The following is a 230686-nucleotide window of genomic DNA, read 5'->3' as shown; positions in this document are numbered from 1 at the left end:
GTGAATAGCGCTGCCAGCCAATGTCATCCAGCACGGCGCCCGTGTTGGCATCGACATAAATCGTGCGCTGACCTTCGGCTTTGTCCGGTACATAGCTGATTTTAAAAGGCGCTTTGGCATCGGCTGGATAAAACACCCGCACTCCGGGGCCAAAACTATCGAGCGGTAATAACGCCAGTGCCGGCGCTAAGCGCTGAATATCGGCCAATCCCTGCACCGCAGTTGATCCCTGAGGTACATGCTGGTGCTGCGCACTCCAGGGCTCGGCAGCGCCTGTTACCGGAACCTCACTACCCGCTGCAGCACGGTGTTCCGCATGCGGATCAACCGCAGTAACAGTATCAGGCAGATGAAAATTCGGTGACGGCGCTATCCAGTGCCAGGCCGGTCCTGCTTGGTGACTGAGATCATGGCTAATGCTGGCAAATTGCTGGCCCCAGAAAATTGACCAGGGCAACCCGGTCAGCACCAGAAAAGCCAACATCAAGGATGCCAGCAGAGCCGGGATCGCATGCCAGTCGCGCCAGTGCACTGAGCCATCGGCGCGCCGGCGCGGCCAGAACACTCCGGCCAGCCGCCACTGTTTGGGCCACCAAATCCAGGCGCCGGTCAGCAGTAAAAACAGCGTCCAGCACGACATCCATTCAATCAGATAACCGCCAACCGGGCCGGCCAGCAGTTCGCCATGTAAGCGCCGCACCAGCGCCATCGGCGCACTGGCCGGATCTTCAATGGCATTGACCTTCAGCTGATAAGGATCGAGGTAAACCAGCCGGCTGCCCTCTGCCGTCTCAAGCTGCCAGCGCACCGCCTGAGACGCCTGACGCGGCAACAGCACTTTGTTGAGCCGGGCCTCTGGATACTGCTGACGCAGAAAATCCTGCTGCTGTTGCAGCGTTGCCGCCGGTTGAGCGGACTGCTCTACCGCATAAGCTTTGGCCTGCCAGGCCTCGTCAAACTCACGGTCAAACAAATAGAGACTGCCGGTCAGCAACAACACCAACAGCACAGGCGCCACCATCAGCGCTGACCAGGCGTGCCAGAAAAACAAGGCCCGGCGCTGGCCGGCGCGCTGTGGGTTTTGGCTGGCGCCCGGCTGTGCTGGCGCCGGTGATGTGGTCGCGGAAGGTGCAGTCGTCATTTTTACCACTGCCAGTTCAGTTGCAGGCTGGCCTGACGCGGCTCACCCGGATAGACCACAAAACCGTTGCCAGAGGCGGTGTAATAGCCCTGATCCAGCAGATTATTCAGTGCCAGTTGTGCCGACCATTGACTGGCCTGATAAAACAAACCGGTGCCAATCAGGTTGTAGCCATCCAGCGTCCAGCTCGAGCCGGTTAATAACGGCCGGCTGCTGCTGTAGTTGCCGCGCAGATACGCAGACCACTGTGGGTTCAGTTGCCAACTGGTGCTGAGGCTCAGCTGGTGCTGCGCCAGATCGCCAAGCGCAGCGCCCTGATCGCCGTCGTTGCTGACCGTCACTTCGCCATCCATATAGGCATAACCGGCCTGCACCGCAACGGCGGCATTGAGCTGCCATTTGCCTTCCAGTTCCACGCCATGTACCCGCTGTTCGCCGCTGTTCACGCTAAAATCCGGATCAACTAAATCGGCAGTGAGAGCATTGAGCCGCTGTAACCGAAACAACGCCACACTGCCGTGAAAATCGCCGCTTGCCAGCCGCAAGCCAATTTCCTGCTGCGCTGATTCTTCCGGTTTTAACGCAGCACCACTGCGGCTGCGTGCAGCGGCACTGCTTTCCAAATCAAAGCCAGTGTTATGACCGGCAAACAGGGTGAACTGCTCATTGAGCTGATAGGTCAGCCCCAGTTGCCAGATGGTGGCCGACACCGGCACATAATCCGTCACGGCCTGCCAATTGCCATTGCCGGCTTTGCTGTCGGTATAACGCACCGCGCCAATCAACTGCAGCTGTTCGGTGAGTCGCAGCTGATCCTGCAAATACCAGGCGTCTGCATCGAGGTTGTAGGCATTATCAAAAGCAAAATCTAACACCGGTGCGACGCGGTCGTATTGATAAACCGGTTGCTGCACATTGATGGGTGCCAGTGAACCGGCGCGGATATTCGACTGGGTAAAACGCCCGCGCTCCCAGCTGCCTTCATAACCCAGCAACAGCTGATGTTCGAAGCCGCCGGTGTTCAGTTTGCCGTTAAGATCCAACTGCGCGATGCTGTAATCGTCGTCCTCGCGGCCCTGCCGGCCATTGCGATTAATCAGCTGCGGCGAACCGGCAACTGGTGCACGCAGGTTCACCTGACCAAACACCGTATTAAACTGCTGATATTGCAAGCGTGGCGTCAGGGTCCAGTCGTCGTTGAGGCGGATATCGGCCCAGTATTGCCACAAAGGCGCAAAAGAGCGCAGGTTGGTAAAACCGGGTTCACCCAGTTGCAGGCCGCTATCGAGTACGTCGGCATCCTGATCCGGTAACACCAGCGACACTGGTAAGCCCGGATATCGGGTGGTTTCGCGGCTGACATATTCCGCCACCAAGTGGCCGGTCACACGCTCGCCGAGTGTATGCACCAGCGCCAGACCAAAGTTATTGCGGTCCATCGGCTGGCGGTCGACAAAAGTATCAGAACGTTCCAGTTCACCGGTCAGCCGCAGCGCCACGTTTTGCGCGCCGGCCTCGCTCAGTTGCAGGCTGTGGTCAAAATTCAGCGCTTTCTGGCTGAAACTGCCAAGGCGCAACGACGCAGCGCCGCTTTGATCAGCGCCCGGCATTTTGCTGACCAGATTGATCACGCCGCCGACGGCGGACTGACCGTACAACACACCAGACGGCCCCTTCAGCACTTCCAGCCGTTCGATGCTGTTTAACGCCGAGGCATCGACGTCTTCAAAATAGCGCTGCCGCATGCCGTTACGCATCTGATCAGCCATAAAACCACGGATCTTCAGACTAAAAGACTGATAAGGCCCAACCCGCGAATATCCTGGGTTGGCGCCCGGCACATCACGTAATAAGTCGCCAACCGACACCAGCCCCTGCGCCCGCAGGCTATCGACATCCAAAAGCTGCACGCTTTGTGGCAGTTCTTTGAGCAAAATGCCCGACTTGCTACCAAAAGTATCGGTTTGTTTTTCGCCATACACGGTCAGACGTTCGACCTGCGCTTCAAGCGCGCTGTCGGCATCGGCCAAGTCAGTGGTCAACAGTTCGGCGGCCTGCAGGCTGGTCACGGGCAATAGAGCGGCGATTAAAAAAGCTAAGCGGGAGCGCGAAAAAGGCGTGGCAGCGTATCGGGATTGCATCAAATTTCACCATTAAATCAACAGACTAGAATGGTGCTATTTTTTCATAAGCAACAGCCAGCGCCACTGTGACAAATTGTCGCAGCAGTGCCGGCCTGAGGCGTTGGCCGGCCTAATGCGGATCAGTGCGGATCAGTGCGGATCAGTGTGTAAAGCTGCCGGCTGATAATCCGTCATCCGCAGCACCTGATGAATACCGTCGATTTTGTCTTCTGCATGATGATTGACATACAACAGTGTCGACTCACCGCTGCGAGCCAATACACTCAGAAGCGCCAGCACTTTGAGCCGGTTCAGCTCGTCCAGACCGTTGCAGGGCTCGTCTAAGATCAACAGCGTCGGGTGTTTCACCATGGCGCGGACAATCAGCACCAGCCGCTGGTCGCCAAAAGACAACGACTGGAACGAGTCTTTCGCTTTCGCCTCCAGCCCAATCAGCGCCAGCCACTGCTGCGCCAGTTTGATTTGTAAGGCCGACGGCTGGTCATACAGGCCAATGCTGTCATAAAAACCCGACAACACCACATGCAGCACCGGGCAGCCGACGCGATATTGCAGCTGCAGACTGTTCGACACTAGCCCCAGATGTTGCTTGATATCCCAGATACTTTCACCGCTGCCACGCTGATAACCAAACACCTGTAGATCGTTGGTGTAACAATGCGGATTGTCGCCGCTCAGCATCTGCAGCAAACAGGTTTTGCCCGAGCCGTTCGGCCCGGTAATTTGCCAGTGCTCACCCCGATTGATTTGCCAGTCGAGCCCGTAAAAAATCACCCGCTCGCCATACTGCACTTTGCCCTGACGCAGCTTCACTAACGTCTGCTCTGCCAGTGCTGGCGTGAAGCGGTCCCGATCTTTCGCTGGCAACGGGCCAGGTTCTTGTTGCAGTTGATTCAACTGTGCCAGTTCCGCCAGCTCCAGCGCGCTAATACCGCTGTCGGCCGATTGCCACTGGATCTCGCCGTGCGCCAGATAGAGAATTTTTTGCATAAACGCCGGCAATTCACTGAGCCGGTTTAGCACCAGCACCAACGTCATGCGCTGCTGCAATTCCGCCAGCAGCAAGTGCAGCGCCGCGCAGGCGTCCACATCGAGGCCATTAAAGGGCTCGTCCAGTACCAGCAGTTCGGGGTTTTGTAAGATAGCTTTGATTAACAATAACTTGCGTGTCTCACCAGTCGACAGCGCCAGAAAGGTCGTGTCGAGCCGCTGCTGCAACCGCAAAACGCCGGCCAGCTGCTGTAACTGCTGTTCCTGTGCGGCTGACCACTCGACGTGGTCGCGGCAGATAATGTCGCGGGCGCTACTGGGGTCAACCTCTACATCGAGAATATCGGCGTCGCCTTTGCGCCTCTCGGCTTCAATCAAGGCCTGCTGCTGAGCCGTGCTGACCCAGCCGATGCGGGCCGGTAGCACTGCCGTGCCTTCCAGTAGCTTGGCCTGATCGGCAATCACAGCAGCAAGTGCCGACTTCCCGCTGCCATTGGCGCCAAAAATCGCACAGTGCTGACCGGCAGCGATCTGCAACTGTGTGATCCGCACCTGATGTGTTTGGCCCAATAAAAACCGGCATTGTTGAAAGGTCACCATCGAAACTGCTTACCTGCGCCATCACAATAAGAAAGCACCAGCTTACTGTGAAATGGCGCCAGACAACACTGCGAATTCATCCTGTCCTGCAGCAAAACCGCCCATAGAGATAGGTTAAGTACCCACCGGTTGCCCATCAGTCCGGCTAATCACAATAACTGCAGGTCGCGGCGGCAGTTTCGCATCAAAATCTGGCCAGCGGGTTGACGGCTGTTCAAAGCTGCTGCCGTCCGCCGGATGCTGTACCGAGCAAAACAAATGCTGATCATCGGGCGTGAAAAATGGCCCGCAAATCTCAGAACCCAACGGCGCACGTAAAAAGCGTTTCATCAGCGCACGGGCGGCGCCACTGACATCGGCAGCCCAAATGCCTTCGGCGATGCCAAAATCTTCTGCGCCGTCCGACGTGATCCAAATGCAGCCTTTGCGATCAAAGGCACAGTTATCCGGACAGGCCAGCCAGCTATTTTTGCCGGTTGCCGGGTGGTAGCTGGTACTCGGATCATCGCGCCGTCCAGCCAGCAAAAACATATCCCAGGCAAACACCGGCGCGCTGTGGTCGCCTTTGGGCGCGGTCATCTCGACAATCTGCCCGGCTTTATTCTGCGCACGCGGATTGGCAGGCGAACGCTGCGCCGCAGTCCGATCCGCGTTTTTCGTCAACATCACATAGACAGCGCCATTGACCGGATTCACTTCCACATCTTCCGGCCTGTCCATCGGGGTTGCCCCCAGTAAATCCGCCGCTTTACGCACATCAATGACCACATCGGCCTGACTGCGAAAGCCGTTGGCCACTGTTAAAGGCCCGCTGCCGAACACCAGCGGCAACCAGGCCACAGTGCCATCCGCAGCAAAACGCGCGCAATACAAAGTGCCTTCGTCCAGCAATTGCAAATTGGCTGCGCGGTTATCCGCTTGATAGGTTTTGGCGGAGACAAATTTGTATAAGTATTCAAACTTCTGGTCGTCGCCCATGTAGGCCACAACCCGGCCATCGCTATTGATATACACATTGGCGCCTTCGTGTTTGAAGCGGCCTAAAGCGGTGCGCTTTTTTGGCACTGAGCGCGGATCGTACGGGTCAATCTCGACAATCCAGCCCATGTGGAAACTTTCATTTGGCTGGGCGCTCATATCCCAGCGCGGATAATGCGCCGACCAGCTTTTTTGCGGGGTTGCCGACATGCCAAACCGTTTCAGGCTGGCAGCCTCAGGGCTTTGACTAAAATCGCCGCCGAACATCATGTCGATGTTTTCTTCACCGGTCAGCACTGTGCCCCAGGGCGTCACCCCACCGGCACAGTTGCCATAGGTGCCGAGCGTATGCACGCCATCCTGTGAGATGGCGGTTTTCAGCCGGGAACTGCCGGCGGCAGGCCCACTGATCTGCATTGGCGTCAGTGGCGTGATCCGACGGGTATAAGCGGAATCTTTGCGCTGATGCCATTGGCCATCGCGCCATTCAATCTCCACCACAGACAAACCATGGGCCACGATATCGGTATCAGTTTGCGCTTTGTTCAGACTGACATCGTCAGGCGAGCCCGGCCACATCAGTTGCGGCACTGTGTATTCATGGTTCACCACCAGCAAGCCATGCTTGGCGTTAGAAGAGCCTAAAGGCAGCGGTAAAAACCCAATAAAGTCATTGTTATAACCAAATTGCTGTTGTTGCTTTTCGGCGGATTGCTGAAGCGGGTCAAACGCCGGCCCAGCCGCAGATAGCGGCTCGCCCCACTTCAATAAGACCTGCGCTTTGTAACCGGCCGGAACTTCCAGCTCCGGCGTCATTTCATGGCCGGTTTCGCGAAATGTCAGACTGGATTGCACGCTGCCGGGTTTGGCATCAACGGCAAACACCGGTAAACCTGCAGTGACGGCGAGCAGACTGCTGCTTTGCAGAAATCGTCTTCTGGATAAACGTTGATCTAATACTTGCCGGAAGTTTTCACTCATGCTGTTGTCCTGTTCTGACCTGCTGGAAAGCCTTGTTGCTAATCTGGAGAGACCTTCGCTGCTTGCGTTTTGAATTCGCATGGCGCACCAGAAAAATGGCAAGCAGAGATAATGTGACAGTATCACAACTTCATGACAATTCTACGGCTGTTTGCTCCGAGACATCCCTGGCAGATTTCGCTCAGTGTCTACCTAAAGAGCGCCCTCTTTCGATAATGAGCTTATAAATTGCATGTAATTAACCATCTAAATGCACTTTTAGCTGACCAGTCGTTGTCGTTGCAGCGAACTTTTCACTTCGTGAATACAAGCTTTTTGACCAAACGGACAAACTCTACCGACATGCTCGAATCGCTACATTATGTTGAAAATGGGCTTTGTCTTGCTCTTGAAAAACAGGTCTGTCCTCATCAAAAAGATCCATCATGGTAGGTTGATTAGGGCTGGAAGCTCAGACTGTTCACTAACGACGGAACCAATACACATAATCCCGCCGTTGTGCGGCAAATTGTCGCATTGTTGTTCACTTGCTTTCTGCTTACATTACGTCTCTTTCAATGTGAACTAGATTTTCTTTTCGTGAAGTGAGTGTGGATGTTAACTGAAACGTTGGTTTACCTACTGCAACTTTTGTTGTTTTGTTGTGGCTTAACGCTGCTGATTGCTGCATTTGTTCCTGATTATCTTGCCGGCAAGCAGCTCGATGCTGAAAAACGGATGGAGTGCAGGCTGGAGTACAGTATCCTTTGCACTGCCTCGCTGGTCGGATTTGCGATTTTGCAAATGGCGTAAAACGGGAACTAAAACGGCGGATCATCTGGCGTTTTGTGCAGCTTTGGTGCTGCGTTGTCGTTTTGTGCAGTTCGAGCAGTGATTCCTCAAGCTTGACACCCTATGAGCACTTGCCATAAAAACCGTAACTCGGCACAAGTTACGGTTTTTTTGCGACTTAATCTATCCAAACAACCGCCAAATAGCTCGTGTTATCTGGCGGTACTTAGTGCAACAGCAAGCTGAGTTCTGAGTAGATTTAGAAAGCAGTGCGCAATCGTAATGTCACACTGCGCGGCTGTACCGGGATGACATATTGACCACCAAAATATTGATAAGGCTCAAAACTGTCACGATCGGTCAGGTTCTGTACCGACAAGCCCAGAGACCAATCCGCCAGACGCCAGTTGGCCTGCAAATCAAACAGCGCATTGCCTGCGACCAGTGTGGTATTAGGTAAGGTCAGTTCACGCGATGAGGTGACAGTCACGCCTGCACCGAGTTCATCAGGCAACAGTGCAGCAACACCGGTTGCCAACGTCAGTGCCAGCCGGCCTTTGTGTTTTGGAATAGCCCGTAACGCATCACCCACAGGTAAGGTATTGTCTTTGCTGACTTCGGCATCGGTCCGGCCATAGTTAAATAGCACAGTCACTGCGCTACCTTCCGGCCGGTACATCAAATCAGCTTCATAGCCTTTAGAACGCTGTTCACCTGTCTGGATGGATTGAAACGGATTAGCCGGATCTGCCGTGATGACATTTTGCCGGACAATATCAAACACAGAAAAAGTCCCGTTCAAACCAGGCACAACGTCGGTGAGTTTCAAGCCGGCCTCGTAAGACTGTGAAGTTTCAGGTTTGGGTTCCGGCACACCAAAGGCGGCGACCAGGCCTTTAAAACCCTCCGCATAACCGACAAAAGCAGAGACACCATCGGCAAGCCGGTAAGTCGCGCCAAGCCGTGGGCTCAGTTTGCTGTAATCCTCGTCAGTATCCACAAAAGGCATGCCACCACTGACATAACTACTTTCGACTGCCAACTGACTGAAGCGCAAACTAGCCGTGACATCCAGCCGGTCGGTTAGGGTAATTTGATCCTGCACAAACGCCGCTTTGGTGATCATGTCATCATTTTGTTCGTCGCTAATCGCCGGCACAGTGCCAAAAGCGGGGTTCGTTGATCTGTTGGCATAATCAATCATCGCCCAGGCGAAATTCAGCCCCATAGCCCCGTAATAATCGGTTTTATCGTAATCAAAACCAGCAAGCAGCTGATGTTTGAAGCCGGAGAGGCTGAAAGTTTTCAGCAAGCTGGCGGTCATAAACTGCTGCTCGATATCCGAAGGTACAATACCGCTGCCAAACGCATACACACTGCCGGCCATTTGCGTGAGCGGGAAAGTCGCATACTCAGCAAATTCACCGTGATAGTGACGCAGACTCAAATCTCCCTGCAGCGAAGCATCGAAGTGGTGAGTCAGTGTCGCCGTCAGCATCGCGTTATCCACTTCGGTATCGGCCGCATCTTCAGCACCGGCGAAAGTCGTCGCTTTGACCTTTCCTACCAACGCCACAGGTAAACCGGAATATTCCTGCTGCTCCAGATGATTGTATTGCCCGCGCACCGTTAGCCGGGTCTTGTCACTGATTTGCCAGGCTAGCGTCGGATATAGCGCGTAACGGGACGAGTCCACTGCGTCGATGTAACTGTCCCCTTGCTCCAACATACCAGCCAGACTGACTGCCAAATCTGAGGTCAGTGGCGTGCTGATCCGGCCCTGAGCTCCATACGTCTGGTAACTACCTGCGCGTAGCTCCAGTTCAGTCGAAGGTTCTGTGCCGGGGTCGCGCGAGACCACATTAATGAGGCCTGACAAAGGCGCACCAGAACCACCGCCATACAGCGTATTGGCCGGGCCTTTGACCACTTCGATGCGTTCGACGTTAATCAGCGTGGCCGGATCTGAGGCACCTGAGGGCAACTGGTAGGCTGGCATACCGTCAAAGAAATAACTGGTCCCAAAACCCCTCAATGCCGGGCCAAATAACACCGTTTGCATGGTACTGGACGGTGTGACACCTGAGACGTTTTGCATCGCATCAGACAAGGTCTGTAAATCCTGCGCAGTCAAAATATCCCTCGGCAAAATCTGTACCGATTGCGGGATTTTTTCCAGCGGTGTTGGCGTGCGGGTGGCAGAAAAAGCTTTACCTAAATCAAGCGGGTCACGCTGGCCTGTCACGGTAATTTTCTCTATCTCCGCTTCTGCCGGATCAGCTGCTTTTTCTTGTTGTGCAGCAAAGGCAGCGCCGCTCAACAGTGCCGCGCTCAGCGTACTGGCAAACAAGGCTTGGGTTAACAGGTTCATTTTTAGTTGTGGCTGTTTCATGGTCTATCCATTGATTACAAAAATTGGGCTGAGGAAAAAGTCACGGCGTGCCGACGCTAAAGCTGAATTGGCCCTGTAACAGGGTCGTGTCGGCCGGCGTAAAAGTGGCGCGCCACTTCACCTGATAACGTCCGGGTAATAACGTCTGCGGGATAATGATCATCAGATCGTTTTCTCCCATCGTATGTTGGCCGCGCAGTTGTTGCGGCTGGCCCTGCTCATTGAATAGAGTGATTTCACTGGCAGCTACATCCGGCGCTTTGTTAAACAGCAGCTGTAAATAACGCGGAGATTTAGGCAGAGCTGCATCTGCCAATGGATCTTGCCGGACGAGGGCTACGGCGCCTGTCGCCTGCTGACTAACTCTTTTAATGAAGGGCGCGAAGGGGTCACGGCTGGAATCACTTTGCCACTCATATTCCAGCGAACTGGCCAGCTCTTTGGCAAACTCCAGCCCGCTAACTTTGGCGATTAACCCCAACGCCATATCAGTGCCGGCACTCACGCCACTGGAGGTGAAATATTTGCCACTTTCGACCCAGCGCGCTTGTGGCACCCACTCCACGTCCTGGCTCTGCTGCTCAGACAAAAAGAAAAAACGTTTATTGCTGGTGGCGCGCTGGCCTTTAAGTACCCCGGCTTTGGCCAGAATGGCGGAACCGGTACAAACCGAAGTCGTATAAAGTGTGGTTTTGTTTGCCTTGCGGATAAAGTCGAGTAGATGCTGGTTTTCCAGCTGCTGGAAGGTGCCCATGCCACCTGGCACCATCAGTACATCAAGCACAGGTGCATCAGCAAATGAGTGGGTCGCTACCGAGGCAAAGTTTTGAGCCGAATTCACGGGGCCAGCTTTTTCTGCCACCAAATGCACTTCAAAATCAGGTACATAAGCCCACATCTGTAACGGGCCATACACGTCCAGCATTTCAAAGCCAGGATAGAGTAACACCCCGACCTGGAGCTTTTTCTTCGCTGCGACTACCGGTGCTGTGTCGCCTGCGTTTCGCACTACGGGGTCCAGCGCAGCGTGCAGATAAACCGAGCGGCTGGCATTGAATACTTCTGCCGACGCGGCATCTTTGCCTTTGGCGGCCGAAGCATAGGCGGCAGCATATTCAGCAGCATTGGACACACCATCGCCGTCAGCATCGCCTGAGGCACTTAAAAATTTATCCAGAGCCAGTGCTTCGCTGTAGCTGTGCTCCAAACTGGCGCCAAAACCGGCGGTCATGGTTTTGATCCGCTGGTGCGATACGGTACCGAGCATGCTGTAACCAACAACTACCTCCGGCGCTGTACTCCAGAGTTTTTTCAACAGCCAGACATCCTCACCGGCACTTTGCAGCGCCTGTTCGTAAGCCACACGGACCTTTGCATGCGACACACCGCCGCTGGCAGTTAAATCCAGCGAGGGTTTCGCCAGAATGGCGGCCACCAATGCCATTTCAGTTGAATCCGGGATGCCGTTGCCTTTGGGGTCACCGTTATCATCACCGGCCAATTCAAAATTTACGCCATGCATGGCCAGATCAAAATCAACCTGCAGTGGCGCCTGCTGCGCCTGTAGCTGAAATGACCAGACACAGGCAGCCAACAGCACGGGTTGGATAATCCGGGATAACCATGAAAGACCAGAGCGATCAACAACAGAGGAAACAAGGCAGGACATAAGCATTGGTGCCAGAGAAAATTAGGGGGCATGATTGTGGCAGTGCTGGTGAAAGCGGTGAATGCGGCAAATTGTCGCAGGATGTATTTCCTGACAGACATTCAAATTAGCAAGACAATACAAGGAGTCACCATCTCCCAACCCCACCCACAAGCCTGATAAAAATTTGCTCTATTTGCTGTGATCCAACGTAAGGCCTATTACAGAAATGAATCACGAGATGACCAATGAAAGTGCTGCTGTTGCTGGCTGGGTGTGTCGCTCTGACGGGGTGTTCAGTGTTTGGCCAAAATAATGTCGAAAGTGCCCCTTATACGCTGTTAAAAGCGGACCAAGCCTTAAAGATTGAGGTGCGCAACTATGCATCCATGGTGCTGGTCTCGGCCGAGATGCCGGAAGGAAGCCGCAATACTGCGTTCAGAAAATTGTTTCGGTATATCAGTGGCGAAAACTATGGCGCAACGGAGATCTCGATGACGGCCCCGGTGCTGATGGCAGGCAATGCCGAAGTAAAGCCTGGTACCGAAATTTCGATGACGGCTCCGGTGTTCATGGGTATGCAGGCGGGTAAATCGCAGATGTCATTTGTGATGCCAAAAGAATTCACGCTGCAAAACACGCCGAAACCGAAAGATCCGACGCTGCAAATCAGCGAACTGCGCAATTATCAGGTGGCCGCGATCCAATTCAGCGGGACGCTGAGCGCAGGCAACGTCACAGAGCACACGCAAATTTTGCAGGATTGGTTAAAGACACAAGGTTATGTTGCGATCGGGGCGCCGCTGGAAGCCGGTTATAACGGCCCGATGACACTCCCGATGTTACGCCGCAATGAGATCCTGATTGAAATTCAATAACATCAGATGCAGTCAGGCCCGTCGCAGCGCCTTCAGCCGCGCGGGCAACGCCGCTTGACTAATTTTCTGTAGCCACGAACTGCATAACCTCGGGTCGGATGGGTAACCAAATCCGAAACGTACAGCCCTCACCTGCTACTGAGTCGACTTCAATCCGGGCGCCAAACTGCAACAGTTGCTGCCTCACTGCTGACAGACCAATACCACGCCCGGATAACGCACTGACATCGTCTTTGGTCGATAAGGCGTCGGCAAAGATAAACTGTGCAAGCTCGGCCGGTGATAACTGCTGACTTTCAGTCTGACCGACCAGTTGCAGCGCAACAGCTTTTTGCCGTACTTTTTCCAGCTGCAAACCGCGGCCATTATCGCGAATTGATAGCTGCAACCCTTGGTCGACTTGCTGTAACTGACATTGAAGGTCAGCAACCGCGGGTTTGCCTTGAGCGATCCGCAGTGCCGGTGGCTCGATGCCGTGATCAACCGCGTTACGAAACAAATGCACCAGCACCTGGAACAACGGCTGGTAAAACTCCGTATCGACTCTGGGGTCCTCGCCAGTCAACCTGATCGCCGACAATAACTTGCCCTGTGACTGCGCCAGTATTTGCGCCATCTCAAAATGAGGCCGCAGCAAACTACTAAAAGACTGAAATTGAACGGCTTTGAGCTGCTGGGCCAGCCCGGAATGATGATGCTCGAGAAATTGCACCACATCCTGGTGTAATTGGCGCGGCAGCGGTAAATGCGGGTCTGTGTCGAATAAGTGTGCCGGGAGTTGGCGTTCTAACAGCTGTAAAGCTGCCTGTAACTGACTGTCGAGCAATTCGAACGGCACTGACTCCTGTCCAGAATATTGCTGAGATGTACTTTCCAATAGGTTCTGTAATCCATCTTCAATCTGATGTAACGCCGCCGGCAATGCAGGGCAGCGGATCTGCGCCAGCAAGCTTTTAAAGGTATGAATATGGCGATATAACCCGGTCAGGTCATCAGGCGTCATCAGTGACTGTGAACGACTGCCCGCTGTTTGCAAAAAATGCTGGAAACTCAGCAGCACCTGCCGAACCTCATCCGGATGATTTAACGCATACACGATAAAAGCGGCTTGTTCTTGTTGTTGCTGCAAGGCCGCGGCTAATCTGGTTTTTTCGGTGATATCACTGAGGATCACCATCAGACTATCGGCGGTCAGCCGTTTGTATTCGAGCTGATACAACCTGTCGTGCAAGGATAATTGTGCCGGTAACAAACTTAAAAAGGTGGTCACCATGGCCGGTGATTGGTCCGGTTGCAAGACTTCAGTCAGTACCTCGGTCAATAACGCATGCAAAGACGGCTGATCTTTGGCAAGCAGATCAACCACTGAACCTGTCAGCGTGGTGCTTTGAAAAATATTCAGACATTCTTTGCTAAAACTGGGCTGGATCTCCAGCCGCTGGTTGCACGTTAAGAAACCCTGCCCCGTGTTATCCAGCAGCGTCTGCACCTGATGCAAATGGGTTTGATTTTCCTGATGGATCAGGCTCAGTTGTTGATGCATCTGTTTGAGCGAGGCCAAACTGTCACTTAGCGCCTGAGTGCGCTCCTGCACCTGCAACTCCAGCAGACTGCGATACTGCTTTCTTTGCACCGCGCTGGAAATATGTTGCGAGACAAAGTCCAGCAGCTTACGTTCTTGCAGGGTATAACCTGGCTGGTCGTGGTAAATCTGCACGACCAGTACTCCCATCACGCCTTGCTCGTCGCGCAGTGGGATACCCAGCCAGCATTTGGCAATACTGCCAAAAGTAGCCGCAAGCCCGGTTTTTTGTTCGATCTGCTGACAGTCGCCAAACAAACTTTCGCCGTGCTCTATCACCCACATGGTCCAACTGCCGGCCAACCGCTGCGCCGGGATCTGTTCGTCAGGATGTGGCAGATCTTTATCCATCTCGTCAGCAAAATAGGCGAACTGCACACTCTGTTGCGAAGGATGATACAGCGCGACGTAAAAATTGCGGGCAAACATCAAGTTGCCGACAATTTGATGCACATGAAACAAAAAGGTATGCATGTCGTCATTGCCGGCGGCGAGCTCGTTAATACTGAATAACGCCTTTTGAATGGCCTCGCTTTGAGTTTTTTCGTGCACCTCTTTTGCTAAAACCTGATTGAGATTGGTCAGTTCCTGCAATGAGGTCTGCTGGATGTTTAACAGCTCGGCCCGGGTCTGCGCTTGTTCCTGCTCCAGCGTTCTGGTTCTGAGTGCCAGGCCGCCAGACAATACGATCGCTTCTAAGATGACGCCTAAAAACAAAATATATTCTGTTAAGCCGGTTGCCGGGATTAACGCCACAGTTTTGGCAAACTGAATAAAACCACCGGCTAGTAAAAATACTTTGCCAAGGAAAAACAATGGAGCGCCGGTAACTTTGTGCGCAAAGGCCACACCAGCCAGCACAAACAGCAGCAATACCATCAATAGTGCATTCAGCATGGCCAGCATCATGGCCAGCTGATAATCCAGCCATACCGTCAGCAACAGCGCCGCCGACAACCAGCTGCCGATCTGCAAAATCCGCTGAAAAGCAGCCGGCAATAACGAGTGCTGAAAATACTGTTTGGCGAACAGGTAGCTGCTGATACTCACCAGATGCAAAGTACAGGGTAATAGCCACAACAGCTCGCCGCCGAGTTTTGCACTGATATAAGTGCTGGCGATGCCGCTGACGGAGACAAAAACAAACAATAGCGCCGTCAGAAATAGCAAATAGATGGCATTTGCCGCTTCTCGTATCGAGCAGGCGACAAACAAATTATAAAAAATCAGTAACGTCAACGTACCGATAATGAAACCATACCAGAGATGGCTATTACGCTGTTCGGCGATAAATTCGCTTTCACTGACCAGACTGATTGGGACGGACAGGCTGGTTTGACTTTCTATCCTGATAAGGTACCCACTGAGTTTTGCGCTGTCAGGCGGCAACGCGAAGTAGTGACTGGTACTTTGTACCGAGCGGCTGGATGCTGGCAGTTTACTACCGGTTTGCCCGAGCAATTGGACCCGGGACGCGGCGGTGACATCAGCAAATGTGACGCCGTAAAACAGTGCGCTTTGCAGCAACGGATAATCCAGATTCAGATAAAACTGGCCAGCGCCGGCCGGTGGCGCAGTCTTTGGCTGCCACCACAACCAAAACACCGACTGGCTATAGCCGGCACTGAAATGCTGGCCGGGCAAGCGTTGAAATTGCCCCGCTTGAAAGGCCTGCACCACATCGTCCGGCGCCATTTTTTTGCTTGGGTCTTCAAACACCAGAACGCGAAAATCTGTCGCAGGCCCGGCGTGCAGCGGCAACGGGGTAAACGACAACAGTAGCCAGCATAGCCCCCACACTAAGGCATAGGCCGGCATCAGGGCTTTCATGAGGCAACCAGACTGCCGAGCACAGCAGGTGAGATACAGTAAAAATCAAACACCCCTGCTTCGACCTGCAGGCTGGCTCTTTGGATCAGCACGTCGGAAATACCTGGCTTTAACTTCACCGCACGCATAATCAGTGGCAGAGACAGATGAATTTCTTTATCGGCGATCGCCAGCGCCGCAGTCGCATTGCCACCGACCACATTGGCCATCTCGCCAAGCACGGCTTCCATCACATCGTCTGTCTCTGCCATCCCCAACCCGGCGATTTCCCGCTGCATGAAATGCCACGCCAACTTGTGGTCAAAGACAAATAACAACATCACGCTGACTGGGCCAGTCAGACTGATCATGGCACACACATCACGGGTTGGCTCAATGTTCGCCACACGGCCAAATGGCGTGAATGGCGGATCTGCAACCAGTGCGCTTTGTAGTGCTGTACGTAACAGCGGAAGAAAAATCGCGTTGGGGTCAAAGGACAACTCAGCTGACGTCTGCATATCACCCCCTTGCCGTTAAAGCCCGAACCAAATGTTCATTCAGGGTTTCAGACTGCACGGGCTTCATCACATAGCCTTTCGCTCCGGCTTTCAGTGCCTTCACCACCATTTGCTCCTGGCCGTGCGAAGTCACCACGATAATTCTGGCTTCAGGATGCTGATTTAAAATTTGTCGGGTGGTTTCAATGCCGTCCATACCGACCATAGTGATATCCATCGTCATCACATCTGGCTTGACCTCATCGTATCTTCGGATCGCATCATTGCCGGAAAGCACAGTGGCACAAACGTCATAACCGAGAGACTCAATCACGTGCTGGAGTTTTGCCAGCATGATCGGCGAATCATCAACACACATCACACGTTTCGCGGGCATAGGCACCTCACAGGCTATCAGGCAAATTTGTCTCATTTGTCCTTTAAGACTAGTGGGATTCTTTAAATCTACAAGGCTGAACTGAAGTTTTTTCGTTGGTGTCGCGCGACAGATCAGGGAGCGGACAAGACTGAAGCAAAGCATTCGGGTCACAGCTTTCGCAAGCTGAGGCGGGTAGCTTGCAGGCTCAAAGGCAGATCAATTGAATAAAGTCAGACACTTGGCAGTGCGTGCGCAGGTGTCTGCTCAAGAGGAAAACGGCTCGTCAGGCGTATGATGGCGACAGACGAGCTTGGTAAATGGCGCTGATCATCAGCTTCGCTGACATTAACGATGCAAACTACTGCGGATATTTCTCTGCGCGCAGGCACTGCGCCCGTGGCGCCCGCTCAGCATCGTGGCTCACTTGCCAGCCTTGCAGATTGTCGTCAATCAACTGGCAAAGCGCCTCGATATGCCGCGGCTCCGCGTTCAACGCGGTAATGTATTCATAACGCTCGCCGCCGGCATGCAAGAAATACTCTTTGTTTTCTTCGCCGATCTCTTCGATGGTCTCCAAACAATCAGCGGCAAAACCCGGGCAAAAGACCTGCACACTCTTCACGCCTTGCGCCGGCAGCTCTTTTAATGTCTCGTCGGTATAAGGTTTTAACCATTCTTCGCGGCCAAAACGCGACTGGAAAGTGGTCAGATACTGATCTTTGCTCAGGCCCAATGCTTCCGCGATCAGCCGAGATGTTTTATAGCATTCGCAGTGGTAAGGATCGCCATTCATCAGATAGCGTTTGGGTACGCCGTGATAGGACAAAATCAATTTGTCGGCCTGACCATGTTGCTGCCAGTGTTGGCGGATTTTTTCCGCAGCGGCCTGAATAAATGGCGGATAATCCGGGTAATGCGAAATAAAACGTAAATCGGGTAACCAGCGCCGGCGGGTAAAATGAGCGGCCAGTTCATCAAACGTAGAGGCTGAGGTGGAGCCGGAATACTGCGGGTACAGCGGCAGCACTAACAACTTACGCACGCCTTGAGCAAACATCTTTTCCAGCACCGACTCAAAACTCGGGTTGCCGTAGCGCATGGCAAAATCCACCACGACATTCTGCATGCCACGCTGCTGCAACTCTTTGGCGATAGCATCGGTTTGCGCCTGCGTATTAAACAGCAGAGGCGAGCCCTGGTCAGTAAACACTGTGGCATAGGCTTTGGCCGAGCGACGTGGCCGGATACGTAAAATCACCCCGTTTAAAATCAACCACCACAACAAACGCGGCACTTCGACCACACGCGGATCAGACAGAAACTGTTTCAGATAACGGTGTAAGGCCTTGGGCGTCGGCGCGTCCGGCGTACCCAGATTGGTTAACAAAATGCCGATTTTATCTGTTTGCTGGTGGTCGTACTGAGGAGTGTTGATGTAACGCATAACCGATGCTTGCTCTTCCGGATAATAGACGTGGCTGTACGCTAATTTCGCACGAATGGTTCAGACACACAAAGACTTCGCTGATTTTTCTCGTTTTCTGCGCCCGTTGCAATGGGCATGCAGCAAGCGGAATGGCAAGGTACAAGCTTTGTTGGCAAGTAGCTGCAGCCCGTGCGGATGAAACTCATCGCCACGGGCTGCCAACTGCCGCTGATCAGAACGGCAACTGCTCCAGCAACGCGTCGTCGACGCGGTTGGCGAGTGTCACTTGCAGCTTCGGTGTGCGCGCCATTTCGCGTTTGATGGCAAAATCGGCTTCGCTGTTACGTGCCCAGCTGCGCCGCGCGATGCCGTTGTTAACGTCAAAGAACAACATCGATTTGAGCCGGCGGTCGGCTTCGGCCGAGCCGTCCAGCAACATACCAAAACCGCCGTTCATCACTTCGCCCCAACCGACGCCACCACCGTTGTGGATTGACACCCAGGTCGCGCCACGGAAGCTGTCGCCAATCACGTTGTGGATGGCCATGTCGGCGGTAAAACGGCTGCCATCATAAATGTTGGAGGTTTCACGGAATGGCGAGTCGGTGCCGCTGACGTCGTGATGATCACGGCCCAGGACCACAGGGCCAATCTCACCACGCGCAATGGCAGCGTTAAAGGCGGCGGCGATTTCGGCGCGGCCTTCTGCGTCGGCATATAAAATCCGTGCTTGCGAGCCAACCACCAGCTTGTTTTGCTTGGCGTCCAAAATCCAGCTGATGTTGTCCTGCATCTGTTGCTGAATTTCTTCCGGCGCCTCGAGCATCAGGCGCTGTAGCACCTCTGCCGCAATCGCATCGGTTTTATCCAAATCTTCCGCTTTGCCCGAAGCACAGACCCAGCGAAACGGGCCAAAACCATAGTCAAAACACATCGGGCCCAAGATATCCTGCACATAAGACGGATATTTAAAATCGATGCCGTTTTGCGCCATCACGTCGCCACCAGCGCGCGACGCTTCCAGCAAAAACGCATTGCCGTAGTCAAAGAAATAAGTGCCTTTGGCGGTGTGTTTATTCACGATGGCAGCGTGGCGTTTCAGCGTGTCCTGCACCTTGGCGCGGAATAATTCCGGCTCTTCGCGGATTAAACGATTGGCTTCATCATAAGCAATGCCAACCGGGTAATAACCGCCCGACCACGGGTTATGCAAGGACGTCTGGTCTGAACCTAAATGCACGAAAATATCTTCTGCATCAAGGGCTTCCCACACATCGACCACATTACCGATATAGGCAATCGACACCACTTCAGCATTCGCCTGCGCGACTTTCACCCGCGCAATCAAGGCATCAATATTGTCGATCAGTTCATCGACCCAGCCTTGCTGATGGCGTTTGATTGCGGCTTTTGGATTCACTTCAGCGCACACCGTGATGCAATTAGCGATATTGCCGGCTTTGGGCTGCGCGCCGCTCATGCCACCTAAACCGGCGGTTAAGAAAATTTTGCCGTGTGGCGTGTCGCCTTTTTGCAGCACTTTACGAAACGCATTCATCACGGTGATGGTGGTGCCGTGCACTATGCCCTGTGGGCCAATGTACATAAAAGAGCCGGCCGTCATCTGACCATATTGCGTGACGCCTAATGCATTAAAACGTTCCCAGTCATCCGGTTTGGAATAATTTGGGATCATCATGCCGTTGGTCACCACCACACGCGGCGCTTCGACCGACGACGGGAACAACCCCATCGGGTGGCCTGAGTACATATGCAGCGTCTGATCTTCAGCCATTTCACTTAAGTATTTCATCGTTAAGCGATATTGCGCCCAGTTCTGAAACACCGCGCCATTGCCGCCGTAGGTGATCAGCTCTTCCGGATGCTGCGCCACCGCAGGGTCTAAGTTGTTGTCGATCATCAGCATAATGGCGGCGGCTTGTTGGCAGTTCGACGGGTAATCGCTGATCGGCCGCGCTTTGATGGCATAGTCCGGCTTAAAGCGGTACATATAAATCCGGCCAAAGTCATTGAGTTCGCGGGCAAATTCCAGCGCCAGCTCGGCATGCCAGGCTTTTGGGAAATAACGCAGCGCATTACGCACCGCCAGCTGTTTTTCCGCTTTGGTTAAGATGTCTTTGCGCTTCGGCGCCCGGTTGGCATCCGCCGGGTACGGCTTCACTGCCGGCAGCGTTGCCGGAATACCTTGTTTAATCTGATCCTGAAAATTCATTCTGCTGTCCTTTAAGAAAATCAGCTTAATTCAGCGCAAAGTTGACGGTTAAGGCCTGGGTTTTCACCAGCTTGATCATCGCGTCGATATCCGGTTTTAACAGCCGGTCTTCTTCCAGCTTGGCGACTTTGGCGCGGATAATCGCATGATTTTCTTCGATTAAATCTGAGCAAGTGTTGGGCCGGCGGAAATCAATGGCTTGGGCGGCATACATCAGTTCAATGGCCAGGATCTTCTCCAGATTGCCGAGGATTTGATTCAGCTTGCGACCCGAGATACTGCCCATCGACACGTGATCTTCCTGCCCCATCGAGGTCGGCACGCTGTCGGCCGACGGCGGGAAACACAGAGATTTGTTTTCGGTGACCAGCGCCGCAGTGGTGTATTGCGGGATCATCATGCCGGAATTAAGGCCACCGGCTTTAGTCAGCAAACGCGGCAAACCATGCAGGCCTTCCAGCAGCAAATAACAGCGGCGGTCGGAGATATTGCCAAGCTCAGCCGCCGCAATTGAGGTGTAATCCAGCACCATCGCCAGCGGCTGACCGTGGAAACCACCACCAGACAGCGCTTCTTCCGCGCTGATGATGATCGGGTTATCGGTGACTGAGTTCATCTCAATCTCCACCAGGTCTTTTAAGTGGTTAAACGCGTTGCGCGACGCGCCATGCACCTGCGGGATACAACGCAGCGAATACGGGTCTTGCACGCGGGCGCAGCCGGTATGGGAGCCCATATTCTGCGAATCTTTGAATAAACGCCGCATCCGCGCAGCTACTTCGATATTGCCGGCAAAAGGGCGAATTTCGTGCAATTCGGGCCGAAACGGTGAGCCACTGCCCTGCATGCCTTCGATGCTCATCGCACCGGCCACGTCGGCCAGGTCGAGCAAATACTGCATTTTGGTCAGCGCGGTAATACCGTGCGACAGAATAAACTGGGTACCGTTAATCAGCGCCAGTCCTTCTTTCGCCTGCAGTTCCAGCGGTGCTAAACCATGCTGACGCAGCGCTTCAATGGCCGGTATCGCCTCTTTGTTTGATGCAGAACCAGCGGGCCAGAATTCGCCTTCACCAATCAGCGGCAGGAACAGATGCGACAACGGCGCTAAGTCACCAGATGCGCCGACCGAGCCTTGCTCCGGCACCACCGGGATCAAATCCAGTTCAACAAATTTCAGCATGCGTTCGATCACTTCGAGCCGGATGCCAGAGAAGCCCTGACACAGTGCATGCACTTTGGTGATCAGCATTAATTTTGAAATTGGCTTGGCAATCGGTTCGCCGACGCCCACTGCATGGGTGATCAGCAGGTTTTTTTGCAGCAGCGCCGTTTCTGCCGGAGAGATTTGCGTGTCGCACAGCGGGCCAAACCCGGTATTGATGCCATAGATAGCTTTATCGGAGGCCGCCATCACTTCGACATTGCTGCGGCTTTGCCGGACGCGGGCGATCGCTTCAGCACACAGCTCCGCTTTAATAGTGCCATCGGCAATGCCATTAACCGTCGCTAAATCCAACCGGTCTATCCCGTATTTAAACGCCATCTGTGACTCCTTATTCATGTCTGTCTGCTGTGTCAGGCGCTACTTAATCTAAAGGCCTGCCATAGGATTGATGAACACATGCTAGCTTGCCACTGATGTTTTATAAATACATAATAATCGTAACTCATTCCGGTTTTATCGAACTAAAGCCAAACGAAAAAGGCCACTGTCTGATGCAGGTACAGGACGTCGATTTACGCTTGCTGCGCATTTTTGTCACTATCGTTGAATCGGGCGGTTTATCGGCGGCAGAGTCGCGGTTAAATATCGGCCGCTCGACTATCAGTACGCATTTGTCCGACTTAGAGATCCGCCTGGGCTTAAAGCTGTGTAAACGCGGCCGCAGCGGATTTGAACTGACCGACGCCGGCCGTATTACCTATCAGGCGTCGCTGGAACTGCTACAGCAATGCGAGACTTTTGCCAGCACTGTCGCCGGCTCCAAACATCAGCTGGCTGGCCGCGTCACCATCGCCATTATTGATACCTTGGTCAGCGACCCGCGCTGTGGTGTGGCGCAGGCGATCGCCCTGCTCAAAGCCAAAAGCGATAATCTGCAGTTTGATATTTATGTTTGTGAAGCGCGTGAAGTGGAAACGTCAGTGGCAAACGGCCGCTCGCTGGTCGGCATCGGCGTCAGCCGCCATCACATTCGCGGCCTCGATTATGTGCCGCTACACAATGAAACCAACTTCCTGTATTGCGGCAAAGGCCATCCACTATTTGACTGCGACACGAAAGAAATCAGCAAGTTACTAGCGCAGGCCGAAGTGGTCACCAGCAACTACCTGCGTGACAAAGAAAGCCGTAACGACGGCCTGAACTACCAGAACAGCGCCAGCGCCTACCACGACGAAGGCATCGCCCATCTGATTTTATCCGGCCAGTTTATCGGTTATTTACCCGAGCACTACGCCAGCCATTGGGTCGACAAAGGCCTGTTCCGCGCCATTCTGCCAGAGCGCTACTTTTACCAAATCCCGGTGATGCTGATCACGTCAAAAAGCAACAGCGCATCACCACTGGCACAGGCGACTATTGAGGTGATCAAGGGATGTCATTTGGGCGCCCTACCGGGATGTGCAGCCAAGTAAGTTCACGAGATTCGGTCGGTTTAAAGCCTTGTAGATAACGGAGCGCAGCATGTTGCCGCCTGATAAGGCGTGATATGCTTGGATTCAAATCACAGCAAAAAGTATCGTTATGACGGACTACTTACTCCATTTAGTCTCTAAAAAAGACATTGCCATCCTCAATGCAGACCGGTCCTATACGCCAGAAAGTTACCAATCTGAGGGGTTTATTCACCTTTGCACCCATGATCAGGTTCATCGTGTCGTTGAGTTGTTTTATCCAGATAGCGCCGATTTGTTTGTTGCAGTGATAGCACCCGGGTTACTGCATCACCAGATAGTTTATGAACAAAGCAACGAATCACTCCCTTCATTTGATGCTGACGAGTTGTTCCCGCATTACTACAAACCGCTCAATACCGACGCCATCATTGATTTCGTTGAATTCTCAGCCTACAAAACGATGCCAATCAGTGCAGAAGTCATCCAATTGATGATCAGCCATCGCTTCAACAGATTACCTGTTGAAGGAACGCTTTATCGTCAGACCTGGCAATCCATCCAACACACAGAACAAGGGACACCGATAGGAACAGCCATGGTCGGCCTGTTCTGTGCCCAGCCAGAGAGCGCCTCACGGTTCCATAAGTTGACCTACGATGAAGTTTGGCATTTTTACAAAGGCAGTGCGTTAGAGTTGTATCTGCTGCATCCGGATGGGACAGAACAAAAAGTCACATTGGGTCACGCAACCGAGCGTGGTGAACATTCACAGTTTTTAGTTCCCGCAGGCGTATGGCAAGCTGGACGGGTGGTTCAGGAAGGCGAGTATGCGCTGTACGGCTGCACCATGGCCCCAGGCTTTCACGTAGAATGCTTCGAAGCCGCAACGGTTAAGGAACTAAGTACGATGTTTCCCAACTCAAGACAAATCATTGAGCAATTGGCGATACCGGCGGGAGACAAAAAGATGCACAAGTTACCGCCAGCGAAACAATAAATTCCTGTTCAAGTAGCCGCTCCATCACGGCTACTGCTTTTTTTGGTGTGCCTGATGATTGTTTGACAAAAACCGCAAATAGAATAATCGCTAGCTGTCTGAAAATTAAAACTTAATGGAGTTTATTGGATTTTTGTGTAACTCAAGAGAGTCATATGGTGCCTAGGGTCGGACTCGAACCGACACGGGTTTCCCCGGCGGATTTTGAATCCGCTGCGTCTACCGATTTCGCCACCCAGGCATTTGAGAGGAATTTGGAGCAGTAAACACCCGCATTATACAAAGCCTTCCCGCCCCTGCAAGCAAAATCTCAATCCTGACAATCAATTGCGCAATTTTGCAGCAATCTTTCATACAGTAGACGCAGCGGATTCAAAATCCGCTGCGTCTTTGTTAAGTCATAGTGCTCCACCATTGACGCGTAACCAATGCTCTTCAATCTGAATGCCGTCTTCCAGGCCCTGGTGTCGCCATTTGTCGCCGCTGACTACACACTGGAAATGGTAGGTTTTGCCCTGCAGCCTTGGCAATGAAGTGGCGTCGACCTGTTCGTGGTAACCACTGGCATCGGCCTTGAAGCTGCCGGAAGCGGCGACGTTAAATGTGCCGTCGGGCGCCCAGGTGATAAAGCTGAAATGACTGCCGGCGATTAGCTTACGGCTTTTGGTCTGCTGGTCTTTGATTTCGCCGACGACTTTGCCAGTTCCGTCCCGGTAAATTGCATAGTGCAGCTCCCAGGTCCCTTGCAACATCGCGTTGCTGCAGGGCTTATCCACAGTGGTATTGGCGCCGTCTTGCTGTGCAACGGCACTTGCTGTCGCACTACTCAGTAACAGTGCGGTCAGGGCTGCTGCTCCTGCCCGACGCATCAGTGCTGTACGGCTAATCTTGCTGCGTGACATTGGCGTTCCTTGCGAGTTGAGAAGTGATTTGGGAGAAGTTTGACAACGTTGTCAATCTGCCTGAAATATCCGCAACGGGCAAGCATTCCTGCTGCAGTCCTGCGGTCGTAACAAAGCCGCCAGCTGACGCCTCCCAACCGTCATGTTAGACTGCCGCCAGTTCTGAACTGGAGTTTGTATGTACACTGAAGCCCCCCGCGCCAGCCTGCTGCGCCGTTTGTCTGCCATCATGTACGACCTGCTGGTCATTTGTGCGATCTGGATGTTTGCCATGGCGCTGGCTCTTGCTGCCGTGGCATTGCTGGCCAAAGCCGGCGTGATCTCATTGCAGGGATATCAGGATGAAGCTGAGTATATTCAAAAACATGCGATCTGGTTTCAGCTATACAGTACGGCGTGTATCTTGTGGTTTTATCTGTATTTCTGGGTCAAGGCCGGCCAGACGCTGGGTATGCGCGCCTGGCGGATGTTGTTAATCAGTAACGACGGTCAACCGGTGACGATGCGTCAGGCCTTCATCCGCTTACTGACGTCTTTGGCTGGTATTGGTAATTTTTGGTTGTGGATCCGTTGGGGTAAAGGCCTGGCACTGCAAGACCAGTTAGCGGGCACCATCGTGGTGGTGCTGACAAAAGAACAAAGCAGTGCCCTGAATCTACACCGGAATGCGCGGTAGGCTTTGGGCCTACCCGCGTTTTTGCATCAGATAGACGGCGATGCCGATAAACAATACGCTCGGCGTAATGGCGCCCAACAATGGCGGCAGTTGATACACCAGCGCGACCGGGCCAAATACTTCATTGGCCATATAAAAACCAAAACCGGTCAGGATGCCCATCAGTACGCGCGCAGCCATCGTCACGCTACGCAGCGGGCCGAAAATGAACGACAGCGCCAGTAACAACATCGCGACAATCGTCAGCGGCTGCGTGGCTTTACGCCAGTACGCCAGCTGATAGCGGCTACTTTCCTGCTGATTGACCTGACGGTATTCGATATATTCGGCCAGACCTTTTAAGCTGAGCAATTCCGGTTTAATCGACATTACGCCGAGTTTGTCCGGCGTTAACGTGGAGCGCCAACGCTGCTCAGGCCAATGATGTTTCTCAATTTTTTCATCGCGAAACGCCAACCGGCTGACATCCTGCAATTGCCAGACGCCATTAAAAAAACTGGCGGCGCGGGCGTGCACAATCGCCTGCAGCGCTAAGTCGGGCGTGAATTCAAAAATCGTGATGTCTTTGAGCGCACCGTCGTCTGACACCTGGCGGATGTTAACAAAATCATCGCCGTCTTTGGCCCAGACACCTTGTTGCGCGGCCAGTAAGTCACCGCCGGAAATGGCTTTGGCTTTGAGTTCACGGGCGAATTTCTCCGCCGTCGGCGCGCCCCACTCGGCCACCGCCATCACCAGCACCATCATCAGCAAAGCGGTTTTCATCACCGAACTGATGATATTGAGCCGCGACAACCCCGCCGCCTGCATCACCACCAGCTCACTATTACTGGCCAACATGCCAAGGCCAATCAAGCCGCCAATAAGCGCCGCCATCGGGAAAAACGTCACCAGATCACCTGGGATAGTGAACAGGCTGAACATCGCTGCCACCAACACCGTGTAGTCACCGCGATCGGTCAGGCGTAACTGGTCGATAAAACGGAACATGCCGGATAACACCAGCAACACGGTCAGGCTCAGCAACGTGGTGGATAAAATGATCCGGCCAATATACAAGTCGATAATTTTAAGCATGTTGCCTCCGGCCCCGGCCATGCAAACGGGCGGCAAAACGCTGATAACCAGCGCGGCTTTGCAGCAATAAAAATACGCCGAGCAACAATGCCATGGCGTGGATCCACCACATGCCGAGCCAGGCCGGAATTTTTTCATTTTCAATCAGGTTGCGACAGACAATCAGCAAAATGTAATAACCAAGGAATAACGCCAGCGCCGGCAATAACTTCCCAAACTTACCCTGGCGCGGATTGACCCGGCTGAGCGGCACAGCCAGCAACATCAGAATAGGAATGGACAACGGGATCGCCAGCCGCCAGTGCCATTCGGCTTTGGCTTCAGCACTGTCGATAGCGAGTAGCTGGTCAGTGGGCAACGAACTCAGCTTGCGCCGGCGTTGCTCGACCTGTTGTTCGCGGATCTGAATGTCGTAGCGGCCAAATTCCAGCACGTCGAATTGCGGCGCATCAACGGAACCGGCATAACGCCGGCCGTTGCTGAGCACCAGCCGCTGCGCACCGTTATTATCTTCGGCGATGGCGCCGGTTTCGGCGTATACCACGGAACCGGTTAAGTTATCTTCGCTGGCCGATTGCGCCAGAAATACGCGGGATAGCTGGGTGCCGTCGCGATTCATGTCCTGCACAAACACCACGGCTTTTTCGTTGGAGGTTTGCTGGAAACGCCCGGGTAATAAAGTAGACAGTCCGGAATCAGCATCGGCTTTCGCCATAATTTCGTATTCACGTTCAGCCGCCCATGGGCTTAAGTACATCATCAGACCACCGGCAGCCAAAGCCATCCCCAGGCTCAAAACCAAGGTCAGCCGGGCGACATACCATTCGCTGATGCCGGTGGCATGTAAGACGGTCATTTCGCTCTCGGCATAGATGCGGCTATAGGCAACCAAAACGCCTAAAAAAGCGGCTAAAGGCAGGATCAACACCGCCAACTGCGGTAATTTCAAAGAAATCAGTGTCAGCACTAACTGACCCGGTAATTCACCCTCTGAGGCGTCCGCCAGTATTTTCACGAAGCGCTGGCTTAAGATGATGGTGATCAGGATCAGAAATACAGCGAGCTGAGATTTAAAGACTTCACCAATCAAGTAGCGAAAAACAATCAAAAAAGCCCCCTAAAAACCTGTCTTTTTGCTGGCACGCTGGTAATTTTTAAGTAAACTGGATATTTATAGCAATTATTATCAACGAAACTGCAGCGGATTCCGAGCTTTTTATTAGCGCAGAACAGCTCTTCACCAAGCATAGCGCCCAGTCCGGCCCCCTGCTGCAATTTGTCTCTTTGAATCAGGAGTCCCCATGGAGTTCAGCGTTAAAAGCGGAAGTCCGGAAAAACAACGCAGTGCCTGCATTGTCGTTGGTGTTTATGAGCCGCGCCGGCTGTCCGCCGTGGCCGAACAGCTGGATAAAATCAGCGAAGGTTATATCAGTAACCTGTTGCGCCGGGGCGATCTCGAAGGCAAACCGGGTCAGATGTTATTGCTGCATCATGTGCCGAACGTGCTCAGCGAGCGCGTACTGCTGGTCGGGTGTGGCAAAGAACGTGAATTAGACGAGCGCCAGTATCGCCAGATCATCGCCAAAACCATCAGCACGCTGAACGAAACCGGCTCGATGGAAGCGGTGTGTTTCCTGTCAGAACTCCATGTCAAAGGCCGCGACACCTACTGGAAAGTGCGTCATGCCGTCGAAACGACGCAAGACTGTCTCTATGTATTCGACAAACTGAAAAGCAAAAAAGACGAAACGCGCCGCCCACTGCGCAAAATCGTCTTTAACGTGCCAACCCGGCGCGACCTGACCATCGGCGAAAAAGCTGTCGAACATGGTCTGGCCGTGGCTGCTGGTATCAAAAAATGTAAAGACGTCGGCAATATGCCGCCAAATATCTGTACGCCGCTGTGGCTGGCAGATCAGGCGAAGAAGCTGACTGAGCTGTCAGACAAAGTCAAAGTTGAAATCCTCGGCGCTGCTGAAATGGCAGCGCTCGGTATGAATTCATACCTCGCGGTGGCACGTGGCTCGGAAAATCCGGCTGCGATGGCCGTGATCCACTATCAGGGTGCCGCCGACAACAGCGCGCCTGTGGTGCTGGTTGGCAAAGGCCTGACCTTTGACACCGGCGGCATCAGCATAAAGCCTTCGGATGCGATGGATGAAATGAAGTACGACATGTGCGGCGCCGCTTCTGTGCTTGGTACTATGCAGGCTGCAGCGTCGCTGGGCTTGCCGCTGAATATCATCGGTGTATTAGCCGCGGCGGAAAACATGCCGGATGGCAATGCCTATCGTCCGGGTGACATTCTGACCACGATGTCAGGTCAGACAGTCGAAGTGCTCAATACCGACGCCGAAGGCCGCTTAGTGCTGTGTGACGCGCTGACCTATGTCGAACGCTTTGATCCGGATGTGGTGATCGACGTCGCGACATTAACCGGTGCCTGTGTCATTGCGCTGGGTAAACACGCGTCTGGCTTACTGAGTAACCATAATCCGCTGGCGCATGAAATTCTCAATGCATCCGAGCAAAGTGGCGACCGCGCCTGGCGTTTACCGCTGTGGGACGATTATCAGGACCAGCTCGAAAGCCCGTTTGCCGATTTCAGCAATCTGGGTGGCCGCGCCGCCGGCACTATCACCGCCGCTTGTTTCCTGTCGCGCTTTACCCGCAAATACAACTGGGCGCATCTGGATATCGCCGGCACAGCCTGGCGCAGTGGTGGCAAAGACAAAGGCTCAACCGGCCGTCCGGTGGCGATGCTGACGCAGTTTTTAATTAACCGCGCTGGCCATCATCCACAGGATTAACCTAAGCAGCCGCCCGGTAAGGCTCGCCAGACCGGGCAGCTGTGTATGAGTGCGTGTTAATGAGAGCCAACTAATGCAAGTGCAATTTTATTTGCTGCAACAAGATGAGCTGGCAGGCATGCCGGCTCATTTTGCTTTGACCTGCCAGCTGTGTGCCGATTTGTTTCGCGCCAACCAGCGGGTCTTCGTCTACTGCCCAAATCAGCAAGACGCCGAGGCGGTCGATGAGGTATTATGGCAGTTTGACGCTGAACGCTTTGTGCCACACAACCTGGCAGGCGAAGGCCCGGCCCGTGGGGCTCCGGTCGAGATCAGCTGGCAAGGTCCAAGGACCAGCCGCCAGGTGCTGATTAACCTCACCGACACTGTGCCCGCTTTTGCCAACCGCTTCAGTCAGATCATCGAATTTGTGCCGGCGGCCGAACAAGGCAAAGCCGCTGCGCGACAGAAATTTAAACATTACCGTCAGCTTGGGGTGGAACCGCAAACGCGTACCCCCGAATAAACCCGAATCTTCAAAGAAGAGGGTTTGAATGCTGAGCAGATCAGGCAGATACCATGGAAAAAACATTTAATCCAAGTCAAATCGAACAGGCAATGTACAACGCCTGGGAAAGCAAAGGCTATTTCAAGCCTTCAGGTGACAACAGCAACGGCGCGTACTGCATCATGATCCCGCCGCCAAACGTCACCGGCAGCCTGCACATGGGCCATGCTTTCCAGCAAACCATCATGGACGCACTGACCCGCTACAAACGCATGCAGGGCAAAAACACGCTGTGGCAGGTCGGTACCGACCACGCCGGTATTGCCACCCAAATGGTGGTGGAGCGTAAACTGGCTGCCGCTGGCTTACCAGATCGTCACGCCATGGGCCGTGATGCCTTCATCGAAAAAGTCTGGGAATGGAAAGCCGAATCCGGTGGCACTATCACTTCGCAAATGCGCCGTCTCGGCAACTCAGTCGACTGGGACAAAGAACGCTTCACGATGGATGATGGCCTGTCGAACGCCGTGCAGGAAGTGTTCGTCCGCTTGTATGAAGACGACCTGATTTACCGTGGCAAGCGCCTGGTGAACTGGGACCCGAAACTTCATACGGCAATTTCCGACTTAGAAGTTGAAAACAAAGAACAACGCGGCCATTTCTGGCACCTGCGTTATCCGCTGGCCGATGGCGTCAAAACACTGGATGGCAAAGATTATATTGTCGTAGCGACCACCCGGCCGGAAACCATGCTCGGTGACACCGCCGTGGCGGTGAACCCAGACGACGAGCGTTACCAGTCATTGATTGGCAAAGACATTCTGCTGCCACTGGTCAATCGTCGCATCACGATTATCGCCGATGAACATGCCGACAAAGACAAAGGCTCGGGCTGCGTGAAAATCACGCCAGCGCACGATTTTAACGACTATGAAGTCGGTAAACGTCATGGCCTGACAATGATCAACGTGATGACGCCGGATGCAACGATCCGCACCACCGGCGAATGTTTCTTCACTAACGGCGAAGAAAATACCGCACTGGAAGCATCAATTCCGGCGGAATATGCCGGCTTAGAACGCTTCGCCGCCCGTAAAGCCATTGTTGCGGCTTTAGATGCATTAGGCTTGCTGGATAAAGTTGAAGAGCTGACCAATACGCTGCCATATGGCGACCGCTCAGGCGTGGTGATCGAGCCAATGCTGACCGACCAATGGTATGTACGCGTGGCGCCGATGGCGAAAACGGCGATTGAAGCTGTGGAAAACGGCGACATCCAGTTCGTGCCAAAACAATACGAGAACATGTACTACAGCTGGATGCGTGACATTCAGGACTGGTGTATTTCCCGTCAGCTGTGGTGGGGCCACCGTATTCCAGCCTGGTATGCCGCAGATGGTAAAGTCTACGTCGGTCGTAATGAAGCCGAAGTACGTGCCAAACATGGCTTAGACGACAGCGTCACGCTGCGTCAGGACAACGACGTGTTAGACACCTGGTTCTCGTCCGCACTGTGGACTTTCTCCACGCTGGGCTGGCCGGACAATACCGAAGATTTAAAAACCTTCCACCCGACTGACGTGCTGGTGACTGGTTTTGACATCATTTTCTTCTGGGTTGCCCGGATGATTATGATGACGATGCACTTCATCAAAGACGAAAACGGCAAGCCGCAGGTGCCGTTTAAGACCGTGTATGTGACCGGTCTTATCCGCGACGAAAACGGCGACAAAATGTCGAAATCTAAGGGTAACGTCATAGATCCGTTGGATATGATTGACGGCATTAGCCTTGAAGATCTGCTGGAAAAACGCACCAGCAACATGATGCAGCCGCAGCTCGCAGAAAAAATCGGCAATCAGACCAAAAAACAATTCCCGGAAGGTATTGAAGCCACCGGCACTGACGCCCTGCGCTTCACTTTAGCGGCACTGGCGTCAACTGGCCGTGATATCAACTGGGATATGAAACGCCTCGAAGGCTACCGCAACTTCGTCAACAAGCTTTGGAACGCCAGCCGTTACGTGACGATGATGACGGAAGAAAAAGACACAGGCTTAAGCGGCGGCGACATCGAGCTGTCGCTGGCTGATCATTGGATCCTGAGTCAGTACCAGGAAACGGTGACGCAGTTCCGTCAGTACCTCGACAGCTACCGCTTTGATATGGCGGCCAATACGCTGTACGAATTCACCTGGAACCAGTTCTGTGACTGGTACCTGGAGCTGACCAAACCGGTGCTGTTTAAAGGCACTGAAGCGCAACAACGCGGCACCCGCCAAACACTGGTCACAGTGCTGGAATCGCTGCTGCGGCTGATGCACCCGATCATGCCATTTATCACTGAAGAGATTTGGCAGCGCGTTGCGCCACTGGCCAGCAAAGATTTCAGCGCCGGCATCAGCATTATGAATCAGGCCTATCCGCAAGCGGACAGCGCGCTGGTCAATACTGCTGCGCAAGCTGATATCGAGTGGGTTAAAGGTTTTATTCTGGCGATCCGCAATATTCGCGGTGAAATGGATATTGCGCCAACCAAGCCATTGCCGGTGTTGCTGCGTAATTTATCCGCCGAAGACAGTCGTCGCTTAGAGCAAAACCGCGCCCTGCTGCTGAACTTAGCCAAACTGGACAGCATCACGGTATTAACTGATGCCGATACAGCGCCAGCGAGCGCTACACAGCTGTTAGGCGCGATGGACCTGCTGATCCCGATGGCAGGCCTTATCGACAAAGACGCGGAGCTGTCACGCATTGCCAAGCAACTGGAGAAGATGCAGCAGGAAGTCAGCCGTGTCGCCGGCAAGCTTGCCAACGAAGGTTTTGTCGCCAAAGCGCCAGAAGCGGTGCTGGCGAAAGAACGCGAGAAACTGGCTGATGCCGAAGCCGCAGTGGCCAAACTGTTGACACAGCAAGCGCAAATAGCTGCGCTGTAACGCGGTTTGAACGAAAAAATCAAGGCGACCTGATGGTCGCCTTTTTTATCCGGCCACTGTCATAAATCTGCCATCGACTACCACTAGGCTGAGGAACTCAAACTAGTGGAGTTGACCATGTTACCCTATAAGAAACTGTTATTACGTCGAAACGCATTTTTCCGGCAACAGCTCTCTATGCAACAGTTAAGCGCGATACCGGTCACTGAAAACCTAGATCCACAGCTTCAGACCGATATTGAAGACCATGCAACAACTCTGCACTCACACACTGACGACGCCCAGTCCTTTAGCGCTGCAAGCGTGTTGCAGCAATTGTCACGCTAAGTCGGTCACAGGTTGAATTCCAATATAGTACAACCCGACATTGCATAAAATTTGTTCCATGCCATTTCATATCTTCCCGCGTCATTTTCATTCTCTCATGTTGAATTACAACACTTAACAAATGTCCATATTTTATACACGCCGTATATCAATAATTCTGAATTATTCATATTTATCAATTGGATAAATTTTGGCTCGTATTTTGCCAATGTTAGCGCGGACATGTAGTTTCGTCTCAAGGTCAAAATACAATTCACATGGAGAGTCTTATGCGTAATTTAATCGCTGCCTCAGCACTGGCAGTCGCTGTAGTACCAATGACAGCATCTGCAAGCCTGGTCACCCAATGGCAATATCTGGCAACTTCTAACTGGTCACAACCTGTTGTGTTCTCTGCTTCTGGCAACGGCACAACTTCAGTTACAAACGACGTGATCAGTTGGGGAGCTACCGGTGGCTCTTATAAAGGTGCTGGCCCGAAAAACCGCAGTGCGCTCGAGATCGCTGGTATGGCAGCCCCGTCTACCGCAAATACCAACTCAGTCAATGCGTCATTAACCAACTCTATTACTCACTACAATAACGTTCTGAACGGCTACTCAACTTTAACCAGTGCGGTGTTAACCACCTCACTACAGTTACAGCCTTGGGCGCCGGTCATCGGGCCTGTGTTCCCGCCTAAAGTACTGAACTTTGATATCCGTTTTAAAGAAACGACCAATACAAGCTCTGCCGCGAGCTGTGGTTTTGCCAGCATTGGTGCATGCGATGATATTTTTGTTATCGACAACCCGGCCAGCCTGGTCACTAAGTTCGTTTACGACGGTTACAAATATACAGTGAAACTGGTTGAAACCACTCAAACACTGGGCGGTTTATCTGCAGCAGCTTGTGCTGTAGCTAATTCTGCACCTGGTTGTGTTGGCTTCCAGACTGTTGAAGGTCAAAACACCACGGCTCAGTTTGGCTTCACTATTGAAAGCGAGAAAATCACAGTGCCAGCACCGGCTACACTGGGTTTACTGGCGTTTTCAGTATTGGGCTTAAGCTTATCTGCACGTCTGCGTAAAAAAGCCTGATTTGTATCTGGCGAAACAAAGGCTCTGCGGAGCCTTTTTTTTGGGCTGTGATTTGATCAAGTACTAATTCACCAGGTACATCGCAAACAAAATCGATTACCAGCCGATGCAAGGTTCCAAAAAACAAAAAAGCCTGCGGCTGCAGGCTTTTATCCGACGTATTAAGTTATTTCGCTGAGCGACGACGACCGTACATGAACAGAGATAACAAGCCCAGGCCCAATGCGCCGGTACCCGCTGGTGCTGACACTTCAACGCCGTTGATCAGCAGACCAAACATCGCAGCAGTTGCAGCTTGTTCAATGGTTTTGAAACCAAGGCAACCAGCAGCAGCACCTGCTTTTGCGCAAGCCGCCGGGCTCAAACCTGTCAGGCTTGAAGTCGTTTCAACCACCGCCGTGGTGTATTTAGCGCCATTGTAGTTAAAGCTAGTAACCAAATCACCGATTTCAATGACAAAGATATCATCACAGTTTGACGCACTGTCAAAACCGCAATTGCCATTATTTGGTGTTTCAATAAACCGGATGGTGAAATTTAACACTCTCGCCGCTAACGCTGCTTCAGGCGTTGGCAGGAAAGGTTTCAGCGTCAATGTAGTTTTTAACAACGCTTTTTCGAGGCTTTTGGTACCACCGGCAAGGACGTTATTGAAGTGCGTAATGACGTTAGTCAGCACCGGCATCATACTATTAGTGACTAAGTCACTGCCTTCTTTCGGGCTGTTACTAATGACCAGCGCACTGCGGTTTTTAGGGCTAGATGTATAGCTACCGCCATCAGCACCCCAGCTCAGTACTGAGCTGCTCGTTGCTGTGGTCCCTTCTCCAGATTCCTGGAAGGTCGCACCAGTCCATTCAGATGAAACTTCATATTCCCACTGAGTGACCAATGCCGCTTGAGCGAGCTGCGGTAATAAAAAGGCACAAGCCAGTGCTGTAGTTTTGATTAATCTTTTCATGATCTTCTCCTTGAGAACGAATTCGATACTGTAGACATCTGGGTACGGCTTCGGTGTCCTGATGAAGATGTAAGCATTAACCGGACCAACATTAAAGTTCTTTCTAATTCAGTAATTTATAATGTACCTAAATTGACTTCCGTAAATTTTTCTGACAGTTGCACCGCTTTACTTGGCAAAAATAGCAGTAATAAAAAAGGAGCTGGTAAAAGCTCCTTTTTGCAGTCAATTCAGAACGAAGTAGTTATTCTTCGTCATCCTCGTCAAATTCTTCATCACCTTCGAAGTAGGTACCCCAGCCGTCATATTCGATACCGAATTTTTGTGCCAGTTGTTCCAGCTTAATTGCATCCGCCGTGATGTCTGTAGCATTCAGCGATTGCTCGCGGATCGCATCAAATACCCAGGCGCTGCCGCCGTCTTCAAACTCCACTTCTTCTGCGTCTGTAACTTCGAACCCGAGTTTAAATACTTCCACCGCCAGCTTTTCCAGCTGAGCAAAATCTGCATGATAAAAATGGTGTTCGACTGTGTACTCGGCATCCGGATCACTGCCGTCTTCTAAAAGGGCATTGACGGTTTCTTCGGTAAATTCTTGCCAGTTCTCAGACATCTGGATCATCCTGTGACAGTTGTAGTCTGCGCAGTGTAATCGCTGCTTAACTCGCTATCAAGCTGAGCAATTTTCGCGGCCATGATGTCGCGCACCTGACTGGCGATTTCCCTTACCGGTGCATGCAGTTCAGCCGGGCTTAATGGCGGCAGCAACTCAATAATGATGCGGCCATTATTCCAGCGATTTAACCGGATCTTGTTGCTGGTGCTGCTCATACAAATCGGAACTATGCCGACTTGTGCCTGCTGAGCGATGTGAAAAGCGCCGGTTTTAAAAGGTAACAAGCCGCGACCCCGACTGCGTGTGCCTTCCGGGAATACCCAAACTGACAGTTGATCGCGGGTGATGCGCTCGACTGCGCCTTGCATAGTGCCAACGGCTTTACTTTTGTTATTGCGGTCAATCAGGATATTGCCAAGGAACCAATATAGCTGGCCAAAAAACGGGATCCATTTCAGGCTTTTTTTGCCAATGGTGACAGTGCCGGGAACCAAAGCACCGCTGATGGTAAACAAATCATAGTTGTTCTGGTGATTGGCCAGAAATACACAAGGCATTGCCGCCGTGACAGCCGGGTGGCGGCGGATCTCTACCTTCACGCCTAAAATCTTACTGGCTTTGCCATACCAGGCCGACACCACACCAACATTCTCGCGATGAAAAGGCCGGACCAGACACAACACTAAACCCGCCACAGTCGTGACGACAATAAATACAGCCAGTAAAATAATTCGGATGACAGCTAACACGGCATAACCTCATTTTTATCAGGTCGGCAGTATAAACGGTTTACAGCTGTACGCTGGTTTGATCTGTACAAAGTTAGCGGCGTCACGCCAGATTTGTTGCAAGTTGGCTTCACTTTCAGCAAATCCGGAGCACAGTTGTGTACTGAATGTTCACTGCAGCACCAACAGCTCTTCCGTGCATCTCGCCAGCACTTCGCGATGCCATAGAAAGCAGAAACCACCCGCAGGTGGTTTCTGATATTCCTTACAACGCGGAGTCCCCGACTTCGCCGACCAGCAGCTCATCGATGCGCTGTAGCCCACGCGGTAACTTATTTCCACGCCGGCCACGTTCACCGACATAATGTGCCAGATCAGAGGCTTTGATCGTCATCTTACGTTTGCCGGCAACTAAAGTGACGCCGCTGTCGGCCGGCACGACGGCCAGAATTTTCAGATACTCTTCACGGCTGGCGGCGCGTGCCGAGGCGATACTCAAGATCTTATTCCCCTTGCCTTTGGCCAGTTTCGGCAGCTCAGACACCGGGAACACCAACATCCGGCCTTCATTGGAGATCGCGACTACCTGATCAGTGGCCGGATCTTTAATCGGCTGTGGCGTCATCACTTTGGCGCCGGTTGGCAGACTCAGCAGCGCTTTGCCAGCTTTATTGCGGCTGATTAAATCTTCGAAGCTCGCGACAAAACCGTAACCCGCATCGCTGGCGATCAGCAGCTGAAGCTGGTTGTCTGCCATCAGTACATGCTCGAAATTCTCACCTGCAACTAATGCAAACCGTGTGGTCAGCGGCTCGCCCTGTCCACGGGCCGATGGCAGATCATGCGCTTCAGCGGCAAAGCTGCGACCGCTGGAATCGATAAATGCCGCATATTGATTGCTGCGGCCGCTTGCAGCCGACTTAAAGCCGTCGCCCGCTTTGTATTGCAGGCTATTGCCGTCGACGTCTGTGCCTTTGGCACAGCGCACCCAGCCTTTTTCCGACAAGATCACGGTGACCGCTTCACTTGGCAGCAACTCTTTTTCACTGAGCGCTTTAGCTTCTTCGCGTTGAACGATCGGACTACGGCGGTCATCACCATATTTTTTCGCGTCAGCGAGTAATTCGGTCCGGATCAGTTTAGTCAGTTTGCTTTCACTGCCCAGAATGCCCTGCAGATATTCACGCTCTTTGTTCAGTTCATCCTGCTCGGCACGAATTTTAAATTCTTCGAGTTTCGCCAGGTGACGTAATTTCAGTTCCAGAATGGCTTCGGCCTGACGATCGGTCAGTAAAAACCGCTCGATCAGCACCGGTTTAGGCTCATCGTTTTCGCGAATAATCCGGATCACTTCGTCAATATTCAGAAACGCGATTAACAGGGCTTCCAGCACATGCAACCGGTCCAGCACTTTATCGAGGCGATATTGCAGACGGCGGCGCACAGTATCACGGCGAAATACCAGCCATTCGCTGAGAATTTCCAACAGGTTTTTCACCCGTGGCCGTTGATCAAGGCCAAGGATATTCAAATTCACCCGATAGGATTTTTCTAAATCCGTCGTGGCAAACAAATGCTGCATCAGCTGTTCAACATCGATGCGGTTGGAGCGTGGTACCACAACGATTCGGGTCGGGCTTTCGTGGTCTGATTCATCGCGCAAGTCTGACACCATCGGCAGCTTTTTCGCATTCATCTGCGCAGCGATCTGTTCCAGCACTTTGGCGCCAGAAGTCTGATGCGGCAACGCAGTAATGACGATATCGCCATCTTCCACGGTATAAATCGCCCGCATCCGCACGCTGCCACGACCGGTTTCATAAATAGTCTGTAGTTCATGCTGCGGCGTGATGATTTCGGCATCGGTCGGATAATCCGGCCCTTTAACATATTGCAGCAAGTCCGGCACTGACGCACTCGGGTTGTCCAATAAATGGCAAGCCGCTTCGGTGATTTCACGCACATTGTGGGGGGGAATGTCAGTTGCCATACCCACCGCGATACCGGTAACGCCGTTCAGCAGAATATGCGGCAGCCGGGCTGGCAATACTTTGGGTTCATCCAGTGTGCCGTCGAAATTCGGGATCCAATCGACCGTGCCCTGCCCCAGCTCACTTAACAGCAGCTCGCTGAACCGCGACAGTTTGGCTTCGGTGTAACGCATCGCGGCGAAAGATTTCGGATCATCCGGCGCGCCCCAGTTGCCCTGACCATCAACCAGCGGATAGCGGTACGAAAACGGCTGCGCCATCAGCACCATGGCTTCATAACAGGCACTATCACCATGCGGGTGGAATTTACCCAACACGTCACCGACGGTACGCGCGGATTTTTTATATTTCGCGACGTGCGACAAGCCGAGCTCAGACATGGCATAGACGATGCGGCGCTGCACCGGCTTCAGTCCGTCACCGATATGCGGTAACGCCCGGTCCATAATCACGTACATCGAATAATTGAGGTAGGCTTCTTCAGTAAAATGCCGCATCGGGCGTTGTTCAATCCCGTCGGCGCTGATGATGATATCAGTCATGCATTACCCTTTTCGGCAAAATTAGCCTTATTCTGTGGCTGAAAGACTCTGACGACGACGTCGCCATTGCCACAGCAATAATGTCAGCAGGATCAGACTGGTGCAGGCAAACAGCCCAATCCACAGCCATTGGATCTGACGCTTCCGTTCCACTTCCTGTAGTCGCAGAGCCTGCAACTCATTGTCCTTTTGCAGCAACTCGTTTTTCGCCTGTTGCCGCTCAGCATCAAAGCTCAAACGTAGTTTCTGCACCTGTAAATCGCGTTTATCGTCTTGCAGGCTGACATAGTTTTTGAAGAACTGATCAAGCAGGCTGTAGGCTTTTTCAAAGTCGCCGTTGTCGGCATACAAATGCGACTTTAACCGGTCAAAATGCAGTGCAAAAAATTTGTCAGACACATTGCGTTGGTTACCAAGCGTCTCTGCCGCCAAATCAACTTCCTGGAACGCCAGACTGGTCTGACCCAATGCGCGATAAATCAGCGCTTTTTCAAAATGATGCTCGCTGAGCTGATAGGTCGATTGCAGATAAGGCAGGTACGTATCGGCCTGCTCCATATAAGACACTGCGGCATCGTACTTTTTCATACCACGATGTGTCGTCGCGAGGCCAAGATAGGCATAATACGACTGCACCGGATCTTCGGCGTGCAGGCTGGCTTTGAGCATCTTATCGAATATTTCCAGCGCCAGTTCCGGTTTACTCTGATAGCGATAGGTCATGGCCAGATTGTACCAGACCGAAATTTTGCTTTTCTCCCAGCCCAGCTCATCGAATAAACGATAAGATTCTTCCAGCAGCTTACGCGCTTCTTCATCGCTCATCAGCATGGTGTACATCAGGCCCAGTTCGGCATTCACGCTGGCTAGCGTCTCTTTATCGCCCAGCTTCACGGCGCGGTCGTAGGCTTGTTTTAATGTTTCCAGCGCTTCCTGATCCTGGCTTTCTTCCGCCAGCATCGCTGCCAGATTCAGTTGCCCCTGAACCATCAGCTTTTCATCTTTCAGCTCAGTCGCTAACGCCATGCCTTTTTTATAATATTCATTGGCCTGTGCATATTCCCGATGCATTTCCAGCGCATATCCCATGCTAAACAGCAATTCGACATGGGTTTTACTGAGTAAATCCGGCACCAGTGCCAAGCCGCGTTCTGCGGCCGCCAATTGATCGCGATGGCGACCCAGCGCCTCGTAAATCAGCGACAATTCGTTCAGCCAGCTGGCCTGTTGCGTTACATTCCAGTTGCCAAACTCGGCTTCATGGCTCAGCGCCTGCTGCAACATGGCTTCAGGTTGAATATTTTTTTGTTGCTGAATTTGCAGTAACCAATCCGGTAACGCTGCAGTATTGGCATCGTTGGCCAGCGTTGACGCCGACCAACACCAAAGACAACTCAGTAATATTGCTGCACAGACTTTCATAGTAATAATAATTCATCCAAAGTGCATAAATTTTCGGCTCAGAGTACCGTGACCGTCCGCCTCTGACAATCCCTAGGGCGTGTTAACGTTAGGCCAGAATGGCGCGATCGCCTTTATGCTCCAGCCAGTCCTTGCGGTCGTTGGCACGCTTTTTCGCCAGCAACATATCCATCATTTCCAGCGTCTGGCGTTCATCATCGATAGTCAGCTGTACCAGCCGGCGCGTGTTTGGATCCATCGTGGTTTCCCGCAGCTGCAACGGGTTCATTTCGCCGAGACCTTTAAAACGTTGAACATTGATTTTGCCGCGTTTTTTCTCCGCTTCCAGCCGATCGAGAATGCCATTTTTTTCATCCTCATCCAGCGCGTAATAAACGTCTTTGCCGATGTCGATGCGGTACAGGGGCGGCATCGCGACAAAGACATGGCCAGCATCCACCAGCGTACGGAAATGTTGCATAAACAACGCACAAAGTAAGGTGGCAATGTGCAGACCATCAGAGTCAGCATCAGCCAGGATACAAACCTTGCCATAACGCAGTTGCGATAAGTCTGTTGAATTGGGATCCAGCCCAATCGCGACTGAAATATCATGCACTTCCTGCGACGCCAGAATTTGTTCGGAATCAACTTCCCAGGTATTCAGAATTTTGCCGCGTAGCGGCATCACTGCTTGATATTCACGGTCACGGGCTTGTTTGGCTGAACCGCCTGCTGAATCCCCTTCCACCAGAAAAAGCTCCGAGCGACTGACGTCAGAACCACTACAATCAGCAAGTTTGCCCGGTAATGCCGGACCTGCAGTGACCTTTTTCCGTACAATTTTCTTTTCAGCCCGTAAGCGTTTTTGCGCGTTATTGATGCAAAACTCGGCCAGCGTCTGTGCGACTTCGGTATGCTCGTTCAGCCACAGGCTGAAACTGTCTTTGACCACGCCGGTGACAAAGCTGGACGCCTGGCGGCTTGATAAACGTTCTTTGGTCTGGCCGGCAAACTGCGGCTCCTGCATTTTCAGCGACAGGATATAGGCACAGCGATCCCAGACATCTTCCGGTGTCAGTTTGATACCACGCGGCAGCAAATTGCGGAATTCACAGAATTCGCGCAGCGCTTCCAGCAAGCCCTGGCGCAGGCCATTGGCGTGGGTACCGCCCTGCGCAGTCGGGATCAGGTTGACATAACTTTCGGTCAGCAGTTCGCCGCCTTCCGGCAGCCATAATACCGCCCAGTCGACGGCTTCAGTACTGGCAGAAAAAGCACCGACAAACGGCAGCTCGGGCAATGTCACCGACTCTTTCACCGCGTCAATCAGGTAATCGCGGATCCCGGCGATGTAACACCAGCTGTAACTTTGGTCGTTGATTTTGTCTTCAAATTTGACTGTCAGCCCCGGACATAACACCGCTTTGGCTTTTAATACATGCAGCAGCCGGCTGACCGAAAATTTCGGAGAATCAAAATACTTCGGATCTGCCCAGAAGCGCACGCGGGTGCCGGTATTGCGTTTACCGACGGTACCGGTGATCGCCAGTTCACTGACTTTATTGCCATGTTCCAGCGCCATTTCATAGACGTTGCCGTCGCGGCGCACCGACACTTCAACCCGGCTGGATAATGCGTTGACGACCGAGATCCCGACGCCATGCAGGCCGCCGGAGAACTGGTAGTTTTTATTGGAGAATTTACCGCCGGCATGCAGCCGGCACAGGATCAGTTCGACGCCGCTGACGCCTTCTTCCGGGTGAATATCCACCGGCATGCCACGGCCATTATCAATGACTTCAATCGACTGATCCGGATGCAGAATGACTTGTACTGTGTCGGCATGACCGGCCAGCGCTTCGTCGACACTGTTATCGATGACTTCCTGCGCCAGATGGTTAGGTCGCGAGGTGTCGGTGTACATACCCGGGCGACGCTGCACCGGCTCAAGGCCCGTCAGGACCTCAATGGAATCGGCATTATATTGTTGTTCTGTCATGCATAGGTTCCGGAGTCTGAATTGCGTTGAAGGCGCGGGTCCATCAGGACTGTCCCTGAGGCTGTATCAATCCACAGTGTTTTACGCTAATTGGCCGAAATTGACAATATCCGCCAGCCGGCTTTGCAGGTTCTGATAGCTGTGATCGCCGCCTTCTTGTACATCTGTCTGACATTGTTGATAAAAATCCAGCGCCTGACGATAGTCCAGCACCTCGTCACCGCTTTGTAATAACACCAGATATTGTGATGGCCGACGCAATTTCTGTACCTGTAACTCTTCCAGTAGCGGCAGATGATCGGCCCGTACTTCATAGTGCTGCTGCCGCACCGGATGATAATACCGACCCAAATGCTGTTGTAATAACAGATGCGGCCGCACCGCCGGATTGATCAGGACCGCGCGGCAGCCATACTGCTCGGCCAGTGCCGTGGCCAGAAAACCGCCCAAAGAGCTGCCGATGACCAGCTGGGGAGGATTTTGTACACACAGCAGCTGTAATTCTTGCCAGGCTTCGGCCGGCGTGTACGGCAAATCCGGCACCGACAACTGATGCTGTGGCAAATGTTGCTGGAAATAATCCCGCACCAACAACGCTTTCTCTGACTGTGACGAACTGGCGAAACCATGTAAATACACAATATGTTGTGACGTCAAAACTGTAAAAACTCCCATTGCAGACGGCCATCTGGCGTAAATACCCAGCGGCAGGCACGTGGACCTTGATCCTGCGTCTGCCAGTCCGGCGTCTGTAAAAACTGTACTGAGCTGGCCGGGCAGCCTACCTGAACAAACTCCGGCAAATCATATTGATAGGCATGATGACAATGACCGTGCGCCAGACCGCGCAGGCGCGGCTCACGCCTGAGCATTTCCAGCAAACCCGCTTTGTCTTGCTGATCAAACCGGTCGATAAAACTGCCGATCGGCAGCAAATGATGATGACAAAACCAGAAAATCTGCGCATCGGCGCTGTCGGTCAGCCAATGTTCCAGCGTCGCCAGCCGCGCAGGCGGAAAACTGCCGGCCGGCGTGTCGCCTTTGCTGTCGAGTAACCACAATTGCCAGCCCGGCAATGCCAGCCGACGCTCAGGCCGGAACGGTGGCTGCTGACTTAGCTGCTCCAGTGCAACCCGCTCGTCATGATTACCCGGCAGTAAAAATACCGGTGCCGGCCAGTCAGCCAGCAACTGCTGCAATAACGCGTAAGAGTCAGCGCTGTGATCTTCGGTCAAATCGCCAGTCAGGATCAATAGCGGCGCTTGTGGCCGCAATTCGTCTAATATCCGGCGTAAATGCTGATAAGGCCTGATGCCCTGATACAGCGCATCCGGCGTCGCCAATAAATGACAGTCAGTGATCTGGACCAATGCAGCAACCGGCCAGGGAAAAACTGCATCGGTCACAGCAATACCACGGCGCTGCAAAGTCCCTGCGCCCGACACAAATTGAGCCAGTCGCGCAATAGCAGATTAATCTGGCGTTTTTCGTCGGGCAGTAACATATCGGTATTCGGGTAGTCATAGACGGCTTTAAACTGCCTGACCTGCTGACAGGCAACCACTTCCGCCAGCCGCGCGTCATGATATAAACGCACTTCAAATTGTGGCCGTAACCAGCTGACAACCTGCTCAGAAAACAACGGTTCACTGATGTGTTCAATCCGGATGGTGCTGGTGAATTTACACAGTTCCTGCAGCTTCAGCAGATACTTGTCTGCAGCACTGACCTGAATTTGCACGGCATCACCAACCTGACCGGAACGCGGCAACAAATGGCGCAGCTGCGCGTAATTGCGTTCACACAGACTCAGGAAGTCCGGCACATAAGGCTGATATCGCCGTTGTTTGCTCAAACTCATCGCTGACGAGGATCCCATTCTGGTCAATTCAGGCCGGTACAGCCCATTGCTTGCGTACCGACTCCAGCTGTAAAGACAGCCATTGTAACGCAATGACAGTCGCCGCATTGTCGATTTTGCCGGCATTCAGTAAATCGACCGCCTGTTGCCGTTGCATGACATGGACTTTGATATCTTCATGTTCTTCCGCAAGACCAAACACGCCGGTCTCTACCGGGCCCGTTAACTCGCCCAGATACAAATGGATACGCTCTGTGGTGCCGCCCGGGCTACTCAGGTAACTCAGCAGCGGGATCATCCGCCCCAGCGACAGTCCAGCTTCTTCTGCGGCTTCGCGCCGTGCGACCTGCTCGGGCTGTTCATCCGGGCCAAACATACCGGCGACCGCTTCGAGCAGCCATGGCGTGGCGGAACTGCGCATGGCACCAAAGCGAAATTGCTCAATCAGCACCACTTCGTCGGTGTGAGGATTAAACGGCAACACCACCACCGCATCACCCCGTTCGAAGATCTCCCTTGTAACAAGGTCACTCCAGCCGCCCTGAAACAAGCGGTGGCGGAACTGATACGATTTCATCGTAAAAAAACCTTGAAAAACGGTGTGTTCACCGTGAATTTCCACATCTTTAGCAGCGAATGCCGGATAATTAATTGCTTTGTTTTCAGCCATCTCGGGGCTCACATTCTGTTACACTTGGGGCGTCAACTTTTACGCGAACGGTTCGACTTAGTGTACGCGAACACGTTAATATCCGTTCAATTTTGTTTTCCATGGAACCTGGTTATGAAAAAAACTGCTTTATGTTCATTGGTGTGCGCGGCCCTCGGCTTGTTCAGCCTGCAAGCCAGCGCGGAGAACCTGCAAAACGTTTATCAGCTGGCACTGAAAAAAGACCCACAAGTACTGAAATCCGCCGCGCAGCGTGATGCTGCCAAAGTTGGCATCGATATCAGTAAAGCGAATTTCCTGCCGGATATCAGTTTAACCTCGTCACTCGGTAAATCGCGGGAAGATAAGGGTGGCGGCATGACCGCTACTGGTACCGGTTATACCAACAGACTCAGTCTGACCCAGACCGTCTTCAACTGGGGTGACTGGGAACGCCTGTCTAACGCGGAAAAAACCGCATTACAAGGCCAGACCTATTATAACGCCGCGTTGCAGGGCCTGATTGTCCGTGTGTCTCAAGCTTATTTCAGTGTATTAAGCGCCAACGATGATTTAACTTTCGTGGTCGCGGAAAAACGCGCCGTGGAACGTCAGCTGGAACAAACCAAACAACGTTTCGCCGTCGGTCTGACCGCTATCACCGACGTACATGAAGCGCAGGCACAATATGACAGCGTGGTCGCCCGCGAAATCGCCGCAACTAACGCACTGGAAAACGCCCGCGAATCGCTGCAAGAAATCACCGGCGAATACCATTCCCAGCTAAGCCCACTGAATACCAGTCAATTCAAGCCAACAGCACCGAAACCTGCCAACGTTGTTGAATGGGTCTCAATTGCTGAAACCAATAGCCTGGATTTACAAGCCCGTAAGCTCGCGGTAGAAATTGCCCAGAACAATATCGATTTGGCAGAATCAGGCCATTATCCGACCGTTGGCCTGAGTGCAACGAAAACACTGCAGGATAGCCGTAACGTTCCGCAACAAGATTCAGAAAGTGTGAACCTGAACCTGAATGTGCCGATCTACTCAGGCGGTGCCACTTCAGCTTCGACCGAACAGCAACGCGCAAACTATGTAGCTACCAGCGAAGATCTGGAACTGGGCCACCGTTCTGTGGTGCGTCAGGTTCGGGTGAACTACAACAACGTCGGTGCCGCCATTGCCGGTATTAAGGCACTGGAACAGGCGGTCGTTTCGGCGGAAAGTGCGTTAAAAGCCACTGAAGCCGGTTTTGAAGTCGGTACACGGACTATTGTCGACGTGCTGATCAGCACGCGTAATCTGTTTGATGCACGCCGTAACCTGACCAAACAACGTTATGACTACATCCTGGCAGTACTGTCGCTGAAACAAGCCGCCGGTACCCTGACTGAAGCCGATCTGGCAACAGTCAACGCTGCACTGGGCGCGTAATTCACGGCAAAGTTAAGCGCTGAAACAAGGCCACACCGGACCTGACAAAGCTCAGACCAGTGTGGCCTTGTTGTTTCTGCGCTTTGCAGATTCACACTTTTCGCTACAATAGCCGGTTTTCAGCTGCAAGGATTTCTTGTGTATCAGGCGCCGCCATTTTCTCTGACCTTACTTCACCCTCGTTATTGGCTGCTGTGGCTGGCTCTCGGCATCGCTTATCTGATCAGTTGGCTGCCTTACCGGGTGCTGATGTTACTGGGACGTGGTCTCGGCCGGCTCAGCTTTAAATTGCTCAAATCCCGTGGCCGCATCGCCCGGCGCAATCTCGAACTGTGTTTTCCCGATATGCCCGACAATGAACGGGAGCAGCTGGTACAACATAATGCTGAAGAAACCGGCTGTGCCGCGATGGAAACGCTGATTGGCTGGTGGTGGCCGACATGGCGCATCCGGCGCATCGCTCATTTTAAAGGCTACGAACATATTCAGGCAGAACTGGCGAAAGGCAAAGGTGTGTTGCTACTGGCACCGCATATGTTGCATCTGGAAGCCGCCGGCCGGGTCTTTGGCCTGACCCATCCAAGTATTGGTTTTTACCGCCCACACAACAATGCGTTGATGGAATTCTTCATGTATCGCGGTCGCAGTCGTGGCAACAAATATATGATTGGCAAACGCGATGTCAAAGCGCTGCTTCGCGCTTTGAACGACGGCGAAGTGTGTTTTTATCTGCCTGATCAGGACTATGGCCGCAACCGCGCTATCTTTGCGCCGTTTTTTGCCGTGCAAGAAACCGCCTGTACCAATGGCACTTTGTTATTTGCCAACGCCGCCAATTGCGCCGTGATCCCGATTTACACCAGTAAACTCCCGAATAATCAGGGCTATCAGATCGAAGCACTGCCAGCGCTGACCGATTTCCCGGGCAAAGATGAATACGCCGCGATTTGCCGTGTGAATCAATGGGTGGAACAGGCCATTCTGAAACATCCGGAGCAATATATGTGGGTGCACCGCCGCTTTAAAACACGGCCGGATCCGGACGCGCCTTCACTGTATTGATGGCTGCGGTGTGTTGCACCGCATGGCAGAAAAGCTGCTGGCATCTGTATGCCGCAGGGTTTAGTATGAACTCTCGACTAGCAACAGAGCAGTTAAGATGGGATTTTGGCTTAAGCACATCACAGCATTGGTTATTTTGTTCGCCCTCGCCGGGGTTTTGTTGTTTTATCCTGATCTGCTGCTGCCCAAAACTGAGCCAGTCAAAATTGAAGCCAAAAAAGTCGCCGCGATGGAGTTCACCAATTTTTATGAACAACTGCGCTACTCATTGGATACCAGCGTAGACAAATCAAAAGAATTTATCATCAAGCTGACTGACACCAGTGACAAACTGACCCGCACGCTAGAGAGCCGCACCAATACGGTGCCGGAAATGCCGGCAAACTGGAGTGGAGCTATTGCCAACCGCAAGTTTGAACCTGGCAGCAAAGTGCGTGAACATATGATCGACTTTGCCAAGCAGGAAGACTTGGAACTGATTTGGACTTTACCGCGGGATTACGTGGTAAAGCATTACTTCCAAAGCGAAGGCAATTATCTAAAAACGCTGAAAGATATCTCAAAAGCTATAGCACCGGATTTTGAGTCTCCGGTGCGCGCGTATTTTTGTCCGAAACAGCGGGCTGCGGTACTGACGGACAAACCCAATATGTTTGTCGAACAAAACTGTCAGCACCTAAACGCCGAAGAAACTAAACGCTAAGCATAAACTGCTGCCAGGCATCCCTTACCTGCTGCTCTGCGCCGGACAAATCCTCAACCGCAACTTCCGCTGGTGCTAAAGTCTGACGATGGCTGCTGCTGCGCAATTGCTGATAGGCTTGTTGCAGTTGCTGTGCCTGCGCTGGTGACATCAGGCCACAAGCCGCTGCCGCGTCGAGTATGCGGATGTTATCGCTGTACTGATACAACGCCGGATACAGGGCGCCATACCCCAAAACCAGGAACTGGCTGATAAACTCCAGATCAACAATACCGCCAGCTTTGTGTTTCACTTCGGTTGATGCCACGCCATGATGCTCGCGCAGCTTTTGTCGCATGTCGCGCACTTCGCCACGTAACGCTTCGAGATCCCGTGGCTTTGCCAAAATTTCTGCCCGAATTTGCTCAAAGCGGCTGGCGATCGCCGCGTCACCGTAAATTAGCCGGGTGCGCGCTAATGCCTGATGTTCCCAGGTCCAGGCGTCCTGACGCAGGTATTCACCATAAGTATCCACATGCACAGTCAGCAGCCCGGCGTTGCCGGATGGCCGCAACCGCGTGTCAACTTCATACAATAAGCCGCTGGTTGTGCGGGTGGTGCACAGGTGCAAAATGCGCTGCACCAGCTTGAGATAAAACTGGCGGGAATCAATGCCACGCGCACCGCTGGTCGGCGCCAGCGAATCACACTGATGCAGGAAAACTAAATCCAGATCAGAGCCATAACCCAGTTCAAGCCCGCCGAGTTTGCCGTAAGCAATCACGGCAAAACCTTTGCTGCTGTGCGCATCGAGCCCGGCCGGATAACCATATTTATCCGCCATCTGTTGCCAAGCCAGCTCGACCACAGTATCCATCAGCGCTTCGGCCAGCCAGGTCAGATGATCGGACACTTTCATCAGCGGCAAAATGCCGGTGATATCGGCCGCTGCAATCCGCAGCGTCTGCGCCTGTTTGTACTGGCGCAGTGCTTCCATCACCAATTCCAGATCGTCTTGCGGCACCCGCAGCATTTGCTGGCGCAGCCGGTCGCGGTAATCCGCAACAGTTGCCACCTGATACAACAATTCCGGATCTATCAGTTCATCCAGCAACATCGGATAACGCGCCAGATGCTCCGCCAGCCAGCCACTGCGGCCACAGAGCTTAATCAACTGCTGCAGCGCCGGCGGGTTTTCAAATAACAATTCCAGATAGGCAGTGCGCGAGACGATTTGCCGCAGCACGCCGAGCACCCGCTCCAGCACAATCGGCCCTGCTTGTTCCTGCTCCACCCCGTGCAACAATGACGGTAATAGTTTTGCCAGTAATTCACGCCCGCGCGGGCCAACCTGCCGTTTCTGACTGTCCGCTTTAAACTGCTGCAGATGCTGCATCAGCAGTTCAGCATCAGCCGGCGTCAGCCAATCCAGATGTTCAGCGAGCTCAGTCGCGGACTGATCGCTATCCCAAAGCATGCGGCCAAGCAGCAGCTCTTGCGGTTCCATCTGATCTTCTTGTGCGATCACTAAACGGAATTGCTGGTGGATCCGTTGCATTGCCGTGTCAATCTGCTGCTGTAACGTTGGCCAGTCGGACGCTTGCAGCGCCAGGACAAGACGCTGCTGGCTCAGCGCATCGGCCGGTAACGTCTGGGTTTGCTGATCATCCATGCCCTGCAGATGATGTTCGACGCGGCGTAACCACAAGTAATCGTGATACAGGATCTGTTCCGCTTCCGGATCTAACAAGCCTTCCTGCAGCAGCGCCTGCATCGCGGCAAAAATCGATTGTTGCTGAATGGCGGGAATACGGCCACCACGGATCAGCTGCAACGTCTGAATGATAAATTCAACTTCGCGGATGCCACCGGCACCGAGTTTGATATTGTCGACCCGGTTGCGCCGGCGGTTTTCCTGCTCAATCAGCTGTTTCATCCGCCGTAACGATTCAATCGCCGAATAATCAATATAACGCCGATAGACAAAGGGTTTCAGCATCGCCTGCAGTTCAACGGCATAAGGCGCCACCGGATTCAGAATGCGCGCCTTTAGCATGGCGTAACGCTCCCAGTCGCGACCCTGCGCCTGATAATAATCTTCAAAGGCGGCAAAACTCAGCACCAGCGGACCACTGTCACCAAAGGGCCGCAAACGCATATCGACGCGGTAAACAAAACCATCGGCAGTGACCTGGTTCAGCAGCAGAATGATTTTCTGGCCAAGTTTGGTATAGAACTGCTGATTCTCCGTGCTACGCCTGCCACCACTGGTATCGCCATTGTGCGGATAGACAAATATCAGGTCGATATCCGAGGAGAAATTCAGCTCGCCACCACCGAGCTTGCCCATGCCGAGGATCAGTAACGGCATGACCTGACCGCTACTATCAAGTGGCTGGCCCCACTGCGGCGCAAGTTCTTGCCAGGCCCACTGATATGCCAGATTAATCAGCTCGTCCGCCAACGCAGACACACGCGTCAACGCTGTGCTGATCTGTTGTGCCCGCAACATGTCATCGGCCAGGATCTGGCACAAACTGGCATTGCGGTAGCGTCGCAGCGCGGCCATGGCCTGAGGTTCGGTATGCGGCTGGCTGAGATCCGGTGCATGAAAACCGGGTTCGCCACTGAGTAACCCCGCCAGTATGTGCGGCTGTAGTTTCAGGCATCGACCGAGCAGTGGACTGGCCGCTAATAACTGTTGTAATTGGCGCTCTTGCGCTTCAGGCAGGCTGAAATCCAGCTGGGCCCGCTGCAGCGCCAGCGCCTGGCTCAATTCCGCGGGCAGGTTTAATAAAGATGCAGTGGGCTGGTGCGACATGGACACACTCCGGATCAGGCTTGTTAAACGATACGATTCAGCGTGGCAGGCTCAAGTAACCAGATGCTGTATTGCAACAACCAAGATTGCAGCGCTTGTGGTGATGGCTGTAACCCCAATGCATCCGCCAGCGCTAAGATAGCCGCAGCGGCGGGTTCAGCAGCAAGCGCCTTGAGCCACTGCTGCCATTGCAGCTCCAGCATGGCTTGTGTCGCCTGCCCCCGGTTTAGCAGTAACTGATTGCGCAAAAATGTGCCCAGATAATCTGCCGGCGTATCGGTCGGGCCAAAGTCCTGCCATTGCAGCGGTTGTTGTTTAGCCAGCAGATAACCGCGTTCAGCTTTGGATTGCACGCCCAACTGTAACGGGAATTGTTGCACCAGCGCCGCAGCCAAGTTGAAGATCTCCGCCACTGCGCCGCTTTGCAATTCAAGCTCGAGCTCACAAATCAATTCCTGCTGGCCGCTGCCAAGCACAGTTCCCTGATCAAACACCAGCTCAATCCGCGCACCGCCAACGGTTTGCAGCAGCAGTGTCTGCCGGACAAAATCGGTGCGGAATAATTCCTGCAGATTAACCTGTAACGCAGCGGCGTCGGTGCCTGCAGGCCAGACGTCCGCCGGAAAATCGGTCAGAACTGGGACTACGCCGGTGGTCGGTACATTATATTCAGGCCGGATATGCGCCGCGCCATGTTGCTGGCCGGCCAGCTTCAGGGTCTGTTCAAACCGGCCTTGTTTTTGCCGGGTGCGCAGACCACTGTCGTGACGGCGAAACCATTGATCTGCTGTGTCAAAATAAGCATTTAACAAGGTCTTTTCGCCGAGGTACTCCACAGCGGCCAGCTGCTGGTGGCAATAGTCGGCTACAGCGGTAAAAATGGCGGCAGCTTGCTGCGCCGGTAACAATAATTTCAGTTCCACTTCCAGCGACATAACAGGTCCTGATCACGTCAAAACGATTTGTCAGGCACACTAAGCCAGCCCCATTGATGCTGCAAGTGTTTTTGCTTGTCAACCTCAGCACAACTCCCTATGATCGGGCGCAATTATGCTTGTTGCAGCCCACCGGAATTTGTTATGTCTACTCTGAAATCTGCTTGTATCGCCACTGTATTGGCCAGTTTTGTTGCGTCAGCCCAGCAAGTCCCTTCTGAACAAACTTCAGCGCCTGCCGCACAGTCTGTGACTGAAGCGCCGGCCAAACCCGCAGTTGCCGAAAAACCAGCGTTTATCATCGACAGCCTCAGTACGCCATTACGCTCAGGCCCAGGCAATGAATACCGCACTATTTCCACGGTACGTGCTGGCGAGAATGTCACTTTTATCGGCGACAATCCGGCCAATGGTTTTGTCAAAGTCCGCGACAGCAGTGGTGGCGAAGGCTGGCTCAGTGGCGAATACATCAGTTATACCGCCAGTCCGAAGGCCAATCTGGAAGCGTTGAAGCAGCAACTCAGTCAGCAGGAAATGATTGCCGCACAGTTTGAGCAGGAACGTCAGACCTTGCAGGCTGAAGTCAGCAAAGCCCAGACCGAGCGTGATGAGGCCGTCAAAGCGGCTGAGCTCGCCAAGCAGACTGCAGCTCAGCTGACTACCCGTCTGGCGGAAGAGAATCCGGAATTATTGCAGAACAAGATGGTGATAGGTGGGGGCATTTTATTGGGCGGCATTTTGTTTGGCCTGATTTTGCCTTTGATCACACCAAAACGCCGGCGCAATGATCGCTGGATGTAGATGATTGATGAAAATACAACAAAGGGAGCAAAAGCTCCCTTTGTTGTTATCTGCGCTTTACGCCGTGACTGCAGCAGTCGAAACCTGCGCCCGGTAGCGCATTTCCAGAACCGGAATGGTAAAGCCATAACAGACCACCACAATCAGCGGTTGTAACCAGAAACTGTGTTGTGGCAAGGTCAGATAGGCTGCCACGCAAGCCACAGTGCGAACCATGGTATGGACATAAGCCACTGGCGCTTTTGCCACGACACCAAACACCAGCCACATCAACCCGGTCTGCACAGCCAGGGCAAATGGCAGCGCCAGATAGTTTTCCATAAACAGCGGAATGCTGATGGCAAATACCAGAAAACTCATGCCAACGGCGGCGAGGAAAATGGTGTCGAACCAGTTCCGTTCAGTATTTTTCTGGAAACTGATGTTCTCTCCAGTCAGCCGTGAGATCGCCATCGCCAGATAAATGATGCTGCCGGTGCCGATAAAAGTCGCCATCACTTGCTGATAAGGCGTCAGCACAAACGACAAGGCCCCAATCAATGCCCAGATAATGGCGCCGGACAACGGCATTGCCAGGTAACGTTTACTACGAAATTCAATCAGTTGCTGGTCTAACGTTTTGCTGTTTTGCATGGCACACCTCCGTGATTTGATGGTGTCAGTATCCCGGTTATGCGCCTGGTCAGTCAGTGTGCTTTGTCATCAAAAACCATGACATTTGTCACGGCGTGCATCCGGCCCAGAACTCAGTTTTTATCCTGCGCTTTGTCGTCCAGCGGCAGCCCCGAATCCTGCTTCACCTGTTCAATCACCACATAAGTGTGGGTTTGCAAGACGCCCGGCAAATCAACAATCCGGCCTAATACCGCGCGATAAGCTTCCATACTGGATAAACGCAGTTTCAGCAGATAATCAAAGCCACCGGCCACCATGTGACACTCGGCAACTTCGGCGATTTGTACCACCGAGTCGCGGAACTGGTCGAAGATAGCGCCGGTGGTGCGGTCCAGGGTGACCTGAATAAAAGCTGCAGTGCCGAGCCCTAGTTTGGAGGCCGACAATTTAGCGCCATACCCTTCAATAAAACCTTCCTGCTCGAGCTTGCGGACGCGGTCAATGCAAGGGCTTGGGCTTAAATTGACGCGTTTGGCCAGCTCCACATTCGAAATCCGGCCATCCTTTTGCAGAGTGTCTAAAATGGTTCTGTCGATGCGGTCTAACGGCCGGCCTTTGGCATTCATAGCTGATTCCGTATTTTTTCTGGTTAAAGCATTATAAAACCAAATTATATATGGTTTAAATCGAAATTTAGCCACCAAATACGGTAGTGCTTTCACTAAAATGCAGCATTTATTTTAAATCAACCGAGATAAAAATTATGCTATTTCACGGCGAACTCCCCTCCCCAAGCCCTCTGCGCCAGACACTGCGCCAGTTCTACCGCGCAGATGAAGCCCAGGTTCTGGAAACTCTGTTACCGCTTGCCGATATTGGCGATCAGGCCCGCTCCCGTGCCTGGGAACGCGCCCGTCAGCTGGTGGTGAATATCCGGCAGGCGCAGATTGGCAAAGGTGGTGTGGATGCGCTGCTGAATGAATTCTCGTTGTCGACCGAAGAAGGTCTGGTGCTGATGTGTCTGGCCGAAGCGCTGCTGCGGGTACCGGATAAACACACCGCTGACCGCCTGATCCGTGACAAATTATCCAATGGCGACTGGAGTTCGCACTTAGGCAACAGCGAGTCGCTGTTCGTCAACGTCTCAGCGTGGGGCCTGTTACTGACCGGCAAGCTGGTCAATTACAGTGACGACCATAAAAAAGACCAGTTTGGTTTATTAAAACGTACCTGTGGCCGTCTCGGCGAGCCGGTGATCCGTCAGGCTGTGCGTTATGCCATGCAAATCATGGGGACGCAGTTTGTCATGGGCACCACGATCAACAAAGCCGTGGAACGCGCCACTGAACTGGAAGCCAAAGGCTTCACTTACTCGTACGACATGCTGGGCGAAGGCGCCCGCACGATGGAAGATGCCGACCGTTATTTCCAGAGCTACATGATGGCAATCAATGCCATCGGTACTGCGGCGAAAAAACGCGGGCCGCTGAAAAGCCCGGGCATTTCGGTCAAATTATCCGCCATTCACCCGAAATACCGCTTCTCACATCGTGATCGCGTGATGGAAGAACTGGTTCCGCGGTTAAAAACACTGGCGTTAGCGGCCAAAGGCTATGACATCAGCTTCACCGTGGACGCCGAAGAAGCAGATCGCCTAGAGCTGTCGATGGACGTCATCGAAGCCGTATTCGCCGATAAAGATTTAGCTGGCTGGGAAGGTTTTGGTCTGGCGATTCAGGCCTATTCCAAGCGTTGTCTGCCGCTGATTGAATGGCTGCGTGAACTGACTGTCCGGGTCGGCCGCAAACTGATGGTGCGTCTGGTGAAAGGCGCTTATTGGGACAGCGAAGTCAAAATCAGCCAAATCGAAGGCCATAACGACTTCCCGGTATTCAGCCGCAAGCCGTCAACCGACGTGTCCTATCAAGCCTGTGCACGCAAACTGCTGGAATACCGCGACAGTATTTATCCGATGTTTGCCACGCACAACGCTTACACCGCCGCCACCATTCTGGAAATGGCGCCGGATCGCAGCGGTTACGAATTCCAGCGTCTGCACGGCATGGGCGATGCGCTGTACGACCAAATCGTTGCTGAAGATAAAGTCCCGTGCCGGATCTATGCGCCGGTTGGTGAACACTCAGATCTGCTGGCGTATTTAGTGCGTCGCCTGCTGGAAAACGGTGCTAACAGCTCGTTTGTTAATAACATCGTTGATGAAAGCATTCCGGTGGAAAGCCTGCTGACCGATCCGGTTGAACTGGTCCGCAGCTGGAAACACAAACGCAACACACAAATCCCTTTGTCAGCCAACCTGTATGGCGATGAGCGTAAAAATTCCAAAGGCATTGATTTAACTGAAGTCGATGCCATTACTCCACTGCGCAATAATATGCAGCAATGGCTGGCGACAGCGACCAGCAGCACCCCGGTCGAAGGCGCCAAAGCAGTGCGCAATCCGGCAAATCACGCCCAGGTGATTGGCTATGTCGAGCACCACACGCCAGAACAGATGAAAGCTGCCATTGACCGTGCCGAAGCTGCGTTCCCAGCCTGGAGCACAACACCGGTTGCTGAGCGCGCCCGCCTGCTGCGTGCTTTAGCCGATGCCTTAGAAGCGCATCGCGATGAGCTGATGGCGATTTGTGTCAAAGAAGCCGGTAAAACCGTGCCGGACAGCGTGGCGGAAATTCGTGAAGCCGTTGATTTCTGCCGCTATTACGCTGCGCGTGCTGAAGCGATGTTCACCGGCACGCCGCTGCAAAGCCGTGGTGTGGTGCTGTGTATCAGCCCGTGGAACTTCCCGCTGGCGATTTTCTTAGGCCAGGTCACCGCTGCTGTTGCCGCTGGTAATACCGTCATTGCCAAACCTGCTGAACAGACGTCGTTAATTGCCATTCGCGCCATCGAACTGTGGCGCGCCGCCGGCCTGCCAGCCGGTGTGGTCGAGCTGACCATTGCGCCGGGCCGGATCATTGGTGAACACGTGGTACCAGACTTACGTATCCAAGCCGTGATGTTCACCGGCTCTACCGAAACCGGTAGCTGGATCGCGCGTAAACTGGCCGAACGCGGCGGTGAGCCGGTGCCTCTGATTGCTGAAACCGGTGGTCAAAACTGTATGATCGTCGATTCCACCGCATTGCCGGAGCAAGTGGTCGATGATGTGGTGTCTTCAGGCTTCCAGAGTGCCGGTCAGCGCTGTTCAGCGCTGCGGGTATTGTTCCTGCAAGAAGACGTTGCCGACAAGATCATTCATATGATCAAAGGCGCAATGAAAGAGCTGTATGTCGGTGACCCATCGTTGTTCTCTACCGATGTCGGCCCGGTGATTGACCAGAAGGCCCTGACTGGCCTGACGGCGCACGTGAAGTATCTGGAAGGCAAAGCCAAGCTGCATTACGAGTGCCCGATCCCGGCGGGTGAAGGTCATTTCTTCTTTGCTCCGCGTTTGTATGAAATTGCCAATCTGGCCGTACTGCAACGCGAAGTATTTGGCCCTGTAGTGCATATCATCCGCTTTAAAGCCGAACAGCTCGATGATGTGATCGCACAAATCAATGCCAGCGGCTACGGCCTGACGATGGGTGTACATAGCCGCATCGCTGAAGTGACCGCGCAGGTCGCGCGTGAAGTCAAAGCCGGTAACATCTACATCAACCGCAATATGATTGGTGCAGTGGTCGGTGTGCAGCCATTTGGTGGCCGTGGTCTGTCAGGGACTGGTCCAAAAGCCGGCGGTCCGTTCTATTTAACCCGCCTGATTAAAGACAATCTGCAGGTGACTGAAACGCCATTGTCAGACGACAAAAAGACCAGCCTGCTGGCCGCGCCAGGCCACGACAATGCCCTGCAGCAAAGCCTGCAACTGGCAGCAAAAGCGCAGGTCGAATGGCAGAAAAAAGACATTACCGCACGCAGCTCCGTCATTCGCCAATTCATGGCGCAGCTGGCTTCCAATGCTGTGGTGGTGAAAAAGGAAGGCGATTTGGCACAAGTGCTGGCCAGTGCGCGTGGTCTCATCGGTCATATTGAAAAAGAACTGGCGGCACCGATCCAGCTGCCGGGCCCCACTGGTGAATCCAACCAGCTGCACCTGGAAGCCCGTGGTGTCGTCGCTTGTATCCGCGATGAATCCGCTTGCTTTAAATACTGGATGTTGTCAGTGCTGACCGCTTTGGCGGCGGGCAACGCTGTGGTTGCAGTGGTTGAAGATAAAGACCTTGCAGAAGCGGAAGCGATCCGAAAAGTGCTGCTAAACGCCAATCTGGCACCGGCCTTGTTCAGTGTCGCCAAACTGACCCAGCTCAAAGCGCTGATCAGTAACCCGCTGGTCGCCGCCGCTGTGATTGAAGCTGGCAGTGCAGTCAAAGCGCTGACCGGTGAACTGATTGCCGCGCGCGATGGCGCCATTTCACCACTGGTCACCACCCCAGCCGATGAACGTCTGCTGCACCGTCTGGTCACGGAAAAAACCGTCACTATTAACACCACAGCAGCCGGCGGCAACGCCTCGTTGATGACGATGAGCGACAACGCGGTTTAAACCGCCAGACTTTCGTCAGCTATCACAAGGCCCGCTGCTGCGGGCCTTTTTTATTCAAGGTGCGCCACTTTTGCATTTTCCGGCACTTTTGCTTATGTTCATGCAAACAACCTGAAGGCTATTGATATGACAAAACAAGTAGTTCCAATCGACGAGCTCGCGCTTGGCAGTTATGTCACTGCTGTCGCCCGCCAAACGGGTGATGTGGTGATTAAACACGCAGGTTGGATTCGCAGCGAACTACTGATCGCGACACTCAAACAAAAAGGCGTGCTGGAAGTATTTATCGATCCGACCAAACGGCTGCCACCGCCGAAAGACCTGCCGGTGGCACCGGCACAAACTGAGCCTTCCCCGACAAAACCCCGCGCCGATTTTGAACAGGAGTGCAGCCGCACTGAACTGACCTTGCAAAGCACCCGCCAGCAAACTGCCACGATATTTGCACAAATGGCGCAGGCCGACAGCGTGGATTTGACGCAGCCAACGCAAAATTGCGACAGATTGCTCGATAGCAGCAACCGCAATCCGCAGGCATTACTTTATCTGCAACAAATCCTACAGGAAGATGATGTACTACTGCGTCATGCCGTGCGCTGCGCCTGTCTGATGGCGGCATTTTGTCAGAGCCTGTCACTATCTGAGGCTGAAGCGCGTGACTACACGCTGGCTGCGCTACTGCACGACGCCGGTAAAGCGCAGCTGAAACAACTGTTTCCACAGGAGCACCCCACTGATCTGGCAGCCCTACCTTATAGCCTGACCTTGTTAGAGCAATCGGCTTGTCCGGCCCGTAGTCTCGATGCAGTCGCCGGGCATTTGGCGCCTTTGGCTGAACAATCCGCGCCAGCCCGGTTGCTTGCTATTGTGAACCGCTATGCCAATCTGCAAGAACTGGCAGATCTCGGCAAAATAGACATTGCCAGTTTAAGAACCCAGTTATTAGCGGCTGCAGGTCAAACGTTGGAACCGCAACTGACACAGATGTTTCTCAGTGGAATGGGGCTTTATCCGCCGGGTTCTGCTGTCAGGCTGAAATCAGGGAAATTGGCTCTGGTGTTGGAGAACCACCCAAAATACGCGGATAAACCCAAAGTGAAGTTGTTTTATCACAGTGTGCACCGGCATCATTTGCCGGCAAAAGTACTGGATCTGGCTAAATTACCGGAAGAGCATATCGTGGCGGCAGCTGATCTCAGCCAGTTTGCTTTAGATGTGCGCCAGTACTTTTAACGGCAGACGTCGCAGTTAGGGTCGGCTTTTTAAACGATACGACCAGTCCGAAAGCGCTTCCATACTGAAAAGCTGCCGGCCAGTTTGCATCAGGACATATTGAGGAGTGATTTCTTTTAACTGAATATCTGCCGTGATCCACTGGCCTTCCTGTAAATCCTTGCCATTCACTTTCACCCAGCGCTGTTTAGGTTCTGAAGCATACACATGCGCTTCAAAACGTAATGGTGCGATTTGGCGTTGCAGTGAATCATCCAGCGTACTGATATCACGGGCTGGCGCCGCATGCTCAGTGATCTTCGCCGGCCGGCTCGCACCTTTTGCGGCTTCCAGCGCGTATTGGAATTTGTCTTTTAATTCCTGAGGCACTTCGTCGGCGCTCAGATCCGGCTGCCGTGCCGTTAATTCTGCGACCGGTGCATCAGGATCAGCTTCCTGCATCGGCATTCCTTCATCGAACTGCTCCAGTACTGCCACCTGTTCATCGAGGCTTTGCCCCTGAGATACTTCACGCTCCGCTGAAATCACCAACTGCGCTTCTTGCTCTTCGCTGGTCGGCACTGCGGTGAGATCACTGAGGATCAATCCGGGATTTGCCGGTGGTAAAGCCGGAGTAGCAACCGGAACTATCGGTGCGGCCACTACAACGGCAGCAGGCTCGGCGACGGGTTTGTGGGTGAACCAGAAAGCCAGCGCAAACCCAAGCCCCAGCCCACAAAGCACTAACAACACGATGGCCAGATATTGCCAGCCACGTGCCGGCGCGGCCGGCGCAGCTGCAGTTTCAGCGACAGCATTATTCTGTTGTTTCAGTGCATCCATTAATAACGACATAAAAAACCCGGACTCCGGTTTAACTTAGGTTTGTAACCATAACAAAGACAGACTAACGCCAAGCGCCAGACACAACACAAACAATAACGGCCAGAGCCAGACCGGCAAGCCCGGTTTTTGCGCCAGTGGCTTAATCGCCAGAATTTCGCTGGCGGCCAACTCGATCAATTTGCCATCAATCAGGGCCTTCTGCTGGCTATACCCGCCCAACAGCGCGCGATCACATAACAAATTCAGCAGGCGTGGGATACCCCCAGAAAATTCAAAGAGTTTTTTCAGTGCACTATCAGCAAAAACCGGTCTGCTGCAACCGGCCACCTGCAATCGATGTTCGACATAATACTTCACTTCCGGCAAGGTCAGCGGCATTAAGTGATACCGCGCCGTGATCCGCTGCGCCAACTGGCGTAAATCCTGACGTTGCAATAATTGCTGCAATTCCGGCTGGCCAATCAGAATCACCTGCAGCAACTTTTTGGTATTGGTTTCCAGATTAGTCAGTAACCGCAGCTGCTCCAGCACCGCTGGCTGCAGATGCTGGGCTTCGTCGATGATCAGAATGGTATTGATGCCAGCCTGATGGTTCTTTTGCAGTTTTGTCGTGATTTTATCAGTCAGTAATTTCAGGCTGGCGTCGGTTTTTTTGTAGCGGATCTTCAATTCATCACAAATGGCGGCCAGCAATTCCAGTTCAGACAACGTTGGATTCAAAATGAAAGCCACTTGAGTATTGGCCGGCAGCTCCGCCAGCAAACAACGCGATACGGTGGTTTTACCTGTCCCGACTTCACCGGTCAATAATACAAAGCCGCCGGCATCGCCCAAACCATAACGTAAATGCGCCAGTGCTTCAGTATGACGACTGCCGAGATACATAAACTCAGGGTTCGGCGCAATCGAAAACGGCTGGCTGTTCAGACCAAAAAATGCGGTGTACATGGCTTCCTGCTCAGACCTGGAGCGCAATTGTTGCTGGAGCGTTATAATGGCAAAAAATCACCTGTCAGGAAAGCGTGTGAAGATTTATCTTGTCGGCGGCGCCGTGCGTGATGCCTTGTTGGGACTGCCATGCCAGGACCAGGATTTTATGGTTGTCGGGACCACCCCAGAGCAGATGCTGGCCGAGGGCTATCAGGCGGTGGGCAAAGATTTCCCGGTGTTTATCCACCCAACAACCAAGCAAGAATATGCATTGGCCCGCACCGAGCGGAAACAGGGGCAAGGTTATACCGGTTTTGCCTGTTATTACGCGCCGGATGTAACCCTGGAAGAAGACCTGCTGCGCCGCGATCTGACTATCAACGCCATGGCGCAGGACCCGCACACCGGTGTGATCACCGACCCATATGGCGGTCAACAGGATTTAGCGGCCAAAGTGCTGCGCCATGTCTCTGCAGCTTTTGTTGAAGATCCACTGCGCGTCTTACGGGTAGCGCGTTTTTACGCCCGCTTTGCTGACCGCGGTTTTACCGTAGCGGCGGAGACACTCACGCTCATGCAGCAACTGGTGCAAAGTGGTGAACTGGCCCATCTGACTGCAGAGCGGGTCTGGCAGGAAACCGCGCGGGCTTTACTGGAAACAACCCCGGCGGCTTATTTTGAATTGTTACAGCAGGTGGGCGCACTTGAAGTATTGATGCCTGAACTGTCGGTGTTATGGGGCGTGCCCAACCCACCGCGCTGGCATCCGGAAATCGATACCGGCGTGCATTGTATGCTAGTGCTGCAACAGGCCGCGTTGTTATCGCCAAGGCTTGATGTGCGCTTTGCAGCGCTGTGTCACGATGTCGGCAAAGGACTGACAGCGCCCGAACTGTGGCCATCACATCATGGCCATGAGCACAGCGGATTGCCGCTCATCGAAGCCATGTGCCAACGCCTGCGCATCCCGAATGACTGCCGGGATTTGGCACTGCTGGCCTGCGAGTATCATCAGCTGGTGCATAAAGCGCTGGAACTGCGCGCTGTGACAATCCTGAAACTATTTGATGGTATTGACCTTTGGCGCAAGCCGGACCGGCTGGAACTGCTGCTGACCTGCTGTATCGCAGATCTGCGCGGTCGCACCGGCTTTGAACAGGCTGACTATCCGCAGGCAGAGTATCTCAGAGCTTTAGCCACTGGCGCGAGAGCGGTCGACATCAAAGCGCTGGTCGCCGCCGGACATCAAGGCCCGGCGATGAAGCAAGCCGTCGCTGCAGCACGGCTTGATGCTATCCAACAACGATTAGAAGCATTCAGGAGCATTCCGTATGAACAGGCGTAAATTTTTACTGGTGAGTGCTGCAATCGCCGGCACTGGTGTGGCTGGAGTCTATGGCGCTGGTAGTCGCTTTGTTGCGGATTTGACAGCTCTGCAACAAGAGCTCCAGCAAATGGCCGGTAAAACCCTGAGTAGCAGTGGCAGCTGGAATGTCAGTCAGATCTTTCAGCATCTGGCGCAAAGTGTACGGGGTTCTTATCAGGGTTACCCGCAACAGCGCAGCTGGTGGTTCCAGCACAGTATTGGCCCACTGGCACTGCAAGGCTTTAAAGCCGCCGGCGCCATGCGCCACCCGTTGGATGAAGCGATCCCCGGCATGCCGGATCTGGATGCTGTGTTAGACCCGCAAGTTGCTCTGGCGGCATTGCTGCAGGCATTAGATGAATTTGCTGCGGCGACCACGCTGGCACCGCATTTTGCGTATGGCACGCTCAGCCATGCTGATTTTCAGGCCGCTCACCAGCTGCATATCCGCCAGCATTTAAGCCAAATTTCGGTCGCTTGACGGCACCGTGCAGGACCGGATGTAAAAGCAAAAATCCCGCTCCTTAAAATGTGATGCTAAATTGCCAATAAAAAAGGGCAGCCACGGCTGCCCTTTTGCATGGTTACAGCGCTTAAATCGCTTCGAGTTCCGCCTGACGGATCATGTCTTTCTGGTGGTCTTTCGCCAGCAATACATAAATCGATGGCAGTACAAACAGCGTGAAGATAGTACCGATAGTCATACCAAACACCAGCACAATACCAATTGATTGACGTGCTTCTGCGCCAGCGCCATCTGCGAAAATCAGTGGTGTGTGACCGGCGATGGTGGCGATACTGGTCATCAGCACCGGACGTAACCGCAACACTGAAGCTTCGCGGATCGCATCAATTTTTGCCCGGCCTTCTTCCTGCAGCTTGTTGGCAAATTCCACCACCAGAATACCGTTCCGGGCAATTAAGCCGACCAGCGTCACTAAACCGACCTGCGAATAGATATTCAGCGTACTGCTGATTGCGTCGGTCCAATGCGGGATCGGCGCATACATTTTCCAGAAAGTGAAAATCAGCGCACCAAACATCGCCAGCGGCACTGAACCCGCCAGAATCACGATCGGATCACGGAAGCTGTTGTACTGAGCCGCCAACACCAGGAAAATCATCGTTAAAGCCATCAGGAAGGCCGGCAGGAAAGTGTTGCCCTCACGCTTTAACTGCCGTGATTCACCGGTATAATCGATGGTGTAAGTTGCAGGCAGGATCTTGCGGGCTTCCGTTTCCATATATTTCAGCATTTCATCCAAAGAACCAGCGCCAACCCCTGAGATTTTCACGGCATTGAGTTGCTGCATCCGGTTGATCGAGCGCGGAACCGTTGAGTGCGTCAGCGTCGCAATCTGGTCCAGCCGGATCATGCTATTGTCAGGCCCGGTGATATACAGCTTGGACAAATCATCCGGCGTCAGCCGTTCAATCCGTTTTACCTGTGGGATCACTTTGTAACTCAGGCCGTCTTTATTAAACCGGTTGACCCAGCCACCACCGAGCAGAATGCCTAAATCCTGCGTCACAGTGCGCATGTCCAGGCCCAAATCAGCCACTTTTTCACGGTCAATGTTCAGCTGATATTCCGGCTGGTCAATTTTCATATCCAGCATCGGCGGGAAGAAAAACTTGCCGCTCTCGGTAAAGGTCTGCTGCAGCTTCAACGCGTAGTCATAAATCTCCTGACTATCCGCCGTCGATGCAATGACAAACTCTATCGGGAATTGCCCACCCCCCGGCAAAGACGGTGGCGTGATTGGCAAGATCCGTACCCCAGCAATTTCGCCCAGCCTCTGCTGCACGTCCGGTAAAATCTCGGTAGTCGTCCGCTCACGTTCCGCCCACGGTTTTGTCACCATGCCGCTGAAACCACCGGTCGGGAAGGTGATTTGGAAGGTAAAATCAGTCTCTGGTACGGACATAAACACTTCATTGACCTGTTTGCCATAAAATGACGCCTGGTCAATGGTTGAGTTCGCCGGTGTATCAACAATACCAAAGATCACGCCCTGGTCTTCAGTGGGCGCTAGCTCTTTGCTCGACATGATATACAGCGGCACTACACAGATAGAGATAAAACCCCAGAACAGGTAAACGCCAATACGGTTTTCCAGCGTGGCATTGAGTTTACGGCTATAAAACGCGGCAAACCGATCAAAGATTTTCGACAACGGCGCTTTAATCTCCCGATGCGGTGACAGCATCCGGGATGCCATCATCGGGGATAAAGTCACCGCGACTATCGCCGAGATGGTAACCGCGCCTGCGAGTGTAATAGCAAACTCACGGAACAATGTCCCGGTCAAACCACCTTGCAGACCAATCGGGATATACACCGACATCAGCGTCACGGTCATCGCCAGAATGGGCCCCGCTAATTCACGAGCAGCAACCAGAGAGGCGTGGAAAGGTTTTAAACCTTCCTGAATGTGCCGCTCTATGTTTTCAACCATAACAATGGCGTCGTCGACCACTAAACCGACTGACAATACAATTGACAATAAAGTCAGCAAATTCAACGAAAAGCCACAAAGCTGCATGATAAAAACAGCGCCAATCAGTGACAACGGAATGGCTACCAGTGGGATCAGCACGGAGCGGCTGAAGCCGAGGAACAGGAAAATTACCACGATAATGATAATCAGCGTCTCAGCCAGTGTTTTAATAACGTCTTGGATCGCTGCATCTATGTATTTGGTCGCGTCGTACGACACTTCACCCGATAACCCTGCCGGTAAATCTGCTTTGATTTTTTCCATCTCAGCAGTGACAGTCCGGATCACTTCCAGACTATTGGCATTCGGCGCGACAAACACACCCATAAATACCGCAGTCTGACCGGAGTAATTCACTTCCACGCTGTAGTCGTCCGCACCAAGCACTACATCGGCGATATCAGCCAGGCGAATCACACCGTCGGCATTTTGCCGCACCACGATGCGCCGGAAATCTTCGACATTGGTGAGGCCGGCATTGGCATTCAGATTGACCTGCGTGTAACTACCTTTGGTTTGGCCTATCGCTGCCTGCACGTTTTGTGCTTGCAACGCGGCCCTAATCTCAGCCGGGGTGACGCCAACGGCCGCCATCTTTTCTGTTTTCAGCCAAATCCGCATCGCAAAAGTACGACCACCGAGGATCTCCGCCTTTTGGACACCATTCACCGCAATCAGGCGTGGTTGTACCGAGCGCGTCAAAAATTCGGTGATCTGGTTTTGCTCCAGAATATCTGAGCTGAAACTCAGGTACGCCTGAGCAAACTGGCTGTCAGCAGCTTCAATCGCCAGTGACGGTACCTCGGCTTCCGGCGGCAATTCGCCCCGCACCTGATTCACTTTGGCGCTGATTTCAGTCATCGCTTTCAGTGGGTCGTAGTTCAGTTGCAAATGCGCCGTAATGGTCGACATCCCCATGGTACTTTGCGACTCGATATAGTCGATACCACCCGCTGACGCGATAGCGCGTTCGATGGGCGACGTGATAAAGCCGCGGATCACATCCGAGTTCGCGCCGATATAGACGGTGGTGATCTTGATCACTGCGATGTCACTGCGTGGGTACTGCCGAACTGATAAGCTGCTGAGCGATTGAATCCCCGCCAGCAGAATCAGCAAACTGACCACGATCGCCAGTACCGGTTTCTTAATAAAAATATCAGTAAATTTCATACAAACCTGCCTGTGGCGCCTTAACTGTCAGTGGGCGTTGGATTGGCTTTGAATTCCGGTGTCGGTTTTGTGCCAATCACCACAGCCTGGTTATTGAATAACTTGAAAGCACCGGCACTGACGACTTTTTCGCCTGCCTTTAAGCCCTTAGTGACTTCGATGAAGTCTCCCAACGCTTTGCCTGTCTGGATAAACTGCTGACGGGCGACCAATTTGCCGTCTTCTTCATCGACGACAAACAGCGTATCGCCATAAGGTGCATAAATAATGGCTGCAGCAGGGACCGCGAGCACTGAATGCGGGTCGCTTAAAGTGACGGTGGTCGTTACTGCCATCCCCGGCACTAAAGCTTTGCTGCCGTTATCCAGTGAAGACTGAACCGTCACATTGCGGGTTTCCGGGTGAATTTCTGTGCCTATCGCAGTCACCAGACCTTTTACAACCAGGTTATCTCTGCCACCAGTGGAGACTTCAACCGGCAGACCGGTGTTCATCTGGCTGAGCCAGTCTTGGGGCACCGGAAAGTTTACGCGGACCCGGTTTGTCGCCTGCAAAGACACAATCGCAGTGCCGACTTGCAGATCGGTACCAAGGTCGACCTGACGAATACCGACCCGACCATCAAAAGGCGCACGGATTAATTTCTTCTGAAGTGTTGCATTGAGGTCATCAACATCACCCTGTGCCGATTCAACTTGTTGTAACGCGGTATCAAGCTCGCTCTGGCTGGCAAGTTTATTGGATTTCAGTTCCTGGATCCGCTGGTAACTGGTTTTCGCCAGTTTTAACCGGGCCTGTGCAGCATTGAGCTGAGCGGCTTCGTTAATTGACTCTTGTTCAATCAGAACGTCACCGGCTTTAACCTCGGCACCGGATTGAAAGGTGATCCGCTTGACTTTACCCGGTACCTGGGCGGAAATCATAATGCCCTCGTCCGCTTCAACGGTGCCAATCGCTGTGTAGGTATTAGGCCATTGTTGCTCTGCGGCAACAAAGACAGAGACGGTTTCAGGCGGTTGCACCTGGCCACCACCGGCAGCCATCACACTAAACTGGTCCATTTTCACGGCAACAATAGTACCGACCAACACAGCTGTGATCACGAGAGACATCAACACAGGTTTCAGGATTTTCATATTAAGAGCCAAGGTTGCATTTTAAGGGGGAAGTGTCAGGCGATTTCAGAACTCCTTGCGAAATCACCGAAAAACACCTGTATAAAATAACACGGTTTTTTAGTTGCAACGAGATTACCGTGCACAAAAAGTCAGCAGAGAAATGTAAAAAGCTGTGAATGACGGGTACAAAAGTTAACTTATAACACGCTTGCGACCGGCATTTTAGCCGGCAGTTTCAGAATTGAAATGGGATCACCCACAGTTTTTGAGGGCTTTGATAATTATGCCAAAGCTGTTGATATGACTGGTGTAACACCGGATGTAAGCTGTCGGGCGCAATCTCAGCAAGTGGCTGCAGCACAAAGGCGTTGTATAATATTTCTGCCCGCGGTAACTCCACCGGCTCGGAACAAATCAGCTGATCATAACTGAGTAGGTCCAGATCCAGACTGCGACCGCAATACTTAATGCCGTCACGCACTCTGCCATAGTTGTCTTCAGTTTGTTTGCACAAAGCAATCACTGCGTCCAATGCAAGTTCGGTATCCGCTCCGATCACCATATTGTAAAAAGCATCGCCAACAAAACCCACAGCTTCGCTTTCATACACCGACGACAACTGCAGCGGTCCAAGCGACTGCGCCAGATCACGCACCGCGCCACGCAAATTCGACTCACGATTAATGTTAGTACCAACGCTAATGTAAATCCGTGCCATCAGTGGCGACTCCGCACGATGCGAACGCCCACTGTTGTGGCAGCTGCCACGGCACCTGGTTTATCGACCTGTACCATCACCTGTGTAGTGGCGAAATCCGCCAGCAACATGTTGGCAATGCGTTCTGCCAGTGTTTCAATGAGTTCGACCGGGCCGGATTGCACCAATGTCGTCACCCGCTCACAAACAACGGCGTAGTCCAGTGTTTGCCTGATGTCGTCAGCATCCGCGGCGGCACGAATATCAGTACACAGCTCCAGATCAAAAAACAGACGTTGCTGAATAGTTTTTTCCCATGCATACACCCCAATTACAGTGTCGACGGCCAGTTGTTTAACAAAAACGATATCCATCAGAATGTTCCGCTGTTATAAGAAGTCTGGAGAAACACGGGCTGGTCGGATAGGCAAACGCACGAAAAGTCTATAATCTGACCGTCATGCTGCGCGCCCGACCTTTGTGGCGCGATCTTAACGCAAAATCAATAACTGAGGAACTTCATTGATGACCCCGCTGATTGGCGGGATGATGCTGTTAGCCTATTTATGTGGTTCAGTATCATCTGCGGTAATAGTAAGTAAACTGTTCCGTTTACCTGATCCAAGACTTCATGGCTCCGGCAACCCGGGCGCGACCAATGTGCTGCGTCTTGGCGGCACACTGCCGGCAGTGCTCGTTCTGGTGTTTGATGTGCTCAAAGGAACCATTCCGGTCTGGGGCTCCTATTTCCTGAAAATCGATGCATTTTATCTCGGCATGATCGCTATTTGTGCCTGCCTTGGTCACATCTACCCGCTATTTTTCGGTTTTCAGGGCGGTAAAGCCGTCGCAACAGCTTTTGGTACTATGATGCCAATTGGCCTCGACCTGGCGGGCCTGCTCATCGCCACCTGGATAATTCTGATTGGAGCAACCGGTTATTCGTCGTTTGCCGCCATAGTGACTGTTGGTCTTGCGCCTATTTTCACTTGGTTTATCAAACCTTTATATACAATTCCGGTATTGATGCTCAGTATCCTAATCATTTTCCGTCACCGGCAGAATCTGCTGCGGCTATGGCACGGTACTGAAACAAAAGTCTGGGATAAAACCAAACGACCGAAAGAATAAATGCTGGGATCAAACAAGTGTTTGCATCCTAAAGTTGAATAAAAAATGCCTGAAAAATCAGGCATTTTTTATTCCGGTTACAGGATCTAAACCGGCGGCAACAGCTGCATTGGCCAGCGCGGCGTAACCCCAATCGACAAATCCTGAGACTGACCTGCGCGCAATCTCTGCCAGCCGGCATAGGCAATCATCGCGCCATTGTCGGTGCAAAATTCTTTACCGGGATAAAACACCTCGCCTTTTAGTGATTTCATCAGCTCAGCAAGCTGCGCACGCAGCGATTCATTCGCACTGACACCACCTGCCACTACCAAGGATTTTAACCCGGTTTCCTTGAGTGCACGACGGCATTTAAGCACCAGCGTATCAACAACAGCTTGTTGAAATGACGCGGCAATATCAGCCTGTACCTTGGGCGTTTTTCCTTCCGCAGCAATCACGTTCGCAGCAGCAGTTTTCAGACCGCTAAAACTAAAATCCAGACCAGGCCTGTCCGTCATCGGTCGCGGGAAGGCATATTTTTTTGCATCGCCGCTTGCAGCCAATTTGGCCAACAAAGGCCCCCCCGGATATTCCAGCCCCATCAGCTTGGCTGTTTTATCAAAAGCTTCGCCGGCCGCGTCATCCACAGACTCGCCTAATAACTGGTAGCGACCAATGCCATCTACCCGTACCAGTTGGGTATGCCCACCCGACACTAATAAAGCCAGAAATGGAAACTGTGGCGGATGCTGTTCCAGCATCGGCGCCAGTAAATGACCTTCCATATGGTGGACGGCCAGCGCCGGCTTACCCCAGGCAAAAGCCAGACTGCGGCCAATGGCCGCGCCGACCAGCAAGGCACCAGCCAGTCCAGGACCTGCTGTGTAAGCGACACCGTCAATTGATTCGGCATTGCATCCAGCTTCAGTCAACGCCTGCTTGATCAACGGCAGGGTTTTTCTGATATGATCTCGACTTGCCAGTTCAGGGACCACCCCCCCATAATCGGCATGCAGCGGGATTTGGCTATAAACGATATGGCTCATCAGGCCTTGTTCTGTGTCAAAGATCGCAATCCCGGTCTCATCACAGGATGTTTCGATACCTAAAACCCGCATGAATATCCTCTGGCAACAGGCCCAAAGCCGCGGATTGTAACGGTTTTGACCGATCAGCACCAGTCACTTGCCAAATCGCTTTACTTTATCGCCGCTCTTTGAGTAAAATGCCGCACCATTTTTAAACGTATTGGTTAGCCGCTGACCGGGTCGCGGTATCCTAACAACCGAGGTGAGATTTTAATGCCTGTAGTGAAAGTGAAAGAGAACGAACCGTTTGACGTAGCATTACGTCGTTTCAAACGCTCTTGCGAAAAAGCCGGTGTTCTGGCTGACGTTCGCTCTAAAGAGTTCTTTGAGAAACCAACTTGGGTTCGTAAGCGTAAAAAAGCAGCTGCTGTGAAACGTCACATGAAAAAGCTGTCACGCGAAAACGCTCGTCGTATCAAGCTGTACTAATAGCTGTTACTGCTGACGATGGCTCTGCTCGAGCAACTTCAGGAAGCGCAGAAAGACGCCATGCGGGCTAAAGACAAATTACGTCTTGGCACTATCCGCATGGCACTGGCCGAGATCAAACAACGCCAGATTGATGCGCAAATCCAACCAGACGATCCGAACGTTCTTGCGGTATTGACTAAAATGGTCAAACAACGCAAAGAGTCCGCATCGCAATATTTGGCTGCCAGCAGACAAGATCTTGCTGACACCGAGCTAGCCGAAATCACAGTAATAGAGCAGTTTCTGCCGCAAGCTCTGACCGCTGCCGAATTAGATGATCTGCTTCAGCAGGCCATCAGCGCAACAGGCGCTTCAGGCATGCAGGACATGGCGAAAGTGATGGCGTGGTTGAAACCACAGGCACAAGGCCGGACTGACATGGGCGCGCTGAGCGGCCTTGTTAAAGTACGGTTGAGCTAAAACGCGACCGCCTCAGGACCGTCACCACATTCAGCTGTAAAACTGCAACACCGTGCCTCAGTGCACGGTTTGTTTTTTTCTGGCATCAGCATTCAGCAGGAAGGAAAAAGGTGGCAGGACAAATCCCCAGACCCTTTATTGACGACCTGTTGGCGCGCACTGATATCGTTGAACTGATTGATCAGCGAGTGCCGCTAAAAAAAGCCGGTAAAAACTACGCGGCGTGCTGTCCATTTCACAGCGAAAAATCTCCTTCTTTTACCGTCAGCGCCGACAAGCAGTTTTATCACTGTTTTGGTTGTGGCGCGCACGGCAATGCTATCAGCTTTATGATGGCATTCGAACAGCTCGAGTTTGTTGAAGCCATTGAAGAACTGGCCAAAATGCACCACCTGGAAGTACCACGGGAAGGCGGACAAAAGCCCTACCTGCAGGCCAGTGCTGATGATTACAGTCAGATGGAAAAAGCCGCAAAAATTTATCAGCAGCAGCTGGAGCAGAATGAAAATGCTCAGGCCTATGTCGCCAAACGCGGTTTGGCTGAGCAGACGGTCCGTAAATACGGTATTGGCTATGCGCCGGATAGCTGGGATTTACTGCTCAAACAATTGGCCACTACGCGTCAGGGCCGTGATCAATTGTTTGAGCTGAAACTGACCAACCGCAATGATAATGGCCGTGAGTACGATTTTTTCCGTGACCGGCTGATGTTCCCGATCCGCGATAAACGCGGCAGAGTGATTGGTTTTGGTGGTCGGGTGTTAGGAGATGGAACGCCTAAGTATCTGAATTCTCCTGAAACCCGTTTATTTCATAAAGGCCGTGAATTGTATGGTCTCTACGAAGCTCGCCAGCAACAGGAACGTTTGGCGATGCTGCTGGTCGTAGAAGGTTATATGGACGTTGTAGCCTTGTCGCAGTTCGGTATTGAGTTTGCTGTCGCTTGTCTCGGCACAGCGACAACCGGCGATCACATGCAAACCATGTTTCGGTATACGCCGACTGTTGTTTGTTGTTATGACGGCGATCGCGCAGGTCGCGATGCAGCTTGGCGAGCGTTGCAAAGTGCACTTCCCTACCTGAAAGATGGCGTGGAACTGAAGTTTGTGTTTCTGCCGGATGGTGAAGATCCGGATACGCTGGTGCGAAAAGAAGGCAAAGAAGCGTTTGTTACGCGCCTGCAGCAAGCGCTGCCACTGAGCAATTATCTGTTTGAGCACTTGCTGGCCGATATAGATGTGAACAGTGATGCCGGGAAATCGGCACTATGGACTCGCGCCAACGAAATGATTTTGCAGATCCCAAGTGAGTTTTACCGGGAGACGTTGTTAGACCGGTTGGCAAATTTAGTTGGCAGACCTCGCACCAACCAAAGTCAGCCGAAAGCAGCTAAAACCAATCCGGCGGTATCAACTGCCACTAAAATTACACCGATGCGCCGTGCTATCGCATTGCTGTTGCAGCATCCGGCTTTAGCGACTGTAATGCCGCAGGCGCCTGAGCTGGCGCAGGCTAATTTACCGGGCATTGAGATTTTACTGACGCTACAACACAAATTGTTGCAGCAGCCGGGTCTGACCACAGCACAATTGCTGGAACACTGGCGCGGCGCCGTAGAGTACAACATTCTGAGCAAACTGGCGTTATGGGAACACCAGGTGGCAGAAGAACAACTGACCGCAGATTTTCTTGATACCTTCAGAGCTCTTGAAGATCAGTATCTGCAACAACGGCTGGAAGCCTTACAACGCAAGGACCAACTGACCAAACTCAGTCTGGCCGAACGTCAGGAATATGCCATGTTGTTAAAGGCATTTAAGACGAAATAACCGTGAAGCAGTGGGCGTTTGCTGGCTAGAAAAGCCGCGCTTTGTTATAATCCCGCATTCGCATTTTTGAAAACTAACTATATCGGGTGGAAGAGCAGCCTCTATGGAGCAAAATCCTCAGTCGCAATTAAAGCTTCTTATCTTAAAAGGTAAGGAACAAGGTTATTTAACTTTTGCTGAAGTAAACGATCACCTTCCACAAGATATCATCGACTCTGACCAGATCGAAGATATTATTCGCATGATCAATGACATGGGCATCCAGGTCTGCGAAACAGCTCCAGATGCTGACGATTTGATTATGTCAGACGCAGCACCGGATGAAGACGCTGCGGAAGAAGCCGCGCAAGCGCTGGTCAGTGTGGACAAAGAATTGGGCCGCACGACGGACCCAGTCCGGATGTACATGCGCGAAATGGGTACGGTGGAACTGTTGACCCGCGAAGGCGAAATTGACATCGCTAAACGCATCGAAGACGGCATCAATCAGGTGCAAACGTCGGTCGCAGAATACCCGGAAGCCATTACTTACCTGCTGGAACAGTGGGACAAATTTGAAGCCGAAGAAATCCGTTTAAGCGACATCGTCACCGCATTCGTAGATCCGAATGAAGTGGACGATTTACCGCCGACTGCAACGCATATCGGTTCTGATGTGCCGGAAGAAGAGCTGGCCGACGAAGATGCCGATATCACTGCCGATGATGAAGAAAGCGAAGACGGTGAATCCGATGAAGCAGATACAGGTCCGGATCCTGAACTGGCGCGCGAAAAATTCGGTGAATTACGGGTCCAATATGATATTACCCGCAAGTCTATTATCGAAAATGGACGCGAGCACGCGCAAACCAAGGCCGAAATCGAGAAGCTGTCTGAGGTTTTCCGCTGCTTCCGCTTAGTACCTAAGCAATTTGACCGCTTGGTCAAAAACATGCGCGAAATGATGGACCGCGTGCGCGTTCAGGAACGCATCGTCATGAAGCATTGCGTTGAATACGCCAAAATGCCGAAGAAGAACTTCCTGAAATCCTTCACTGGCAACGAAAACAGCAGTGCCTGGATCGATGCCGAAATCGCCGCGAATAAACCATATTCAGCCAAACTGGCGGATATGCGCGAAGAACTGGTGCGTTCAACCGACAAGCTGCGCAAAATCGAAGAAGAAACTGGTCTGTCGATTTTCAAAATCAAAGATATCAACCGTCGTATGTCGATTGGCGAAGCGAAAGCCCGCCGTGCGAAAAAAGAGATGGTAGAAGCCAACTTACGTCTGGTAATTTCGATTGCGAAAAAATACACCAACCGTGGCCTGCAATTCCTTGATTTAATTCAGGAAGGTAACATCGGCTTGATGAAAGCGGTCGATAAGTTCGAATATCGCCGTGGTTATAAATTCTCGACTTACGCTACTTGGTGGATCCGCCAAGCGATCACTCGCTCCATTGCTGACCAGGCCCGGACCATCCGGATCCCGGTACACATGATCGAAACCATCAACAAACTGAACCGGATCTCCCGGCAGATGTTGCAGGAAATGGGTCGTGAGCCGTCACCGGAAGAACTGTCTGAACGCATGGGCATGCCGGAAGATAAGATCCGCAAAGTGCTGAAAATCGCCAAAGAGCCGATCTCGATGGAAACACCGATTGGCGACGATGAAGATTCGCATCTGGGTGATTTTATTGAGGATAATTCCTCAGAATCACCACTAGATTCAGCTACGATGGAAAGCCTGAAAGCCGCCACTAACGAAGTTCTGGCTGGCCTGACGGCTCGTGAAGCGAAAGTACTGCGGATGCGTTTTGGTATCGATATGAATACCGACCATACCTTGGAAGAAGTGGGCAAACAATTTGACGTTACGCGTGAGCGGATCCGGCAGATTGAAGCCAAAGCGCTGCGCAAGTTGCGTCACCCTTCCCGCTCAGAAGTGCTAAAAAGCTTCCTGGACGAATAGAGCAGCGACAATCATTGTCAGCAAAAACAGGCGCCTACCGGCGCCTGTTTTTTTTGGCTGAAATTTAGGCAATCAACTGAAGTCGCTGACATTTCTCCGGTGACAAGGCCACAAAAAATCCATATACTGCCAACGCTTCACCAACCAGACCCACGTCTGCACGCTGGCCCCATAGCTCAGTTGGTTAGAGCACTCGACTCATAATCGATTGGTCCCTGGTTCAAGTCCAGGTGGGGCCACCACTTCATCAAGTTGTGTTTCAACAACAACGTTTCACGCCATTCCATTTGCGTTCCTGTTCACGCTGAAAAAAGCTTTTGCGATCTAACGGCGTTTGATCCGGATGTGCTAATGCCTGATGGCGCAGGTAACGCTCGTAGGCGTCATCGCCGGACAACTGCCGCAGCATTGCCCAGCAGCTTTTAATAAATTGTTTCATCCACTTACTCCTTTGCAGACTGCAGATGCTGACGAGCCACGTATGGCGTCTCGGACGAAGGCAAAATATTGAGACCGCGCTGGCGTCGCCAGGCCATGCGGAGCATATCGCCGACCACTAAATACAGCAGTACCACAAACAACATCGCCAGCCAGGCATCCAACTGCTGATTAAAAATTAATTGTGGTGCGACAGCTGCCTTGTCGGCCGCCAACAAGCCGGCGTCCAGCTTGTGTTGTAAATCACTGGCTGCGGCAAAAAAGCCAATGCGTGGGTCCGTGCTGCTGATTTTTTCAAAGACCGCTGTGGTCGTCAGGATCAATAACCACAGCAGCGGTAACGCTGTGACCCACAGATACTTGACGCGGCCGGTCTTGATCAAAATGGAAGTCGCAACCGTCAGGGCGATAGCAGCAAGTAACTGATTAGAAATACCAAACAAAGGCCAGAGGATATTGACGCCGCCATTGGGGTCAATCACACCGATGTAGAGGAAATATCCCCAGCCGGCGACCACGATCGTCGAGGTCAGTACCACCGAAGGATACCAGCTGGTTTGGCCTAATTTGGGCGAGAAGTTACCGAGCATGTCCTGCAGCATAAAACGCCCGACCCGGGTACCGGCATCCAAAGTGGTCAGAATAAACACTGCTTCAAACATAATGGCGAAGTGGTACCACATCGCCAGTAAATGCTCACCAAAGGCAGAGGCAAAAATACTGGCCATCCCGACCGCCAGTGACGGTGCACCGCCGGTGCGGGCAAATAAAGTTGCCTCACCCATCGTGGCGGCCAGTTGATTCATTTGTTCCACAGTGACCGGGAAACCCCACCCGGTTATAGTCGCAACAGCAGCTTCCGGTGTCGCGCCAACAATACCGGCCGGACTGTTAATGGCAAAGTAGACCCCAGGATCCAACACACAAGCAGCAATCAGTGCCATGATGGCGACGAAAGACTCTAAGGCCATACCGCCATAACCAATCATCCGGATATCGCGTTCATTTTCCAGCAGTTTTGGCGTGGTCCCGCTGGAGATCAGCGAATGAAAGCCTGAAATAGCGCCGCAGGCGATAGTGATGAACACAAAAGGAAACAGGCTGCCTGCAAAGATGGGACCAGTGCCATCGATAAACTGCGTGAGCGCTGGCATCTTAATTTCCGGCTGCAGAATGACAATAGCGACCGCCAGCAAAATCACCGTGCCGAGCTTCATAAAGGTCGACAGATAGTCCCGCGGCGCCAGTAACAGCCACACCGGCAAAATCGCCGCGAGTAAGCCATAGCCAATAACGGCAAACGCCAGCGGCAGCCCCGGATGATTAAACCATTCGCGTAAGCCAGCTTGTTGGTCGACCCATCCCCCTGCACCAACTGATAACAGTAACAACACCACGCCCAATAACGAGCCTTCCAGCACTCGGCCTGGCCGCAAATAGCGCATATAGAGGCCAATAAAGACCGCAATGGGAATAGTTGCTGCGACTGTTGATGTCGCCCAGGGCGAGTGTTTCATCGCATTGACAACTACTAACCCCAGCACCGCAATCAGAATGATCATGATTAAAAATGTCGCCAGCAACGCGGCGAAACCGCCGATGGGCCCTAATTCATCACGGGCCATCTGGCCTAAACTACGGCCGTCCCGGCGCATCGAGCAAAACAGGATCACCATATCCTGCACGCAGCCCGCCAATACGCTGCCAACCAGAATCCATAGTGTGCCCGGTAAATAACCAAACTGCGCAGCCAATGTCGGTCCAATCAGCGGGCCTGGGCCTGCAATAGCTGCAAAGTGGTGACCAAACACCACCCAGCGATTGGTCGGCACATAATCACGGCCGTCGGCAAGACGCTCTGCGGGCGTAGCACGGGTTTCATCCAGCATCAGCACCCGTGCGGCGATCCAGGCGCTGTAAAAGCGATAGCCAATCAGATAGGTACAAATCGCCGCAACAATAAACCAGATCGCATTGATCGATTCGCCACGGTTCAGGGCGATACCACCCGCCGCGGCTGCGCCTGTGATGGCGATGCCAAGCCAGAGCAAGCGCTGCGACCAGCCTTGCGGTACTATCGGAGTCGTCAGTGTGGTCATGCAAATCCCCGTCTGAAAGTTTTTGTTTTTGTTTGTTTTTTATCGTTCTGTTCTATCGGGTTCGCCCGCGGATGTCAACGCAACCGCCAGAGGTCGGCGCAGCATTGACGACTTTGTCGCGCTGGGCAAAACCCTCAGGCACCAACCGGTTCTGGCTGCTTTGATTCAGCTTTGGTACAGTCTGCAACTGGCAGCCTGCAGGTTGGCGCCACTCTATGGCCTGATTGAGGACAATATGCGTGTACTTCCCCTGTTCCTGAGTTCTTTAGCATTCGCAGGTAATGCGCTGGCACAGCCAGTGTTTAAAGCCGACTTTGAAGGCAGCAGTAGCTGGAACATCTTAAGTGGTTGTCAGCTGCAGCATGAACTGGCCCGCAGTGGGCAACAGGCGCTGTTTTGCAGCCGCGGCCCCGCCAGTCTGGTAACACCAGCATTGGTGACCGAGCCTGGCATGCTGGAGTTTTGGGTTAAGCCTGAAAATGCTTATACCAGCTATCGCATCAATATCTTAAGCTCGGCTTCACTGAAAGCAGATGCCCCCTGGCAACAAATTGGTTTGATTGAGATGTCGGCCAGCAGTGCCGACTATCTGGCACACCGGATCTCGATTGACGATCCGGGCCGGAAATTTATCCGGTTGGATATAGAAAGTAGTAATGGCGGCATAGCGCTGGATGATGTCAGTATCGAACGCATTGGTCTTGACGTGGCGCTGCAGAAAAACGAACAGCGCATTGTCAGTGGTATTTTGGACCGCCTGAAGCAGAATAAAAACCCCGAATTGCAAGCGGAACAGTTCAGAAGCTTAGGCCAGAATTACGCCGCGCAGCTGGAGACACAGCGCCAGTATCTTGAGTACGCCAACGCAATCTACGCCAGCATCACGCTGGTGCTGGCCAGTTCTGAACGCAACAAAATGTCGAACCCGATGGCCTATGCCTCGTTTCGCAGCATCATCAGCGATACTAAACGCGTGTCATCGCCGCTACAACAGGCCAGGCTGACATCGATGGTGAAGCCGTTTGGTGACCTGGCAACCGCCACATTAAATGTCGTCAGCGGTGGCACTTACTCCGCATTTGCCGAACCGTTTAAATCTTTCCTGGCGGCGACTTTTGATAAATCCAACTACGAAAATGCCGATTTAAACCGTAAAGACCGCAAATTCGCCGAGCAAAACGGCCTGAGAATTTACGAAAATGCCGAGCGTTTCCTGACTGAACTGGAAAGAGAATTACAGCAGGTCAATGCGCTGGATAACGAACTTGGCAATATGCAGAAGCTGGTGGAGAGCTATCGCAGAGATTTGGACAAACAGCTGCGCAGTTATATTCAGCATGCTGGCCTCGCGCGTACGCAGGAAAATTTCGGTCGGGTTATGAGCAAAGAAGAAAGCATCCGCGCCAGTATCAGCAGCGAAATTGCAGCCAATATCGGCAATCATGCGCAACAACTGCATGATCGTGAACAAAATACTGAGCTGGTGCAGTATCTGCTGAAAACATCAGAACAGTTAGAAAGTGTGCAGGAATACAAAGAGCGGTTTAATCAGGTCACGGCGGCAGCGCTGACCTTTTATGATCGTTTTGAGCGTTCCATCGCACCGGAACAAAATCCGTTCAGCGACAGTGCTGACAAAACCGCATGGGAAAACCATGCGAAAAAGGCACGGGCTTATATCAAGGAATCGAAAGAAGCTTTTAGTAAAGCTTACTTGTAGCGAGTGCTGTGCCGAAAAACAAAAGCCCCGGAAACGGGGCTTTTTGCTGTGCCGACTTCACGAATTAAGGCAATACAAAACCAACTGCTTCATTCACCTTGGCTAAAGTTGCTGCCGCACGACGACGCGCTTCCGCGGCTCCCGCCTGCATCACTTGCTGTAAGGTGCTGTGGTCATTGCGCAGTTCGTGGAAACGTTGTTGAACCGGCTCTAACAGCGCAATAACAGCATCAGCCACATCACCTTTCAGATGACCATACATTTTGCCTTCGTATTCATTGACCAGCGCATCCACTGATTTGTTGGTGACGCCTGATAAGATACTGAGCAGGTTGGCTACACCCGGTTTATTGTCGATATCAAAATACACACGTGGCGGATCTTCAGAATCCGTCATGGCCTTTTTGAACTTCTTGCTGATCATCTTTGGATCTTCGAGCAAGCCAACGAAATTCCACGGATTTTCGTCCGATTTTGACATCTTCTTCGTTGGTTCCTGTAGGCTCATTACCCGGGCTGCAACTGGCGGAATATAAGGCTCAGGCACAGTGAAAATATCGCCGTGCAAGGCGTTAAACCGTGTCGCAACGTCGCGGGCCAGTTCCAGGTGTTGTTTCTGGTCGTGACCGACCGGGACCTGATTGGCCTGATAAAGCAGAATGTCGGCAGCCATCAACACCGGATAGGTAAAGAGGCCTGCGTTGACATTGTTATTGTGGCGTTCTGATTTGTCTTTAAACTGTGTCATCCGGCTCAGCTCACCGAATTGGGTGTAACAGTTCAGCACCCACGCCAGCTGGCTATGTTCAGGCACGTGGGACTGCATAAATACAGCAGAGCGCTGCGGATCGATGCCACAGGCCAGATACAGGGCCAGAGAATCAAGCGAAGCACTACGCAGCGCTGCTGGCTCCTGACGGACCGTAATAGCATGTAAATCAACGATGCAGTACAGACAATCATAGTCATCCTGCATCCGGTCCCATTGGCGCAAAGCGCCGAGATAATTACCGATAGTCAACTGACCGGACGGCTGCGCGCCGGATAATACGATAGGTTTGGCCGAATTCTTCTGCATGAACGCTGGGATCCTGTCTGCATACTGCATCATCTGCTTGGCAGTATTGTCAAAAAATTGCGCCGATTATAACCGGTTCAGCCAGCTTTGCCACGCTCGTCGCAAGGCTGGTCGATGCAGGCTGCTGCTCAAGCCGGATGGGTTTTGGCTAACTCCGCGCGCATCGCCGTGATCACCTGTTGATAATCCGGCTGACTGAAAATAGCCGAACCTGCGACAAACATATCCGCACCGGCAGCAGCAATTTCTGCAATGTTGTCGACTTTAACACCACCATCGACTTCCAGCCGGATGGGTCTGCCACTCTGGTCGATAAGTTGACGCGCCTGACGCAATTTATCCAGCGTCGCCGGGATAAAGCTTTGGCCACCGAAGCCCGGATTTACCGACATCAGTAAAATCACATCCACTTTATCCAACACATAGTCAAGGTAACTGAGCGGCGTCGCCGGATTAAACACTAAACCAGCCTGACAACCTTCGTCTTTAATCAGTTGCAACGTGCGGTCGACGTGGCGTGACGCTTCCGGATGGAAAGTAATGATCGAAGCACCGGCTTTAGCGAATTGCGGCACCAGACTATCGACTGGCTCCACCATCAGATGTACATCAATCGGTGCCGTGACACCATAGTTGCGCAGTGCCTGACACAGCATAGGGCCGAACGTCAGGTTCGGCACATAATGGTTATCCATTACATCAAAATGCACGACATCGGCGCCTGCAGCCAGCACGCGGGCTACATCATCACCGAGGCGGGCTAAATCCGCCGACAAAATAGAAGGGGCTATCCAAAACGGTAACATTCGTCTCTCCCAGCTTGCAAAGTCGTCACTGTAGCCGATTTCATAGCGCCGCGCAGCCGCTTTACCGATGCTCCATCCAACGAAGCGCCCAAAAAACAGGCAAACCTGCACCACTTTCGCGCATTTGGCGCTAGCTGAATCGCAGATGAAAGTCTATCTTATTGAAATAAAACATCTTTCATTGATGGCACAGAACTGGAATTACCTTTGGCGACCATTACAGATAAGGGCAAAGCAAATGAAAACAATGGCAACTAAAACAACAAGTTCGTTTAAGCAGGGAAAAAAACTGGGCGCTATCGCATTATTGGTCGCCAGCTGTTTTGGCGGAGCTGCACAAGCCGCCACATTGACCGGAAACGTGGGTTATGTGTCTGACTATCTATTCCGTGGTATTTCTCAGACGAATGAAGGCATGGCCTTGCAAGGCGGTATGACCCTGACTGGCGAGTCTGGATTTTACCTGTCCACTTGGGCCTCTAATATTAAATTCGGCAATGGCTCGATGGAGCTGGACATTCTGGCCGGTTGGACCGGAAAAATTAACGAAGACTGGACCATTGACGTCGGTGCCATGCAGTACCGCTATCCAAACGGCGATAACGAAACCGACCAGTTTAACTTCAACGAATTCTATACCAAGTTCATTTACAAAGACTTAGTCCTCGGTTTCGCCTACTCAGATGACTATTTTGCGTCAGGCGTGAACGAGTACTACTACCTGTCAGCAGACTACACCTACGTGTTGCATGAAAGTTTAAGTTTGCTGTTGCACCTCGGTCACAACCAATTTGCCGACAACGCTGAGTACAACACATTTGTGGCCGCCGGCCCGCTGCGTGGTGATGCGTATCTGGATTGGAGCGTTGGTTTAGGCACTTCAGTATTGGGCTCTGCAGTGCAATTGAAATTTGCGTCAACGAATATCGAAGGCAGTGCGGGCTGCGATCTGTGTGATGGCCGCTTAGTACTGAGTTTGAGCAAGACTTTCTGAGAACAGAAAGATACGACATCATAAAAAATTAAAAAAACAGCCTTTGTCCACGACCCAAACCGGCAGCCGCAAGGCCGCCGGTTTTTTTCTTGCCACAGCCAAGGCGCTGGCGTAAAATCGAACAGTTATTATTTGCATGGACGTTCTGATGAAAACTAAAACTCTGCTGAAATCTGCGCTACTGCTGCTGCCTTTGACAGTCGCTATCGCGATTTCTCACGGTCCGGAACAGCAGAACGCTATGGCCAGCTGCCAGCAACAGTTGGTTGTAGCCGAAACGGGAATTGAAACCCTGCAACTGCAATGTGACAGCACACAACAACAAAGCTGGTTAGGCTGGGCTCAAGGCCATAGCCGCTCTACCCAATTCCACTTTATTGATTTGTTGGAATTACTGAACCGGCTACATACCCATCAAGATAGTGAATAACGGCATCTTTTGCTGATGACAGGCACTAAGCCCGGACTCAGACAAATTCTCAAAGCTGTATTCGGCGCTTTTATCGGCGTGCAATCTGAACAACAACGCCAACAAGACTTTCAGACCCAAGGTCCTCTGCCCTATATCATTGCCGGTGTGATTGCCACCATCTGCTTTGTAGTGGGTTTGATGCTGATCGTGCGCTGGGTGCTGAGCTGAACGCAGCCTTTACTTACTTCTGCCGGTAGATAGCAAACAATTCCGCGACCTTGCCGCGACTACTGCCCTTCTGACTGATCGAACGTCCAACCTGGATAGAATCCAGTTCAGCGCCGGCATAGATCTTCCGGGTCAACGGCGTATCGTGATTACTAATCACCACGGTATGACCGGCCGCTTGCGCCGCTTCTGCCAGATTGGCAAGCTCAGCCTGATCATCAAAAGTAAAACTGTTTTTTGCGTAGGAAGTAAAGCTCGCCGTTTTCGACAACGGCACATAAGGCGGATCACAATAAATCACTGTCGGCGGCGCTGGCAGCCGGGCAAACAATTCCGGATAACTCAGACAGGTAAATTCCGCTTTCTGCGCTTTTTCGGCAAAACGCCACATTTCAGCGGCTGGAAAATACGGCTTTTTATACTTGCCAAAAGGCACGTTAAACAAGCCAGATTGGTTATAGCGGCACAAACCGTTAAAACAATGCCGGTTCAGATACAAAAACAGTAAAGAGCGTTCAAGTAAATCTTCGCTCTGATTGAACTGCTGACGGAGTTCAAGGAAGCGTTCTTTGTGATTGTTCTGCTCTGTAAAAAACTGCTGCGCTGCGCCAATCAGCATATCTGGCTGACTTTGTAGTAGCCGGTACAGCCCAATCAAATCAGCATTGATGTCATTGAGGACATAAGCAGGATAGTCGGTGTTGAGAAAGACTGAACCAGCGCCGACAAAAGGCTCAACCAATAAATCGCCAGCCGGCAAATGCTGACGGATCGCCTCCGCCAGATTGTACTTGCCGCCTGCCCATTTCAGGAAAGCACGTTGTTTGGCTATTTTTACGGCTTTAGTCAACGCAGCTGTCCATTAGTTAGTACTGATTTCACTATGGATATCACTAAGAGGTTTGGCGAAACCCTGTTGTAAAGGCACCGGCAGTTGCGCCGCCTGTTGTTTAGCAACAACCGCGCTAGAGAAAGGTGCCATCACCACGACCAGCTGTCGCTTACCGTCTTTCTTCCGCTCATAGGTATAAGTCTGCAGATTGCTGTACGACTGCCGGAAACTCTGCAGTGCTGTATCATTGGAAAACACAACCAATTGCAGTGCGTATTGGGTGCCAGGCAATGACAACAGATCAGATTCGCTATAGCGGTATCCGCCACCAGATTTCGTCTGAGCACTGGCTGTGACCGGATTCGCGCTGGCTGCCGCCTGATTCAACTCTGCCGAGGCTTCGGCTGCTAAGTCTTCGACAGGCTCAGTCGCGGCAGCAGTCGTCGCGACCGGCGCTTGTTGCGTCGTCATATTCCCCGATTCTGCAGCCATTTCAGACTCGACTGTGGCTTCTTCCGGCAACGTAGTCGCAGGGCGCGTTGCCCCCGCGTCGGAGCCAACGTCAGCGCTGATCTCAGCGGCTAAATCCGGTTGCGGCGTCTCAGCCACCACAGGTTGTGTCGTTTCTGCAACTGCTGTGTCTGTTGTACTGGTCGCTTGCTGCGTAACCGGCGCGACGGTGAGATCTTCCGCAGGTGCGGCAGGTACTTCATTAGCGCCAGATAGATCCGGAGTGCTTTGTTCGGTGAAATCTACCGGCTTTTCAAGACCTTTCGCCTGCGCGGTACCGCGTTCAGCTTTTTCCAGTTGATTAACCAGTTGCTCAACTACGGCTTTCTCGGCTGGAGGCGGTGGTGGTGCCTCTTTGACCTGAGTCACAGTGCCAGCGACTACCTGTTCTTCTGGCAGGTAAGTCAGTGTACCAATACCATCTCCTTGTTGTAGCTGACGTTCAGTCCAAAACCAGAATACGACAACACCAACAATCACGGCCATGCCGATGGTAAACACCCATAGCGGTCCGGCAACGGAAGCAGTTTGCACTGCAGCCTTCTGCTGCTTCGGTGCCTTAGCAGCCAATTGCGGATTTAATAAGACGTGTAAATTACCTTGTGACTGCGCCAGACGCTCAGCAATTGTCAATGTACTGAAAGCGCTGTCTTGTAGCAGTACTCCGGCGTCTTCCATCGTGATCGGCGCCAACGGCAAATTGAGTTCAGCGTGGGCATCGGCTTGCTCTGCGGTTGCGATCACGAGGCAAGGGATCTCAGCCAGCTCAGTCCACAATTGTTCCGGCAAATATTCAGATTGGTCGAGGATCAATGCCAGCGGTTGGCGACTCTCGCGCTCACCAATCAGACTGAGTAGGGTTTTATCGGTGACAACACCGTGACCAAACCATTGCTCTAGTAAATGTTGGCGAATTTTACCGGCGCTGAGTTCGGGTTCGACCGTCAGCAAAGCCAGATTAAACTCGTCGGATAATAACTCTGCGACCGCTAAAGCCAGCGTTGATTTACCTGAACCTGGCCCACCGACCAGATAAATCAGCTGATATGGATTAAATTCGAGTTGAAAAACCAACCGTTCCAGCCATTGGCGCTGTGACGGCAACAAGCCTTGCTGTGTCGCCAGTTTTTGATGTAAATCAGCCATATGTGGCGCCAAATACCTGAATAAGTTCTTGTTCTGTCACGTCATCGACGATAATGGCACTTCCGCATTGTTGCAACAAGATAAAGCGCATTTGTCCGGCTTTGACCTTTTTATCGGTCTTCATATACGGCATAAAATGCTGGATTGTCATGCCGGAAGGCGGCGTTACCGGTAACTGTACCGCTAACAATAAATTGCGGATCGCATCGACATCAGCCATCTCAATCCAGCCGCGTGCCGCCGACAGTTGCGCCGCCATCAGCATACCAACGGCGACGGCTTCACCGTGCAACCAGCTGCCATACCCCAACCAGGCTTCAATGGCATGGCCAAAGGTGTGACCGAGATTGAGCAGGGCTCGCTCGCCTTGTTCAGTCTCATCCCGACTAACGATGTCGGCTTTCATCTGACAACAATGGCGAATCATTTGGCTCAATGCTGGTTCTTGCTTCGCTTGAATTTGCACCTGATGGGCGATCAGCCACTGCAAGAATGCAGCATCGCCAAGCAAACCATACTTAATCACTTCAGCCATACCGGCGGCAAACTCGCGCGGTGGCAGGCTTTGCAGCATATTGGTGTCAATCAGCACGGCCTGAGGCTGTTTAAAAGCCCCAATCATATTTTTGCCAAGCGGATGGTTTACGGCGGTTTTGCCGCCTACCGACGAATCAACCTGAGATAACAAGGTGGTTGGGATTTGTACAAAGTCGACACCCCGCTGATAGCAGGCTGCGACAAAACCGGTCAGATCGCCAATCACCCCGCCGCCCAAAGCCACCAATAGGCCATCACGTGGAAACTTTTGTTCCAGTAAAAATGAATTGACCTGTTCAAACGACTGCAGGGTTTTATAAGCTTCTCCATCCGGCAGCAAGTATTCGCTGACTTCGGCAGCACCAAACAGTGCCCGCACCTTATCCAGGTACAAGGCTGCAACCACAGGATTGGAAATAATTGCGACTTTTTTGTATCCCCAGAGCGGGGCGAGTTCGGGTTGCTCAGCGGCGCTTTGACAAAGCGCCGGAGCAATCAGGATGGGATAACTGCGCAGACCAAGTTGAACCGCAACTTTTTCCATCTACAGCTCCCTTCTGAAATTAAAAACCCAGTTGTTCGACGATTTGGTTCGCAACAGCGCGGGCGCTTTGCTCGTCGGTACGGATGGTAAAATCTGCGATTTCTTCATACAGTGGATTGCGTTCTGCCGCCAGACGCTCCAGCACATGTTGTGGTGCTTCTTCAGTCTGTAACAGCGGACGACGCTTATCACGTTGTGTACGGGCAACCTGTTTCTCAATCGGAGTTTCCAGATAAACCACGATGCCGCGGGCTGACAGACGGTTACGGGTCTCGCGACTCAGTACCGATCCACCACCAGTTGCCAGCACAATGCCCTGCATACCTGTTAAGTCTTCAATGACGTTTTCTTCGCGCACCCTGAAACCTTCCTCGCCTTCCAGATCAAAGACCCAGGCAATGTCTGCGCCGGTACGGCGTTCAATTTCCTGATCCGAATCATAGAATTCGAGGTGCAGCATTTCTGCTAAGTGACGGCCAATGGTACTTTTTCCTGCGCCCATTGGGCCAACGAGGAAGATATTGCGTTTCTCTGCCATATGTCGTAATGCTAATTCAGCTAACTCAAGAGGGTTGATGTCAGGACCAAAAAGCTCCCGTGAAAATTTTAAGCGCTGAATTATGGCAGTACAGGCGTTTTGATATCAAGCGGTATTTGTAGAAAGACCAAAAATCGGTCTTCCTACAAACGTCTAAACTAGCCTAAATACCTGATTCGTTGTTCAGAGCCTTGTTGGGTTATTACAACCCAGCCTTTGGGTATAGGCGACCCAAATTTAACGGAGTACTCATCTCCTTTCTTTGCCCCGATTAAGTAAACTAACTCTGTGATACCAACATTACCATTAAATATATTTACCCACCCCGCAGGAATCGCTGAGCCGCCGTAGACGGTGATTCTATCTAAATACTTAGCCCCATTGAGATTAGTTACTTCATTAGCACTACCTAAAACTCCAGAAATTACCCAACCATCGGGGACTGGGCTACCTAATGCTGCCCTTACCGTTTCTCTATATCGAGCCCCAATAAGATTTTTAATTTCAACACCTTCTTGCTCATTACCCCTCCAAGATACGATCCACCCTTTTGGTGGGACAGTTCCGGTTATGGCACGAATCGTGTCATGCGTACGCGCACCATCAGTAGCCGCTAAGTAGATCTGCCCACCACCTTTACGCAGAATTACAAACCCAGTCGGCAAAGGTGACGTATCTTTGGCATAAATGTTAAAACCATACTTTGCACCTCGTACACATGTAAGTTCACGAGACCCGCCCGAACCACCGGAGCTCCCCGTATATTGCTGAGTAACAACAAAGCCATCTGGAATTGGGGATGCCATAGTTGCAGTAAAGTAAGTTGTGGTTCGATATGTTGCTGCTGTGACGTCTTGTATTGTGTGACGCCCCCATAAGGTCTCTACAATTATCCATCCGTCAGGAATTGGTGATCCAACCGCGACCGACATCGTTGGAAATTGGCTTGCTTGAAGTGCAGACACAACTTCCGAAGAGCCCTCACTAATTGTATTAGCTGCATTCAGTGGCGTACTGGATAGAGCAATTACAGCGAGAATTGTAAAACTTATGTTATTTTTCATCTTCCTTCCCCTCTAAATAACAAACAATACTGATGATATTTTATCAATAATATTTTTACAATAACCAATTAAAAAATCACATAAATAAGAGCTGCACGCTTCATTGATTGAAAAAATGAAAACCAATTGAAACATTTTAGATGGCAAATACTAGGAAACTTTCCAGTACGTTAGGTTTTGCTCTGACAAGCTCAGGAAGGGGTGTGGTAGATAAAGTGATACAACTGTCGATTAAAGAATGGCAGTATTGACGCGGGCTTCGCAAGCAAAAGTTCAAAAGGGACAGCCCATCGGCTGTCCCTTATGCAATTAGCGGGTCTCGTTGATGATTTTTGGTGTAACAAAAATCAATAATTCTTTTTTCTCGGTTTTGTCCAGTGAGCGGCGGAACAACGCGCCAGCGTATGGAATATCGCCAAGTACCGGGATTTTCGATACGGTATTGATGGTTTGTTGCTGATAAATCCCGCCCAGGACAATTGTTTCACCATTGTCGACCAGCACTTGCGTCGTGATACGCTGAGTATCAATGGCGACGGCATTCCCGGTTGGCGTTTGCACCACTTTGCCTTCGGTGTCCTGGGTCACTGTCAGGTCGAGGATAATTTTGTTATCCGGCGTTACCTGCGGTGTGACTTCGAGGCTTAACACGGCCTTTTTAAATTCGACTGTGGTCGCGCCACTGGATGCCGCTTGCACGTAAGGGATTTCAACACCCTGTTCGATGCGGGCTTTTTTCTGGTTGGCGGTAGAGATCCGTGGTGAAGCCACAATCTCTGCTTTATTTTCCACTTCAAGCGCCGACAATTCCAAATCTATTAAAGTACCGTCGCCCAGTTTGGAAATATGGAAACCAATACTGCCGGCCCCTTCAGATGCAGGCAAATTGACGTTGTAGCGCCCCGCCTGTGCCGGGATCTGGCCATTTGCCAGCGACTGCGCGGCAGCAGCCGTCCCCGAAACAGCCTTCGTTAATTGCTGATCACTGAATCCCCAGCGAATCCCCAACTCCTCAGCCACACTGTCTTTGACTGTGACCATGCGCGATTCAATCAACACCTGCTTGACCGGTACATCCAGCCGTTCGACCAGCCGGCGCACGTTCTCAATCGCTTTGGCCGTGTCTTTCAGCAAGATCGTATTGGTGCGTTCATCAACCGACACATTGCCACGCGCCGACAATAACGAGCTGTCTTTGCCATCCAGTAGTTTGGCCAGATCTGCGGCTTTGGCGTAGTTGACAGTGATAAACTCAGAATACAACGCTTCTAAATCTTCGACCTTCTGCCGCGCCTGTAACTCTTTGGCTTCACGTTCGGCCAGTTCATCAGTCGGCGCCACCATCAGAATATTGCCGTCCATGCGTTTATCCAGGCCACGCACTTTCAATACGATATCCAGCGCCTGGTCCCATGGCGTACCATCAAGCCGCAGCGTGACATTGCCACTGACCGAATCGCTGGTCACCAGGTTAAAACCGTTATAGTCGGCGATAATCTGCAACACAGTACGCACCGGAATATCCTGAAAATTCAGGGATATGGCTTTACCTTTGTAATCTTTGCCGCCTTGCATAAAACCACCGGCCATTGCGTCTTTTTCTACGCTCAGGCTGAAAATATTATCCACTTGCTGATAGGTAAAAGTGAATGCGGCAGTCGGTTCAATTTCCAGGCGGGTGATCACACCATCTTTAAACGTTTCGATGCCTTTGACGATAGTTCCGAAATCCAGTACATCTAACTGGTACAACAAATCATCGGCAATGTCGGTGTTATGGAACTCCACGACAATTTTACCCAGATTCTCCCGCACATCGATGGCCGCTGAGCTGTCTTTCAGGAAAACCAATACTTTGCCTTCACCCTTTTCACCACGGCGAAAATCGATGGCCTGTACTTTATTGATATAAGCGTTGGCATCCGGCTTCGCGCTGCTGCTGGCACCATCACTGACTTGCAGGTAAAAGGTGTTGCCTTCCATGCGGGTTTTATACAGTTTCAGATGGTCTAGAAATACCGCAGTTTTAATGCCTTTTTGCCAGAATTCAGTCCGGGCATTTTTAACACCGGCTTTGTTGATCGTGACATCGGTCAGTTTTTCTTCAAACTCGGCTTCCGGAAAGGTTAACTCGATGCGCGAAGGTTCATTAAAAATCTGCACTTCCGGCGCAGCATTCAGCGTTTCGTCAAAGACAAACTCAATCTCGGTCTCGCCGGTACTGAGCGGGCTATATCTGACGTCATATAACAGCGGAGCTGCTGTCGCGGAGCCAATGCTCAGCAACAAGCAACCCAACGCGATGCGGCACCAGGCTGATCGTTGTTTTTGCATGTGTTTTAGTTGATCCATATGATGCTCACACCTTATTTGCGCGTTGCGGCATTGGGGTCGGCCATTTGCATGGTGGTCGTCCGCTCTTTCCAACATCCGGCGCCGTCCGGGATTAATTCAATTAATTCAATCTGGTTTGCATCTACCTGAATGATCCGGCCATGAAACAACCCAATGTAATTATTTTTACTGACTCTGTGCAAGGTTTTGTCGGCAGCTTCAATCAGTGCCCAGACATTGCCACTGTCGCCGAGCGTGCCACGCATTGCCAGATTATCCAACGCAAATTTTTCCAGCGGTTCTTTGCGTCTGGCAGGATCTGGGCTCAGGCAGTCCTGCGATTGTGAAAATTGTTCCTGTACCGCTTCCGGCCGCGGTGCACTAAACGGGCTGCGGGCGTTCACTGACTGATAACTGATATGCACAAAAGGTTTGGCTTTTGGTAACGGGGGAATACCTGCCGGAGTATTGGCCTTGACTGATTCCATAAATTGCTGGATATCAGTCAAAGAATCATTACACCCCTGCAGTAACAACAGCATGGCACTGAGTGCCAACAACCGGCCAGCAGGACGACTCATGGCGCCTCCTTATACCGGTAAGTTTTGGCAACGACGTTAAACACCAGCCGATCTTCTTTATCGGTTGTCACCGAAAAATCGTGCAACGACACAATGCGGGGTAATTTCGCAACTTCACTGACAAAATTGCCAAACTGGTGATAATCGCCGACGACATCAATCTGGATCGGCAATTCAGTGTAAAAATCTTTTTCAATTTCCGGCATCCAGTTGATGCGGACAAAAGTCAGTCCGGTCGAAGTGCCGGCATAAGTGATATCGTCCAGCAAGCCAGGCGTTTCGTGGGTCGCAGGCAATTGTTTTAACAGATATGAGAAGGTTTGTTCCATCTCAATCATCTGCTGTTTATACAGTTCAAGATTCACTGCCGCTGCGTACTTCGCCCGGTAAGTCTGACGCAGTTCCTGTTCACGAGTCTCAGCATTTTGCAACGTGGTAATTTTTTCATCGACCAGCATGAAATAACTCAGCGTCGCCACCAAGATACTGAACACGACTATTAACATGGATTTTGCAACCGGCGGCCAAGAGCCAACACTCGCCAGATCCAGATTGTTCAGTTCTTCCAGATTAATATTCAGGCTCATTTGGTGCCTCCGGCCGCAGCTGGCTTCGGTTGATTCGCAGCACCATGCCCCGTTTCATAACTTTTAACCATCAGGTGCATTTTAAAATCGCTGAGTAACTGAGTCTCATCTTTTGCCGCCTCAATAAATTCGAGTAACGGATTGGACAATAACTCTGAAGTTTCAACGGAGCGGATCATATTGGACAGCCGGTTATTCGATTCACTTTTACCGACCAACAATAACGATGGGCCTTTTTTCTCCAGATTGGTCAGGTAAACCCCGGCCGGCGTCACTTTGGCAATTTCGTCCATAATCTGCGTGCCAAGGTTTCTGCTGCTTTGCAGCTGCGCAATCAGCTCCATGCGTTTTTGCAGATTTTTTTTCTTTTCGTCGAGTTGTTTGATTTCAGTAATACGCTGATCAAGGATCGCAATCTCACCCTGCAGATAATTGTTGCGACCGTCCTGCCCTTCAATCATCGAGCTGTATACCGCACTCACGCCAAACACCAGCAAAAAACTGCCAACGCAGGCGGCGGTTATCGTGGTCATAAACCGGGCTTGTTGCTGTTTCTTTTGCGCTTCGCGCCAGGGCAGTAGGTTTAGATATGCCATGTTGAGAAACTCCGCATCGCCAAGCCACAAGCCACCATCAATTGCGGCGCCAGTTGCGTCAGTTGCTGCCGGTCAACCGCGGGGCCAACTTCCATTTGCTGAAACGGGTTTGCCACTATCGTATGGATCCCAAGTTCTTCGGTCAGTAATTTATCAATGCCTTCAATCAACGCGGTACCACCAGAGATGATCAGATAATCAATACTCTCTCGTCCGGATGTTGTTAAGTACATCTGAATACCACGCCGGACCTGCTGCAGGATCATGGTCTGAAACGGCGCCAGCACCTCAAATGTGTAAGTCGGAGGCAAATCATTGCTGACTTTGGCCTGTTCCGCTTCTTCATAAGTTTTGCCGTAATAGGAAATAATGCTGCGGGTATATTGCTCGCCACCAAACATTTGATCGCGGGTGTAATGGGTTTTGCCACCTTCGAGAATACTCATCAGCGTCATCGTGGCGCCGATATCTACGACCGCAATCAGTTTCTGATGCGCATCAGGTGGCAGCTGGTGGAAACACAATTCGGCAGCGCGACTTAGACAATAAGACTCAACATCAACGACTTTGGTGGCAAAGTTACCTGCATCCAGTGCCGACACCCGACTTTGCACACTTTCAGTCCGGGCTGCGCTTAGCAGTACATTGACTTTTGATGGGTCATTGGCGTTCAAATCCTGCTTCTCAAAATCCATACTGACTTCGCTGAGCGGATATGGGATCAAGCTGTCGGCTTCAACTTCAATTTGGCTGGCTAACTCATCATCCGACAGGCTGGCATCCATAAAAATCACTTTAGTGATTACAGTAGAACCGGACACTGCCGCTGCAGCAAACTTGATGTTTTTCGGAATTTTTTTGCGGATTTTGGCGATGACAGTGCCGACAGCTTCGATATCCTGGATCTCACGGTCTGTCATTGACCCTTTAATCATAGGTTCTATTGCCAGGGCTTCTACTTTATAATGCTCGCCGTGTTGGCTCAGCAGAATAGCCTTGACGGTATGAGCGCCAATGTCGACGCCCAGGATGAGTGGATTTTTCGCACGAAACAACCGATTTATCATAGCTTCCTGCAGCCGTCTCAAACTTATGATTATTATGTTTTCGCTGTGGCGTACGTTGTTTTTGCACGAGAAACAACGTGCTTCAACAACTACTAATGAATTTATACTAGCAGCCTATTTTGGTAAAGGGCAGCAAAAATTGGGGCTATTCAGTGTCTTGGCTTAAAAAACTTGTCATTATCCTGTTGAGTTGTCTGACCTTAGGCGTACTTAGCATTGGCATCACTTATCTGGTGCTTAAAAACGATCTGCCGAGCGTCGAAACGCTGAAAGATGTGCGCCTGCAAACACCGATGCGGGTGTTCAGCCAGGACGGCGAATTAATTTCCCAATTTGGTGAAAAGCGCCGTATTCCACTCAAACTAAACGAAATGCCACCGATGCTGATAAAAGCAGTGTTGGCTACCGAAGACTCACGCTTTTATCAGCATCCGGGTATTGATTTGATTGGCGTGATGCGTGCGGCCACTGTGGTGGCAACCACCGGCGACTATAGCCAGGGTGCATCGACTATCACTCAGCAGTTGGCCCGCTTGTTCTTTCTGAGCCGGGAAAAGAAAATCATCCGCAAGGTCAAAGAAGCATTTCTGGCGATCCATATCGAAGAGTTGCTGAGCAAAGACGAAATCTTAGAACTTTATCTGAACCGGATTGAACTGGGCCAACGCGCTTTTGGCGTTGGCGCTGCCGCGCAAGTCTATTTCGGTAAAAACATTCAGGATCTGACGCTGTCAGAAATCGCGATTATTGCCGGTTTACCTCAAGCCCCCTCCGTGCTAAACCCGGTGCGTTCACCTAGTCGTGCCCGTGCCCGTCGTAATATTGTGCTGGGCCGCATGCTGGCAGAAAAATATATCACTCAGCAGGAATATGACGACGCGATTCAGGCGCCCATTATTTCGAAATTACACGGTGCGCAGGTGACTGCATCTGCACCTTATCTGGCGGAAATGGTCCGGCAGGAAGTGGTGGCCCGTTATGGCGAAGAAGAAGCCTACTCCAAAGGTTTTCAGGTATTTACGACGGTAGACGCGCGCCAACAGACCCGCGCAGTCAATGCGTTGCAAGCCAATTTACATGCCTATGACGAGCGTCATGGTTTCCGTGGCCCACTCAAAACTGTATGGCCAGCGGAAAAAATCGTCGCAGCCGATGGCAGTATCAGCTTTAAAGAAGACAAACGCTTATCGGACGAAGCTATCCTAGCCTACCTCGATGAACAGGATGCCATTGAAAAGCTGCAACCGGCGGTTGTGACACAAGTACAAGCGCAAAGTGCTGAAGTGATGTTGTCAGGTGGTCGTAAAATCGAACTAGCCTGGGATGGCCTGAAATGGGCGCGCGCCTATATCAGTAATGAACGTCAGGGCAATGCGCCAGCTACTGCCGGCCAGATCCTGTCACCCGGCATGTTGATTTATGTGCGGGAACAGGAAGGCCAATGGCGCCTGAGCCAGTTACCACAAGCCAGCAGCGCATTAGTCGCGTTAAATCCGAAAGACGGTGCGATCCGTGCTTTAGTTGGCGGCTATAGCTTCAGTCAGACCCAGTTTAACCGGGTGACACAAGCGAACCGTCAAGTCGGCTCCAACATTAAACCTTTTATTTATTCCGCCGCGCTGGAGCACGGTTATACGCTCGCCTCCGTCATCAATGATGCGCCGATCCATGAATGGGATGAGGGCTCAGGTCAGGCTTGGCGGCCGAAAAACTCACCGGAAGAATACGACGGCCCAATCCGCTTGCGTGAAGCCTTAGCAAAATCGAAAAACGTGGTGTCTGTTCGCTTAATCAGCGGTGTCGGCATTGACCACACTATCGATCATCTGGCGAAGTTTGGCTTTCATGCCAAAGACTTACCCCGCAATCAGACGTTAGCACTTGGCTCTGCATCGCTGACACCTCTGGAGCTGGTGACTGGTTATGCTGTATTCGCCAACGGCGGTTATCTGGTGAAACCTTATGTCATCACCAAAATTCTCGACGACCAGAATAATCTGATATACGAACATCAGGCCGTCAGCGTCTGCGACCAATGCGAGCAGCTTACCGCCAACACCGCAGCAGCAACCTCTGGCGATGTGCAAGCTGTCAGCAATGATGCTGCGACGGAAACGTCTGCAGTGGCAGCAGAGGTGACTGTGACAGAACCACCAAAACCGACTGAGCAGTATGCGCCACGGGTGATCTCGGCGCAAAATGCCTTCCTGATTGCCGAATCGATGAAAAGTGCGATCTGGGGTGGTCCGGGCTGGAATGGTACAGCGCATAAGTTAAAAGCGCTGAAGCGTCGCGATGTGTCCGGTAAAACCGGCACCACTAACGATGTTAAAGACGCCTGGTTCAGCGGTTTTACGCCGGATCTGGTGATCACCAGTTGGGTTGGTTTTGATGATTCTGAAAGTGTGCTGGGTCGCTCAGTCACCCTCGGTGGTGAATCCGGCGCAACTACGGCCTTGCCGAGCTGGCAGAACTTTGCCGAACTGGCGCTGGAAAATACTCCAGAGCAGTTCCCGCCCACGCCAACCGGCATTGTATCGGTGCGCATCGACCGCAAAACCGGTTTGCTGACACAGGCCAGCGACGACAGCAGCGAATTTGAATACTTCATGCAAGGCACAGAGCCAACGCAATACGCTGATCCGGTCAATCCATTACAGCCAGACCAGCAAAAACCTGCGGAGATTGATATTTTCCGTTAAGTCTGCTGTTCGCGCATCAACAACAAAGCCGCATCTCTGCGGCTTTGTTGTTTTCGTCAATCTGACCAAGCTGTGACTAAACCAGGGCTGCAAACCAGGCTTCAGCCGCGCTGAGGGCCTGCCCTACCTGCACCGGACAAGTACCACCAAGTGCCGAGCGTTTTGCCATGCCGGCTTCAATCGTCAGCGCCGGATAGACGTCTTCACTGATGAGTGGACTGACTTCCTGCAGTTCAGCCAGGCTCAGCTGCTCCAGCGCCACTTGTTTCGCCGCGGCTTTGAGCACCAGCTCCCCGGACAATTCATGTGCGTCGCGAAAGGCTATTCCTTTGCCGACCAGGTAATCTGCCAGATCTGTGGCGTTACTGTAGCCAAGCTCAGCGGCCTTACGACAGCGGTCCACATTGACCGACAAATGTGGCAGGCAAGTCGCCAGCACCAGCAAACACTGCTGCCAGGTACTCATTAAATCGAAAAAGCCTTGTTTGTCTTCCTGCATATCTTTGTTGTAGGCCAAAGGCAGGCCTTTGAGGATATGCAGAATTGCCACCAGATGCCCGAGCACCCGGCCGGTTTTACCGCGCAGTAACTCAAACACATCGGGATTTTTCTTCTGTGGCATTAAAGAGGAGCCACTCGAAATCGCATCGCCGAGTTTGAAGAAACCCGCTTCGCCGGAGCAGAAGAAAATCACATCTTCCGACAAACGCGATAAATGCGTCAGACAGATGCTGGCACAAGCCGACAACTCGACGACATAATCGCGATCTGACACTGCATCCAGGCTATTGCGCGCGGCCTGACTAAAGCCTAAACGCTGCGCCAACGCTTGCCGGTCCATCGCCACGCCGGTGCCGGCTAAGGCACCCGAGCCGAGCGGACAGCTGTCGAGGCGCTTTAACGCATCGTCAATCCGGCTTAAATCGCGGCGGAACATTTCGACATAAGCGAGCGCCCAGTGACTGACCAGTACCGGCTGTGCGCGTTGTAAATGGGTAAAACCCGGCATCACAGCGCCATGATGCAGGCGGGCGAAATTCAGTAAAGCACCGATAGCGCCAGTCAGAGCCTGTTGCACCAGCTGCGCATTCAGCCGGCTCCACAAACGTAAATCGGTGGCGACCAAATCATTACGCGAACGGCCGGTGTGCAGCTTTTTCGCGATCACACCGATTTTATCGCCGAGTTTCAGTTCAACCCAGCTATGGATATCTTCTTCAGCGGTCGCAAGTGGTAACTGCGGATTGGCCGTTACTTCATCGGCCAGTTCTGCCAGCGCGCGGTCAAGCGCTTTGGCTTCGTCCGCGGTGATGATGCCGCCTTCGAGTAAACCACCGGCCCAGGCGCGTGAACAGGCGATATCCTGCTGCGCCAGCAGATAGTCAAAACTCAATGAATCATTAAATGCCCGGAATTCTTCCAGACTCGCTTCCTGGAAGCGGCCGCCCCACATCGCCATACTGACCTCAACAAATCTGATGAACAAAAGCCGGGCAAGCCCGGCGTTTTCTAACCCTTTCCGGCGTTATTCTTTGACGCTGTGCAATGCGCGGATCCGGCTCGCCAGGCTGTACAGGCGGATAAAACCGGCTGCATCTTTCTGGTTATACACTTCGTCGCCGTCAAAAGTCGCGAAGGCTTCAGAGTACAGGCTGTTCGGTGAACGGCGTTTTGCCACCGTAACCTGACCTTTATACAGTTTCACTACGATGTCACCAGTCAGCTGTTCGGCCAGTGAATTCGACGCGGCAAACAGCGCATCTTTTAACGGCGTGAACCAGCGGCCGTCATAGACCAGCTGCGCCACTTCCAGACCCACTTCTTCGCGGTATTTCAGTGAAGTACGGTCATATACCAGCGATTCCAGCGCGCGCAGTGCCGCCACAATAATGGTGCCGCCCGGTGTTTCATAACAGCCACGCGATTTCATACCGACTAAACGGTTTTCGACGATATCAATCCGGCCAACACCGTGGATCGAACCGGCTTTGTTCAGCTGTTCAATAGCTTCAACACCAGACACCGCTTTGCCATCAATAGCCGACAGTTCGCCTTTGACAAAGCTCAGTTGAATATATTCCGCTTTATCCGGTGCCTGCTCTGGAGAATTAGTCCACATCCAGACTTGCTCAGATGGCTCGTTCCATGGGTTTTCCAGCTCGCCGCCTTCATGCGAAATGTGAAACAGGTTGGCGTCGCGGCTGTAAATTTTGGTCGCTGTAGCCGTCGTCGGGACGTTTTTCTCAGCCAGGTAATTCAGCAGGGACTGACGGGAATTGAATTCCCACTCCCTCCACGGCGCAATGACTTTTAACTGCGGGGCTAAGGCGGCAAAGGCACCTTCAAAGCGGACCTGGTCATTGCCTTTCCCGGTACAACCGTGGCACAGCGCGTCAGCGCCCAGTTTTAGCGCCAGTTCAACCTGGGCACGGGCAATAATAGGCCGCGCCATTGAAGTGCCGAGCAAGTACTGGCCTTCATACACAGCACCGGCTTTCAGCGTTGGATAAATCACTTCTTTGACAAACTGCTCTTTTAAATCCACCACATAGCAGCTGCTGGCACCGGAGTTAATCGCTTTTTGCTCCACGCCTTCTAAGTCTTCAGCGCCCTGACCGACGTCTGCCACAAAGGCAATGACTTCACAGTCGTAGTTATCTTTCAGCCATGGCACGATGGCCGAAGTATCCAGACCACCGGAGTACGCTAAAACGACTTTTTTCACACCTTTTTTTAATTCGCTCATGAGATAAACCTTAACTAAATAAACTGACTAAAACGGCGTTCTGGACATGCATGCGGTTTTCCGCCTGACGCAGTACCAGAGAACAATCACTGTCCAGCACTTCGCTGGTCACTTCCTGGCCGCGGTGTGCAGGCAGGCAGTGCATAAAATGTTTGGCGCCGAGGCGCTGCATCACGGCCGTATTGATCTGGAAGGGCGCAAAGGCCCTTTCGATTTGCGCCGGATCGGTTTTGTTGCCCATCGACAACCAGGTGTCGGTATAAATGGCATCTGCGCCGGCGGCGGCTGAAACGTGCTGACTCAGCGTCAGTTTGGCGCCACTTTGCGCCGCCAGAGCCTGTGCCCGCAATAACACATGCGCATCCGGGCCAAAGCCCGGTGGCGTCACCACGGTCAGCGTCATGCCTAAAATGGCTGCACCTAACATCAGCGAATGACATACATTATTGCCGTCACCAACAAAAGCCAAATGGACTTTGGATAAATCGCCCAGCACTTCCTGCAAGGATAATAAATCAGCTAAAGCCTGACACGGGTGGTACAGGTCACTGAGCGCATTAATCACCGGTTTTTTACTGCTGGACGCCAGTTTTAATAACGTCTGCTGAGAATAGACCCGCGCCACAATTGCATCGCACCAGCACGCCAGGTTAGACCCGAAATCTTCTACCGATTCCCGTACGCCCATAGCACCATTTTGCTGGTCCAAATACACGCTGTGGCCACCGAGTTTGTAGATGCCGACGTCGAAGCTGACCCGCGTCCGCAATGAAGGCTTTTCAAACAATAACGCGATACTTTTGCCTTTTAAAGCCTGGCTGTAGTCTTCCGGGGATTGTTTGATTTGACTGGCCAGCGCCAGTAAACCGGACAACTGACTTTTGCTTAAATCCGCTAAACACAGTAACTGCGATAATTGACTCATTGTTTCACACTGCACGGCCACGACGGGCCACCTTTTTTTGAGGAAATCGGTCCGGCAACGGACACCTCTCCTGTTTAGGGTGCCCGCGCGTTAGAGAACAGATTTCAGTGGGGTTACCAACTGATACAAGTGCCAACTTCCTGCTGTTGCATCAGCTTCAATAAATCTTCCGGCTGTTGCCAGCCTGCGACGATGATCGGTCGTCGCAATGCCGCGGCCGTTTCCAGCGCCGCGTCGAGTTTCACTTTCATCCCGCCTTTGATCACACCACTATCAACCAGCGCCTGCGCTTGCGTACTATTCAGTGATTTAATCAGCTGGCCATTGCCATCGAGAATGCCCGGTACGTCTGTCAGCAACACCAGTGTGCCCTGCACTAACTGACAGATTGCTGCAGCAGCAATATCGGCGTTCACGTTCAGCAAGTGGCCGTCATCGCTTAAGCCAATAGAGCTGAACACTGGCACAAAGCCATTTTGGATCAACGTGTTGACCAAGGTACCGTCGTTCGCTCTGGCAATACCGACCGCGCCTAGTTTGGTATTCACATCAAATTTCAGGCTCTGACCGGCGGCGAGTGTCAGCCCTACCGCGTTTAATCCGGCGAGTTGCGCCCGCGCGACCATCAAGCCATTCACCGCACCGGCTAAAGCGCCGGTGATCACCGGCATTTGCTCTGGCGGTGAGACACGCTGACCATCAATCTTTTGCGTGTCAAAACCAAAAGTCGCCAGCCAGCTGTCGACCTGAGCGCCGCCGCCATGCACCAGTACCAACGGATATTCAGCGGCTAAGCCTTTAATCACGGTTAATAAGCTATCCAGCGCCTGCATATCTTCCAGCAACCGGCCGCCCATCTTCAGCACTAATGGTGACTTATTCATGACAGACACCGCCGCCAAGTAAACCTGCCGTTTCCGGCTTGCCGAATTTGACGTTGGCCGCTTGCATCGCTTGCGCTGCGGCGCCTTTGAGTAAGTTGTCGAGCGCCGACACCACAACAACCTGCTCACCGTCGATTTGCCAGAAAATATCGCAATACGGCGTCCCGGCCACATCCGCCACATTCGGTGACGTGCTTAATAACCGCACCAGCGGTTTACCGCTGTATGCCTGTTCAAAAGCGGCTTTGACCTGCTCAGCAGTAACACCGGTTTTTAACGTCACCACGCTGGTCGACAGAATGCCGCGTTTAAAATTGCCAAGGTGCGGCGTGAACACCACTTTGCGGCCCAAATTCTGTTCAATTTCCGGTCTATGTCTGTGCTTAAAAAAGCCATAAGCATTGAGGCCAACTTCACAGAACGACGTACTTAATGCCGCTTTGCGACCGGCCCCTGACACACCGCTGGTGGCGCTGATCACCGGAATATTGTCATCGGTCAGCAGGCCCGCTTTCACTAAAGGCAGCAGTGCCAAAGATGCCGCCGTGACATAACAGCCCGGTACTGAAATCAGTTGCGGCAACGGCTGGTCCAGCCATTCCATCAGTGAATACACCGCTTCGTTGATCAGTTCAGGATGCTGGTGCGCGTAACCATAATATTTTGGATATAAATCAGGGTCTTTCAGCCGGAATGCACCGGACAAATCCACCACTACAATGCCGGCAGCCATCAGTTTTGGCGCCACTTCTTCACTGGCTTCATGCGGCAGCGCTAAAAAGGCGACATCGACTTTGCCGCGGATTTTTTCAATCTCAGCGTCTGTCCAAGGCTCAACCAGCAGATCCAGCTGGCCTTTATGCCGTGGATACAAGGAAGAAAAAGACTCTGGCTGTCGCCCGGCAGAAGCGTAGGCGTGGCAGAGTGCAAAGTGAGGGTTACGCGCCAATAACACACAGAGTTCGGCACCGCTATAACCGGCGGCGCCTAACACTGCGCTGCGAATCACTGAACTGGTGGCAGATTGTGATGACATCTTGTGGTCAGTCTCCAAATGCTAAATAAAAAATGGCCACACCAAAAACTGCGGCCAGTGTATCGGGGCCTTCATGCACTTTCAAGAATTATTATGCTGTTTTTGTGAATTATTATATTATTCAAATTCACTTTCAGCCGCTGCATAAAGATGCAACGCGCGCCAATGCAGACAAAGCAAGGCCCGGCACGCCATGGCAGCTATTGTCGCAGAGTACAGACTGCATGAATATGAAAATTTAGCAGACGGCAAAGCGGCTGCCAGCCGGGCCCGTTACAGACCCGGATTGTCGAGCGCGCTGAAACCGGCCAGATGGTCAGTTTCGCGCTTTGGTATCAACCGCAGCGCATCGGCTAAGGTAGGGTAAAAAGATAACAAGCCGTCAATAGGCCGGACTTTGGCTTTGGCCAGCGTTTTCAAAACCTGGAATTGCAAATCAACCAGCATCACGTGGCATTGATGCTGTGACGTCGACGTCAGAAACTTATCAAAAGCAGCAAGCCCACCGGCATCGAGCAGCGTGACACCATCCATCAGGATCACCACCTGTTGCTGCTCTTTGCATAGCAGCGCCAGTTCAGCAAAAACCCGATCTGCCGCGGCAAAAAACAACGGCCCGCTGATGCGAAATACCTTATGCCGTGGTGCCAGTTTTTCACTGACCAGTTTTGGATTTTCAGTCACATCCGACACTTTGGTCATTTCGGCGACTTCACGCACAAACAACAAGGCTGCGATGATGATGCCGCAACTGATGGCGATCACCATGTCAAATAACACGGTAAAGGAGAAACAAACGGCAAACACCAACACGTCGCTGCGTGGCGCGGTATTAATCAGATGCAGAGCTTTGGGGGCTTCACTCATGTTCCAGGCGACCACCAGCAACAAGGCCGCCATGCCGGCTAGTGGCAGGTAACTCAGCACCGGCGCTAAAGCAAACAGTGCCAACAACACGACACCGGCATGGACCATGCCGGAGACCGGTGAGACAGCGCCTGCCCGCACATTCGCCGCTGACCGGGCCAATGCCGCCGTGGCCGTCATACCACCAAAAAATGGCGCGACGATATTCCCGATGCCCTGCCCCAGCAGTTCGCTATTGGCACTGTGACGCCGGCCTGTCATGCCATCCAGCACCATGGCACAGAGCAGCGATTCAATCGCCCCTAGCATCGCCATAGCAAATGCAGCCGTTAATAGATCTTTGACCAGCTCAGAACTCCACTTGAGCGGCAGCCCGTCCGCCCCCGGTAATAACCAGGGCCATTGCAGGCTTGGCAACATATCTGGAATGCCGGCAGCCACAGAGCCGTCGGCTGCGGTGTAATGAAAACGACTACCGATGGTTTCGACCGGGTAACCAAAATGATTTAACACCAGCGCCAATAAAGTGGCAGTGATCACGGCCGGCAAATGCGGCGGAACACGGCTGCCGAGTTTTGGCCATAACAGCATCAGCCAAAGCGTAACGGCAGCAACCAGCATGGCCGGCCAATGGGCAGTGTCTGCCGCTTTCAGCAGCACCTGCAGCTTCTCCAGATAATGTTCCGGCATCGTTTCAACACTGAGGCCAAATAAATCGCGCAGCTGCAACGTCGCAATCACCACGGCGATGCCGGCGGTAAAACCTAAGGTGACTGCTTCAGGAATATATTGGATGAACCGGCCAAGCCGCAGTACCGCCATCGCCACCAGAATGCCGCCAGACAGCATAGTGGCGAGCAATAAACCGCCCAGCCCATACTTTTGCACGACCGGATATAAAATAACGATAAAAGCCGCAGTCGGGCCGGAGATGCTGTAGCGCGAACCGCCACAGAGCGGGATCAGAAAACCGGCAATGATCGCCGTATACAAACCATATTGCGGCGGCACACCACAGGCGATGGCCAGCGCCATTGCCAGCGGGATGGCAATAATGCCGACGCTGATACCGGCCAGGATGTCTTTACCGAGCTCAGAAAAACCATACCCTTCAGCCGCTGCTTCACGCAGCGCATGAAAAATCCGCAAAGAAAATAAATGAGCACGGTGCGACATCAGACAGCCTCACAACCTCAAAACTCTATTGTAGGGATAAAATCAGGGTGCCAGAAATTTGTTTTGGATTTTTTGCAGGATTTTCCAGCGGTTAGGGTCGAGTAATAAAGCCCAGATACTGAGTTCGAACAGAGTTTTTAACGTCTGTTTAATGACACGTTGATGCTCGTAAATCCAGGGTTTGCTTTCGCCGTAGAAGGACGGGTCCATGGTATAAATCACATATTCCATTGCCTGCAAACAGGCAATCAATGAAGAAATTGCCAGCAGCAATGCCATCAGGTAAACCTGCGGAACTTGCTCCCTGCCATTACTACGAAACAGTTTCAGCAAATAACGGTCATTGTGGTAATGCACGATACAAAACGCCATCAACAGGTCAATTAACGCCGAACACAGTTAATACACCAGGGCTGTATCGATATTTTTCAGGAAGTATGAAATGGGCAGTTGCAGCAGCTTGATCACTAAGATCAGCAACAGCAGCGGCATGATGTGCCGGCGATGCAGGGAAAACAGGAAAATCAGCGCAAGCGATGCAAATGAAATTTGACTGACAAGCTCGGGCATCCGCTGAAAGTACAGAGAAGCCGCCATTAATACTAAACAAATAGCAAAGGCGGCTAGATTTTGAAATTTAACTGGTTGTTGTGCCACGACATCCTTTGAACAACAGAAATTAGTTTTTGATCCAGATTGGACCGTCACCGTCGCCGATGTGTAATGCGCTGACAACGCCATCGTTCGATTTCAGTGAAATACCGCCGCTGACTTGCGCCAGTTCAGCTGAATTTAACTCGACCAGCTCTGCTGATTGTTCTTGTTTAGATACTGGAAACAGAGCTGCGAACAGTTTTGATTTTGCATTGAATTTCATGATGAGTAAATCCCTTAATTGTAAAGATTATTTGGTTTGGATTCTAAGTACCCTGACCCGGATCATGCTGATCCAGCGAGCGCTCATTGAAATTGCAAAGTCAATGCCAGCTGCTGATCCGCCAAAATAAATTATATTTTCATTATGATTATCAATCACTTAAACCAATGCAGTGCGAAGTGACACTACTAATCCGCCTGTGTCAGCTACAGATCCGACCTCAAGCGGCGATATTTTTCCGCCGCAGCAGTCGCCGTTTGCCGCCTGTTGCCGCCTGATAACTGTCAAGATTTTGTCACAACGTCTGGACGCTGCGGCAAAATGCCACATGCCACAATAGGCAAAGAGCGGATATAGTCAGTCCTGACTCAGTACAGCGTGCATTGGACCGTGACTTTTATCGGGCGACTGCGTAGTCTGAACCTGTCAGTTTTTTGCAACGGGCGCTTAGCGCCCGCTTTTTTTGAGAGCGCTTTATGCTGCAGGATCCGCTCAGCCCTGAGTTAAAATCTCATAGTCAAATCAAACAATTACAGAAATTCCGTTGGGGCTTGGTTGGCACGGCCTATTTAGCTGCTCTGGCTGCCTGGATCTTTGACTATCCAATCAGCAGCTGGCCGTTAATGCTGCTGCTATTGTCGTTGTACGGTTGCACCAACCTGTCTTTGGTGTGGCTGCCCGGTGCGGCACAACACCCGCAGCGTATTTTTGCACTGGCGATCCTGTACGATCTGAGCTTATTTACTCTGATGCTGGCTTTGTCCGGTGGTGCCGGTAACGGCCTGATTGCCTTGTTGTTATTACCGGTTGCAGTCAGTGCCGTGTTGTTACCGCGTCGCATCGCATTGCTGACCGCGACGCTGGCAGTCACTTGTTATCTGCTACTGGCGATCTTGTTGCCACTAAGTCAGGTGGATCCGAATACAGGCCAACTGATTTATGACCCACATGCCGCCCACCACAGTCACCAGGTTTTTATCGATGGCGCAGATCAAAGCCAGGCAATGCCTGAACAATTCAGTTCTCATTTATGGCAAATGGCTTGGGCTTTTGCGTTGTCGGCGTTTTTTATTGCCGCTTTTGGCAGTGCGCAGGCCCGACTGGTGCGGCAAAAGAGCCGCGAGTTGTACCAGTTGCAACAACAGCAATATCAACAGGAACAGATGCTCGCCGTCGCAACTTATGCAGCAAACGCAGCCCATGATCTGGCAACCCCGCTGCAAAATCTAACTTTACTGACCGACGAATTGAGTGACAGCCCGCCGGATCCCACGCTGCTGGCGGACCTGCGCGGAGAAGTGCGCCGCTGTCAGCATATTGTCCAGCAACTACGGCAAAATGCGCTGCAACTTCGCCAACCGCAAAGCCGGGAAGCACTTTGTCTGGTGGCGCAGCGGGCATTAAAATTATGGCTGGTGAGCCGGCCCGAGATTAGCCTGACGCTGGAAGAACAGATTGACCACACTGAGAATCCGATCGCTGATGCGCTGGCCTGGTCCGCCGCCCTGTTTAACATTCTGGACAATGCGGCGGACGCCAGTCTGGCACAGCAGCAACCGCGGCTCGATGTCAGGCTAAGCCAGTGCCAGCAGCATTTTAGTCTGCAAATCAGAGATTTTGGCCAGGGACTACCGGCAGAGCAGCTGGCCACTTTGGGCAAAACACCTTATGACAGTACTGAAGGCCTCGGCCTTGGCCAATTTTTGGCAAACAGCACCATTGAACGTTGTGGCGGTCAGGTGTTACGGCGCCGGGCTGACGGTGTTGGCCTCATCACCGAAATCCGTTACCCGGCCAAGGATATCTGATGAAACTGACCTTGTTAGATGATGACGAGATCCTGTTGCGCACTCTGCAGCGTCGTTTCACTGCTGCGGGCCATCAGGTTCAGACATTTACCACACCACCAGAGCTGCCAGAACTGCTTGCGACAGCAGCTGACGTCTGGCTGATCGATTTGCGTTTTGGCGACACCTCCGGCCTCAACTACATAGCCCCACTGCGTGCAGCGCTGCCCGACTGCCGCATTTTGTTGCTAACGGGTTTTGCCAGCATTGCGACCGCTGTGCAAGCGGTAAAACTTGGCGCCGACGACTATCTGACAAAGCCGGTTGATTTTGCGGTGTTGTTGCAGGCACTGACCGACGAACATACACAGCCCGTGGCAGACGAACAACATTGTGCTGACCATGAGACTTTATTATCCGCAGATCAAATGGAATGGGAACATATTCAGCGGGTGCTGGCACAGCAGGATGGCAATATCAGTCAAACAGCCCGTTTACTGGGTATGCACCGGCGCACCTTACAGCGCAAGCTGCTGAAACACAGACCCGGCTAAGCTGCCGGGTCCTTTTTATACATGATCAGAAACGTTGTCAGGCGCGCGGATTGGCCCAGGCCGCGGCTTGTGCCTGACTGTGTCGTGCCGCCTTGGCCGCAGCAATTTGCTGACGGGCCAGGATCGCGAGATCCGCATGGATCCCCCCGGAAGTGACCTGACGACCGGCGCCCGGCCCTTTTAGCACCAGCGGATTGGCCTGATACCAGTCACTTTCAATGACAAACACATTGTCGCAGGCCTGGATCGCCGCTAGCGGATGATCAGGCGCGACCGTCAGCAGTTCAACCCGGGCTTTTGGACCTTGTGGTGTCACCGTAAGCGTCGCGACGTAACGCAGCACTTTGCCGGCCGCTTGCGCGCTGGCATATGTATCGGCCAGGCTGTTGTCGAGCTCTGCCCGACGCGCCCAGAATTCATCCCAGCTCAGCGTATCCAAACCAGCCGGCAGTAACGGGGTTAATGCGATGTCGCTGATATCCAGGCTGAGCCCCAGTTCACGCGCCAACACCAGCAATTTGCGTTGTACGTCTTTGCCGGACAGATCATCACGCGGATCCGGCTCGGTCAGACCTTCTGCCTGCGCCTGCAGCACAAACTCGGAGAACTGCGCACTGCCGTCGTATTTGCACAATAACCAGGACAAAGTGCCGGAGAAGATACCGCTGATCTGCTGGATCTGATCCCCGGAGCTTTGCAGTTCCTGTAGCAAGCGCTGCACCGGTAAACCAGCGCCACAAGTGGTATTGGCCTGCCAGCTGACTTGCTGTTCTGCGACAGCGGCGATGATCTGCTGATACTGCGGTAATGGCAGCGTGACGCCTTGTTTATTGGCGCTGATTAAATGGCAGCCGGTGCGGACAATATCGACGTAATCTTCAGCAAAGCTGCGGCTTGGCGTGATATCGACCAAGACTTTCGGATCCGGCAGACCTGCCAGATAATCCAGCAGATCCTGCTTTTGGTAAGGCGCTGCAGTGGCTAACGTCTGCTGCCAGTCTGCAACATCGATCTGGTCGCTAAATACCGCCTGACGCGAATTAAACAACCCGGCGAGACGTAATTCAATTTGACCGGCATACGCTTGTTGTTGTTTGGCTAACAGGCTGAGGAATTCAGAACCAACATTGCCGGTTCCTGCCACCACAATATTCAGCCGCACTGTGGTTGGCAGTAACAGCTGGTGGAGTTCCGTCAGTTCGTTGGCAGTCAGCGCCGGACTAAACAGCCACAGCGCCAGTTCATCATCCTGAAAACTATGCACAGGTTGCTGGCGCTCCAGCCAATGCACGGCCTGCAGCGGCAGCTGACGTTGTTGCCGTGCCGCTGGTTTCAACCAGGCAACGGCATAGAATTGTTCAGAGCTGACGCGCGGATAAATCTGTTGCTGTCCGAGGAATTGCAGCAACAGCTCCAGGTTCTTCTGCGCCACCAGCCATTGTTTACCTGCGGTTGCCGGCGCGGCAAATACCGGAAACTGCAGGGCTGCGGCCGCTTGTTGCGGACTGACTTTACAATGCGCCGGCAATGTCAGCAGCACCGCTTCGGCCAAATCTGTGACAAATTGCACTTCAATGGCGCTCTGGCGGCTGACACGACAACCCGGTTGGTCCGGCTCATAACTGCTGCGTACAATCAGCTCCGCTGGGTGCTGCGCCAGTGGATTCAACGTTTTGGCATGCAGCACCGGATTGCCGAGTTCTGCCAACCGGATCGCCAGCGGCCACGGCACCTGGCGATAAGCGCGGGCTGACGGCACTTTACGTGGATCTGCGCTGTAAATCGCATCGACATCAGTCCAAATATGTACTGCATCGGCTTTGATCAGCGCGCCGACTATCGTCGCAGAATAGTCACTGCCGTTGCGACCCAACGTGATGCTGTTGTGTTGCGTATCACGGGCAATAAAACCAGTAACGACATTAAATCCGTTTTGCTTTAGCGGTGCCAATAACGCAGCTGATTGTTGCCACAGCACTTGTGCATCACCCAAAGGCTGCAGTTCGAGGCGTAAAAAATCATGCGCATCAATGGCTTGCGCTACTTTTTTCCGTTCAGTCAGTACAGCACTTAACAGCAGCGTTGACAATTTTTCGCCGGTCGCCAGTACTTCATTGTGCTGACCCGCCTGTACCAACGCCGGCAACTGCGCCAGCCAGTTATTCAGCGTATTCAGCGCCTGCGGTGCGGTTTGCGCAGTTAAGGTCCGATTGACCAGCAAGCGTAATTGCGCCGACAGTTGCTGCCATTGGCTATCAAAACTGACCGCATCTGCGGCTGCAGCGATCAGATCCAGCAAATGGTCGGTGGTATCGCCCGGCGCCGACACGACGACCCAGGCACTTTGTTGCGGTTGCTGCAGCAGAATGTCTGCAACTGCATGAAAACGTTCGGCGGTCGCCAGGCTGCTGCCACCGAATTTGTGCACGATGACCTTGTCGGCCTCTGCGGAAAGTTGTTGTACTGCCATGTTCATTACCAAAATGCGGCCAGGGCTGGATTCAGCCGGAAATGTTGTTCGTTTTGTACAGGAGCTGGTTTGACTTCGCTCGGCGCAGTGTCATGACCTGCTGCAGCGTTGCCACCATCTGCCCGGATTGCCGCAGCAACGGCGGCAAATGCCTGCTCCAGATCGGCCAGCAAATCGCGTGGATCTTCAATCCCGACCGACAAGCGGATTAACGTCGGGCCTATCCCCGCTGTTTTTTGCGCGGCGGCGTCCATCGACGCATGTGTCATAGTGCCGGGATGGCAAATGAGGCTTTCAATACCACCTAACGATTGCGCCAGAGTAAAGCACTCTAATGCTTCGAAAAATACACCGAGGTATTTGGCATCTGCCGCCAGATCAAAGCTGATCATCGCGCCAAAACCATGTTGTTGCGCTTTGGCAATGGCATGGCCCGGATGATCTTTTAAGCCCGGATAATAAATCTTGCCGGCCAGTGGTTGCTGTTGCAGGTAGTCCACCACCAATGCGGCGTTTTCCTGATGCGCTTTAATCCGCGGTAACAAAGTGCGAATGCCGCGAAGTGTCAGGTGTGAGTCAAAAGCGCCGGCCGTGACGCCGAGGCAATTGGCCCACCATTTCAGTTCATCCCCCAGTGCGGCGTCTTTGACGATCAAAGCGCCACCGACAATATCGCTGTGGCCATTCAAATATTTGGTGGTGGAATGCAGGACCAGATCGGCGCCGAGCGCGATCGGGTTTTGCAGTGCCGGTGATAAAAAGGTGTTGTCGACCAATACCAGGGCCTGCAGCGTTTTCGCCAGCTCGCAGACAGCACGCACATCAGTGATTTGCAGCAACGGATTGCTGGGCGTTTCCAGCCAAATCAGTTTCGGTGCTGCGGCGCTGACCAGTTCTGCCCAGTTGTCTTGCTGAAAATTGACAATGACCAGCTTAAAGGCGCGTTTTTTATTGGCCAAATTGGTGAATAAACGGTAGCTGCCGCCGTAACAATCATGCGGGATAACCAGGGTATCGTCTGGCGTCAGCACCTGCAGCGCCAGCACACAGGCCGACATACCGGTATTGGTCACCAGGGCTTTGGCACCGCCTTCGAGCTGACACAAAGCATCACCGAGCAGATCGCGGGTTGGATTGTTCGAGCGCGAATAATCATATTTTCCCGGCTGTTTAAACGCCGGCAATTCGTAAGTAGAGGTCAGATACATCGGCGGCGTCACCGCACCGTAAGCGGGATCCTGCGCGATACCCGCGCGGGCTGCAACTGTGGCGGAGCGACGTGTGGACATATCAACCTCATACTTTTAGATGTTTAGACGGCTAAAAGTATACAGCGCCAAAAAAGGATGTCAAAACATTTAGACGTCTATCATGATTATTTCTTGCGCAGCGTTTGTTTATGCGCGTATAAAGAGATAAAATTTCGGGCCAAAACGCACAACAAATAATTAAATCAAGGTACAACTATGGCAAAGTGGAATGGTGAATACGTTCACCCCTATGCAGAACACGGCAAGAAATCAGAACAGGTGAAGAAAATCACCGTCTCCATCCCCCTGAATGTATTAAAAGTTTTAACTGATGAGCGCACCCGTCGCCAGGTCAACAACTTACGCCACGCCACCAACAGCGAATTATTATGCGAAGCTTTTTTGCATGCATTTACCGGCCAGCCACTACCTGCCGATGAAGATTTACGCAAAGACAACCCGCATCAAATCCCGATCGAAGTTCGTAATATCCTGACCAGTATGGGTAAACCTATTCCGGATATTCAGGAAGCAGAATCAGACGAAGAATAAAGACCGACGCAACCGAAAAATTAACAACGACAGGTTGCAGCAAGAGTCGATAATAAATTCAAACAACAGACATAAAAAAACCGCGGCTCGCCGCGGTTTTTCTTTTTATTGCAGTGGAAAAATCAGCTTTCCATATAGTGTTTTGGCATTGGAATGCGCGCAACCCCTGAAGCGACAGCGGCATCCGCCACCGCTTTGGCCACACGCGGCAACAGGCGTGGGTCCATTGGTTTTGGAATGATGTATTCAGCGCCAAATTCAAGCTTTGCGACCTGCGCTGCCTGTAACACTTCGGCAGGCACCGGCTCTTTAGCTATAGCGCGGATCGCATGCACAGCGGCAATCTTCATCTCATCGTTAATGACGCTGGCGCGCACGTCTAATGCACCGCGGAAGATAAACGGGAAGCACAACACGTTGTTGACCTGGTTCGGATAATCCGAGCGGCCGGTGGCCATAATCAGGTCTTTGCGCTCGGCATGCGCCAGCTCTGGTTTGATTTCCGGATCCGGGTTCGAGCAGGCGAAAATCACCGGATTCGCCGCCATCAGCTTCAGCGCTTGTGGTGGCAATGCGTCCGGACCAGACACACCGATAAACACATCGGCGCCATCCAATGCGTCTTCCAGCGTCCGTTTGTCGGTGTTATTGGCAAACAGTGTTTTGTATTTGTTCAGATCTTCACGGCGGGTATGGATCACGCCTTTGGTGTCCAACATGTAAATATATTCACGTTTGGCGCCGCATTTGATCAGCAGCTCCATACAAGCAATAGCGGCAGCGCCGGCGCCCATACAGACGATAGTGACTTTACGGATATCTTTGCCTTGAATTTCCAGCGCATTTAACAGACCCGCCGCGGTGACAATGGCAGTGCCATGTTGGTCGTCATGGAATACCGGAATATTGCAGCGTTTGATCAGCTCTTTTTCAATCTCAAAGCATTCCGGCGATTTGATATCTTCGAGGTTAATGCCACCAAAAGTGTCGGCGATATTGGCCACTGTATTGATGAAGTCTTCAGTGGTGCGATGGGTCACTTCAATGTCAATTGAATCCAGATTGGCAAACCGTTTAAACAACAAAGCTTTGCCTTCCATCACAGGTTTAGACGCCATAGGCCCCAAATTGCCAAGGCCTAAAATCGCGGTGCCGTTGGTGATCACGGCCACCAGATTGCCTTTACCTGTGTACTTGTAAACATTATCGATGTCTTCGGCGATTTCACGTACCGGTTCAGCGACACCCGGGCTGTAAGCCAGCGCCAAGTCTTTGACCGTCTCGGCCGGTTTAGTAATTTGAATGCCGATCTTGCCCGGTGTAGGTTTGGCATGATAATCGAGCGCTGCTTTCCTGAAGTCTGACATGGTAAGAGTCCTGAGGCTTAGCCCTGTGGGCTTTATGTTATTTGCCAATACTTTTGCGAGGGTAAGCGCAAAAGGCGGCCCATTGTAAAGAGCCTGACGCGGCATGCCTATTGACTTCACGCTGGTTGTACCTCTGTCCAGAGTCAGCCGGTGAACACAATAGTTGCCTTTTTACGTGGAGGAGCGGCGGAAAATGTCTGTGCACTTTTTGGCCATCAAGCTTGTTATATCAACTTTTGGCCGTGGTGCCAAGCGCCAAAACCACAGGAGGTATGACCAGTGAGCGGAATTTGCTTAAAGATGCAAAAAGCTGTCATGAACTGGCAGATATTTGTGCAGTAAGGCCGAATTTGCATGCAACCCCGTAACGAAGCGGCAGGTTAAGTGATTGATTTAAAATAGATTAAAATGAATTTAACTCGGCGGTGGGTAAATAATCGCCAAACAGGTTATGCAGTAAAACGCAGGCACAAAAAAAGCACCCGAAGGTGCTTTTTTGCGGTAACGCGACTGGATTATTTGGCGCCCAGTACTGCGAAACGTTTTTTGAAGCGGTCAACACGACCACCTACGTCCAGAACTTTTTGCTTACCAGTGTAGAACGGGTGGCAAGCTGAGCAAACGTCCAAGTGGATGTCTTTGCACAGTGCTGAACGGGTTTTGAATGCATTACCGCAAGTACAAGTTGCAGTGATTTCTTTGTATTCCGGGTGGATACCTGGTTTCATGGCTTACCTCGTTAGGCCGTATCGCTATCTGATCAGCTCACTGTCAGACACCATACGCATTTCAGTTAATTTAGGGCGCGTAGCTTAATAGATCCGACCTGCCGGTTCAACTTTTTCTTCAGCTTTTGCAGAAAAAAGCAGCGGATTAACGCCGTTGCTGATCTGCACTGAAAAAAGCATTGTGGCAGGTCAGCCCGACTCGCTACACTTTGCCGCATTCTGGCCCCGAGATCTTGTCCTGTTGAACCGAGTCCGCGTCGCACTGCCTGTCCCGCTGTATCAGCATTTTGATTATTTGTTGCCCGAGGGTATGCAGGTACAAGTCGGCGTGCGGGTGCGGGTGCCGTTTGGCAAACGGGAGCTGATTGGCATTGTCTGGCAACTTGACCCGGACAATGCCCATCCGGATAAACTGAAAGCTCTGCTGGAAGTGTTGGATCAAATGCCGTTATTTGGCAATGAAATCAAGCAGTTGCTAAGTTTTGCTGCAGACTATTACCATCATCCGCTCGGCGAAGTGCTGGTCAGTGCTCTGCCAGCGCTGCTACGGGAAGGTAAATCCGTTTTAGCCGGACACGGCCGGTTGTTGCAACTGACGCCACAAGGCAGCAGTCTCACACCGGATGCGCTGCAACGCGCGCCACGCCAGCTGGCGTTGTGGCAACGCCTGCAACAAGCCGCGTGCCGTGAAGATGAACTCGTTGGTGAAAGTCCGCAAATTAAAGCCTTGCTGGAAAAAGAACTGGTGGTCTGGCAAGACATTGAATTTAAGCCGTTTGCACCACAGCCTGATCGCCAGACGCCATTACAGCTCAACCCAGCGCAGGCATTGGCAGTCAGCGCTATTAATAAGTCGGCCGGTAGTTTCAGCCGTTTTTTGCTGGAAGGCGTTACTGGCTCCGGTAAAACAGAGGTCTACCTGCAATGTATCAGCCCGGTACTGCAACGGGGCCAACAAGTACTGGTCTTGGTGCCGGAAATTGGCCTGACGCCGCAGACGCTGGCGCGTTTTGCCAAACGCTTTGCCGTGCCGCTGCAAATTTGGCATTCCAACATGACCGATCAGGAACGATTACTCGCCTGGCAACGCAGCCAGAGCGGCGATGCTGCGATTACGATCGGTACCCGTTCAGCGCTGTTTTTGCCGTTTTTACGTCTCGGTTTACTGATCATTGATGAAGAACACGACGCATCATTAAAACAACAGGAAGGCTTCCGCTATCACGCCAGAGACCTTGCCGTAAAGCGCGCAGCACTGGCGAGTTGCCCGATAGTGCTGGGGTCGGCCACACCCAGTCTTGAATCGCTCTACAACGTGCAGCAAGGCAAATTTGCCCATTTGCCATTGCCAGAGCGCGCCACCAGCCAGCAAGTGCCGAAAATAGAATTGATGGATTTAAAGCAGCAGGTGCTGAAACATGGCCTGGCGGATGGTACGCTGGCACAAATCAAACAGCGGTTACAGCGCGGTGAACAAGTGATGTTGTTCCTGAACCGCCGTGGTTTTGCCCCGGCGCTGATTTGCCATGAATGCGGCTGGCTGACTGAATGCCAGCGCTGCGCCGCGTTCACCACTTTTCACAAACAAAGCCGCCAGCTGGTATGCCATCATTGCGGCGCCAGCCGGCCGGTACCGCATCAATGCGGCCATTGTGGCAGCACGCAGCTCGCACCGGTCGGGCAAGGTACTGAACAGCTCGAAGAGCAGCTACAACAGCTGATCCCGGACTTTCCGGTGATCCGGCTCGATCGTGATAGCACGCGGCGCAAAGGCAGTCTGGAAGCCTTGCTGGAGGAAATTAATCAGGGCCAGCCATCCATTATTGTCGGCACTCAGATGCTGGCCAAAGGCCACCACTTTCCCAAAGTTAGTCTGGTGGTGATTGTCGATGTCGACAGCGCTTTGTATTCCAGCGATTTTCGCGCCTCTGAGCAGCTGGCGCAGCTGCTGACCCAGGTAGCCGGCCGTGCCGGGCGTGGTGATGTAGCCGGCACGGTGTTGTTGCAGACCCATTATCCCGGTCATCCGCTGCTGCAGGACGTGATCCAGAATGGTTACAGCTCGTTTGCCCGCAGCGCATTGCAGGAACGCCAGCAAACGCGCTTGCCGCCTTATCAGCATCTGGCGCTGTTTCGTACCGAATCTTTTGACAGCAATGACGGTCTGTTATTTTTGACCGGCATTCAGCAGCTGATCGCGACCGAATGCCCACAAATACAATATTTAGGGCCGTTGAAACCACCACTGGAACGAAAAGCCGGTAAATTCCGCTGGCAACTGCAGCTGTTTTGCCGCGATCGCCGGCAACTACATCAGGCGCTTGATCTGGTGTTAAACCAATGCTGCAACAATACACTTTCGCGCAAAATCAAATGGCAACTCGATGTTGACGCGCTTGATCTGAATTAAAAACTGCGGGAGCCAGCCAGCAGACACGCAATTCAACCTTACTTTTTTGCCGCCAAATCCAGTACAATCCCCTCACATTTGTCGCCGCAAGAATTTGGCATGCCTCATCAAGATTATGTAAAAACGGCCCGGCCAGCACCGCGTCCGAAGAAAAAACCAAACGAAAAGAAACCACTACCAGTTTTACTGATAGGCGTTGTGACCCTATTGCTGATCGCATTTGGCGCTTTTTTATGGCACATCTCGCACCGGCCAGGCGCGGAGGCTGCGGCTGAGCAGGCCAAGGCTGCGGCTGAGCAGGCCAAGGCTGCGGTAACAGCGCCACAACCGCTGGACGAGTTGCCACCAAAACCGGCCAAAGAGCCGTATACCTATATCAAAGAGCTGCAAACCAAAGAAATTCAGGTGGAAGCCGATCAGCTCGCCACCAAAGCGCCAGCCAATATGTTTTGTGGCACCTTTAAAGCGATGGAGGGTGCCCAGCAATTAAAAGCCAAAATGGCATTTGCCGGCGTCAGTTCCGAGATCCGCGAATCGTCCGGCAAATACCGGGTAGTCTCCGGTCCTTATGTCAGCAAACGTCAGGCTCAAAACGACAAAAACAAACTGCTGAAACAAAAAATAGCCAACTGCTGGGTCCTGTAAATCCCGACACGGGCCGCACGCTTGAAAAATGCGGCCCTGCCCCACATATCTGCGTTATCTGCCCTCTTTGAATTGATGTTATGACCACTATTGTTTCTGTACGCCGCAACGGCCAAGTTGCGCTCGGTGGTGACGGCCAGGTCACGCTCGGCAACACTGTGATGAAAGGCAACGCGAAAAAAGTGCGCCGGCTTTATCACGGCAAGGTCCTGGCCGGTTTTGCCGGCGGTACGGCGGACGCTTTCACGCTGTTTGAACGCTTTGAAGCGAAGCTGGAACTGCACCAGGGCCACCTGATGCGCGCTGCGGTTGAACTGGCGAAAGACTGGCGCACTGACCGGATGCTGCGCAAGCTCGAGGCACTGTTAGCAGTTGCCGACGCGAATTGTTCATTAATCATTACCGGCAATGGCGATGTGATCCAGCCAGAGCAGGATCTGATTGCCATTGGTTCCGGCGGGCCATTTGCTCAGGCTGCCGCGACGGCGTTACTGAATAACACTGAATTACCCGCCAGCGCTATTGTCGAAAAAGCGCTGACTATCGCCGGTGATATCTGCATTTACACCAATCATCACCATACGATTGAAGAATTAAAATAAGGCCATCTGATGTCGGAAATGACTCCCCGCGAAATCGTCCACGAACTGGACCGCCATATTATCGGTCAGCAAGGTGCCAAACGCGCCGTGGCTATTGCACTGCGTAACCGCTGGCGCCGGATGCAACTTGACCCAGCATTGCGTCAGGAAGTAACGCCGAAGAATATTCTGATGATTGGCCCGACCGGTGTTGGTAAAACCGAAATTGCCCGGCGCCTGGCCAAACTGGCCAATGCACCTTTTATCAAAGTCGAAGCGACCAAATTCACTGAAGTCGGTTATGTCGGCAAAGAAGTCGACAGTATCATTCGCGACCTGACCGACAGCGCTGTAAAAATGGTGCGTGAGCAGGAAGTGGTGCGGAACCGTTTCCGTGCCGAAGAAGCCGCTGAGGAGCGGATCCTCGATGTGTTATTGCCCCGCGCCCGCAACAACTGGGGCGAAGTAGACAATAACGACAGTGATTCCAATACCCGGCAGATCTTCCGTAAAAAACTACGTGAAGGTCAGCTCGACGATAAAGAAATTGAACTGGATCTAGTCGCAGGCCCGATGGGCGTTGAAATTATGGCGCCACCGGGCATGGAAGAAATGACCCAGCAACTGCAGTCGATGTTTCAGAATCTCGGTCAGGAGCGCACGAAAAAACGCAAACTGAAGATCAAAGATGCCCTGAAGCAACTGATTGATGAAGAGGCCGCTAAGCTGATCAATCCGGAAGAGCTGAAAGCCAAAGCGCTGGAAGCGGTGGAGCAAAATGGCATCGTCTTTATCGATGAGATCGACAAGATATGTAAACGTGGCGAAAGCAACGGCCCCGACGTATCACGTGAAGGCGTGCAGCGGGATTTGTTGCCGTTGATTGAAGGCTGCAGCGTCAATACCAAACATGGCATTGTCAAAACCGATCATATTCTGTTTATCGCTTCCGGTGCTTTCCAGCTGGCAAAACCGTCGGATTTAGTGCCGGAACTGCAGGGCCGTCTGCCGATCCGGGTCGAACTGCAACCGCTAACCGCGGCAGATTTTGAGCGGATCCTGACAGAACCTAAAGCCTCGCTGACCGAGCAAACTGTCGCGATGCTGGCAACTGAGGGTGTCCAGCTGAAGTTTACTGACGATGGCATCAAACGTATTGCCAATGCCGCCTGGCAGGTCAACGAACGCACCGAAAATATCGGAGCCCGCCGCCTGTACACTGTGATGGAACGTCTGCTGGAAGATGTATCCTTTGATGCAGCCGACCATCAGGGTCAGCAAGTGATGGTGGACGCTGCTTATGTCGACGGTCACCTGGATGCGCTGGTGCAGGATGAAGATTTAAGCCGGTTTATTCTGTAACTATATAATTTGGAAGGGTTTCTATGCATCAGGTCAGTAAACTGCATTATCACCGGAAGCAAAAAATGCTGGATGTGGTGTTTACTGATCAGGTAGTGGCACAGTTCAGCGCCGAGTTGTTGCGGGTGTTGTCACCGTCTGCGGAAGTGCGCGGTCATGGCACACCGCAGCTGGTCGCTAATAAACGCGATGTGGCCATTACTCAACTGTTACCCGTCGGTCAGTATGCCGTGCGACTGGTATTTGACGACGGCCACAACAGCGGGCTGTACAGCTGGAGTTATCTGCGTCAGCTGCACGAACAACGCGACGCGCTGTGGCAGGATTATCTGGCCAGACTGAAAGCCGCCAATGCAGTTCGGGATGCAAAACTAGAGGTCCGGTTTCACAGCGGTATTTGATGCCGCTGTGAAACCGTTGCTGTTACGCCTTAAATTTATCGACCGTTTGATGTAAGCGTGTCGCCTGCACCGCGACTTCTTCGCTAATTTGTGCGTTATGTTCGGCGATCTTCAGTGATTGCTCGGAAATGTCGCGGATCCGGACAACATTCTTATTCACTTCAGCCGCCACATGGCTTTGCTCTTCGACGGCAGTGGCAATTTGCGTCGTCATCTCCATGATATTTGTCACATCACCGGTGATAGCACTGAGCAGACGGCTTGCCATCCCCGCTTGTTCGGCGCCGCTTTGACCGCGCTCCCGGCATTGCTGCATCGATGCGACAATGGCCCGGGTGCGGCCTTGTAAGCTGGAAATGATTTGTTCGATTTGCCGCGTCGATTCAGCAGTGCGCTGTGCAAGGCTGCGTACTTCATCGGCAACCACGGCAAAACCGCGACCTTGCTCGCCGGCTCGTGCCGCTTCGATTGCAGCGTTCAACGCCAATAAATTGGTTTGTTCAGCAATACCCCGGATCACATCGATGACGGAACCTATAGTCGTGCTATCTTTCTCCAGCTCAGCAACGACTGTGGCTGCCTGCTGTAGTTCATCGGACAAAGCACGGATCCGGCTGACCGTCTGCTCGACCTCTTTCATGCCTTCTGCTGCGTTCTGATTGGTCGCATCGGCTTTATTCGCGGTGTTTTCCGTGTTACCGGCGATTTCTTCAATAGTCGCGCCCATCTCGGTCACAGCGGTGGCAACCATGTCGCTTTCCATTTGCTGCTGCGCCATGCCGCGGCTGGTTTCTGCAGTGGACTTCGCCAGTTCCGCCGTCGCAGTATCCAGCATTTCCAGAGCCTGATTGACGCTGCGGACCAGGTCCTGAAAGTCACACAGCATCGCATTAAAGTCCTGCGCCAACAGCGTCATCTCGTCGCGACCTTCCACTGCTACCCGTTGGCGGAAATCATTATCTTTGCGGATCACACCAATGGTACGGCAGACATTCTGGATCGGCTGCAGGATACTGCGTGAAGTGAACAAAACCAGAACTATGACCACGGCTAACACCACAAAAAACAATGTGAACGCCAGATAGCGTGAGGAGGTGGAGGCTTTTTCCAATGCATTATTGGCCTTGTCGGTCATCGCCTTCAGGCTGGATTCGGTTTCATGCACAGCTTTTCGCATGTCTCCCATGATCCCTTGATCATGTTTCAGGCCCATTTGTTGGCTACCTGACACCAAATTGCGATAGGCATCGGCATAGCTGTCAGCGGCACTTTGCAATGCAGCGCTGGCATTCTGCCCGTCTAACAGCGATTTAAACCGACTGAACTCCGCGTTAAAACTATCCAGATATTTCAAATCTGAACGCAGCATAAAATCTTTTTCGGCGCGGCGCATTTGCAGCAGACTGACCATCATGGTGTCATTACTGACCTGCTTAAACTCTGCTTCCAGTTGATGTGCAGCAGCACGCAAGGCACCATACAAACCTGATTGCGGATCTAAGCCGACTTGCTCTGCTGTAGTGACTAGCAACTCAAACTTCTGTTGATACAGCGCAGTTTGTTGACGGAAATTCTTCAACGAACTGGTATCAATGTCATGTGCAGTTAAATCCCGCTCCAGCAAGGTCAGTCCCTGATTGAGCTCTTGCATGGTCTTACCGAATTTATCCTTGTAACTTAAGTCTTTGCGCATCAGAAAGTCTTTTTCGTGGCGGCGCAGCACCAATACATCGCGCTCTAATGCCGCGATTTCGACATTAATCGCTGCAAGAGCAGTAAATTGCATGTTCTGGAAAATCAGTAATAACAACATCACCAGCATGGCGGCACCAACTACCACGCTATTGACCATTAAACGGTTTTTAATCGACAGATTGCGTAACATTCCCACCCTCCTGCTGGTGTGCTGATACGCCTAAGCATAGGTAAGAAAATCTGTATTGCAGGATTTAGTGATAAATTTTAATTTGTTAGCTGAGACTGAGCATGGCAAGGAGGACGCTGCAACTGCCCAGCAACATACCGGCCAGAATATCACCGGGAAAATGCACCCCCAGCAGCACGCGGGACATGCCGACCATGCAACCCCATAACAGCGCCAACGGAAACCAGACTGGCGCCAATACGGCGATGCAACTGACCAGTACAAAAGCGCCGGCGGTATGGCCGGACGGCAGACTGAAACGATCGGAAGGTTCAATATGAGCGCGGATCTGGCCAGCCAGAGCTACCGCAGGTCGTTGCCGGCGAAACAGGTTTTTCAGCAGCAAATACGCCGGTAATTCAATAGCAAAGGCCAGTGCCAACACGCTGACCAACTGTAGTGCAACAGCATCACCCTGCCAGTACAACCACAGCGCCAACAGCGCATATCCCGGACCATCGGCCGACTTCGACACCCAGTAACTGAGCCGGCGCAAACGCCCTTGGCCAAGTCCCAGAAACAAACGGGCGAAATAGCGCTGATCCAGTTCTATCCAACGTTGTCTGTGCATGGCGCGCTCCGGTCACTGTGGCTACCTGCAAACAGGCTAACCAGTCACCGTGACAGCGATATGACAAGGCCTGCACCAGGCTCAGAACGACAGTTTTTGTTGCAGCAGCGCCAGCGCATCCGATTCCGGTAACGGTTTTGCTATCAGATAACCTTGCGCTGCGTCGCACGCCATATGTTTGAGCAACAGCAACTGATTGGCATCTTCGACCCCTTCCGCCAGGATGCGTTTGCCAAGACCATGCGCCAGCGTGATCATGGTTTTGACGATCATCATGTCGGAATCACTACTGGCCATATCCATGATAAAACTGCGGTCAATTTTGATTTTGTCGATCGGCATCCGGCGTAAATAACCCAGCGAGGAATAGCCGGTGCCGAAGTCGTCAATCGATACGCGGATCCCCATCTGCTGCAGTTCCGTTACATAGTTACGGCCTTGTTCCATATCGCCCATAGCGGTGTTCTCGGTGATCTCCAGCTCCAGCATGGTCGGCGGCACTTCGTACTGCTGTAACAGCTGCTGGATCCTTTGTTTCAGGCCGGCCTGTTCAAAATGGATCGGTGACATATTCACGGCGACCGACAGCTGCACCTGCTTTTTCCGCCAGCGGCCCAATGTCTCCACCGCCTGTTCCAACAGCTGCACCTGCTTTTTCCGCCAGCGGCCCAATGTCTCCACCGCCTGTTCCAACAGCTGCATATCCAGCTCACGCATCAGGCCAATTTGTTCCATTTGCGGTAAAAACTGTCCCGGCATCAGGATGCCGCGGTCCGGGTGATGCCAGCGGACTAAGGCTTCAAAACCATCGACACGTTGTTCCCGGATATTCCATTGTGGCTGGTAGTACAAGACAAATTGTTTCAGTTCCAGCGCCTGCAGCAGTTCCTTTTCCAGCATTAACAAGCGGGCCGTTTCTTCTTCCATGCCCTGATGATATTGGATCCAGCGCTGTTGCTGTCGTTTAGCCTGATGGAAAGCGATGTTGGCCTTTTGCAGCAAAGACTCGGCACTGCCAGCATGTTCCGGAAACTGCGCAACACCAATAGTGGCGGTCAGTTTTAACAAACCGGAATCAAAATTAAACGGTTTTTCAATCAATTGCTCGATGTGGTGTAGGCAGAACTGGCGTTGTTTGTCGGTCAGAATGTCTTGTAAGACCAGCGCAAAAATATCGCCGCCGGTACGCCCGACCAGCCGGGGTTTCAGAATGCTGGTATCAAAACGCCGGGTGACTTCCCGCAGGATCCGGTCGCCCTGCTTCAGACCCACCGTTTCATTGATGGTTTTAAACCGGTCCAGCCCAATCATCACCAGCAGCAGCGGCTGTTGTTGCGGTAACTGGATCAACGCGGATAATTCCTGCAACAAGGCATCCCGGTTTAAACAGCCAGTTAACTGATCGTGGGTATCGAGATAGCGGGTTTTCGCCGTCAACTGTTGGTTGGTACTACGCTCATCGTCCTGCAACCAGACAACCAGCCCGAGCCCCAGCAATGTCTGGAAAAACAATTCGAGATGTTTACTGACGACTACCACACGCAGCAGCGCCTGCCCTTCCCCCAGCCAGCCCGACAACATCGCCATGACCAACATCAGCAGGCCCCATAGCATGATGGACAGGGCCACCAGCTTGGCAATCAGGATGCGGTGCGGCAACGCAAACAACCAGATCCCACCAACCAACAACGCTGCGCCGGTAAACAGCAAACGTAAATTCAGCTGGATTGTGGTTTTCCACACCGACGACTCCGTATCGGTCACAAACAAAGCAACGGACACAAACGCCAGTGCAGCGACCAAGAGCAACAATTGATTCACCAGCCGGCTGGAGATGCGTTCTGTACTGACCGCTTCGCGCACCCCGACCAGAATAAAAATGGCGAAAGCGTAACTAAAGAATAAATAGCCGAATTCAAGCCCCAGCAACGGCCAGAATAACCAGTCCGTGCGCGGCCATACCAGCGAATAGCCCGTTAACATCAGCAGATACAATGCAAAAACGGCAAAGGCGATTGACCAGGATTTCAGGTAATGACGCTGATAAATCCGGTAGAAGTACCACAGGATAAAACTGATAGCGCAGGCTAGTCCTGCCTGGATTAGGAACAACGAGATGCGGGCCAGTGTCAGTTCAAAGCTCAAGGGGCAGGACCAGAATCGACGAAATTAAGCAAAAACTAACACAGCTGAAATGGTTTTGCACTGTGATTCCCGATTGAATTCCGCCAAAGTTGAATGCTTGAGCTTAGGGGAGATCCGTTTATACTGTTCCCCTAACCAATTGATCAACAGGCGGGAATTACCATGCAATACAATACTTCTGAATTATGTGATCTGTATGCCGACATGATTGATGTGGTTGAGCCTATTTTTGCCAACTACGGCGGTCGCCGCTCGTTTGGTGGCGTGATCCATACGGTGAAATGTTTTGAAGACAACGGTCTGGTACGGCAGATGCTGGCAGAGCCGGGTGTTGGCAAGGTGTTGTTAATAGATGGTGGCGGATCCGCACGTCGGGCACTGATTGACGCCGAACTGGCGGCACTGGCCTCAGAAAATGGCTGGGAAGGGATTATCTGCTACGGCAGCGTGCGCGATGTTGATACGCTGGAAGATTTTGAGCTGGGTATTCAGGCCGTCAATGCCATCCCGGTGCGTGCCGATGATCAGGGTTTTGGTGAAACGGACGTACCAGTCAATTTTGCCGGCGTGACCTTCCTGCCGGAAGATCACATTTATGCCGACAGTACCGGCATTATCTTGTCTGCGGAGCCGCTGGACATTGAGTAATCATTTGCAACGAATGCAGGCCGCCGATTTGGCGGTCTGGCAACAACACCGCGCCGGTGAGACCCGGCTCGGTGCAGCTTTACAGTTTCTGAACCCGTTATTACCGCTGGAAGATGCGCTCGCAAGCGCTGTGCAACATGGTTGCCGCTATGTACTACTGGGGATCCCGGAAGATATTGGTCCACGTGCCAATCTGGGGAATGGCGGTGCGGATCAAGGTTTCGCCGCTTTTTTAAGCCGGTTTATCAATTTGCAGGACAATGCCTTCGCCAAATCCGGCGAGCTGTTGCTGGCGGGCACTATAGCCTGTGCCGATCTGCAGCAACAATCGCAGAGTCTCGACAGCAACGACGCCACGCAGCTGGCGCAGTTGCGCGCACTCTGTGCTGAGCTGGATCTGCGCGTCAGCACTGTCCTACGTGCTTGTTTTGATTCGGGTCTGGTGCCGATTGTTATAGGCGGTGGTCACAATAACGCCCTGCCGATTTTACAGGCTCTGGCCGCACATGCCGGTCAAAGTGCCGATGCAATTAATCTGGATCCACATTGCGATTTCCGTCTGCTGGAAGGTCGTCACAGCGGCAATGGCTTCAGTTATGCCCACCAGGCGGGCTGGCTGCGCAAGTATTTTGTGTTGGGCCTGCATGAACTGAAAAATTCACAAGCGGCTCTGGCGCAATTGCAGCAGGCTGGCGCTGCGTTTTGTAGTTACCAGCAGATCTGGCAACGCCGGCAACTGACGTTAGCGGATGCCATTCAACAAGCCATTGGGTTTGTCGGCGCCGATGACAGCAAACCGCTTGGTATCGAACTGGATACCGACAGCATCAGTGGCATGCCGGTTAGTGCCTATACCAATTGTGGTGTGTCAGTTTCAGACGCGGAATGTTATGTCTGGCAGCTGGCCAGATTGCCAAGAGTGCGATATCTGCATCTGGCAGAAGCTGCACCGTCGCAACATCCGGCCGGACTCAAGGCTGGCTTCAATGAAGCCGGTCAGATCCTGACGGCGTTAGTGTTGGCATTTTTGCAGGCCAGACAGCAACAATGAACCGCGGCCGTGGTCACAGCATGCCCGGGCGGGTGGTGACGGCGCTGTTGAACTGATGCTGGCGCATCCAGGCTGGTAATCCGGCTAGTGCAAAAGGCTGACTGAACAAAAATCCCTGTGCCCGCAAACAGCCCATCCGCGTCAGTTTTTCAGCACAAGCCTGCTCCTCGACCCCTTCGGCAACCACATCAAGTTTCAGATTTTTTGCCAGATCGATAATAGCGCCGGTGATGGCCACCTGCGCGTCCGACTTGTGCATGCCACTGATAAACTGTGCATCGATTTTGACCTGCTGTAACGGAAATTCGCGCAACATGCCGAGCGATGTATACCCAGTGCCGAAATCATCCAGCACCAGCGTCAGGCCCAATGCGCGTAAACGTTGCAACATGGGCAGCACTGCTTGCGGATCAGTCATTAACGCTTCTTCTTTTAGTTCGAGGATCAGTTGGCCGGGTTTTACCTGATACTGCTTAAGCAATTGTTGGATTTGTTCCACCAGCTCGATCTGTAATAAATCACTGCTGCTGATATTGACCGCCAACTGCACCAGGATCCCTTCCTGCTGCAAAGTCGCCAGCATTTGTACGGTCTGACGCAGCACCCAGCAAGTCAGCGGAAACATCAGCCCCATGCTCTCGGCTAGCGGAATAAACTGCTTGGGGGCCAACAAACCATGCACAGGATGAGCCCAACGCAGCAATACTTCAGCTGCTACCACCTGCCGATCGGGCAATAACACCTGGGGTTGCACATCTAACTGCAATTGCTGCGCAGCGATGGCTTGCTGTAGCTCTGCCATCATCGCCAGTTTGTCTGGTGTGGTCGCCGACATTTCCACCTGATACAGCGGCGAATCGTGACCAGAGCCCTGGCGCTGCTGCAGCGCCAGATGAGCTTTTTCCACCAGCTCAGCAAAATCAATTCCATGCTGCGGATAGCAACTGATGCCAGACAGGATCTGATAATCCACCGCACAGCCACGCAGTAACAGGGGTTCGGCAATATCATGTTCGAGCTGATGCGCCAGATACCCGGCCTGATGCTGTTTGCCTTGTTGATCCACTAGCAATAAAAAGTCGACGCCACCGAGGTGGGCCACCCAGGCATCTGTACTACTGAGCGCAACGATGCCCTGATGCTGGCTGGCTGCCTGATTTAACCGGCGTGCGATCTGACTCAGCACCAGATTGGCATGGCTGTAGCCCAGCAATTGATTGACCCGGTCAAAGCGTTCAATTTTCAGTAACACCAGCGCCAGCTGCGCCTGCGGGTGAGCCGAGATAAACTGTTGGAAGTCTTGCCGGACCAACCATTTGTTCGGCAAACCGGTCATTTCATCATGTAATAACTGATAAGGCGGCGTTGCGGGCGGATTGCCAGGCTGCACGCTTTTACCACGCCACCACAACAGGGTGGTGGTCAGCCAACCGACGGCACAGAGCAACAAAGCGGCCCATAACCATATCATGTTGGCGGACTCCGGTGGTTGTGCGGCAACCGGAACCGAGGCGACAAGCAATACAGCGGCAAATCGTCTCATCTGGTGTTCACCTGCAAAGACTGTTTTTTGCTGAGCTTACGCTTTTTTGACTGCTTGTAAAGCGACGCAATAACGCGGATTTAGCCGGGATTCACGACCTTGCCGCCGATCACCAGCTGCCGCAGCTGGCTGACGCCAAACTGATAACACAGCTCCGCCGGCTGGCTCACCTGATACAAGGCAAAATCAGCCCGAAGGCCGGTCCGCAGCACACCACGGTCGCTCAGCCCAAGGGCTTGGGCCGCATGTCGCGTCACACCCGCCAACGCTTCGGCCGGCGTCAGCCGGAACAATGTGCAGGCCATATTCAGCATCAAAGGCAGGTTACATAACGGCGAAGTGCCAGGGTTGAGATCTGTCGACACCGCCATCGACACCTGATACTTACGCAGCAAGTCAATCGGCGGCATTTTGGTCTCACGCAGGAAATAATAAGCGCCCGGCAACAGCACCGCGACAGTGCCGGCACTGGCCATATTGGCGACATCCGCCTCGGTCAGATATTCAATATGGTCAGCCGACAAACCGCCGAATTCAGCCACCAGACTGGCGCCGCCCAGGCTCGACAGCTGCTCAGCGTGTGCCTTCACCGGCAGACCAAGCGCACGGGCTTTGTCAAACAAACGCCGGCTTTGCGCTACTGAAAAACCGATGCCTTCACAAAACACATCCACCGCATCGACAAGGCCTGCGTCATGCAGCTCTGGGAGCATACTGTCGACCACTAAATCCATGTAGCCATCGCTGTCGCCACTATATTCCGGCGGTAACGCATGCGCGCCAAGAAAAGTCGTTTGGATCGCAACCGGATGATGTTCGTCGAGCAACCGCGCCACTTCGAGGATTTTGCGTTCATTCGCCAGGTCGAGGCCATAACCGGATTTAATCTCGACACAAGTCACACCTTGCGCCAGCAGCGCGTTCAGCCGGTTTTTCCCCAGCACAAACAGCTCTTCATGCGACGCAGCCCGGGTGGCGGCCACCGTGGATTTAATGCCGCCGCCACTTTCAGCAATTTGTTGATAAGTGGCACCGTTTAAGCGCAGCTCAAATTCATTGGCGCGACTGCCGGCATACACCAGATGGGTATGACAATCGATAAAACCCGGCAACAACCAGCCACCCTGCCCATCAAAAGTTGGCGTCGCCAGTGCATCGTAAGGCGGCAGCTCCGCACGCGGGCCACAAAACGCAATCAAGCCATCACGGATAGCCAGGACCGCCTGTTCCACAGCACCATAAGAGCCAGCCCGCTGCGGATCCATAGTGGCGATATTGACATTGTGCCAAATGGCATCGAAGTGCTGCATAATCTAATCCTGTTGATTGTTCACGTTTTCCGCCTGCCGGGCTCAGACTTTGCGCTGTATTGTCGCCACTGCGGGCACCGATCGCTGCGCAGATCCCGGCAATAATTCTACCGCACTCACTTGTATATACAATCAAGAGCCGCTATTTTTTGCTGCACATTCTGCACATATTTTCAGGCCAGAGCGCAACCCGATGCAACGCAGCAACGACAGCGGCACCCCAAAATTTGCCGCCATCAAAGAGTTTATCCTCAGTCAGATTGAAAGCGGCAACTGGCCGGAACATAGCCGGGTTCCGTCAGAACATGAATTGTGTGACCAGTTTGCCGTAAGCCGGATGACGGCACGGCGGGCCTTGCAGGAATTGACCGAGCAAGGGGTGTTGTACCGCACTCAGGGGGTCGGTAGTTTTGTCGCATCGCCAAAATCGCAATCCGCGTTGCTGGAGATCCGCAATATCGCCGATGAAATTCAGGCGCGCGGCCATTTCCACAGCGCACGGCTGGTTCAGCTGACCAGTCTGCCGTGCCCCACCGTGGTTGCCACTGCTTTAGGCCTGGTCCGCAACGAACCGGTGTTTTTCTCACTGATTGTACATTTTGACAACCAGACCCCGCTGCAGCTGGAAGCGCGGTATGTTAATCCCAAGATGGTGCCTTTGTACCTGCAACAGGATTTCGCTTTTCAAACCCCCCACGAATATCTGAGTGCCGTTGCGCCGCTGACCGAAGCTGATCACATTATTGAGGCAGTATTAGCCGACGAATTTACCTGTAAGCATCTGAAGATCAGTGCACACGAGCCGTGCCTGCGGCTAACCCGCCGTACATTCAGCCGCGAAGGTGCGGTCAGTTTTGCTTATTTAACTTCTGCCGGCAGCCGTTACCGACTGGGCGGGCACCTGAATATCACCCCGGTGAAATGACGGGAAAGGCCGCAACAGCCGATGCTTCAAACCTTACGCTGGCCTCGTCTGACGATGGTATTCCGCTGCCTTTACCGACAATTCGCCGCCTGTTCAGTACCAACTCTGCCATTTTCCCTCATGCATTTTTTCTGATGTACTGGCTGGACCAGCAGATTTAACTCTGTTAACTTCCTGATCCTCTTTGCATAACTATGAACTTCGTCAATACTAAAATCACTCCAGACGAAGAAGATAAATGAGACAACAGGATCAGACATGAAACTCACCGTGGCTCACAAAGTCATCCTCGGCTTTGGCTTTATTGCACTACTGTTATTATTCGCCAGTTTATCTTCACTATGGAGCTTTGCCGTAGTGTCTGATTCGGGTAGCCGGGTCAACGACATTGCCGTGCCCGTGCAGCAGCAAAGTAATCAGGCTCAAATCCAGCTGTTGAAACTCGGCAAGCTATCTGCGTTAGGCTTTATGGCCGACCAGGCGAAAACCATCACTCAATTTCAGACTGACTTTGACAACGCCAATAATGATTACCAACAGAAAATCACGGCTCTGCGTGCCCTGACCGCATCGGATCCAACGCTGAATAAAGCACTGACCACCGCAGATCAACAACATGACCTGTACAGCACTGCAGTCAGCAACATGTTTAAAGCCAAACTGGCAACTTTGCAGACCGGTGATGCTGCTGCGGCTGAGTTGAAACAACTGGTCCAGCTGATTGACGACGCCGGCGCCACGCTGGTGGATTTGTCTTATCTGGAAACTCCGGGCAAAAAAGCCCAGATTGAACTGCTGGCAGGTGCGGCAGCCCGGGTCGACGGTCAATTGCTGTCGCTGATGCAGACAGTGCGGGAAACCGCAGCCTATACCGAATTGACCCAGCTGACGGAAAGTCAGCAAAACATTGAATTTGCCTTGAGCGACATGCAAGGGAACCTGGATTACATCGGTAATCTGGTGGACGAAGTGGATGCCACTGACTTGTGGCAAACCTTTAATGAGCAACTTAGCGCGGTTAAAGCCCGGGTAGCGACAGAGCAAAATCTGGTCAGCCTGAAACAACAACAGCTTACGGCCTTACAGGACGCCCGTACTCAGCTGGCCAATTCAGAGCAGTCGATTGGCCTTGCTATTGCGGCGCTTGATCAGCTGCTCAAAGCCGCAGATCAACAATTTACCAGCCTGCAGGCCGAAGTGTCCTCGGCTTTATCTTTTGGCAAAGCCCGCACCATCGTTATCATGGTAGTGCTAGTGGCACTGGCAGGCGGCGCGGCGTTTCTGACCATCAATGCCATGTTAAAACCTTTGGCAGGTATCAACAAAGTGCTGGGTGAAGTAGCAGGGGGTGATTTAACACGGCGTCTACACATTGTACAGGAAGATGAATTTGGCGCCTTATCGGCCAAAGTCAACAGCCTGATCGAAGCGCTTAGTCAGCTGATCCACCGGATAGTCGACAGTTCTGGTGAGCTAGAGCACAATGCCAGTCGCTCCAGAGATGAAGTGCAGGAAATTAACCGCGCATTGCAAACGCAACAGACTCAAATCAATGACGTCAACCAGACCACGCAGCAGCTGAACGACAATACCCACAACATCGCAAAGCAGGCCGAACAAGCGGTAGAAGAAATGCAGCATGCGCTGGGGCAAAGCCAGCAAATCGATAAAATATCCAGTGAAAACAATACACTGATCAGCGGACTTGCTGGGCAACTGGCCAGCACCGCGGACATCATGCTGAAGGTCAACACCCACTCCAATAACATTGGCGGTATCCTAGCCACCATCCGTGGTATTGCCGAACAAACCAATCTGCTGGCGCTGAACGCAGCGATTGAAGCGGCCCGCGCCGGTGAACAAGGCCGTGGTTTTGCTGTTGTTGCTGATGAAGTACGGTCGCTTGCGGTACGTAGTCAGGCCGCAGTTGATGAAATACGCCAGATGATCCAAACGCTGCAACAGGAAAGTACTGCAGCGGTCAGCGCGATCAACCGCGGCAAGACTGATGCCGAATACTGTGTGAACCATACGGCTGATTTGGTGCAATCACTCGGTCACGTCAATCAGGCCATCAGTCAGATGCATCACATCAGTACCGCGATTGCCAGCGCAACCCAACAACAGCTGGCGCTCGGTGATTTGATTTCCGACCACATGAGTGCAATGGTCCAACTTTCCGATCAAAGTTCTGAAAAAGCCGACCGTACGCTGGAACATAGCGCAGCAGTCAGTGACAACGCCGGTCAGCTGACTGCCGCCATCAGTACTTTCAAAATCTGACCCCTGCAGGCCCTGTCAGCAGACAGGGCCTCTCTGCCCACACACTTACCTCAACATTGTCTGCCGGTAATGCGGCCTCAGGCTCTCTTCGGTTGTATTTGACGGCTTTGACAATAGTCGCAGCAGCGAATTGCGAATTGTTAAAAGCTGCTATTGCACGCTATATCTTTGGCTGAAATGCATTAGACCGCGACAAAATGACCAGCAAAACGCTCTGACTGCGTCTATGCAAGAACCCGCTGGCTGGATACACACACGGTATGCTTCAGGCCGTCAAACCCTGCACTACCGCGCCGGACGTCCTCGTCTTCATCTGGTGCCGGAATTAAATTGCCACCGGGAGCAAAAAATAAAAAAAGGCTGGAACAAGTCCAGCCAGGCAGGCGGTGTTTCTACCCAATCCCGGGTATTTGTATCGGTCCTTCAGCGTTTCACGCCTGATCAATTTGCCAAAACAGAGACAAAAAAACCTTACCGAACTTTGATATTGTGCCTAAAAAGTGATTTTTTTTAAGACTTTATCCAGTTCCGCAGTTGCTGCTTATCCAGAATGCGAATATTGGCTTCCAGTGCAAATATCTGTGCCGGACTCTTAATGTTGTGCGGGACTAACGCCAAAGCACTGTGACACTGATGACGCAACATCAGCTGAAAAATATGACGTAATTGCATGATATCCAGCGGTAGGTCAGCAGCGGTCTGCACGTAATACAGCACACCATATTCGCGTTGCAGATAGTAATTAGGTTCGCCCACTAACGGGCTTGCCGTCTGCTGGCGCAAAAACTGCTGCGCTAAAACAGTGAAATGATTGAGTTCATCGTTGTCGCGCGGCACGACAAATAACGGCGAGCGATGAAAATCGACGCCAAACATCGCCAGTACGTTCAGTAACAATGCCAACAGCAGCATCCCGGAGAAAAACAGCAACAAAGGTTGCTGATACCACTGCTGACTGACCAGCATCGATTCTGCCGGGCTATCAAACAAATATACGAAGCCGGCGGCCACCCCTAACGCTGTGCAACACCCCGACCCGAGCAGCCATTTATTGAGATCCAACCGCAGTATCCTGAATCATGTTCCTATTCTGACCATGCTGCCGTTTTACTGCCGGAAAAAGACGATTAAGCTTTGATAAAATTCTGATATTGCTGCAAATCAATCTAGAGTAGCGATTCAGAGACCGCCGGCATCGAGATGTTGGTAGGTAAACCCGGGCAGTTGCAAACTGAGCGCTGCATTGACACGACGCGACGGCTCAGTCGCGGCGATAAATTGCGGGACCGTCAGCCCCTGTTGTTGGCAGGCCGCGGTGTAAAACTCTGCTTTACTGCGCTTGATCGGCGCGCAGAGATTCACTACAGAGGCTGGAAAGGCGCCGTTTTTGATCAGCAAATTCAGCCAACAGCAGATATCCGCGCTGTGTACCAGATTCACTGGTTGCCCCGGGCCGGCCATCACGCCGCGCCGGGTGAAACTGGCCGGGTGCCGGCCAGGCCCAATCAAACCAGCCAGACGCAGCACATAACGCTGCGAGGCACACTTCGCAGCCTGCAGTACCAGTTGCTCAGCCTGCCAGAGCAGCTGCGCCCGAGGTTCAGGTCCGGGCGCATCGGCTTCGCAGACCTCGCCAGCAAGGCCTGCATACACGCCGCTGGATGAACAGAGCACCAGCGCCTGTGCGGAATCGGCTTGCGCCAGCACAATTTGCAGCGACCGCAGGTAGGCCGCACCACCATCCTGGGCGGCCGCAGGCGGCATGGCCAGAATCAACCAGCTGTCAGGCAGCAACTGACAAATCTGCGGACTCAACGGACTCACACCATCCCATTGTAATGGCTGGATCTGGCTTGGTAATGTGGCCAGCCGTTCGCTGCTGCGCCGGCTGCCCCAAACCTGGTGTCCTTGTGTGCTAAGCTGCACACCCAGCTGAGTGCCCAGCCAGCCACAGCCGAGAATAACAACCGACGCCATTAACCGGCACTCACTGCGGTGTTTACCGGCATCACGACAAAACGACCATGGAATTCTGCCAGCAGCCGCTCGCCCTGAGTTAACCGCACCAACAGCTGTTGGCGTACGCGCCGGCCCTGGGTCAGCACCGTCAGATCACCGACAGCATCGAGCAATTGCACTTGGGCACGGGCAACTTGCTGCACAGGCGCCAGATAACGAATATCAGCATCAGCCAGCACAATGTCCCCTTGCAGACCGAGCGCCTGCAGTTGCAGCCATATCAGGCCCCAGCCGGTTAAGGTCAGTAAACTGTAGATGCTGCCGGCAAACATGGTGTGATGCAGATTTTTATTCGGCGCCAGCGGTACATGACAGGCCAGCGAATTGCCATCAAACTGCATGATCTGCAGCTGCATAAAAGCCGACAATGGAATCGTCTGATGCCAGGTTTGTTGCAAATCGGCACACCAGCGGCTGAGTTGCTGTGCATCTCCGGCCAGACGCAGCCGTTTGGTCATTTGCTGATGTGGGATCCCATACAATGGTTCCAGCAGTTTGCCGGCTGTAAAGCCAAGTTTCTGATAAAACACGAAGGCGTTTTCGCGGGCATTGAGTGTCAGCTGATCGCAGCCCCATGCCAGCCCCTGCTGCTCCAGCGCTCGCAGTACCAGTGCACCAAGGCCTTTACCGCGGGCAGATTCAGCCACCGCCATATAACGCACCTGGCACCAGCCATCACTCAACTGATGCACCCGGCCGACCGCAAGCAGCTGACCATCGGCCGCCCGCACCATGCGATGGGCACTGCTGGCTTCCAGCTCATCCTGCTCCGACCCCGTTGGTTGTCCCCACGGCTGGCGTAACACCTGATAACGCAGTTGATAATAATCCAGCCAATCCTGCGCACTTTGCGGGCTTGTCACCTGATACTGCATCCAACACCTCGTAATTTCTTCAGGCCGCCGGAGGCACCTGCAGCCAGAATGTGACCGGGCCATCATTGACCAGACCAACCTGCATATCGGCACCAAACTGGCCGGTCGCCACCGTCAGTCCCTGCGCGCGACAATAAGCCACGAACTGCAGATACATCGGCTCGGCCACTTCAGGCCGGGCCGCCGGGGTAAAACTCGGCCGCAAACCGGAATTAGTGTCTGCCGCCAGGGTAAATTGCGACACCACCAGCAGTTGACCGCCGGCCTGCTGCACATTCAGATTCATTTTGCCGGCTTCATCACTGAATAAACGATATTTCAGTACCTTGTCGGCCAGCTTGTGCAGTTCCGCCGGCGTATCACCAGCTTCAACACCGAGCAATACCAACATACCACTGCCAATAGCCCCGACTACATCAGTGCCAACTGTGACATCAGCGCGCCGTACGCGCTGGATCAACGCAATCATGGCGCCTCCCGTAAACGACTTGCCAGCTGTAGCGATGCATCGTACAACGCACGGCTGATACCGGTTTCACTAGCAGAATGTCCGGCGTTGGCAACGATGGTCAGCACCGAATCGGGCCAGGCCTGCTGTAAAGTCCAGGCATTTTCCAGCTTACAAACAATGTCGTACCGGCCATGCACAATGTAACAAGGCAAATGCTGCACCTTGCCAAGCTCAGCCATCAACTGATCCGGACGCAAAAAACAATGATGCAGGAAATAATGGTTTTCAATCCGCGCCAATGGCAACGCAGACTCCGGCTCGGTAGCGCCGTCGCGCATTGCTGTATTGGGCAGCAAGGTGGCAACCCGAGCTTCCCATAAACTCCAGGCCTGCGCGGCATGCAACTGTGTAGTCGTATCGGGTTGCTGTAACAGCTGCTGATAAGCGACCAGAATATCCAGACCTTTCATCGCGGCCACGGGCGCAACAAAATCGGCAAAATAATCCGGGAACAATTGACTGGCACCGCCACCAGGTCGGTACAACCAGTCGATATCTTCGGGGCGGCCGAGGAAAATACCACGCAGGATCAAGCCGAGGCAGTGCTCCGGGTATTGTTCGGCATACGCCAGCGCAAGCGTGCTGCCCCAGCTGCCACCAGCTACCACCCAACGGTTGATGCCCAAATGTTGCCGGATCGCCTCGATATCACCGACCAGGTCCTGTGTCGTATTGTGCTCCAGACTGGCAAAAGGGGTTGACTGACCACAACCGCGCTGGTCAAACAACACAATCCGGTACTGCTGCGGATCAAACAACGTGCGCTGGAACGGCGAACAACCACCACCGGGGCCGCCATGGCACATCAGCACCGGAATTCCCTGCGGATTACCACTTTGCTCCAGATATAAGCGATGGCCGTGCGGCCGTGGCAGAAATTCACTGTGATAACAATCAACAGGTTCAGTGCGATACATCAGAAGACTCCGTCAGCACAGCACCAGGCGCCGCAACTACTGGCTGTGCCCGCTGTGTTTTATGCTGCAATAACTGCAGTGCCCGGCAGTGTTGTTCCTGCAAAAGTGCTGTCAGCTCGGCGCCAATCAACACGACCAGCCAGGATAAATAAATCCAGACAAATAAAATCGGTACCAGCGCCAGCGCGCCATAAATCGCCTGATAGGACGGGAAATGCTGGATGTAGAGCGCAAAACCGTTTTTCAGCATCTCAAACAAAATACTGGCAAGCAGTGCGCCCCAAAAGGCATAGCCATAGCGAACTTTAATATTGGGGACCAGCTGATAAAGCATAAAAAACGCCAGCAATGACATGCCATACGGCGTAAAAGACAGCAGGAAATTCGATAAACCGGGCGTGTAATCGTCGGCCAGGTGGCTCAGCGACGCCAGATAAGAGGTCAGCGCAATCGAACTACCCAGCAAAATAGGGCCGAGCGTCAGGATCATCCAATAGATCGATAACGAAATCATCAGCCGCGGCCGTTTTTGCACGCGCCAGATCTTATTCAATGTCTTGTCGATATTGTGAATCAGCATCAGAGCGACCAATACGAGAAACAACACGCCAACGGTGGTCATCTGGCCAATGTTTTCGACAAAGCCGTTGATATAGGTCTGAATTTCCTGGCCACGCGACGGCACTATGTTCGCGTATACAAAAGCCTCTATTTCACTACGCAGGCCGGCAAACATCGGGAACGCATTCAGTACCGAAAATGCCACAGCAACCAGCGGCACCAGCGATAAAATCGAAATATATGCCAGATAACCACCAATCATACCGATTTGGTCGTGCTGACAACGTTGCAGATAAAGGCGGCAAAAACGCACACTGTTCAACCCAAGGGTCACAGTGCGCTGAATCATCGAATCGGGCATCATCCTGTCCTGAGCAGACACCTGTATGGGTGCCGGAACCTGCAGACTACCACAAAGCGCCCCGGTGCAGACAAGCAGACCCGGACAGATCGCAGCAAAATGCAGCCTTGCTATTGCAGCGACACATCCTTGCTTTTTGCCAGAGCCTGACTGGATTTCTCCACCAACTCATCACCATGTTGGTCGATAAACAGCACTTTCAGACCAAGTTCATCTGCCACTTTCAGCCCGGCTACACTGCCGAGACATAAAAACGCGGTCGACCAGGCATCACCAAAAGTAGCATTGTCGATCAATACCGTGGTCGACACCGTATTGTGTCGTACCGGCGCACCAGCACGCGCGTCCAGCACATGGCTGAAACGCTGGCCATCGGCATCAAAATAATGCCGGTAGGTGCCGGAAGTCATAATAGCCAGAGGTTCATCCTGGTTGACGGTGATAATTTTCTGCAAATGTTGCTCGCCGGGTAACGGCTTTTCAATTGCTACTTTCCAAGGTTGCCCTTCCGGTTTTTTGCCCCGGACCTGTAATTCACCACCCACTTCCACCAGATAATTGGTGACACCGGCTTGTTCCAACAGCGCCGCCAGCTTGCGCACGGTATAACCCTGAGCAATAGATGACACATCAACCCGCATCTGAGCGATGGTTTTACTCATCTCGCCGCCCGTCGTCGTGGTGATTTTATCCATGCCGACCCACTGCATGGTCTCGCTGATCTGCGCTGGTGTCGGCTGATTAAACTTATCTGCTTTAAACCCCCAGAGTTCAAACAGCGGTTTGACGGTCAGGTCGTAGCAGCCGTGACTGGCTTTGGTTACCGTTCGGGCATCTTCCACCAGCCCGACCAATTCAGCTCCCACCGTTTGCAGATTGGTGTGCTGCGCGGCATTAAACTGTTCAATCACTGAATCTGGCCGGTAATTCGACATCGCCAAATCGATTCGTTCTAGTTCCTTTACAACCTGTTGTTGTAAATCCGCAGCCTTGACCTGTGAGTCGGTCCAATAGCTGATGTTGTAGGTTGAACCTTGCGCCGGACCAGAAAAGCGCTGGATCGGATCGGCTGGCGTGCAACTCAGTAACACCAGCGGCAGAAAAACAGCGGCACAACGGCCTGTGAACGAAGAAAATTTGGCAGACATCGACGCTTCTCATTGCAGGAAAACCGGCGCAGTGTAATTTATGCGCCACCGAAATGCCAGCCAGGTTCAGAGGTCCAGATGGCCCATAATTACTTGATAACGTTTTTGTTGATCGGCCGGCAACTGCCCCGCCGCAATCAGATCGATACAGTGCTGCGCTAACGCTTTCAGATCGCCATTCAGGGTCTGGCGCATACTCAGCGCCTGCAGCAAATTCAATGCAATATTGACATTCGCCGGCATCGATTCGAGCGCTGTACGAAAATAATCGATGGCCATCGAAAAATCGCCGCTGCCATAAGCCTGCATACCAGCCGCATTGCGTTCCATCAATTGCTGGCGCAATTGCTGATGTTTCTTCTGCTCATGCTGCATCATCAGGCTGATAGCACTGCAATACAGATTATCGTCTTGTGTTAATGCCGACAGCGCGGCCATATAGTGATCGCACATCGCCAGATTGCCGGCTTCAAAATAGGCTCGGGCCCGGTCCAGCATCGCTGCCGGTGATAAGTGTTTTTCCAGACTGAGCTGCTCACTGTATTCCAGTAATTGCAGCGCCTCTTTGGTTTTCCCTTCCAGCAACGCAATACGCGCATCGATCACCAGCCGGTCATGTTCATAACTGGTCGGATGGAAGCGTTTTTTGATGGTCGCCAGGAATGTATCCAGCCGGCGCATGGTCTCTGCCCGGCCTTTAGGCTCTTGATCTTTCGCCTGCTCCAGCAATGCACGGGCAAAATTGAGCATATTGTCAGCAGTGTCATACATTGAATACCGGGCAGCTGTCAGCAAGCGCTGGTGCACTTGCACTGCCAAGTCTTTACGGTTATCGATCACGGCCAGCGTCGCCAGCACGTGTTGGCGCAAATAGTTGCGTGGCGAAGTTTTAGCGACTTGTTCAACCGCCGCCAGCGCGGCAGCTGGCTTTTGCTGGCTGATGTACAGGCGGGTCAGCCAGTCCAGCGCTTCAATTCTCGTTTCTGCTTGTCCGGACAACAGCTGCAACGCGGCTTCCGCCTCGTCACTACGCCCCTGATAACCATAGATCACCGCTAAACCCAGTCGCGCCCAGGCAAAATCCCGAACGGTCAGCGCCCAGTGATACAAGTGTTCGGCTTCATCAAAGCGTTCTAACCGCACCAGCAGTTCCGCTTTGAGCCGGGTTGCATGCAGTGCATATTTGCTACGATGATCCACCACATGATCACAAGCCTGCACGGCATCATTGTATTCGCGTTGTTGAATCGCCTGATAAGCCAGTTTCAGCGCTTGTTTAATATGATAGGCACGGGTGATACGACGTTCCAGTTCGGCGTAGCTGAAAGGTTTCAGCAGATAATCATCCGGTTGATATTCGACAATGCCATACACCGCCTGACGCTGACGTTCGGCACTGACCACCAGAAAACAGCATTCAGCTTTTAATAGCTGTTCGGTGCGCAGCACCTCAAATAACTGATAGCCATCCCGCCCGACGCCTAAATGGAAGTCACACAGAATAAAATCAAAGGGAATGCGCCGGCAATTGGACAGCGCCATCTCGGCATCTCGCGCCAGTGTCACATCATCAAAACCAATCAGCAGTAGCATACTTTTGAAATAGCTGCGGATTTGGTCAGAATCATCCACCACCAGCACAGTTTTGTTTTTATAAAACGACCGGCGCGAGGTCATTGTGGCAAAGCTCCATGCAACAAATGAGTGACATTTTCTCTGCGTTGCACGATACACAGCATTGGCTGGCATCGCCAGCTCTTTGTCCCAAAAACAAAACCCGCGCCTGGGCGCGGGTTTTATCATTCACAACCGGGATTAAGCGCGGCTGGCGCGTTTACGGTCGTTTTCTGTCAGGTGACGTTTACGGATCCGGATTGACTGTGGCGTCACTTCAACCAGCTCGTCATCATCGATAAACTCCAGCGCCTGCTCCAGTGTGTAGCGGATTGGCGGCACTAAGTTAATCGCTTCATCAGTACCTGAAGCACGAACGTTCGTCAGCTGTTTACCTTTCAGGCAGTTCACTGTTAAGTCGTTGCTACGGCTGTGAATACCGATAATCTGGCCTTCGTATACTTCATCAGCATGACCGATAAACATGCGGCCACGTTCCTGCAGAGAGAAAATCGCATAACCAGCGGCTTTACCCATCGCATTAGAAATCAGCACGCCGTTCATGCGCAGACCGATATTACCGCCTTTATGTGGACCATAATGATCGAAGCTGTTGTACATCAGGCCTGTACCTGAAGTCAGTGTCATAAACTCAGTACGGAAACCAATCAGACCACGGCTTGGCATTTGGAAATCCATCCGGATGCGGCCTTTGCCGTCTGGCTGCATATTGGTCATTTCCGCTTTACGCTCGCCCATTTTCTCCATGATAGAGCCCTGGTGCTGCTCTTCCACGTCGATAGTGACGTTTTCGATTGGTTCCATTTTCTCTCCATCGACCACTTTCATGATCACTTCTGGACGAGATACAGCCAGTTCGAAACCTTCACGGCGCATGTTTTCAATTAACACGCCTAAGTGCAGTTCACCACGGCCTGATACTTTGAACTTGTCACCGTCTTCGGTTTCTTCAACGCGCAGCGCGACGTTGTGTTTCAGTTCATGGTTCAGACGCTCGAGAATTTGACGTGAAGTAACAAATTTGCCTTCTTTACCAGCGAATGGTGAAGTGTTGACCTGGAACGTCATGGTCACGGTCGGCTCATCCACTTGTAATGGTGGTAATGCCTCAAGGCTGGTTGGCGCACAGATAGTGTCAGAAATTTTCAGGTCGCCTAAACCAGTGAATGCGATGATGTCACCGGCGTTCGCTTCCTGAGTATCAATACGTTCCAGACCTAAGTAGGTGAACACCTGGCCCACTTTACCATTCCGCTTCGAACCGTCAGCGCCTAAAACGGTCACTTGCTGGTTGACACGTAAGGTACCGCGTTTGATCCGGCCAATACCGATAATACCGAGGTAGCTGGAGTAATCTAACTGAGATACCTGGATCTGCGTGTCGCCATCGAGTTCAACTTTCGGTGGGGCCACGTGCTCAACGATTGCAGCGAACAAGTCATTGATATCTGTTTTTGGTTCGTTGTAATCCAGAGTCGCCCAACCATTGATGGCTGATGCGTAAACGATTGGAAAATCTAATTGCTCGTCAGTCGCGCCTAAGTTGTCAAACAGGTCGAATACCTGATCGATAACCCAGTCCGGACGTGCACCCGGGCGGTCAATTTTGTTTACAACAACAATTGGTTTTAAACCGTGGGCGAAAGCTTTTTGTGTGACGAAGCGAGTTTGTGGCATTGGGCCTTCAACCGCATCGACTAATAATAATACTGAGTCAGCCATCGACAGAACGCGCTCAACTTCACCACCGAAATCGGCGTGGCCTGGTGTGTCCAGAATGTTGATCTGATAGCCGTTCCAACGTACAGAAGTGTTTTTAGCCAGGATGGTAATACCGCGCTCGGATTCCTGCGCGTTTGAATCCATCATCCGTTCCTGCAACTTCGCGCGGGCATCGAAAGTGCCGGACTGTTGCAGTAATTTGTCAACAAGTGTAGTTTTACCGTGGTCAACGTGCGCGATAATGGCGATATTACGCAACTTGCTGATATCATAAGACATTTATTTGGTACTCGCTTAGTGAAGTGTAAATGTGTACCCGCCTGTAGTATCCCACCGCAAGTACCCGAAAAATTTGTGCGCGCATTTTACCTGCTTTAGCTCTGGCTGGGAAATTTATCTGGCATCATCCTGCTGCTTTTTTCATCAACACCAGCACGAATGCAGGTTTGCGGGCAGCGCCACAATATGCAACTCAAGCAAAACTCCTGCCAGTATGACAGTCATCTGACTACTCTGCGCTAAAAGCAGGCACATTCAGGACGTAATGGGATATCTCGTTAGCGGGTCTCAGATTATTTTTTATCGTGACGCAGATCTGCGCTGAATTCTTGCTATCGTTAGCGCTGCCGTCACCACTGCACAGAAGCAGGGCATTTTCGGCAGTAGCGCACCATTTAAGTGCGACAGCGCATCATTTTGGTGCGTTTTAGACTAAATCCGTCAGAGCTGTGCTATGTATGTTTTTAAAAATCATACACTTAAGAATATGGCATAGCTTTGGCATTACAAGCGCAACCCGGCGGCAAGCCGCACCTGAACCTTAGTTTGAGTTGAATCCGGAGGAATGCATGTCTGCATCGAACGTTCTGAGTTTTATGAAAGAAAACGACGTGAAGTTTGTTGATTTACGTTTTACTGACACCAAAGGTAAAGAGCAGCACGTCACAATTCCTGCCAGCCAGATTGACGAAGATTTCTTCGAAAACGGCAAAATGTTTGACGGCTCTTCAATTGCCGGCTGGAAAGGCATCAACGACTCAGACATGATCCTGATGCCGGATGCCAGCACCATGCTGCTGGATCCATTCTTTGAAGAAACCACCATTCTGATCAGCTGTGACGTTATCGAGCCAAGCACGATGCAAGGTTACGACCGTTGCCCACGTTCTATCGCTAAACGCGCTGAAGAATATTTAAAATCAACTGGCATCGCTGACACAGTGCTGTTTGGCCCAGAACCAGAGTGGTTCATGTTTGATGATGTGCGTTTCAAAAACGACATGTCAGGTTCTTTCTTTAAAGTGGACTCTTCAGAAGCAGCCTGGAACTCAGATGCAGAATATGAAGATGGTAACAAAGCCCACCGTCCAGGTGTTAAAGGCGGTTATTTCCCGGTACCACCAGTAGATCAACACCACGATATCCGTAGCGCCATGTGTATGGTGCTGGAAGAAATGGGTCAGGTTGTTGAAGCGCATCACCATGAAGTTGCGACGGCCGGTCAGAACGAGATCGCGACCCGTTTTAACACACTGACGAAAAAAGCCGACGAAATTCAGCAACTGAAATATGTGGTGCACAACGTTGCCCACATGTACGGCAAAACTGTGACTTTCATGCCAAAACCAATCGTTGGTGACAACGGTTCAGGTATGCACTGCCACCAGTCTCTGGCAAAAGACGGTGTAAACCTGTTTGCCGGTGATAAATATGCCGGTCTGTCAGAAACAGCGCTGTACTACATTGGCGGTATCATCAAGCACGCGAAAGCGATCAACGCGTTCACCAACCCGTCGACCAACTCTTACAAGCGTCTGGTTCCACACTATGAAGCGCCGGTGATGCTGGCTTATTCAGCGCGTAACCGCTCTGCTTCTGTGCGTATCCCACTGGTACCAAGTGCAAAAGCACGTCGTATCGAAGTTCGGTTCCCGGATCCGGCGGCAAACCCGTACCTGGCATTCGTTGCACAGCTGATGGCTGGTCTGGATGGTATCCAGAACAAGATCCACCCAGGCGATGCAATGGACAAAGATCTGTATGACCTGCCACCAGAAGAAGAAGCACTGATCCCACAAGTTTGTGGTTCACTGGACGAAGCGCTGGATGCACTGGAAGCAAACCGTGCGATCTTCACGAAAGGCGGCGTCATGTCAGATGAAATGATTGATGCTTATATCTCTCTGAAACGTGCAGAAGCCAAACGCGTCTCTATGGCTGTACACCCACTGGAATACGAACTGTACTACAGCGTGTAATTTTCTGCGCTAACACACTGATTTATAAAGTGTGACTTGCACAATACCAAAGCCCGCTTCTGCGGGCTTTTTGTACTGGTCAAAGCCAGAAAAGCCAGTTAGAGTAATTCTATCAGCCACTTGATCAGATTGGACTCTGTGATGAACATTACCGGTTGGCCGCTATTACTACTGATCGTGCTGACAATGTTGGCGCAGCCTGTGCTGGCGCAGGCAAAAAACGAGGACAAACCGGTGTTTGTCACGGTAGACAAAAATAATGTTCCGGTGTTTTCCGACAATCCTGTGCCCGGTGCATCGCAGCTCCAATTAAAAGAAGGCAACCGGATGCCTGCGGTTACTCCAACCGAAATCAGTCAGCGCAGCATTGATCACACGCCAAAGTTCGAAGTATTCATCACCAAACCGGAACCTGAAGGCACTGTCCGAGAAAATAACGGCACAATCTATGTGTCCGGCCAGGTGAAGCCGCTGTTTGCCCAGGGGCTGCGGGTGCGCTTGTATCTGGACGGCCAAGCGGTTGCCGGCCCCAGCAGTAATGCCAATTTTATCCTGCACAACATCGATCGGGGCGAGCATCAGCTGATGCTGGAGTTAAGCGACCAAAACGGCAAGGTTATTGCTACCAGTTCAGTAACGACGTTTTTTATGCACCGAGCATCATCAATTACCCCAAAATAGTGCAACACGGCACAGCTTAGCCGCTAGACTAAGCGCCATGAGCACCATTTTGGTGCAATAAGGGATTTGCCGTGACACACGCACACATCGCTCTTGAATTGCCAGGCATTAATCTGGCCGAACAACTGGCAACCGCCGTACTGGTGCTGGATGCGCAGTTACAGGTGTCCTGTTTTAATACTGCCTGTTGTGCCTTGCTTGGCATTGGCGAAAAACGGCTGCAACAGCAATATTTTCCAGGACTATTTCAATACAGCGATCTCAGCGCGGCTCAACTGGTCAGCACCTTAAATACCAAACAGGGTTTTGGCATCAGTGACGTCCATTGCGTGATGCCGGATGGCCGGCATTTATTGCTGGATATGACGGCGACCTGGCTGGAGACCGAGCAGCCCAGTCTGGTGATGGAATTGCGCCAGGTCGATCAGCAGCGCAAAATCAGCATGGAAAGTTTGCAGCAACACCAACATCTGGCAGCGCGCGAACTGATCCGGGGCCTGGCCCATGAAATCAAAAATCCGCTCGGCGGTTTGCGTGGTGCGGCGCAGTTACTGGAAGAGTCGCTCAATGATGAGCAAAAAGAATATACCCAGCTGATTATCGCGCAGGCCGACCGGCTGCGAAATCTGGTAGACCGCTTGCTGGGTCCCTACAAACCGCCGCATAAAGTCGTGTCTAACCTGCATGAAATTATTGAACGTGTTAGTCAGCTGGCCCAGATGGACAACCCGAATGCCGTGCAATTTATCCGCGATTATGACCCGAGCATTCCGGATTTTTCGTTAGATCCGGAACTGCTGGAACAAGCCCTGCTGAATATTGTCCGCAATGCCCAGCAAGTGTTGACCCAAGGCGGCCAGATTGTGATGCAAAGCCGGATTTTACATCAGCATACCATCCATGGCCGCCGACATAAGCTGGTCGCCGTGATCCGAGTCATCGATAACGGCCCCGGTATTCCGCCGGCGATTAAAGATACATTGTTTTATCCGATGGTCAGCGGCAAACCCGGCGGTACCGGTCTTGGTTTGTCCATTTCACAAACGCTGATCCACCAGCATGGCGGCTGGATTGATTGTGACAGCTGGCCGGGACGCACCGAATTTACCCTGTATTTACCGATAAGCGCAGAAGGAGCTTAACCCATGACGCAGAATGTCTGGATCATTGACGACGACAATTCCATCCGTTGGGTATTGGAAAAAGCCCTGTCACGCGCTGGTATCGTCTGCGAGAGCTACGCCTCGGCAGATCTGATGCTGCAACGGCTGGAATTTGATCAACCCGCCGTCGTGGTGTCCGATATCCGGATGCCAGGCACCGATGGCATGCAGTTGCTGAGCAAGCTGCAGGAACTGGCGCCGGAACTGCCGGTAATTATTATGACGGCGCACTCCGACCTCGACAGTGCCGTTAACGCTTTTAAGCGCGGCGCTTTTGAGTATCTGCCCAAGCCATTTGATGTCAATGAAGCGGTGGCGCTGATCAGCCGTGCGCTGGAACATGCCCACGCGAAAAAACCACGCGTCAGCACCAGCACGCCCTCACATGTGCCCGAGATCATCGGCGAAGCACCGGCGATGCAGGAAGTGTTTCGGGCGATTGGCCGCTTGTCCCGCTCCAGCATCAGTGTCTTGATCAATGGCCAAAGCGGCACCGGTAAAGAACTGGTGGCGCACGCGCTGCACAAACACAGTCCCAGAGCCGAATCGCCGTTTATCGCGCTGAACATGGCGGCAATCCCCAAAGATCTGATTGAATCGGAGTTATTCGGCCACGAAAAAGGCGCTTTTACCGGCGCCGCGACTTTACGTAAAGGCCGGTTCGAACAGGCCGACGGCGGCACTTTGTTTCTGGATGAAATCGGTGATATGCCACTCGACGTGCAAACGCGTCTGCTACGTGTGCTGGCAGATGGTCAGTTTTATCGCGTCGGGGGCCACCAGGAAGTCAGTGTGGACGTGCGGATCATTGCGGCGACCCACCAAAACCTCGAGCAACTGGTTGCCGAAGGGAAGTTCCGCGAAGACTTATTCCACCGCCTCAATGTGATCCGGATCCATATTCCGTCGCTGCGGGACCGCAAACAGGATATTCCGAAACTAACCCGGCATTTCCTGGCGCAAGCCGCACGCGAGATGAATGTCGAGGCCAAAGATCTGGCGCTGGAAACCGAAAAGTTTCTGGCACAGCTGGACTGGCCAGGCAATGTGCGGCAACTGGAAAACACCTGCCGCTGGCTGACTGTGATGGCGTCAGGGAAACAAATCCTGTTATCTGATTTACCACCGGAGCTGACCAGCGCGCCAAAACCGGTGACCAGCAGCAGCGATGGGCAACACAGCTGGCAGGATTTACTGGCGCAGTGGGTCACGCAAAAACTGGCAACCGGTGCCGAAGATATTCTGGCTGAAGCAGGCCCGGAGTTTGAACGGATTGTGCTGAAGCAGGCGTTGCAGTTTACCCATGGCCATAAACAAGATGCGGCCAAACGCCTTGGCTGGGGCCGCAATACACTGACACGCAAGCTCAAAGAACTGGATATGGAATAGCCACACGGCAGCGCTTTAAAAGGTAAAAAACCGGGCTCAGGCCCGGTTTTACTCATCAAAGTGCTGACAACTCAGGCGCGCCGGCACCTGAACTGCGACATGCCGCCCGGCTTAGTCGTCTTTACCTGTGCGCTCGGCCATCCGGTCACGCATTTTTGCCATCCGCTCGTCCAGCTTGGTTTTTTGTTCGTCAGTTAATACCGCACGGATCTGATGTTGCAATTTCAGTCTTTTCAGCTGATGTTCCAGCATGCTGGCTTGTTGTTTTTCCAGCAGTATACGTGCTGCGGCTTCATCAAATTGCGGCGCTTTGATCAACGCCTGCAGCGCATCGTGCTGCTGTTGCCGTGCCGCCAAATCAGCTTCATCGGCTTTACTGGCTGCCGCCAGGGTGCGGATTTGCTCCCGTTGTGCATCCGTCAAATCCAGACCTTTCAGCATGCGCAGCTCAGGGCTTTGTCCATCATGCGGACCATGCCCGGCGAAAGCTGGCGCAGACAGCAACAAGGCGGCGCCGAATAACGCAGGAATTAATTTTGATACTATTTTCAATGTGTTCATTTTTGTCTCTCCAGTAGGTTCGGGCATTACAAACAGCGGTCTGTTTTGTATGATGCAAGCATAAGCGACTGGCTGCAAAGCAACGCAAAGCCGCCGTAAAGGTTTGGTAAAGACACTTGTCCGGGCATGTCTGCTGCTTACACTGAGCGCACCACCCATAGTGATGGCCCTATTGCAGTAGCTAAGAAGGTTTCCGATGCAACACCCGAATATCCTGCTGATTGATGACGATGCGGAATTAAGCCAGCTGGTCACCGACTATCTGACGCTGGATGGTTTTAGTCTTGATCATGCCGCAGATGGCATCAAAGGCCTGCAAAAAGCCCAGACCGGCGCTTATCAGCTGATTTTGTTGGATGTTATGTTGCCAGGGCTGGATGGCCTGTCTTTATTGCGGCAGCTGCGCCAGACCAGTTATTGCCCGGTGCTGATGCTGACAGCCCGCGGCGATGACATTGATCGCATTCTCGGTCTGGAACTGGGCGCCGACGATTATCTGGCCAAGCCGTTTAATCCGCGTGAACTCAGCGCCCGGGTGCGGGCTATTCTGCGCCGGGTCGAACTGGCACAGCAACCACAGCAGCATCAAACTCCATTGTTAGAGCTGAATCAGGTCACGCTGAACCGGCAAAATCGTCAGGTGCACTGCCAGGGCTTAGCCATTGTGTTGACCGCCACCGAGTTTCAGTTGCTGGAGTATCTGATGCACCATGCAGGTCGTGTGGTCAGCAAAGAGGAGCTCAGCAAAGAAGTGATGGGCCGGGTGCTGCAACAATATGATCGCAGTCTGGATATGCATGTCAGTAACATCCGCAAGAAGCTGGCACAGGGCAGCGACCAAGAAAAAATCCAGACGCTGCGCGGCAGCGGCTATTTGTTTCTGGAGTCCTGATGCAACTGAACTGGGTCAATCCATGGCGTTTTCTGGCATTCCGGCTCTTCAGCTGGTTCTGGCTGGTGCTGCTGCTGACAATTGCCGCCGCCTGGCTGTTGGCCAAAGCTTTTCTCGATGATACGGTGATCCGTCGCCTGCCCCCCGGCGTGCATGAGCATGCTGAACGGATGCTACACAGCCTGCAAAGGTTTGACAGTGTTGAAGATTTATTGCAACGGCTGAACCGGCGCGAGAATAATCGCTGGTTACTGGTCGACCCGGTCAGCCAACAAATCCTGAACGCGCACATTCTGCCGCGCGGTTTTGACCAAAGCTGGTTAACCGAATTATCGCAGTTTGAAAAACCACGTTTGTTCTTGCATCGCCATATCAGTCTGGCCGGGCCGTTTTTTGTCCGCCTGAATGGTCAGCCGCTGGTGTTATATCAGCAACAACCCCGTCCTGACCGGCCGGGGATGTTGGGCCTCGCCCAATTACCGGAACTGACCATCCCGCTGCTGTTTTTATTGGTGTCAGCCCTTGCAAGTATTGGCCTGGCCCTGACGATCACCCGACCGCTGCGCCAGTTGCAGCAGCAGAGCCTGCAGTTCGCCGGCGGCGACTTAACCAGCCGGGTACAACAAGCCGCGGCCCGAAGTGACGAGATCGGTGAGTTAGCGCGTGGCTTTAATACGATGGCCAGTCAAATCGGCGCTTTATTGCAAAATCAGCAGCGCCTGCTGCGCGATATTTCGCATGAGTTGCGCTCGCCGCTGACCCGTGCTCAGCTGGCTATCGCGCTGGAGCAACGACAAGGCGGTGGCGGTCAGCTACCACGCTTATCGCAGGAGCTGGATAAAATTGACAGTATGCTCGATGAGCTGCTGACATTCAGCCGGCTCGATGCCGGACAATATCAACTGCAATTGCAAGACCTGGATTTAACCGAGCTGCTGGAAGAAATTATCCAGGTCAATCAACTGGAAGCCAGTCAGAAGCGACAACAAATACAGCTGGAAGCACCGCCACAGTGTTGGTTACAAGCCGACAGCCGCCTGCTGGCGCGTGCGGTGGAGAATGTGCTACGAAATGCGATTAAGTACAGCCCGGCCGGTTCAGTGATCAGGCTGCAGTTGCAGGCGGATGCCGGGCAACTGCAGCTCTGTGTCTGCGATCAAGGCCCCGGCATCCCGGACAGCGCCCTGCAGGCCATTTTTGAACCGTTTTACCGGGTGTCCGATGCGCGCACCGCTGGTGCAGGCGGCACGGGCCTCGGTCTGGCCATCGCGGCGCAGGCGATGAAACAGCATCAGGGCCAGATCAGTGCCCAAAATATTTATCAGGCGGACCAGGTTCGCGGTTTGCAAATTTGTCTGCAAATGCCGGCACAGCAGGAGCTGAATCTTTGAAGTATTTTCCGCCGCTGCAGGCGCAGCTACAGGCTGATGCACTGAACGACAACAACATGCGACAGCAACTGCAACAATGCTGGCAGCAGTTTGTTAAAACCGAGCTTTATGGCCGCGACGGCAGCCGTTTTTGTTTGTACAGCCGTACCAGTTTGCCAGGCTGGCGTAAACCCCACGCGGCTTTGCTGATAGTGCCGGGGCGGATTGAAGCCGCACATAAATATGCCGAACTGGCACAGGATGCGCTTTGTAGTGGTTATCAGGTATTTGTGATCGATCACCGCGGCCAGGGGCTGGCACAGCGGCCTGAACCCGATCCGCAGCTCGGTGACGTGGCAGATTTTCGCCGTTACAGTGACGATCTGATGCAGGCGGTAAGCACTATACGCAGTCAGACCGACTTGCCCCTACTGGCGTTGGCGCATTCGATGGGCGGCGCCATTCTGTATCGTTATCTGCAAATGACGCCAATGCCGCTGTTGGATGCCGCCATTTTCTGTGCACCGATGTTTGGCATTCCGACCGGCCCGCTACCACGCCTGGCCCGAGTCGTGGCCGCACTAATGCAGCAGCTGAACCAGCGTTTCAGTCGGTCTGGCTGGTATGTACCGGGCCAGGGCCCCTATCAAAGCCTGCCTTTTGCTGACAATGCGCTGACGCTCAGCGCTGAGCGATATCAGTGGTTTCGGGATTTATATCAGCAATATCCGGCCTATCAGCTCGGTGGTGTCAGCTGGCGTTGGCTGCATCATGCATTGCAAGCTTGCCGGCAGATCCAGCAGGGCGTGATTCCGACGGTGCCGATGCTGATCCTGCAGGCGGGCGCCGATATCGTGGTGGACAATCAGGCACAAAACACGCTGGCTGCACGTTGCGCCATTGAGCTGCATCGCATCGACGGCGCGCGGCATGAACTATTGGCAGGTACCGATGCGCAGCGGCAGCAAGTGTTTAGTTTGATTAATCAGTGGCTGCAGCCTGTGGCAACGGGTCCGGGTGAATAATCACTTCTGCATCGCGGTAAAACGCCGCGATTTGTTGCTCGGCCAGATCAGTCACCTGATGCGCTTTTTGCAGACTCCAATCCTGTGGCAACAGCAGCCGCAGCTGAATAAAAATACGCGGTCCGGCACGACGGGTGCGCAGCTGTTCGACGCCAAGCACTCCAGGCATTTGCAGCAGATGCTGTAGAATTTGCTGCCGTTCTGCTTCCGGCAATTCTTCATCCAGCAGATGCACCATGCTTTCCCGCAGTAACTGCGCAGCATTAAACAACAAATATAAAGCGATCAGAATGGCGATGGCTGCGTCCGCCCACAGCAGACTGTTTTGCACCAGATACAAGGCCAATAACACAGCGGCATTCATCAGCAGGTCACTGCGATAATGCGCCTGATCGGCCGCTACGGCCAGAGAACCGGTTTTTTTGATGATCCAGCGCTGCAGCAACACCAGCGTCAGCGTCAGGCCACTGCAAACCAGCATGGCCCAGATGCCATTACTGATAGCGCCAATTGGCGCTGGCAGATAAATCCGGTTCACGCCCTGATACAACAGCACAAACGCCGCCCCCGCCAGGAAGGCTGCCTGAAATAACGCCATCACTGCTTCAGCTTTGCCATGGCCAAACCGGTGGTCGTCATCCGCTGGTTTGAGCGCATAACGTAACGCGACAAAGTTCAGCAACGACACGCCAACATCCATCATCGCGTCCATCAACGACGCCAAAATCGAAGCGGCATTGGTGTCGATAGCGGCAAACAACTTGATCACGACAATGATCAGCGCGACGCCAATCGTCAGTTTGCCCGAACGGCGTACCCACAGATTATATTCATGGCTGGTCATCGCTGATCCTTGTCAGTTCGCAGAGTTACAACGCACCGGCAAACTGCTGCTGGCGCCAGGCTTCATAACAAACGATCGCCACAGAGTTGGCTAAATTCAGACTGCGTGCATCAGGCATCATCGGGATCCGCAAGCGCTGTTCAGCCGGGATGGCATTGCGGATCTCATCCGGCAACCCAGACGTCTCGGAGCCAAATAACAACAAATCACCGGCCTGATACTGCAGTTCAGTGTGGGGGCGGCTGCCCTTGGTGGTCAGCGCCAATACCCGCTGCGGCTTGACCGCGTCTAACATCGCCTGATAATTGGCGTGACGGCTGACATTGGCCAAATCATGATAATCCAGCCCAGCACGGCGCAGCTTTTTTTCTTCAAAATCAAACCCTAATGGTTCGATCAAATGCAAATGACAGCCGGTATTGGCAGCCAACCGAATGATATTGCCGCAATTCGGTGCGATTTTGGGTTCAAATAAAGCGATATGAAACACAATAACTCCTGCGCCATAGCAAAACGCGAGTATACCGCAGTCCGGCAGTGGTGGTCAGACTGGCACCAATTTTTCCGGCATTTAGTGGCGATTTTTTAGACAGACATTTATAGTTGACTTGTGTTGCTGTGCAAGGAATGCCAAATGACTACACCATTATGGATACAATACCTGCTGGCTATCGTCAGCGGTTATCTGCTTTGTCTGGTGCTGATGCAATTACAACGTACGCGTCGCACGCCACTACAAAACACGCCACTGTTGCAGTTCCTGCAGCAACAATCCAATGCCTATTGGCTCACTGATCAACAAGCGCTGCCGCTGTGGCACAACCAGGCCACCCGCTATCCTGCGGTTAATACCCGGCTGACACAGCAGCTGTTTTTCTCCGCCGAAGGACTGGATCCTGCTCTGCCTGACATCCTGGCGATGCTGCAAATCAGTCCACACTGGCAAGGTCAGGTCTGGATTGGCAGCACTGAGCGGCAGGCGTATCAGCTGAATGTGCGGGTACTGAGCGGCTATAGCCAGCGCTTTTTGCTTTGGCACTGGGTGCCACTGCAGGCGTCGCTGGACCGGGCACAGGCACAGATCCGCGCTTATGCTGATCCGGTGACCGAACTGCCCACAGCAACGCTGTGGCGCTATTGGTTGCAATCTCAGCTGAGCCGTCATCAGGTGAAATATCACAGTCTTGCCGTGTTATTACTGGAAATGAATGACTACCCCGCCATCGTGCGAAACTTCGGCCAGACCGCAGCAGATGGTCTGCTTCAGCAACTGGTGAACAACGTACAGGCGGAGATCCCGGCCAGCGCATTTATGGCACGGCTGGCGCCGCATCAGCTGGCATTGCTGCTCAGTCTCGAAGGTCATGGTGAGCAAGCTGAACAACAGGCGATCCGGCTCAGCCGTGAAATTCTGCAGTTTTGTCAGGGGCCATTTTTTATCCCGCAGGCAGAACTACGGCTGGATTGCCGCGCCGGCATCGCGATTTTCCCCGAAGCAGGCCATGATGCCGACGAATTGCAGGCGCGCGCCGCACAGGCGCTGCATATCGCGGCCACAGTGCCGGAACGCCTGCATTTATGGCAGATGCAGGGACAAAATCCGGCGCCAGGTCTGCAATTGCAATATGAGTTGCAGCAAGCATTAACCCAATATCAATGTGAGATCTGGTCGCAACCAGTGATTGAACTGGCGACCGGCATCGCCACGGCATTCCGGCTGGAACTATATTGGCGTTCACCACAACGCGGATTATTAAGTTATGCCGAATTAAAACCTCTGGCCGAACAGAACGGTCAGTTACTGGCGCTGGAGCGCTGGGCTTTTTGTCAGATTTGTCAGTTAGTGGAATTGTGGCAACGTCTCGGCCCGCTGCCACAGCTGCAGGTCGAATTGTCCGCGGCAAACTTTCGTCACAGTGGACTGCTGAATTTTTTGCAAAGCCAACTGGAAGACCATCAACTTCAGGCCAATAAGTTTGTGTTGTGCTTGCGGGAAGATGGTTGGTTACAGGATCCGGCAGGCTTCAGTATGCAGGCACAGGAGCTCAAAGCGGCCGGCTTTGGCTTGATGATTGTTGAGGTTGGCAATGGCTTGAGTTCGCTGCAATTATTGCAGCAACCATTCTGGCAGGCGGCAGAGCTTTCCGCGGCAATGATCAAGCAGCTGGAAGAATCTGAAGCACAACGCAATGCTTGTGCCAGTCTGATCCGCCTGCTGGTCCATCAGGGATTGCAAGTCAGTGCTCAAGGGACCGACAGCGAAATGCAGGCGTATTTACTCCATGTAATGGGCGGTTATGGCTGTCGTGGCGCACATTTCAGTGCCATGCGATTGGTCGATGGACAGCAACAGCCCTATGGCGGGCAACAACAGTGGCGGATGGCCGGATAAACACTGGTGCGGTGTTATTCGTCGCGTTTTTCGCGGCCCAACAGATCAAGCGCGGCAGCTCGGGCATCTTTGCCCTGGTACAACACCTGATAAATTTGTTCAGTGATCGGCATTTCGACACCAACACGGGTGGCCAGATTATAAACTTCGCGAGCGTTGCGATAACCTTCAACCACTTGTCCGATCTGCGTGATCGCATCTTCAACGCCAACGCCCTGCCCTAACAGCAAGCCAAAACGGCGGTTGCGGGACTGGTTATCAGTACAGGTCAGGACTAAATCACCTAAACCTGCCATCCCCATAAACGTTTCTTTTTTCGCGCCTAAAGCACAACCTAAACGGCACATTTCGGTCAGGCCGCGCGTAATTAAAGCCGTGCGGGCATTCGCGCCAAAGCCAATGCCATCGGCCATACCGGCACCAATCGCAATGACATTTTTCACTGCGCCGCCAAGCTGCACGCCGATAAAATCAGGATTGGTATAAACACGGAAGGTTTTGCCGCAGTGCAGCAAGTCTGAAAGCACGGTAATAAATTCGGCGTCGGTCGACGATAAAGAAATCGCTGTAGGCAGGCCTTTTGCCAGTTCTTTGGCAAAGGTCGGGCCGGATAACACGGCCAGCGACACATCGTCACCCAAAATATCGCGTGCAACGTCCTGTAATAACCGGCCGCTGTCCGGCTCCAGGCCTTTGGTGGCCCAGGCCACACGAGCGTGTGGTAATAAAAACGGTTTTATTTGCCGTAAGGTATCGGCAAAAGCATGACTGGGCACTACCACCAGCACATTCTGGCTGGCTTTGACAGCGGCTTCCAGATCAGCAGTCACTTCCAGCTGCTCTGGTAACACAATCTCCGGCAAATAACGGTGATTGATCCGATCCCGCGTCATAGCCGCGATATCATCAGCATTGCGGCCCCATAACAAGGTGTGATGCCCGTTACGCGCCAGACAAATCGCCAGCGCCGTGCCGTAAGAGCCGGCGCCCAATACCGTAATTGCCGAAGTCATGTTCATGCTGCTGGCTGCTTAGTTTGGCAGCTGCGCCTGAGCTTCCGCCTGACGTTGTTGCACATATTGAGCAAACAGCGCGTCAAAGTTAACCGGAGCCAGGTTCAGTTGTGGGAAAGTTCCACGGTTTACCAGATTTGCCACGGTTTCACGGGCATATGGGAACAGAATATTCGGGCAGAAAGAGGCCAGCATGTGGGCCATTTGTGCGTCCTGCAATTCAGGCACCGCAAAGATACCGGCTTGTTGCACTTCACACAGGAACGCTGTTTCGCCGCCTACTGTAGTAGTAACAGTCAGCGACAGGATGACTTCAAACATGTTGTCTTCCAGCTTTTCGCTGCGCGTGTCCAGGTCCAGTTTTACTTCTGGTTGCCATTCTTTGCGGAAAATTGCCGGTGCATTTGGTGATTCAAACGAAATGTCTTTGACATAAATGCGCTGGATTGCAAATGGGACTTGCTGCTCATCCGCAGCTGGGTTCAGTTGTTCGTCGGCCATGATGGTTCCCTGAAAATACGGTTAAAGTTGCAGCAGTGTGTCTAACCGACCCTGCGCGTCAAGCGCATGCAGGTCGTCACAGCCACCGATATGTTGGTCATTGATGAAGATTTGCGGCACAGTGCTGCGTCCGCCCGATCTTGCAATCATTTCGGGTCTGAGCTCAGGTTGTGCGTCGATTTTAATTTCGTTAAACACAACACCTTTGTGGCTGAGCAGAGCCTTTGCGCGCACACAATACGGACAATATTCTTTAGTGTAAATAGTGACGCTGGGACTGCTCATGGACCTGCTCCGGTTATTTTTTTACCACAGGTAAACTGGCTTCCGCCCATTTACCCATACCACCGCTCAGCACAGATACGCGACTGAAACCGGCGGCTGACAGTTGTTTGGCTGCACCTTGCGCGGACATACCTGCCTGACAGACCACTATAATGGGTGCGTCTTTGGCCTTTTCAAGGCTGCTGATTTGGCTGGAAAGCTGCGCCAGAGGAATATTGCGGGCGCCGGTGATGTGGCCGCGTTTAAAGTCATCGTTGCTACGGATATCCAGCACCAGCGCATCTTCACGGTTGACTTGTAAAGTCAGCTCGGTCGTGCTGACAAATTTGATTTTGGAAAACAATGACTGCACATAACTGACGATAATCGCCAGCAGCAGACCTACCCAGATCACCACGACAATCGGGTGATTTCCGGCAAATTCGACGTATTGTTGCATAACATTCCGTTCAGTTGGTCAAAGCTCAGGCGCCGGAGTATAACGGGTTTCAATGGCAAAAACAGCCCTTCACCCGCCGCCCCAGCACGCATGTGGTAAAGGCTGCGGCTGATTGCGCAGTTTCTGCACAGCATTGATTGGAGTCACCGCCGAATTTCGGTAAGATGAATAGCGAATCGAGATAAAGATAAATGTTGATCAAGCAACGAGAAAGCGGAGCATGTTATGGCGAAGTCTGGCAAACCCCTGGTACTTTTGATTCTGGATGGATGGGGCTATCGCGAAGACCCGGCTGATAATGCCATTGCGCAGGCCAATACCCCGGTGATGGACCGGTTGTGGCGTGATTGTCCGCATAGCCTGATTTCAGGCTCAGGTCTGGACGTCGGTCTGCCTGACGGTCAAATGGGCAATTCTGAAGTCGGCCATGTCAATTTAGGCTCAGGCCGGGTGGTGTATCAGGAACTGACCCGCATCACCAAAGCCATCAGCGATGGCGATTTTTTCGAAAATCCGGTGCTGACCGGCGCAGTGCAAACCGCAGTACAAGCCGGTAAAGCCGTGCATTTAATGGGCTTATTATCGCCAGGTGGTGTGCACAGCCACGAAGACCATCTGATTGCGATGATCGAACTGGCCGCACGCCAGGGCGCTGACAAAATTTATCTGCATGCATTCCTCGATGGCCGCGACACGCCGCCACGCAGTGCAGAAGCATCATTATTACGCGTCGAGCAACGCTGCCGCGAACTGGGCAAAGGTCAGATCGCCAGTGTCATTGGCCGCTATTTTGCGATGGACCGTGACAAACGTTGGGACCGCGTCGAACAAGCCTATGATTTAATTGTTGATGGCGTCGCCGCATACACAGCAACCGACGCAGTGTCTGCACTGCAGGCTGCGTATGAGCGTGGTGAAAATGACGAATTCGTCAAAGCCACTGCGATTGTCGGCAACGATGGCAAGCCGGTACAGTTACAGGATGGCGATGCGCTGATCTTTATGAATTTCCGTGCCGATCGCGCCCGTCAGTTCAGCCGCACTTTCACTGAACCCACTTTTGACGCCTTTGCCCGCAAACGGGTGGTGCAGCTGGGCGCTTTTGTCCAGCTGACCGAATACGCTGCCGATATCAAAGCCCCGGTAGCCTATCCGCCGGAGAGCCTGAATAATGTGCTTGGCGAATGGCTGGCAAAACACCAGAAAACCCAGTTGCGCATTTCCGAAACGGAAAAATATGCTCATGTCACCTTTTTCTTCAGCGGTGGCCGCGAGGATGTATTCGCCGGCGAAGAACGCATTTTAGTGCCGTCACCCAATGTCGCCACTTATGACCTGCAGCCGGAGATGAACTCGACGCTGCTGACCGACAAACTGGTGGACGCGATTCACTCCGGCAAGTTTGACGTGATTATCTGCAATTATCCGAATGGTGATATGGTTGGTCATACCGGAATTCTGTCTGCGGCCATCAAAGCGGTAGAAGCCGTCGACCACTGTATTGGCCGGGTGGTTGCTGCGCTGGAAAGCGTCGGTGGTGAATGTATCATCACCGCGGATCATGGCAATGCCGAGCAGATGGTCGACCACGAATCCGGTCAGGCCCATACCGCTCACACCTCAGATCCGGTGCCGCTGATTTATGTCGGCCGGCCGGCGGATGTGGTTAACGGCGGTATTCTTAGCGATATAGCGCCCACCATGCTGACGCTGCTTGGCATGCCGGTGCCGGCCGAAATGACCGGTAAAGTGCTGTTCCGCGTCCGGTGATGCGACTCAATCGCCAGCGGGCGCGATCGGTACCGATAAGCATTAGCCTGCTACTGAGCCTGTTGCTGAGTCTGTCAGCACAGGCCCAGCAATCCGACACAGCGAAAGCACGGCAGGAACTCAAATCGGTGCAGCAGGATATCGCGCACACCGAACAGCAACGCCAGCAGCAGCAACAACAGCTTCAGGACACAGAACAACAGCTGAAACAGGCAGATCTGCGCTTAGCCGAAGCGGCTGCTGCGGTCGCAGTGCAACAACAGCAGTTGCAGGCACTGGACGAAAAAATGGCTGAACTGGCGCTCCGGCAACAACAGCTGGAGCAGCAACGACAAACGCAGCAACAGTTGTTGGCTGCGCAGGTCAAAGCGGCTTATCAGGTCGGCGGCCACGACTACACCCAACTGCTGCTGAATCAGCAGGATGCGTTAAAACTTGAGCGTTTGCTGACCTATTATCAGTACTTCAACAACGCCCGCATCAAACAACTCCAGGCGTTGAAACAAACAGTCAGTGAGCTGCAACAGCTGACCACAGTGCAGCAACAAACCCGGCATGAACAAAGTTTGCGACTGGATGAACTGACTTCGCAGCAACAGGATTTAGTCGCAGCAAAAAATCAGCAACAACAAAGTGTGCTGAAACTCAGACAGCTGCTGGATGAACAAAAACAGCAACTGGCGTACCTCAAAGGCAATGAAAAAAGCCTGCAAAGCACTATCACCAAGTTAAAGGCTGAAGCGGCCAATCGCAGACTGACTTATAAAGGCAAAAAGCAAGGCCAGTTACCATGGCCGGTGCAGGGTGCGTTAGCGCAGAAGTTTGGAGCCGCACAAGGCGGCCAGACCACGGCCAGCGGGATTTTGATCCAGGCCAGCAATGGCCAGCCGGTGCGCGCAGTCGCGGATGGCCAGGTGATTTATGCCGATTGGTTAAGGGGTTATGGTTGGGTCATTGTGCTGGACCACGGCAACGGCCTGATGAGTTTATATGGCCATAACCAGAGTCTGCTGAAATCCCCGGGCGATGTCGTGCGTAGTGGCGACCATGTCGCGCTGGTTGGCCAGAGTGGTGGCCGTGATCGCAGTGGGCTTTATTTCGAAATCAGGCAAAAAGGTGCAGCGGTTGACCCGTTGCGCTGGTTGCGAAATCCGTAACAACAGGCATAATGCCGGCCTGAAATTCAGCCGGCGCTTTGCCAAGATCAGTGAATCAATCCAGCGTGCGTATTTTCCAGTCGTTATGTGTTCTCAGTTGTTTCTGGTTGTCGGTACAGGCGCAATCGCTGCCACCGCAAGTGGCCATTATTATTGATGATATTGGTTATCAGAAAGTCGATCCGGACATTATCCGGCTGCCCTATCCGCTGACCGTCGCGGTAATGCCATTCACGCCAAATGGCGTTGAAATGACGGCCTTAGCCAGTCAGCATGGCAAAGAAATCATGTTACACATGCCGATGGAAGCAGTGGCGCAGAACCATCTACTAGGCAAAGGCGCGCTGCGCCGACCGATGAACAAGCAACAGGTGCAGCAAGCGCTGCACAAAGCGCTCGACAGCGTGCCGCAGGCTATTGGTATTAATAACCATATGGGCAGCCTCTACACGTCGCTGCCAGAACAAATGGATTGGGTCGTCGAAGTGGTTGCCGCACGCCGGTTGTACTTTATCGATAGCAAAACCACTGGCAAAAGTGTGGTTCCCGCCATCACGCAAAAGCATGGGGTTAAAAGCCGCAGCCGTGACGTGTTCCTCGACAATGATAAGTCTTACAAAGCACTGGATCGCCAGTTTAATCAACTGATCCACCTGGCAAAACAACATGGTCATGCCGTGGCAATCGGCCACCCTTATCCGGAAACTTACCGCTACCTGAAGAAAAATCTACCGCGGTTGGCACAACAAGGGATTAAAGTGGTGCCGGCATCGGCGCTACTGGATTTGCCAGCTGCACCGGCACAGTTGATTGCCAGTACAGCTAAACTCCCGGCCCAGCACTCAGCCCATTTGCCGGCGAAAGCGAAATCGGTGGCGGCAACACTGCCGACAGACACGGCCAGTATGCCGACAACGACCCCAGCGCAGGATACAGAACCAACGCCGGCAGCGCTCAGCGACGTCGTCGAGCCTGTGCCTGAGTTAATTCCGTGGCATCCGCCCTATCTGCCGCAACTGCCAGGCTTTGATACGCCTGCGGCATTACCGGTGCCGGAACCCGCGTGGCGGCGATTCTACCCGCAACCGGCAGAGATACCGGCCCCGGCCTCACCGCTGCCGTTATTGCTGCGCTAAAGATTCATTCCATGGACATCGCCGAAAAGCTCTGGGTACCAAGTACGTGGTACCCAATACCTGCATTGTGCCATTTGCAGAGCAAATGGCGTTCATCAGGCGAAACGCCAAACTGTTGGCGTTTCGAAAGCCCTGCTTCACCATACCGTCCTTCCATGGACATAAAAAAATGCCAGAGCAAGCTCTGGCATTTTTTTTGGTGATGAAGAACTCAGGCGACCATCGCCGCGTGTAACTTTTTCATCGCATTCTTTTCCAGCTGACGTACCCGCTCAGCCGACACCTGATAACGGTCTGCCAGCTCTTGCAGCGTCAGTTTTTCATTATCCAGCCAACGGGCGCGGATAATATCCTGACTACGTTCATCCAGCGTGCGCACTGCGGCCTGTAAGCGTTCCAGGGCGGCACCTTCGCTTTGATCTTCTTCAAAGTTGTTCGCCAGATCAGAGTTTTTATCGTCAAGGAAAAACACCGGCGCACTGAAGTTGTTGTCATCATCATCGTCTTGCGCATCAAACGCCAGATCATGGTTGCTCATGCGCGCTTCCATTTCCCGCACTTCATATTCAGGCACACCTAAAGATGCAGCGACGTTTTTCACTTCATCGTGGCTGAACCAACCCAGATTTTTCTTTGATTTACGCAGATTAAAAAACAGTTTGCGTTGTGCCTTGGTGGTCGCAACTTTGACGATCCGCCAGTTTTTCAGCACAAATTCATGAATTTCAGCTTTGATCCAGTGCACGGCAAAAGACACCAGCCGCACGCCAACAGAAGGATCAAAACGTTTCACTGCTTTCATCAGGCCGATATTGCCTTCTTGTACCAGGTCGCCAATCGGCAGACCGTAACCTGAATAGCTGCGGGCGATGTGCACGACAAACCGTAAGTGCGACATAATCAGCTGGCGGGCGGCATCAAGGTCGCCGTGTTGCTGCAGACGTTCAGCCAGAGCGCGTTCCTCTTCAGCCGATAGCATCGATATAGTGCTGACAGCGTGAGTATAAGCTTCGAGGCTACCGCTACCGGCGACTGACAATGTCATCAATTGATTCGCTTTGGTCATGAACAAACTCCTATGGAGATCTGAAAGTGGACTCATGTTAGCACTCTTTGACAGAGAGTGCTAATGGCAGTTCCCGCGTTTTTAAGAACCGAATTGTATTAAAATGTGAATTTGAGAATATAACTTCATAAGACAAACGCCGATTTTCCGATATGCTCAAAGTACCTCATCAGCTGTCTGGTCCACTTTGACACATCGGACGTTGGCAACCGCCAGACCTGAATACCGCTATGCTTACGGCCGGTTTCGGCCATTGGTTCAGGAGTTGTAGATGTATTGTTATCTGGCGCGCCAGCCGATCTTAGATCAGCACAAAAACCTGTTTGGTTATGAATTATTGTTCCGCGACGGCGTGCAAAACAGCTTTCCCAATATCAATGCGGATGAAGCCACGTCAAAACTCATCACCGAACATCACTTGCTGATGGGCGTAGAAAAAATTACCGGCGGCCATCAGGCCTTTATCAATTTCTCTGCCGACACCTTAATCCACCACTTTCCAACATCAATAGACCCTAAAAGCATGGTGATTGAAGTGCTGGAAACAGTGCCGATCAGCATGGAGTTACTGACGGCCTGCCGTGAGCTGCACCGGATGGGCTATCAGCTGGCGTTGGATGATCACGACTTTGACCCCAAATGGGACATTTTCCTGCCTTATATCAGCTTTATCAAAGTCGACGTGCGCCAGTTTAATATTCTGCAGATCAGTAAATATGTGTCGCGGGTCAAACATCACCCGGTCACCTTACTGGCCGAAAAAGTCGAAACGCAGGCTGAATTTGAAAAACTGCTGCAACTGGGTTTTACCTTATTTCATGGTTACTTCTTTGCCCGGCCAGAAATGCTCAAACACAAAAAAATCGCCAGCAGTAAATTGAATCTGCTGTTACTGATCGCTGAGTCCAGCGCCATCCGTCTTGATTTTGAAAAGCTGACGGCGATTGTTGAACGCGATCTGGGGTTGTCTTACAAGCTGCTGCGTTTTGTTAACAGCGCCAGCTTTGCCAGAGAACAGCCCATCGGCTCGCTGAAGCATGCCATGGTGTACATGGGCGAAGGGGAACTGAAGAAATTTATCGCGCTATTGGCGCTGGCCAATCTGAAAGAAGATGGCCCGGATGAGCTGTTACATATGTCGATCGTCCGGGCGCGGTTTTGCGACCAGTTGGCCGCGATGATGGGCGACGCCGATAACCCGCCGGCTGCTTTTTTAACCGGCTTGTTTTCTCTGGTTGATGCCTTACTGGAACAGCCGTTGCAGCTGCTGCTGGACGACTTACCGATCCTGCCGGAGATTAAAGCCGCCTTGCTGGAACATCAGGGCCGGTTGGGATTATACCTGTTGCTGACTAAGGCTTATGAGAATGGGGAGTGGGAACAACAACAGCAACTCACGCTGCAATTGTTTGGCAAGGCCCGAGATTTAAGCATGACTTATCTGGACGCGGTCAGCTGGGCACATGGTCTGATGCAAGAAGCGGCGGCTGGCTGATCCGTCGGTCTGGCCTAACAGGGCTCAATCGCTTTGATATGGCTACGGACGGCCAGATAGGAACCGACCAGACCAAGGCCAACGGCGATCAACATCAGGATGCCAAACTCCTGCAGCGTCAGCACATTTAAACTAAAGCCGCTCTGATACAGCTGAGTCACATTAGCAATAGCGCCACGTAACCAGAACAACATCAGTTCAATCACCAAAAACGCCAGAAAACCGCCAAATACGCCGAGCCAGATCCCGGTGTACAAAAATGGCCGTTGGATAAAACTATCAGTGGCCCCCACCAGTTTCATCACTTCGATTTCGGCCTTTTTATCCATGATAAGTAAACGGATGGTATTACCAATCACCAGTAAAGCACCGCAGAGCAACAACGCAGCTATGGTATAAACCACTTGCTGCACCAACGACATAATAGCCGCCAGCCGCTCCAGCCAGCTGATATCCAGTTTGGCCAGCTCGACAAAACGTTCTTGTTGCAGTTTATTCATTAAAGCTTCGGCTGCAGCCGGTTTGCTCTGGCTGGGAGTTACCAGCAACACATCCGGCAACGGGTTTTGATCTAAAAAGGTGATCGCTTCGCCAAAACCGGACTCCTGCTTAAATTCAGCCATCGCTGCAGTTTTGTCGATCAACCGCACTTTGCCGACATCGCGGTCGCCCTGTAGCAGGGTGACCAGGGTCGCAATATCGGTCTCAGTGACATCGTTTTTCAAAAACAGGCTGATCTCAAAAGACTGATCGTAATTACTGCTGACTTGCTGCAGGTTTTTCACCAGTACATGCAAAGTCGCCGGCAACGTCATGCTGACGCCCAGAACCGCGATGGTGACCAGCGTCCAGACCGGACTGCGCCACAATTCACCGAGGCTCGATACGGCCTGACGCAGATGCGTCACAACCCCCATCATCAGCTTCTGCAATATACCGGGCGCGCTGTCACTGGCGCCGCTGGCGCGGCCATTAAACAGGATACTCATAAAGTCTCCTCGCTATGCATCAGGCCATCGTTGATCATTTTGCCGGATTTTAGCGTCATCGTGCGATAGCGCATCCTGGCGATCAGGCTTAAGTCGTGGCTGGCAACCAGCACTGAGACTCCGGCCTGATTAAAGGCTTCAAACACCCGCATGATATCTTTGGATAAATCCGGGTCGAGGTTACCGGTCGGTTCATCCGCCAGCAATAATGGTGGTTTATTCACGACTGCACGGGCAATGCCAACCCGTTGCGCTTCACCGCCGGACAAGGTCGCCGGCAAACACCGCGCTTTGTCGAGCAAACCGACCTGATCAAGCGCCGCGTGCACCCGACGTGCCATATCCCGGCCGGTAAAGCCTTCAATCACCAGCGGCAATGCAACGTTATCAAACACAGTGTGATTCATCAGCAGGCGGTGGTCCTGGAAAATCATGCCGATATCGCGCCGGACATAAGGAATTTGCCCCGGCTTGATGCCGGACAGGTCGATGCCATTAATGACAACCCGACCCGTCGATGGCCGTTCGATTAGGCTAATGAGCTTGAGCATGGTACTTTTTCCGGCGCCGGAGTGACCGGTTAAAAAGGCCATTTCGCCTTTTTGCAGTTCAAAACTCACCCGATCCAAAGCGACAAAACCGCCCGGATAGCTCTTGCTCACCTGCTCAAATCGAAGCATGCTCAGAATTCCCTGTTAAACAGCGCGCGGATGAAGTCTCTGCTCTGGAACACCCGTAAATCGTCAATGCCTTCGCCTACACCGATATAACGGATTGGCAAACTAAACTGGTCGGCAATCGCGAAGATCACGCCGCCTTTGGCCGTGCCATCGAGTTTGGTCAGCGTAATGCCGGTCAACTGTACTGCTTCGTGGAATAATTTGGCCTGACTGAGTGCATTCTGACCGGTGCCGGCGTCCAGCGTCAACATCACTTCATGCGGTGCGGCACCGTCGATTTTTTTCATCACCCGGACGATCTTTTTCAGCTCTTCCATCAGATGCGCTTTGTTCTGCAGACGGCCGGCAGTGTCGGCAATCAACACGTCCACTTTGCGCGCTTTGGCGGCCTGATAGGCATCAAAAATCACCGATGCACTGTCGGCGCCACTATGCTGGGCAATCACCGGGATCTCATTGCGTTCGCCCCAGACCTGCAGCTGTTCGACTGCAGCAGCACGGAAAGTGTCGCCCGCCGCCAGCATCACAGATTTACCCTGTTGCTTAAATTGTTGCGCCAGTTTGCCGATGGTGGTGGTTTTACCGACACCGTTCACACCAACCATCAGAATGACATAAGGCCCGCTGCTGCTGTCGATTTGCAGTGGTTGCTCCACTTTATCCAGTAACAAGGCCATCTCGTCCTGCAGTTTTTCGTACAGCACTTCGGCGTCTTTCAGCTGACGACGATTCGCATCCGCGACCAACTGTTTAATCAGTTTTTGTGTGGTTTCTACGCCGACGTCAGCGAGTAACAGCTGAGTTTCCAGCTCTTCGTACAGCTCGTCGTCGATTTTTTTGCCGAGGAATAAACTGGCAAGCCCAGCGCCTAAATTCTGGCTGGTTTTCGCCAGGCCTTGTTTCAGCCGGGCAAAAAAACCTGGTTTTTTTGGGTTATCGCTGCTGGCGGGCGCGACAGTCGCTGCAGCAATCACTGGCACTGACTCTGCAATCGCCGGTGGCGTCACTTCGATTTCAATTGCAGCCGCAGAGTCCGCTGGGACAATGACCTCAGGCACAGCGACTGGTGTAACCAATACCTCAGCGGCTACAGCCGCAGCCTGCGTGGCTTCCAGAGCTGGTGTTGCCGGATTGTCTGTCACAACCGGGGGTTCTGCCGTCACGGCAGTCGTCGGTTCAGCGCTGGCCGTGTCGGTTTGAATCACTGCAGAGGCCGGAGTAGCCGGGAAAGCATCGGGCTTGGTATCCGCCACAGCCTCAGGCGTGACCGGGGCCGGATCTTTTTTGCCAAAACCCAGCCAGGAAAATAGTTTATTCGGTTTAGTCATAAGGTTCGCTGTCAGATTGTCGAAACTGCGGTAAAATCGACGCTTATAGTATCACCTTTATTCTAAGTGCATAAACCCTGATGAAAAGCCGCTCCCCTGCCCTGCAGTCCCGTCCTAAAACCAGCACCACCGCCCCAGCACAACCGGGGGAAGTCCGTATCATCAGCGGGCAGTGGCGCGGCCGCAAACTGCCGGTGCTGGATGTAATGGGTTTAAGGCCAACCACAGACCGGGTTAAAGAGACGTTGTTTAACTGGCTGATGCAGGATACGCAGGGCCGCGTGGTACTGGACTGTTTCAGCGGCAGCGGCAGCCTGGCTTTTGAGGCCTTGTCCCGTCATGCTCACAGTGCGTTATTGCTCGAACGCGACAGCAAGGCCGCTGCCCAGCTCAAACAAAATCTGGCGCGACTGCAGTGCAGCAATGCGGAAGTCCGGCAGACCGATACGATGCAATTCCTCGCAGGGCCGGCCATCCAGCAATTTGATTTGGTATTTATTGACCCGCCATTTCGCCAGGGGCTGGCGCTGCCTTGTGCGGCGCTGTTGCAGCAAGGCTGGCTGAAAACCGATGCGCTGATTTATCTGGAGACAGAAAAGGAGCTGGATATCAGAGGCTTGCCAGAGAGTTGGCGCCTCATCAAAGATAAAATTGCCGGTCAGCTGGCGTACCGGCTCTTTGTGTATCAACCGGTAGCCGCCGACGCTGTTTAAACGGCCTGCAGGCTGAACTCAGTTCAGCTCCATACCCAGATTGGTCACGCCCTGCTCTTTGACCCAGGCTTTCAGTTGCTGGATCTGTTCGCGGTCAAATGACTGGATAGCACTACAGATCTCAATTAATTCCGCCAGACAATCCATTTCATAAGCCATTAACTCATGGTCACGCACCACTTTTTTCAGCTCAGCTTCGGTGGTGATATCCAGATCGGCGGATTCATGTTCAATCAACCGGGCCACTGAAGCCTGAGAGATTTTAGCGACGTTAATAAATTCCATGCTGTCTTGCTCGCGGATCCCATTCAGCATGCTGTCGAGCGCAATCATCGCATCCACCGCCGGATAAACACCAAACATATCAAAGTGGCTCACTTCCGGTGTGATCAGCTCCAGTTCGTCCTGTAACCGTTCAAAGTTTATTTTGGCACGGCGCACCTGTAACCATTCCCACACCAAATCCAGCGTATGCCGCGGCAATGCCGCATCACCAAAACTACTGACTTCAGCGAACAACTGATAATTCGGCAGCATCCGCTCTAACAAGACAATGGCAACAGCGGCTTGCTGATAAAAGCTCAGCTCGCGCATCTTCTGGAAATTATTGGCTTTTGACATGAATGTGGCGTCCGTAACAGGCTATGCAGCAATGCCGGCCATCATACACAAAGCACAGCGGCACAGCCAGTTTGAGCGGTATCACCGGTTAATTGTTTGATTGCTGCACCAGCTGTTTTTGCGCGTAATCAAACTTCAGGCGAAATTCAGTAGCCTGCTGCTGCAACAACTGGATCTGTTCCTGCGCTTCCGCTTGCTGCGCCTGTAATTGCTGCCGGAGCTGGCGAATCGTCTCGCGCGACTGCTCCGCTTCGGCCTGCTGACGTTCTTCGATACTCTCAACGCGGGCCTGAGCACGGAACAACTGACTTTCCAGTTTGTGCTGCGTTTGCAGCCACGTCTGCTGTTGCTGTTGGAGTGTAGTTAGTTCAGTAACCAGCAGCTGTTGTGCCTGATACTCCGCCTGCTGTGCGCTGTACGAGGCAGCTGTCTCTGCCTGTTGCTGCTGCAGCGTCGTATATGCGCTCTGCAAGGCCAGAAACTGCGCCTGCAGTTCACTGAACTCCTGCTGTTGTTGCTGCAGCTGATGATGTTGCTGTTGTAACTGGGCCAGTTGTTGCTCCAGCACCGTATGCTCAGTGCTGAGTTGTTGCTGACATTGCTGCAGCTCCGCCAGAGCTTGCTGATCTTGCCGGGCGATCGTCAGCTCTTGCTGCAGCGCCTGCAGGTCGGTCTGTTGCTGTGTCGTCAGCATCAGTTGTTGTGCCAGCTGCTGTTCCAGTTTCTGCCGTTGTAAAGCAGCGTGCTCGAGTTGTTGCAGTTGTTGTTCTAACTGCAGCTGTACCTGCTGATCTGCCGAAGTCAGCTGTTGTAGCTGTTCACGCAATTGGTTCAGTTGATGCTGGGCCTGGTCTGACTGCTGCACCGATGTTTGCCGATTTTCAACCAGCTGTCGCTGCGCATCTTGCAGTTCTGCCTGTACTGTCGCCAGCACGCCACTCTGCTGGCGCTGTTGGGCAAGTTCAGTCCTGAGCAGATCCAGCTGTTGCTGTAGCGCCAGCACTTGCTGTTTTTCCTGCCGAAACTCATCCTGACTGAGCCGCAACTGGTCGGCCAACCGGCGCATGGCATCGAGCGCTTCGTCACGTTCTTCTTGTGCAGACTGACTTTGCGCTGTGGCTGCAGCCAACGCCTGTTGATCAGCCTGCGCTTGTTTCTGCGCCGCATTCAGCTGTTGCCGGGTCTGCTGCAAGTCGTGTTGTAATGCTGCCAGTTCAGGCGCTGCTGATGTCGCCTCAGTCCGCCGCAGCTCTTCCTGCCACAGCTGTTGTTGCTGCTGCAGCTGCTGCGCCAGTCCCTGCACCTGCGCACGCAGTTGCAGTTCCGTTTGCTCCAGCCATTGCTGGATCACAGGATCCTGTTGCATTACTCAATCCCACTTAAAATAATGACCGATGCCATTTAACAGCATTTGCACTGAAATGATAACCAGAATCATGCCCATCAGTCGCTCCATTGCGGTCAAACCACGTTCGCCCAGAATGCGGTGCAAGGCCGGCGCAAATAACAAAATGGCTGAACTAATCAGCCAGGCGCCCAATAACGCCAAGGTCCAGTCCAGCATTTGACCCGGTTGCTGATTTGCCAGCAGAATCAATGCCGCCAAAATCGAAGGTCCGGCGATCATCGGTACCGCCAGTGGAAATAAAAACGGTTCTTCACCTTCTTTTAGGCCAATCACGCCGCCTTCCTGTGGAAATATCATCCGCAACGCAATCAGGAATAAAATAATACCGCCGGCAATACTGACCGCTTCTTCTTTCACCCCCAAAATGCTGAGGAACGCCTGACCGCCATACAAAAACAGTAACAAGATCACCAGCGACAGCAGCAATTCGCGCACCAGTACCTTCATGCGGCGTTCGGCTTTGATGTTTTTCAGAATGGCGACCACTATTGGCAAATTGCCAAGTGGATCCATGATCAGAAATAACGTGAGCATCGCGCTCCACAAATCAACCGCCATGCGGAATTCTCCTGTGCATCTGCTATGAAGATCTGAGTATGATCAAAAACTTGCACTGCTGCAGCAGTTTTCGCACTATGGCTGTTGCCCCCGGTAAAACGCCGCTCAGAGGAAATTCACTATGATGACCATCACCACCCCGGCATTGCTGTTTCCCGCCATCTCATTGTTATTGCTGGCGTATACCAACCGCTTTTTGGTGTTGGCACAACTGATTCGCCAGCTGAATAACCGTGAGGGCAATCAGGTGCGCGACCTGGCCAAGCGGCAAATTGAAAATCTGCGCCAACGCATTGTGCTGATCCGCTCAATGCAGCGCTGGGGCGTGATCAGCTTTATTTTATGCACTTTGTCGATGTTTACTTTATTTATGCAATGGGATCTGGCCGGACAGTGGTTTTTTGGCGCCAGTCTGGCCAGTCTGGTGCTGAGTCTGACGGTGTCTTTGTACGAAATTCAGATCTCCTGCAATGCCATTAATATTGAACTGGAATCACTGGAAGCTGCTGACCGGCAATGATGAAGTGGTTCATCACAGAGGATTTTTTTGACAGGCCTGCTACATTCAAAGCAGTAGTTGTATTAACCGGACACTCAGGCCGCCTCTATGTCGAATCAGGATTTTTTGTTTGGTGCTGATCAGGAATTTCAGTCCCTGCCGGACACCCCATCAACCGTATCGGCAGCCGAACCCTGGCTGGTGCTGATTGTTGATGACGATGAGAGTATTCATCAAATCACCAATCTGGTGCTCAAAGGCTTCCAGTTTGAAGGGCGTCCACTGCAATTACTGCATGCCTACAGTGCCAAAGCGGCTTTGTTGGTGTTGGAACAGCACCGGCACATTGCAGTTGCCATTGTCGACGTAGTGATGGAATCCAACCACGCCGGCCTCGATTTAGTCAAAACCATCCGCAGCGATTTAAAAAACCACCAAATCCGCTTAATTCTGCGTACCGGCCAACCCGGCGAAGCGCCGGAAGAGCATGTGATCCGCGATTACGATATTAACGACTACAAAAATAAAACCGAAGTCACGGCGATCAAATTAAAAACGCTGCTGTATTCGGCGCTGCGCGCCTATCGCGATATCTGCATTATTGAAAACAACAAAAAAGGCCTGGAGCGCGTGATCGCTTCCACCGTCAGTTTCCTCGAATGTGACAGTCTGCAGGAATTCGCTTCGATCATTCTCGGTCAGGCCGCCAGCCTACTTGGGCTTGAACATTCACAGATTTTTTGTTGTGCCGCGACCGGCGATCCGAAACAACAACAGCTGTCGTTGGATATCATCGCTGCCAGCGGCTGTGCCACCGGACCAGAGTTTCAGTTGCCGGCGGAAGTAGAACAAAAACTGGCGCAGGTCCATCAGTTAAAACGGTCATTTCATGGCGATGATTATTTTGTCGGTTACTTCACGACGAATCGCGGACTGGAGAATTTCCTCTATGTCAGCAAAGACAGTAAATTTGACCAGATTGACCATCACCTGCTGAGTTATTTCGCCAGTAATATCGCCGTGGCTTACGAAAACGTGCGGCTACGCGAGCTGATTAAAGAAAGCCAGCGTGAACTGTCATATATCCTTGGCGAAGCGGTGGAAAAACGCTCGAAAGAAACCGGTAGTCATGTCAAACGGGTGGCCAATTTCAGTTATTTGCTCGCGATCAAATACGGCTTGTCCGGCTATGACGCAGAAAAAATCAAACTGGCGTCACCACTGCACGATGTCGGGAAAATCGCCATTCCGGATTACATCCTGAACAAGCCCGGTAAACACGACGCCGACGAATGGGCCATCATGCGCACGCATGCCGAAGTCGGCCGTCAGATCTTACAAAAGTCGCAAAACGAAATTCTGCAGTATGGCGCGGTGATCGCACACGAGCATCATGAGCGCTGGGACGGCATGGGCTACCCGCGCGGGCTCAAAGGTGAAGAAATTCATATTGCTGGCCGCATCACAGCGCTGGCTGATGTGTTTGATGCGCTGGCCAGTGAACGCTGTTACAAGCCAGCCTGGCCGATGCCCAAAGTTATGCAATATATGCACGAACAAAAAGGTGCTCAGTTCGACCCGGTGCTGACCGACATCCTGCTTAGCCATATCGATGAGTTTCTGGCGATCCGCGACGCGTTCCCGGACGATAGTACTCAGGCCTGAGAGCGGTCGCGGTCCTTAACCGCTCTCAAGCTTGAGGTGCCGAGCGTTCAGTCTGCTGATAACGCTGAATAAAATCTGTACACGAAGCGTTGGCGTCTTGCTGCTGAATCGATAACGTCAGCTCACCGACCGTCAGCCCGTATTTATGTAGCGTGGAGCGATTCACCAGTTGCTGTGGCGTGACCAGATACAACCAGTCTTTGACTGCCACATCAATACTGCCGTCGACCTGCGGAATGCGTAGCACATACTCCCAATACAGCGTATTGCCGGCGATGCGTCCGCTGGCGGCGCCTACCACATCTTCGGCACTACCACTGATTTGGCCATCCGCACCGACCTGCAGCTGCCAGTGACGTTTATCGGTGCGACCATCGCTGTATAAAAAAATCTCGTACAAATCGCCGCGGTTACCTTGCCACTGGCCACAGAGCTCGGCAGAAAAATGCAAAGTCTGCTGACCACGCCAGTTCTGCAGTACGCCAAAGGCCTGACTGCTACCGCTAAAGAAACCGGGTAACGTCAATTTGGGTTGCATCTGCTGGTAGTCATCCAGCGATTGACTACAACCACTGAGCAAGAGCAGGATAACGGGCGCAGTGACAAGTTTCATTTACAGTTCCGGGTTTGATTGCAGATACTGCAGTTACGCTGGAAATCTCTCGTTGGATCTGCCGCAGCCACCGCTGCAGCCTGATGTTGAGCGCTAGATCAGCCAGGCCGCCCCATTTGTCCGGCCGGACTTGTGGCATGTGCTGGAGCTGGTGCCTCAGTCCCTGCTGGCGGATCACAAAACCAGGAACTGGAAGTGCATGAAATAAAATGCTTTTTTGGCATAATTGCAAAATAATCGAATTTTTTCCGATTTTGCCAAACTATATACTTTCGAGCCCCGACCAAGGCATATCAACAACGCAAAAACAGACAGCACAGTGTTTAAACGCAGCGACGAAACCCTAATAGAAAAAGCCATCCATGGCGACGAGCGAGCCTGGCACCAGCTGGTCGGTCGCTATCAGTCGGCTTTGTACTATTACAGCCTGCGGTTGACGGGCAACCCGGACGACGCCCGTGACTTGTTACAGGACGTATTGCTAGTGTTGTGCCGGAATTTGTCACAGTTTCGCGGTGACAGCAGTTTTAAAACCTGGTTATTCGGCATTGCAAACTACCGCGCCATGGATATGTTGCGAAAACGCAAACCAACACAGGATCTGGATGATTTACCGGAACTGGAACATGAAGATCAACCCAGCCACGAACAGCGTTTATCAGCTCAACAAACGCAGCTGCTGGTGCAGCAAAAATTAACAACACTACCGCCGGAGCAAAAACTGGTGGTCGAGTTGCGGTTTTATCAGCACTTTACCTTTGACGAAATTGCCGACCAATTGGCGATTTCAAGCAATACAGTGAAATCAAGATTTTACAGCGCCCTGGATAAACTCCGGGTGCAATTGGAGGACCACGATGTCGAACAGTCAGCAAGTTTTTGACGCCTGGCTCGCCGGTGATCTGACCACCGATGCCTGCCGCAAAGCCCTATCGGCTGATCCGGTTTGGCGGGCGCGTTTTGAGACGGCCGCCCAGCTGCAACAACTGGCGCGGCAGCCGGATTATGCGCCGGTGCCACAAGTCGACACCAGCAGCATGTTCCGCCAGCAATGGGGCCATAAAACCGCCCGCACCACGTCCTGGTGGCCGCGCCTCAGCGTGGGCATGTCGGCGCTGGCGCTGGTGATTAGCATGTCGCCTCTGAGTCTGCAGGTACAAAACGGTGGTATTGCGCTGCGCTGGAGCGAGGTCGACCCGCTGGAAATGCAGCTCCAGGTGCAACAACAAGTGGCAGCACAGCTGGCCAGCTATAAAACCGAACAACAACAGTATCTGCAAACCCAAATGCAGACACAACAGCAACAACAGGCGTCGCAGCTGATCCTGCTGAAGGATTATCTGACTGAAGCCGAACAGAACAAACCGGCGCGGTGACATGCTGGAACTGGTGGAATACCTCAACCAGCAACGACAGGCCGACTGGCAATACTGGCAGGACAATGTCCAGCCAACCCAGGCGCGACTGAATTACAGCCCGGATAACCGCATTAATCGCCAAAATTAACGCCCCAACTAATGGAGTTGTGTGATGAAACTGATCTCTTCTGTGGCAGCCGCCGTGCTGCTGACTTTATCGACGGGTGGCCATGCGGCGACGCAGGTCAGTGATAAACTGAAGCAAAATCTGGAAATTATGCGGGATATCCTGCAAAAATCGATGGAACACTCAGGTCATTCGTCTGGCGTCGGCCGGATTGACCTGAGTTATCTGGCCGGTCAGGGTGTGTTATTCCAAACCCGCACATCCGGTGGTTTTGGTCACTTTTTTGCGGTAGCCCCTGTTGCACCGCTCCCACCGGTTGCGCCGATTTCCCCCCCGGACCTGCAAGCGATCACCGATCAGGCCAGTGCAGTTGCGCAAGCCGCTTTAGCCGGTCATGCCGTTGATGAAGACCAGCTACAGGAATTGCAGGAGCAGGCCGAACTTGCTGCTGAACAAATGATGGAACAGCATGAACGGATGCGCGATCAAAGCCGCGAACTACGCGAGCAAAAACGCGATTTGGAACGCGATTTACGTGATGTGCAGCGGGAAAAACGCGATGTTGAATTCTCCGGCAAAGTCGGCAAACTGGATGCCGAGCAGCAAAAACAGTTAACTCAACTGACAGCTAAAGAAGCGGCTCTGGCAAAACAAGTCAAAGAGATGCAGCAAAAATATGATGCTGCCGAACAGGAAATGCTGAAAAAACGCCAGGAACAAGCCAAAATTGCCCAGCAAAAACAAACTGAGCTGATCGCACAGGTCGGCAGCAAATTTGCCGCCACTTTATGTGATTACGGTGCCAGTCTGCGTGAATTAAAAGACAGCGAATTTGTCTCGCTGCAACTGTCCACTGACGGCGGCCGCGACAGCAGAGATATTTATTGGGTATTTAAAAAATCTGATATTAATCAATGCATCAGTGGCAAGCTGGGCGCAGAATCATTGCTGAAAAAAGCGGACTATTATCAGTATTAAGCACAGCAGAGCTAGCTGAAGCCACGATACCGGGTCTGCCATGCAGACCCGGCTTTTTTTGTTAAACCACCTGCGTTCCTCAAATTAATCCAGTCACAGACTTGACAGTCCTGCCGTCGCTGCGTAAAAAGCCCTTCCAGTAAGCACCATCACTGAAGGGATCTGAGATGACAGTCAGCCCATTGCCTGAGCCTGCCTGGTTAACCGACGCCATTGAACAGTTTTATCTGCATGGACTTGTCGTGATCCCCAAAGCATTGCCAGACAGCCTTTGTCAGCAATTGCGCGAGGAAGCACAGCAGGCGCAGTTAAAACCAGCCGGCATCGGCCGGGGCCAGGACTTACAACTGGACCCGGACATTCGCCGCGATCAGACCTTATGGCTCGATGGCAGCTCTGACGCGCAGCAGCAATATCTGGCCTTAATGTCGTTCATCCAGCAAGCGGCTAACCGCCGGTGTTTTCTTGGCCTGACCCATCACGAAGCGCATTTTGCCCGCTACCAGCGCGGTGATTTTTATCAGAAACATCTGGACGCCTTTACCGGCCGCTCCAGTCGGGTGCTGACCACAGTGTGTTACCTCAATGACGTGACCAGCGGCGGCGCGTTACAGATTTACGACGACAACGACTCGCCATTGCTGCAAGTCCAGCCACAGGCCAGCACGCTGGTGTTGTTTGAAAGTGCCCGCTTTCCGCATGAAGTATTACCGGCGGACTCGACCCGTTTCAGCATCGCGGGGTGGTTTCGCATAGATTAGAAATAACTGAACTTTTCCTGACAAAACGCCTGACTGAGCTATGCTCAGCGATGATTCCCCCAGATTTTCATACATTTACCAAAAAGGATTTAACCGGATGCGCCAGAATTTGCCGATCACGACGCGCGAGCGGACCTTTCCTGCTGGTCAGAAACTGATTTCGACCACAGATTTAAAGGGCACTATCACTTACGCCAACGATGCATTTGTCGCCATTAGTGGCTTCTCCCGTAGTGAACTTGTAGGCCAGCATCACAACATTGTCCGCCATCCCGAGATGCCGGCAGCCGCTTTTAAAACCATGTGGCAACATTTACAGCAAGGCAAAGCCTGGATGGGACTGGTGAAAAATCGCTGTAAAAACGGCGATTTTTATTGGGTCCACGCCTATGTCACTCCCATTAGCGAAATGGGGAAAGTTGTTGGTTATGAATCGGTACGCGTGGTGCCGGACCGTCAGCTGGTGCAACATGCCAATGAGATGTACGCGCAGATTAATGCCGGCAAAACGCCAAAAGGCCGCAGTTCTGCGCTGGCTTACCAGCTCGGCTGGTACGCGTTGCCGGGTCTGTCGCTGATAGGCGCAGCGGTTTGTTTCGCGGTGGGCAGTGTCGGCTGGACCGCCGGACTCGCTGCAGTCGCGGCAATCGCCTCGATGGCCACGATGCAGCTGCGCAGTAACAGCGAGCTCGCGGTGTTACGTCAGGCGATGCAACATCCGTTTACCGATAACCTGGCCGTGTTGACTTATGCCCGGCATGGCGGAGCTTTAGGTGAGCTGGAAGTCGCGCTGACCGCCAGTAATTCGCATCTGGATACGATGCTGACGCGGATTGAAGATTCCGCCACCACGGTCGCGCAACGCTCAGTGTCTGCTTATGAATTGTCCAATCAGTCCGTGCAGCATCTGCAACAACAGCAGCAACAAACGGAGCTGGTTGCCACTGCGATGCATCAGATGACCACGACTATCGCCGAAGTTGCCAGCCATGTGCAGGAAACTGCGACCAAAGCCAATGACGCCGATATGCTGGCCCGGCAAGGCTCCGCCATTGCCCGCCAAACGCGTGAGGCCATTTTGCAGCTGCAGCAAACTGTCAACGGTGTGAGTCAGGCGGTCACTACGCTCGCCGGTCAAACCAGCTTGATTAATCAGGCGGCACAAATCATTGAACAAATCGCCGATCAAACCAATCTGCTGGCATTAAACGCCGCGATTGAAGCGGCGCGCGCCGGAGAACAAGGCCGTGGTTTTGCCGTAGTTGCCGATGAAGTCCGTCATCTGGCATCCCGTACGACCGAATCCACCCGGCAGATTTATCAGATCATCCGGCAACTGTCTGAGCAGGCAAAAAGCTCGGTCACAGTGGCTGAAAACGGTGTGCAGGATGCGGCGGTTGGCGTGTCTAAAGTGCAGGAAGCGGAGCAAATGCTGAGCGGGATCAGCGAAGTGGTGATAGGTATCGCCAGTATGGCGACGCAAATGGCCGCTGCGGTCGAGCAACAATCGCACGTTGCTGAAGACATTAATCAGCAAGTCGTATCAATCTCTACGCTGGCCAATGACAGCATGCAAAGCGGCAAAGAGGTGTGTCACAGCAGCGAGCAGTTAAACAACACCGCAGAAGAACTGCATGAGCTGGTCCTGCGTTTTCGCCGCGATGTCTGACAGACTTTAACGCATGACGTTGGCGCCACCAAGGACGATTTATCGGCCCTGGTGGCGCTGTTGTTTCTGCTGATACATCCGCTCGTCCGCGACGCGGATCAGTTGGTCAGCATCTGATCCGTCATCCGGAAACAGCGCCTGACCAATGCTGCAGCCGATCTGCACTGTTGCCATGCTCAGCACAAAAGGTTGCACCAATGCTGCGGTGATTTTCGCCGCGACTGTGCTGACTTCCAATGGCGACTCCAGCTGTGGCAGTAAGACGACAAATTCATCGCCACCGAGCCGCGCCACTGTGTCCGATGCCCGCAATGATTTGCGTAAAGCTTCCCCGGTCGCTTTCAGTAACTCGTCTCCGGCCGCATGCCCATATTCATCATTAACCGGCTTAAATTTGTTCAAATCGAGCAGCAATACTGCCAACTGACGCTGATGCCGGCTGCAATAGGTCAGCGCCTGGTGCAGCCTATCCATAAACAACGCCCGGTTCGGCAAGCCGGTCAGGCTGTCGTGCTGCGCCAGATAACGCATTTGCTGCTCAGCTTTGCGCCGTTCGGTCAAATCGCGCGCGACCCCGACCACACCGATAAATTCGCCGGCTTCATTGTAGATCCCACCGGTTTTCACTTCGCTCCAGACAGTCCCGCCATCTTTATGCGGCTGCTCTAAATCGGCAACAAATTCCGGATAAGGCTTACCGGCCGCGACCAGCGCACTGGCCTGGATCATTTGATTCCAGACCAGCTGTGCAGAATCCGGTGTCAGGGCCTCGGTTAAGTGCTGCTGCATCACTTCTTCAGCGGTGAAACCGCGCAGGCGTTGCACCGACGGACTGACATAATTGATATTGCCAACCAGATCCATCGTCCAAATCACATCGCTGGCATGATCCGTCAGCAGCCGGTGCCGTGCTTCACTCTGGCGCAAGGCTTCGCGGTCACGCTGACGCTCCAGACTAATCGCTATCAGCGAGCCAACATCGCCGAGTAATTCATAATCCTGCGTACTGAATTCGGGCTGTTGCCAGACCAGCAATACACCGGGGATCTGGCTGCAATCGCCTTGCAATGGAAAGGCACAAAACCGCAGCAGCCCTGCGGCCACACCGGTAAATTCCGGACTGGGATTGCCGAGCTGCGGCACCCGCAATAAATTCAGCCCGGGGATATCACAATCATTGTCAAACACCGCGATCCGTTGCTGCATATCGCTCCAGCCCGCAGCGCTCAGATCGATATGGATCAGGAGCGGTAGCTCTCCCCGCCGGTCCAGCAACAACAATGGATGAAAACCGCTGCGAAATTGCTGCAATTGCTGCAACACGCTGGTCAGCAGTTCATGTGGCGCAGTTTCGTCCCGTAGCATTTGTTGCAGGATCTGGCTGCGGGCATGTTGCCAGCCTTGTTGCTGGCGTTTTTGTTGCAGTAGCTGATGCAAGCGCCGATTGACCTGGGTGATATAGGCCAACAGCGCCAGCGCCAATAACAACCCCAGCAGCACCAGTAATGCAATCAGCACCCAGGTTAAATCGATTGGCGTCGACGCCTGATACAAAAAACCATCCAGATCCGGCACAGTGCTGAGCAATCCCTGCTGCTGATACACCGACGCGATATGCAGCCAACGCTCCGGATTAATATAACCAGGCTCAATTAAATCGGTCTGCAATAACGACTGCATCGCTGCCGCTTCGGCCAGTAACATGGCGCGGCTGCTACCCGTCGGATAGCGTTGCTGCATATATTCGATCACTTCCGCCGGATGCTGCATCGCATAGGACCAGCCACGCAAACTGGCGGCGCGGAATTTCTCCACCAGCTCCGGCTTTTTTTGCCAAAGCTTGTTGCTGGTGAACAGATTATCACCATAAAAATCGATGCCGGCACTGCGCGGGGTAAACTGATGATAAGGAATACCGGCTTGTTGCAGAATTAAAGGTTCATTACTGCTATAGGCAGAGATCGCAGCGACCTGGCCGTTAACCAAATCAGGCAATGAGGTGCGGTGTGCAATCAGCTGATAATCCTGTGCAGTCAGGCCTTCGCGGCTCAGATAGGCCTGTAGTTCCTCTGCGCCACTTTCCAGCATCACTTTCTGCCCACGCAGCGCCTGAATATCTGGGTCCGCAGCGGTTGGCCGCGACAGCAGCACCAACGCCGAGTGCTGAAACACGTTGGCCAGCAACCGTACTTGCTGGCCTTTGGCATAATCCAGTAACAAGCTGCTGGTGCCGACGCCAAACTGCGCCCGGCCTGCCATCACTTCGTCGAGTACTTTCAGGCCCGGAGTCGCCGCTACCAGCTCGACTTTTAACCCGGCCTGCGCGTAATAACCCTGTTGCTCCGCAGCGTAATAACCGGCGAACTGAAAGCCATGCTGCCACTTCAGCTGCAGCCGGATTTTTTCCGCAGCGAACAACAGCTCGGCCGGCCAACACAGTGCAAATAGGGCCCACAGCCAGCGGCTATTCACCGATATCCTCGAACCACAAGGCAGGACGTTCGGCAATAAATTGCTGCATCAAAGACTTACAGCGTTCATGCTGCAGATTGATCAGTTCAACGCCCCGGCTTTGCAAATAGGCTTCTGGCCCCTGAAAAGTCTGGTTCTCACCGATCACCACTTTCGGGATGCCATACAACAACACGGTGCCACTGCACATGTCACAGGGGGATAAAGTGGAATACAACACGGCGCGGCGGTAATCGGCAGCCTGCAGCCGGCCAGCATTTTCCAGACAGTCCATTTCGGCATGCAAAGTACAGCTGCTTTTTTGCACCCGCTGGTTGTGGCCCCGTCCGACGATTTTTCCGTCGATAACCAGCACAGATCCAATCGGAATGCCGCCTTCGGCCAGCCCCAGTTCCGCTTGTTCTATGGCCGCCTGCATAAATGGATCTGACATGTTGCGCTCCGCTGCTGAGTTCTGGTTAAGCCTGTGCCGTCAATGGCTTGCCGTCAAGGTTGCTGTAGCAAAGGCGTGATTAAATTCTGCAGCCACTGCAAAGCCCAGTGCAAACGTGGCGTCAGATGGCGCCGGTGTGGATACAACAGCCAGACCGGCATCGCCGGTTGCGGCAGCCCTGGCAACACTTCGACCAGCACCCCGCTGGCAAAGTAATGCTGCAAACCAAATCTGGGCGCCTGGATCAGACCGAGGCCTTGCAGGCACGCAGTCTCGTAACTGTCGGTATGATTGACCGTCACTGCGCCCGGTAAAGCAAAATACTGCAGCCGCTCGTGCTGTAAATAGGCCAATCCCGGGTCCTGTGCGCCAAAATGGCGGACATAATGCACCTGCTGGTGACCAGCCAAATCCGCCAGCTGCAACGGCGTACCAAACTGTGCCAGATAGGCCGGACTGGCCGCCAGTGTCAGCGGAGCGACACCAAGCTGTTTCGCCACCAGCCCTTCACTGTCAACACTGCCGATGCGCAGCACTAAATCAAAACCTTCGGCGACCAAATCCACTTTGCGATCGGTGCAGCTGATATCCAGTTGTAACTTTGGCTGCGCGGCCAGTGCCGCCGGCAACGCCGGGAGTATCAGTAACCGAGCGATCCCGGTCGGCAGATCAATCCGCAGTTTTCCACTCAGTTCGCCTTGTTGCGGCACAAAAAGCTGATTCAGCTGATCCAGCTCCGCCAGCAGCTCCACACATCGCGGATAAAACAACTGGCCGTCACTGGTCAGCTGCACTCTGCGGGTAGTGCGTGCCAGCAACCGGCAGCCCAGCTGAGTTTCGAGCTGACGCACCAGTGTCGAGACATAGGTATTCGACAGGCCCAGACTTTCCGCCGCCAGATGAAAACTTTTCAGTTCAGCAGTGCGGGCAAAGACCCGGTAAGCCAGTAGCAAATCCTGCACGCTGATTATCCTCATATAGCGAATAGTTTAAGCATTTTTAGTATATTTATTGGTGATTTGCTTATCAATACACTGCAGCTGTCGGTGGCACTTTCGCCCACCTGAAGGAGCAACAGATGAGCAATAAAATCGTTTTAATTACCGGCGCCAGCCGCGGTCTTGGTAAAAATGGGGCATTAAAACTGGCACAGGCTGGCTTTGATTTGATCCTGACTTATCAGCACAATGCATTGGAAGCTGAACAGGTTGCCGAGCAGGCACGGGAGCTGGGCCAGCGTGCCGTGGCGCTGCAACTGGACTTGGCGGCTCCGCACACGCTGCCCGATTTTGTCCGCCGGCTCAGCGAAACCCTGCAGTCGCGCTGGAATGGCCGCACACTGGGCGCGCTGATCCATAACGCCGGCATCGGCATCCATACGCCTTTTACCGAGACCAGCATGGCGCAGTTTGATCAGCTGCTGAATATCCATGTCAAAGGGCCGTATTTCCTCACCCAGCAGCTGTTACCGCTGTTGTCCGATAACGCCCGCATTCTGCATTTGTCGACCGGACTGACTCGCTTTGCCATCCCGGGTTACAGTGCTTATGCGATGATGAAAGGCGCAGTGGAAACCATGACATTGTATCTGGCGAAAGAACTGGCGCCGCGTGGCATCCGCGTCAATGTGCTGGCACCAGGGGCTATCGAAACCGATTTTGGTGGCGGCGCCGTGCGGGACAATCAGGCGATTAACCAATACTTGGCAGCCAACACTGCACTCGGCCGCGTCGGTCAGCCGGATGATATCGGTGCCGTAATGCGGTTATTACTCAGCGACGACGCCGGCTGGATCACCGCCCAGCGTATCGAAGCGTCCGGTGGCATGTTCCTCTGATGTAGCCATGGCCGGCGCACTGGCGGCTCTTTGCTGATTAATCAGCAATAACAATTCGGCCGTTGCGGCAGCATCGGCCAAAGCGCGATGGTGTTGCGTCAGCTTTATGCCAAAATGCGCCGTCAGATTGCCGAGGCTATAAGAGGTTAAGCCAGGGAAATAGCGCCGGCTTTCTACCACGGTACACAGCTGCGGTAACTGAAGCGCATAACCGCAGCGGGCCAATTCGGCGCGGATAAAACCATAATCAAAGCGCACATTGTGCGCAACAAAAATACAGCCTTGCAGCAGCTGCCAAAGCTCAGCGGCGATGTCACTGAACTCTGGCGCTGTAGCCACCATACTATCGGTGATGCCGGTGAGCTTACTGATAAAAGGCGGAATGCGCCGCTGTGGGTTAATCAGCGTTGAATAGCGCGCAATTTCGCGGCCATATTGCAGCTTGACCAGGCCAATTTCGGTCACCCGGTCGGTTCCGGCAGTGCCGCCGGTGGTTTCGACGTCGATCACGGCATAGATCCGCGCCGGGTCCAGCACCCACTGCACCCGCTCCAACCGCAACGAAAAGCCCTGATCGCGCAGGCTATAAAGCCGGCTTAACTGATTACGCCGTACACTGTCGCCCGGCGCTTTGATTTCAATAAACTGCAGGTCCTGCACCTGGCCAGCGCCATCGCTGTTGCCGTTTCCAGAGCCATCACGCCATAGCATTAAGTCCGGATAGCCACTGCTATGCCGGCGAAAATCCAACGCCATCTTGCGTAAGACCGCGGCCAAAGCACCAGTTGGCGCGCCCTGCACCAGCGCCAGCAGTGGTCGCGTCAATTCCGGATACCAGCTGAAAATTGCGTTCTGTTTGCCATAATGCCGGGTGCTTTGCGCCAGCAGATAACGGCAAGCGGCAGCTTTGTCGTTCAGCAGCATCAGCTGCGCCTCAATCGCTGCGCCATGGCGCTGATAAAACAGCGGCGTGGTTAAATCACGCGGCCGGCGTTCAAATTCGTTATAGATACTGCTGTCAGGCGCTTCGAATAACTGCGGCCACAGCAGCAAGCCAAACAAAGCCAGCCACAGGTTGTTTTCCAGATGTTCAGCCTGATAACCCTGCTGCCGGTAATAAAACAAGGCGCCTTGCTCGGGCGCGTTGGCCCAGAGTTCATCCAGCGGCAAAACGGCCGCTTGCTGCAGCAGATGGGTGGTTTCGGTGATACGGCTTTGCTTGAATACACGGCGGCTGAAATCCAGCGCCAGATAATATTCTTCGTCGCAACAAGGTTCAGTTTGCATTTGTGCCAGCAAGGCCTCGAGTTCGTCGCGCCGCCCAAGCTTGTGATACAGCCGCATCAGACGTTCCGACGCCGGATAGCCACCGCCGGCCAGATACCAGTGAATAGCGGTACCGACTTGCCCCAGCCGCTCCGCTTGACGGCCTAAAGCTTCACAAAGTTTCTCCCGCGCCAGTTCAGTGCGCTCATCCAGCGGTTCCGGCCATTGTGCTGACTGCGCCTGCCATTGCTGTAATTGCTCAGGGCTCAGCACACTGTTTTTCCGTGGCAGCGCCTCGCGTAAACCTGCTTTTAACCGGGCATAGGCATATGCAGCCTGCGCGGTCGGCACATCCAGAAAGCGCGCCTGATACAGTGGTTCACTGCGATCCGCTGCTCCCGCCGGTGCGGCACCAGCCTGGGCTTCAGCGCGCAGGCCACCGGTCGCCACCACGCCTAAATCCCGCAGCGTAAAGGCGGACAAATCGGTTTCAATCCGGCCAAAAAATAAAAACAATAAATACTGCAAGGCGTCGGTCCGGCGCAGCGCCAGCCAGTCGCCGCTTTGCGCCAGCCATGCGGGCTGCAATAACGCGGCGTCGGTCACGGCTTGTTGCAAGGTGGCTTTGTCAGCGGATTTTTTCGGTAATTGCGGCAGTTGGCCTTGTTGCAGCCCCAGCTGCAGCAAATCCCACAGCTGTTGTTTATTGGCTTTCAGTAACCAGTTGGCGAGATCAGCCTCTTGTTCCGGCCGCGCGGCAAAACCGCTTTGCAGCAACAGCGCGGCAGCGGCGGGCTGATCGCTGATTTCGTCATACTGCAGATCCGAAAGCGCAAACACGATGCCTTTGCGGCTGAGCATTCGCAGCCACAAGCGCCGGGCGTCCGGCGACAAAGCGCGATATTCGCCAATAAATTGCTGCTCCGCCGGCCCCAATAAGCCAGCATATTGCGCTTCCACGCGCGCCAGAAACTCAGCGAAATGCTGCAGATAATAATCCGGTGGCAATACAACAGGCGCAGGCATCAGCAGGTCCGTTCAGAAAAAACTTGTCTTACTGTAGCAAAATAAATACTGGATAAACAAACAGCATTTAGCAGTCATAGTCGCCAATCTGACAGTCCACCAACAAAAATCAGCGCAACCTTTACCCAATCCTGACAATGCTCCCCGTTGATTTTTTCACCGACCTTAATTAGAATGAACGTTCACTCTAATTTGGAGATCTTTCTGATGCAGCCTAATCGTCGTCACCTTCCGCTGCTGCAAAGCACTTTCACCCTGCTTGCCAGCGCGTTGTTCTTAACTGCCTGTGGCCAGCAAGCCCCTGCGGCACAAGGCGCTGGCCCTGGCGCCCCACAAGTGGGTGTCGTTACCCTGCAACCGCAGGACGTAACCTTAAGCCGCGAATTACCGGGCCGGGTTCAGGCCGCACAGATCGCAGAGATCCGGCCCCAAGTCAGCGGTATCGTGTTGGCGCGGCATTTCACTGAAGGCAGCCGGGTTGAAGCCGGCGCCACTTTGTATCAAATCGATCCGGCACCTTTTACTGCTGCATTGTTAAGCGCGCAAGCGGCCGAAGCCAGGGCCAAAGCCAATATCGCCAGCACGCAGGCCAAAGCCGAACGTTATCGCGAGCTGCTGAAAATCAAAGCGGTCAGCCGGCAGGATTTTGATGAAGCCGAAGCCACTTTTTTACAGGCCAAAGCCGATTTACAAAGCGCCAAAGCCCAGGTCAGCACAGCACAAATCAATCTGAATTACAGCAAAGTGCTGGCACCTATTGCCGGCCAGATCGGTAAATCGACGGTGACCACTGGCGCTTTAGTCAGTAGCGGCCAAAGCCAGGCACTGGCCACGGTCACGCAATTAGACCCGGTGTTTGTCGACCTGACACAGTCCAGCAGCGAACTGCTGGCGCTGAAGCAAGCACTGGCGAAAGGCGCAATCGGCGCCGCGACCAGCCAGACCGAAGTCAGCCTGAAACTGGAAGACGGTTCCGTCTATCCCCACAAAGGCACCCTGCAATTCGCTGAAGTGACGGTCAATCCGGATACCGGCTCTGTCACGTTGCGCGCCAGCTTCCCGAATCCGGACCAGCTGCTGCTGCCGGGTATGTATGTCCGCGCCACGGTGCAGGAAGGTCAGCAAGCGAACGCCATGCTGGTGCCGCAACGCGGCGTCAGCCGCAATGCCAAAGGTGAAGCCACGGCGCTGATCGTGGGCAAAGACGGCAAAGTGGAGCCGCGCGTGCTGCAAACCAACCGTACTGTCGGCAGCAATTGGTTAGTCACCGCCGGCTTACAGGCGGGCGATCAGCTGATTGTTGAAGGTCTGCAAAAAATCCGGCCCGGCGCTGTGGTGCAGGCAATACCGTCAACCTCCACTGCAGTCTCTTCTTCTGCAGTTTCTTCTTCTGCAGCCACGGCCAGCAAAGGTTCTGCTCCAGCAGCACCGGCCGCAGCCCGTTAAGCGAGGTTCCTGATGTCGCATTTCTTTATTAACAGACCGATTTTTGCCTGGGCGCTGGCGATCATGGTGATGCTGGCCGGTGTGCTGGCGATCCGTGCCCTGCCGGTCGCCCAGTATCCATCGATTGCGCCGCCGGCCATTAGTGTCAGCGCCAGTTATCCGGGTGCATCCGCCCGCACGCTGGAAGATACCGTCACGCAAGTGATTGAACAGAAAATGAAAGGGCTGGACGGCCTGATGTATATGTCGTCCACCTCGGAGTCCAGCGGTCAGGTCACACTGACACTGACGTTTAACGCCGAAACCGATCCGGATATTGCGCAGGTCCAGGTACAAAACAAACTGGCACTGGCAACACCATTGTTGCCGCAGGAAGTGCAGCGCCAGGGCGTCACCGTGGCAAAATCAGCCCGTAACTTTCTGATGGTGGTCGGTTTTGTTTCCGAAGACGGTAGCATGACCAACATCGACATCGGCGATTATGTCGCATCGAATGTGCAGGACATTATCTCGCGTGTCGAAGGTGTCGGCGAAGTCCAATTATTCGGTTCGCAATATGCGATGCGGATCTGGCTGGATCCGGCCAAGCTGCAGAATTTCAACCTGACGCCAGCCGATGTCAGTGCAGCCATTGTGGCGCAAAACGCCCAGGTGTCGGCAGGTCAGATTGGCGGTTTACCGGCGATGCAAGGCCAGCAGCTCAATGCAACCGTGACGGCACAAAGCCGGCTGCAAACGCCGGAACAGTTCCGCAATATTTTGCTGAAAAGCGCTGCCGATGGCAGCGTGGTACGGCTCAGTGATGTCGCGAACGTCGAGCTTGGCGGTGAAACCTACAATGTGGTCGCCCGCTACAATGGCAAACCGGCCTCAGGCATCGGCATTAAACTGGCGAGTGGCGCCAATGCACTGAATACCGCCGACGGCGTCAAACAGGCGCTGGCCGATTTAACGCCATTTTTCCCGGCTGGCCTCAAAGCGGTGGTGCCTTACGACACCACGCCTTTTGTCTCGCTGTCGATTGAAAAAGTGGTACACACACTGATTGAAGCCATAGTGCTGGTGTTCTTAGTGATGTATCTGTTTTTACAGAATTTCCGCGCCACGCTGATCCCGACTATTGCGGTGCCTGTGGTGTTGCTCGGTACCTTTGCCATCCTGTACGCCTTTGGCTATTCGATTAACACACTGACGATGTTTGCCATGGTGCTGGCGATTGGTTTGCTGGTCGACGATGCCATTGTCGTAGTGGAAAACGTTGAGCGCGTGATGACTGAAGAAAAACTGTCAGCGCTGGAAGCAACCCGCAAATCGATGGATGAAATCAAAGGCGCACTGGTCGGTATCGCCATGGTGCTGTCGGCGGTTTTTGTGCCGATGGCATTTTTTGGTGGTTCAACCGGCGTCATCTACCGGCAGTTTTCTATCACGCTGGTGTCCGCCATGGCCTTGTCGGTGCTGGTCGCCCTGGTATTGACGCCGGCGCTGTGCGCCACTTTGTTAAAACCCAGCCATGTGCATCAGCCGGGCTCGCTGGCCGGCCGGTTCTTCGGCGGCTTTAACCGTGGTTTTGATAAAACCAATCAGGGCACGCAAAGTTTTGTCGCCAAAATGATTGCGCAAAGCAAAAGATACCTGCTGGTGTACGGCCTGATTTTTGGCGGCCTGATCTATATCTTCAGCCAGTTACCTTCGGCGTTTTTACCGGACGAAGACCAGGGCATTTTGTTTAATCAGGTCGTGTTGCCAGCTGGCAGCACCACAGAGCAAACGCTGGGTGTCGTCGAAAAAATGGAGCAACACTTCCTTGTCGATCAACAGGAGGCGGTCAAATCGATTTTCACTGTGGCAGGTTTTAGTTTTGCCGGCTCCGGCCAAAATGCGGCTATCGGCTTTGTGAACCTGAAACACTGGGATGAGCGGCAAAGACCGGATTTATCCGTCGGCGCCGTCGCTGGCAAAGCCATGGGCTATTTCTCGACCATTAAAGAGGCATTTGTGTTTGCCTTCCCGCCGCCAGCGGTGGTAGAGCTCGGCACTGCCAATGGCTTTAACATCTATCTGCAGGACAGAGCAGGCCTTGGTCACGACCAGCTGCTGCAGGCACGCAATATGTTGCTCGGCATGGCCGCCAAAAGTCCGGTACTGGCTGGCGTACGGCCCAATGGCCAGGAAGATACCCCAGAGCTGAAACTCGACATTGATTTGGCCAAAGCCGAAGCGCTGGGGATCAGTCAGGCTGACATCAACAGCACGCTTGCTACCGCCTGGGGCAGCAGCTACGTCAATGATTTTATTGACCGTGGCCGGGTGAAAAAAGTCTTTCTGCAAGGTGCAGCCGACAGCCGGATGGCGCCGGAAGATCTGAATAAATGGTATGTCCGCAATGCCAAAGGTGACATGGTGCCATTCGCCGCCTTTGCCAGCAGCCACTGGAGCTACGGCTCGCCGCGGCTGGAGCGCTACAACGGCTTCTCCGCGATGGAAATTCAGGGCGCGGCGGCACCGGGTTACAGCACGGGTCAGGCGATGGCTGAAATGGAACAGCTGGTGAAACAGCTGCCACCAGGTGTTGGCTTTGAATGGACCGGTATTTCTTATCAGGAACGGTTAAGTGGTGGCCAGGCGCCGCTGCTGTATGCGCTGTCGTTGCTGGTGGTATTCCTCTGTCTGGCTGCGCTGTATGAGAGCTGGTCAGTTCCTGCCGCCGTGATGATGATTGTGCCGCTTGGCGTATTTGGTGCGGCATTGGCTGCGCTGGTCGGCCAGCTGTCCAACGACATCTACCTGCAGGTCGGGCTATTGACCACTATTGGTCTGGCGTCGAAAAACGCCATCCTGATCGTCGAATTTGCCATCGCCCGGATGGAACAAGGCCTGGGGCTGGTCGACGCGGCGATTGAAGCTGTGCGGTTACGGCTGCGGCCGATCCTGATGACGTCGATGGCTTTTATTTGTGGTGTCTTGCCACTGGCGATTGCTTCAAGCGCAGGCTCTGGCGCGCAAAACGCGCTCGGCATTTCGGTAATTGGTGGCACTTTAGCTTCCAGTATTCTGGCTGTGGTGTTTGTTCCGCTGTTTTTTGTGTTGGTGCGCCGGGTGTTCCCGGCCAAACCTGCCGCTGATACCCGGGGTTAAGGAGTTCGTTATGTTATTGAATCAGAACCAACGTCAGCGCGTCTGCTCGATCCACACGACCGATATCAGGCTGTCTGCGCTTAGTCTTTTGGTGTTGGCGTTGCTGACTGGTTGCTCTCTGGCTCCGGAGCTACCGCAAACATCTGCAGCAGTGCCGACGCAGTATGCGCAAGCGCCGCTCGGAACTCAGCACACCGCCGTACCGACCTGGCAGACATTTTTTCAGGATCCGCGGCTGCAGCAGCTGCTCACGCAGGCGCTGGCGCAAAACCAGGATCTACGTCTGGCCGTGCTGAATGTCGAACGCGTGCGGTCGTTGTATCAAATCACCGACAGCAACCGGTATCCGGCGCTGGACTTGTCAGCCAGTCAAAGCCGGCAGCGGTTGCCGGCAGATCTGAACCAAAGTGGCAGCGCATCAATCCAACAGCAGGCCAGCGTGACCGTCGGCAGCAGCTGGGAGTTGGATCTGTTCGGCAAAGTGCGGAATCAATCCGAACAGGCACTGCAGCAACTGTTTGCCAGTGAAGCGGCGCAGCAGGCCGCGACTGTCAGTCTGTTGTCTGAAGTGGCCGGCAGCTGGTACAGCTATGCCAGCAATCTGCAATTGCTGACGCTGGCACAACATAGCGCCGCCAGTTACCAGCAGAGCCTGCAGCTGACCGAGCGTAAAGTCGCGCTGGGCGCGGCATCAGAACTGACGCTGAGCCAGCAGCAAAGCCTGCTGGCAACCAGTCAGGCCGATATGGCGCGGTATCAGCGGCTGTTACAACGCGACCTGAACGCACTGCAGTTATTACTGGGCCAGCCGGATGCCGACCTGAGTAGTCTATTGCCAACAGCACAAGACCAGCTGACGCTGCCGGAGCTCGCGGCAGGCAGCCCGTCGCTGCTACTGACACAAAGGCCGGATATTCAGCAGGCTGAACATCAGCTCAAAGCGGCCAACGCCAATATCGGTGTGGCGCGGGCGGCGTTTTTCCCGTCGATCAGCCTGACCGCAAATGCCGGGACCGCATCCAATGAACTCAGTGGGTTGTTTGCCGGTGGTAGTGGCAGCTGGAGCTTCGTGCCAAATATCAGCCTGCCGATTTTTAATATGGGCCGCACCCAGGCTAACTTGCAGCTGGCCGAAACAGACCGTACTATCGCGCTCGAAACTTATCAGCAGAAGATCCTGCAGGCATTTCGCGATGTGTCTGACCAGCTGGCTGACAAAGCCGGTTATCAGGCACAGTTAAGTGCGCTGCACACGCTGGAACAGAGCAGTTTTCGCAGCAAGCAGCTCAGTCAGGCGCGGTTTGACGCCGGGGCCGACAGCTATTTGCAGCTGCTGGATGCCGAGCGCAGCTGGTATAGTGCGCGGCAACAGCTGACCAGTGCCCGTCTGAGCTATCAACAAGCCCAACTCGGCTTGTACAAAGCGCTCGGCGGTGGCTGGCAAAGCAGCACTACAGCGGTTCTGGCGCAGTAACCCTATAAGCGGAGGAAGCAAAATGAATACAAAAACCAGGCGGCAAGATCCCATGCTGGCGCAAAGCCGGCGGTTGCAGGTTTTGGACGCAGCTTCAGATTGCTTCCGCCGCCGCGGTTATCATGGTGCCGGCATGGCCGAGATCTCCAAAACCGCCGGCATGAGCCCGGGTCATATCTACAACTATTTCGACAGCAAAGACGCCATCATCGACGCCATTATCCAGCGTGATATGGAAGAGATGTTTTCGGTGTTTAACGGCTTTATGCAGGCAGAAGGGCCGCTGCTGGACGTGATGCTCGATGGCTGTGAAGACGGCGTCGACAAACATCTGGACGTAGAAAAAGCCGCGTTAAAGCTGGAAATGATTTCGGAAGCGGCGCGTAACGACAAAGTGGCGCTGTCACTGCAGGCCACCGACGTTGAAGCGCGCCGGCTGATGAAACAACTGCTGTGCCGTGAAGGTAGCCTGGTGCGTGACCTGTCGGACGAGGAGCTCGACAGCCGGGTCAGCGTGATATTTGCGCTGTTTGGCGGCCTGATGATCCGCCGGGTGCTGAATCCGCAGCTGGACCGTGACACCATTTTGATTGCGTTAAAACCGGTGATGCGCACGTTATTGACACCGTTTTAAGCGGTTCCAGCTGGCTGATGGATGCTGTCTGACATTCAGTCCTGCGCCAATAACACTTCCTGCTCCAAAAAACGTTTGCGCTGCAAAAACGCCTGCGCCAGGCCATACAGCTGATGCTGATCGGCCAGCTCAACCGCCCGTTGTAACTGGGCCTGATTTTTCGGTTCAGCGCGAAATCCATCCAGCCAGGCTGTTAAGTCCGGCGCGACGACAAATTGCACTTTGCTGCCATAACGTTTGCGCAAATGGTCAAATACTTCAAGGCCGGCGCTATCAAAATCAAAAGCACAATAAATCTGCTGATATTGCTCCAGCAAAGGGCTTAACAACGCAGAACCGATCCGGGAACCAGCCGCGAGCGCGACATCACAGCTGGTCAACGCGAAAGACTGCGCCAGCATCCTGCTGCAAAGTGCCAGCACTTGCGGATAACGGAAGAAGTTCTCTTCGTTTTCAATCAGTAACAAGGTTGGTTTTGGCGCGAAGCCAAGGCTCAGTTGTGCTAATCCGTCGCCTGCCGCGCTGCCGGCCGCCAGCACCAGATCCGGTCTTGGGCCGGTACAGGCTTGGTGATACAGCAGCAGGTAACAATGTGAAGTCTGCACCCGGTGTGAGTCGCCCTGCAGGCTGGCCGTCACCCGATCAACGGGCGCTCCGGCACTTTGCAGCAGGGCCTGAAATAACGCGGCATCGGCAATACTGACCTGCCACTTGCCGGCGCCACTGGCTTTGACTTTAAACAGCTCAGTGCGGCGCTGATAATACGCCGGCGGCAGCAGCGCCAATAATTTCTGATAATTAACCGCTTTACCTTGCTGCACATTTTGCAGATATTTCAATAACATCAGTGTGTCTCTGTCGCAAGTAAACAGGCCACAGCACGCTGCCAGCCCGCCAGTAATTCTGCCCGTTGACCGGCGCTTAAATTCGGATAAAACCAGGATTCAGCCCGCACCAAATCCGGCAATGCATCCAGATCGGCATACCAGCCAAGCTGAATACCGCCCAATAAGGCCACACCAAACGCGGTGGTTTCGGTCTGTAAGGGTCGCATCACATTGATATCTAACACGTTTGCCAGAAACTGACAGAACCAGCTGTTGTTGACCATGCCACCATCCACCTGCAGGCTTAACAAAGCAGCACCATCGGCACGCATTGCCTGTAATAAATCAGCGGTCTGGTACGCCACGGCTTCCAACACCGCACGGGCCAGCTGGGCTTTGCCGGTACCGAGTGTTAAGCCGGACCACTGTGCTTTCAGCTCTGGCCGCCAATACGGTGCGCCAAGACCGGTGAAAGCGGGCACCAGATAAACACCGCCATTGTCAGTCAGACTGGCCGCCAGCGTTTCCGTTTCTGCCGCATCGGCGATCAGGCCGAGTTGATCACGCAGCCATTTCACTGCGGCGCCGGCGACAAAAATCGAGCCTTCCAGTGCATATTGGGTCTGGCCCTGCACGGTACAGGCCACAGTGCTGAGCAGCTGATGTTTGGACTGCAATAAATGTTCACCGGTATTCAACAGCGCAAAACAGCCGGTGCCATAAGTACTTTTTAAACCGCCAGCCCGCACGCAGCCCTGACCGATCGCTGCGGCCTGCTGATCGCCAGCCAAGGCCACAATCGGCAACTCGCGGCCAAACCAGTGTGCGTCAGTGCAGCCATAGTCGTCGGCGCTTTGCCGGACCTGTGGCAGAATTTGCGCGGGGATGTCAAATAGCTCGAGTAATTCAGCGTCCCATTGCAACTGCTGAATGCCAAACAACAAAGTGCGGCTGGCATTGGTGGTATCAGTGGCATGAATACGACCACGCGTCAGCCGCCACAGGATAAAACTGTCAACAGTGCCAAACGCCAGCTCCCCTTGCTCTGCCGCCAGACGCAGCGCCGGATCCTGCAATAACCAGTTCAGCTTGGAGGCGGAAAAATACGGATCCAGACACAAACCGGTGCGGCTGCTCACCCAGGCCTGATGGCCACGTTGTTGCAGCAGCTGGCAATATTGCAGTGTGCGCCGGTCTTGCCAGACAATCGCCGGTGCCACCACCTCCCCACTGTCACGCCGCCATAACAAGGTTGTTTCGCGTTGATTGGTGATGCCAATGCCACAGACTTTCAGCTGCAAGCTGTCGGCCTTGGCCAGCACTTCGCGACACACGGTCAGCACCGATAGCCACAGTGCTTCGGCATCCTGCTCAACCCAGCCACTTTGCGGATAATCACAGGCCAGTTCCTGCTGGGCTTGCGCCCGCACCACGCCATTGCGGTCAAATAACATGGCGCGGCTGGACGACGTTCCCTGATCTATAGCCAGGATCACGTCCTGTGTTGATTTGCCGTCTGTCACTCTTTTCACTCCTCAGGTTAGAAGGTTTGCCCTAATGACAGATAAAACCGGTATGGCTGATCGGCTGCTGTCGAGTCAGCCTGACCATAACCCAGGTACAGCGGCCCAAATGGGCTGTCCCAGCCGGCAAAAATACTACCGGCCCAAATCCAGTCATCGACCTGCACATCGCGCACTGCGCTGAACCGCGACTGCCGCACCAGCCCCCGCTCCAGCGACGTTCCCAGATAAAATGGCGCTTTAAACAGGCTGAGGCGGGACTCTGGCCACTGATACTGATAGACCAGGCTGGCAAACTGAATTTCGGAGCCGAACAAAAAGTTCTTCGGATAACCCGACAGGTTCAGCAAACCGCCCAGCGAAAACTGATCGAGCTCAACCAGATTATTCGGACCATCGACCCGGTCAAACCGCAGCCGGCCGCGCAAAATATGCGACTGCCACTGGCGCGCCGCCTGCGCCTGTAAACCATACGACTGGCTTTGACTGCGCACGGACAGGTAGTCATCATTCAGGTGCTGCCAGTTGGCGTCAACCCGCACACCACGACTGGGGAAACTGCGACTGTTCAGCGTGTCGTAACTCAGTTGCATATTGGTGCCGCGGCGTAAATATGGCAGACGATCAAACGGCAGTTGTTGCGCCAGCACAGCGGGCAGACGGAAACGCCCGTCCCGACGCTGTAATCCAACCGAGATCTGCAACGGGTCGATCGGTTCCCAGCCCAATGCGGCGCGTAAAGTCAGCTCACGCTGATTTAATTCACCGCCGGAGCGCCCGGCATCATCTTCCAGACTAAATACAGTGCGGCTTTGCTCTATCTGCAGCTCGCTGTAAAAACCGGACAATCCAAGTGGCCAGTACAAAGTGCTGGCCAGCTGCTTATCGGTACCCAACGCCACGACATTTTGCAGTTCAGCGCCATAGGCCGATAAGCCGGTCCACAGATAGGACGCGGCCAGCTGATAGTTATGGGTATTTTCAAAATCGTCTTCCAGCGCAAACCGGAAGTTCAGATAAGCAGGTCCCCAGCTTTTAGCTTCTGCTTTTAATAAAAGCCGTTGTTTGCCTTCAGCATCTTGCTGCAACGTGCTGCTGACACGCTCCAGCATATCGAGACCATAAATACGCCGGACACCTTGCTGCAAAGTTTGTAACGACACCGGTTGCTGCAATGGCAGATTTAAGCGCTGCAACAGCAACTGGTCATCGAGCGCGGTATGATTTTCCAGCGCCACGCCTGTCAGTTCGATCTGCTGTGGCTTGGTCACACGCTGATGTTGCCATGCCGCATACAAGGCCGGCTGGCTGAGGCGTCCAAGCGCGGTACGGGCCGCCGTGACAGCAACCTGCCCGGCTGCGATGGCCTGCGGCATTTTATCAAAATCCAGCGTACCCACAGTTTTCAGCTGCGGCTGGATCAGCACATCAGCGGGCCCCAATAGTGCCAGCTGCCGGCTGACCGCTTCTGCCACCAGAAAGTTGGTCAGTTGCTCAGTGATCGCCATCGCACTGTTTAACTCGTTGCCAGCCAGCAATGGCGAGTCAATCGACACCGCAATGACGTGCTGGGCCCCTAAAGCCTTGGCCACACTGATCGGCAAATTGTTAGCCACGCCACCATCGACCAGCAGGTGATTTTGCAACATCATCGGCCGCACCACACCTGGAATGGACATCGACGCCTGGACCGCATGCAGCAAATTGCCATGACTCAGCACCACAGCTTCACGATTGGTTAAATCAGTGGCAACGGCACGAAACGGCACGGCCAGCTGATCAAAACTGCTGAGCTCCGGCACCAGGCCGTACGCGCGCTGCAACAATCCCGCCATCGCCTGACCATGCAGCACGCCTTTGGGCACACGCAAACCTTCCGGGCCAACGCCTAAATCCAGGTTGATCGGAAATTGATCGCGTTGGTCTTTGCGCCGCGCCGGCACTTCATCCCGCTCCACCCGGTCACGAAAACCATCACTCCACGGCAGTTCTAACAACAGTTTTTCAATCTCGGCCGGCGTTTTACCCTGCGCATACAAGCCACCGACAAAAGCGCCGATGCTGGTGCCGACAATTAAATCCACCGGGATTTGCTGCGCTTCGAGTTGGCGTAATACCGCCAGATGGGCGCCGCCCCGTGCGCCGCCGCCGCCAAGCACCAGCGCCACACAGGGCCGGTGTTGCACTCTGGCACAGGGACTGGCAGCCGCTTGATTGGCCGAATGTTCAGCCGATGATTCAGCCGATTGTTCCGCTGCTGCAACCTGGTGTGCCAGCAACATGATCCCTAGCATCAACCCGCGGACTGCCATCATCTGTCCTTTCTCCTGTCGCAGTTGCACCAGTACAAGCTATTGATAAAAACTAAGATTTAAAATACCTGCGTTAAAAATCTGCTGAGCAGTGTAAATAAATTTTTCAAAATTTTCCTGTTCTCAGATCAACAGCTTAGCTTAAAAAAGTGTCAGGTTACTTTACAGTTGCTGTAATGTTTTCTGAAAAACTTAATAAGCCTTTATTGAAATTGTCACAAAGGTCATTTAACGTACAAGCCCCTGGTCGGAGCACATGCAGAATAATAGCCGTCCAGCCACTCAGACCCTGCGGCAGGGTCCGGGACATTCAACCCAAGCTCTTACAAACGGACGTCATCATGAAACTGAATATGTTGTTGCTGGCAATGCTGCTGGCCCCGGCTGTGCATGCAGAACCCTTTATCTCTGAGTATGTCGAAGGCTCGTCAAACAATAAAGCGCTGGAAATTTACAATCCAGCCGATGTCGCACTGGATCTGACCGGTTACTCCATCAAAGTGTTTTCTAACGGCGCCAACACTGCCGGCAAAACTGTCCCGCTGAGCGGTACCCTGGCAGCCAAAAGCACACTGGTATTGACTGATACCGCGTCCGCCGCTGCGCTGGCCGCCAAAAGCAACATGACGTTCGGCACCAGTAACTTCAATGGCGACGATGCAATTGCCTTATATAAAGGCGCTGATTTAATTGATGTGTTTGGCCAGATTGGTGTGGATCCGGGCACATCATGGGGTAGCAATAACAATTTCACGCACGACCGTACTTTAGTGCGCAAAAGCAGTGTAGTACAGGGCGACGCCAACGGCAGCGATGCTTTTGACCCGAGTGTTGAGTGGGATTTTTACGCCAAAGACGAATTCAGTAACCTCGGCAGCCATACCGGTTCTGGTAACGGCGGTGGCGGCGGTGTGGTGGTTCCACCAGTCGGCCCGGTTATTGGTAACTGTGGTGACAGCGCGACGTTAATCAGTGCCGTACAAGGTGCTGGTGCTGCATCACCGGAAGCCGGTAAAACAGTGGTGGTTGAGGCAGTCGTTAGCCGGGTCACTGCATTTGCTACCGGGTTCTATATTCAGGAAGAGGCCAGCGATTCAGATAATAATCCGGCCACTTCTGAAGCTATTTTCGTTTACAACGATGCTGCAGCAGATTATCCGGCAGTTGGTGATAAAGTCCGGGTCCTCGGCAAAGTCGAAGAGTATTTCACCAAAACCCAAATTCGCCGCACTGGCCTGTCTGCCTGTGGCACTGCCACTCCTGTGCAACCTGTCAGCGTGACGCTGCCGGTGAACAGCCTGAATCAGTGGGAAAGCCTGGAAAGTATGCAGGTGACCTTCCCGCAACAGCTGGTTGTTGCCGATCACTATAACCTTGGCACCTATGGCGAGCTGACACTGGCACCGCAACGCCTGTTTACGCCAACGAACCAGTTCCGTCCAGGTACAGCCGAAGCGGTAGCCTTGGCGTCACAAAACAGCCGTAGCAAAATCGTGCTGGATGACCTGGTGAACGGTAAAAACCCAGCCACGATCATCTACCCGGCACCGGGCCTGAATATGAACAACCCGGTCCGTGTCGGCGATGCCGTCAATGCCAATTTAAGCGGGATCCTGGACTACAGCTTCAGCGCATGGCGTTTATTGCCTGCCGGTACAGTGCAATTCACCGCCAACAACCTGCGTGAAGAACAGCCTGCCATGCGCAACCTTGGCAGCCTTATCGTCACCAGCGCTAACGTGCTGAACTACTTTAACGGTGATGGTCAGGGCGGTGGTTTCCCAACTTCACGCGGCGCATCAACAGCGGTGGAATTTGAACGTCAGGCCGACAAAATTGTCGCGGCGTTAAGCGCAATCAACGCCGATGTGGTTGGTTTGATGGAGATTGAAAACGATGGTTATGGCAGCACCAGCGCCATCGTCGATTTAGTCAGCCGGTTGAATCAGCGCCTCGGTGCTGGAACCTATCAATTCGTGCAAGTTCCTGGCAGCACAGCGCTGGGCTCTGATGAAATCAGCGTCGGTATGCTGTACAAACCAGCTAAAGTCACACCACTTGGCAATGCAGTCACGACCAGCACCGGGGTTTTTGGTTTTGGCAACCGCCAGCCACTGGTACAAAGCTTCACGCAGAAATCCAATAATGAAGTGTTCACTTTTGCCGTCAACCACTTCAAGTCAAAAGGCAGCTGCCCAAGTGGCTCAAGCAACCCGGATCGTGACCTGAAAGACGGCCAGAGCTGCTGGAATGCCACCCGCGTCAAGGCTGCGACTGAACTGACTGCGTGGCTTGCCACCAACCCAACCGGTTCTGCCGATAAAGACGTACTGATCATGGGCGACTTAAACGCCTATGCGAAAGAAGATCCAATCCATACACTGGTCGGCAAAGGCTTTGTCAATCTGGTAGAGAAATTCCAGGGCAACCGTGGTTACTCTTACCTGTTTGGCGGTGAAAGCGGTTATCTGGACCATGCGTTAGCCAGTTCAGCATTGTCTTCACAGGTCACTTATGCGATGGAATGGCATATCAATGCCGACGAGACCACGCTGTTTGACTACAACATGGAAGATAAAACGCCACAGCAACAAGCCGACTTCTATCAACCAACTGCGTTCCGTGGCTCTGACCATGATCCGGTTGTGGTCGAACTGGCACTGAAAGCATCAAATCCAGCCGACCTGGATAAAGATGGTGACGTCGACAACAACGATATCGCGCTGTTCAACGCACTGTTGAAATCAGGGGTGAAATTGGGTCTGGAATACGACTTTAACAAAGACCGCGTGGTTTCAAGCAGCGACGCCCGCGCCATGGCAACGCTGTGTACTTACGCCCGTTGCGCTATCAAATAATTACGAATAGTCCGTAGTAAGGAATTTTATATGAAGAAGTTAATTGCATTATTCGCGCTGTGCCTGACGTTCAGCAGCCAGGCCACCGTGATCAAAGTTGAGTTGGACAAATCACAATACCAAAAAGATGAATTGGTTCAGGCGCAAATCCGGATCCAAGGCTATGAAGATGGCTTGGCTGGTTTCAAACTGGATCTGAGCTATTGGTCTGCAGCGCTGGGTTTTGAGTCTGTGACCTTTGGTCCGCACTTCTCGCCGGTCGAACCAAACTTTGGTGAATATAGCCAGAGTGGCAGCAAACTGACGATCAGTGAAATGAACCTGTTTGATTTCGCCTGGGATCTGGCTGCAGTACAAGGCCCGGATTTCACCTTGGCAACCATCACGTTCAAAGCGTTAAACAGCGGTGTGCATAAACTGTTACTGAGCAAGATTGAACTGACTGATGGCTTGGGTGACAAAGTGACAGACTTCAGCAGCCAAAACGGCCTGGTGAATGTCGCTGGCCCGGCCATCCCAGTTCCTGCGACAGCTCTGTTGCTGTTACCGGCACTGCTGATGCTGGCCCGCCGTCGCGCTTAAGCCAGTATCTGCTGAAAAAAACCGCTGATCCCAGCGGTTTTTTTATTTGCTCCGGGCAATTTTTGATGGCGGCGCAAACCCCGCCGCCACTCGTCCGTTTACAACGCCAATCCACCACAGATCTTTGAGTCAGACCAAATTAACTGCTATGGTTGTTGCTTTCACCCTTCTGGGTAAAATCAGGTTAATCTGTTGTATCAATTGAATAATCAGCAGACGCACTCCGAGTGCTTACTGTTGAAACACCGGCTTGAGGTGGCATGTTAGATTCATTGCGTAGTCGTCTGATCTTGTTGTTACTTGGCATGCTGACCTTTATGACGGTTGCTATGGGTTTTGCTGCGCTGGGCGCTATGCAGCGGGACAGTGCGGCACAGGCCCGTCAGGCGCTGGATGTTGCCAGCCGGGTATTTCAGGAAGCCCTCAGTAACAGAGCCACTCAGCTGGGAAATTCAGTACGGCTGGTTGCCAGCGATTTTGGCTTTCGCCAGGCGGTCGCTTTACGTGAACAAGACACTATTTCATCGGTTCTGGAAAATCATGGCAGTCGCATTGATGCCACGCTGACCGTATTACTGACCCCGCAGGGCGAACTGATTGCCAGCAGCGGTCAAGACGTCAGTGCAGAACAAATCACGCAGTTATTCAAAGATATGCGCTTATCCGGTCAGGATTCTGTGTCGGATATTGTGCATATTGGCCACAACGCCTATCAAATGGTGATGGTCCCGGTCAAAGCGCCGCAGCTCATTGCCTGGGTTGCGATGGGGTTTGCGTTAGATCCCGCACTCGCCGGCCAGATTAAAGCGCTGACTGACCTGGATATCAGTTTTGTGTTTGGCCGTGGCACTGCCGGTGCAGAACTGCTGGCATCGACGCTGACCACGGCGCAGCAGATGGATTTGACCTCGGCCCCGGCACCGACCGCACTCAAAGTGCTGGATCAGCCAATATTGACGACCGAACGTCCGCTGGACCGCGCCGGCACTATCAGCGCCCTGCTGCATCTGTCGACCGCCCCCTGGCAAGAAACCTATCAACAGGCACGCACTCAGCTATTAGCTATTTTTGGCCTTGGTCTGACACTCGCAGTGTTGTTTGCGGTGGCACTGGCGCGCAGTATTACTAAGCCGCTGCAACTACTGACGCAGTTTGCCCGGGCTATCGGTCTGGGTCAGGCGTTACAGGCACCTTCGATTAAACGTGGTGAAGTCGGATTGCTCAGCGAAACGCTGCAAAAAATGCAGCAGGATATCCGCCAGCGCGAACAACAAATTCTGTTTCAGGCGCAGCACGACACCCTAACCGGCCTTGCCAACCGTCATCTGGTCGAATTGCAGTTACCAACGTTACTCAACAGTCAGCCGCTGTGGTTATTGCTGATCAACATCAAAGATTTTAAGCACGTCAATGACGCCTTTGGTTATAAAAATGGCGATTCACTGCTGGTGCAACTGTCAGAACGCTTAGTGAAAGCGCGGCCGGTGGCATCGATGATCGCCCGGCTTGGCGGGGATGAATTCCTGTTGGTCAGTCCAACAACGATACAGCAACAAGACCTGCCTGCACTGCAACAACTCCTGTCATACGATTTTACGCTGGATAATTCCCGGTTGAATCTGAAGCTGGCACTGGCTTTATATCAGGCGCCGGCCCCCGCTGCTGCATCAGCCGGAACCGCGAACGATGCGCTGCGCCGGGCGGAGATCGCGATGGTGCACGCCAAAACCAGCCATCAGTTGATTGCCGAATACCAGCCCGGTCAGGATGAAAGCCATCAACGGGAATTGACGTTATTACACGATTTACCGTTATCGCTGCAATCCGGCCATATGTTCGTCGTATATCAACCTAAAGTCAGTCTGCGTGGCCGCTCCGCACAGTCGGCAGAAGCATTGATCCGCTGGCAACACCCACAGCTCGGCTTTGTACCGCCGGATGAGTTTATCCGCCTCGCCGAGCACTCAGGTTTGATTTCCCGTGTCACCGACTGGATGATCGTGCAGGTGATCGATCAATTAGCGGCATGGCGGCGACAAGGCATCGAACTGACGGTCGCGGTCAATTTATCGGCTTATGATTTGCTCAGCAGTGACTTACCGGGGCAAATCGCGGCGCTGTTGGCACAGCACCAGCTGCCGGCATCAGCCCTCGCGCTGGAGGTTACTGAAGGCGCAGTGATGCAGGACCCGGAACAGGTGATCCAAAACCTGCAGACGTTACGCGAAATGGGCATTGAACTGGCTATTGATGACTTCGGCACTGGCCAGTCGTCGCTGGCATATCTGAAACGCCTGCCGGTCCACGAAGTGAAAATTGACCGGGCCTTTGTCAAAGATATTGAACATAATCATAATGATGCGCTGATCGTACAGACCACCACCGAGCTGGCTCATGGTCTTGGTTTACTGGTCACCGCCGAAGGTTTGGAAAATCTGGCCGGTCTCGCCAAATTGCAGGCTGCCGGCATAGACAAAGTACAAGGCTATTATTTCGCTAAACCGCTGAAAGCCGCGGATCTGACCGGTTGGCTGATCGAGTTTCAGCAAAACAATGACAAATGGTTTCCCGAGGTTTCATGAAAAAACCGCTGCTGAGTACGGCATTATTGCTGTGCAGCCTGAATGTTGCGGCCGCCGGCAGTAAAGTACTGGCCACCGGCGGTGCCACCAGTATCGAGGGCGCTGCTGGGGGTGGCATCGTGCCATGGGCAGTGATCAATGGCTATGGCAGCTCTGGCCAATGGTCAGTGACGGGCTACGCCAGTCAGGTGGGTGTTGACGATTTTACGCTGAACAGCAAAGGCATTGGCCTGTCCTACGACAACAAATACGAACTGAGTTTTGGCCGGCAGGAATTAAAACTCGACACGATGGGCGGTGAGCTGAACCAACAAATCATCGGCCTGAAATACAAAATCGCCGGAGAGCTGCTGTACAGCGCGATGCCACAGATCAGTGTTGGCCTGCAGCTGAAAAAACAACTTGATTTTGCCATCCCATCAGCCGTCGGCGCCCGGCACGACAGCGGTACCGATGTCTATGTTGCCGCCAGTAAAGTCTGGTTTGACGCCCTATGGGGACGCAATATATTACTCAACGCTACTGTACGCGGTACCAAAGGCCAGCAAACCGGATTGCTTGGCTTTGGCACTGTCAGCAATGATGATTACCAGTGGGTCAGCGAATTTTCGGCAGTGTTGCTGTTGAACCCACAGTGGGCCGTCGGCGCTGAATTTAAGCAAAAACCCAATGAACTGGCGTTTGCGCGCGAAGATCACTGGCGCGATGTCTTTGTCGCCTGGTTCGCCAACAAACACCTGAGTCTGGTCGCAGGGCATGTTGATCTGGGCAGCATCGCGACCTTTGAGCATCAAACCGGATATTACCTGGCGCTGGAGTCCACATGGTCGTTTTAATCCGCTCTGCCCTGTTGTTATTGCTGGTCGGCTGCAGCAGCACGCCTGAACCGAAAGACTGGTTATATCAGCAGTTGGGTACTGAAACCGGCGTGACCAAGCTGGTTGATGGTCTGCTGGTTGAGATTGAACAGGACCCCCAGATCGTGCAGCATTTTGCAGACACAGACATCCCGCGTTTTCGTAAACTGTTGATTGAACAGCTGTGTGAACTGAGCGGTGGCCCCTGCAGATATAGCGGCGCGACGATGCAGGAAAGCCATACCGGTTTTCAAATCACGCAGGCCGATTTTGATAATCTGGTTGATCATTTAATCAAAGTGATGACCGCACAAAAAGTACCGGTTGGCGCCCAAAACCGCCTGTTAGCCAAGCTGGCTCCGATGTACAAAGATGTGGTTTACCGCTGAAGCGCAGGAAAGTTCGCTTGCGGAAAATGCTCAGCATAGATTTGCGCTAAACGACCGCTCTGATACAACCGTTGCATGCCGCGATCAAATTCTGCGGCAAGCTGGCGGCCGGCAAAGGTATTCTGAAATACCGGATATAACGGTTGTGCCGGCGCCAGTTGCAAACGTTTTAATTTGGCCCTGAGCGGTTGCGGCACATTGTTATCATAACTGATATAGGCGTCCAATCGGCCGTACTCCAGCATGTCAAAGCCAAACTGTTCAGCAGACACTTCCACGCCATTGACTGACACTGGCAAAAACTGACCAAACTCATAGCCCAGCAGCCACCCCACCGTTTTGTCTTTCAGCTTTTCGGCCGAAACAAAAGTCTGCAAACTAAACAACACGACCGGCGGATCGATATCAAGATGCCAGAGCGGGAAAAACTGCCGGCTACCGACACTGCGATAATCAGCAAGCAACAGGTCTGCCCGGTTGGCATAAAACATCTGCTTGGCCCGCTTCCAGTTCGTCACGCGGAATTTCAGCTCAATATCAGCTCCACCAAGCGCCTCTCGTAACACTTGAAAATACAACCCGCTGCCATCGGCTGCGGTCATGCCGTCCCAGGCCCCCGCCGCTACCGTGAGTGTTTTTGCCTGCAATGGCAAGCCAATGCTAATACAGACAAATACACAAAGCAGACAGACCTGCTTTGCCACTTTTCGGGCCCATTGTTCACAATGCCACTGCTGTGCCAAGGACCAACTCCGCTGTGTTGTATTAAAAAATGCTTTATTTTTAGAGGTCTGCTCTGGTAAAAGCAACCTTTTGACAAAAAGGACTCAGGCTGATGCAGCAAATTGTGTTTCTGGATACGGACACTATGGCGGGCGCCGATTTATCGGTGCTGCAGATCGAAGGCGCAGCGCTGTGTTGTTACCCGACGACCGGCGCGGCGGAAGTGTCAAAGCGCATCCACAACGCCAGCATAGTGATTAGCAATAAAGTGGTGCTGAATGCGGCCGATTTGGCTGCAGCACCACAACTCAAACTGATTTGCATTGCCGCCACCGGCACCAACAATGTTGACCTAGCCGCTGCAACCGCACTGGGTATTCAGGTCTGTAATGTGCAGGATTACGCACTCGGTGCGGTGCCACAACATGCCATGGCGCTGTTATTGGCGCTGAATAATCAGATCGTGCTGCAACAGCAGGCGGTATTGAGCGGACAATGGAGTCAGAGCCCGGTGTTTTGCCTGCATCAGCAACCGGTGCAAAGCCTGCAGGGTAAAATCTTTACTGTGGTCGGATACGGCGGCTTAGGTCAGGCGACTGCACAACTGGCAAAAGCGTTTGGCATGCAAATTTGTCTGGCAGAGCGTCCGGATGCCAGCTCTATCCGTCCGGGCCGGGTAGCCTTTCGCGAGGCACTGGCGCTGGCCGATGTGGTCAGTCTGCATTGTCCGGCTCAGGCCAATCGCCCACCGTTGTTTGGCAGCGAACAGCTGAGCTGGCTGAAACCCAGCGCACTACTGATCAATACGGCCCGTGGCGCGCTGATTGATGAAGCCGCGCTGCTGCTGGCGTTACAACAGGGTCGGCTGGCCGGCGCTGCACTTGATGTACTGACGCAGGAGCCGCCACCAGCCGATCATCCGTTGCTGACCGGTGCGCTGCCCAATCTGCTGCTCAGTCCGCATATTGCCTGGGCCACCCGCGAATCGATGCAATTGTTGGTGCAGCAGCTGGCCGAAAATATTCTGGCGTATATTGCTGGCTCCCCGGTACGCACTTGCAATATGATCGGGTCTTCTCGCTGACTATCGCCTTTTGCGGAGCTGCCAATGCGTCTGTTGTGCTTTTTTATTGCCTTTTGCTGGTTCAGTACCGCGACAGCCGCTGATTTTCAGGCCGAGCGGAAAAAAGTTGAAGCCGATCCGGATACCGCGATCAATCAGCTCAGCACTCTGGCCGCCCCCACGGCAGAACAGTGGCTGTTGCTCAGCCACGGTTATATGAAATTGCACAACAAAGATGGCGCTTTATCTGCCGTAGATAAAGCACTTGATCTGGGGTTAAAGCCGGCGTTGCAAATTGAGGCGTTACAACATAAAGCACTGGTTTACGGCATTATGTTCCGCGATAGTAAAACGGCGATCGCAGTGCTGCAACAAGCGGAAAAAGCACTGCAGACCTACCACGAAGACGATAAACCGGCATTACAAACCAGCATCTATGAAAGTTTTGCCCAAGGTTATAACCAACGCGGCGACATCACAGCGGCATTAAAATATGCTGAACTCAGTGTCGCTATTGCCACTGAGCACAAGTTGCCCAAAGCTGAACTACAAAGCCGGTTGATTGCAGGCCGGCTGGCGCTGCAACAAAACAACTTCAGTATGGCGCAACAACATTTGAGTCGAGCACTGGAATTAGCGCAGCAATCGGCTGATCAGGCCTCACTTGGCTCTATTCATCTGCGCCTTGGCATGGCCTACGACAAACTGGAATTGCATCAACTGGCCGCTGATCACCTGCATCAGGCTGAGCAGTTCCTGCAGATGCCGGATCGACGCAATCAGCTGGTCACAGTATTGCTGACACAAATGGATGTCTGGCTGGCAGCGGGCGATTTGACCCGCGCCGAAGCGGCCCAACAAAAGGCCCGTGATCTGCTCGAGCAGCTGAAAGATCCTTACCTGACCGCCCAACTGTCATTTTCTGAAGCGCAATTATCGCTGGCCCGGCATCAGCCTGAAGCTGCAGAACAGCAACTGCTCAAAGCCGCTCAGTTGTTTCAGCAACTGGGTAATCGCAGTATGCAGCATGAAACCAGCATTACCCTGACTGAAGTAGCGCTGCAACAGCAGCAGCTGGAAAAGGCCCGCGCTTATCTGCCGGCAGACCTGAAGGTCGATACACTGCCGGTATTTTTACAGCATAAATACTGGGATGTCTTGTCACGGATCCACGCTAACTCAGGTCAATGGCAAGCGGCGTATCAAACAGCATTGTCTGCGTATCAAGCCCGATTTGAATTACAGGCGGCACAGCAGCAGCAAAGGCTGGACCAACTGACCAAAGGCTTAAAACAGCAACAACAAATGGCTTCACTGTCAGCACAAAATACTGTGCAGCAATATTGGCTGTGGAGTCTGCTGGCGGCACTGATTGTCAGCTGGCTGGGCTTGCTGTTTTATGCCATCCATCGGCGGCGCAAGCCAAAGACAGCCCCGGCCGGGCAAGTCTGGGTCAAAAGCTGGACCGCATTCAGCCGTCAACTGCGCAAGGATCAACAGCATGATCCGTCAGTTTGCCTCGTCGCGGTGCAACTGCAGCAAATCAGTGAATTTAAACTGGCGGCCGGTGAACATCAGCTGCGTCAAGCAATGCGGACTTTGCTGGAACAACTGGCCTGTGCGCAATTGCTCGACAGCACTGTGCATACCGATGTGTTGTGGTTATCTGTCAGTCAACCTGATGCGGCCTGGCAACAGCGGCTCTGGCAGGGATTATCAACCATCCAGCAACAACTACCCGGCCAACCCGCATTCCGTATCTGGCAAGGGCAACTGACCGCTTTATTGGGCCACGACTGGCAGGAACAGGATATCAATGGCTTGCGTGAACTGGTGTGGTACAGCTGGCAGCAACAACCAGCCAAAGCCGGCGAGCTCTTACATTTTGAACTGACCGCCAGCCAACAAGTGCCGTGCAGCTGGCAAGCAGAAAATGTGCGCCAGGACATCAACAATGCACTGGCGCTTGGTTTACTGAATCTACGTTGTCAGCCCCTGGAGCAGCAATCCGTTTAATCGGCAAACAACAGCGTTATGTAAGAATCAGCTATTCGGTACTCTAGCGCAGTAACGCTGGCGGTAATTCGTATTGCCGCAGGCCTTTGCCAGGCAATTCAAAAGCAAGCCGCGTCGCCTGCAACGCCATCCCTGCCGGATCCTGATTCCCATTACCGTACTGAGGATCGCCCATTACCGGATGACCAATCGCGGCAAAATGGCGACGAATTTGATGCTTGCGGCCACTGATCAGGTCGATCTCCAGTACTGCCCGGCTTGGCTGTTGCAAAGTTTGCAGCAGACTAAAGCGGGTACAACAGGCTTTACCATCCAGTGGCAACGTGATTTCTCCTTGCGCTTGCAACGCAGCGTCAGGTACACCCGATATAGTGATGCGATAGGTTTTTTCAATCTTATGCTGCTGGATCAGCTGACTTAACGTCGCAGCCATCGCTTTATGGTGTGCAATCAACACCAGGCCGCTGGCTTCCCGATCGAGCCGGTGCAGCAAAAATACCGGCCGCAGCGGAGTAAAATGCTGTTCAGCCAGTCGCAGTAAAGCCAGATGATCACCCCATTCATTGCCTTGTGATAACAGGCCCGCCGGTTTGAACCAAACGCTGTACCCGCGTTCATCCGCCAGCAGAACCGGCGCATTGGCCTGACGTTGCAGAATATCGTCATCATAATGCAATTCCAGCACATTGCCGGCGACTACTTCAGCCTGCGCGCGGCGCAGCCGCTTGTGTTGCTTACCCTGTACCAGTTGCACAGCACCTTTGTTCATGGCGTCTTTCAGCCGGCCTTTGGACAATTCAGGGCAGTGTCTGACCAGCAAGTCGATGGCCTGTCCTGGTTCGGTCACGGTGATACGTCGGATTAATTTCATAAATTATTCAGCTTTTTAACTCAAATAAAACAAGTGCTGAGGGATTCAGCCAAGATTCAGAGCACAGAGACGAGGATCATACCAAAGCCACCGGAGAATCACCTATGAAAACCCAACTGACCGCCTGTTTACTTTTAATAGCCAGCTACGGTCTGCACGCCGACCCCACTGAACAGACTTTGCCAACCCGTGAGATCCACGCCGATGCCAGCGTAGCGGCCGCCAATACTGATGCGAATACCGCCCCGTCTGCTATCTTGCTCAACCAGGATTTCAGCAGCAGCAGCTGGTTTGATTCTGTCGATTTAACGCTGCGAAACGACCGTGATGGCGATCGTTTTTACACGCAGATCTTCATTCGTTTTGACGCACACACCCAGTATACCGAACAACCGGTTTATGCGGTTTACAGCCTGATTGGCCCGGGCCTGAACCGGATTTTCCACACCAGCAGTATCTTTACATTATATGGCAGCAGCCGCACTGACTGGTTCGCCATCGAAGTCGATATGCGTGACTTACCGCGCGATTATTACAAACTGAAAATTGAACTGCGTGACGCGCGCAGCGGCGCAAAACTTGCCGAAATTTCCGGTTATGAAGCCGCAGCACTGAATAATCTGGCGCTAGAAGATGGTCCGGCAGACACTCCCATTAGTGTGATAGTGCATGAATCTTCTGGTGGCAGTCTTGGCTTTTTCTGGCCAGTAGCATTAAGCTGGTTGTACCTGAAGCGGCGGAAGCTGATGTCTTGAAGCGAGTTCTATGTACGTTATTGCTGTTGAGCTGCAGCACAGCGTCAGCACAAATGCTGCTACAACGCGCAGCTGCAGGCCAACAAACCGAGTTCAGCTACCAGTTGCCACCGGAACCGGCGTTGGTATTTCGTCTCGACAACAAACTGCTCAATCAATATCGAGGCATGAAACGTTATATGCCTCACATGGCAGAACAGGCCGTCCGGAATGCTTTAATGCGCAAAGCTGCTTCGTTGCAGCAAAAAGGCGTGCGGATCCAGTTCTCACCACCAAATCTACCGCTGCAGTTCACCGTTCAGGCCGATGACAACAACAAAGCCAAGACGGTCGCAACAACCCTGCAATCGTTACAAAAATCAGCGTTAGAGCAGTATCTGGCACAAGGTTATTATTTTTTGCTGGACGATCCGGTCAAAGGCAAAGGGGTGATCCCCGACCATCTGCGTTTTATGCAGGATGCGCTGGGGCAGCTGCAACCTGTCGCTGATGCTTTTATCAGTAACTACGGCAAAAAAAATATCCGCCAAATCGCCGCCCGGCTGACTTTGTGGATCCAGCAAATCCCTTACCGCGATCTGGATAACCGCATAGAATCCAATGGCAAAGGCTATGCACCACCGGTGCAGTTAATTTTCGACCACAGCGGCGACTGTGACAGTAAAGCAGTGTTGTGGGCGTCCGTGATGCGGTTGATTTTTCCGACTCTGATGATCAAGATCATCTACCTGCCCAACCATGCCATCATCGCCGCGCAAGTTCCGGCCACGGAAACAGAGCAAGTTATTGATTTTGCCGATGCATCTTTATTACTGATCGATCCGACCGGACCTGCCCCATTAAAGCTGGGGCAGATCAGCCCGGAATTTCAGGCCGTTTTACGCAGCAAGCAGTTCAGTCAACGAACTTTTCCGACCCTCGATCTCTGAGCTGTTCAGTCTGTTTAAATACGGACTCCCACTCCAGCGGCACATGACGAACACCCTGTACATCGCCACGCTCCAGCCGTGCTACGTGGATCAGTAGACGAGAAAACGGCCGTAATACTTTGCGTTTAAAGCGGGACAGCATATAAAAATACAACACGAGCAGTGGAATGCTGTACAGCAACAATTCAGTCGCAAAGCGGATCAATTCGGCTCTGGTATCACGCACTGCATCTGGCTGAATGTGCAGTGCAAAGGGTAACGACTCAAGTTGTTGCAAACTGTCGTTTTGGTCAGAACCATTGTAAGTTGATGAGTCGGCTAACTGGCCATCCTGCGCTGCCAGCAACACTTTGCCGACTTTGTCCATCAGCATCAGCGTGGCGCCATGTTGCGGCACCTTCACCTGCTGCAACATGGCTAACAGATCAATTTCCAGCAGCAAGTGCCCAACCACGTTTTTATCCTGCTTGACTGCGATGTGCAGCGCATACCTTTGTTTCAGTTCATCCAACACCAGCATATTGGCCGAGCTGTTGTTCACCTGCATGTGGGCTAAGGCGCCAATTTGTTGTACCGCCACATTGGCCAGTTCGATGGAGCTGGCATCTGCGTCGGTCAGATGAAACCACTGCAACCCCTCAGAAATGTAGGACACGTTGAGCAAATACCGGGTAGAGCGTAACTGCTGACGAAACCAGGGCTCCATCTGCTGTAACATCGCAGTCTCGGCAGCCGTCAGTGGCTGTACCTGTTGTGATTGTTCTACCGGGCGCAATGCGGTTAATTGCCCTGCAGGCAACGAAGCATCAGGCAGCGGTTGCTGCAGTGTCTGACTGGCTTCGGTTTGCATCACTTTCGCCAGATGTAACAGCGGTAATAACTGATGATCAAAATCACTGGTCGCAGCATTTAATTGCAACTGCCGCAAATCCAGCCGATCAGATAACGCCATCAGATAATCCAGCAGCGCCATACAAACGGCCAGCAGGAGAATTAGCACAAAACCATTACGGCGGTTTCTTTTTTGTTCGTTTAACAGCGGGTTACTAATTTTCATCCGTAATCAATCTTTCCGAAAGTTGAAATAAACGCTGACTCAGCATGGTCAGCCCCTGAGATTGGGTCCAGACCAGCTGTGACTCTTCCAGCGAATCAATCGCGACTGGCTGTGCGGTGTACCATAGTAAAGGCTGCTGTGTCAGCTGCGCTTGCCACTTTGTTGAATTCTCCAGTGGCAGCATCAACAGTTCATTCCTTGGCAAAGTCTGTTCGGGTAGCAGCGTCATCGGCTGATAACCTAACTGACTTAATACTTGTTGCAACAGCCATCCATCCACCGCATTGGCCGGCGCCAGCCAGACACGCCGCACAAGCGGGCCAAATTCCGCACCTTCAGTTGCAACCAAAGCGTGTTGCAACGCATCACAAAGTACCGGCTTACTAATCAATCGCAGCTGAAAGCTCTGTTGTAATGCCTGCCACTGGTCTGGCTGTCTCACCAGCACCAGTAACGCCAGTTGTGGGAAATAGCGCCGGACTACCTGAAATACCTGAGTCGCAATTTGCTGATCGGCATTGATAAATGCCTCATCGAGGATGAGGTAATCGAGCCGTGCATCACTTTGTTCGCTGCACCATTGCATGAATTGGGCGGCATCATCGAGTGGCATCAGCGCCAACCCGGTTTGTTTCAGCATACGGCGGTACAGCTGTTGCGCATCACCAGCAGGACACAACAACAATGCAGCACCATCAATTAGTTGTAACTCGCTGCCGGGACGGGCCTCAGCCAGTACCTGCAACGGCACAGTCAGCAGTAACTTATTGCCACTGAACTGTTGCTGCGCTGCACTCATATGGCCGCCCGCCTGTTGCAGCCGTTGCAGCGCGGCAGGCAACAGAGCTTGATCCTGCCCCGGGTGCAACAAAGTCAGCCACTGTCCGGGCGCAACGGTATCGCCATCGTCGCTGATCTCCAACATCAACCGCTGCGGTTCGGTCAGCACCACTTTAATCATCAGGGTACTGACATCATGCTGTGCGAGTCGAAGGCGTATCACCCAATCGAGTGCATCACGCAAAGCTCCGGCATCCAGGCTGACCCAGGCCGGCAAATCCGGCGCCAGCTCCAGCAATAATGCTTTAGCTACCTGCTGCTGCAATTGCGTTAGTTGCAGGCTGAGCAATAAGCCTGGCTGACAAAAAATCGGGCCCTGCGCCTCTGCATCACATTGCTGCAGCCAAAGTTCTGAGACCTCGCGCAAGCTGTGTGCTGACGCCGGCTGTGTCAGCCAGGCCTGCAATAAGGTTTGGGCTATTTTTAGCTGGTCTTGTTGTTGTGATGATTCCATGGCAACAGGTTTCATCGCCAAAGCGGGCTCAGCCACGGGTGCCAGTTCCGGCAATGTGGTGTCAGGTGCTGTTGTCACCAGTTCTGGCGAAGGCAGCAAATCAGACTCACTGAAGTCCTCAACGCCCTCCTGCTGTCGCACGCCGCGTTGGATCAACCAAAACAGCAACAGCAACATCAGACTCAGCGCCGATAATCCCATCAGCAAATACTGACGCAAGGTTTTGCGCTGCAGTTGCAGGCTATTGAGGTCACGCTCTGCCACCAGATACGCCTGCCAGCTGTCTGACCAACGCCAGCTGGCGACACTGGGCCGTCCAAGATAATTCGGCACAAATAATGGCGTCTGTCCTTGCTTACTCGCGGTCATCAACTTCGCCAGTGGCGTTGCCGGCCATGCCATACTGCCGTCATAGCGTTGACTGCTGCGGGTTAAGTCTTCCGGTGGGCGTTTCAGCAGGAATTTCAGGCTCTGATCATCTCGCAGATCTGTCTGCCCAAAGCGCGCTAATAACGTTTGTTGATAGCGGCTGGGAGATACTAACTGCGCTGCGGCAGACACCAGCAATACTTCACCGGCGCCGCCTTGTTGGGCTTTTTGCAGGTTTTGTTTCAGTGCCGATAAATCAAACCAGAACAGCAGGTGCTGATTATTCAGTTCGAGGTGCACAGGGGCAACCCATAATGCAGGTAGTACCATTGGCGTCAGAAACTGGTGATTACTGCTGAAATCGGTCGCGGTGATGGTAAACAACTGACCAGCCACACTATTGCTGAGACGAACTGCCCGACCGGCTTCATCCAGCAACGCGTAGCCCAGCAATGCATCCGGCCACGGCGCATGCTGAATTTTATCGTCTAATTCCTGCCAGGGATCATAAATGACGTTATCGGTGGTCGGCGGTGTCATCCCGACTAAATCCGCCCGCAAATAATCCAGATGTAAACGGTAGTTCCGTTGCCAGTCTTCCAATAAAACTTCGCTGCGTTCCAATTGCAGGCTCAGTTGACTATAAAGTTGCGTTTGCTGGCTTTGATTGGTCTGTAACCAGACCCAATAGCCACAACCCCATAAAAAGCTGAGGGACAACAGAAAAAATAGACTGGACCAGGAAAACAGTTTCACGGTGGGACGGCATCCTTGGAAGCAGACAGCAACATGCTGACGACAGAACAGATTGACTAGCCTAACGGATTACGCCGGCAAGTCAATCTGTTAACAACTGTAAAACCGTTACAGATTGGCCTCTGCAAAGGAGGCCAGCCGGCTGCGAACCACCCCATTGAGGTTAATCGTGGTACTGCCTTCGAAGTTTTTAAAACGCTCCACGATATAAGTCAGGCCCGAAGTCACCGCAGTCAGATAGTTGCTGTCAATTTGTGACAGGTTACCGGAACAAATCAGTTTGGTACCTTCGCCACAGCGGGTGATGATAGTTTTCAGCTGCGCTGCGGACAGGTTCTGACATTCATCCAGCAACACGATGGCGTGCTGAATACTGCGGCCCCGCATAAAGTTGACCGACTTAAACTGAATGTTGGCCTTATCCATGATGTAGTTGACGCTGGAGTGCGGATGCTCGTCGGTTTTATGCAGCACCTCCAGCGAGTCGGTGATTGCCGCCAGCCAGGGTGCCATTTTCTCTTCTTCAGTTCCGGGCAAAAAGCCTATCGATTCAGCAATCTCCGGAGTATTGCGCGTCACGATGACTTTGTCATACATGCCCCGTTCAATCACCAGCTCCAATGCGGCCGCCAATGCCAGTAAGGTTTTGCCACAACCCGCCGGGCCGGTCAGGATCACCAGATCCATATCCGGGTCCAGCAACGCATTCAATGCCATAGCCTGATAAATGTTTTTCGGATGAATGCCCCAGGCATGGCGGTGCATCATCCGCTCAAACCCCAAATCCAGCACTTTAATTTGCTGGTCGTTAATCGACACCACGCGACCAGCAAAGGTTTCATGCTCATCGACCAGGTATTCATTGATGTAGGCATTAGGTAATAATGTTCTTGGTAAATAGTGGTAGGTATCGCGGCCTTCATTTTCACTGCGGCAATCTTTGACCTGACTCCAGAAATCACCGGCAAATTTAAAATAACCTTTATATAAAAACCTGACGTCATCGATCAGTTGGTCAGTGCGATAGTCTTCGACCAGTTTTAAGCCAGCGCCTTTAGCTTTGAGGCGCATATTGATGTCTTTGGTCACCAGGATCACTTTGACCGGTGCTTTTTCGCGCTGTAAAAACAACGCAGTATTGATAATCAGGTGGTCGTTTTCGCCGCCAGGTAAGCCTGGGATCTGGTCGCTGATATGATGGTCATTAACGATAAACAAATGACCGCTGGCTTTATCATCGGTATGTTGCGGTAATTTCACGCCCTGTAGCATTTGTTCAGGGGTAGCATCTTTCAGCACGTCTTCCAGCGCCCGGATCGCCACGCGCGCTTCACGGCTGACATCTTTGTGTTTGTCTTTGATATGGTCTAATTCTTCTAACACGGTCATCGGGATGACCACGTCATGTTCCTGAAAATTTAAGAAGGCGAAGGGTTCATGCAGCAGGATATTGGTATCGAGGACGTAGATTTTTATGTCTTTACTTCTTCTTCGCGCCATATGCAGCTCCTTAGCAGCGGATGAAAAAACCCGGCGGGTTCTTATGTAATTTAGAACAAGAATCCTTGTACCGGATGACAATCTCATGACGATACAAAGCTTTTCATTTGTGACTTAGACGGTGCAGAAAAATTCCCGGCAAGGCGGATGCAGTTTGTCCGGATTTTCAGTACCATAGCGCCCCCTTTGCAGAGTGACCCGGATAATGATGAAATTTGCCCTTGGACAACGCTGGATCAGCGACGCGGAATCCGACTTAGGTTTAGGCACCGTCGTCGGTATTGATGGCCGGATGGTGACCATGTTGTTCCCCGCCAGTGGCGAAACCAGGCTGTATGCCATGAGCGAAGCACCGCTGACGCGGGTGCAGTTCAATCCGGGTGATACGGTGAAAAGTGCGCAGGAATTCAGTCTCGTCATCGAACGGATTGAAGAAGTGAATCAGACGCTGGTTTATCACGGCGAACGCACCGACACCGGTGAAGCGGTTAGTCTGCGCGAAACCTTTCTCGACCATTTCATCAGTTTCAGTTCGCCACAGGACCGTCTGTTTACCGGCCAGATTGACCGCTTTGACTGGTTCACACTGCGTTACCACAGCTGGCAACATCTGCATCAGCAGCAACAAAATCCGCTGCGCGGTCTGACCGGCGGCCGCTTAAGCCTGATCCCGCATCAGCTGCACATCGCTAATGAAGTGTCACAGCGGCACGCGCCACGGGTGTTATTGTCAGACGAAGTGGGTCTGGGCAAAACCATTGAAGCGGGCCTCATCATCCATCAGCAACTGCTGTCTGGCCTTGCCAGCCGCGTATTAATTGTTGTACCAGAATCGCTGCAGCATCAGTGGCTGGTCGAAATGCTGCGCCGTTTTAACCTGAAGTTTGCCATTTTTGACGACGAGCGTCTGACCGAAGCTACCGCTGACGGTGGAAATCCATTTGAAACCGAACAGCTGGTGCTGTTGAGCCTCGATTTCCTGACTCGGAAAAAAGCCGCCTTTGAAGCGGCCGCAGAAACACACTGGGATTTGTTGGTGGTCGACGAAGCTCATCACCTGACCTGGAGCGAAGCAGCCGCGAGCACAGAATATCAGCGGATTGAAACGCTGGCCCAAGATACGCCGGGCGTCATTCTGCTGACGGCAACGCCAGATCAACTGGGTCATCAGAGTCATTTTGCCCGGCTACGCCTGCTCGACCCAAACCGTTTTTATGATTACCCGGCTTTTGTCGCGGAAGAACAGCAATATAAAGCGATTGCAACTCTGGCGCGCGCGCTGCAACAGGAAGTGCCATTATCGGGTGACACTGCGGCACAACTGCAACAGTTGTTGCAGGAAACCGATATCAGTGCGCACCTGTCGCTGCTGAAGTCTGCTGATACTGGCAGCGAGCGTGATGCCGCCATCGATGCGCTGCTGAGTCTGTTACTTGACCACCATGGCACGGGCCGCATTCTGTTTCGCAACACCCGCGCCGCCATTGCCGGATTTCCGCAGCGTCAGCCGCAGTTCATCGGCTTGCCGCTGCCAGAGCAATATCAGAACGCCATCAAAGTGCAGCTCAGTTTTATGGCCAATCAAACCGATGAATTCAAGGCCAAAACCCTGTTATTCCCGGAGCGGATTTATCAGGAATTTGAAGGTAGCAAAACCAGCTGGTGGCAGTTTGACCCGCGCGTTGAAGCGGTGATTGCGCTGATTAAACAGCACAAATACAAAAAGTTTCTGGTGATCTGCGCCCATGCCGACACCGCGATTGCGCTGGAAGAAGCGATGCGGGTGAAAGAAGGCATCCGCGCGGCAGTGTTCCACGAAGGCATGTCGATTTTTGACCGAGATAAAGCGGCCGCATATTTCGCGCAGGATGATCAAAGCGCGCAGGCGTTGATTTGTTCGGAAATCGGCTCGGAAGGCCGCAACTTCCAGTTTGCACATCATTTGGTGCTGTTTGATCTGCCACTGAATCCGGACTTACTGGAACAACGCATCGGCCGGCTGGACCGGATTGGCCAGACGCAGGATATCCAGATCCATCTGCCGTATTTCATCGACCAACCGCAGCAAGTGTTACTGGACTGGTATCACCAGGGGCTGCAGGCGTTTGATGCAACCTGTCAGACCGGTGGCGCTGTCTATCAACAAATGCGAGAACGGCTGTTGCCGTTGCTGGCGCAGTCCGCGCCGGATCAGACCGAAGTCAGCGCAGTGCTCGCCGACAGCCGGGCGCTGAACAGCCAGCTGAAACAACAGCTGGAACAAGGCCGGGATCAACTGCTGGAATTGAACTCCAGCGGCCGTGGTCAGGCGCAACAGTTAGTCGAACAAGTCCGTTTACAGGACGACGCGACTATTCTGCCGCTGTACATGCTCAAAGCCTGGGATTTGCTCGGTGTGCAGCAGGATGATCGCAGTGACACCAGCATTGTGCTGACGCCATCAGAACATCTGCAAGGCCATTATCCGATGCTGGACGAAGATGGCATTACCGTGACGTTTGACCGCGCTACAGCACTGGCGCAGGAAGATATTCAGTTCCTGAGCTGGGATCACCCGATGGTCCAGGGCACATTAGATATCGTCACACAAGACACAATGGGCAACAGTGCGGCCGCATTACTGCATAACAAACAACTGCCAGCAGCAACATTTTTTGTCGAATGTATTTATCTGGTCGAAGCGTCTGCACCGGCGGAACTGCAATTGGGTCGCTATCTGCCGCCCACACCAATTCGATTGTTGCTGGAAAAAACCGGTAAGAATCTGGCACCGAATGTACCGTTTGATAACTTTAATCGTCAGCTCAAACCGGTCGGCCGTCAAACCGCCAGTAAACTGGTCGGCGCGCTGCAAAGCACAATCCACCCGCTGCTCGCCAAAGCCGAAGCCTATGCCGATGTGCAGTTAAAACAACTGCAGCAGGAAGCTTTGCGCAATATGCACAGCCAGTTGCAGGCGCAACAGGACCGGTTACAGGCGCTGGCAAAAATCAACCCGCTGGTCAGACCGGAAGAAATTGCCCATCTGGCGGATAAACAACAGCAGCTGGATCAATACATTGGTAAAGCACGTCTGCGCTTTGATGCGATCCGCGTCATCGTCGTCAGCCACGATTAGGCCACACGGACATGTTACTGGAGTACCGGCCACCGCAATCGCCTTATCTGGACATCCTGTACCAGGATGACGCGCTGCTGGTACTGAATAAACCGAGCGGGTTGTTGTCTGTGCCCGGCAAAGCTTTGGAACATCAGGATAGCTTGCAGTGGCGCGTGCAACGGGTGTTCCCGACGGCACGTACAGTGCACCGTCTCGATATGGCCACGTCCGGTTTGTTAGTGATGGCGCTGACTCTGGATGCACAACGTGAGCTGAACTGGCAGTTTGAACGCCGGCAAACGCAAAAACATTATATTGCCCGGCTGGAAGGCCGGTTGCTGACGCAGGCCGGCGCGGTCGACCTGCCGTTGATTTGTGACTGGCCAAACCGGCCAAAACAAATGGTTTGCTTCAGCCGGGGCAAACCAGCCCAAACTTTATTTGAGAATATTGGCTATGAAGAGAACGCCACCCGTGTGCGGCTGACGCCGGTGACCGGCCGCTCGCATCAACTGCGGGTGCATATGCAGTGGCTGGGGCATCCAATCTGTGGTGACAAATTTTACGGCTCAGCGCCGGATGAAAAAACAGAACGTTTACAACTACATGCAGCAATGCTGGGGCTACGACATCCGCAGACAGGCCAATGGCTGGAGTTTCGATCACCAGCCCCATTTTGAAAAAGAAGTACCGAAGTGTTAACCGCAGATTCATCTTCAGCGGTTAGCATGACCCCCGCCGACGCGTGTTGCGCTGACAACAAAGAGATGTTTTTGTTCAGCAAAACAACAGTAAATTTGTTTAATCTAAACAAATCAAATAAAATTAGCGCGTTGGAAAAACCCCTAAGGAGATATGGATGAAACTGAAAACTAGCGCAATTGCCGTTCTGGCAGCTTTACCCCTGATGACAGCTGTAGCATCAGCCGCCCCAACCGCTGCTGAATTACAAGATCGGGTTTACGGTTCTGTGTTCTGGGAGCACTACGCACCGGACAACGACAAAACTAAATCATTAGACTGGAAAGGTCAGAACAACGGCAACGGCACTGGCCTGAACATCGGTTACCGTATCAGCGAAAGCTGGGGCATCCGCGCAGAATATGTTCGCCAGGATCTGGAATCAGAATTCTCTGACGCCGATATCAAAGGCAACCGCGTTGGTATGGACCTGGTTTACCACGTTGACAGCCTGCCGCTGTACTTCGTGGGTGGCGTCAAAAACTACACCACTGGCCGTTCAGCATCTGCCGCAAACATCGGTATGGGTGTGAACATGTTCGTCACTGACGAAGTTGCTTTGTTCGTTGAAGCAAACCGTTACCAGGGTATCAGCAAAGCATTTGGCGACCACGGCGTGAAAGTAGGTCTGACCTACAACTTCGGTGCTGCTCCTGCTGCAGAACCAGCTCCAGCTCCAGAGCCAGCACCAGCGCCAGCTCCGGTCATTGGTGATGCTGATCAAGACGGTGTAACCGACGACAAAGATCAGTGCGCTAACACGCCAATCACTGACAAAGTAGACACTGTTGGTTGTTCAATCTTCACTGAAAATTCAGTCAGCATCGCGCTGAATGCTCAGTTTGATAACGACTCTTCTGTCGTCAAAGAGCAATACCATGCTGATATCGAAAAACTGGCAACCTTCCTGAAACGCTTCCCGAACACTGATGTTGAGATCGGTGGTCACGCGTCTAACGTTGGTACTCCAGCGTATAACCTGGCACTGTCACAACGTCGTGCAGACGCCATTGCAGACGTACTGGTCAGCAACTACGGCATCGAACGCAGCCGCGTGAAAGCAGTTGGTTACGGTATCACCAAACCAAAAGCTGCAGGCAGCACTAAAGCCGCTCATGCTATCAATCGTCGTATCGAAGCGACTGTGACTGCATCTGTGAAAGAAGCCGTACAACGTTAATTCGTTTTACCGCTGACAAAGCCACCTTCGGGTGGCTTTGTTTTTTCTGTCAGGACTACAGCGCGGCGAAATGTGGCCGATACTGACTTTAATGTTTAGTCTGGCGGAATTTCCGATGTTGCGATCCTTCTCCTGTTTTTCCATAATTTCCCTGCTGTTATGCCTGCCATTTCTGCTCAAAGCGGATGCAGCGTTATGGGACGAACAACAAACCGCAGCGGATTTACAACGTCAGGTTGCCACCGCACAAATCAATGCACTGAAATCCCCCCAACAATCATTTCTGACCCTACAGCGCACGGCGATGACACCTTTTGTCAAAGGCACGGTGATCTTGGTCCCGGACTGGTCACAACATGCCGCCAGCCCGCGGGCTGTGGAGTACCTGCGCAACTATCTGATTGATTTTGGTTGGAACACCATGGCGGTGATGGTACCGCCTGGCGTGACTGAGGCTAGTATAGAAAACCTGCAAGCCTATCAGCTGCAGCTACTGGAACGACTCAAAGTGGTGATGCAGGAGGTTGAGTCTAAACCCGGCACCATCGTCGTGATTGGCCTCGGCCATAGCGGCGCATTGCTGAATAATCTGTATAAAAATGAGGAACTGAGTCCACCGCAGGCCTTAGTCTTAATCGGCGCGGCGATGCAGGACGTTGCGTTAAATGAACAGGTGGCGGAAGCGATTAGTCAGCATAAAGTGCCCACGCTGGATTTGTTGCCACAAACCGACAATGCTTTTGCCCGCAACAGTGGTGCACTCCGGTTGCAGTTAGTCCGCAAACACATCAAAGAAATATACCGACAACGACTGTTGCCGGGTTCAGTGGAACAGGATCACCCTTGGCTCGGCGGGGAGATCCTCGGTTGGCTGCGTTACATCGGCTATTAACAGATGTCGGCTAACTATTTTTAAAACGCTTAACCTGCTGGCAGATTCAGGCACACAGAATCTTACTCCTTGCTGATCGTTACCTTGAATCCATACAACACAAGCATCGCATGTCACCGACACGATGGTTCAGCAAATGCCAAATGCAAATTGCCTGACCGGCCGGTAAACTAAGAAAAATTCAGCTATCAAAGGAATTCGAATGTCTCCGGTTCTAACGACCATTGGCTTGCTGGTTCTCAGCAATATCTTTATGACTTTTGCCTGGTACGGCCATCTGAAGCACCTGAAATCTTCAGCATTACTGACCGCTATTCTGGTGTCCTGGGGCATCGCATTTTTTGAGTACATGCTGATGGTACCGGCGAACCGGATTGGTTCGCAGGTATTGAGTCTGGCGCAGTTAAAAATTCTGCAGGAAGTGATCACGCTGGCGGTGTTTATCCCGTTCGCCGTGTTGTATATGAAAGAGCCGTTTAAGCTGAATTATGTTTACGCCGGCGTTTGTCTGCTGGGCGCAGTCTATTTTATGTTTTATTACAAAAGCTGAGCCGGCCAGGCTCAGCTGCGATGTTGTTTTAACAGTTCGTACGCCGCCTGAATTTGCTGGGTTTTCTGATTAGCCAGCTCCAGCATTTCCTTCGGCAGGCCTTGGGACATGAGCTTGTCCGGATGGTGCTGCGACATTTGCTTTTTATAAGCTTTTTTCAGCTCAGTCTCACTACAGTCCGGCGCCACACCTAATAATTGGTAGGCATCAGCCAGCGCATCCGCAGCAGGCGCTTGTTGGGTTGACCGTCGCGAAAAACGCGATTCGGCTTCGTACCGGCCAAGCAAATATTGTAAACGGGTATTCGAAATCGACAGTGCTGCCGCCACTTGTTGCAATAGCTTCAGCTCAATATCACTGAGCCGGCCATCGACATAGGCCACTGAAATCTGGATCTCCAGAAACATCTGCAGCAAATCAGGCCGCCAGCGATACGCTTGTCGCAAAGATTGCAGCTGCTGTTGCAATGGAAATTGGCTATCTTTGCCTTCGCGAAAAGCCCGCTGTGCTTCCTGTTGCTGCTGCGCCCCCAACCCCAGCTGTTGCATAAACGCTACCGCTTTGTCGATGTGCGCCGTGGTGACGACACCATCGGCTTTGGCCAGATGCCCCATCACCGCAAAAGTGCTGAACATAAACAAGCCTTGCGCTTCGCTCTGGTCGCGTTTGAAGCCGCTGAATCCGCCTGCTTGCTCAAACTGCTGACGCATACTGCGGTCAAACCAATGGCCGATAAAAACGCCGACAATCAGGCCAGGAATTTTAAACATCGCCAGGCCAAACAAACCGCCCAGTAACTTACCCCACATAATTCGGCTCCTGTTCAGCTCTTGCTGCGAAAAAGAATGTCAGCGTCTGCCAGACGCTGCGGTGTGCCAATGTCGGCCCAATACCCCTGATACAACTCGGCACTGACGTTGCCACGCTGCATCGCTGCACGTAAAAACGGCGCCAGCTTTTGTGCACCCGGTGGAACATCATGGAAAAATTCCGGCCGGTACAGTGCAATGCCACTGAAGGTATACTTAACCGGACCGTCAACGCAGGCGTCACCTTGCTGCAGCGCAAAGTCGCCGTGCGGATGCTGTGGCGGATTGGGCACCAACACCAGATGCGCCATTTTATCCGGCGCTAATGCCTGCAGCATGCGGCCGAATGGAAAATCGGTCAGCACGTCACCATTCACGACCAGAAACGGCGCCTCACCGAGCAGCGGTAATGCCAGACGGATCCCCCCTGCCGTTTCCAGGCCGGTCTCCCCTTCAGGCGAGTAAACAATATCAAGGCCAAACTGCCGGCCATCACCCAGCTGCGCTTCAATTTTTTCGCCAAGCCAAGCATGATTAATTACCACCGATTGAACCCCGGCATGGCTCAGCGCCAACAGATGATGTTCAATCAACGGCCGGCCGCCTACCGGCAACAGAGGCTTTGGCAAGTGATCTGTTAAAGGCCGCATCCGCTCGCCACGACCGGCCGCCAGAATCATTGCGCGCATGCACTGACCTCGGCAAACCGCGGCAGCACGACGGCGTCAAACCACTGGCCAAATTCAGTCAGTTCCGGATAAATAGCTGCAATATCAAGCACATATCCCACTACGCGTGGTAAATCAGCCAGATAACCGGCTTTGCTATCACGATGGTAGAGACGGGCAAAAATACCACACACTTTCAGATGACGTTGCAGGCCGGTCCAGTCAAAAGCACGGCGAAATTGCGCCAGCGAGTAGTCGACGCTCACGCGGTTTTGTTGTTGTAACAGCAGATAAAACTCATCACGCAGTGACGCCACCAGCGCATCCGGCCAACGCAGGTAGCAATCGCGTAACAACGACACGGCGTCATAGCTAACCGGTCCGACAACCGCGTCCTGAAAATCAATCACAGCCAGCGATTGATCGGGCTGGATCATCAGATTGCGGCTATGAAAATCGCGGTGCATGCCCGCTTGCGGCTGTGCCAGTACTTCGTCCGCGATCCGGGCAAAAGTACGGTGCAGCATCTGGCTGGTTGTGTTATCCGGCGTGATTTGCAGATGCACTGGTAAAAACCAGTCGAGGAAAATTTGCAGTTCACGCAACACAAAAGCACGGTCAAATTGTGGCAACGGACCTTGAGCAGTAACCGTGACCGTTTGCATCAGGGGTATTAGTCGCAGTGCCTGACGATACCAGTCAGCAGCATTCTGCTCATTCAGGCTGAACTGCAATAAGTCGTCGCCCAGATCCTGCAATAACACCAGGCCGGCAGCCGGATCCGAGGTTAATACCGCCGGCACTTGCAGACCGGCAGCAGCCAGCGCATTTGCCACCGCGATGAAACGCTGACTGTCTTCCAATGCCGGCGGCGCATCCATTAATACCCAGTGCGCGCTGTCATTTTGTACACGGAAATACCGCCGGAAACTGGCGTCACCACTGATCGCGTGAAACTGTATAGGGCTGTCAGCCTGATACTGCTGTAAAAAATTCTGAATTTGTGACAACCTTTCCGCCACCTGAGCACTCCAAACCGGGCAAAAGTCGCACTATAACGGATTAGCCGAGCGGCGAAAATTGATTTATCATACAGGCCCTCTTTTTGCACACAGGTCATCAGTGGCCTGATGGAACAGAGCAACTTTTTGGAACGCCGGATGAAATACCAAGCCTTGTACCTGCTGATGTTCGGACTCCCGGGTCTGGCGCTTGCTGCTGAGCCGGTCAGGCAGTGTTATCCCACCCTGACGTTGCCCGAGCGGCTGGCGCAGCTCGATAAAAACGATAACAACCTGCGGATATTTTCCGGCAAAGTCAGATTGAACGATAACCAAAGTGCTGTATTCAGCGACGGTGTCGAGCTAACTCACCGCGATACTTTGTTAAGTGCCCCCAGTGCGACGTTTTCTAAAGCCGAACAGCAGATGTTTGCCGATGGCGGCATTAGCTATTACAGCCCACAACTCAAAGTCAGCAGCAGCTCGTTCAGTGCGCGTGTCAACGACAACAATGCCACCATGACCGATGCCGACTACCGCTTTATCAGCCAGGCTGGCCGCGGCTATGCAAAGGAAATGCAGGCGTCTAGCGAACAGGTCACCTTAAAAGAAGCCAGCTTCACCACCTGCCCGGATGGCGACAATGGCTGGGCACTGGAAGCCGAAGATATCCAGCTCAATGCCGACGATGGCTGGGGCGAAGCCTGGAATTCCGTGGTCAAAATCAAAGGCGTGCCGGTATTGTATTTACCGTACATGACCTTCCCGGTCAGCAATCAGCGCAAATCTGGCCTGCTCATTCCGAAGTTTGGCAGCTCGCAAAAACTGGGCGTGGATTTACAGCTGCCGTATTATCTGAATCTGGCCGACAACTACGACGCGACCATCACGCCACGCTATATGAGCGAACGCGGCACCCAGCTGAAAACCGAGTTTCGCTATCTGACCGCACAGGACAGCGGAAAACTACAGCTGGAATTTCTGCCGGAAGATCAGGATAAACCCGCCGGTTTTGGCAGTCGTTACCTGAGCCACGTCGAACATCGTTCTGATTTTGCTGATAACTGGCGTGCTCAGGTCGATTTTACTGATGTCAGCGATGATGGTTATTTAAGTGAACTTGGCTCCGATTTTAATAATCAGAGCGATACGCAGCTAAATCGTCAAGCAAGCCTGAGTTATTTTGGTGCGGACGTGCGTTCAGATATCCGGTTACAAGGCTTTGAAATTCTGGGTAATTATGCTGACACCTACTCCTATGCGGCGCTGCCGCAATGGGATTTGCAATCAGCACGCCCGCTTCAACTGCCCGCCGGTGTTGAATTCAGCTGGCACAGTCAGTATTCCCATTTTGCCAATGACAATGCGCCGATTAAACAAGCCGACCGGCTGCATCTGGAACCCACATTACGGTTACCTTATGTAACACCAGCTTATGAACTGCAGTTCGAGACTGGCCTGATGTCGACATTTTATCAACAAAAACGCCGCACCGATCTGACCACTTTATCGCCCGAACTGGCACTGGTGGCTGAAGACACTGAACGTCATCTGCCGAAAGTGCAGCTCAATGGTAAACTGAATTTCGAACGTGATGCCCGCTGGTTTGGTCAATCGTCGTTACAGACGCTGGAGCCACAGATCCAGTATCTGTATATTCCATACCGTGATCAGAGCCAGATTTGGCAATACGATACAGCGCGGTTACAGGATGATTATTACGGTTTGTTCCGGCAAAATCGTTTTTCCGGGCTGGATCGGATCAACGATGCGAACCAGCTGACGCTGGGTGCGACGACGCGGATCTATGACGAATTTGATACTGAGCGTTTCCGTTTCAGTTTGGGCCAAATCCTGTTTCTGGCGACGCCGGATGGGAAAAATCTCGACAACAATCAACCGATCGCTGCAACAGAATCCATCTTTGCCGCTGAATCTGTGCTGCATTTTCAGCAACGCTGGTTTTTAAACAACGGCGTACAGTATGATTCGAAAACCAAGCGGGTGATTAAAAGTAATGTGTCGCTGGACTATCGTGCAGATGATAAAAACCTGCTGCAGTTGAACCATCGCTACAGCCGCTATGTCTCAGGCAACGAGATTGAGCAGTTGGGTGCCTTAGGTACCATGCCGCTGAATAATCAATGGCAGCTGGTTGGCAGTTACTATCGCGATTTGCACAATGACCGGATGATTGAAGCCAACGTCGGATTGCAGTATGAATCCTGCTGCTGGGCGGTCCGGCTGATCGCCCGCCGGCAAATTGAGACCAATCTGGATTTGCCGATCAACAATATCAACTCCCCGTTCAAACTCGACAGCGGCATTGCGTTGCAGTTTGTGTTAAAAGGGTTTGGGGATAGTGCAGGTTTTAACGTGTCGGACATGCTGTCCACTGGGGTCTTTGGTTATCGCCGTCCCTATTTATTAAATAATTAGACTGGAAAATTATGAAGTTAACACAGCTGATTGCCGCGACTCTGACCACTTGTGTCATGTTGAATTGCCAGGCCGTCGAAACCAAAGTCGATGCCGTAGCCGCGATCGTCAACAATAGTGTCGTTCTGGAAACTGAAGTCCGCGACATGGTCGCCCGCGTGAAAAAGAACGCAGCCAAACAAGGCCAGACTTTACCCTCTGATTCGGCCTTACAGGTGCAAGCCCTGGAACGATTAATCATGAACAGCCTGCAACTGCAGGTTGCCAAACGGATGGGCCTGCAAATCACCGATGCGCAGCTTGACCAGACCATCGAAAACATCGCCCGCGAGCAAAAAGTCTCGGTTGAGCAGTTCCGTGCCCAGGTCGTGCGGGAAGAAGGTAGCTACGAGCTATTCCGTGAGCGGTTACGCGAAGAAATCACCACAGGTGAAGTGCTGCGTGCCAACGTGCAACGCCGTATTTATGTTAGCCCGCAAGAGATTGATACGCTGACAAAAATGATGGAACAGCAAGGTGCCAGCAACGAACAGTACAACATCGGTCATATTTTACTGGCGCTGCCAGGCCAGCCAACTGCAGAACAAATCAAAGATGCTGAGAGCAAAGCGACCAAAGTCATGGAGCTGTTGCGCGGCGGTAGCGATTTCAAAAAAATCGCCATTGCTTCTTCGTCTGCAGAAACCGCACTGGAAGGCGGTGATATGGGTTGGATGAATATCAATGAAATGCCAACCTTGTTCGCGGACCAGGTGCGCGGCAAAAAGAAAAAGGACCTGATCGGACCGCTGCGTTCAGGTGCCGGTTTCCACATTCTGACCATCTTTGATATCAAAGGCGCCAACGTTGTTGAATTCGAAGAGATTTCTTCACGCCATGTCTTAATCAAGCCATCCATCATTGTCAGCGAAGAAAAAGCCAAAAATATGCTGGCAAAATTTGCCGTTGATTTTAAAGCCGGCAAAGCAGATTTCGCTAAGTTTGCCAAAGAGCATTCAGAAGATCCGGGTTCGCGTTTAAAAGGCGGTGAACTGGGTTGGGCCGATCCAAATGTGTTTGTCCCTGAATTCCGCGATACGTTAAAAACGCTGAAAAAAGACCAGTTAAGCGAACCATTCCGCACCGAACACGGCTGGCACATCGTCCAGTTGATGGACCGTCGCACCGTCGACGCGACCGCCGAGAAAAAACGTGAACAGGTCACGCGGATGATTTATAACCGCCGCTTCAACGAGGAATCCAGCAATTTCCTGCGTGAGATCCGCGACGAAGCCTTTATCGAAGTACTGGCAGATAAATAATGACCTTACGGATTGGCGTCACACCGGGCGAACCGGCCGGCATTGGTCCGGATCTGATCATTCAGCTGGCACAGCAGGACTGGCCGGCTGAGCTGGTGGTGTGTGCTGATCCGTCGTTATTGCTGGACAGGGCAAAGCTACTTGGTCTGCCGCTGCAGTTACTGCCGTATCAGGCCGACCTGCCGCCGCAACCACAACGTGCCGGCAGCCTGACTATCGCGCCTTTCACCCTGGCTCAACCAGTCGAACCCGGCGTGCTGAATGAAAATAACGGCCGTTATGTGGTCGATACGCTAACCTTTGCCGGTCAGCAATCGATGCAAAAGCAGTTTGACGCTATTGTCACAGGCCCAGTCCACAAAGGCATTATTAACAAATCCGGCATTCCTTTTAGTGGTCATACCGAGTTTTTCGCCCTGCAATCGAATACGCCCTATGTGGTGATGATGCTGGCCACCGAGGGCTTGCGTGTGGCCTTGGTCACGACGCACATTCCTTTGGCCTATGTCGCCAAAGCCATCACACGGGAGCGCTTGCTGCAGGTCACCCGGATCCTGCATCAGGATTTACAACAAAAATTTGCCATCGCCAATCCACGGATTTACGTCTGCGGTCTGAATCCACATGCTGGCGAAGATGGCCATCTCGGCCGGGAAGAAATCGACGTGATCCGGCCGGCATTGGATGAACTTCGGGCTGAAGGCATGGACCTGATTGGCCCGCTGCCAGCCGACACATTGTTTCAAAGTAAATATCTCGACAACGCCGACGCAGTTCTGGCGATGTATCATGATCAGGGGTTACCGGTGCTGAAACACAAAGGTTTCGGCCGTTCGGTCAATATCAGCCTTGGGCTGCCTCTGATCCGTACTTCAGTCGATCACGGCACTGCATTGGATCTGGCCGGCAAAGGTCTGGCAGATCCCGGCAGTTTCCAGCATGCGCTGGATCAGGCCATTTTTTTAGCGACTCAATCAAAAGCACAACATGACTGATAAAGTACACATGGGGCATCAGGCCCGCAAAAGATTTGGCCAGAACTTCCTGCATGATCCGGCTGTGATTGAACGCATTGTCAAAGCGATAGCACCAAAACCGGGTGAGCACCTGGTTGAGATCGGTCCTGGTTTGGGTGCATTAACCGAACCAGTGGCGGAACGTTGTGGCCATCTGACCGTCGTCGAGCTGGACCGTGATTTAGCACAACGCCTGCGTGAACATCCGACGCTGGCTGATAAACTGACAATTTATCAAACGGATGCAATGAAGTTTGATTTCAGTCAGCTGATGCCAGAAAGCGGCAAACTCAAAGTATTTGGCAACCTGCCCTATAACATTTCTACGCCTCTGCTGTTTCACCTGTTTGATTTTGCCGACTGCATCGAGAATATGCATTTTATGCTGCAAAAAGAAGTGGTCGAACGGATGACTGCCGGACACGGCAGTAAAACCTACGGTCGGCTCAGTGTGATGACCCAGTTTTTCTGCCAGGCCATTCCGGTGGTGGAAGTAGGTCCAGGCGCTTTTAAACCAGCGCCAAAAGTTGACTCTGCAGTAGTCCGGCTGATCCCAAAACCGGTGGCAGAACGTGCTGACGTGCCGGTCGCTGTGTTAAACCGGGTTTGTCTGGAAGCCTTTAATCAAAGACGCAAAACGCTGCGGAACTGTTTCAGCAACTTCGCGACTGCTGCAGACATCGAAGCGCTGGGTATCAATCCGGGTCTGCGGCCAGAACAGTTGTCGGTCGGCGAATTTATCCGTGTTGCCCAGTGGTTGGCACAGCAACCGGATGCGATGGGTGTTGCGGTCAGCGCCGACGGAGATGTGTTGTGATTTACCAAATCCCGATCACCGTCGAAACGTTTTACATTGCGGGTCAGTCCGATGCTGCGGCAGAACGTTTTGTTTTTGCCTATACCATCACCATCCGCAATGAATCCGCCGCAACAGTCAAATTACTGCGCCGTTACTGGTCGATCACCGACGCCAACGGCAAACATACTGAAGTCCGTGGCGACGGGGTAGTCGGTGAGCAACCGGAACTGGCACCAGGCTCCAGCTACACTTACACCAGTGGCGCCGTGTTGGAAACACCGGTCGGCACTATGCAGGGCCATTACGAGATGCAGACGACCGATGGTAACGAATTCGAAGCGCCGATCCCGCTGTTCCGGCTTGCTGTGCCCAATGTGCTGAATTAATGGCCCGTTATGTCATTGGTGATGTTCAGGGCTGCTTTGACCAACTACAGCAGCTGCTGAGTTTAATTCAGTTTGACCCGACGCAGGACCAGCTATGGTTTTGCGGCGATCTGATTGCGCGCGGCCCTAAATCACTGGAAACCTTGCGTTTCGTGAAAAATCTCGGTGCTGCAGCAGTCACAGTACTTGGTAATCACGATCTGAACTTTTTGGCGAGTTTGCACGGTTATGGCCGGATAAGCCCGGCCGATCAGCTTGACGAGTTGTTGCAGGCTTCCGATCTGGCCGAATTGGCTGACTGGTTGCAGCAACAACCGCTCATCCACTTTGACGAGACTGAGCAATTGCTGCTGGTCCATGCCGGCCTGGCACCCGAGTGGAGCATTGATACGGCGCTCAAAGCCTGTCATGCCGTCGAGCAACAGCTGCGGACTGATCCGGTCAGTCTGTATGCACAGATGTATGGCAATAACCCTGATTTATGGTCAGATGCAAATTCAACCTTTGAAAAATACCGGTTTACCATCAATAGTTGCAGCCGGATGCGTTACTGTTTTGCCGATGGCCGGCTCGAACTGCGGCAGAAAGGCGAATTATCCGATAATCCGCTGTTGACCCCTTGGTTTGATTTCTGGTCTGATAGAGAACATCCAACGATCTTTTTTGGTCATTGGGCTGCGTTACAGGGTTACTCCCCTGTTTCGGGAATTCACGCGCTGGACACGGGCTGTGTCTGGGGGCAGGCTCTCACATGCTATTGTATTGAATCTCAACAGCGTTTTAGTGTTGCCGGCTACGAAAAAAGACTATAATAATTGGGTTTTATCCATACCGATCCCGAACAATTGCATGGATGCTGTTGAAGGAGATTGTTGACCAACCCGTTGGGAGTTCCATATGAAGTTAACCGTTGCATTGCGCATCATCGGCGGCTTTGGTGTGATATCAGTGTTGTTGCTGATCATCGGCCTTACCTCCTACTCCAGCCTGAACAATATCAGTGATTCCACAAGCCAGGTAAATACCATCTCGATCCCTGCACTGGAGAACAGCGCCACGCTGAAAAGTGAATTTGTGATCATGAGTAAAATCACTTTACAGGCGTTTTATACCGATGAAGTGAAAAAAATAACGGCTTTTGAAACAGCATTTGCTGCAGAAAAAGATGCGTATGATGCCGCTGCAAAAAATCTGCAGTCTGTGGTTAGTAGTGAACCGGTTCTCGCCGCAAGCTTCAAAGACGTTACTGGTCAATACGACGAATTTATTCCAACCAGCAATAATCTGTTTGCTCAGCTGAAAAAATCCCTGTCATTGCGCGATTCAATTAACAGTAAACTGGGCGACTTAGAAAGCAATGCTGACGATTCTGCTTCGTTAATCCTTGATTTCAGTGACGTACGGGATGTCAGCCGCCGTTTCCCTAAAGCCGCCGAAGCAGCTTCAGTCCTCGAAACCAGCATGAACTCGATGGTCAGTACTGTGGTGGATTTAACCCGGACTAACGCCGCAAATACCTCCGAAACTCTCAGCAATGAGATTAAAAACCGGATGACCGATATCGTGGCGAAGATGGAAATCATCAAAGCCGAAGCCGGTGGCGCCGTTGATATGGTGGCTGATTTAGATGAAAAAATTACCACTATCAATGAATTGCTCACCGCTGAAGATGGAATCTTGGCCTTAAAATCTAATAAATTGGCGGCAGAAGCTTCAGCCGCGAAATTATTGGCAACAGCTGAACAACAAACGACAGATGCGAGTGCAGCTCTCAGTAAACTGCTGACTAAAGCCCGTGAAGCTGCAGGCGAAATTCAGGAAGAATCAGAGTCTAGCGTCACCAGTGCTATTGTGTTGATTTTTGGCGTCATGGCTTTCTCCTTCGCTGCAGCTGCTGCAATTGCATTGTGGACGCGTAACAGCATCACCACACCGCTGGGTAAAGTGAATGCGATTCTGGGCGTGGTTGCATCTGGGGATCTGACTAAACAGTTAGACGATTCTGCGCAGGACGAATTTGGTGAGCTAGCGCGCAACTGTAATCAGGTGATTGGTAATTTGCGTCAACTGATTCAGGGTATCATTTCACGGTCAACGCAATTAGCCGCAGCTTCTGAGCAAACCTCTGCCATCACAGTCCAATCTACAGCGGCTATCCGTGAGCAGAAATCTCAGGTTACACAGGCTGCAACTGCAACGACCGAAATGAGCAGCACTTCTCAAGGTGTACTGCAAAGCTCTAACGATGCGCTGGCCGAAATCAAGCACGCTGACGCGGAAGCTGAACGTGTCAAAGGCATCTCGTCCAACAACAAGCAAACCATTCTGCAGTTGTCGCAGGAAGTTGAGCAGGCGTCCAAAGTTATCAATAAACTGCATCAGGACAGCGCTTCAATTGGCAGTATCCTCGATGTGATCCGCGGTATCGCCGAACAGACCAACTTACTGGCGCTGAACGCGGCAATCGAAGCAGCCCGCGCCGGTGAACAAGGGCGTGGTTTTGCGGTAGTTGCCGACGAAGTCCGCTCTTTGGCCAGTAAAACACAGAGCTCGACACAGGAAATCCAGGCCATGATTCAAGTGCTGCAAAGCGGTGCTCACGCAGCGGTTGAAGCAATGAATAAAGGCAAACGTCAGGCAGAAAACTGTGTAGCGCAGACAGAAGTAGCCGACCAGGCGTTAGATTCAATCACCCATGCTGTGCATATGGCCCATGACATGAGTGAGCAAATCTCACATGCCGCAAAAGAGCAGAACCAAGTGTCGCATGAAATCAGCAAGTTACTGGAATCAATCGTCAATATCGCTGAAGAGACGGCTTCTGGTGCTGAGCAAACGTCAGACTCCAGCCATGAAGTTGCACGTTTGGCCGAAGAACTGCGTTTATCGGTTGATCAATTTAAGGTCTGATTGATCATCGATAATAAAAAAGGAGCTTCGGCTCCTTTTTTATTATCGAAGTGGTTAGAACTACTGGAGTAAAGATGTGAGCCGAATATCTGCGGGTGCAAAAAAGCCGTGGATTCCACGGCTTTTTTCCTGAATTTGTATGGCTATTCGCCACCGCCCGCCCGAGCTTTCAGCACCGCTATCAA

At 52.8% G+C, this 230686-nt stretch carries 196 protein-coding genes and 2 tRNA genes (2 of these 198 cut by a window edge); 89 read left to right on the top strand and 109 right to left on the bottom strand.

What is annotated here, in order from left to right; genetic code table 11:
• The 4 genes from ACQ66Q_RS13105 to ACQ66Q_RS13090 form a co-directional block, all read right to left on the bottom strand.
• Positions 1 to 1141, bottom strand: partial view of a PepSY-associated TM helix domain-containing protein gene (locus tag ACQ66Q_RS13105; protein ID WP_430457218.1) — the 5' portion only. Its footprint begins 305 nt before the window's first position; 1141 of the gene's 1446 nt are visible here — the first part of the coding sequence; the start codon lies at positions 1139 to 1141; its stop codon lies beyond the left edge, outside the window.
• Positions 1142 to 1143: 2 nt separating this feature from the next.
• The gene (locus tag ACQ66Q_RS13100) at positions 1144 to 3282 is read right to left on the bottom strand and encodes a TonB-dependent receptor (RefSeq protein ID WP_430457217.1); all 2139 of its coding nucleotides are present in this window, start codon (positions 3280 to 3282) and stop codon (positions 1144 to 1146) included.
• Between the two features lie 132 nt (positions 3283 to 3414).
• Positions 3415 to 4875 carry a molybdate ABC transporter ATP-binding protein ModF gene (gene modF, locus ACQ66Q_RS13095; protein ID WP_430457216.1) on the bottom strand — a complete coding sequence of 487 codons (1461 nt, stop codon included), beginning with the start codon at positions 4873 to 4875 and terminating at the stop codon, positions 3415 to 3417.
• Between the two features lie 114 nt (positions 4876 to 4989).
• Positions 4990 to 6834: a PhoX family protein gene (locus tag ACQ66Q_RS13090; protein ID WP_430457215.1), complete on the bottom strand. Its 1845-nt coding sequence runs from the start codon at positions 6832 to 6834 to the stop codon at positions 4990 to 4992.
• A 594-nt stretch (positions 6835 to 7428) separates the two neighbouring features.
• On the opposite strand from ACQ66Q_RS13090, the gene ACQ66Q_RS13085 reads away from it, so the two are divergent.
• Positions 7429 to 7626: a hypothetical protein gene (locus ACQ66Q_RS13085; RefSeq protein WP_430457214.1), complete on the top strand. Its 198-nt coding sequence runs from the start codon at positions 7429 to 7431 to the stop codon at positions 7624 to 7626.
• A 238-nt stretch (positions 7627 to 7864) separates the two neighbouring features.
• Here the strand turns inward: ACQ66Q_RS13085 and ACQ66Q_RS13080 are convergent, their stop codons facing one another.
• On the bottom strand, positions 7865 to 9997 hold the full coding sequence (locus tag ACQ66Q_RS13080; RefSeq protein WP_430457213.1) for a TonB-dependent siderophore receptor: 2133 nt from the start codon (positions 9995 to 9997) through the stop codon (positions 7865 to 7867).
• A gap of 40 nt (positions 9998 to 10037) precedes the next feature.
• Entirely contained in the window at positions 10038 to 11597 is a 1560-nt protein-coding gene (locus ACQ66Q_RS13075) for a DJ-1/PfpI family protein (protein WP_430457212.1), read from the bottom strand.
• Between the two features lie 296 nt (positions 11598 to 11893).
• On the opposite strand from ACQ66Q_RS13075, the gene ACQ66Q_RS13070 reads away from it, so the two are divergent.
• Complete coding sequence (locus ACQ66Q_RS13070) at positions 11894 to 12523, top strand: SOUL family heme-binding protein (RefSeq protein WP_430457211.1); 630 nt, start codon at positions 11894 to 11896, stop codon at positions 12521 to 12523.
• Between the two features lie 58 nt (positions 12524 to 12581).
• Here ACQ66Q_RS13070 and ACQ66Q_RS13065 read toward each other — a convergent pair whose 3' ends face one another.
• From ACQ66Q_RS13065 to hutH, 6 genes are all read right to left on the bottom strand, one after another.
• Complete coding sequence (locus ACQ66Q_RS13065; RefSeq protein WP_430457210.1) at positions 12582 to 15935, bottom strand: 7TM diverse intracellular signaling domain-containing protein; 3354 nt, start codon at positions 15933 to 15935, stop codon at positions 12582 to 12584.
• A complete protein-coding gene (locus ACQ66Q_RS13060; RefSeq protein ID WP_430457209.1) occupies positions 15932 to 16435 on the bottom strand; it encodes a chemotaxis protein CheX in 504 nt (167 codons plus the stop codon). Before ACQ66Q_RS13060 ends, ACQ66Q_RS13065 begins: the two co-directional genes overlap by 4 nt.
• A gap of 1 nt (position 16436) precedes the next feature.
• Positions 16437 to 16811: a response regulator gene (locus ACQ66Q_RS13055; RefSeq protein ID WP_377244164.1), complete on the bottom strand. Its 375-nt coding sequence runs from the start codon at positions 16809 to 16811 to the stop codon at positions 16437 to 16439.
• Between the two features lie 340 nt (positions 16812 to 17151).
• Positions 17152 to 18237 carry a ferrochelatase gene (hemH, locus tag ACQ66Q_RS13050; RefSeq protein ID WP_430457208.1) on the bottom strand — a complete coding sequence of 362 codons (1086 nt, stop codon included), beginning with the start codon at positions 18235 to 18237 and terminating at the stop codon, positions 17152 to 17154.
• Positions 18238 to 18451: 214 nt separating this feature from the next.
• The gene (locus ACQ66Q_RS13045; protein WP_430457207.1) at positions 18452 to 20452 is read right to left on the bottom strand and encodes a urocanate hydratase; all 2001 of its coding nucleotides are present in this window, start codon (positions 20450 to 20452) and stop codon (positions 18452 to 18454) included.
• Between the two features lie 25 nt (positions 20453 to 20477).
• On the bottom strand, positions 20478 to 21998 hold the full coding sequence (hutH, locus tag ACQ66Q_RS13040) for a histidine ammonia-lyase (protein ID WP_430457206.1): 1521 nt from the start codon (positions 21996 to 21998) through the stop codon (positions 20478 to 20480).
• Between the two features lie 173 nt (positions 21999 to 22171).
• Here hutH and ACQ66Q_RS13035 point away from each other — a divergent pair, with 173 nt between their 5' ends.
• Both ACQ66Q_RS13035 and ACQ66Q_RS13030 read left to right on the top strand, forming a co-directional pair.
• Complete coding sequence (locus ACQ66Q_RS13035; RefSeq protein ID WP_430457205.1) at positions 22172 to 23092, top strand: LysR family transcriptional regulator; 921 nt, start codon at positions 22172 to 22174, stop codon at positions 23090 to 23092.
• A gap of 109 nt (positions 23093 to 23201) precedes the next feature.
• Positions 23202 to 24071, top strand: a complete 870-nt coding sequence (locus tag ACQ66Q_RS13030) for a cupin domain-containing protein (protein ID WP_430457204.1) — start codon at positions 23202 to 23204, stop codon at positions 24069 to 24071.
• Positions 24072 to 24227: 156 nt separating this feature from the next.
• Here ACQ66Q_RS13030 and ACQ66Q_RS13025 read toward each other — a convergent pair.
• Positions 24228 to 24312, bottom strand: a tRNA-Leu gene (locus ACQ66Q_RS13025).
• A gap of 157 nt (positions 24313 to 24469) precedes the next feature.
• Positions 24470 to 24973: a hypothetical protein gene (locus tag ACQ66Q_RS13020; protein WP_430457203.1), complete on the bottom strand. Its 504-nt coding sequence runs from the start codon at positions 24971 to 24973 to the stop codon at positions 24470 to 24472.
• 178 nt (positions 24974 to 25151) lie between these two features.
• Between ACQ66Q_RS13020 and ACQ66Q_RS13015 the strand changes: the two genes are divergently transcribed.
• On the top strand, positions 25152 to 25649 hold the full coding sequence (locus tag ACQ66Q_RS13015; RefSeq protein ID WP_430457202.1) for an RDD family protein: 498 nt from the start codon (positions 25152 to 25154) through the stop codon (positions 25647 to 25649).
• Positions 25650 to 25658: 9 nt separating this feature from the next.
• On the opposite strand, the gene lptG is transcribed toward ACQ66Q_RS13015, so the two are convergent.
• Positions 25659 to 26726 carry an LPS export ABC transporter permease LptG gene (gene lptG / locus ACQ66Q_RS13010; RefSeq protein WP_377244196.1) on the bottom strand — a complete coding sequence of 356 codons (1068 nt, stop codon included), beginning with the start codon at positions 26724 to 26726 and terminating at the stop codon, positions 25659 to 25661.
• Complete coding sequence (lptF, locus tag ACQ66Q_RS13005; protein WP_430457201.1) at positions 26719 to 27834, bottom strand: LPS export ABC transporter permease LptF; 1116 nt, start codon at positions 27832 to 27834, stop codon at positions 26719 to 26721. The genes lptG and lptF overlap by 8 nt, the downstream gene beginning before the upstream one ends.
• Before the next feature lie 193 nt (positions 27835 to 28027).
• Here lptF and pepA point away from each other — a divergent pair, with 193 nt between their 5' ends.
• The 5 genes from pepA to ACQ66Q_RS12980 all read left to right on the top strand — a co-directional run bounded on the left by pepA (position 28028) and on the right by ACQ66Q_RS12980 (position 34365).
• Complete coding sequence (pepA, locus tag ACQ66Q_RS13000) at positions 28028 to 29536, top strand: leucyl aminopeptidase (RefSeq protein WP_430457200.1); 1509 nt, start codon at positions 28028 to 28030, stop codon at positions 29534 to 29536.
• Between the two features lie 73 nt (positions 29537 to 29609).
• Positions 29610 to 30041, top strand: coding sequence for a DNA polymerase III subunit chi (locus ACQ66Q_RS12995; protein WP_208931885.1), 432 nt, complete (start codon positions 29610 to 29612; stop codon positions 30039 to 30041).
• Positions 30042 to 30094: 53 nt separating this feature from the next.
• The gene (locus ACQ66Q_RS12990; RefSeq protein WP_430457199.1) at positions 30095 to 32959 is read left to right on the top strand and encodes a valine--tRNA ligase; all 2865 of its coding nucleotides are present in this window, start codon (positions 30095 to 30097) and stop codon (positions 32957 to 32959) included.
• A 117-nt stretch (positions 32960 to 33076) separates the two neighbouring features.
• On the top strand, positions 33077 to 33286 hold the full coding sequence (locus ACQ66Q_RS12985; RefSeq protein ID WP_430457198.1) for a hypothetical protein: 210 nt from the start codon (positions 33077 to 33079) through the stop codon (positions 33284 to 33286).
• Between the two features lie 269 nt (positions 33287 to 33555).
• Positions 33556 to 34365, top strand: a complete 810-nt coding sequence (locus tag ACQ66Q_RS12980) for a THxN family PEP-CTERM protein (RefSeq protein WP_430457197.1) — start codon at positions 33556 to 33558, stop codon at positions 34363 to 34365.
• A gap of 166 nt (positions 34366 to 34531) precedes the next feature.
• On the opposite strand, the gene ACQ66Q_RS12975 is transcribed toward ACQ66Q_RS12980, so the two are convergent.
• The 10 genes from ACQ66Q_RS12975 to nudF all read right to left on the bottom strand — a co-directional run bounded on the left by ACQ66Q_RS12975 (position 34532) and on the right by nudF (position 45137).
• Positions 34532 to 35326 (bottom strand): THxN family PEP-CTERM protein, encoded by a 795-nt coding sequence (locus tag ACQ66Q_RS12975; RefSeq protein ID WP_430457196.1) that lies wholly within the window; start codon positions 35324 to 35326, stop codon positions 34532 to 34534.
• 244 nt (positions 35327 to 35570) lie between these two features.
• Entirely contained in the window at positions 35571 to 35939 is a 369-nt protein-coding gene (rraB, locus tag ACQ66Q_RS12970) for a ribonuclease E inhibitor RraB (RefSeq protein ID WP_430457195.1), read from the bottom strand.
• 5 nt (positions 35940 to 35944) lie between these two features.
• Complete coding sequence (locus ACQ66Q_RS12965; RefSeq protein WP_430457194.1) at positions 35945 to 36691, bottom strand: 1-acylglycerol-3-phosphate O-acyltransferase; 747 nt, start codon at positions 36689 to 36691, stop codon at positions 35945 to 35947.
• A gap of 244 nt (positions 36692 to 36935) precedes the next feature.
• Positions 36936 to 39203 (bottom strand): DNA topoisomerase IV subunit A, encoded by a 2268-nt coding sequence (gene parC, locus ACQ66Q_RS12960; RefSeq protein ID WP_430457193.1) that lies wholly within the window; start codon positions 39201 to 39203, stop codon positions 36936 to 36938.
• Between the two features lie 27 nt (positions 39204 to 39230).
• The gene (locus tag ACQ66Q_RS12955; RefSeq protein WP_430457192.1) at positions 39231 to 40625 is read right to left on the bottom strand and encodes a tetratricopeptide repeat protein; all 1395 of its coding nucleotides are present in this window, start codon (positions 40623 to 40625) and stop codon (positions 39231 to 39233) included.
• Positions 40626 to 40713: 88 nt separating this feature from the next.
• Complete coding sequence (gene parE / locus ACQ66Q_RS12950) at positions 40714 to 42606, bottom strand: DNA topoisomerase IV subunit B (RefSeq protein WP_430457191.1); 1893 nt, start codon at positions 42604 to 42606, stop codon at positions 40714 to 40716.
• Positions 42607 to 42687: 81 nt separating this feature from the next.
• Complete coding sequence (locus tag ACQ66Q_RS12945; protein WP_430457190.1) at positions 42688 to 43263, bottom strand: YqiA/YcfP family alpha/beta fold hydrolase; 576 nt, start codon at positions 43261 to 43263, stop codon at positions 42688 to 42690.
• Positions 43260 to 44012 carry a metallophosphoesterase family protein gene (locus tag ACQ66Q_RS12940; RefSeq protein ID WP_430457189.1) on the bottom strand — a complete coding sequence of 251 codons (753 nt, stop codon included), beginning with the start codon at positions 44010 to 44012 and terminating at the stop codon, positions 43260 to 43262. Before ACQ66Q_RS12940 ends, ACQ66Q_RS12945 begins: the two co-directional genes overlap by 4 nt.
• On the bottom strand, positions 44009 to 44467 hold the full coding sequence (locus tag ACQ66Q_RS12935; RefSeq protein WP_430457188.1) for a DUF1249 domain-containing protein: 459 nt from the start codon (positions 44465 to 44467) through the stop codon (positions 44009 to 44011). The genes ACQ66Q_RS12940 and ACQ66Q_RS12935 overlap by 4 nt, the downstream gene beginning before the upstream one ends.
• Before the next feature lie 28 nt (positions 44468 to 44495).
• Positions 44496 to 45137 carry an ADP-ribose diphosphatase gene (gene nudF, locus ACQ66Q_RS12930; RefSeq protein WP_430457187.1) on the bottom strand — a complete coding sequence of 214 codons (642 nt, stop codon included), beginning with the start codon at positions 45135 to 45137 and terminating at the stop codon, positions 44496 to 44498.
• Positions 45138 to 45251: 114 nt separating this feature from the next.
• Here nudF and tolC point away from each other — a divergent pair, with 114 nt between their 5' ends.
• The 3 genes from tolC to ACQ66Q_RS12915 all read left to right on the top strand — a co-directional run bounded on the left by tolC (position 45252) and on the right by ACQ66Q_RS12915 (position 48318).
• Positions 45252 to 46553 (top strand): outer membrane channel protein TolC, encoded by a 1302-nt coding sequence (gene tolC / locus ACQ66Q_RS12925; RefSeq protein WP_430457186.1) that lies wholly within the window; start codon positions 45252 to 45254, stop codon positions 46551 to 46553.
• Between the two features lie 138 nt (positions 46554 to 46691).
• Positions 46692 to 47615, top strand: coding sequence for an LpxL/LpxP family Kdo(2)-lipid IV(A) lauroyl/palmitoleoyl acyltransferase (gene lpxL, locus ACQ66Q_RS12920; RefSeq protein WP_430457185.1), 924 nt, complete (start codon positions 46692 to 46694; stop codon positions 47613 to 47615).
• A 97-nt stretch (positions 47616 to 47712) separates the two neighbouring features.
• Positions 47713 to 48318, top strand: a complete 606-nt coding sequence (locus ACQ66Q_RS12915) for a TcpQ domain-containing protein (RefSeq protein WP_430457184.1) — start codon at positions 47713 to 47715, stop codon at positions 48316 to 48318.
• Here ACQ66Q_RS12915 and glnE read toward each other — a convergent pair.
• Positions 48308 to 51118: a bifunctional [glutamate--ammonia ligase]-adenylyl-L-tyrosine phosphorylase/[glutamate--ammonia-ligase] adenylyltransferase gene (gene glnE, locus ACQ66Q_RS12910; protein WP_430457183.1), complete on the bottom strand. Its 2811-nt coding sequence runs from the start codon at positions 51116 to 51118 to the stop codon at positions 48308 to 48310. The two genes, ACQ66Q_RS12915 and glnE, sit on opposite strands and share 11 nt — an antisense overlap.
• A gap of 23 nt (positions 51119 to 51141) precedes the next feature.
• Positions 51142 to 52053 (bottom strand): inorganic triphosphatase, encoded by a 912-nt coding sequence (locus ACQ66Q_RS12905; RefSeq protein WP_430457182.1) that lies wholly within the window; start codon positions 52051 to 52053, stop codon positions 51142 to 51144.
• A gap of 144 nt (positions 52054 to 52197) precedes the next feature.
• On the opposite strand from ACQ66Q_RS12905, the gene ACQ66Q_RS12900 reads away from it, so the two are divergent.
• On the top strand, positions 52198 to 52854 hold the full coding sequence (locus tag ACQ66Q_RS12900) for a TIGR04211 family SH3 domain-containing protein (RefSeq protein WP_430457181.1): 657 nt from the start codon (positions 52198 to 52200) through the stop codon (positions 52852 to 52854).
• 57 nt (positions 52855 to 52911) lie between these two features.
• On the opposite strand, the gene ACQ66Q_RS12895 is transcribed toward ACQ66Q_RS12900, so the two are convergent.
• Together ACQ66Q_RS12895 and ACQ66Q_RS12890 are read right to left on the bottom strand one after the other, a co-directional pair.
• Complete coding sequence (locus tag ACQ66Q_RS12895; protein ID WP_430457180.1) at positions 52912 to 53487, bottom strand: DUF7010 family protein; 576 nt, start codon at positions 53485 to 53487, stop codon at positions 52912 to 52914.
• 113 nt (positions 53488 to 53600) lie between these two features.
• Positions 53601 to 54095, bottom strand: a complete 495-nt coding sequence (locus tag ACQ66Q_RS12890) for a winged helix-turn-helix transcriptional regulator (RefSeq protein WP_430457179.1) — start codon at positions 54093 to 54095, stop codon at positions 53601 to 53603.
• A gap of 137 nt (positions 54096 to 54232) precedes the next feature.
• Here ACQ66Q_RS12890 and putA point away from each other — a divergent pair, with 137 nt between their 5' ends.
• Entirely contained in the window at positions 54233 to 58015 is a 3783-nt protein-coding gene (gene putA / locus ACQ66Q_RS12885; protein WP_430457178.1) for a bifunctional proline dehydrogenase/L-glutamate gamma-semialdehyde dehydrogenase PutA, read from the top strand.
• A gap of 126 nt (positions 58016 to 58141) precedes the next feature.
• Positions 58142 to 59248: an HD-GYP domain-containing protein gene (locus tag ACQ66Q_RS12880; RefSeq protein ID WP_430457177.1), complete on the top strand. Its 1107-nt coding sequence runs from the start codon at positions 58142 to 58144 to the stop codon at positions 59246 to 59248.
• 15 nt (positions 59249 to 59263) lie between these two features.
• Here ACQ66Q_RS12880 and ACQ66Q_RS12875 read toward each other — a convergent pair whose 3' ends face one another.
• Both ACQ66Q_RS12875 and ACQ66Q_RS12870 read right to left on the bottom strand, forming a co-directional pair.
• Positions 59264 to 60082 (bottom strand): general secretion pathway protein GspB, encoded by an 819-nt coding sequence (locus ACQ66Q_RS12875; protein ID WP_430457176.1) that lies wholly within the window; start codon positions 60080 to 60082, stop codon positions 59264 to 59266.
• A gap of 24 nt (positions 60083 to 60106) precedes the next feature.
• Positions 60107 to 61021: an ExeA family protein gene (locus ACQ66Q_RS12870; RefSeq protein ID WP_430457175.1), complete on the bottom strand. Its 915-nt coding sequence runs from the start codon at positions 61019 to 61021 to the stop codon at positions 60107 to 60109.
• Positions 61022 to 61097: 76 nt separating this feature from the next.
• Here ACQ66Q_RS12870 and ACQ66Q_RS12865 point away from each other — a divergent pair, with 76 nt between their 5' ends.
• Positions 61098 to 62348: a multifunctional CCA addition/repair protein gene (locus tag ACQ66Q_RS12865; RefSeq protein WP_430457174.1), complete on the top strand. Its 1251-nt coding sequence runs from the start codon at positions 61098 to 61100 to the stop codon at positions 62346 to 62348.
• On the top strand, positions 62335 to 62850 hold the full coding sequence (locus ACQ66Q_RS12860; protein ID WP_430457173.1) for a DUF1569 domain-containing protein: 516 nt from the start codon (positions 62335 to 62337) through the stop codon (positions 62848 to 62850). The genes ACQ66Q_RS12865 and ACQ66Q_RS12860 overlap by 14 nt, the downstream gene beginning before the upstream one ends.
• Positions 62851 to 62962: 112 nt before the next feature.
• Here the strand turns inward: ACQ66Q_RS12860 and ACQ66Q_RS12855 are convergent, their stop codons facing one another.
• The 4 genes from ACQ66Q_RS12855 to folB all read right to left on the bottom strand — a co-directional run bounded on the left by ACQ66Q_RS12855 (position 62963) and on the right by folB (position 68232).
• The gene (locus ACQ66Q_RS12855) at positions 62963 to 66043 is read right to left on the bottom strand and encodes an efflux RND transporter permease subunit (protein WP_430457172.1); all 3081 of its coding nucleotides are present in this window, start codon (positions 66041 to 66043) and stop codon (positions 62963 to 62965) included.
• Positions 66044 to 66063: 20 nt separating this feature from the next.
• Entirely contained in the window at positions 66064 to 67155 is a 1092-nt protein-coding gene (locus ACQ66Q_RS12850) for an efflux RND transporter periplasmic adaptor subunit (protein ID WP_430457171.1), read from the bottom strand.
• 241 nt (positions 67156 to 67396) lie between these two features.
• Positions 67397 to 67879, bottom strand: coding sequence for a 2-amino-4-hydroxy-6-hydroxymethyldihydropteridine diphosphokinase (gene folK / locus ACQ66Q_RS12845; RefSeq protein WP_430457170.1), 483 nt, complete (start codon positions 67877 to 67879; stop codon positions 67397 to 67399).
• Positions 67879 to 68232 (bottom strand): dihydroneopterin aldolase, encoded by a 354-nt coding sequence (folB, locus tag ACQ66Q_RS12840; protein WP_430457169.1) that lies wholly within the window; start codon positions 68230 to 68232, stop codon positions 67879 to 67881. The genes folK and folB overlap by 1 nt, the downstream gene beginning before the upstream one ends.
• Positions 68233 to 68383: 151 nt before the next feature.
• Here folB and plsY point away from each other — a divergent pair, with 151 nt between their 5' ends.
• Entirely contained in the window at positions 68384 to 68989 is a 606-nt protein-coding gene (gene plsY, locus ACQ66Q_RS12835; RefSeq protein ID WP_208931935.1) for a glycerol-3-phosphate 1-O-acyltransferase PlsY, read from the top strand.
• Positions 68990 to 69075: 86 nt separating this feature from the next.
• Here plsY and tsaD read toward each other — a convergent pair whose 3' ends face one another.
• Positions 69076 to 70089 (bottom strand): tRNA (adenosine(37)-N6)-threonylcarbamoyltransferase complex transferase subunit TsaD, encoded by a 1014-nt coding sequence (gene tsaD, locus ACQ66Q_RS12830; RefSeq protein WP_430457168.1) that lies wholly within the window; start codon positions 70087 to 70089, stop codon positions 69076 to 69078.
• A gap of 183 nt (positions 70090 to 70272) precedes the next feature.
• On the opposite strand from tsaD, the gene rpsU reads away from it, so the two are divergent.
• The 5 genes from rpsU to ACQ66Q_RS12805 all read left to right on the top strand — a co-directional run bounded on the left by rpsU (position 70273) and on the right by ACQ66Q_RS12805 (position 74978).
• On the top strand, positions 70273 to 70488 hold the full coding sequence (gene rpsU, locus ACQ66Q_RS12825; RefSeq protein ID WP_008899776.1) for a 30S ribosomal protein S21: 216 nt from the start codon (positions 70273 to 70275) through the stop codon (positions 70486 to 70488).
• Positions 70489 to 70506: 18 nt separating this feature from the next.
• On the top strand, positions 70507 to 70950 hold the full coding sequence (locus ACQ66Q_RS12820; protein ID WP_430457167.1) for a GatB/YqeY domain-containing protein: 444 nt from the start codon (positions 70507 to 70509) through the stop codon (positions 70948 to 70950).
• Positions 70951 to 71060: 110 nt separating this feature from the next.
• Positions 71061 to 72779 carry a DNA primase gene (gene dnaG, locus ACQ66Q_RS12815; RefSeq protein WP_430457166.1) on the top strand — a complete coding sequence of 573 codons (1719 nt, stop codon included), beginning with the start codon at positions 71061 to 71063 and terminating at the stop codon, positions 72777 to 72779.
• Positions 72780 to 72882: 103 nt separating this feature from the next.
• On the top strand, positions 72883 to 74736 hold the full coding sequence (gene rpoD, locus ACQ66Q_RS12810) for an RNA polymerase sigma factor RpoD (RefSeq protein ID WP_377244307.1): 1854 nt from the start codon (positions 72883 to 72885) through the stop codon (positions 74734 to 74736).
• A 165-nt stretch (positions 74737 to 74901) separates the two neighbouring features.
• A tRNA-Ile gene (locus ACQ66Q_RS12805) sits at positions 74902 to 74978 on the top strand.
• A 17-nt stretch (positions 74979 to 74995) separates the two neighbouring features.
• On the opposite strand, the gene ACQ66Q_RS12800 is transcribed toward ACQ66Q_RS12805, so the two are convergent.
• Both ACQ66Q_RS12800 and ACQ66Q_RS12795 read right to left on the bottom strand, forming a co-directional pair.
• Positions 74996 to 75175, bottom strand: a complete 180-nt coding sequence (locus ACQ66Q_RS12800; protein ID WP_430457165.1) for a YbdD/YjiX family protein — start codon at positions 75173 to 75175, stop codon at positions 74996 to 74998.
• Between the two features lie 4 nt (positions 75176 to 75179).
• Positions 75180 to 77273 carry a carbon starvation CstA family protein gene (locus ACQ66Q_RS12795; RefSeq protein WP_430457164.1) on the bottom strand — a complete coding sequence of 698 codons (2094 nt, stop codon included), beginning with the start codon at positions 77271 to 77273 and terminating at the stop codon, positions 75180 to 75182.
• Between the two features lie 235 nt (positions 77274 to 77508).
• Here ACQ66Q_RS12795 and bdpA point away from each other — a divergent pair, with 235 nt between their 5' ends.
• Entirely contained in the window at positions 77509 to 78993 is a 1485-nt protein-coding gene (bdpA, locus tag ACQ66Q_RS12790; protein WP_430457163.1) for a BAR domain-like protein A BdpA, read from the top strand.
• 64 nt (positions 78994 to 79057) lie between these two features.
• Here bdpA and trpS read toward each other — a convergent pair whose 3' ends face one another.
• Both trpS and rpe read right to left on the bottom strand, forming a co-directional pair.
• Positions 79058 to 80071: a tryptophan--tRNA ligase gene (gene trpS, locus ACQ66Q_RS12785; protein ID WP_430457162.1), complete on the bottom strand. Its 1014-nt coding sequence runs from the start codon at positions 80069 to 80071 to the stop codon at positions 79058 to 79060.
• 128 nt (positions 80072 to 80199) lie between these two features.
• A complete protein-coding gene (gene rpe / locus ACQ66Q_RS12780) occupies positions 80200 to 80877 on the bottom strand; it encodes a ribulose-phosphate 3-epimerase (RefSeq protein ID WP_430457161.1) in 678 nt (225 codons plus the stop codon).
• A gap of 238 nt (positions 80878 to 81115) precedes the next feature.
• On the opposite strand from rpe, the gene ACQ66Q_RS12775 reads away from it, so the two are divergent.
• The 3 genes from ACQ66Q_RS12775 (at position 81116) to ACQ66Q_RS12765 (ending at position 82511) form a co-directional block, all read left to right on the top strand.
• Positions 81116 to 81871, top strand: a complete 756-nt coding sequence (locus ACQ66Q_RS12775) for a TorF family putative porin (protein ID WP_430457160.1) — start codon at positions 81116 to 81118, stop codon at positions 81869 to 81871.
• A 148-nt stretch (positions 81872 to 82019) separates the two neighbouring features.
• Positions 82020 to 82301 (top strand): hypothetical protein, encoded by a 282-nt coding sequence (locus tag ACQ66Q_RS12770; RefSeq protein WP_430457159.1) that lies wholly within the window; start codon positions 82020 to 82022, stop codon positions 82299 to 82301.
• 15 nt (positions 82302 to 82316) lie between these two features.
• Positions 82317 to 82511: a DUF2970 domain-containing protein gene (locus tag ACQ66Q_RS12765; RefSeq protein ID WP_430457158.1), complete on the top strand. Its 195-nt coding sequence runs from the start codon at positions 82317 to 82319 to the stop codon at positions 82509 to 82511.
• 13 nt (positions 82512 to 82524) lie between these two features.
• Here ACQ66Q_RS12765 and ACQ66Q_RS12760 read toward each other — a convergent pair whose 3' ends face one another.
• The 10 genes from ACQ66Q_RS12760 to ACQ66Q_RS12715 form a co-directional block, all read right to left on the bottom strand.
• Positions 82525 to 83361, bottom strand: a complete 837-nt coding sequence (locus ACQ66Q_RS12760; RefSeq protein WP_430457157.1) for a Dam family site-specific DNA-(adenine-N6)-methyltransferase — start codon at positions 83359 to 83361, stop codon at positions 82525 to 82527.
• Positions 83362 to 83373: 12 nt separating this feature from the next.
• Positions 83374 to 84999 (bottom strand): AAA family ATPase, encoded by a 1626-nt coding sequence (locus ACQ66Q_RS12755; protein WP_430457156.1) that lies wholly within the window; start codon positions 84997 to 84999, stop codon positions 83374 to 83376.
• Entirely contained in the window at positions 84992 to 86080 is a 1089-nt protein-coding gene (gene aroB, locus ACQ66Q_RS12750; RefSeq protein WP_430457155.1) for a 3-dehydroquinate synthase, read from the bottom strand. The genes ACQ66Q_RS12755 and aroB overlap by 8 nt, the downstream gene beginning before the upstream one ends.
• A gap of 19 nt (positions 86081 to 86099) precedes the next feature.
• Positions 86100 to 86618 carry a shikimate kinase AroK gene (gene aroK / locus ACQ66Q_RS12745; protein ID WP_208931950.1) on the bottom strand — a complete coding sequence of 173 codons (519 nt, stop codon included), beginning with the start codon at positions 86616 to 86618 and terminating at the stop codon, positions 86100 to 86102.
• Between the two features lie 158 nt (positions 86619 to 86776).
• Positions 86777 to 87682: a hypothetical protein gene (locus tag ACQ66Q_RS12740; protein ID WP_430457154.1), complete on the bottom strand. Its 906-nt coding sequence runs from the start codon at positions 87680 to 87682 to the stop codon at positions 86777 to 86779.
• A gap of 309 nt (positions 87683 to 87991) precedes the next feature.
• Positions 87992 to 90016 carry a type IV pilus secretin PilQ gene (locus tag ACQ66Q_RS12735; RefSeq protein ID WP_430457153.1) on the bottom strand — a complete coding sequence of 675 codons (2025 nt, stop codon included), beginning with the start codon at positions 90014 to 90016 and terminating at the stop codon, positions 87992 to 87994.
• A gap of 32 nt (positions 90017 to 90048) precedes the next feature.
• On the bottom strand, positions 90049 to 90597 hold the full coding sequence (locus tag ACQ66Q_RS12730; RefSeq protein WP_430457152.1) for a pilus assembly protein PilP: 549 nt from the start codon (positions 90595 to 90597) through the stop codon (positions 90049 to 90051).
• Positions 90594 to 91184 carry a type 4a pilus biogenesis protein PilO gene (locus tag ACQ66Q_RS12725; protein WP_430457151.1) on the bottom strand — a complete coding sequence of 197 codons (591 nt, stop codon included), beginning with the start codon at positions 91182 to 91184 and terminating at the stop codon, positions 90594 to 90596. Before ACQ66Q_RS12725 ends, ACQ66Q_RS12730 begins: the two co-directional genes overlap by 4 nt.
• Complete coding sequence (locus ACQ66Q_RS12720) at positions 91181 to 91780, bottom strand: PilN domain-containing protein (protein ID WP_430457150.1); 600 nt, start codon at positions 91778 to 91780, stop codon at positions 91181 to 91183. Before ACQ66Q_RS12720 ends, ACQ66Q_RS12725 begins: the two co-directional genes overlap by 4 nt.
• Entirely contained in the window at positions 91768 to 92847 is a 1080-nt protein-coding gene (locus ACQ66Q_RS12715) for a pilus assembly protein PilM (protein WP_430457149.1), read from the bottom strand. Before ACQ66Q_RS12715 ends, ACQ66Q_RS12720 begins: the two co-directional genes overlap by 13 nt.
• 152 nt (positions 92848 to 92999) lie before the next feature.
• On the opposite strand from ACQ66Q_RS12715, the gene ACQ66Q_RS12710 reads away from it, so the two are divergent.
• Entirely contained in the window at positions 93000 to 95549 is a 2550-nt protein-coding gene (locus ACQ66Q_RS12710) for a penicillin-binding protein 1A (protein ID WP_430457148.1), read from the top strand.
• Between the two features lie 76 nt (positions 95550 to 95625).
• On the opposite strand, the gene argH is transcribed toward ACQ66Q_RS12710, so the two are convergent.
• The 9 genes from argH to ACQ66Q_RS12665 all read right to left on the bottom strand — a co-directional run bounded on the left by argH (position 95626) and on the right by ACQ66Q_RS12665 (position 104060).
• Positions 95626 to 97008, bottom strand: a complete 1383-nt coding sequence (gene argH, locus ACQ66Q_RS12705) for an argininosuccinate lyase (protein ID WP_430457147.1) — start codon at positions 97006 to 97008, stop codon at positions 95626 to 95628.
• 66 nt (positions 97009 to 97074) lie between these two features.
• Positions 97075 to 98295 (bottom strand): argininosuccinate synthase, encoded by a 1221-nt coding sequence (locus ACQ66Q_RS12700; RefSeq protein WP_430457146.1) that lies wholly within the window; start codon positions 98293 to 98295, stop codon positions 97075 to 97077.
• Positions 98296 to 98305: 10 nt separating this feature from the next.
• Entirely contained in the window at positions 98306 to 99220 is a 915-nt protein-coding gene (locus tag ACQ66Q_RS12695; RefSeq protein WP_430457145.1) for an ornithine carbamoyltransferase, read from the bottom strand.
• Between the two features lie 113 nt (positions 99221 to 99333).
• Complete coding sequence (argB, locus tag ACQ66Q_RS12690; RefSeq protein WP_430457144.1) at positions 99334 to 100104, bottom strand: acetylglutamate kinase; 771 nt, start codon at positions 100102 to 100104, stop codon at positions 99334 to 99336.
• Positions 100097 to 101140, bottom strand: a complete 1044-nt coding sequence (gene argC, locus ACQ66Q_RS12685; RefSeq protein WP_430457143.1) for an N-acetyl-gamma-glutamyl-phosphate reductase — start codon at positions 101138 to 101140, stop codon at positions 100097 to 100099. Before argC ends, argB begins: the two co-directional genes overlap by 8 nt.
• 273 nt (positions 101141 to 101413) lie before the next feature.
• The gene (gene dauA, locus ACQ66Q_RS12680; RefSeq protein ID WP_430457142.1) at positions 101414 to 103183 is read right to left on the bottom strand and encodes a C4-dicarboxylic acid transporter DauA; all 1770 of its coding nucleotides are present in this window, start codon (positions 103181 to 103183) and stop codon (positions 101414 to 101416) included.
• A gap of 42 nt (positions 103184 to 103225) precedes the next feature.
• Positions 103226 to 103555, bottom strand: a complete 330-nt coding sequence (locus ACQ66Q_RS12675) for a hypothetical protein (RefSeq protein WP_430457141.1) — start codon at positions 103553 to 103555, stop codon at positions 103226 to 103228.
• Positions 103556 to 103582: 27 nt separating this feature from the next.
• Complete coding sequence (locus ACQ66Q_RS12670) at positions 103583 to 103840, bottom strand: hypothetical protein (protein WP_430457140.1); 258 nt, start codon at positions 103838 to 103840, stop codon at positions 103583 to 103585.
• A 22-nt stretch (positions 103841 to 103862) separates the two neighbouring features.
• On the bottom strand, positions 103863 to 104060 hold the full coding sequence (locus ACQ66Q_RS12665) for a hypothetical protein (protein ID WP_430457139.1): 198 nt from the start codon (positions 104058 to 104060) through the stop codon (positions 103863 to 103865).
• Between the two features lie 476 nt (positions 104061 to 104536).
• Here ACQ66Q_RS12665 and ACQ66Q_RS12660 point away from each other — a divergent pair, with 476 nt between their 5' ends.
• Complete coding sequence (locus tag ACQ66Q_RS12660; RefSeq protein ID WP_430457138.1) at positions 104537 to 105868, top strand: sensor histidine kinase; 1332 nt, start codon at positions 104537 to 104539, stop codon at positions 105866 to 105868.
• Positions 105868 to 106401, top strand: a complete 534-nt coding sequence (locus ACQ66Q_RS12655; RefSeq protein WP_430457137.1) for a response regulator transcription factor — start codon at positions 105868 to 105870, stop codon at positions 106399 to 106401. The genes ACQ66Q_RS12660 and ACQ66Q_RS12655 overlap by 1 nt, the downstream gene beginning before the upstream one ends.
• Before the next feature lie 37 nt (positions 106402 to 106438).
• Here the strand turns inward: ACQ66Q_RS12655 and metL are convergent, their stop codons facing one another.
• The gene (metL, locus tag ACQ66Q_RS12650) at positions 106439 to 108871 is read right to left on the bottom strand and encodes a bifunctional aspartate kinase/homoserine dehydrogenase II (protein ID WP_430457136.1); all 2433 of its coding nucleotides are present in this window, start codon (positions 108869 to 108871) and stop codon (positions 106439 to 106441) included.
• A 5-nt stretch (positions 108872 to 108876) separates the two neighbouring features.
• Positions 108877 to 110160, bottom strand: a complete 1284-nt coding sequence (gene metB / locus ACQ66Q_RS12645) for a cystathionine gamma-synthase (protein WP_430457135.1) — start codon at positions 110158 to 110160, stop codon at positions 108877 to 108879.
• Positions 110161 to 110337: 177 nt separating this feature from the next.
• Here metB and metJ point away from each other — a divergent pair, with 177 nt between their 5' ends.
• Positions 110338 to 110673, top strand: a complete 336-nt coding sequence (gene metJ / locus ACQ66Q_RS12640) for a met regulon transcriptional regulator MetJ (protein ID WP_031567174.1) — start codon at positions 110338 to 110340, stop codon at positions 110671 to 110673.
• 122 nt (positions 110674 to 110795) lie between these two features.
• Here the strand turns inward: metJ and ACQ66Q_RS12635 are convergent, their stop codons facing one another.
• Together ACQ66Q_RS12635 and rpmE are read right to left on the bottom strand one after the other, a co-directional pair.
• On the bottom strand, positions 110796 to 112040 hold the full coding sequence (locus tag ACQ66Q_RS12635; RefSeq protein ID WP_430457134.1) for a malic enzyme-like NAD(P)-binding protein: 1245 nt from the start codon (positions 112038 to 112040) through the stop codon (positions 110796 to 110798).
• A gap of 515 nt (positions 112041 to 112555) precedes the next feature.
• A complete protein-coding gene (rpmE, locus tag ACQ66Q_RS12630; protein ID WP_208931970.1) occupies positions 112556 to 112768 on the bottom strand; it encodes a 50S ribosomal protein L31 in 213 nt (70 codons plus the stop codon).
• A gap of 181 nt (positions 112769 to 112949) precedes the next feature.
• On the opposite strand from rpmE, the gene priA reads away from it, so the two are divergent.
• From priA to ACQ66Q_RS12605, 5 genes are all read left to right on the top strand, one after another.
• Positions 112950 to 115178, top strand: a complete 2229-nt coding sequence (gene priA, locus ACQ66Q_RS12625) for a primosomal protein N' (protein WP_430458556.1) — start codon at positions 112950 to 112952, stop codon at positions 115176 to 115178.
• 99 nt (positions 115179 to 115277) lie between these two features.
• Positions 115278 to 115823 carry an SPOR domain-containing protein gene (locus ACQ66Q_RS12620; RefSeq protein ID WP_430457133.1) on the top strand — a complete coding sequence of 182 codons (546 nt, stop codon included), beginning with the start codon at positions 115278 to 115280 and terminating at the stop codon, positions 115821 to 115823.
• Positions 115824 to 115903: 80 nt separating this feature from the next.
• A complete protein-coding gene (gene hslV / locus ACQ66Q_RS12615; protein WP_208931973.1) occupies positions 115904 to 116425 on the top strand; it encodes an ATP-dependent protease subunit HslV in 522 nt (173 codons plus the stop codon).
• A 9-nt stretch (positions 116426 to 116434) separates the two neighbouring features.
• Positions 116435 to 117766 (top strand): HslU--HslV peptidase ATPase subunit, encoded by a 1332-nt coding sequence (hslU, locus tag ACQ66Q_RS12610; RefSeq protein ID WP_430457132.1) that lies wholly within the window; start codon positions 116435 to 116437, stop codon positions 117764 to 117766.
• A 23-nt stretch (positions 117767 to 117789) separates the two neighbouring features.
• Positions 117790 to 118167: a gamma-butyrobetaine hydroxylase-like domain-containing protein gene (locus tag ACQ66Q_RS12605; protein WP_430457131.1), complete on the top strand. Its 378-nt coding sequence runs from the start codon at positions 117790 to 117792 to the stop codon at positions 118165 to 118167.
• Between the two features lie 22 nt (positions 118168 to 118189).
• Here ACQ66Q_RS12605 and ACQ66Q_RS12600 read toward each other — a convergent pair whose 3' ends face one another.
• The 3 genes from ACQ66Q_RS12600 to ACQ66Q_RS12590 all read right to left on the bottom strand — a co-directional run bounded on the left by ACQ66Q_RS12600 (position 118190) and on the right by ACQ66Q_RS12590 (position 122243).
• Positions 118190 to 120052 carry a methyl-accepting chemotaxis protein gene (locus ACQ66Q_RS12600; RefSeq protein WP_430457130.1) on the bottom strand — a complete coding sequence of 621 codons (1863 nt, stop codon included), beginning with the start codon at positions 120050 to 120052 and terminating at the stop codon, positions 118190 to 118192.
• An 85-nt stretch (positions 120053 to 120137) separates the two neighbouring features.
• Positions 120138 to 120662: a phosphatase PAP2 family protein gene (locus ACQ66Q_RS12595; RefSeq protein ID WP_430457129.1), complete on the bottom strand. Its 525-nt coding sequence runs from the start codon at positions 120660 to 120662 to the stop codon at positions 120138 to 120140.
• Positions 120663 to 120743: 81 nt separating this feature from the next.
• Positions 120744 to 122243 carry a putative bifunctional diguanylate cyclase/phosphodiesterase gene (locus tag ACQ66Q_RS12590; RefSeq protein ID WP_430458555.1) on the bottom strand — a complete coding sequence of 500 codons (1500 nt, stop codon included), beginning with the start codon at positions 122241 to 122243 and terminating at the stop codon, positions 120744 to 120746.
• A gap of 726 nt (positions 122244 to 122969) precedes the next feature.
• Between ACQ66Q_RS12590 and rraA the strand changes: the two genes are divergently transcribed.
• Positions 122970 to 123455 carry a ribonuclease E activity regulator RraA gene (gene rraA, locus ACQ66Q_RS12585; RefSeq protein ID WP_208931979.1) on the top strand — a complete coding sequence of 162 codons (486 nt, stop codon included), beginning with the start codon at positions 122970 to 122972 and terminating at the stop codon, positions 123453 to 123455.
• A complete protein-coding gene (locus tag ACQ66Q_RS12580) occupies positions 123448 to 124506 on the top strand; it encodes a formimidoylglutamase (RefSeq protein ID WP_430457128.1) in 1059 nt (352 codons plus the stop codon). Before rraA ends, ACQ66Q_RS12580 begins: the two co-directional genes overlap by 8 nt.
• A 13-nt stretch (positions 124507 to 124519) precedes the next feature.
• Here ACQ66Q_RS12580 and ACQ66Q_RS12575 read toward each other — a convergent pair whose 3' ends face one another.
• On the bottom strand, positions 124520 to 125977 hold the full coding sequence (locus tag ACQ66Q_RS12575) for a putative bifunctional diguanylate cyclase/phosphodiesterase (RefSeq protein ID WP_430457127.1): 1458 nt from the start codon (positions 125975 to 125977) through the stop codon (positions 124520 to 124522).
• Between the two features lie 152 nt (positions 125978 to 126129).
• Positions 126130 to 127359: an imidazolonepropionase gene (hutI, locus tag ACQ66Q_RS12570; protein ID WP_430457126.1), complete on the bottom strand. Its 1230-nt coding sequence runs from the start codon at positions 127357 to 127359 to the stop codon at positions 126130 to 126132.
• A 193-nt stretch (positions 127360 to 127552) separates the two neighbouring features.
• On the opposite strand from hutI, the gene hutC reads away from it, so the two are divergent.
• The 3 genes from hutC (at position 127553) to ACQ66Q_RS12555 (ending at position 131081) form a co-directional block, all read left to right on the top strand.
• Positions 127553 to 128284, top strand: a complete 732-nt coding sequence (gene hutC / locus ACQ66Q_RS12565) for a histidine utilization repressor (RefSeq protein ID WP_430457125.1) — start codon at positions 127553 to 127555, stop codon at positions 128282 to 128284.
• Between the two features lie 258 nt (positions 128285 to 128542).
• Positions 128543 to 130567, top strand: coding sequence for a methyl-accepting chemotaxis protein (locus ACQ66Q_RS12560; protein WP_430457124.1), 2025 nt, complete (start codon positions 128543 to 128545; stop codon positions 130565 to 130567).
• A 226-nt stretch (positions 130568 to 130793) separates the two neighbouring features.
• On the top strand, positions 130794 to 131081 hold the full coding sequence (locus tag ACQ66Q_RS12555) for a hypothetical protein (RefSeq protein WP_430457123.1): 288 nt from the start codon (positions 130794 to 130796) through the stop codon (positions 131079 to 131081).
• Here ACQ66Q_RS12555 and ACQ66Q_RS12550 read toward each other — a convergent pair.
• The 9 genes from ACQ66Q_RS12550 to typA all read right to left on the bottom strand — a co-directional run bounded on the left by ACQ66Q_RS12550 (position 131078) and on the right by typA (position 140595).
• Positions 131078 to 131629 (bottom strand): hypothetical protein, encoded by a 552-nt coding sequence (locus tag ACQ66Q_RS12550; RefSeq protein ID WP_430457122.1) that lies wholly within the window; start codon positions 131627 to 131629, stop codon positions 131078 to 131080. The genes ACQ66Q_RS12555 and ACQ66Q_RS12550 overlap by 4 nt on opposite strands.
• A 117-nt stretch (positions 131630 to 131746) precedes the next feature.
• On the bottom strand, positions 131747 to 132544 hold the full coding sequence (locus tag ACQ66Q_RS12545) for a hypothetical protein (protein WP_430457121.1): 798 nt from the start codon (positions 132542 to 132544) through the stop codon (positions 131747 to 131749).
• Positions 132544 to 133461, bottom strand: a complete 918-nt coding sequence (locus tag ACQ66Q_RS12540) for a YiiD C-terminal domain-containing protein (RefSeq protein WP_430457120.1) — start codon at positions 133459 to 133461, stop codon at positions 132544 to 132546. Before ACQ66Q_RS12540 ends, ACQ66Q_RS12545 begins: the two co-directional genes overlap by 1 nt.
• Positions 133462 to 133480: 19 nt before the next feature.
• A complete protein-coding gene (dtd, locus tag ACQ66Q_RS12535) occupies positions 133481 to 133930 on the bottom strand; it encodes a D-aminoacyl-tRNA deacylase (RefSeq protein WP_430457119.1) in 450 nt (149 codons plus the stop codon).
• The gene (gene pip, locus ACQ66Q_RS12530; protein ID WP_430457118.1) at positions 133927 to 134889 is read right to left on the bottom strand and encodes a prolyl aminopeptidase; all 963 of its coding nucleotides are present in this window, start codon (positions 134887 to 134889) and stop codon (positions 133927 to 133929) included. Before pip ends, dtd begins: the two co-directional genes overlap by 4 nt.
• Positions 134876 to 135811 carry a virulence factor BrkB family protein gene (locus ACQ66Q_RS12525; protein ID WP_430457117.1) on the bottom strand — a complete coding sequence of 312 codons (936 nt, stop codon included), beginning with the start codon at positions 135809 to 135811 and terminating at the stop codon, positions 134876 to 134878. Before ACQ66Q_RS12525 ends, pip begins: the two co-directional genes overlap by 14 nt.
• A gap of 110 nt (positions 135812 to 135921) precedes the next feature.
• Positions 135922 to 136959 carry an FAD:protein FMN transferase gene (locus ACQ66Q_RS12520; protein WP_430457116.1) on the bottom strand — a complete coding sequence of 346 codons (1038 nt, stop codon included), beginning with the start codon at positions 136957 to 136959 and terminating at the stop codon, positions 135922 to 135924.
• A gap of 66 nt (positions 136960 to 137025) precedes the next feature.
• A complete protein-coding gene (locus ACQ66Q_RS12515) occupies positions 137026 to 138636 on the bottom strand; it encodes a response regulator (protein WP_430457115.1) in 1611 nt (536 codons plus the stop codon).
• Positions 138637 to 138774: 138 nt separating this feature from the next.
• Positions 138775 to 140595, bottom strand: a complete 1821-nt coding sequence (gene typA, locus ACQ66Q_RS12510; RefSeq protein WP_430457114.1) for a translational GTPase TypA — start codon at positions 140593 to 140595, stop codon at positions 138775 to 138777.
• A gap of 569 nt (positions 140596 to 141164) precedes the next feature.
• On the opposite strand from typA, the gene glnA reads away from it, so the two are divergent.
• From glnA to glnG, 4 genes are all read left to right on the top strand, one after another.
• A complete protein-coding gene (gene glnA / locus ACQ66Q_RS12505) occupies positions 141165 to 142574 on the top strand; it encodes a glutamate--ammonia ligase (protein WP_208931993.1) in 1410 nt (469 codons plus the stop codon).
• Between the two features lie 141 nt (positions 142575 to 142715).
• A complete protein-coding gene (locus tag ACQ66Q_RS12500) occupies positions 142716 to 143255 on the top strand; it encodes a DUF4124 domain-containing protein (RefSeq protein ID WP_430457113.1) in 540 nt (179 codons plus the stop codon).
• A gap of 71 nt (positions 143256 to 143326) precedes the next feature.
• The gene (gene glnL / locus ACQ66Q_RS12495; RefSeq protein ID WP_430457112.1) at positions 143327 to 144397 is read left to right on the top strand and encodes a nitrogen regulation protein NR(II); all 1071 of its coding nucleotides are present in this window, start codon (positions 143327 to 143329) and stop codon (positions 144395 to 144397) included.
• A gap of 3 nt (positions 144398 to 144400) precedes the next feature.
• Positions 144401 to 145807: a nitrogen regulation protein NR(I) gene (gene glnG / locus ACQ66Q_RS12490; protein WP_430457111.1), complete on the top strand. Its 1407-nt coding sequence runs from the start codon at positions 144401 to 144403 to the stop codon at positions 145805 to 145807.
• Positions 145808 to 145918: 111 nt separating this feature from the next.
• Here glnG and ACQ66Q_RS12485 read toward each other — a convergent pair whose 3' ends face one another.
• Entirely contained in the window at positions 145919 to 146368 is a 450-nt protein-coding gene (locus ACQ66Q_RS12485) for a Spy/CpxP family protein refolding chaperone (RefSeq protein WP_430457110.1), read from the bottom strand.
• A gap of 196 nt (positions 146369 to 146564) precedes the next feature.
• Here ACQ66Q_RS12485 and ACQ66Q_RS12480 point away from each other — a divergent pair, with 196 nt between their 5' ends.
• Genes ACQ66Q_RS12480 through ACQ66Q_RS12470 form a run of 3 tightly spaced genes read left to right on the top strand, consistent with a single transcriptional unit; the run spans position 146565 to position 149655 of the window.
• On the top strand, positions 146565 to 147260 hold the full coding sequence (locus tag ACQ66Q_RS12480; RefSeq protein ID WP_430457109.1) for a response regulator transcription factor: 696 nt from the start codon (positions 146565 to 146567) through the stop codon (positions 147258 to 147260).
• Entirely contained in the window at positions 147260 to 148651 is a 1392-nt protein-coding gene (locus tag ACQ66Q_RS12475) for an ATP-binding protein (protein ID WP_430457108.1), read from the top strand. The genes ACQ66Q_RS12480 and ACQ66Q_RS12475 overlap by 1 nt, the downstream gene beginning before the upstream one ends.
• Positions 148648 to 149655: an alpha/beta fold hydrolase gene (locus ACQ66Q_RS12470; RefSeq protein ID WP_430457107.1), complete on the top strand. Its 1008-nt coding sequence runs from the start codon at positions 148648 to 148650 to the stop codon at positions 149653 to 149655. Before ACQ66Q_RS12475 ends, ACQ66Q_RS12470 begins: the two co-directional genes overlap by 4 nt.
• Here ACQ66Q_RS12470 and ACQ66Q_RS12465 read toward each other — a convergent pair.
• Both ACQ66Q_RS12465 and trmL read right to left on the bottom strand, forming a co-directional pair.
• Positions 149612 to 150499 carry a cation diffusion facilitator family transporter gene (locus ACQ66Q_RS12465; protein ID WP_430457106.1) on the bottom strand — a complete coding sequence of 296 codons (888 nt, stop codon included), beginning with the start codon at positions 150497 to 150499 and terminating at the stop codon, positions 149612 to 149614. The genes ACQ66Q_RS12470 and ACQ66Q_RS12465 overlap by 44 nt on opposite strands.
• A 25-nt stretch (positions 150500 to 150524) precedes the next feature.
• Positions 150525 to 150989 carry a tRNA (uridine(34)/cytosine(34)/5-carboxymethylaminomethyluridine(34)-2'-O)-methyltransferase TrmL gene (gene trmL, locus ACQ66Q_RS12460; protein WP_430457105.1) on the bottom strand — a complete coding sequence of 155 codons (465 nt, stop codon included), beginning with the start codon at positions 150987 to 150989 and terminating at the stop codon, positions 150525 to 150527.
• Between the two features lie 144 nt (positions 150990 to 151133).
• Between trmL and ACQ66Q_RS12455 the strand changes: the two genes are divergently transcribed.
• Entirely contained in the window at positions 151134 to 152891 is a 1758-nt protein-coding gene (locus ACQ66Q_RS12455; protein ID WP_430457104.1) for an EAL domain-containing protein, read from the top strand.
• Between the two features lie 14 nt (positions 152892 to 152905).
• Here the strand turns inward: ACQ66Q_RS12455 and gpsA are convergent, their stop codons facing one another.
• From gpsA to ACQ66Q_RS12435, 4 genes are read right to left on the bottom strand one after another with little or no spacing between them, the layout of a single operon-like run.
• Entirely contained in the window at positions 152906 to 153904 is a 999-nt protein-coding gene (gene gpsA, locus ACQ66Q_RS12450) for an NAD(P)H-dependent glycerol-3-phosphate dehydrogenase (protein ID WP_430457103.1), read from the bottom strand.
• 18 nt (positions 153905 to 153922) lie between these two features.
• Positions 153923 to 154405, bottom strand: a complete 483-nt coding sequence (gene secB, locus ACQ66Q_RS12445) for a protein-export chaperone SecB (protein ID WP_208932002.1) — start codon at positions 154403 to 154405, stop codon at positions 153923 to 153925.
• 21 nt (positions 154406 to 154426) lie between these two features.
• Positions 154427 to 154690, bottom strand: coding sequence for a glutaredoxin 3 (grxC, locus tag ACQ66Q_RS12440; protein ID WP_377244491.1), 264 nt, complete (start codon positions 154688 to 154690; stop codon positions 154427 to 154429).
• Between the two features lie 13 nt (positions 154691 to 154703).
• Entirely contained in the window at positions 154704 to 155129 is a 426-nt protein-coding gene (locus ACQ66Q_RS12435) for a rhodanese-like domain-containing protein (protein ID WP_430457102.1), read from the bottom strand.
• Between the two features lie 225 nt (positions 155130 to 155354).
• Between ACQ66Q_RS12435 and gpmM the strand changes: the two genes are divergently transcribed.
• From gpmM to ACQ66Q_RS12420, 3 genes are read left to right on the top strand one after another with little or no spacing between them, the layout of a single operon-like run.
• Positions 155355 to 156899, top strand: coding sequence for a 2,3-bisphosphoglycerate-independent phosphoglycerate mutase (gpmM, locus tag ACQ66Q_RS12430; RefSeq protein WP_430457101.1), 1545 nt, complete (start codon positions 155355 to 155357; stop codon positions 156897 to 156899).
• Positions 156899 to 158056 (top strand): murein hydrolase activator EnvC family protein, encoded by a 1158-nt coding sequence (locus ACQ66Q_RS12425; RefSeq protein ID WP_430457100.1) that lies wholly within the window; start codon positions 156899 to 156901, stop codon positions 158054 to 158056. The genes gpmM and ACQ66Q_RS12425 overlap by 1 nt, the downstream gene beginning before the upstream one ends.
• A 50-nt stretch (positions 158057 to 158106) precedes the next feature.
• Positions 158107 to 159192, top strand: coding sequence for a divergent polysaccharide deacetylase family protein (locus ACQ66Q_RS12420; RefSeq protein WP_430457099.1), 1086 nt, complete (start codon positions 158107 to 158109; stop codon positions 159190 to 159192).
• Between the two features lie 211 nt (positions 159193 to 159403).
• On the opposite strand, the gene rpoH is transcribed toward ACQ66Q_RS12420, so the two are convergent.
• Positions 159404 to 160258: an RNA polymerase sigma factor RpoH gene (gene rpoH, locus ACQ66Q_RS12415; protein WP_208932008.1), complete on the bottom strand. Its 855-nt coding sequence runs from the start codon at positions 160256 to 160258 to the stop codon at positions 159404 to 159406.
• 271 nt (positions 160259 to 160529) lie between these two features.
• Between rpoH and ACQ66Q_RS12410 the strand changes: the two genes are divergently transcribed.
• Entirely contained in the window at positions 160530 to 161753 is a 1224-nt protein-coding gene (locus tag ACQ66Q_RS12410) for an EAL and HDOD domain-containing protein (protein WP_430457098.1), read from the top strand.
• Positions 161754 to 161767: 14 nt separating this feature from the next.
• Here the strand turns inward: ACQ66Q_RS12410 and ftsX are convergent, their stop codons facing one another.
• From ftsX to ftsY, 3 genes are read right to left on the bottom strand one after another with little or no spacing between them, the layout of a single operon-like run.
• A complete protein-coding gene (gene ftsX, locus ACQ66Q_RS12405) occupies positions 161768 to 162742 on the bottom strand; it encodes a permease-like cell division protein FtsX (RefSeq protein WP_430457097.1) in 975 nt (324 codons plus the stop codon).
• A complete protein-coding gene (gene ftsE / locus ACQ66Q_RS12400) occupies positions 162739 to 163422 on the bottom strand; it encodes a cell division ATP-binding protein FtsE (protein ID WP_430457096.1) in 684 nt (227 codons plus the stop codon). The genes ftsX and ftsE overlap by 4 nt, the downstream gene beginning before the upstream one ends.
• A gap of 2 nt (positions 163423 to 163424) precedes the next feature.
• Positions 163425 to 164750: a signal recognition particle-docking protein FtsY gene (gene ftsY / locus ACQ66Q_RS12395; RefSeq protein ID WP_430457095.1), complete on the bottom strand. Its 1326-nt coding sequence runs from the start codon at positions 164748 to 164750 to the stop codon at positions 163425 to 163427.
• Between the two features lie 80 nt (positions 164751 to 164830).
• Here ftsY and rsmD point away from each other — a divergent pair, with 80 nt between their 5' ends.
• Complete coding sequence (rsmD, locus tag ACQ66Q_RS12390; protein WP_430457094.1) at positions 164831 to 165463, top strand: 16S rRNA (guanine(966)-N(2))-methyltransferase RsmD; 633 nt, start codon at positions 164831 to 164833, stop codon at positions 165461 to 165463.
• Between the two features lie 18 nt (positions 165464 to 165481).
• Here the strand turns inward: rsmD and ACQ66Q_RS12385 are convergent, their stop codons facing one another.
• From ACQ66Q_RS12385 to ACQ66Q_RS12375, 3 genes are all read right to left on the bottom strand, one after another.
• Positions 165482 to 166084 carry a YjaG family protein gene (locus tag ACQ66Q_RS12385; protein ID WP_430457093.1) on the bottom strand — a complete coding sequence of 201 codons (603 nt, stop codon included), beginning with the start codon at positions 166082 to 166084 and terminating at the stop codon, positions 165482 to 165484.
• Positions 166085 to 166172: 88 nt separating this feature from the next.
• On the bottom strand, positions 166173 to 167450 hold the full coding sequence (locus ACQ66Q_RS12380) for a hypothetical protein (protein WP_430457092.1): 1278 nt from the start codon (positions 167448 to 167450) through the stop codon (positions 166173 to 166175).
• A gap of 3 nt (positions 167451 to 167453) precedes the next feature.
• Positions 167454 to 168050: a YhgN family NAAT transporter gene (locus ACQ66Q_RS12375; RefSeq protein WP_430457091.1), complete on the bottom strand. Its 597-nt coding sequence runs from the start codon at positions 168048 to 168050 to the stop codon at positions 167454 to 167456.
• 121 nt (positions 168051 to 168171) lie between these two features.
• Here ACQ66Q_RS12375 and ACQ66Q_RS12370 point away from each other — a divergent pair, with 121 nt between their 5' ends.
• Positions 168172 to 168570, top strand: a complete 399-nt coding sequence (locus ACQ66Q_RS12370) for a DUF2721 domain-containing protein (protein WP_430457090.1) — start codon at positions 168172 to 168174, stop codon at positions 168568 to 168570.
• 87 nt (positions 168571 to 168657) lie between these two features.
• On the top strand, positions 168658 to 170214 hold the full coding sequence (locus tag ACQ66Q_RS12365; protein ID WP_430457089.1) for a DUF3369 domain-containing protein: 1557 nt from the start codon (positions 168658 to 168660) through the stop codon (positions 170212 to 170214).
• A gap of 25 nt (positions 170215 to 170239) precedes the next feature.
• Here ACQ66Q_RS12365 and ACQ66Q_RS12360 read toward each other — a convergent pair whose 3' ends face one another.
• On the bottom strand, positions 170240 to 170827 hold the full coding sequence (locus ACQ66Q_RS12360; protein WP_430457088.1) for a DUF3833 family protein: 588 nt from the start codon (positions 170825 to 170827) through the stop codon (positions 170240 to 170242).
• 319 nt (positions 170828 to 171146) lie between these two features.
• On the opposite strand from ACQ66Q_RS12360, the gene ACQ66Q_RS12355 reads away from it, so the two are divergent.
• The 6 genes from ACQ66Q_RS12355 (at position 171147) to ACQ66Q_RS12330 (ending at position 175720) form a co-directional block, all read left to right on the top strand.
• Positions 171147 to 171710, top strand: a complete 564-nt coding sequence (locus tag ACQ66Q_RS12355) for an RNA polymerase sigma factor (RefSeq protein ID WP_430457087.1) — start codon at positions 171147 to 171149, stop codon at positions 171708 to 171710.
• A complete protein-coding gene (locus ACQ66Q_RS12350) occupies positions 171685 to 172203 on the top strand; it encodes a hypothetical protein (RefSeq protein ID WP_430457086.1) in 519 nt (172 codons plus the stop codon). The genes ACQ66Q_RS12355 and ACQ66Q_RS12350 overlap by 26 nt, the downstream gene beginning before the upstream one ends.
• A gap of 1 nt (position 172204) precedes the next feature.
• Positions 172205 to 172333, top strand: coding sequence for a hypothetical protein (locus ACQ66Q_RS12345; protein ID WP_430457085.1), 129 nt, complete (start codon positions 172205 to 172207; stop codon positions 172331 to 172333).
• A 24-nt stretch (positions 172334 to 172357) separates the two neighbouring features.
• Positions 172358 to 173290, top strand: a complete 933-nt coding sequence (locus tag ACQ66Q_RS12340) for a hypothetical protein (RefSeq protein WP_430457084.1) — start codon at positions 172358 to 172360, stop codon at positions 173288 to 173290.
• Between the two features lie 167 nt (positions 173291 to 173457).
• Positions 173458 to 174051 carry a 2OG-Fe(II) oxygenase gene (locus ACQ66Q_RS12335; protein ID WP_430457083.1) on the top strand — a complete coding sequence of 198 codons (594 nt, stop codon included), beginning with the start codon at positions 173458 to 173460 and terminating at the stop codon, positions 174049 to 174051.
• Positions 174052 to 174148: 97 nt separating this feature from the next.
• Entirely contained in the window at positions 174149 to 175720 is a 1572-nt protein-coding gene (locus ACQ66Q_RS12330; RefSeq protein WP_430457082.1) for a methyl-accepting chemotaxis protein, read from the top strand.
• A gap of 39 nt (positions 175721 to 175759) precedes the next feature.
• On the opposite strand, the gene ACQ66Q_RS12325 is transcribed toward ACQ66Q_RS12330, so the two are convergent.
• Genes ACQ66Q_RS12325 through ACQ66Q_RS12315 form a run of 3 tightly spaced genes read right to left on the bottom strand, consistent with a single transcriptional unit; the run spans position 175760 to position 179587 of the window.
• The gene (locus ACQ66Q_RS12325) at positions 175760 to 178192 is read right to left on the bottom strand and encodes a diguanylate cyclase domain-containing protein (RefSeq protein WP_430457081.1); all 2433 of its coding nucleotides are present in this window, start codon (positions 178190 to 178192) and stop codon (positions 175760 to 175762) included.
• Entirely contained in the window at positions 178185 to 178625 is a 441-nt protein-coding gene (locus tag ACQ66Q_RS12320) for a nucleoside deaminase (RefSeq protein ID WP_430457080.1), read from the bottom strand. Before ACQ66Q_RS12320 ends, ACQ66Q_RS12325 begins: the two co-directional genes overlap by 8 nt.
• 53 nt (positions 178626 to 178678) lie before the next feature.
• Positions 178679 to 179587 (bottom strand): LysR family transcriptional regulator, encoded by a 909-nt coding sequence (locus tag ACQ66Q_RS12315; protein ID WP_430457079.1) that lies wholly within the window; start codon positions 179585 to 179587, stop codon positions 178679 to 178681.
• A gap of 116 nt (positions 179588 to 179703) precedes the next feature.
• On the opposite strand from ACQ66Q_RS12315, the gene ACQ66Q_RS12310 reads away from it, so the two are divergent.
• Positions 179704 to 180462: an SDR family NAD(P)-dependent oxidoreductase gene (locus tag ACQ66Q_RS12310; RefSeq protein WP_430457078.1), complete on the top strand. Its 759-nt coding sequence runs from the start codon at positions 179704 to 179706 to the stop codon at positions 180460 to 180462.
• Here ACQ66Q_RS12310 and ACQ66Q_RS12305 read toward each other — a convergent pair.
• Positions 180394 to 182754: an exonuclease domain-containing protein gene (locus ACQ66Q_RS12305; RefSeq protein ID WP_430457077.1), complete on the bottom strand. Its 2361-nt coding sequence runs from the start codon at positions 182752 to 182754 to the stop codon at positions 180394 to 180396. The genes ACQ66Q_RS12310 and ACQ66Q_RS12305 overlap by 69 nt on opposite strands.
• Positions 182755 to 182961: 207 nt before the next feature.
• Here ACQ66Q_RS12305 and ACQ66Q_RS12300 point away from each other — a divergent pair, with 207 nt between their 5' ends.
• The 4 genes from ACQ66Q_RS12300 to ACQ66Q_RS12285 are packed head-to-tail and all read left to right on the top strand — an operon-like array spanning position 182962 to position 189446.
• Positions 182962 to 184200 (top strand): efflux RND transporter periplasmic adaptor subunit, encoded by a 1239-nt coding sequence (locus ACQ66Q_RS12300; RefSeq protein WP_430457076.1) that lies wholly within the window; start codon positions 182962 to 182964, stop codon positions 184198 to 184200.
• A 12-nt stretch (positions 184201 to 184212) separates the two neighbouring features.
• Positions 184213 to 187338, top strand: a complete 3126-nt coding sequence (locus ACQ66Q_RS12295; protein WP_430457075.1) for an efflux RND transporter permease subunit — start codon at positions 184213 to 184215, stop codon at positions 187336 to 187338.
• 10 nt (positions 187339 to 187348) lie between these two features.
• Positions 187349 to 188812, top strand: coding sequence for an efflux transporter outer membrane subunit (locus ACQ66Q_RS12290; RefSeq protein ID WP_430457074.1), 1464 nt, complete (start codon positions 187349 to 187351; stop codon positions 188810 to 188812).
• Positions 188813 to 188834: 22 nt separating this feature from the next.
• Positions 188835 to 189446, top strand: a complete 612-nt coding sequence (locus ACQ66Q_RS12285) for a TetR/AcrR family transcriptional regulator (RefSeq protein WP_430457073.1) — start codon at positions 188835 to 188837, stop codon at positions 189444 to 189446.
• 35 nt (positions 189447 to 189481) lie between these two features.
• Here the strand turns inward: ACQ66Q_RS12285 and ACQ66Q_RS12280 are convergent, their stop codons facing one another.
• From ACQ66Q_RS12280 to ACQ66Q_RS12270, 3 genes are read right to left on the bottom strand one after another with little or no spacing between them, the layout of a single operon-like run.
• Positions 189482 to 190291, bottom strand: a complete 810-nt coding sequence (locus ACQ66Q_RS12280; protein WP_430457072.1) for a hypothetical protein — start codon at positions 190289 to 190291, stop codon at positions 189482 to 189484.
• The gene (glpK, locus tag ACQ66Q_RS12275) at positions 190291 to 191796 is read right to left on the bottom strand and encodes a glycerol kinase GlpK (protein WP_430457071.1); all 1506 of its coding nucleotides are present in this window, start codon (positions 191794 to 191796) and stop codon (positions 190291 to 190293) included. The genes ACQ66Q_RS12280 and glpK overlap by 1 nt, the downstream gene beginning before the upstream one ends.
• 17 nt (positions 191797 to 191813) lie before the next feature.
• Positions 191814 to 194111, bottom strand: coding sequence for a patatin-like phospholipase family protein (locus ACQ66Q_RS12270; protein ID WP_430457070.1), 2298 nt, complete (start codon positions 194109 to 194111; stop codon positions 191814 to 191816).
• A 338-nt stretch (positions 194112 to 194449) separates the two neighbouring features.
• Between ACQ66Q_RS12270 and ACQ66Q_RS12265 the strand changes: the two genes are divergently transcribed.
• From ACQ66Q_RS12265 to ACQ66Q_RS12245, 5 genes are all read left to right on the top strand, one after another.
• Positions 194450 to 196966 (top strand): ExeM/NucH family extracellular endonuclease, encoded by a 2517-nt coding sequence (locus tag ACQ66Q_RS12265; protein WP_430457069.1) that lies wholly within the window; start codon positions 194450 to 194452, stop codon positions 196964 to 196966.
• 30 nt (positions 196967 to 196996) lie between these two features.
• Positions 196997 to 197548, top strand: a complete 552-nt coding sequence (locus ACQ66Q_RS12260; protein WP_430457068.1) for a cohesin domain-containing protein — start codon at positions 196997 to 196999, stop codon at positions 197546 to 197548.
• Between the two features lie 260 nt (positions 197549 to 197808).
• The gene (locus ACQ66Q_RS12255) at positions 197809 to 200130 is read left to right on the top strand and encodes an EAL domain-containing protein (protein WP_430457067.1); all 2322 of its coding nucleotides are present in this window, start codon (positions 197809 to 197811) and stop codon (positions 200128 to 200130) included.
• Complete coding sequence (locus ACQ66Q_RS12250; RefSeq protein ID WP_430457066.1) at positions 200127 to 200966, top strand: DUF3034 family protein; 840 nt, start codon at positions 200127 to 200129, stop codon at positions 200964 to 200966. Before ACQ66Q_RS12255 ends, ACQ66Q_RS12250 begins: the two co-directional genes overlap by 4 nt.
• Positions 200954 to 201376, top strand: coding sequence for a group I truncated hemoglobin (locus tag ACQ66Q_RS12245; protein WP_430457065.1), 423 nt, complete (start codon positions 200954 to 200956; stop codon positions 201374 to 201376). Before ACQ66Q_RS12250 ends, ACQ66Q_RS12245 begins: the two co-directional genes overlap by 13 nt.
• Here ACQ66Q_RS12245 and ACQ66Q_RS12240 read toward each other — a convergent pair.
• A complete protein-coding gene (locus ACQ66Q_RS12240) occupies positions 201367 to 202119 on the bottom strand; it encodes a substrate-binding periplasmic protein (protein WP_430457064.1) in 753 nt (250 codons plus the stop codon). The two genes, ACQ66Q_RS12245 and ACQ66Q_RS12240, sit on opposite strands and share 10 nt — an antisense overlap.
• A 92-nt stretch (positions 202120 to 202211) precedes the next feature.
• Between ACQ66Q_RS12240 and ACQ66Q_RS12235 the strand changes: the two genes are divergently transcribed.
• Together ACQ66Q_RS12235 and ACQ66Q_RS12230 are read left to right on the top strand one after the other, a co-directional pair.
• Positions 202212 to 203183, top strand: coding sequence for a D-2-hydroxyacid dehydrogenase (locus tag ACQ66Q_RS12235; protein WP_430457063.1), 972 nt, complete (start codon positions 202212 to 202214; stop codon positions 203181 to 203183).
• Positions 203184 to 203207: 24 nt separating this feature from the next.
• On the top strand, positions 203208 to 205178 hold the full coding sequence (locus ACQ66Q_RS12230) for a hypothetical protein (RefSeq protein WP_430457062.1): 1971 nt from the start codon (positions 203208 to 203210) through the stop codon (positions 205176 to 205178).
• 43 nt (positions 205179 to 205221) lie between these two features.
• Here the strand turns inward: ACQ66Q_RS12230 and ACQ66Q_RS12225 are convergent, their stop codons facing one another.
• Positions 205222 to 206049, bottom strand: a complete 828-nt coding sequence (locus tag ACQ66Q_RS12225; RefSeq protein WP_430457061.1) for an RluA family pseudouridine synthase — start codon at positions 206047 to 206049, stop codon at positions 205222 to 205224.
• A gap of 104 nt (positions 206050 to 206153) precedes the next feature.
• Here ACQ66Q_RS12225 and ACQ66Q_RS12220 point away from each other — a divergent pair, with 104 nt between their 5' ends.
• Both ACQ66Q_RS12220 and ACQ66Q_RS12215 read left to right on the top strand, forming a co-directional pair.
• The gene (locus ACQ66Q_RS12220; protein WP_430457060.1) at positions 206154 to 206804 is read left to right on the top strand and encodes a choice-of-anchor H family protein; all 651 of its coding nucleotides are present in this window, start codon (positions 206154 to 206156) and stop codon (positions 206802 to 206804) included.
• Entirely contained in the window at positions 206801 to 207733 is a 933-nt protein-coding gene (locus tag ACQ66Q_RS12215; RefSeq protein ID WP_430457059.1) for a hypothetical protein, read from the top strand. The genes ACQ66Q_RS12220 and ACQ66Q_RS12215 overlap by 4 nt, the downstream gene beginning before the upstream one ends.
• Here ACQ66Q_RS12215 and ACQ66Q_RS12210 read toward each other — a convergent pair.
• The 3 genes from ACQ66Q_RS12210 to ACQ66Q_RS12200 all read right to left on the bottom strand — a co-directional run bounded on the left by ACQ66Q_RS12210 (position 207699) and on the right by ACQ66Q_RS12200 (position 212709).
• Positions 207699 to 208790, bottom strand: a complete 1092-nt coding sequence (locus tag ACQ66Q_RS12210; RefSeq protein ID WP_430457058.1) for a hypothetical protein — start codon at positions 208788 to 208790, stop codon at positions 207699 to 207701. The two genes, ACQ66Q_RS12215 and ACQ66Q_RS12210, sit on opposite strands and share 35 nt — an antisense overlap.
• Entirely contained in the window at positions 208780 to 211209 is a 2430-nt protein-coding gene (locus ACQ66Q_RS12205; RefSeq protein WP_430457057.1) for a hypothetical protein, read from the bottom strand. Before ACQ66Q_RS12205 ends, ACQ66Q_RS12210 begins: the two co-directional genes overlap by 11 nt.
• A gap of 108 nt (positions 211210 to 211317) precedes the next feature.
• Positions 211318 to 212709 carry a PhoH family protein gene (locus tag ACQ66Q_RS12200; protein ID WP_208932049.1) on the bottom strand — a complete coding sequence of 464 codons (1392 nt, stop codon included), beginning with the start codon at positions 212707 to 212709 and terminating at the stop codon, positions 211318 to 211320.
• A 205-nt stretch (positions 212710 to 212914) separates the two neighbouring features.
• Between ACQ66Q_RS12200 and rapA the strand changes: the two genes are divergently transcribed.
• The 5 genes from rapA to ACQ66Q_RS12175 all read left to right on the top strand — a co-directional run bounded on the left by rapA (position 212915) and on the right by ACQ66Q_RS12175 (position 219172).
• Positions 212915 to 215827: an RNA polymerase-associated protein RapA gene (rapA, locus tag ACQ66Q_RS12195; protein WP_430457056.1), complete on the top strand. Its 2913-nt coding sequence runs from the start codon at positions 212915 to 212917 to the stop codon at positions 215825 to 215827.
• Between the two features lie 11 nt (positions 215828 to 215838).
• Positions 215839 to 216489: an RluA family pseudouridine synthase gene (locus ACQ66Q_RS12190; RefSeq protein ID WP_430457055.1), complete on the top strand. Its 651-nt coding sequence runs from the start codon at positions 215839 to 215841 to the stop codon at positions 216487 to 216489.
• A gap of 179 nt (positions 216490 to 216668) precedes the next feature.
• A complete protein-coding gene (locus ACQ66Q_RS12185; protein ID WP_430457054.1) occupies positions 216669 to 217730 on the top strand; it encodes an OmpA family protein in 1062 nt (353 codons plus the stop codon).
• Between the two features lie 115 nt (positions 217731 to 217845).
• Complete coding sequence (locus ACQ66Q_RS12180) at positions 217846 to 218622, top strand: DUF3530 family protein (RefSeq protein WP_430457053.1); 777 nt, start codon at positions 217846 to 217848, stop codon at positions 218620 to 218622.
• A 202-nt stretch (positions 218623 to 218824) separates the two neighbouring features.
• Positions 218825 to 219172: a DMT family protein gene (locus ACQ66Q_RS12175; protein WP_208932054.1), complete on the top strand. Its 348-nt coding sequence runs from the start codon at positions 218825 to 218827 to the stop codon at positions 219170 to 219172.
• A gap of 11 nt (positions 219173 to 219183) precedes the next feature.
• Here ACQ66Q_RS12175 and djlA read toward each other — a convergent pair whose 3' ends face one another.
• Genes djlA through ACQ66Q_RS12160 form a run of 3 tightly spaced genes read right to left on the bottom strand, consistent with a single transcriptional unit; the run spans position 219184 to position 221671 of the window.
• Positions 219184 to 219981 (bottom strand): co-chaperone DjlA, encoded by a 798-nt coding sequence (djlA, locus tag ACQ66Q_RS12170; RefSeq protein ID WP_430457052.1) that lies wholly within the window; start codon positions 219979 to 219981, stop codon positions 219184 to 219186.
• 14 nt (positions 219982 to 219995) lie between these two features.
• Complete coding sequence (murU, locus tag ACQ66Q_RS12165; RefSeq protein ID WP_430457051.1) at positions 219996 to 220670, bottom strand: N-acetylmuramate alpha-1-phosphate uridylyltransferase MurU; 675 nt, start codon at positions 220668 to 220670, stop codon at positions 219996 to 219998.
• On the bottom strand, positions 220658 to 221671 hold the full coding sequence (locus ACQ66Q_RS12160; protein WP_430457050.1) for an aminoglycoside phosphotransferase family protein: 1014 nt from the start codon (positions 221669 to 221671) through the stop codon (positions 220658 to 220660). Before ACQ66Q_RS12160 ends, murU begins: the two co-directional genes overlap by 13 nt.
• A gap of 138 nt (positions 221672 to 221809) precedes the next feature.
• On the opposite strand from ACQ66Q_RS12160, the gene lptD reads away from it, so the two are divergent.
• The 7 genes from lptD to ACQ66Q_RS12125 all read left to right on the top strand — a co-directional run bounded on the left by lptD (position 221810) and on the right by ACQ66Q_RS12125 (position 230501).
• Positions 221810 to 224089: an LPS assembly protein LptD gene (lptD, locus tag ACQ66Q_RS12155; RefSeq protein ID WP_430457049.1), complete on the top strand. Its 2280-nt coding sequence runs from the start codon at positions 221810 to 221812 to the stop codon at positions 224087 to 224089.
• 11 nt (positions 224090 to 224100) lie between these two features.
• Positions 224101 to 225390: a peptidylprolyl isomerase SurA gene (surA, locus tag ACQ66Q_RS12150; protein WP_430457048.1), complete on the top strand. Its 1290-nt coding sequence runs from the start codon at positions 224101 to 224103 to the stop codon at positions 225388 to 225390.
• Positions 225390 to 226385, top strand: coding sequence for a 4-hydroxythreonine-4-phosphate dehydrogenase PdxA (pdxA, locus tag ACQ66Q_RS12145; RefSeq protein ID WP_430457047.1), 996 nt, complete (start codon positions 225390 to 225392; stop codon positions 226383 to 226385). Before surA ends, pdxA begins: the two co-directional genes overlap by 1 nt.
• Positions 226378 to 227223 carry a 16S rRNA (adenine(1518)-N(6)/adenine(1519)-N(6))-dimethyltransferase RsmA gene (gene rsmA / locus ACQ66Q_RS12140; RefSeq protein WP_430457046.1) on the top strand — a complete coding sequence of 282 codons (846 nt, stop codon included), beginning with the start codon at positions 226378 to 226380 and terminating at the stop codon, positions 227221 to 227223. The genes pdxA and rsmA overlap by 8 nt, the downstream gene beginning before the upstream one ends.
• The gene (gene apaG, locus ACQ66Q_RS12135; RefSeq protein ID WP_430457045.1) at positions 227220 to 227591 is read left to right on the top strand and encodes a Co2+/Mg2+ efflux protein ApaG; all 372 of its coding nucleotides are present in this window, start codon (positions 227220 to 227222) and stop codon (positions 227589 to 227591) included. The genes rsmA and apaG overlap by 4 nt, the downstream gene beginning before the upstream one ends.
• Entirely contained in the window at positions 227591 to 228403 is an 813-nt protein-coding gene (locus ACQ66Q_RS12130; protein WP_430457044.1) for a symmetrical bis(5'-nucleosyl)-tetraphosphatase, read from the top strand. Before apaG ends, ACQ66Q_RS12130 begins: the two co-directional genes overlap by 1 nt.
• Before the next feature lie 85 nt (positions 228404 to 228488).
• Positions 228489 to 230501 (top strand): methyl-accepting chemotaxis protein, encoded by a 2013-nt coding sequence (locus ACQ66Q_RS12125; RefSeq protein WP_430457043.1) that lies wholly within the window; start codon positions 228489 to 228491, stop codon positions 230499 to 230501.
• A 143-nt stretch (positions 230502 to 230644) separates the two neighbouring features.
• Here ACQ66Q_RS12125 and ACQ66Q_RS12120 read toward each other — a convergent pair whose 3' ends face one another.
• Positions 230645 to 230686, bottom strand: partial view of a DUF3718 domain-containing protein gene (locus ACQ66Q_RS12120; RefSeq protein WP_430457042.1) — the final stretch only. 336 nt of this gene lie beyond the right edge of the window; 42 of the gene's 378 nt are visible here — the last part of the coding sequence; its start codon lies beyond the right edge, outside the window; the stop codon is at positions 230645 to 230647.

It is taken from the genome of Rheinheimera sp. (assembly GCF_965283995.1).
Classification (GTDB): Bacteria; Pseudomonadota; Gammaproteobacteria; order Enterobacterales; family Alteromonadaceae; genus Pararheinheimera.
The sequence above is the reverse complement of the archived record's forward strand: the minus strand, read 5'-3'. Positions and strand labels throughout refer to the sequence as shown.

Excerpts from the sequence above, each read along its gene's own strand:
- ACQ66Q_RS13100 (WP_430457217.1), bottom strand. The coding sequence starts at position 3,282 with ATGCAATCCCGATACGCTGCCACGCCTTTTTCGCGCTCCCGCTTAGCT.
- modF (WP_430457216.1), bottom strand. The coding sequence starts at position 4,875 with ATGGTGACCTTTCAACAATGCCGGTTTTTATTGGGCCAAACACATCAG.
- ACQ66Q_RS13090 (WP_430457215.1), bottom strand. The coding sequence starts at position 6,834 with ATGAGTGAAAACTTCCGGCAAGTATTAGATCAACGTTTATCCAGAAGA.
- ACQ66Q_RS13085 (WP_430457214.1), top strand. The coding sequence starts at position 7,429 with ATGTTAACTGAAACGTTGGTTTACCTACTGCAACTTTTGTTGTTTTGT.
- ACQ66Q_RS13080 (WP_430457213.1), bottom strand. The coding sequence starts at position 9,997 with ATGAAACAGCCACAACTAAAAATGAACCTGTTAACCCAAGCCTTGTTT.
- ACQ66Q_RS13070 (WP_430457211.1), top strand. The coding sequence starts at position 11,894 with ATGAAAGTGCTGCTGTTGCTGGCTGGGTGTGTCGCTCTGACGGGGTGT.
- ACQ66Q_RS13065 (WP_430457210.1), bottom strand. The coding sequence starts at position 15,935 with ATGAAAGCCCTGATGCCGGCCTATGCCTTAGTGTGGGGGCTATGCTGG.
- ACQ66Q_RS13060 (WP_430457209.1), bottom strand. The coding sequence starts at position 16,435 with ATGCAGACGTCAGCTGAGTTGTCCTTTGACCCCAACGCGATTTTTCTT.
- ACQ66Q_RS13055 (WP_377244164.1), bottom strand. The coding sequence starts at position 16,811 with ATGCCCGCGAAACGTGTGATGTGTGTTGATGATTCGCCGATCATGCTG.
- hemH (WP_430457208.1), bottom strand. The coding sequence starts at position 18,237 with ATGCGTTACATCAACACTCCTCAGTACGACCACCAGCAAACAGATAAA.
- ACQ66Q_RS13045 (WP_430457207.1), bottom strand. The coding sequence starts at position 20,452 with ATGAATTTTCAGGATCAGATTAAACAAGGTATTCCGGCAACGCTGCCG.
- hutH (WP_430457206.1), bottom strand. The coding sequence starts at position 21,998 with ATGGCGTTTAAATACGGGATAGACCGGTTGGATTTAGCGACGGTTAAT.
- ACQ66Q_RS13035 (WP_430457205.1), top strand. The coding sequence starts at position 22,172 with ATGCAGGTACAGGACGTCGATTTACGCTTGCTGCGCATTTTTGTCACT.
- ACQ66Q_RS13030 (WP_430457204.1), top strand. The coding sequence starts at position 23,202 with ATGACGGACTACTTACTCCATTTAGTCTCTAAAAAAGACATTGCCATC.
- ACQ66Q_RS13020 (WP_430457203.1), bottom strand. The coding sequence starts at position 24,973 with ATGTCACGCAGCAAGATTAGCCGTACAGCACTGATGCGTCGGGCAGGA.
- ACQ66Q_RS13015 (WP_430457202.1), top strand. The coding sequence starts at position 25,152 with ATGTACACTGAAGCCCCCCGCGCCAGCCTGCTGCGCCGTTTGTCTGCC.
- lptG (WP_377244196.1), bottom strand. The coding sequence starts at position 26,726 with ATGCTTAAAATTATCGACTTGTATATTGGCCGGATCATTTTATCCACC.
- pepA (WP_430457200.1), top strand. The coding sequence starts at position 28,028 with ATGGAGTTCAGCGTTAAAAGCGGAAGTCCGGAAAAACAACGCAGTGCC.
- ACQ66Q_RS12995 (WP_208931885.1), top strand. The coding sequence starts at position 29,610 with ATGCAAGTGCAATTTTATTTGCTGCAACAAGATGAGCTGGCAGGCATG.
- ACQ66Q_RS12990 (WP_430457199.1), top strand. The coding sequence starts at position 30,095 with ATGGAAAAAACATTTAATCCAAGTCAAATCGAACAGGCAATGTACAAC.
- ACQ66Q_RS12985 (WP_430457198.1), top strand. The coding sequence starts at position 33,077 with ATGTTACCCTATAAGAAACTGTTATTACGTCGAAACGCATTTTTCCGG.
- ACQ66Q_RS12980 (WP_430457197.1), top strand. The coding sequence starts at position 33,556 with ATGCGTAATTTAATCGCTGCCTCAGCACTGGCAGTCGCTGTAGTACCA.
- ACQ66Q_RS12975 (WP_430457196.1), bottom strand. The coding sequence starts at position 35,326 with ATGAAAAGATTAATCAAAACTACAGCACTGGCTTGTGCCTTTTTATTA.
- rraB (WP_430457195.1), bottom strand. The coding sequence starts at position 35,939 with ATGTCTGAGAACTGGCAAGAATTTACCGAAGAAACCGTCAATGCCCTT.
- parC (WP_430457193.1), bottom strand. The coding sequence starts at position 39,203 with ATGACTGATATCATCATCAGCGCCGACGGGATTGAACAACGCCCGATG.
- ACQ66Q_RS12955 (WP_430457192.1), bottom strand. The coding sequence starts at position 40,625 with ATGAAAGTCTGTGCAGCAATATTACTGAGTTGTCTTTGGTGTTGGTCG.
- parE (WP_430457191.1), bottom strand. The coding sequence starts at position 42,606 with ATGACAGAACAACAATATAATGCCGATTCCATTGAGGTCCTGACGGGC.
- ACQ66Q_RS12935 (WP_430457188.1), bottom strand. The coding sequence starts at position 44,467 with ATGAGTTTGAGCAAACAACGGCGATATCAGCCTTATGTGCCGGACTTC.
- nudF (WP_430457187.1), bottom strand. The coding sequence starts at position 45,137 with ATGGCTGAAAACAAAGCAATTAATTATCCGGCATTCGCTGCTAAAGAT.
- tolC (WP_430457186.1), top strand. The coding sequence starts at position 45,252 with ATGAAAAAAACTGCTTTATGTTCATTGGTGTGCGCGGCCCTCGGCTTG.
- ACQ66Q_RS12915 (WP_430457184.1), top strand. The coding sequence starts at position 47,713 with ATGGGATTTTGGCTTAAGCACATCACAGCATTGGTTATTTTGTTCGCC.
- glnE (WP_430457183.1), bottom strand. The coding sequence starts at position 51,118 with ATGTCGCACCAGCCCACTGCATCTTTATTAAACCTGCCCGCGGAATTG.
- ACQ66Q_RS12905 (WP_430457182.1), bottom strand. The coding sequence starts at position 52,053 with ATGTCGCTGGAAGTGGAACTGAAATTATTGTTACCGGCGCAGCAAGCT.
- ACQ66Q_RS12900 (WP_430457181.1), top strand. The coding sequence starts at position 52,198 with ATGTCTACTCTGAAATCTGCTTGTATCGCCACTGTATTGGCCAGTTTT.
- ACQ66Q_RS12895 (WP_430457180.1), bottom strand. The coding sequence starts at position 53,487 with ATGCAAAACAGCAAAACGTTAGACCAGCAACTGATTGAATTTCGTAGT.
- ACQ66Q_RS12890 (WP_430457179.1), bottom strand. The coding sequence starts at position 54,095 with ATGAATGCCAAAGGCCGGCCGTTAGACCGCATCGACAGAACCATTTTA.
- putA (WP_430457178.1), top strand. The coding sequence starts at position 54,233 with ATGCTATTTCACGGCGAACTCCCCTCCCCAAGCCCTCTGCGCCAGACA.
- ACQ66Q_RS12880 (WP_430457177.1), top strand. The coding sequence starts at position 58,142 with ATGACAAAACAAGTAGTTCCAATCGACGAGCTCGCGCTTGGCAGTTAT.
- ACQ66Q_RS12875 (WP_430457176.1), bottom strand. The coding sequence starts at position 60,082 with ATGTCGTTATTAATGGATGCACTGAAACAACAGAATAATGCTGTCGCT.
- ACQ66Q_RS12870 (WP_430457175.1), bottom strand. The coding sequence starts at position 61,021 with ATGTACACCGCATTTTTTGGTCTGAACAGCCAGCCGTTTTCGATTGCG.
- ACQ66Q_RS12860 (WP_430457173.1), top strand. The coding sequence starts at position 62,335 with ATGAACAGGCGTAAATTTTTACTGGTGAGTGCTGCAATCGCCGGCACT.
- ACQ66Q_RS12855 (WP_430457172.1), bottom strand. The coding sequence starts at position 66,043 with ATGAAATTTACTGATATTTTTATTAAGAAACCGGTACTGGCGATCGTG.
- ACQ66Q_RS12850 (WP_430457171.1), bottom strand. The coding sequence starts at position 67,155 with ATGTCTCTCGTGATCACAGCTGTGTTGGTCGGTACTATTGTTGCCGTG.
- folK (WP_430457170.1), bottom strand. The coding sequence starts at position 67,879 with ATGGCACGGATTTACATTAGCGTTGGTACTAACATTAATCGTGAGTCG.
- folB (WP_430457169.1), bottom strand. The coding sequence starts at position 68,232 with ATGGATATCGTTTTTGTTAAACAACTGGCCGTCGACACTGTAATTGGG.
- plsY (WP_208931935.1), top strand. The coding sequence starts at position 68,384 with ATGACCCCGCTGATTGGCGGGATGATGCTGTTAGCCTATTTATGTGGT.
- tsaD (WP_430457168.1), bottom strand. The coding sequence starts at position 70,089 with ATGCGGGTTTTAGGTATCGAAACATCCTGTGATGAGACCGGGATTGCG.
- rpsU (WP_008899776.1), top strand. The coding sequence starts at position 70,273 with ATGCCTGTAGTGAAAGTGAAAGAGAACGAACCGTTTGACGTAGCATTA.
- ACQ66Q_RS12820 (WP_430457167.1), top strand. The coding sequence starts at position 70,507 with ATGGCTCTGCTCGAGCAACTTCAGGAAGCGCAGAAAGACGCCATGCGG.
- rpoD (WP_377244307.1), top strand. The coding sequence starts at position 72,883 with ATGGAGCAAAATCCTCAGTCGCAATTAAAGCTTCTTATCTTAAAAGGT.
- ACQ66Q_RS12800 (WP_430457165.1), bottom strand. The coding sequence starts at position 75,175 with ATGAAACAATTTATTAAAAGCTGCTGGGCAATGCTGCGGCAGTTGTCC.
- ACQ66Q_RS12795 (WP_430457164.1), bottom strand. The coding sequence starts at position 77,273 with ATGACCACACTGACGACTCCGATAGTACCGCAAGGCTGGTCGCAGCGC.
- bdpA (WP_430457163.1), top strand. The coding sequence starts at position 77,509 with ATGCGTGTACTTCCCCTGTTCCTGAGTTCTTTAGCATTCGCAGGTAAT.
- trpS (WP_430457162.1), bottom strand. The coding sequence starts at position 80,071 with ATGCAGAAGAATTCGGCCAAACCTATCGTATTATCCGGCGCGCAGCCG.
- rpe (WP_430457161.1), bottom strand. The coding sequence starts at position 80,877 with ATGTTACCGTTTTGGATAGCCCCTTCTATTTTGTCGGCGGATTTAGCC.
- ACQ66Q_RS12775 (WP_430457160.1), top strand. The coding sequence starts at position 81,116 with ATGAAAACAATGGCAACTAAAACAACAAGTTCGTTTAAGCAGGGAAAA.
- ACQ66Q_RS12770 (WP_430457159.1), top strand. The coding sequence starts at position 82,020 with ATGAAAACTAAAACTCTGCTGAAATCTGCGCTACTGCTGCTGCCTTTG.
- ACQ66Q_RS12765 (WP_430457158.1), top strand. The coding sequence starts at position 82,317 with ATGACAGGCACTAAGCCCGGACTCAGACAAATTCTCAAAGCTGTATTC.
- ACQ66Q_RS12755 (WP_430457156.1), bottom strand. The coding sequence starts at position 84,999 with ATGGCTGATTTACATCAAAAACTGGCGACACAGCAAGGCTTGTTGCCG.
- aroB (WP_430457155.1), bottom strand. The coding sequence starts at position 86,080 with ATGGAAAAAGTTGCGGTTCAACTTGGTCTGCGCAGTTATCCCATCCTG.
- aroK (WP_208931950.1), bottom strand. The coding sequence starts at position 86,618 with ATGGCAGAGAAACGCAATATCTTCCTCGTTGGCCCAATGGGCGCAGGA.
- ACQ66Q_RS12740 (WP_430457154.1), bottom strand. The coding sequence starts at position 87,682 with ATGAAAAATAACATAAGTTTTACAATTCTCGCTGTAATTGCTCTATCC.
- ACQ66Q_RS12735 (WP_430457153.1), bottom strand. The coding sequence starts at position 90,016 with ATGCAAAAACAACGATCAGCCTGGTGCCGCATCGCGTTGGGTTGCTTG.
- ACQ66Q_RS12730 (WP_430457152.1), bottom strand. The coding sequence starts at position 90,597 with ATGAGTCGTCCTGCTGGCCGGTTGTTGGCACTCAGTGCCATGCTGTTG.
- ACQ66Q_RS12725 (WP_430457151.1), bottom strand. The coding sequence starts at position 91,184 with ATGAGCCTGAATATTAATCTGGAAGAACTGAACAATCTGGATCTGGCG.
- ACQ66Q_RS12720 (WP_430457150.1), bottom strand. The coding sequence starts at position 91,780 with ATGGCATATCTAAACCTACTGCCCTGGCGCGAAGCGCAAAAGAAACAG.
- ACQ66Q_RS12715 (WP_430457149.1), bottom strand. The coding sequence starts at position 92,847 with ATGATAAATCGGTTGTTTCGTGCGAAAAATCCACTCATCCTGGGCGTC.
- argH (WP_430457147.1), bottom strand. The coding sequence starts at position 97,008 with ATGGCGATGTGGGGCGGCCGCTTCCAGGAAGCGAGTCTGGAAGAATTC.
- ACQ66Q_RS12700 (WP_430457146.1), bottom strand. The coding sequence starts at position 98,295 with ATGAGCGAATTAAAAAAAGGTGTGAAAAAAGTCGTTTTAGCGTACTCC.
- ACQ66Q_RS12695 (WP_430457145.1), bottom strand. The coding sequence starts at position 99,220 with ATGAGTCAATTATCGCAGTTACTGTGTTTAGCGGATTTAAGCAAAAGT.
- argB (WP_430457144.1), bottom strand. The coding sequence starts at position 100,104 with ATGAATAAGTCACCATTAGTGCTGAAGATGGGCGGCCGGTTGCTGGAA.
- argC (WP_430457143.1), bottom strand. The coding sequence starts at position 101,140 with ATGTCATCACAATCTGCCACCAGTTCAGTGATTCGCAGCGCAGTGTTA.
- dauA (WP_430457142.1), bottom strand. The coding sequence starts at position 103,183 with ATGTCGCACCGTGCTCATTTATTTTCTTTGCGGATTTTTCATGCGCTG.
- ACQ66Q_RS12675 (WP_430457141.1), bottom strand. The coding sequence starts at position 103,555 with ATGGCGTTTTGTATCGTGCATTACCACAATGACCGTTATTTGCTGAAA.
- ACQ66Q_RS12665 (WP_430457139.1), bottom strand. The coding sequence starts at position 104,060 with ATGAAATTCAATGCAAAATCAAAACTGTTCGCAGCTCTGTTTCCAGTA.
- ACQ66Q_RS12660 (WP_430457138.1), top strand. The coding sequence starts at position 104,537 with ATGCTGCAGGATCCGCTCAGCCCTGAGTTAAAATCTCATAGTCAAATC.
- ACQ66Q_RS12655 (WP_430457137.1), top strand. The coding sequence starts at position 105,868 with ATGAAACTGACCTTGTTAGATGATGACGAGATCCTGTTGCGCACTCTG.
- metL (WP_430457136.1), bottom strand. The coding sequence starts at position 108,871 with ATGGCAGTACAACAACTTTCCGCAGAGGCCGACAAGGTCATCGTGCAC.
- metB (WP_430457135.1), bottom strand. The coding sequence starts at position 110,160 with ATGTCCACACGTCGCTCCGCCACAGTTGCAGCCCGCGCGGGTATCGCG.
- metJ (WP_031567174.1), top strand. The coding sequence starts at position 110,338 with ATGGCAAAGTGGAATGGTGAATACGTTCACCCCTATGCAGAACACGGC.
- ACQ66Q_RS12635 (WP_430457134.1), bottom strand. The coding sequence starts at position 112,040 with ATGTCAGACTTCAGGAAAGCAGCGCTCGATTATCATGCCAAACCTACA.
- rpmE (WP_208931970.1), bottom strand. The coding sequence starts at position 112,768 with ATGAAACCAGGTATCCACCCGGAATACAAAGAAATCACTGCAACTTGT.
- ACQ66Q_RS12620 (WP_430457133.1), top strand. The coding sequence starts at position 115,278 with ATGCCTCATCAAGATTATGTAAAAACGGCCCGGCCAGCACCGCGTCCG.
- hslV (WP_208931973.1), top strand. The coding sequence starts at position 115,904 with ATGACCACTATTGTTTCTGTACGCCGCAACGGCCAAGTTGCGCTCGGT.
- hslU (WP_430457132.1), top strand. The coding sequence starts at position 116,435 with ATGTCGGAAATGACTCCCCGCGAAATCGTCCACGAACTGGACCGCCAT.
- ACQ66Q_RS12605 (WP_430457131.1), top strand. The coding sequence starts at position 117,790 with ATGCATCAGGTCAGTAAACTGCATTATCACCGGAAGCAAAAAATGCTG.
- ACQ66Q_RS12600 (WP_430457130.1), bottom strand. The coding sequence starts at position 120,052 with ATGTTACGCAATCTGTCGATTAAAAACCGTTTAATGGTCAATAGCGTG.
- ACQ66Q_RS12595 (WP_430457129.1), bottom strand. The coding sequence starts at position 120,662 with ATGCACAGACAACGTTGGATAGAACTGGATCAGCGCTATTTCGCCCGT.
- ACQ66Q_RS12590 (WP_430458555.1), bottom strand. The coding sequence starts at position 122,243 with ATGTTGTCGGGCTGGCTGGGGGAAGGGCAGGCGCTGCTGCGTGTGGTA.
- rraA (WP_208931979.1), top strand. The coding sequence starts at position 122,970 with ATGCAATACAATACTTCTGAATTATGTGATCTGTATGCCGACATGATT.
- ACQ66Q_RS12575 (WP_430457127.1), bottom strand. The coding sequence starts at position 125,977 with ATGATATGGTTATGGGCCGCTTTGTTGCTCTGTGCCGTCGGTTGGCTG.
- hutI (WP_430457126.1), bottom strand. The coding sequence starts at position 127,359 with ATGCAGCACTTCGATGCCATTTGGCACAATGTCAATATCGCCACTATG.
- hutC (WP_430457125.1), top strand. The coding sequence starts at position 127,553 with ATGCAACGCAGCAACGACAGCGGCACCCCAAAATTTGCCGCCATCAAA.
- ACQ66Q_RS12560 (WP_430457124.1), top strand. The coding sequence starts at position 128,543 with ATGAAACTCACCGTGGCTCACAAAGTCATCCTCGGCTTTGGCTTTATT.
- ACQ66Q_RS12555 (WP_430457123.1), top strand. The coding sequence starts at position 130,794 with ATGCAAGAACCCGCTGGCTGGATACACACACGGTATGCTTCAGGCCGT.
- ACQ66Q_RS12545 (WP_430457121.1), bottom strand. The coding sequence starts at position 132,544 with ATGGCGTCGGTTGTTATTCTCGGCTGTGGCTGGCTGGGCACTCAGCTG.
- ACQ66Q_RS12540 (WP_430457120.1), bottom strand. The coding sequence starts at position 133,461 with ATGCAGTATCAGGTGACAAGCCCGCAAAGTGCGCAGGATTGGCTGGAT.
- dtd (WP_430457119.1), bottom strand. The coding sequence starts at position 133,930 with ATGATTGCGTTGATCCAGCGCGTACGGCGCGCTGATGTCACAGTTGGC.
- pip (WP_430457118.1), bottom strand. The coding sequence starts at position 134,889 with ATGTATCGCACTGAACCTGTTGATTGTTATCACAGTGAATTTCTGCCA.
- ACQ66Q_RS12525 (WP_430457117.1), bottom strand. The coding sequence starts at position 135,811 with ATGCCCGATTCGATGATTCAGCGCACTGTGACCCTTGGGTTGAACAGT.
- ACQ66Q_RS12520 (WP_430457116.1), bottom strand. The coding sequence starts at position 136,959 with ATGTCTGCCAAATTTTCTTCGTTCACAGGCCGTTGTGCCGCTGTTTTT.
- ACQ66Q_RS12515 (WP_430457115.1), bottom strand. The coding sequence starts at position 138,636 with ATGACCTCGCGCCGGTCGTTTTATAAAAACAAAACTGTGCTGGTGGTG.
- typA (WP_430457114.1), bottom strand. The coding sequence starts at position 140,595 with ATGTCTTATGATATCAGCAAGTTGCGTAATATCGCCATTATCGCGCAC.
- glnA (WP_208931993.1), top strand. The coding sequence starts at position 141,165 with ATGTCTGCATCGAACGTTCTGAGTTTTATGAAAGAAAACGACGTGAAG.
- ACQ66Q_RS12500 (WP_430457113.1), top strand. The coding sequence starts at position 142,716 with ATGAACATTACCGGTTGGCCGCTATTACTACTGATCGTGCTGACAATG.
- glnG (WP_430457111.1), top strand. The coding sequence starts at position 144,401 with ATGACGCAGAATGTCTGGATCATTGACGACGACAATTCCATCCGTTGG.
- ACQ66Q_RS12485 (WP_430457110.1), bottom strand. The coding sequence starts at position 146,368 with ATGAACACATTGAAAATAGTATCAAAATTAATTCCTGCGTTATTCGGC.
- ACQ66Q_RS12480 (WP_430457109.1), top strand. The coding sequence starts at position 146,565 with ATGCAACACCCGAATATCCTGCTGATTGATGACGATGCGGAATTAAGC.
- ACQ66Q_RS12475 (WP_430457108.1), top strand. The coding sequence starts at position 147,260 with ATGCAACTGAACTGGGTCAATCCATGGCGTTTTCTGGCATTCCGGCTC.
- ACQ66Q_RS12465 (WP_430457106.1), bottom strand. The coding sequence starts at position 150,499 with ATGACCAGCCATGAATATAATCTGTGGGTACGCCGTTCGGGCAAACTG.
- ACQ66Q_RS12455 (WP_430457104.1), top strand. The coding sequence starts at position 151,134 with ATGACTACACCATTATGGATACAATACCTGCTGGCTATCGTCAGCGGT.
- gpsA (WP_430457103.1), bottom strand. The coding sequence starts at position 153,904 with ATGACTTCGGCAATTACGGTATTGGGCGCCGGCTCTTACGGCACGGCG.
- secB (WP_208932002.1), bottom strand. The coding sequence starts at position 154,405 with ATGGCCGACGAACAACTGAACCCAGCTGCGGATGAGCAGCAAGTCCCA.
- grxC (WP_377244491.1), bottom strand. The coding sequence starts at position 154,690 with ATGAGCAGTCCCAGCGTCACTATTTACACTAAAGAATATTGTCCGTAT.
- ACQ66Q_RS12435 (WP_430457102.1), bottom strand. The coding sequence starts at position 155,129 with ATGCAACAATACGTCGAATTTGCCGGAAATCACCCGATTGTCGTGGTG.
- gpmM (WP_430457101.1), top strand. The coding sequence starts at position 155,355 with ATGGCGAAGTCTGGCAAACCCCTGGTACTTTTGATTCTGGATGGATGG.
- ACQ66Q_RS12425 (WP_430457100.1), top strand. The coding sequence starts at position 156,899 with ATGCGACTCAATCGCCAGCGGGCGCGATCGGTACCGATAAGCATTAGC.
- rpoH (WP_208932008.1), bottom strand. The coding sequence starts at position 160,258 with ATGACCAAAGCGAATCAATTGATGACATTGTCAGTCGCCGGTAGCGGT.
- ACQ66Q_RS12410 (WP_430457098.1), top strand. The coding sequence starts at position 160,530 with ATGTATTGTTATCTGGCGCGCCAGCCGATCTTAGATCAGCACAAAAAC.
- ftsX (WP_430457097.1), bottom strand. The coding sequence starts at position 162,742 with ATGAGTATCCTGTTTAATGGCCGCGCCAGCGGCGCCAGTGACAGCGCG.
- ftsE (WP_430457096.1), bottom strand. The coding sequence starts at position 163,422 with ATGCTTCGATTTGAGCAGGTGAGCAAGAGCTATCCGGGCGGTTTTGTC.
- ftsY (WP_430457095.1), bottom strand. The coding sequence starts at position 164,750 with ATGACTAAACCGAATAAACTATTTTCCTGGCTGGGTTTTGGCAAAAAA.
- rsmD (WP_430457094.1), top strand. The coding sequence starts at position 164,831 with ATGAAAAGCCGCTCCCCTGCCCTGCAGTCCCGTCCTAAAACCAGCACC.
- ACQ66Q_RS12385 (WP_430457093.1), bottom strand. The coding sequence starts at position 166,084 with ATGTCAAAAGCCAATAATTTCCAGAAGATGCGCGAGCTGAGCTTTTAT.
- ACQ66Q_RS12380 (WP_430457092.1), bottom strand. The coding sequence starts at position 167,450 with ATGCAACAGGATCCTGTGATCCAGCAATGGCTGGAGCAAACGGAACTG.
- ACQ66Q_RS12375 (WP_430457091.1), bottom strand. The coding sequence starts at position 168,050 with ATGGCGGTTGATTTGTGGAGCGCGATGCTCACGTTATTTCTGATCATG.
- ACQ66Q_RS12370 (WP_430457090.1), top strand. The coding sequence starts at position 168,172 with ATGATGACCATCACCACCCCGGCATTGCTGTTTCCCGCCATCTCATTG.
- ACQ66Q_RS12365 (WP_430457089.1), top strand. The coding sequence starts at position 168,658 with ATGTCGAATCAGGATTTTTTGTTTGGTGCTGATCAGGAATTTCAGTCC.
- ACQ66Q_RS12360 (WP_430457088.1), bottom strand. The coding sequence starts at position 170,827 with ATGAAACTTGTCACTGCGCCCGTTATCCTGCTCTTGCTCAGTGGTTGT.
- ACQ66Q_RS12350 (WP_430457086.1), top strand. The coding sequence starts at position 171,685 with ATGTCGAACAGTCAGCAAGTTTTTGACGCCTGGCTCGCCGGTGATCTG.
- ACQ66Q_RS12345 (WP_430457085.1), top strand. The coding sequence starts at position 172,205 with ATGCTGGAACTGGTGGAATACCTCAACCAGCAACGACAGGCCGACTGG.
- ACQ66Q_RS12340 (WP_430457084.1), top strand. The coding sequence starts at position 172,358 with ATGAAACTGATCTCTTCTGTGGCAGCCGCCGTGCTGCTGACTTTATCG.
- ACQ66Q_RS12335 (WP_430457083.1), top strand. The coding sequence starts at position 173,458 with ATGACAGTCAGCCCATTGCCTGAGCCTGCCTGGTTAACCGACGCCATT.
- ACQ66Q_RS12330 (WP_430457082.1), top strand. The coding sequence starts at position 174,149 with ATGCGCCAGAATTTGCCGATCACGACGCGCGAGCGGACCTTTCCTGCT.
- ACQ66Q_RS12320 (WP_430457080.1), bottom strand. The coding sequence starts at position 178,625 with ATGTCAGATCCATTTATGCAGGCGGCCATAGAACAAGCGGAACTGGGG.
- ACQ66Q_RS12310 (WP_430457078.1), top strand. The coding sequence starts at position 179,704 with ATGAGCAATAAAATCGTTTTAATTACCGGCGCCAGCCGCGGTCTTGGT.
- ACQ66Q_RS12305 (WP_430457077.1), bottom strand. The coding sequence starts at position 182,754 with ATGCCTGCGCCTGTTGTATTGCCACCGGATTATTATCTGCAGCATTTC.
- ACQ66Q_RS12300 (WP_430457076.1), top strand. The coding sequence starts at position 182,962 with ATGCAGCCTAATCGTCGTCACCTTCCGCTGCTGCAAAGCACTTTCACC.
- ACQ66Q_RS12295 (WP_430457075.1), top strand. The coding sequence starts at position 184,213 with ATGTCGCATTTCTTTATTAACAGACCGATTTTTGCCTGGGCGCTGGCG.
- ACQ66Q_RS12290 (WP_430457074.1), top strand. The coding sequence starts at position 187,349 with ATGTTATTGAATCAGAACCAACGTCAGCGCGTCTGCTCGATCCACACG.
- ACQ66Q_RS12285 (WP_430457073.1), top strand. The coding sequence starts at position 188,835 with ATGAATACAAAAACCAGGCGGCAAGATCCCATGCTGGCGCAAAGCCGG.
- ACQ66Q_RS12280 (WP_430457072.1), bottom strand. The coding sequence starts at position 190,291 with ATGTTATTGAAATATCTGCAAAATGTGCAGCAAGGTAAAGCGGTTAAT.
- ACQ66Q_RS12270 (WP_430457070.1), bottom strand. The coding sequence starts at position 194,111 with ATGATGGCAGTCCGCGGGTTGATGCTAGGGATCATGTTGCTGGCACAC.
- ACQ66Q_RS12265 (WP_430457069.1), top strand. The coding sequence starts at position 194,450 with ATGAAACTGAATATGTTGTTGCTGGCAATGCTGCTGGCCCCGGCTGTG.
- ACQ66Q_RS12260 (WP_430457068.1), top strand. The coding sequence starts at position 196,997 with ATGAAGAAGTTAATTGCATTATTCGCGCTGTGCCTGACGTTCAGCAGC.
- ACQ66Q_RS12255 (WP_430457067.1), top strand. The coding sequence starts at position 197,809 with ATGTTAGATTCATTGCGTAGTCGTCTGATCTTGTTGTTACTTGGCATG.
- ACQ66Q_RS12250 (WP_430457066.1), top strand. The coding sequence starts at position 200,127 with ATGAAAAAACCGCTGCTGAGTACGGCATTATTGCTGTGCAGCCTGAAT.
- ACQ66Q_RS12245 (WP_430457065.1), top strand. The coding sequence starts at position 200,954 with ATGGTCGTTTTAATCCGCTCTGCCCTGTTGTTATTGCTGGTCGGCTGC.
- ACQ66Q_RS12235 (WP_430457063.1), top strand. The coding sequence starts at position 202,212 with ATGCAGCAAATTGTGTTTCTGGATACGGACACTATGGCGGGCGCCGAT.
- ACQ66Q_RS12230 (WP_430457062.1), top strand. The coding sequence starts at position 203,208 with ATGCGTCTGTTGTGCTTTTTTATTGCCTTTTGCTGGTTCAGTACCGCG.
- ACQ66Q_RS12225 (WP_430457061.1), bottom strand. The coding sequence starts at position 206,049 with ATGAAATTAATCCGACGTATCACCGTGACCGAACCAGGACAGGCCATC.
- ACQ66Q_RS12220 (WP_430457060.1), top strand. The coding sequence starts at position 206,154 with ATGAAAACCCAACTGACCGCCTGTTTACTTTTAATAGCCAGCTACGGT.
- ACQ66Q_RS12210 (WP_430457058.1), bottom strand. The coding sequence starts at position 208,790 with ATGAAAATTAGTAACCCGCTGTTAAACGAACAAAAAAGAAACCGCCGT.
- ACQ66Q_RS12200 (WP_208932049.1), bottom strand. The coding sequence starts at position 212,709 with ATGGCGCGAAGAAGAAGTAAAGACATAAAAATCTACGTCCTCGATACC.
- rapA (WP_430457056.1), top strand. The coding sequence starts at position 212,915 with ATGATGAAATTTGCCCTTGGACAACGCTGGATCAGCGACGCGGAATCC.
- ACQ66Q_RS12190 (WP_430457055.1), top strand. The coding sequence starts at position 215,839 with ATGTTACTGGAGTACCGGCCACCGCAATCGCCTTATCTGGACATCCTG.
- ACQ66Q_RS12185 (WP_430457054.1), top strand. The coding sequence starts at position 216,669 with ATGAAACTGAAAACTAGCGCAATTGCCGTTCTGGCAGCTTTACCCCTG.
- ACQ66Q_RS12180 (WP_430457053.1), top strand. The coding sequence starts at position 217,846 with ATGTTGCGATCCTTCTCCTGTTTTTCCATAATTTCCCTGCTGTTATGC.
- ACQ66Q_RS12175 (WP_208932054.1), top strand. The coding sequence starts at position 218,825 with ATGTCTCCGGTTCTAACGACCATTGGCTTGCTGGTTCTCAGCAATATC.
- djlA (WP_430457052.1), bottom strand. The coding sequence starts at position 219,981 with ATGTGGGGTAAGTTACTGGGCGGTTTGTTTGGCCTGGCGATGTTTAAA.
- murU (WP_430457051.1), bottom strand. The coding sequence starts at position 220,670 with ATGCGCGCAATGATTCTGGCGGCCGGTCGTGGCGAGCGGATGCGGCCT.
- lptD (WP_430457049.1), top strand. The coding sequence starts at position 221,810 with ATGAAATACCAAGCCTTGTACCTGCTGATGTTCGGACTCCCGGGTCTG.
- surA (WP_430457048.1), top strand. The coding sequence starts at position 224,101 with ATGAAGTTAACACAGCTGATTGCCGCGACTCTGACCACTTGTGTCATG.
- pdxA (WP_430457047.1), top strand. The coding sequence starts at position 225,390 with ATGACCTTACGGATTGGCGTCACACCGGGCGAACCGGCCGGCATTGGT.
- rsmA (WP_430457046.1), top strand. The coding sequence starts at position 226,378 with ATGACTGATAAAGTACACATGGGGCATCAGGCCCGCAAAAGATTTGGC.
- ACQ66Q_RS12130 (WP_430457044.1), top strand. The coding sequence starts at position 227,591 with ATGGCCCGTTATGTCATTGGTGATGTTCAGGGCTGCTTTGACCAACTA.
- ACQ66Q_RS12125 (WP_430457043.1), top strand. The coding sequence starts at position 228,489 with ATGAAGTTAACCGTTGCATTGCGCATCATCGGCGGCTTTGGTGTGATA.